Raw genomic sequence first — 227,701 nt, forward strand, 5'->3', positions numbered from 1 at the left:
CCACGCCCGCCGCCGCCGGCGAGGACCCGGCCGGCTGGCTGACCGTCTGCCCGGTCGAGGCGCTGCTGCCCGGCCGCGGCGCCGCGGCGCTGGTCGGCGACGTGCAGGTGGCGTTGTTCCGGCTCGCCGACGGCGCGCTGCACGCGGTCGGCAACATCGACCCGTTCACCGGCGCCGGCGTCATCTCCCGGGGCCTGGTCGGCGACCGGGCCGGGGAGCCGACCGTCGCGTCGCCGATCCACAAGCAGGTGTTCGCGTTGCGCGACGGCCGCTGCCTCGACGACGACGGTGTGAGCCTGCCCGCGTTCGCCGTGCGGGCCGTGGGCGGGAACGTCCAGGTCGGGCTACGGTGAAGGTGGTCCCCGCCGCCGAGCGCGGCCGTCGGCGACCGACCGCCAGGAACGGAGGACCGGTGACCCGATCCGCCGCACGCGATGTCCACGACGAGACCGGACCGGAGCCCGACGCGCAGCCGGTCCCGCCGCTGGCCGGGTTCACGGTCGGCATCACCGCCGCCCGGCGGGCCGAGGAGCTCGCCACGATGCTGGAGCGCCGCGGCGCGACCGTGCAGCACGGTCCCGCGCTGCGGATCGTCGCCCTCGCCGACGACGAGCGCCTGGAGCGGCGCACCCGCGAGCTCGTCGCCGCGCCGCCGGACGTCACCGTCGCCACGACCGGGATCGGCTACCGCGGCTGGATCGAGGCCGCGGAGGGGTGGGGGCTCGGCGAGGACCTCCTCGCCGCGCTCGGCCGGTCCGAGATGCTGGCCCGCGGCCCGAAGGCCCGCGGCGCGATCCGGGCGTCCGGCCTGGTCGACGCCTGGTCGCCGGAGTCCGAGTCCACCGCCGAGGTGCTGGAGCACCTGCTGGAACGCGGGGTGGAGGGCCGGCGCATCGCCGTGCAGCTGCACGGGGAGCCGCTGCCCGACGTCGTCGAGGCGCTGGAGCTGGCCGGCGCCGAGGTCGTCACCGTGCCGGTGTACCGGTGGGCGCCGCCGCTGGACCTCGGCCCGCTGGACCGGCTGATCGACGCCACGCTCGCCGGCGGGATCGACGTCCTGTCCTTCACCAGCGCGCCCGCCGCGGCCGGGATCCTCGCCCGGGCCGCCGAGCGCGGGCTGCGCGAGGAGCTGCTGGACGCGCTGCGGGGCCCGGTCCTGGCGCTGTGTGTCGGGCCGGTGACGGCGGCACCGCTGGACACCCTCGACGTCCCGACCGTGCAACCGCAGCGGTCACGGCTCGGTGCCATGGTGCGGACCTGCGAGTCCGCCGCACCGGCCCGGGCGCGCCGGATCCCGGTGGCCGGGCACGTGCTGGAGCTGCGCGGGCACGCCGTGCTCGTCGACGGCAGGCTGTGCCCGCTCCCGCCGACGCCGATGGCCCTGCTGCGGGTGCTGGCCCGCCGCCCCGGCCGGGTGGTCTCCCGCGCGGAGCTGCTCGCCGCGCAGGGTGGTGCCGGTGACGAGCACGCCGTCGAGAACGTGATCGCCCGGCTGCGCGCCGCGCTCGGCGTTCCCGACCTGGTGCAGACCGTCGTGCGCCGCGGGTACCGGCTCGCGCTGGAACCCGGGCAGGGCGGGCACTGCGTCGACACCGCGGGGGACGAGCGATGACCCGTCCCGATCCCGGGCCGCCGCTGCTGCTGGTGGCGCACGGGTCGCGGTCCGACGCCGCCGACGCCGTCGTCCGGTCGCTGGCCTCGGCCGTCGCCGCGCACGGCCCGCGGGTGGAGACCTGCTACGTCGACGTCCGCGGGCCGAAGGTCGTCGACGCGGTCACCGCGCTGCAGGACGAGGGGTACGACGGCGCCGTCGTCGTCCCGGCGTTCCTGGCGGCCGGCTACCACGTGCGCACGGACCTCCCGGCCCAGCTCGCCGAGGCCGGCGCCGACCCGCGCCGGTTCCGCACGACGCCCGCACTGGGACCCGACCCGCTGCTCGCCTCCGCCGCGCTGGACCGGCTGCGGGCGGCCGGGTACCGGGCCGGGGACACCGTCGTGCTGGCCGCGGCCGGGTCGTCCGACCCGTCCGCGGTCGACCAGGTCCGGCAGGCAGCCGGCCTGCTGTCCCCGCTGGTCGGCGGCCGGGTGCGGGTCGGGTTCGCCGCCACCGGGACCCCGGCCGTGCCCGCGCTGGTCGAGGGCCTGCGCTCCGCCGGGGCGGACCGGGTGGCGGTGGCGTCCTGGCTGCTCGCGCCCGGGGTGTTCCAGGACCGGCTGCGCGGGTGCGGCGCCGACGTGGTCGGCGACCCGCTCGGCGTGCACGACGACGTCGTGCGGGCCGTGCTGGACCGCTACGCCGCCGGGGCCGCCGACATCGGGCGCGCAGCCTGAGCGTGGGCGTGCGCGGCCGGGTGAGCATGGCCCCTCCGGGGCTGGTGGACCGGCTGCGGGCCGCCGGCTGCGTGTTCGCCGAGGACGAGGCCGCGCTGCTCGCCGCGGCCGCCACCGGTGCCGCGCTCGACGATCTGGTCCGGCGCCGGGTCGCGGGCGAGCCACTCGAGCACCTGCTCGGCCGGGTCGCGTTCGACGGGCGCACGGTCCGGGTGACGCCGGGGGTGTTCGTCCCGCGCCGCCGCTCCGAGGCGCTCGTGCACGCCGCCGTCGCGCTGCTGCGCCCCGGCGCGGTGGTCGTGGACCTGTGCTGCGGGTGCGGGGCGCTCGGCCTCGCCGTCGCCCGCCGCGTGCCGGTGGAGCTGCACGCCGCGGACGTCGACCCGGCCGCCACCGACTGCGCCGCGACCAACCTCGCCGGTGTCGGCACGGTGCACACCGGTGATCTGTTCGACGCACTGCCGGCGTCGCTGCGCGGCCGGGTCGACGTGCTCGTCGCGAACACGCCGTACGTGCCGGCGGCCGCGATCGCGGACATGCCCCCGGAGGCCCGCTGCCACGAACCGCGGACCGCCCTCGACGGCGGCGCCGACGGCCTCGACCCCGCCCGCCGGGTCGCCGCCGGCGCGCCGCGCTGGCTGGCACCCGGCGGGACCGTGCTGATCGAGACCGGTGCGTCCCAGGCCCCCGTGCTCGCGGCGGTGCTCGCCGGGCACGGGCTCGCCCCGACGACCGGGAGCGACGACGAGCGCGCCGCGACCTGGGTCGCGGCTCGCCCCGACGACCGGGAGCGACGACGAGCGCGCCGCGACCTGGGTCGCGGGCCGCGCACCGCGCTGAACTGCAGATTCCCGGCCACGGGCGGCGCGGGACAGGGGGCGTCCGGCGTCTGTTTGCTCTGCTCACCGTGGCGCACCACCCCCCGTATCGGCATCCGGGCGTCTCGGCCGCCGGGGCGGGGCGCAGGTCGAGTTGCACGCTTCCGCCCCGCTCGCGGCGGGATCGTGCCGATGATGTGCGGGGCGTCCGTCGATCAGCACCGTGTCGCCCGTGTCGGGGCGGAAACGTGCGTGCCGGCGCGGGCCCGGGGGTCGATCAGCACGCTTCTGCCGTCGCTGGGGCGTATGCGTGCGTACCGGCAGCCGGCTCGACATCGATCAGCACGTTCTCGTCGTCGGTGCGACCCGAGCGTGCCTGTCGGTTCGGGACCGGGAGTCGACCAACACGTTCTCGCCGTCGGCGGGGCGGGATCGTGCCTACCGATGATCGAGGGCGCCGATCGCACCCCCGGTGCGTAGAGGTGAGCAGAGCAAAGGGGCACGCCGACCCGGCCCGGCCCGGACCCGACTCTGCCCGGACCCGACTCCGACCCTGCCCGGCCCGGCTCCGCGGCCACCCGACGCCCGGTCCTCAGCGGCGGCGGTGCTCCCTCGGCAGCCGTCCGTCGACCATCAGCACGCCCTCGGCGCGCAGCCGCGCCGCCTGCTCCCCGGCCAGGTGCGGGGCGGCGCGGCCGTCCGAGCGCAGCACCCGGTGCCAGGGCAGGTCGTGGCCGTCCTCGGCGAGGATCCGGCCGACCAGCCGGGCCGAGCGCAACCCGGCCAGCTCGGCGACCTCGCCGTAGCTGAGGGTCTGGCCCGGCGGGATCGCGGCGACGACCTCGCGCACCCGTTCCACCGTCTGCTCGTCCACGTCCGGATCCTCCCGCCGGGCGGCCCCGGGTGTCACTGTCGGGGGCCCGTGGTCGAATCGGTGCATGTCCCGGACGACCGCCGAGCAGGTGTCGCCGCGACTGGTGCGCGCGGATCCGCGGCCGGTCCCGGCGCGGGAGTGGTCCGGCGCCGCGGAGCGGGTCCTCGCGCACGACCGCGGGCCGCTGCGGGTGCTCGGGGGTCCGGGGACGGGCAAGACCAGCCTGCTGCTCGACGCGATCGTCCGCCGGGTCCGCGAGGGTGCCCCGCCGGGGTCGGTGCTGCTGCTCGTCGGCGGCCGCCGGGCCGCGGAGGAGCTGCGCGGCCGGCTCACCACGCTGCTCACCGCGGGCGGGGGCGAGCTCGCCGGGGACTTCGGCGTCCGGACGACCCGGGAGATGCTGGTCCGGACGGTGCACTCGTACGCGTTCGGGGTGCTGCGGCTGCACGCGGCGCGGCACGAGGACCCGCCGCCGCGGCTGCTGGCGTCCGCGGAGCAGGACGTCGTGGTCCGCGAGCTGCTCGCCGGGGAGATCGAGAACTGGAACGGCAGCGTCCCCGGCTCGGGCTGGCCGGAGCGGCTCGACCCGGCGCTCGGCCTGCCCGGGTTCGCCACCGAGCTGCGCGAGCTGCTGCTGCGGGCCGCGGAACGCGGGCTGGGCCCGGCGGAGCTCGCCGAGCTGGGGGAGCGGCACGGCCGCGACGAGTGGGTGGCGGCGGCCCGCTTCTTCCGCACCTACGAGGAGGTCACCCTGCTCCGCGGTGCCGCGGGCAGGGGTGCCCCGCAGGCCACGGCGCCGGCGCTGGACTCCGCCGAGCTGGTCGCGGCCGCGCTGGACGTCCTCGCCGCCGATCCCGGGCTGCGCGACCAGGAGCGGCAGCGGGTCCGGCACCTGCTGGTCGACGACGCCCAGGACCTCGACCCGCAGCAGATGGAGCTGGTCGCGACGCTCGCCGCGGATGCCGAGTCCACGCTGCTCGCCGGTGACCCGGACCAGGCGGTCCTGACGTTCCGGGGTGCCGACCCGCAGGGGCTGACGGCGATCGAGGCCCCCACCGAGCTGCTGACCGTCGACCACCGGCAGACCCCGGAGGTGCGGACGGCCGGGCTGCGGGTGGCGGAGAAGCTGCCCGGCGCGGGCCGGACCCGCACCCGCCGGGGGCCGGGCGACGTCGCGGCCGGACCGGACGCCGCGGGGACGGCGGCCGGCGCGCCCGGGTCGGACACCGCACGGGCGGCGGCCGGCGCGGGCGGGTCGGACACCGCGGGGCCGGCGGCCGGCACGGGTGGGTCGGACGCGGCCGGGTCCGGCGACGCCGTCCAGGTCCGGGTGTTCGGCTCCCCGTCCGCGGAGGCCGGGTGGATCGCCGACCGGCTGCGCCGGGCCCACCTGGTCGACGGTGTCCCGTGGTCGGAGATGGCGGTGCTGTCCCGCTCGGCCCGCCGCACCCTGCCCGCGCTGCGCCGGGCGCTGGCCGCGGCCGGGGTCCCGATCGCGGCCCCGCCGGACGAGGTGCCGTTGCCCCGGCAGCCGGCCGTCGTGCCGCTGCTGCTGGTCCTGCGGGCGGCCGCGCGGCCGTCGTCGATCGACGCCGACCTGGCCACCTCGCTGCTCACCTCACCGCTGGGCGGCGGCGACCCGATGCGGATGCGCCGGCTGCGCCGCGGGTTGCTGCGGATGCACGCCGCCGCCGGGCACGACGTCCGGGTCTTCGCCGACGACGAGCCGCCCGAGCCCGGCGAGGCGGACCCGGCGGAGGCGAGCAGCGATCCGCTGCTGGTGGAGATGCTGCGCGAGGCGGTCGCGGGCCGGCCCGACCCGCTGGTGATGCTGTCCCCGGCCGAGGCGGCCCCGATGCGCGATGTCGGGCGGCTCCTCGACACGGCGGCCCGCTCGATCGCGGCCGGCGACTCGGTGGAGGAGACGCTGTGGAAGGTGTGGCGCCGCACCGGCCTGGCGCGGCGGTGGAGCGAGGCCAGCGCCCGCGGCGGCCCGGGTGGGGCGGCCGCCGACCGGGATCTCGATGCGGTCCTGGCCCTGTTCGACGCGGCGGCCCGCTACACCGACCGGTTGCCCGGCGCCGACGTCGGCGGGTTCCTCGAGTACCTCGCCGACCAGCAGCTGCCCGGGGAGACGCTCGCCCCGCAGGCGCTGCGCGGCGGCGCCGTCGAGCTGCTCACCGCGCACGCGGCGCGGGGTCGCGAGTGGACGGTCGTCGCCGTCCCGGGGGTGCAGGAGGGGCTCTGGCCGGACCTGCGGCTGCGGGGCAGCCTGCTCGGCCACGAACGGCTCGTGGACCTCGTCGGCGGTGTCGCCGAACCGGACTCGGCCGTGTCCCGCACGGCGCCGCTGCTCGCCGAGGAGCGGCGGCTGTTCTACGTCGCGTGCACCCGGGCCCGGTCGACGCTGCTGGTCAGCGCGGTGCAGGGGGAGGACGAGCAGCCCTCCCGGTTCCTCGACGAGCTCGACCCCCGCCCGGCCGACGCCGCCGAGGCCCGCCCCGTGCACCGCCCCGAGCGCTCGCTGGTGATGGCCGAGCTCGTCGGCGAGCTGCGCCGCGCGGTCACCGCACCGGACCACGGCGACCCGGCCAAGGCGGCACGACGGCGGCGGGCGGCGACCCAGCTGGCCCGGCTCGCCGCCGACGGTGTCCCCGGTGCGCACCCCGACGACTGGTACGGCCTCGCCGAGCTCTCCGACCAGGCCCCGCTGCGGGCCGACGGCGAGCTGGTGCCGATCTCCCCGTCCGACGTCGAGACGATCGCCGGTTGCCCGCTGCGCTGGGTGCTGTCCCGGCACGGCGGCGACGAGACCGGCGCGCTGTCCGCGGTCACCGGGTCGCTGGTGCACGCCCTGGTGCAGGCGCGCGCCGCCGGCGCCGACCCGGGCGAGCTGGAGGAGGCGCTGCGCTCGGCGTGGCGCCGCCTCGACACCGGCGCGCCCTGGTTCGGCCGCCGCGAGCTGGCGCGGGTCCGGGAAATGCTGGCCGCGTTCGACGACTGGGTCCGCCGCAGCCGCGCGGAGGGGCTGGCGCTGGTCGCCGTCGAGCAGCCCGTCCAGCTCGACCTGGAGGGCGATCCGCCGCCGGACGAGCCGGGCGTCGCCGGTGACCTGCCTCCGGAGACCGAGGCGCTCGTGCCGGGCACCGGCGGGTCCGGTGGCGGGGCCACGCGGGCCGCCCGCCGGATCCGGCTCCGCGGCCGGGTGGACCGCCTCGAGCGCGACGACCAGGGCCGTCCGGTGGTCGTCGACGTCAAGACCGGGAAGACGGCGACGTCGGCCCGGGCGGCGGCCGAGCACCACCAGCTCGCCGTCTACCAGCTCGCGGCGTCCCTGGGCGCGTTCGACGAGCTCGTCGGCGCCGGGGTCGAGCCGGGCGGGGCGAGGTTGCTGTTCCTGGCCGACCGGAAGGCCGGCGGCGAGGCGAAGGAACCGAAGCAGCCCCCGCTGCGGCCCGACGAGATGGGGCACTGGCGAGACGTGCTGATGCGCTGCGCCGAGGACTCGGCCGGTGCGGTGTTCGTGGCCCGGGCCGGGCCGGACTGCGACCGGTGCCCGGTGCGGACGAGCTGCCCGGCCGTCGAGACGGGCCGGACCGTCGTGGACGGGTGAGCGCCGGCGGACCCGGCCCGGCAGCCGACTCGTGGGAACCCGGCGGCCGATCCGGTCGGCGGGTCAGCCGATCCCCAGCGCCCCGGCCAGCCGCGCCAGGTCCTCCTCCGGTTCCCGCATCCCCGCCGTGATCACCTGCGCGCAGACGTGGTCGGCACCGGCGGCGAGGTGCTCGTCGAGCCGGGCCGCGACCTGCTCGGGGGCGCCGTGAGCGACGAGGGCGTCGATCAGGGCGTCGCTGCCACCGCCGGCGAGGTCGTCGTCGGACCAGCCGAGACGCTCCAGGTTGGTCGTGTAGTTCCGCAGCCCCAGGTACGGCTTCTGCACCGCCGGCCGGCCGAGCGCGCGGGCCGCCTCCGGGTCGGTGTCGAGGACCACCTTGTGCTCCGGCGCGAGCAACACCCCGGAGCCGAGCCGCTCGCGAGCGAGCCGGGTGTGCTCGGGCGTCGTCAGGTAGGGGTGCGCGCCGGCCGACCGCTCCCGGGCCAGGTCCAGCACCTTCGGACCGAGCGCCGCGAGGACACGCGCGTCGTCCGGCACCCCCGCGTCGTCGAGCCGGTCCAGGTAGTCGACGAGGGTGGCGAAGGGCCGCCGGTAGTCGCTGGTCGCCTCCGGGTGCCCGACCCCGATGCCGAGGAGGAACCGGTCCGGGTGCCGCCCGGCGATCCGGTGGTACGACGGCGCGACCTCGTCCGCGGGCGCCGACCAGACGTTGACGATGCCGGTCGCGACGACCAGAGACGACGTCGCGTCCAGCAGCGACTCGGCCAGCTCCAGGTCCCCCGGCGGGGACCCGCCGATCCACACCGCGGTGAACCCGAGCGTCTCGATCCGCTTCGCCAGGTCGGGGGTGAGGGCGGACGCGTGCCGCCAGATGCCGTAGCGACCGAGTGAGGGAGTCATGTCCACCACTACCTCCGGACGGTCCCGATCATTCCCGGTTCTAGGATGGCCACCCCCGACACGAGAGGCTGGGCGTGCAGTGATCGACCTGAAGGCGGCCCGACAGGACCCGGAGCGGTTCCGCACGGCGTTGTCCCGGCGGGGCGCGTCCGCGGACTTCGACGCGCTGCTGGAGGTCGACGTCCGCTGGCGGGAGCTCACCGACCGCGTCGGCGGCCTCCGCGCCGCGCAGAAGCAGCGGCCCAAGGGCAAGCCGACCCCGGAGCAGGTGGAGCAGTTCAAGCAGGAGAAGGACGAGCTGCGCGCCGCCGAGGAGGAGCTGGCCGCGGCCGACACCGAGCGGGCCGAGCTGCTCGCCCGGATCCCGAACCTGCCCGACCCGACCGCCGCCGACGGGATGGCCGAGGAGGACGCGGTCACCGTCCGGACGTGGGGCGAGCGGCCCTCGTTCGACTTCCCGCCCAAGGACCACCTGGACCTCGGCTCGCCGACCGGCTGGGTGGACATGGCCCGCGGTGCCCGGATGGCCGGGTCGCGGTTCGCCTACCGGATCGGCGACGTGGCGCTGCTCGAGCTCGCCCTGTTCCGCTACGTCATCGACAAGCTGGTGGGGGAGGGCTTCGTGCCCGTCCTCGGGCCGGTGCTGTCGAACGAGCGGACGATGTACGGCACCGGGTTCCTCCCGACCGAGGAGTCGAACCTCTACCAGCTGGAGAAGGACGGTCTGTACCTGACGGGCACGTCCGAGGTGGCGCTCGCCGGCATCCACATGGACGAGATCGTCGACGTCGAGACCCTGCCGGCCCGCTACGTGGCCTTCTCGACGAACTTCCGTCGCGAGGCCGGGGCGGCGGGCAAGGACACCAAGGGCATGTTCCGGGTGCACCAGTTCGACAAGGTCGAGATGTACGTCTACTGCCTGCCCGAGGACTCGAAGGACGTCCACGAGCAGCTCCTCGCGCACGAGGAGTCGATCGTGCAGGAGCTGGGGCTGCCGTACCGGGTGCAGAACATCGCCGTCGGCGACCTCGGGAACCCGGCCGCGAAGAAGTACGACATCGAGGCCTGGTTCCCCGTCCAGGAGCGCTACCGCGAGATCACCTCCTGCTCCAACACCACCGACTACCAGGCCCGGCGGCTGAACATCCGGTTCCGCCGGGAGGCGAACGCCCCGACCGAGAACGTCCACACGCTCAACGGGACCGGCGCCACGGCCCGCGCGATGCTCGCGATCATGGAGAACTTCCAGGACGCGAACGGGACCGTCACGGTGCCGGAGGTGCTGCGCCGGCACGGAGCGCCGGCGACGGTCGGCGCGCCGCCGGCCTGACCCGTCACCCGGACGGGTGGACGCTTACTCCTGGTGACCGTGGGGAACAACCCCGCCGCCGGCCGAGCCGTTGGATCTTGTGTGGACCGAACGGGGAGTGCTGTGCCCGGGTACCGGCCCGGGGAGTTGCCGGTCGTTCCGCGGGTGCCGCGGGGCGACGGGCCGCACGAGCGTCCGGTCCCACCGACCATGCCGGTCCGTGTCCCTCCGGCCCCACCGACCGCACCCGTGGTCCGCGCGACTCCGGTCAGGGTCCGACCGGATCCGCGCTCGCGCCGCCGTCCCCGCGCGGAGCGCCGCCGGGAGCGCAGGGACCACCGCCGCGCCCGGCGCGACGAGCAGCGCGCCCGCACCGAACACCGGCGCGCGCAGCGGCGGGAACGCCGCCGCGAACGGCGGCAGCGCCGCTCCGGCCTCGGGCGCCGGATCGCGCACGGCGCCGGGGCGATGACGCTCGTGCTCGTCGCCCTCGCCGGGGTGGCCTGGACCGTCTTCGCCCCGCCCGGGCTCCCGGGCGGAAGCGATCCGGACGCGTCCGCGCTCGCCAACAAGGTCCCGCCGCCGCCCCCGCTGCCGCCGCCGCCGGGATGGCGCCCGGTCGGTGGCGACGAGTTCAACGGCACCGGCGTCGACGGGGCCACCTGGAGCACCTACAACTCGGTCGGCGGGTTCGGCCACGGCCTGCGCAGGCCGTCGGCGGTCGGGGTGCGGGACGGGCTGCTCACGATCACCGCACGCCCGCGGGCCGAGGGCGGCGGCGTGTCCGGCGGGATCGCGATGCACACCGGGCGGCTGCACGGGCGCTGGGAGTTCCGCGCCCGCACCGACCGCGGCACCGGCTTCAGCCCGGCGATCCTGCTGTGGCCGGACTCCGAGCGGTTCCCGCACGACGGCGAGCTGGACATGATGGAGATCCCCTACGGCGACCGGCGGGCCGCCACGGCGTTCGTGCACTACGGCGCGGAGAACCACGTGCTGTCCACCGAGGCGCCCGGGGACTTCACCCAGTGGCACACCTTCGCGCTGGAGTGGCTGCCGGAGCGGATCACCTGGTACGTCGACGGCCAGAAGCGGTGGGAGATCACCGACCGCCGCGCGATCCCGACCAAGCCGATGCACCTGTGCATCCAGCTCGACCAGGGCCCGTCCGAGAAGTGGATCCCGGGCCCGGACGCGACGACCCCGGACCAGGTCCGGTTGCAGGTGGACTGGGCGCGGATCTCCGCACCCGTGCGCCGCTGAAGCACCCCGGCCGGCCCCGGAGCCGGCTGTCGGAGCGGCCCGGTACAACGGTGCGCATGGACCCGACCCCCGCCGAGCTCGCCACCGCGCTCGGCCTGCACCCGCCGACCGAGGAGCAGGCCGCGGTGATCGCCGCGCCGGCCGGCCCGGCGCTGGTCGTCGCGGGGGCGGGGGCGGGCAAGACGGAGACGATGGCGGCCCGCGTCGTCTGGCTGGTCGCCACCGGGCGGGTGCTGCCCGAGCAGGTCCTCGGCCTCACGTTCACCCGCAAGGCCGCCCAGCAGCTCGGCACCCGCGTCCGCTCCCGGCTGCGCCGGCTCGCCGGGTCCCGCCTGCTCGACGACCTCGACCCGGGCGGCTCCCGGAGGGCGGCACTGCTGGCCGGGGAGCCGACCGTGTCGACGTACCACGCCTACGCCGGGCGGCTGGTCGGTGAGCACGCGCTGCGGCTGCCGGCCGAACCGGCGAACCGGCTGCTGAGCCCCACCGCGGCCTGGCAGCTCGCGCACCGGGTCGTCTCCACCTGGGCCGCCGACCTGGAGGTCGACCGGGTGCCGGCGACCGTCACCGGCTACCTGCTCGCGCTGGCCGGCGAGCTGGGCGAGCACCTGGCCGAGCCGGCCGGCGTCGAGCGGCTCGCCGCCCGGATGCTCCCGGTGCTCGAGCACGCCCCGCCCGGCAAGCGGCAGCGCGCCGAACCGTCCGCCGGGTACAAGGCGCGGATCGCCGGGCAGCGGATGCGGCTGGAGCTGCTGCCGCTGGTGGCGGAGTTCGCCCGGCGCAAGCAGGCCGAGCAGGCGATGGACTTCTCCGACCAGATGGCGCTCGCCGCCCGGATCGCCGAGGCCGACCCGGAGGTCGGGCGGATCGAGCGGGGCCAGTACCGGGCGGTGCTGCTCGACGAGTACCAGGACACCGGGCACGCCCAGCGGGTGCTGCTGCGCGCCCTCTACGGCGTCCCGCCCGGCCTGGCGCCGGACCCGGAACCCGATGACGGGCACCGGTCGGTCACCGCCGTCGGCGACCCCTGCCAGTCGATCTACGGCTGGCGCGGGGCCAGCGCCGGGAACCTCGCCCGGTTCCGCACCGACTTCCCGACCGGGCGCGGCGACCCGGCGCCGGTGCACGGCCTGCTGACCAGCTTCCGCAACCCGGCCGAGGTGCTGGCGCTGGCCAACCGCGTCTCCGAACCCCTCCGGACCGCGCCCGGCTCCGTACGGGTCGGTGAGCTGCGTCCGCTCGACGGGGCCGGGCCCGGCGACGTCCGGGTCGCGCTGCTGCCCGATGTCGCCGCCGAGATCGACTGGCTGGCGGACGGGATCGCCACCCGGTGGCACGCCGACGCCGAGGACGGCGGTGACCCGCCGACCGCGGCGGTGCTGGTCCGCCGCCGCTCGGACATGGACGCGATCGCGGCCGCGCTGCGTGACCGGCACGTCCCGGTCGAGGTGGTGGGGCTCGGTGGGCTGCTGTCCACCCCCGAGGTCCGCGACCTCGTCTCCGCGCTGCGGGTGGTGTCCGACCCGCTGGCCGGGCCCGCCGCCGTCCGGCTGCTGACCGGCCCGCGCTGGCGGCTCGGGATCGCCGACCTGGCCGCGCTGTGGCAGCGGGCCCGCGAGCTGGTCCCGGCCCGCCCGGCCCGCCCCGGCCCGCTCACCGCGGCCGATCTCGCGCTCGGGGCGCTGCCGGGGGAGCACGCCGAGCAGGCCGGCCTGGTCGACGCGCTCGACGACCCGGGCGAGCCGGACCGCTACTCGCCGGCCGGGTTCGACCGGATCCGGCGGATCGGGCGCGAGCTGTCCCAGCTGCGGGCCCGCGCGGCGGCACCGCTGACCGACCTCGTCGCCGACGTCGAGCGCACCCTGCTGCTCGACGTCGAGACGACCGCCCGGCCCGGCCCGACCGGGCGGGCGCACCTGGACGCGTTCGCCGACGTCGTCGCCGAGTTCGCGGCCGGCGCGGACGTGCCGTCGCTGCCCGCGCTGCTGGACTACCTCGACACCGCCGAGCAGGCCGAGGAGGGTCTCACCCCGGGCGAGGTCGAGGTCGCGCCGGACCGGGTGCAGATCCTCACCGTGCACGCCGCGAAGGGCCTCGAGTGGGAGGTCGTCGCCGTCCCGCACCTGGTGGCACAGGTCTTCCCCGGCCGCAAGATGTCCGGCAGCTGGCTCAAGGACCCCTCCGAGCTGCCGGTCCCGCTGCGCGGCGACGCCGACGACCTCCCCGGGCTCGACCTCCCGCCGCCCGGCGCGGACCGCAAGGAGGTCGAGAAGGCCCTCGACGACCACGACGCGGCCCTCGACGAGCGCAGGCTCGCCGAGGAGCGCCGGCTGTTCTACGTGGCGTTGACCCGGGCGGAGCGGACGCTGCTCGCGTCCGGGCACCGGTGGCCGGCGACCGGGGAGCGGCCCAAGGAGCCGTCGGTGTTCCTCACCGAGCTCGCCGAGATCCTGGAGGGCCCGGGCGGCTCCGAGGTCGGCGTGCTGGAGGCGTGGGCGCCACCGCCGGAGGCCGACACCGGCAACCCGGCGCTCGGGGTCGAGCGCACCGCGCAGTGGCCGCCGGACCCGTTCGGGGACCGCGCCGGCGACGTCCGCACCGGCGCCGACCTGGTGCGGGCCGCGTTGCGGGCCCGGAGGCCGAAGCGCCCGCGGCGGGCGTCCGCCGACCAGCTCGCCCTGGAGCTCCCCGACCCGGAGCCCGCCCCGGCCGGTGGTGACGACGCCGGAGGGGACGCCGGTGACGACCCCGAGGGCTGGGCGGCCGACGTCGACGTCCTGCTCGCCGAGCGCGCCGCCGCCGCGGACCGGCCGACCGTGGCGCTGCCGGGCCGCCTGTCGGTGAGCCGGCTGGTCGAGCTCGCCGACGACCCGGACGCGCTGGCCGTCCGGCTCCGCCGCCCGGTGCCGGTGCCGCCGAACCCGCACGCCCGCCGCGGCACCGCGTTCCACGCCTGGCTGGAGCAGCGGTTCGGCGCGGAACGGCTGCTCGACCTCGACGAGCTGCCCGGCGCGGCCGACGAGTCCGCGGCCTCCGGGTCCGACGCCGCCGACCTGGCCGAGCTGCAGGCCGCGTTCGAGGCGTCCGAGTGGGCGGACCGCCGGCCGGTGGACGTCGAGGTGGCCTTCGAGACCGTGCTCGCCGGGGTCGCGGTCCGGGGCCGGATGGACGCCGTGTTCGCCGACCCGGACGGCGGCTGGACCGTGGTCGACTGGAAGACCGGGAGCCCGCCGGGCCCCGACCGGGAGCACGCCGTCGGGGTGCAGCTGGCCGCCTACCGGCTGGCGTGGGCGGCGTTGCAGGGGGTGTCGCCGGAGCGGGTCCGGGCGGCGTTCCACTACGTGCGCGACGGCGTCACGCTGCGGCCCGCCGACCTGCTGGACGTCGACCGGCTGCAGCAGCTGGTCGCGGGGGTGCCGGCGGGTTAGCAGGGCCCGGACGCCCGCGAGCCCGCGCCCGGGATGTCCGGGACGCGGGCTCGCGGGCGCGTACGGCGGAGAGGTCAGTGCGAGATGGCCTTCTCCACCCCCGTGCCGGTGAGGGACCGCACCTCCATCTCGGCGGCCTTGTCCTCGTCAGCGCGTTCCTTGGACAGCACGGTGCCGAGGTAGCCGAGCAGGAACGAGAGCGGGATCGACACCAGGCCCGGGTTCTTCAGCGGGAACAGCGCGAAGTCCGCGCTCGGGATCATCGCGCTCTCGGCGCCGGACACCGCGGGCGAGAAGATGATCAGAACGAGGCAGATGCTCAGCCCGCCGTACATGCTCCACAGCGCACCGGTGGTGTTGAACCGCTTCCAGAACAGCGAGTACAGGATCGTCGGGAGGTTCGCCGAGGCCGCGACGGCGAACGCCAGCGCGACCAGGAAGGCGATGTTCTGGCCGAGCGCGGCGATGCCGCCCACGATCGCCAGCGCACCGATCACCAGGACGGTGATCCGGGCGACCCGGACCTCACCGTCCGGGTCCAGCTGGCCGTGCTTGATGATGTTCGCGTAGACGTCGTGCGCGAACGACGCCGACGCCGTGATCGTCAGGCCGGCCACGACGGCGAGGATGGTCGCGAAGGCCACCGCGGAGATCACGCCGAGCAGGATCGGGCCGCCCAGGGTGAACGCGAGCAGCGGCGCCGCGGAGTTCTCCTCGCCCGGCGCGTTCGAGATCGTCTCCGCGCCGCCGGGCACCATCGCGGCCGCGCCGTAGCCGATCACGAGCGAGAGCAGGTAGAAGAGGCCGATCAGCCAGATGGCCCACTCGACGGACTTCCGGGCCTCCTTGGCGGTGGGCACCGTGTAGAACCGCATGAGGACGTGCGGCAGCCCCGCGGTGCCCAGGACCAGGGCGAAGGACAGCGAGACGAAGTCCAGCTTGGTGGTGGTGCTCGTCCCGTACTGCAGGCCCGGCTCGAGCAGGGCCTGCCCGTCCGGCGACTTCGAGGCCGCCTCACCGAGGAGCGCGGAGAGGTTGAAGCCGAACAGGGCCAGTGCCCACACCGTCATCACGATGGCGCCGGCGATCAGCAGCGTCGCCTTGACGATCTGCACCCAGGTGGTGCCCCGCATGCCGCCGACCAGCACGTAGATGAGCATGACGACGCCGACCACCGCGACGACGAGTCCCTGGGCGAACGCACCGGAGACGTTGAGCAGCAGGGCGACCAGGCCACCGGCCCCCGCCATCTGGGCGATCAGGTAGAACAGCGACACCGCGAGCGTGGACACGGCCGCCGCGGCCCGCACCGGTTCCCGGCGCATCCGGAAGGCCAGCACGTCGCCCATCGTGAACTTGCCGGTGTTGCGCAGCAGCTCCGCGACGAGCAGCAGCGCCACCAGCCAGGCGACCAGGAAGCCGATCGAGTAGAGGAACCCGTCGTAGCCGTTCACGGCGATCGCCCCGGCGATGCCCAGGAACGACGCGGCCGAGAGGTAGTCCCCGGCGATGGCCAGGCCGTTCTGCGGCCCGGTGAAGCCGCCACCGGCGACGTAGTAGTCCGAGGCGCTGCGGGTGGCCTGCCGGCTGACGTAGAGCACGATCGCCAGCGTCACCACGACGAACGCCGCGAAGATCGAGATGTTGAGGACCGGGCTGCTGCCGACGATCCCCTGGGCCAGCACGGTCATCGCTTCGTGCTCCTCTCGGCTTCCTCACGGATCTTCGAGCTGAGCGGGTCCAGCGAGCGGTCCGCGAACCGGACGTAGAAGATCGTGATCGCGAACGTGGACACGATCTGCAGCAGCCCGAAGATCAGGCCGATGTTGATGTTCCCCAGTACCCGGATCGACATGAAGCCGGGCGCGAAGCTGGCCAGCAGCACGTACAGCAGGTACCAGACGAGGAACGCCGCCGTGACGGGGAAGACGAACCCCCGGAGCCGCTTGCGCAGCTGCTGGAAGTCGCTGCCTGCCTGGATGGCCCGCCAGTCGGGCACCCCCGGTGGGGGCCCTCCGGTGCCTTCGGATTCGGTACCCATCTCTGCCTCCTTGCATCTCCCGCGCGCGGTCTCGGGGTGCGCCCAGGAAAGTTGCTCGTCGCCGCGGGCGGAACCCAACAGACGGTCACGATTCGGACAGTGAGGCCGGTGGCCGACGATCGGCGGGTGGATCACGTCAGGACACGACGAACGGTCTTGACAACGGCCGTACTACCTCACTCGGTTACTCACGATCCGCCAGATGGAGCCGCAGCATCGTATCCTCCGCCGCGGACGGAACGTGATCGACCAGTGACATGACGATCATGACGAGGAATGCCAGCGGGACCGACCACAGTGCCGGTCGGGTGAGCAGCATGCCGACCGTTCCGCCGAGCCCCAGCGCGGTGTTCAGTCCCATGGCTCCCACCGAACAGACCAGCCCGGCGACCATGCCGGCGCCCGCGCCGCGGGCCGTCAGCCGGCTCCACCACAGGCCCAGGACCAGCAGCGGGCAGAACGTCGACGCCGCGACGGTGAACGCCGACGTGACCGCGGCGCTGACGTCCACCCGCACCATCAGCAGCGCCGCCGGGAGCACGGCCACCGACGCGGCCAGCGCGGTGAGCCGGAGCCGGCGCAGCCCGGACGGCATGAGGTCGTGCGCGAGCGCCCCGGACAGCGCCAGGAGCAGGCCGAGCGAGGTGGCCAGGAACGCGGCGAACGCCCCCGCGGTGAGCAGGGCGGTGAGCACGGCCGCCGTCCCGCCGCCGGTGACCCGGCCGGGCAGCGTGACAACCGCGGTGTCGGTGCCCTGGGACAGGTAGAGCTCCGGGGTGAGCACCGTCCCGAGCAGGCCGTAGACGATCGTGAACAGGTAGAAGGTGCCCAGCAGCGCGACGGTGATCGCCGCCGTGCGGCGCGCGCTGCGACCGTCCGGGCTGGTGTGGAACCGGACGATGATGTGCGGCAGCCCCATCGTGCCGAGCGCGGTGGCGACGAGCACCGACCAGGTCGCCAGCAGCGGCGTCGAGTTCGCCGTGCCGAGCAGCGGCAGCGCCCAGTCCGCGCCGCCGGGCACCGGCAGCGACGCCCCGCCGCCGAGATCGGGCACCGCGGCGCCCCGGGGGAACAGCCAGACCTGGTCCGCGCGGGCCCGGTGCGGCCCGGGGGCCAGCTCGGCGGGCACACCGTCGATCGCGACGGCGGTCGGTTCGGTGAGCACCAGCTCGGTGTCGAGCCGGAAGTCGACCGGTGTCTCCCGGGCGAAGTGGGTGAACTCGGGCGGCGCGACCAGCTCGGCGCGCAGCGACGGCCCGGCGAGCAGCAGCAGCCAGATCGCCGGTCCGGCGAACAGCAGCAGCTTGAGCGCGAACTGGAACGCCTGGACGTAGGTGGCCGCCCGCATCCCGCCGAGGGCGAGCGTGACGCCGACGGCCAGCCCGGACACGACGACGCCCACCCAGTAGTCCACACCGGACACCAGGGTGAGCAGCTGGCCGGCCGCGACGATCTGCGGGACCAGGTAGAGCCCCGCGATCACCACGACGACGACCGCGCAGAACCGGCGCAGCGCCCGCGACCCCAGCCGGGCCTCGGCGAAACCGGGCACGGTCAGCGCCCCGCTGCGCCGCATCGGGGCCGCCACCAGGGCCAGCATCAGCAGGTACCCCGCGGTGAACCCGACCGGGTACCAGAGCGCCCCGGTGCCCTCCTTGATCACCAGGCCCGCGACGCCGAGGAACGAGGCCGCCGACAGGTACTCCCCGGAGACGGCGGCGGCGTTGAGCATCGGCGAGGTCCGCCGGGAGGCGACCAGGAAGTCCGACGTGGTGCGCATCGCGGCGACGCCGCGGGCCCCGATCAGCACGGTGACCAGGACCAGCGCGACGACGGCGGCGCCGGTCACGGTGCGGGTGCCGGGAGCCCACCCGGCCCGTCGCCCGGCCGCTCGTCCTGCCCGGCCGGCGCCGCCCGCCCGTTCCGCCGGACGGGCGTCCCGCGGTCCTCCCGCGCGGTCCGGGCCGCCCGGTCGTCCCGCTCCACCCGCTCGGCCCCGCGCAGGTGCCACCACGCCAGCCCGGCCAGCAGCGGGTACGGCACCCAGGCCACCAGGATCCAGCCCAGCGGCAGCCCGCCCACCCGCCACCCGGTGAGCCCCGGGACCGCGTGCAGCAGCACCGGCAGGCCGAGCAGCAGCACCGCACCGCAGGTCAGGGTGACCGCCACCCGGCGCAGCTGGGCCCGGCGGATCGTGCGGGCCTGCGCGGCACGCCCCGGTTCGAGCACCGGCTCCGGCACCGGACGCGCGCCCGGCGTGCGGGAGCGGCCGCCGGGCTCCGGCGGCGCGGTCACGGCGACCCGGCGCGGGCGGTTCACGAGCGGCCCCGCCCCCGGCCCGCGCCGCCCGGGTCGCCGAGGGCGCCGGACGTCGCCGCAGCCAGCAGCTGGTCGCGCAGGTCGCGGGCGTGCCGGCGGCTGACCGGGACGTCACCGGCGTCGGTGTGGGCGAGCAGGCCGCCCCCGGCGTCGCTGCGCAGCTCCCGCACCGCCGGCAGGTGCACCAGGAAGCTGCGGTGCACCCGGACGAACCGGTGCGCGGCCCAGTGCTCCTCCAGCCGGGACAGCGGGATGCGGACCAGGTGCGAGCCGGTCGGGGTGTGCAGCCGGACGTAGTCGCCATGGGCCTCGGCGAACCGGACGTCCTCGCGGCGGACGTAGCGGGTCCGCCCGGCGAGCTCCACCGGCAGCACCCCGAGCTCGTCGACCCGGGGGACGGGCGGCGCGGTCTCGCCCACCGGTGCGGGCGCGGCCGCGCTCGCGGTGCGGCCGGCGCGGGCCCGGTGCACTCGGGCCAGCGCGTCGGCCAGCCGGTCGGCGCCGACCGGCTTGAGCAGGTAGTCGACCGCGCCCAGGCCGTAGGCGGCGACGGCGTGCTCCTCGAACGCGGTCACGAACACGATCTCCGGCGGCTCTGCCATCGCCGCCAGGACACCGCCCAGCTCGAGACCGTCCATCCCGGGCATCGTGATGTCGAGGAACACCGCGTCGAACCCGCCGGCCGGGATGGCGCGCAGCGCCTCGACGGCGTCGCCGGCCCGGGCGACCGCGCCCACGTCCGGGGCGTCGGCGAGCAGCGCGCAGAGCTCGTCGAGGGCGGGGGCGACGTCGTCGACCGCCAGGACGCGCAGCGGGGCGGGGGTCATGCGAGCACCCCCGGCTGGAAGCGCGGGATCCGCAGCACGATCCGGGTGCCCGCGCCCGGTGCGGTCTCGATGACCAGGCCGTGTTCCGGGCCGTACACCGCACGCAACCGCCGGTCGACGTTCACCAGCGCCAGCCCGGCGCCCTCGGCCGTGCCGGCCAGCACCGCGCGGGCGTGCTCCGGGGACATGCCCGGTCCGTCGTCGTCGACCGCGATCACGCAGACGTCGCCCTCGGCTTCCCCACTGACCTGCACCAGCCCCCCGTCCGCGGTCCGCTCGACCCCGTGCTGCACGGCGTTCTCCACGAGCGGCTGCAGCGCCAGCACCGGCACCGGCACCGGCAGCACCTCGGGTGCCACCCGGACCTGCACGCGCAGCCGGTCGCCGAGCACGGCGCGGGCCAGCGTCAGGTAGGCCTCGACCGACCGGAACTCGCCGGCCAGCGACGTGTAGTCGCCCCGGGCCGCGAGCGAGTGCCGGATGAACTCGGCGAACGTCTCCAGCAGGTCCCGGGCCCGCGCGGGATCGGAGCGCACGAAGGACGCGATCGTGGTGAGCGCGTTGTAGACGAAGTGCGGCGAGATCTGGGCACGCAGCTCGCGCAGGCGGGCGGTCTCGGCCTCGGCGGCACCGTCCTCCAGCCGGGCCCGCTCGAGCGCGTCGGCGGTGAACCCGGCGATCCGGCGGGCCGCGGCGAGCGGGACACCACCGAGCACCAGCACCGGGGACTCCGGCCCGGGGTCGGCGCCCAGCGGGAGCGCCACCAGGTCCCCCTCGGCCCGCCGCCTGCCACACGCACGCAGGCCGAGCGCGATGCCCTCGTCCCGGTCCGCACCCCACCACGTCGCCGGGAAACCGGGCTGCAGCAGGCCGGCGGCGTCGGCGCCGCACAGCCCGGCGAGCCGGCGCAGGGCCTCCACGGCGGCCGGCGACCCGGCCGGTTCGCGCAGCCCCTCGGCGACCGCGACCCCGGCCTCGAGGACCTCCGCCGGGCCGGTGGGGGCGGCCACCGGTGACCGGAACCGGCCGGTCAGCCGGGGGCGCAGCGAGGTGCGGGAGCCGGACGCGCGCGCACGACGTTCGGGGTCCTCCTCGGCCGGCACCTGGTCAGGATAGGGCCCGAGGCGCCCGTCCCGCGGCCCGTGGGCGTTAGCCTGCCGCACGTGATCCGCTCCTCCCGCCTTGCCGCCCACGACCTCCAGGTCGCGGGTGCGCTGCGGATGCCCGACGCGCCGTCGAGCCCGGTCCGCTCCCTGACGGTCCGGCTGCTGATCGCGGTGTTCGCGCTCGCGACGACGACGATGATCGTCTACTTCGGGCGGGACGGCTACCTGGACAACAACGGCGCCGGCGAGATCTCGCTGCTCGACGCGCTGTACTACGCCACCGTGTCGCTGTCGACGACCGGTTACGGCGACATCGTCCCGGTCAGCACGACGGCCCGGACGATCAACATCGCCGTGATCACCCCGCTGCGGGTGCTGTTCCTGATCGTTCTCGTCGGGACGACCGTCGAGCTGCTCACCGAGCGCTCCCGGCAGGCGTTCCGGACCCAGCGCTGGAGGTCGCGCGTGCGCGAGCACACCGTCGTCGTCGGATACGGCACCAAGGGCCGGGCCGCGGTGGAGACCCTGCTGGGCGACGGCGTCGAGCCGGAGAAGATCGTCGTGGTGGACACCGACCGGTCGCGGCTCGACGTCGCGTCCGGGATGGGCCTGGTGACCGTCTCCGGCAACGCGACCCGGTCGGCCGTGCTGCGGATCGCCGGGGTGCAGCAGGCGACGACGCTGATCGTCGCCCTGGACCGGGACGACACCGCCGTGCTGGTGACGCTGACCGCGCGCGAGCAGTCCCGGACGGTCTCGATCATCGCCGCGGTCCGCGAGGCGGAGAACGTGCACCTGCTGCGGCAGTCCGGCGCGAGCTCGGTGATCGTCTCCGACGAGACGGCGGGCCGGCTGCTCGGCGTGGCGACGCGGTCCCCGGCCGTCGTCGAGGTGATGGAGGACCTGCTCACCCCGGACGCCGGGTTCGCCATCACCCAGCGCCCGGTCGAGCCGGCCGAGGTGGGCGGTTCGCCGCGGCACCTGCCCGACATCGTGCTGGGCGTGGTCCGGGGCGACAAGCTCTACCGGGTCGACTCGCCGGCGGTGGACGCCCTCGAACGCGGCGACCAGCTGCTCTACGTGCGGAAGGCCACACCGCCCGACGAACCGTGAGCATCGTCTTGACCTGAAGTCAGCTCCAGGTCGCACGGTGGTCGCATGACTCCTTCCACCACACATCCGCCGGCGACCACCGGCACCGGGTACGCCGCGCTGCCCCGGCTGATGGCCCGGATGACCGGCGACGAGAAGCACGAACCCGCGGCGACGTCCACCCTGGACGTCCTGTGGGTCCTCCACGACCGGGTCCTGCGCGTCGACCCCGCGCACGCCGACGACCCGGACCGCGACCGGCTCCTGGTCTCGAAGGGGCACGGCCCGATGGCGCTCTACGCCGTCCTGGCCGCGAAGGGCTTCCTCGACCCGGGCGCCCTCGACGGGTTCGCGGGGTTCGGATCGAGCCTCGGGCAGCACCCGGACCGCACGCTGGTCCCGGGCGTCGAGATCTCGTCCGGCTCGCTCGGGCACGGCCTCGGGCTCGCCGTCGGGACCGCACTCGGGCTGCGGCTCGCAGCCCGCCCGGCACGCACCGTCGTCCTGCTCGGCGACGCCGAGCTCGACGAGGGCTCCAACGCCGAGGCGATCCAGTACGCCGGCCGGGCCCGGCTCGACCGGCTCACCGCCGTCGTGATCGACAACGCGTCGGCGTCGCACGGCTGGCCCGGCGGGATCGCCGCCCGGTTCGCCGTCGAGGGGTGGGCGACCGTCGACACCGACGGCCGTGACCACGACGAGCTGTACCGCGCGTTCACCGCACCGCACGAGGGCCGCCCGCTGGCCGTCGTCGCCCACGTCGAGCCGAAGGGGAGCCCCCGATGACCGTGTCTGCTCTGCTCACCGCCACGCACCGCCCCGCTGACCAGCGGGAACGCTTCTACCAGCTGCTGCCGGAGCTGCTCGCGTCCGACCCGCGGGCGGTCGCGCTGCTCGCCGACATCGGCGCCGGCTACGTCGACCTGCCGGACGCCGTCGCCGACCGGGTGATCAACCTCGGTATCCGCGAGCAGCTGCTCGTCTCCGCGGCGGGCGGGCTCGCGCTCACCGGGATGCGCCCGGTCGTGCACACGTTCGCGCCGTTCCTCGTCGAGCGGCCCTACGAGCAGCTCAAGCTCGACCTCGGCCACCAGGACGTGGGCGCGCTGCTGGTGTCCGCGGGCGCGTCCTACGACATGGCAGCCGCGGGGGAGACCCACTTCGGCTCCCGCGACGTCGCCCTGCTCGACACCCTCGACGGCTGGACCGTGCACACGCCCGGGCACGCCGACGAGGCCGAGGCGCAGCTCCGGTCCGCGCTGCCCGGCGACGACCGGGTCTACGTCCGGCTCTCCGGCGCCTCCAACGCGGTCCCGCACGGCACCGGTCCCGGCATGGCGGTGCTGCGGCGCGGGAGCCGGGGCACGGTCGTCGCCGTGGGCCCGCTCGCCGACCGGACCCTCACCGCGGTCTCCGACCTCGACGTCACGGTGCTCTACGCGCCGACGGTCCGCCCGTTCGACGCCGCCACCCTGCGGGCGACCCTGACCGCACCGGACGTCGTGCTGGTCGAGCCCTACCTGGCCGGCACCTCGGTGCCGCACGCGACCGCGGCGCTGTCCGGGGTGCGGCACCGGGTGCTGGGGCTCGGGGTCGGGCACGCGGAGCTGCGCCGCTACGGCCGGCCGGCAGACCACGACGCCGCGCACGGCCTGGACGTCGCCGGGATCCGGCGGTCGGTGCGCGAGTTCCTCTCGTAGGCTCGGCGGCCGTGCGCCTCGCCACCTGGAACGTGAACTCGGCGAAGTCCCGGCTGCCCCGCCTGCTGCCGTGGCTCGACGAACGGCAGCCGGACGTCGTCTGCCTGCAGGAGACCAAGCTCTCCGACGACGACTTCGCCGCCGCGTTCCACGAGGCACTGGCCGCGCGCGGCTACGCGGTCGCGCACCATGGCCAGGGCCGGTGGAACGGCGTGGCGCTGCTGTCCCGGGCCGGGCTCGACGACGTCGTCCGCGGGCTCCCGGACGAGCCCGTCTTCACCGAGGGCGGCCTGGTCCGGCCGGACGCCCGCGCGGTCACCGCGACCTGCGGCGGCCTGCGGGTGTCCTCGGTGTACGTCCCGAACGGCCGGGAGCCCGCCGACCCGCACTACGTCTACAAGCTGCGCTGGCTCGCCGCGCTGCGCGACATGGTCGCCGCGGGCGACCCGGCGGCGTCGGTGGTGGCCGGGGACATGAACATCGCCCCGACCGACGACGACGTCTGGAACCGCCCGGCCTTCGACGGATCCACCCACGTCACCCCGGACGAGCGCGCGGCGCTGGCCGCGCTCCGGGGTGCGGGTCTGCGGGACGTCCTGCGCGAGCGCTGGCCCGACGAGCGGGTGTTCACCTACTGGGACTACCGTGCCGGCCGGTTCCACCAGGACCAGGGCATGCGGATCGACCTCGTACTGGCCGGGGACGGCCCCGCGGGCCGGCGTGCGGCGGTGTGGGTGGACCGGAAGGCACGGAAGGGGAAGGCCCCGAGCGACCACGCGCCGGTGGTGCTCGACCTCGACGAGGCCCCCGACGGTGACATCGGCCCCGTCGTTCCGCCGCCGTCGACTCCGGCGCCGCTGGTCCGAAAGAAGTAGCCGTTCGCCGCCGTACACCGTTGGAGTGTGTGGTTCGAGTTGCAACGGTCCCGTTCACCCTGATAGCCCAACGCACGTGGACCGCAACCCCCGGGGGATGACTATGAACACCAACCGCATCGGCCGCACGGTCGGCGCCTCCGTCGCGGCGTGCGCGCTCGTCGGGCTGACCGCCTGTGGCGGCGAGACGCCGCAGGTCCCGAACATCCCGACGCAGCTCCCGCAGATTCCGGGCGTCGGCGACCCGCGCCAGGCGTTCGGTGACGCGCACCAGAAGGCGCTCGGCCTGGCCGCGCTGGGCGGGGTCGGCATGGAGCAGGGCGTCGGCCAGCAGGTCAAGGACCTCGCGCCGCAGGTGCAGGCCGAGGGGCAGCAGCTGAACGAGCGGATGCGCGGGCTGGCGTCGTCGGTCGGCGTCACGCTGCCGGACCAGGTCTCTCCCGAGGTCCAGGCCCAGGTGGACGACCTCAAGGCCCGCACCGGTGAGCAGTTCGACCAGGGCTGGCTGCAGGCCGCGCAGCAGCAGGTCGGCCAGCTGAACGAGCAGGCCCAGGGCCTGCTGAACGTGCCCGGCCTGCCGCCGGAGCAGGTGGAGCAGGCCCGCGGGCAGGTGACGAAGCTCGGTGAGCTGAAGACCAAGCTGGACGAGGCCGCCGCCGCGGCCGGTGCCGGCACGCCGGGTGGCGAGGGCGGCAACGCCGCCGGCGCTCCCGGCGAGGGCGGCGCGCCCGGTGAGGGTGGCGCTCCCGGCGAGGGCGGTGCCGCCGGCGAGGGTGGCGCCGGTGAGGGCGGCGCCGCCGGTGAGGGCGGCGCGGCCGGCCAGGGCGGCGCGGGCAGCGGCTCCGGCGAGGGCGGCCAGGCGGCCGGGCCCGAGGCGGGCGCCGGCGGTGCCGGTGGGGCCGGCGGCGCCGGTTCCGAGGGCTCCGGCAGCGGCTCCGGCCAGGGCAGCGCTCCGGCCGTCGACGCCGGCACCGGCGGCCAGGCCGCCTCGTCGACCGACGCGGTGCTGCCGGCCGCGCTCGGTGGCGCCGGCGTGCTCCTGCTCGCGGCCGGCCTCGTCCGGCTGCTGCGCCGCTCGCGCGCGTGACGCACCGGCGCCGGCACCCGCAGGACGGACTCCGGGGAGCGGCTGCACTGCTGCTCGCCGGGGTCGGCCTGCTGGGTTCCGGCGCCGGGATCGCGCTCCAGGACGGTCCGCGGGTCGTCGCCGAGGAGCTCGGGACCGTGCCGGCGGCCTCGTCCGGCCCGGACCTGGTGCGAACCGCCCCGGCCTCCCGGGTGCTGCCCGTCCTCGTGCCACCGGACCCGACCGGTGGGGAGCTCGCCGCCGGGGCACCTCCGGGCGGCCCCGCAGCGGGCCCCGCCGCCCCGCAGGACGGCGCGGTCGACCCCGCCGAGGCCGCACGGTTGCTGCCGGGCCCCGGCGGCCCGGGCCCCGCGTCCCCGCCCCCGCGCCTCGCCGGGCCGGCCCCGATCGCCCCTGCGGAGCCGTGGACGGTCTCACCGGTCTACCCGCTCGCCACACCCGAGCCGGTCGCGCCGCCGTCGCCGGTCGTCCCCGCGGTGCTCGAGCTCCCGGCCCGCGGGATCACCGCACCGGTCGAGCAGGTCGGCACCGGCCCGAACGGCGGCATGGTCGTCCCCGAGCAGGTCCGGCACGTCGGCTGGTGGGCACCCGGTGTCCTGCCGGGGGGAGCGGCGGGCAGCGCGGTGGTCGCCGGGCACGTCGACTCGCGCACCCAGGGCGTCGGTGTCCTGTCGGTGCTGCCGCAGCTCACCGTCGGGGAACCGGTCGTCGTCCGGGCCGCGGACGGCCGCCCCGTGACCTACCGGGTCGCCGCGCGCCGCGCGTACGGCAAGTACGACCTGCCGCGGGACGTGTTCCGGCGCGACGGCCCCCCGCAGCTCGTCCTCATCACCTGTGGCGGGGTCTTCGACCCGGCCACACGCAGCTACGACTCGAACATCGTCGTCTACGCCGTCCCCGAGCCCGCCTGATCCGGCGGGCGCCGTCCAGCGCCCCACCCCGTCGACATGCAGCCCGGCGCGAATTGTCGATCTCCGGACGACCGGAAGCGAGGACGGGCGAGAAGCGGCGCTGGGCGGCGGCCGCACCACCGAGCGCGGCGCGGGCAGGCCGGTACCCGCGTGAGGGCCGGCCGCCCACCGCCTACGCTGGCCCGCGTGAGCAGCACCGTCACCGATTCCGACCAGCACACCGCCGAGGCCCCGGAGTTCGCGGCCGTCCGGGAGGCCGCCCAGCGCGCCCGGGCCGCCGCCCCGGCCGTCCGCGCCGCGGCCGCCGGGACGGTCGACGAGGTGCTCCGCGCCGCCGCCGCGCTGATCCGCGACCGCGCCCCCGAGCTGCTCGACGTCAACGCCGCCGACGTCGAGACCGCCCGGCGCAACGGCATGGCCGAGGGCCTGCTCGACCGGCTCCGGCTGACCGAGGAGCGCCTCGCCGGGATCGCGAGCCAGCTCGAGGTGCTCGCCGCGACCCCCGAGCCGCCGACCGAGTGGCCGGTCCGCACCCTGGAGACCGGGGAGCGGGTGTTCGAGCGGCGCATCCCGGTCGGCGTCATCGGCGCGGTGTTCGAGGCGCGGCCCAACGTGACCGTCGACGTCGCCTCCCAGGTGCTCAAGGCCCGCAGCGCCGCCGTGCTGCGCACCGGTGCGGCCGCGCTCGGCAGCGCGACCGCGCTCGTCGAGGGGGTGCTGCGACCCGCGCTGGCCGAGGCGGGGCTCCCGGAGGCGGCCGTGCAGCTCGTCCCGCTGCCCGGGCACGCCGGCGCCGAGGCCCTGGTCGGGCTGCCGGACCTGGTGCCGCTGGTCGTGGTCCGCGGCTCCGGGGAGGTCACCCGCAAGCTGTCGGTGCTGGGGGCCACCGCGGGCACCCGCGTCCTCGCGCACGCCGACGGCGGCGGCGTCCTCTACCTGGACGCGTCCGCCACCGAGGCCGACGTGACCCGGCTGGTCACCGAGTCCACCGACCGGCTGGGCGTCTGCAACCGGCTGAACCTGCTGCTCGTCGACCGGCCGGTCTACGACACGCTGCTGCCGGTCGCGAAGGCCGCGCTGGACGCCCGCGGCATCGCGCTCTCGGAGCCCCCGCACGCCCACCCGCTCGGCCACGAGTGGGCCCTCGACCCCGGGGCGGAGGCGCACGTGACCGTCGCCCCGGTCGACGGCCCGGACGACGCCGCCGACACCGCCGCCCGCGAGACGTCCGGGCTGGCCGCGACGATCTGCGCGTCCGACGAGGCCGTGGCGCAGCGGTTCATCGATCGCTACACCGGCACCGGCGTGTTCTGGAACGCCCCCTCCCGGCTGCTCGACGGCTACAAGCTCCTCGGTCTGCCCGAGACCGGCATCAACGTCGACCAGACGCCCGGCCCGCGCGGCCCGGTCACCTACCGTGACCTCGGCCTGCGCCAGTTCGTGGTGCTCCCGCCCGCGGAGATCACGCGGCCCGCCGGGGACGCGGGATAGCCTCGCGGGCGTGTCCTTGACCGATGTCGCGACCCCTGCCCTCGAACTGCACCGGGCGACGCTGTCCAACGGGCTGCGCGTCCTCGTCGTGCCGGACCCGGCCACCCCGGTGGTCGGCGTGTCGGTGCACGTCGACGTCGGCTTCCGGTCCGAACCGGAGGGCCGCACCGGGTTCGCGCACCTGTTCGAGCACCTCATGTTCCAGGGCAGCGAGAGCCTGGAGAAGCTCGAGCACTTCCGCCAGGTGCAGGCCGCCGGCGGGATCTTCAACGGGTCCACCCACCAGGACTACACCGACTACTTCGAGGTGCTGCCCGGGGCGGCCCTGGAGCGCGCGCTGTTCCTGGAGGCCGACCGGCTGCGTGCCCCGAAGCTGACTGCCGAGAACCTGCGCAACCAGGTGGACGTCGTCAAGGAGGAGATCCGGCTCAACGTCCACAACCGCCCGTACGGCGGGTTCCCGTGGATCCTGCTGCCGCCGGTCCTCTACGACACGTTCCCGAACGCGCACAACGGCTACGGCGACTTCTCCGAGCTGGAGCAGGCGAGCCTGGACGACGCGGCCGCGTTCTTCGACACCTTCTACGCGCCGGGGAACGCGCTGGTCACCGTGCACGGTGACCTCGGCGAGACCGGTGTGGACGGCACGCTGGCGCTGGTGGAGCGGCACTTCGGGGACATCCCCGCCCGCCCGGTGCCGGAGCGGCCCTCGTTCGCCGAGCCGGCCCCGGGGAGCGAGCGGCGGCAGTCGGTGACCGACGCGCACGCGCCGCTGCCCGCGCTCGCCCTGGGCTACCGGGTGCCCGACCCCGCCGCCGACCCCGACGGCTACCTCGCGCACGCGATGCTCGCCTCGGTGCTCACCGACGGCGAGGCCGCCCGCCTGCAGCGCCGCCTGGTGCACGCCGACGGGCTGGTCACCGACGTGTCGGCGTCGAACGGGCTGATGGGCGGCCCGTTCGACGCCCGCGACCCGGACACGTTCACGATCACGGCCGTGCACCCGGCGGACGTCTCCGCGGACCGGGTGACCGCCGCCGTCGACGAGGAGCTGGACCGGCTCGCGGAGCAGGGCCCCGGCGCGGCCGAGCTGGAACGCCAGTCCGCCCGCTGGGCGGCCGCACTGCACCGCGAGGACGACCGGGTGATGTACCGGATGCTCGGGCTCGGCGCCCGCGAGCTGCTGTACGGGAAGGCCGAGCTGGCGCTGGAGCTGCCGTCCCGGCTGGCCGCCCTGACCGGCGACGACGTCGCCGCGGCCGCCGCCCGGCTGCGGTCCGCCGGCCGGGCGGTGCTGACCGTCGAGCCGGGCTCCGGCGCGAGCGGGGCCGGCGCGTGACCCGGCCCGCCCCGCCGCGCGTGGCCCGCCCCGTCCACCCGCCCGCAGCGCCGCGCAGGCCCGCCGGCCCGGCCGCCTGCCCGACCACCCCGGACCAGCCCGCAGAGGGGAGCACCGCGTGACCGCCGCCCGCACGCACCGCAGCGCCGAGGAGATCGGCCGCACCGAGCGGGGCCCGCGGGCACTGCCCGCACTCGGGACCACCAAGCAGGTGCCGCTGCCCGACGTCGTCACCGAGACCCTGCCGAACGGGCTGACCGTGCTCGCAGCCCACCGGCCCGGTGTTCCCCTGGTGGAGGCCGTGCTGCGGATCCCCGCCGCCTCCCCGGAGCCGGCCGCCGACGCCGCGTGGACGGCCGGCGTCGAGGTGCTCGCCGAGACGATGCTGACCGGGACCGCCGGCCGGGACCGGGTCGGGATCGACGACGACCTCGCCGCCGTCGGCGCGGAGCTGGGCGTCGGCGTCGACCCGGAGTGGCTGCAGGCCGGCGGGTCCGCGCTGGCGTCCGGGCTGCCGGTCGTGCTCGACGTCCTCGCCGACGTCCTCACCGGGGCCACCCACCCGGACGACGAGGTGGCCCGCGAACGGGCCCGGCTCGCCGAGCGGATCGCGGTCGCCCGCGCCCAGCCGCGGACCGTGGCCCGGGAGGCGGTGATGCGCAAGCGGTTCGGCGACCACCCGATCGTCGGCGAGATGCCGACCGCCGAGGCCGTCGCCGCCGTCACCCCGGAGCGGGTCCGCGCGCTGCACGCCGACGTCGTCGTGCCCGGCGGTGCCCGGCTGGTGCTGGTCGGCGACATCGACCCGGAGACCGCGATCGCCGAGGTGGCCCGCCGGCTCGGTGGCTGGGCTGGGGACCACCCGGCGCGGCGGCTGTCCGCGCCCCCGCCGCCGCGGCCCGGGGACCTCGAGCTCGTGCACCGCCCCGGCTCGGTGCAGTCCCAGCTGCGGCTCACGGCGCCGGGCGTGGCCCGCACCGACGAGCGCTACACCGCGTTCCAGCTCGCGAACCTGGTGTTCGGCGGCTACTTCTCGTCGCGCTGGATGGAGAACATCCGCGAGGACAAGGGCTACACCTACGGCGCCCACTCCGGGCAGGAGTTCGTGCCGGGCGGTGCCGTGCTCGGCCTGGAGACCGACGTCGCGTCGGACGTCACCGCGGCCGCCCTGCTCGAGACGCGGTACGAGCTCGGGCGGATGGTCGCCGTCCCGCCCACCGACGCCGAGGTCGCCTCGGCCCGCCGCTACGCGGTCGGGTCACTGCTGATCTCGCTGGACAGCCAGTCGGCACTGGCCGGGACGCTGTCGTCGCTGGACGCGGCCGGCCTGGGCGTCGAGTGGCTGCGGGACCGGCCGCGCCGGCTCGAGGAGGTCACCACCGAGCAGGTCGCCGAGGCGGCCGCGCAGCTGTTCGCGCCGTCCCGCTTCACCGGGGTGGTCGTCGGTGACGCCGACGTGATCGGGCCGCGGCTGGCGGCGCTGGGCGGGGTGAGCGGCCCGTGAGCCGCCCGCCGTTCACCCTGGCCGGTCCGCCGGTGCTGTCCCGCACCGCACTGGTCCGCGACGAGGACCGGCGGACCGACCCCGCCTACCTGCGGGACTCGTGGCCGAAGGCCCGGGTCGTGGTCGTCGACGAGGCCGGGCGCACCCCGGTCGACTGGGAGGTCGGGCCGGGGCGCGCGTTCCGCGAGACGGACGCCGCCGCGTGGGACGCCGCCGCCGGCCGGGGCGGGCACGTCCGCACCCGGGCCGGCACCGATCTCGCCGCCGAACCGCCCGCCGGGGCGGTCCTGCTCGGCGAGGCCGACGGCGTCCCGTACTGGGCGGTGCGCGGCGAACCCACCGGGACCGCCACCGAGGAGCCGGGCGAGTGGGCCGACCTGCGGGCGGCCGGGGCGTTCCTCGACCCGCTCGGCGCGGGACTGCTCACCGGCGCCGTCGCGACCCTGAACTGGCACGACCGGGCCGGGTTCTGCGCCGTCGACGGCACCCGCACCCGCCCGCACCACGCCGGCTGGGCCCGGGTCTGCGAGAACGGCCACGAGGAGTACCCGCGCACCGACCCGGCGGTCATCTGCCTGGTGCACGACGGCGCCGACCGCGTCCTGCTCGCCCGCCAGCCGGTGTGGCCGGTCGGCCGGTACTCGGTGCTCGCCGGGTTCGTCGAGTCCGGGGAGTCGCTGGAGGCGTGCGTGCGCCGCGAGGTCGCCGAGGAGGTCGGCCTCGACGTCACGGACATCACCTACCTGGGCAGCCAGGCGTGGCCGTTCCCGCGGTCGCTGATGGTCGGCTTCCACGCGATCGGCGACCCGGACGTGCCGCTGGTGCCCCGGGACGGCGAGATCGCCGACGCCCGGTGGGTCACCCGGGACCGGCTGCGGGCCGCGCTGGCCCGCGGCGACTGGGGCACCCGCGACGCCCCCGCCGGCCGGGACCACGACGACGACCCGGACGACACCGACCCGCTCGTCATGCTCCCGGGATCGGTCTCGATCGCCCGCACCATGCTCGAGTCCTGGGCCGGCTCCGTCTGACGGCTCCCCCTCGACCGCGACCTCCCCTCGACCGCGACCCCCTCGACCGCGACCTCCCCCGGAACACACTCATGGAGCTTTGGTCCCGTGCCACAGGACCAAAGCTCCATGAGTGTGTTCCGGGCGCCGCCGATTTCGGCGATGGGCGGTTCCGGGGGGCGAGGTCAGATGCCCAGGCGCTGCCGCACCTCGGAGAAGCTCGGATTGGTCGCGACGGACTCGTCGGGGAACACCACGGTCGGCACGGTGCGGTTCCCACCGTTGGCCTGCTCGACGAACGCGACCGCGTCCGGCTCGCGCTCGATGTCGACCTCGCGGTAGCCGATGCCGGCCTCGTCGAGCTGGAGCTTCAGCCGGCGGCAGAAGCCGCACCAGCTGGTCGTGTACATGGTCAGGTCCGCCATGCCCCCTGCAACGACGGGCGGCGCCCGGATCTTCCCGGGCGGCGTCCCGGCCGGTGACCGTCGGGGGCGGGTGTCAGGATGGGGCCGTGCCGTCCCGAACCACCGCCGCCCGCCCCGCCCGCGCGTCCCGGACCGGGGCGGCGCCGGCACCGGAGGGCGGCGCAGGCCTGGATCCGGAGCAGCGCGCCGCCGTCACCGCGCCCCGCGGCCCGGTCTGCGTGCTGGCCGGTGCGGGCACCGGCAAGACCCGCACGATCACCCGCCGGATCGCGCACCTCGTCGGGCAGGGCCACGTCGCGGCCGGTCAGGTCCTCGCCGTCACGTTCACGGCCCGCGCCGCGGGGGAGCTGCGCACCCGGCTCCGCGCGCTCGACGCGCCCGGCGTGCAGGCCCGCACGTTCCACGCGGCCGCGCTGCGCCAGCTCCGCTACTTCTGGCCGCAGGTGATCGGCGGCACGCCGTGGCCGCTGGTCGACGGCAAGCTCCGGATGGTCGGGCAGGCCGCAGCCCGGGCGCGGGCCGGCACCGACTCGGACGCGTTGCGCGACCTCGCCGCGGAGATCGAGTGGGCGAAGTCGTCGCTGATCGCCCCGGCCGACTACCCGGCCGAGGCGGCCCGGCGCCGGCGCGACACGCCCGGCCCGGCCGAGCAGGTCGCGGGAGTCTACGCCGGGTACGAGGAGCTCAAGAACGCGGCGGAGCTGCTCGACTTCGACGACCTGCTGCTGCACACCGCGGTCGCGCTGGAGGAGCACGCCGGGGTCGCCGAGGAGTTCCGTTCCCGGTACCGCTGCTTCGTCGTCGACGAGTACCAGGACGTCACGCCGCTGCAGCAGCGCCTGCTCGACGCCTGGCTCGGTGACCGCGACGACCTCACCGTCGTCGGCGACGCCAACCAGACGATCTACACCTTCGCCGGTGCGTCGCCGCGCTACCTGCTGGAGTTCCCGCGCCGCTTCCCCGACGCCACGGTCGTGCGGCTGCAGCGGGACTACCGCTCCACCCCGCAGATCGTCGGGTGCGCCAACCAGCTCATCGGCTCGGCACGGCACCGCCCGGCCGGGTCCCGGCTGCAGCTGGTCGGCCAGCTCCCGCCCGGCCCGGACCCCGACTTCTCCGAGCACGACGACGAGCCCGCCGAGGCCGCCCACGTCGCCGGCCGGATCCTCACCCTGCTCAAGGACGGGACGCCGCCGTCCGAGATCGCGGTCCTGTTCCGGATCAACGCCCAGTCCGAGGCGTACGAGCAGGCACTGTCCGACGCCGGCGTCCCCTACCAGGTGCGGGGCGGCGAGCGGTTCTTCGCCCGGCCCGAGGTCCGCCGGGCGATGATCGCGCTGCGGGCCGCCGCGCCCGAGCAACGGCCGGGCACCGACCTCGTCGACGTCACCCGGGCCGTCCTCGGGGCGCGCGCCGGGCTGACCGACGAGCCCCCGAAGGGCGCCACCCTGCGTGCCCAGTGGGAGTCGCTGCTCGCGCTGGTCGGCGTGGCCGAGGAGCTCGCCGCGCTCGAGCCGTCGGCCGACCTGGCGAAGCTCTGCGCCGAGCTGGACACCCGCGCCGACTCCGCCCAGGCGCCGGTGGTGCAGGGGGTGACGCTGGCGTCGCTGCACGCCGCGAAGGGCCTGGAGTGGGACGCGGTGTTCCTGGTCGGGCTGGCCGACGGGACGCTGCCGATCGGGCACGCCGGCGACGACGAGCACGCCATCGAGGAGGAACGGCGGCTGTTCTACGTCGGCGTCACCCGTGCGCGTCGGGTGCTGTCGATGTCGTGGTCGCTGTCGCGGGCGTCCGGCCGGGGGCCGAAGCGGCGCCGGTCCCGGTTCCTGCACGGCCTGATCCCGGACTCGCACCCGGCGTCCCGGGTCGCGGGGGAGCGCCGTCCCGGCGGGTCCCGGCCCCGCTGCCGGGTGTGCGGGTCGCCGCTGTTCGGCAGCACCGCGACCAAGCTGACCCGGTGCGACGACTGCCCGTCCGATGTGGACCTGGAGCTGCTGGACCGGCTCAAGCAGTGGCGGGCAGGGGTGGCGAAGCAGCAGGACGTGCCGGCGTTCGTCGTGCTCACCGACGCGACGCTGACCGCGATCGCCGAGCAGCGCCCGTCCGACCCGTCGGCGCTGGTCGGGATCCCGGGCATCGGTGCGGCCAAGCTCGACCGGTACGGCGACGAGGTCCTGCGCCTGCTCGCCGAGCACGACGAGCGGTAGCCCCTCTTCGGTCGGCCTCCGGTGAACTTCCGGAGAGACTTTCGAAAAACCGGTTGCCGCCGTGTGCGCGGCACTTCTACTGTCGACGGCACCGGTGGGAGCAGCGCGTTCCCACCCGTCCTGCGCCGCGCGGGGGACCGCGGGCGGGAGCACGGAGGAGGTGCGGAGATGACCACGATCATGACGGTCGACCGGTCCGGCGCCGCCCTGCCGTGCGCTCCCGCGACCGTGGTGCCGCACGAGGTCGCCCACGCGGCGATCCCCGCCTCCCGGAAGTTCGGCCTCCGCCGCCGGGCGAGCGCGCTCCGCGTCGCCGTCACCCCGCTCCGTGCCTGGGGAGAGGTGTCCCCGATCCCGGCCGCGTTCGTCGATGACCACAAGTGCACAGGTGCGTCCGTTCCCGGGCGTCGAGGGGGTACCTGACCCTCAGCGCTCGCGCCGAGTCCCATCGGGGCCGCGGAACCCACGCACCGGGTTCCGCGGCCCCGATTTTTGTGTCCGCAGGTTCCGTCCCGACAAGACAGTCCGAGAAATCGATCGAGGAGGTCGATCGTGTACGTGCGATCCGCTCCGTGTGACGGCGGAGTGATCCGGAACGAGACCGGTGGCGGCTGCGCCGGTTCCGACGAGGCGCGGTCGCGGTCCGCACCCGCCCGCCGGTCCGGGCCGCCGTCGGCCCTGCCCTGCCGCAACGGCGACGCGGACCTGTGGTTCGCCGAGTCGCCCGCCGAGCTGGAGGAGGCCAAGGCGCTCTGCGCGACCTGCCCGGTGCGGGACGCCTGCCTGGCCGGCGCCCTGGACCGCGGCGAGCCGTGGGGCGTGTGGGGTGGCGAGATCTTCGAGCGTGGCCGGGTGATCCCGCGCAAGCGCCCGAGGGGACGTCCCCGCAAGGCCGACCTGGAGCGCGACCGGGCGTTCGCCCTGGCCGCCGGCAGCTGAACCCCGCCCCCGCCCCCGACCGACGAGGAGACGACAGCGATGAACGACCTGACCACGGCACCGATCGCGCGACCGGAGACCCCCGGCGCGCACGCCGGCCACCTCGTGAACCAGGAGAACGCGATGACGCTCATCCACGAAGCCCTGGCGAGATCCCATCAGCGGGAGGCGCAACGCGCGGCGGCCGAGCACCGGCTCGCCCGCCGGCTCACCGCGGGGCGCCGCTGGTCCCGGCTCGCGTCCTGGGCCTCGGCCCGGGCCGAGCGGGCCCGCGCCCGCGCGCGCTGAGGCTCCTGCCGCCGCACCGGTGCCCCGTCCGGACCTGCTCCGGGCGGGGCACCGCCGTGACCGGGGTCAGGCGGTCGGTGCGTCCGACTGGAACATCTCCGGCTGCCACTCGGCGACGATCTCGCGCAGCCGCACCCGGGCGTCGAGCTGGCACAGGATGCCGACCGTCCCCATCGTCACCCGGTGGACCAGCAGGAACCGGGGCGGCAGGTTCAGCGACCGGCCGATCGCGGCGTCGGGGCTGCGCAGGTCCCCGACCCGCTCGGCCTGCGCCTGCAGCCAGCGGCGGCTGAAGTGGAACACGTCGTTCTCGAGCGGCTCGGTGAACGGCGCCAGGTAGCCGAGGACCTGCTCCTGCCCGACCCGGGCACCCTCGCGGACGAACCCGGCCGAGCGCATCAGCGCCATCAGCTCGCCGCCGCGGCCCTCGAGGGCGTACTTGGTCATGGCGACCAGCTCGGGCGGCATGCCGTCGGGCATCCGGGCGACGGCGCCGAAGTCGAGCACGAGCAGCCGGCCGTCGTCGAGGATGCCGAAGTTGCCCGGGTGCGGATCGGCGTGCAGCAGGTGGGTGCGGTCCGGGGCCGCGTAGTGGAACCGGGCCAGCTGGTTGCCGGCGTGGTCGCGTTCCTCCCGGGTGCCGTTGCGGATGATCGAGGACAGTGGCCGGCCCTGCACCCATTCGGTGATGACGGCCTTCGGTGCCGACCCGACCACGCGCGGGACCTTCACGTCCGGGTCGTCCTCGAAGAACGCGGCGAACTCGCGCTGGTAGGTCGCCTCGTCGCGGTAGTCGAGCTCCTCCTCCATCCGGCTCCGGAGCTCCTCGATCAGCGGCCGGACCTCCATCCCGGGGACCAGCGGCTGCAGGATCCGGCTCATCCGGCCGAGCTGGCGCAGGTCCGAGCGCAGCGCCTCCTCGGCGCCGGGGTACTGCACCTTCACGGCGACCTCCCGGCCGTCGCGCTTCCAGACGGCGCGGTGCACCTGCCCGATGCTGGCCGAGGCGGCCGGCACCTCGTCGAACTCGGCGAAGCGTGACTTCCAGGACCGGCCGAACTGCTGGGTGAGCATGTAGTCCACGTCGGACATCGGCATCGGCGGGGCTGCGGACTGCAGCTTGGTGAGCGCCTCCCGGTACGGCTCGGCGAACTCGTCGGGCACGGCGGCCTCGAACACGGACAGTGCCTGCCCGAACTTCATCGCGCCGCCCTTGAGCTCGCCGAGCACGGCGAAGAGCTGCTCGGCGCTGCGGGCCGCGAGCTGTGCCGAGATCTCGTCCCGGTCGCCACCGGTGAGCCGGCGTCCGAAGCCCGCGGCCGCCCGCCCCGCGACGCCGAGCGGGATGCCGGCGAGCTTGGCGGTACGGGAGGCCGTACGGCGGGGAATGTCGCTCACACCATGATTGTCCACCCCGGGGCGGCCGGCGTGCACGGTGCCGTCGCCCCCGTCACCGCCCCGCACGGGCAGCCGGAACGGGCCCGGACGGGGTACGGCGTGATCGTCGCGGTGCCGGGGTCGATCTCCAGCTCGGCCGCCCACGACGCGGGCGCCAGACCGCCCCGGACCGGACCGTCCAGTGCGGCCAGCACCTGCCCGACGGCGAGGGCCGCGGTCGCCGCGACCACGTGCGGTTCGGCCGTCCGCGGGTCGTGGACCGCCCCGGCACCGGCGTGTCCGGGGCACCGCAGGCACGGCCCGCGGCCCGGCAGGACCAGCGGCCCGACCACCCCGCGACCGTTGCAGAGCGTGACGACGAGGTGGTCGACGGCCCCGCTCGGCGCGGGCCTGGGCCCCCCGACGAGGACGACGAGGTCCGGCGGGACCCGCCCGGCCGGCGTGCTGCCGGCCCCGGCGGCGTCGAGCAGGTCGCGCAGCGCGGCCGCGCGGTCCCGGCCGACGGCGTCCGGGGCGAGCCCGGCGGCGACGTCGGCCGGCCCGGACCGCCCGGTGACCCGCGGGTGCACGTGACCGACCCCGGCCCGGGCCAGCCCGGTGACGACGCCGACCGCGAGCGGCGAGTCGCCGCGCACCTCCACCAGCGCGGACTCCCGGGCCCGGTGCAGCCGCGCCGCGAGGTCCGGGTCGGCGAGCATGCCCGCCCGCAGCAGCACGCCGAGCAGCGCGGCGAGCCCCACCCGGTCCGGCCCGGCCGGCGCGCCGGCGAGGAGCTCCACGACCATGGCCGGACCCTCGGCGATCCGGTCGAGCGCGGCGAGCGCGGCCGGGGGCAGGTCCTCGAGCACCCGCTCCCGGGCACCGGTGCCGATCCGGCGGGTGCGCCGCCCGGTCGCGGCCAGGACGTGGTGCGGGGCGACCGCGAGCCGCCGGGGGAGTGGGGTCATCGCGCCACGGTGCCGCGGCGGCACCCACGCCGGAGCGGGACCGCCCCGGACGTTCGCACCAGCAACCGGCGGCCCCACTCGCCCCATCCGCTCACCATCGCGGAACGCTCACCGATCCCGGGAACGCTCCTCCGACCGGCGCACGCGGGATCGAGCCGCGCGCAGACGAGCCACGCTCACCGAACCGGGCCACGCGCACGGGATCGGGCGAGCGTCGCCGGGTTCGGTGAGCGTCTCCGGAACCGGTGAGCGTCCGGTGGGCGAGGGCCGCGGGAGCGAGGGCCGGGTGCCGTGTGAGCTGCGGCATCGGCGTGCCGATCACCGGTCCCCGACCGGCGGCTCACCCCTGCGGGCGCGGCAGCCTACCCTGGGGCCATGGCAAGCCCCCCGGTGGAGGTCCGTCGCAGCGCTCGCCGGAAGCGGATGGTCAGTGCCCGACGCGAGGGTGACCGGGTGGTCGTGTTCATCCCGGGCTGGATGACGGCCGAGCAGGAACGCGACTGGGTCGCCGAGATGGTCAAGCGGATCGAGGCGAGCGAGGCGCGCCGCCGGTCCCCGGGCCGCCGTGGCGACGACGCGCTGCTGACCCGGGGCCGGGAGCTGTCGGCGCGCTGGTTGGAGGGCCGCCCGGACCCGGTCTCGATCCGGTGGGTGCCGACGATGCGGACCCGGTGGGCGTCCTGCACGCCGGACGACCGCACCATCCGGATCAGCGAGCGCCTCAAGGACGCACCCGGCTGGGTCGTCGACTACGTCCTGGTGCACGAGCTCGCGCACCTGCTGTCCGCCGCGCACGACGACGTCTTCTGGTCGTGGGTGTACCGCTACCCGCGGACGGAGCGCGCGATCGGCTACCTGGAGGGGCTCAACGCCGCGGCGGCGCTGGGCATCACCGGCGTGGACGGCGACGCGGCCACCGACGGCGAGGCCCCGGAGCCCGGGATCCCGGAGGGCCCGGTGGCGGCAGCGGGGAGCTGAGGCCGCGCCACCCCGGGGCGGCCGGGGTCAGCGATCGCGGCCGTTCCCGTCCTCGTCCGGGGTCTCGCCGGAGCGGCCGCCGCCGGAACCGGAGGATCCGGAGGGGCCCGACCCGGAGTCCGTGCTCCCGGAGTCCGCCTTCCCCTGCTCCGCGTCGGCCGCCATCTGCCGTTCGAGCGCGGCCATCGGGTCGTCCGGCACCTCGCCCGCGGACGCGCCGCGGACGAACGCCTCGGGCGCGTCCAGGTCCTCCGCCGACGGGATGAGGTCCGGGTGCGCCCAGATCGCGTCCCGGCCGTCGACGCCCCGGGCGTCACCGAGCTGCTTCCACAGCTCGGCCGCGGCCCGCAGCCGCCGCGGCCGCAGCTCCAGCCCGACGATCGTCGCGAACGCCTGCTCGGCCGGACCGCCGGAGGCCCGGCGCCGCCGCATCGTCTCGCGCATCGCCTGCGCACCGGGGAGCCGCTCGGCCAGCGCCTCGGCGACGACGGTGTCCACCCAGCCCTCGATGAGCGCGAGCAGCGTCTCCAGCCGGGCCAGCGCGGCCTTCTGCTCCGGGGTGTCCTCCGGCTCGAACATGCCGGACTGCATGGCCTCCTGGATCGACTCCGGGTTGGACGGGTCGATCCCGCGGGCCAGCTCCTCGATCCGGGAGGTGTCGACGGTGATGCCGCGGGCGTAGTCCTCCACCGCCCCGAGCAGCCGCTCCCGCAGCCAGTGCACGTGGGTGAACAGCCGCTGGTGCGCGGCCTCGCGCGCGGCGAGGTAGAGGGTGACCTCGCCGGCCGGGCGGTCGAGACCCTCGGTGAACCGGCCGATCGCCTCGGGCAGCAGCGCCGTCGTCCGTTCCGGGCCGACCGGGATGCCGAGCTCGGTGGAGGTCAGCACCTCCTTGCCGAGCTGGGCCAGTCCCTGGCCGAGCTGGCTGCCGAACGCCATCCCGCCCATCTGGCCGAGCATCGCCATCATCGGGCCGGCCGCGTTGCGGACCTCCTCGGGAAGGCCGTCGACCCAGGCCGAGGACAGCCGCCGGGCCACCGGGTCGCACAGCCGCTTCCAGGTCGGCATGCCGGCGCGCACCCAGTCGCTGGGCGTCCACGCCTGCACCTCGCCGCCGGCGAACGGGAACGCCGTCGCCGGGTCCAGCCACAGCTCGGCGAGCCGGACGGCCTCGGTCACGGCGCGGCGCTGGTCGTCGGTGAGCGACGACGTCGTCTGCGCCAGCTGCTGGGTGGCGATCTGCGCGGCCAGGTCGTAGTTGACCGGGCCGTCGTCGCCGGAACCGGTGCCGGCCTGCGAGAGCATCTGGCCGAGCTGGGACAGCATCTGCCCGAGCTGGCTCATGTCGAACTGGCCGCCGCCGGGCATCCCGGGCATGCCCGGCATGCCGAACGCCGCGAACGGGTTCTGCTGCGGGCCCTGCTCCCCGCCGGACGCCGGGTCCCCGGAGGCCGGGTGGGAGCCGAACCCGAACGGGTCCTTCGGACCCTCGGGCTCGCCGCCCGTGCCACCGTTGCCGCCCTTGCCCGACGAGTCGTCCTTGTCGCGGTCGCGGTCGGCGGGGCCGAAGCCGAACGGGGTGTCACTCATGCGGTCCACCGTACGCGGGACCGGCGTGCCGACGCTGCTGGTGACGGCCTGTTCGCCACGGGCGGAGACGGGGCACTACGTGCAGGCCGGAGGTGTCCCGCCGGTGTCGAGGGTCCGCAGCGCGGCGACGGCCTCGTCGAGCGTCCCGACCCGCACCAGCCGGAGGCCGTCCGGGGTGTTCGCGGCCGCCTCGGCGCAGTTGTCGGCCGGGACCAGGAACACCTCCGCGCCGACCTCCTTCGCCTTGATCATCTTGAACGGGATTCCGCTGATCTTCCCGACCTGGCCCTCCGCGGTGATCGTCCCGGTGCCGGCGACGAAGCGGCCCCCGGTCAGCGGGCCCGGGGTCAGCTTGTCCACCAGCGCCAGGCTGAACATGAGGCCGGCCGACGGGCCGCCGACGTCGCCGAGGGAGATCGAGAGCCGCTGGCCCTCGGCGGGCGAGGTCGCGGGGGTGATCCCGAGGAACGCCCGCGCCGGGTCCTCCGGGTGCGCGGCCGGGGTGACGGTGACCTCGCGCGGGGTGCCGCCGCGGACGACGGACAGGTGCAGCGGCCGTCCGGGGCGGGCGGCGCCGAGTGCGTCGAGCAGGGCCTGGACCGAGGGGATCGGGGTGCCGGCCACGGCCCGGATCTCGTCGCCCGCCTCGAGCACCCCCGCGGACGGCGACCCCTCGGTGAGTGCGCCGACCGTCAGCCGGGTCGGCAGGTGCAGGTGGTTGAGCGCGGCGGCCTCGGCGTTCGCGATGGAGCTGTCGAACTCCTGCTGGTTGTTCGCCGTGACCTGCTCGGGGCTCTGGCCGGGCGGGTAGAGCGACGACCGCGGGGCCAGCCGGTGGGTGCCCGACGCCCAGAGCCCGAGCGCGTGCAGCGGCGTGATGCCGTCGGTGACGCCGACGGTGGTCATGTTGAGGTGCCCGCCGGTCGGGTACGTCGGCAGCCCCTCGGCGGACACCACGGGCCGGCCGTTCACCTCACCGAGGGTGTCGAACGTCGGGCCGGGCCCGAGCGCGACGACGGGTGCGGGCACCACCGAGCCGACGACGGCGAGGCCCAGCAGCACGAGCAGTGCCGAGACCCACGTCGATGATCGAACGCCCACGCGCGCACCCTACGGACGCCGGCGCCGGTCACCGCCCGCGACCCCGCGGATCCCGGTTTGTCCGGTGTAGGGTTTCCGTCCGGTGGGCGCGCCGGGACGCAACCGGGAACTCACGGCCCCTCCGTAGAGTTGGATCGGGAGAACCGCGCCGTCGCTCCCCGCCGGCCGTGTCTTCCGTGTCGTACCCGAGCTGTGGAGCGTGCCCGTGTCGTCCATGCGGCCCCCTGTGGGAGCGCCGTCGCTGACCCGCCGAACCCGGATCCTCCTGGCCGCCGCGGGCGTCCTCGTCGTGCTCCTGCTCGGCGGTTCGCGGCTGCTGAACTTCTACGTCGACTACCTGTGGTTCGGCGAGGTCGGCTTCCGGAGCGTGCAGCTCACCCGGCTGTTCACCCAGATCGTGCTGTTCGGCGTGGTCGGGCTGGTGGTCGGCGGCCTGATCGCGCTGACACTGTGGCTGGCCTACCGGTACCGCCCGGTGTTCGTCCCGGTCTCCGGCTCGGACGACCCGGTCGCCCGGTACCGGACGTCGATCATCCAGCGCCCGTGGCTGTTCGGGGTCGGCGTCCCCGTCGTCATCGGCGTGATCGCCGGCCTGGCGGCCCCCGTGCAGTGGCAGACCGTCCAGCTGTTCCTGCACGGCACGCCGTTCGGGAAGGTCGACCCGGAGTTCGGCAACGACATCGCGTTCTACGCCTTCACGCTGCCGTTCCTGCGGATGGTGCTGAACTGGCTGTTCGTCGCCGTCGCGATCTGCTTCGTGCTGGCGCTGGTGGCGCACTACATCTTCGGCGGGATCCGGCTCACCGGCCGGTCCGGCTTCGTCTCGACGGCCGCGCGGGCCCAGCTGGCCGTGCTGGCCGGCGTGTTCGTGCTGCTCAAGGCCGTCGCGTACTGGTTCGACCGGTACGACCTGCTGTGGTCGAACCGCAACGCCCCGACGTTCTACGGGGCCACCTACACCGACCTCAACGCGGTGCTGCCCGCCAAGCTGATCCTGCTGATCATCGCGGTGGTCTGCGCGCTGGCCTTCTTCGTCGCCGCGTTCCGGCAGAACCTGCAGATCCCGGCCGTCGCCGTCGTCATGCTGCTGATCTCGTCGATCCTGGTCGGCACGGCGTTCCCGCTGGTCCTGCAGCAGTTCGTGGTCGCCCCGAACGCGAACGAGCGCGAGGCGCCCTCGATCGAGCGGAACATCGCCGCGACCCGGGACGCGTTCGGCATCGGGCGCGACAAGGTCGACATCCGCCCGTACGCCGGCGAGTCGCAGGCGACGCCCGGCCAGGTCCGGGCGGAGACCGACACCATCCCGAACATCCGGCTGCTCGACCCGGGCAAGCTGAACCGCACGTTCACCCAGCTCCAGCAGCGCCGCAACTTCTACGGCTTCGCGCCGAACCTGGACATCGACCGCTACTCGATCGACGGCCGGACCCAGGACTACATCGTCGCGGCCCGCGAGATGGACGCCAACGCCCTGGTCGGCAACCAGCAGGACTGGATCAACCGGCACCTGGTGTACACGCACGGCAACGGGATCGTCGCCGCGCCGGCCAACCAGATCAACGCCGCGCTCGAGGACGCGGGCGGGCAGGGCGGCCTGCCGCGGTTCACCGTCTCGGACACCCAGACCCGGGGCCGGATCCCGGTCCAGCAGCCCCGCATCTACTACGGCGAGCTGCTGGACAACCAGTACTCGATCGTCGGCGCCGAGCCCGGCACCGCGCCCCGCGAGTACGACTCCGACGAGGCGCAGTACACCTACACCGGTGCGGGCGGCGTCCCGATCGGCGGGATCTTCGACCGGGCCGTCTTCGCGCTGGCCTACGGCGAGCGGAACATCCTGTTCAACAGCTCGATCAACGACCAGTCGAAGATCATGTACGTCCGGAACCCGCGGGACCGGGTGCAGGCCGTGGCCCCGTGGCTGAAGCTGGACAACGACCCGTACCCGGCGGTCGTCGACGGCCGGGTCCAGTGGATCGTCGACGGCTACACCACGCTGCAGGACTACCCGTACGCCGAGCGCGTCCCGCTGGGGGAGACGACCGCCGACTCCCGGATCGGGCCGGGCGGCCAGCAGCTGCCGAACGAGACCGTCAGCTACCTGCGCAACTCGGTCAAGGCCACGGTCGACGCCTACGACGGCACCGTGAAGCTCTACGCCTTCGACGAGTCCGACCCGGTCCTGCAGACCTGGCAGAAGGCCTTCCCGGGCACCGTCGAGCCGCGCTCGGCGATCACCCCGGCGCTGCAGGCGCACCTGCGGTACCCGGAGGACCAGTTCAAGGTCCAGCGCGAGCTGCTGACCCGCTACCACGTCGACAACCCGGGCGAGTTCTTCTCGACCGTCTCGTTCTGGGACGTCCCGTCCGACCCGACCGTGCAGGGCGGCAACGGCGGCACGCAGAACGCGCAGCCGCCGTACTACGTCTACGCCGGGCTCCCCGGCCAGCAGGGGCCCTCGTTCCAGCTCACCAGCGCCCTGGTGAGCCTGCGGCGGCAGTTCCTGGCGTCCTACGTCTCGGCCAGCTCCGACCCGGACACCTACGGGAAGATCACCGTGTTGGAGTTGCCGAACGAGACGCAGACGCTCGGCCCGCAGCAGGTCCAGGCCCAGTTCCTCGGCTCGCCCGAGGTGTCCCAGGAGCTGAACCTGCTCCGGCAGAACCAGACCACGATCGACTACGGCAACCTGCTCACCCTCCCGGTGGCCGGCGGGCTGCTCTACGTCGAGCCGGTCTACATCGAGCGGGCCGGGCAGGACTCGTCGTACCCGCAGCTGGCCCGCGTCCTGGTGAGCTACGGCGGCCGGGTCGGCTACGACGCCGGCCTGTCCGCAGCCCTGGACGAGGTGTTCGGCGCCGGTGCCGGTGCGGCCGCCGGCGGCGCGGCCCCGTCGCCGGGTGCCCCGGCCCAGCCGACGACGCCGCCGGCCGCCGGTGGCACCCCGGCCCCGGGCACCCCGGCGGCGCCGAACGCGGCCCAGTCGGCCGCGGCCCAGCAGATCCGCCAGGCGCTGAACGACCTCAAGGCGGCCCAGCAGGCCGGTGACTTCGCGCGGCAGGGCGAGGCGCTGGCCGCGCTGGACCGCGCGGTCGCGGCGTTCCAGAGCGCCGGCGGCTGACCTCGCAGCGCACACCGGAACCGGCACCCCCCCTGCGCGGGTGCCGGTCCCGGGCGTGTACGGTGGTGACACAACACAGAGACGGGACGCGGTTGAACCGACCAGGTCCCGTCCGGCGCGGGGTGGAGCAGCTCGGTAGCTCGCTGGGCTCATAACCCAGAGGTCGCAGGTTCGAATCCTGCCCCCGCTACTCCTCAGGCCCGGGATTCCTCGTGAATCCCGGGCCTGACTCGTGGGAGAGCCGGCCAGCGGGCCGTGGAGCCGTGGCGCGTCGCGCCCGGCCCGGGCGGCGTCGTTCGACGCGTGGCGGGGAACCCGCAGGACCGGGCCCCCGTGCACGGGTGCCGGTCCCGGCCGTGTACGGTGGTGACACAACACAGAGACGGGATGCGTCCCGTCCGGCGCGGGGTGGAGCAGCTCGGTAGCTCGCTGGGCTCATAACCCAGAGGTCGCAGGTTCGAATCCTGCCCCCGCTACCACGCAGACGACGGCCCCCGGACACGGTCCGGGGGCCGTCGTCGTGCGGGCGTCTCAGCGCTCCCGCGGCGCCACTTCCAGCACCCGGTACCCCTTCTCCGAGGTCAGCCGGGTCGTCGGGAACCCCTGCTCGGCCTCCAGCCACCGGTGCAGCGAGTCCGACCCGAGGTTCTTGGCGACCACCAGGTACGCCCGCCCGCCCGGCAGCAGCCGCTGCAGCCATCGCAGCAGCAGCCCGTGCAGCGCGGGCTTCCCGGAGCGGATCGGGGGGTTCGAGTAGATGCCCGCGAACGCCAGGCCGGCCGGCACGTCGTCCGGGTGGCAGGCCGTCACGTTCCCCAGCCCGGCCGCGGCGGCGTTGTCCCGGGTGAGCCCCAACGCGCGCTCGTTGAGGTCCACCGCCCACACCGGCAGCCGCCTGCGCCGGGCGGCGAGGGTCAGCGCGATCGGCCCGTAGCCGCACCCGACGTCCAGCAGCGGCCCCCGGATCGGCGGCATCGGCGCGGCGTCGAGCAGCACCTTCGTCCCGCGGTCGATCCGGCCGTGCGAGAACACGCCGGTGTCCGTCGCCAGTTCCAGGTCGACGCCGGACGTGTGCAGCCGGACCGTGCCCGGGCGGCTCGCGACGGACGGGGAGGCGCTGAAGTAGTGGTCACCCACGCCCGACGATGCTACGGCGCGCAGAATGGCCCCATGGCCACCCCACAGGACGTGCCGATCGCGAGCGAGCCGATCCGGATCGGACAGTTCCTCAAGCTCGCGAACCTCGCCGAGGACGGCGGGCACGCCCGCGAGCTGCTCGAGTCCGGCCTGGTGACGGTGAACGGCGAGCCCGAGCACCGCAGGGGCGCCCGGCTGCACCGCGGTGACGTCGTCACCGTCGACGGCCACAGCGCCCGTCCGGCGTAGGGGTCACCAGCCCAGCCGGTCGGCGAAGTGGTCGGCGAACAGCGGCGCCATCGTCTCGGCGTAGGTCGCGGTCAGGTGGTTGTCGTCCATGTAGACCAGCACGTTGCCGACCTCGGCCGGGCAGGTCTCCGGGCCGCAGACGGCCGGTGCGACGTCGACGAACGAGACGTTCGGCGGGACGTCCGGCAGCTCCGCGTACGGCGGCGGGGACGGGTAGACGTCGTGCCGCGGCAGCGCGCACGCGTCGGCGTGCCGGCCCTCCCGGCCGACGCACTCGGGCACCGGGAACTGCGGCCGCGGGTTGTCCCGTACCGCGACGACGGGCACCCCGGCGTCGTGCAGCTTCCACCAGGCCTCGACGAAACCGGCCGGGGTCACCTCGGTGAGCCCGGGGCGGACGTCGCGGGTGGCGAGGGTCAGCACGGCGTCCGGCCGTCGCTCGGACAGCTCGCCGGTGACGGCGGCGTTCCAGGCGGTGCAGCCCTCGTCGGCCGGGTCGGTCTCCGACACCGTGGAGAGCGGGCAGGCGCCCCGGAACAGCCCGAGGATCTCCCAGTTCCGCTGCGCGGCGACCGGCAGGAGCGCGGCGACGTACTGCTGGGCGTGCGAGTCCCCGGCGACGGCGACGGTCCGCTCGGGCGGGGCGTCGCCGGGCGGCGGGATGGTGCAGGCCTGGAGCTCGACCCCGTCGCGCTGGACCGGCTCGCAGTTCCAGGTGCCGCGGTGGTAGCTCCAGTCGTCGGGCGCGCCGGCCAGCGAGGGCGTGAGCTCCACCTCGAGCCCCGGGTCGGCGAGGGCGGCGGGTTCGACGTCCGGCTGCAGGGCACCGGCACCGGGATGGCTCGGCGAGCCCGCCGCGACCGGGACCGACGCCCGCGCGGTAGCCACCCCGAACCAGCCGGCCGCGCCGACGAGCACGACCAGGGCGAGCACGCCCCCGGTGCGCAGCGCCCGCCGGACGCCGAGGTCGGCGATCGGCCGCTCGACGCACCGGTGGGTGAGCCAGGCGAGCACGAACGAGACGCCGATGACCGCGGTGCCGGCGCCGAGCGAGAGCTGCGACTGGCCGGTGTGCACCAGCGTGAGCACCAGGACCGGCCAGTGCCACAGGTAGAGCGGGAACGAGATGTCGCCGACGGTGCGCAGCACCGGGCCGGACAGGACACGGTCCACGCCGAGCCGGTGGCCGGAGCGGCCGGCGACCAGCACCGCGGCCGCGGCGAGCGTCGGCCACAGCGCGGCCCAGCCCGGGAACGCCCGGTCCACCTGCAGCAGCAGGCCGCAGGACACCAGGGCGAGCACGCCGGCCCAGCCCAGCGCGGCCCGCACCCCGGCCGTCAGCTCCGGCCGGTCCTCGACCCGCGAGATCCACAGCGCCAGGAGCCCGCCGAGCGCGAACTCCCAGGCCCGGGTCGACGAGTGGAAGTAGGCGAGCGGCTGGTTGGCCAGCGTCAGGTACACCGAGTAGGCCAGTGACGCCCCGCCGATCGCGAGCAGCGTGCCGGTGAGGCGGGCGTGCAGGTCCGCGCGGTCCCGCCGGGCCGCGAGCGCCACGCCCGCCACGACCAGCGGTGCCACCAGGTAGAACTGGCCCTGGATGGACAGCGACCAGAAGTGCTGGACGATGCTGGCCGCGTCGTTGCGCGCGGCGTAGTCCACCGCGTTCGCCGCGAGCTCCCAGTTCTGCACGAACAGCAGCGACGCCACGACCTCGCGGATCGTGGGCGACCAGCGGCTCTCCGGGAGCAGCACCGGCCCGGCCACGAGCCCCGCGGCGAGCACCACCGTGACGGCCGGCAGCAACCGGGACAGCTGGCGCCGCCAGGTCGCGACGACGTCCACGCCGCCCCGCAGCCCGGCCCGGTACAGCCCGCCGACGATGAGGAACCCGGTGATCAGGAAGAACACGTCGACGCCGCCGGAGACCCGGCCGACCCAGACGTGGTAGACGATCACCAGGAGGACCGCGAGCGCGCGCAGCCCCTGCAGTTCGGGCCGGAAGGGTGCCCGGGCACCGCTCGGGGCGGCACCGGTGCGGGCCGACGGCGCTCCACCGGGGGGCGTCACTGCGACGGGCTCCTCTCGGGGCAGGCAGGTAAAGATCAGTTTACCTTTGCCGGGACGCAACGACGGCGGCGGCCGGCAGGTGTGCCCTGCCGGCCGCCGCCGAGGTGGTGTAGCGGTGCGGGTCAGTACCCGAGGTAGCCGCCGCTCGCGCTCGACCGGCCACCGGCCTCGAGCGTCTCGACGCCGTAGCGGTCGATCATGTAGCGGACGCCCGCGGTGATGTTCGCGACCGGGTCGGTGATGTCCCGGTCGGCGAAGTCCGGGTGCACGTAGGCCTCGAACGTCGAGGGGATGACCTGCATCAGGCCCTCGGACGGGTTGCCGGACAGGGCGTTGGTGTCCCAGTTGTTGATGGCGTCCGGGTCGCCGTTGGACTCCTTCATGATGATCTTCTTCACACCGGGCGCGTACGACTGGGACAGTCCCATGTGGTCCAGGGCCTCGGCGATCCAGGCGTCCACGCCGCCCTTGGCGACCAGCGCGTCCAGGCGTGCCCGCTCGGCCTGGCGCTTCTGCGCGGCCTCGGCCGCCTTCCGGTGCTCCGCGGCGATCTTCGCGGCGATCTCCTGCGCCTTGCCGAGCGAGGCGAGGTCGGCGTCCCGCGCGGGCGAGGCGGCCTGCAGCGCGCCGGCGGCGGCCCCGGTGTGCTGCGCGAACGAGACCGGGCTGAAGTAGCCCGACGGGCTGCCGTCGGCCGCCGGTGCCGACGACGGGATGGGCGCGGTGAAGGCGGCCCGGGTGGTCGCGGCGGTGGTCTCCTCGGCGTCGGCCCGGGACTCGCCGTCCTGCGAGGTCGGGACGACGGCGGCGAACGCGCCGGAGGCGATGACGCCGAAGGCGGCGCCGGTCGCCGCCGTGCGGGTCCCGGCCCGGCGCGCGGCGCTGACCGGCGGCGGGAGTGCGGTGGCGCGGGCGCCACGGGAGCCGGCGGTCGGGGCAGCGGTCAGTGCTGCTGGTGCGGTCGCCACGGGCCGGGGGAACACGTGGCGGCCACCGGGGGAGCGGTGTCCTGGCAAGGGGGTAGCCCTTTCGCGATCAACGGACGGCTCCGCCGCGAGCGGCCGGGTCGGGGGTCCCGGGCGAGCCGGTCGGGGGGTCCGGCTCCTGGCCCGCTCGTGATCGGGCCGTGATGACTTGCCCAGGAACCGTAGATGCCCTGCTCGGGCGGGTCCAGCCCCGGGGGTGCCCGTCGCCGCGCGGGGGACACCGCTCACCGAGAACTCGATCTTGTGACGACCGGTCGCGAGTCCGGCGGACGGCCGATCGGTGCCGGTGGACGGTGATCCCCGCAGGTGGCGGCCCCGGTGCTGCGGCATGATACTGAAGTAAGCTTCAGGGTCCGTGGGTGTGGTCCGCGGGCGGAGGGAGGTGCCGGGGCGGATGGAGACGAGCGATCTCCTCACGATCGGCGAGATCGTCGAGCGGAGCGGGTTCCCGCACTCCGCGCTGCGCTACTACGAGCGCGAGGGGCTGATCCGGGCGAGCCGGACGTCCGGCGGCCAGCGTCGCTACCGGCGCAGCGTCCTGCGGAGGCTCGCGTTCATCCGGGCGGCCCGGTCGATCGGCATCGGGCTCGACGAGGTCCGGTCCGCACTGGACTCGCTGCCCGCGGAGCGGACGCCGACCAAGGCGGACTGGTCGCGCCTGTCGAAGGCCTGGCGCGGCCGGCTGGACGAGCAGATCGAGGCGCTGACCGCGCTGCGCGACGGCCTGGACGGCTGCATCGGGTGCGGCTGCCTGTCCATGACGACCTGCAAGCTCGTCAACCCGGACGACGCCGCCGCCGTGCAGGGCGACGGGGCCCGCCGCCTGCCCGCTGCGCTGCGCAGGACCCCCGCGCACGACCGGTGAGTCCCGTCTCGGGCCGCAGCGGTCCGCCCCCGCGGCCTCCTAGGCTGGGAGCGTGACGGATCTGGTGCCGGATCGCTGGTTGACCTTCGACGGTCTCGTCAACGCCCGTGACGTGGGCGGCCTCCCGCTCGAGGGCGGCGGCCGGGTCCGGCGGGGCGTCCTGCTCCGGACCGAGGCGCTGGAAGGTCTCAGCCCCGGCGACGTCGCCCGGCTCACCGGGGAGTACGGCGTCGTGCAGGTGCTGGACCTGCGCAAGGACGAGGAGATCCTCGTCCACGGTCCCGGCGCGCTGGCCGACGCCGGGATCACCGTGCACCGGCTGAGCTTCATCCCGGAGACCGGCCGGGGCCTGCCCGAGATCGACGACGACGCCGACCCCATGGTCGGTCACTACCTCGCCTACCTGGGCGACCGCGCCGGGAACGTGGTCGCGGGCGTGCGGCGGCTCGCCGAGCAGGAGACCGGGGCGACGGTCGTGCACTGCGCCGCGGGCAAGGACCGGACCGGCGTGCTCGTCGCGCTGGTCTGCTCGGCCGTCGGCGTCCCGCGGGCCGACGTCGTGGCCGACTACGCGCTGTCCGCGACCCGGATCGAGGCGCTGTTCCGGCGCTGGACCGCGGGGCGCGGGGAGCCGATGCCCCCGTCCGCCGACCTCGACCGGCACCGGCCGCGGGCCGAGGTCATGGAGACGTTCCTGCGCCTGCTCGACGAGCGGCACGGCGGCCCGGTGGGCTGGCTGCAGGAGAACGGCCTGACCGGCGACGAGCTGGCCCGGCTGCGTTCCCGGCTGCGCGACGAGGACGCGGACTGACCGCGGCCGCTAGGGCAGCTCCTCGATCGGGACCATCGGGTCCAGCTTGCGCAGCGTCCCCGGGTCACCGGTGACGGCGGGCCAGCCCCGCCGCAGCGCCGCGGTGACCACCTGGCCGCTGACGATGTCGTCGAGCCCCTGCGAGGCGAGCAGCAGCCCGGCCTCCTGGGCACTCTCCGGGGACAGCTCGTGGATCACGGTGTTCGGCAGGCCGAGCAGCACCTGCAGGGCTGCGTGGTGCTCGGCCTCCACCATCGACCAGGCGCGGCCGAGTGCGGCGCTGGGCACCGCGAGCACGATGTTCTCCTCCACCGCGGCCCAGACGAGGGCACGCATGTAGACCGGGCGGCCGGTGGCGAAGGCCGCCAGCGCCGATGAGTCGAGGACGCGTCCGCCGATCATCGCGCGGCTCAGCCGACGGCCACGGGCGGGGCCGGGCGCAGGGAACGCCGCGCCGCGTCCAGCTCGTCGGCCGGCGGCGGTCCGCCGTAGAGGCTCGCCAGGGTGGCCAGGGAACGGTCCCGGTCCTGCCGGGACTTGACGGCCTCCGCCACGTAGGCGGACAGGCTCGCCGCTGATCCTCGGGACACCGCGTCCCGCGCTTCCGCCACCAGCTCGGCCGGCAGCGTGACCGTCACTCGCTCGCTGCGCATACCGGAATGCTACTCCCTGCATACCGGTTGCTCCACGCGCCACGCCGCCTAGGCAGTTACCGGTGAGTATGCAAGGCTGCCACGCATGGACCTGACCTTCACCGCGGCCGAGGAGGAGTTCCGCTCCGAGCTGCGCTCGTGGCTGTCCGCGCACATCCCCGGGGAGTGGACGCGTCCCGGGTTCTGGGAGTCCCTCGACGACGACGAGAGCTTCCGGCTGCGCCGCGACTGGGAGCGCGAGAAGGCCGACGCCGGGTTCGCCGGCATCGAGTGGCCGACCGAGTACGGCGGTCGCGGCGGGACGCCGGGCATGAAGGCCATCTACGACGAAGAGATGGTCCGTGCGCGGGCCCCGCGCACGGTGAACCCGCTCGGGCTCGCCTTCCTGGCGCCGACGGTGATGGCGATCGGCACCGACGCGCAGCGCAAGGAGATCATCGGCCCGCTGCTGCGCAACGAGGTCATCTGGTGCCAGGGCTTCTCCGAGCCCGGCGCCGGCTCCGACCTCGCGGCGCTGTCCACCAAGGGCGTCCGGGACGGCGACGAGTTCGTCGTCAACGGGCAGAAGGTGTGGACGACCAACGCCGTGCACGGCGACAAGATCTTCACGCTGGTGCGCACCGAGCCCGGCTCACAGAAGCACCGCGGGATCAGCATGCTGCTGATCGACATGAACCAGCCGGGGGTGACCGCCCGCCCGCTCAAGCAGATGAGCGGGGCCAGCGAGTTCGGCGAGGTGTTCTTCGACGACGCCCGGGTCCCGGTGTCGGACTGCCTCGGCGAGATCGGCGACGGCTGGCGGACGGCGATGCTGCTGCTGTCCTTCGAGCGCGGCGCGTCGGGCATCTCCCAGTACACCGAGTTCCGCCGGCAGTACGACGAGATCGCCGCCGTCGCGCGGAAGCTCGGCCGCGACACCGACCCGGTGATCCGCGACGACCTGGCCCGCGTGCTCACCGAGCTGGAGTGCCTGCGGCTGCACTCGATGCACGTCCTCACCCAGGTCGAGCAGGGGCGGGACCTCGGCTTCGAGGCGTCGATGACCAAGCTGCAGTGGTCGGAGACGTTCCAGGACCTCTGGGAGGTCTACGACCGGATCCTCGGCGAGGACGCGACCCTCGACGCGCTGCCGGACGGCACCGACCTGCGGCCGCTGCACGCCCAGGCCATGTGGTCCCGCTCGGTCACGATCTGGGGCGGCTCGTCCCAGGTCCAGCGCACCATCACCGCCGAGCGCGTGCTCGGCCTGCCCCGGTAAGGAGTCGATCGTGTTCTTCGCACTCACCGAGGAGCAGCAGGAGTTCGGCGCGGCCGTCCGCGACTACCTGGCCGAGCGGTTCGACCTCGCCGCCGTCCGGGACGTCGTCGAGGCCGGACCCGGCGACGACGGCAACCCGGCCGCACTGTGGACGGCCGCCGGGGAGCAGGGCTGGACGGCCGTCACCGTGCCCGAGGAGCACGACGGCCTGGGGCTGGGCCTGGTCGAGGCCCAGGTGATCGCCCGCGCACTCGGGGCGGGCGTCGCGCCCGGGCCGTGGCGCGGGACCGTGCTCGCCGCGGACGCGATCCGGCTCACCGGCTCCGACGAGCAGCGCGCCGCCTGGCTGCCGCGGCTGGCGGCCGGCGAGGCGGTCGGCGCGTTCACCACCCGGGGCAGTGCCGCCGACGGCCTGCCGGTGGTGGAGTACGGCGCGATCGCCGACGTGGTCGTCGCACCGTCCGGACCGGATGCCCCGGGGCTGTGCCTGGTCACCGGCGCGAGCGCCACCCCGGCCGGCTCCTACGACGGCACCACCCGGCTCGCCACGCTCGCCGGCGGCACCACCGAACCGCTGCCCGGCGCCTCGGCCGGGCTGCGGCGGCAGCTGACCGACCGGGCCACCGTGCTCGTCGCCGCGGACCTCGTCGGGATCGCCAGGGAGGCGCTGACCCGCACGGTCGCCTACGACCGCGACCGTGAGCAGTTCGGCGTCCCGGTCGGGTCGTTCCAGGCGGTCAAGCACGCCCTGGCGGACCTGCACGTCGGCGTCACGATGGCCGCGCACGCCGTGCTCTACGCCGCGCACGCGGCCGACACCGGGGCGGACGACGCCGAGTTGGCCGTCGCCGTCGCGAAGGCCAAGGCGAGCGAGGTCGCGCTGCAGGCGACCGCCGCGATGATCCAGTACCACGGCGGGATCGGCTACACCTGGGAGCACGAGGCGCACTTCTTCTACAAGCGCGCCAGGCGGCTCGCCGGGCAGTACGGCGACGTCGCGTCCCAGCGCGAGCGGATCGCGGCCCTGACCGTGTGAGGGACGACTGCACACAGTGGATCCCCCACATGCGCCGTCAACAGGGCGAATGTTCGCTGTGGACTCGCGAACCGGCGTGGACCGTGGGACCGTCGCAGCATGGCCTCCGTCACACCGGTGAACGCCACCGCCGCCGCCCTGCTCGGCCTGCTGCACGGCGGCCCGATGACCGGCGGGCAGCTGGTCACCGCGGCCGGCGAGCGGTTCGGACTGTTCTTCTCGGTCACCCGCAGCCAGGTCTACCGGGAGCTGCCCGCCCTCACCGAGGAGGGGCTGCTCCGGCTGGGCAAGCAGGGGCCGCGGGCGAGCCAGCAGTACGTCATCACCGCCGCGGGCAAGCGCGCGTTCAAGGCGTGGCTCGCCTCCGGCGGCGAAGCCGACGCGGTACGCAGCCCGCTGGTCCTGCGCCTGCTGCACGCCGGGATGCTCACGGTCAAGCAGCGCACCGAGCTGCTCCGGTCGGCGAAGGAGGCCTACACCGAGCGGCTCGCCGAGGCCCGCGCGGCCGCCCGGGCCACCGACGACCCGTACGCCCGGCCGGTGGCCGACTTCGCCGTCGCCCACACCCGCGCGATGATCAAACTGATCGACGCCGTCCCGGAGGAGTGAGGCGGGGGCCGGTGGGCCCGCGCCGCACCGCGCGTACCCTCGATCGATGTGACTCCCGACGTCCAGGCCGACCTGAAGGACCTCGACACCACGCTCTCCAGCATCGAGGCCGTCGCCGACGTGCCCGCGCTGCGCCAGGAGATCGAGGAGCTCTCCGAGCAGGCGGGCCGGCCGGACCTCTGGGACGACGTCGAGGCCGCGCAGAAGATCACCAGCCGGCTCGCGCACGCCCAGGGTGAGCTGCGCCGGCTCGACGACCTGCGCCGCCGCCTCGACGACGTCCCCGTGCTCTACGAGCTCGCCGAGGACGAGGGCGACACCTCCGCGGTCGCCGACGCCGACGCCGAGCGCGAGCGCCTGCGGTCCGAGATCGCCTCCCTGGAGGTCCGGACCCTGCTGTCCGGCGAGTACGACGCCCGCGACGCCCTGGTGACCATCCGCGCCGAGGCCGGCGGTGTCGACGCCGCCGACTTCGCCGAGATGCTGCTGCGGATGTACCTGCGCTGGGCCGAGCGGCACGGCTACGGCACCGACGTCTTCGAGACGTCCTACGCCGAGGAGGCCGGCATCAAGTCGGCCACGTTCGCCGTCCACGCGCCGTACGCGTTCGGCACGCTGTCGGTCGAGGCCGGCACGCACCGGCTGGTGCGGATCTCGCCGTTCGACAACCAGGGCCGCCGGCAGACGTCGTTCGCCGGCGTCGAGGTGGCGCCGGTCGTCGAGTCGTCGGACCACGTGGAGATCGACGAGAAGGACCTGCGCGTCGACGTGTTCCGCGCCTCCGGCCCGGGCGGCCAGGGCGTCAACACCACCGACTCGGCGGTCCGGCTGACCCACATCCCGACCGGCATCGTCGTGGCCTGCCAGAACGAGCGCTCGCAGCTGCAGAACAAGGCGTCGGCGATGACGGTGCTGCAGGCCAAGCTGCTGGAGCGGCGCCGGCAGGAGGAGCGCGAGCTCATGGACTCCTTCAAGGACGCCGGCTCGTCCTGGGGCAACCAGATGCGCAACTACGTCCTGCACCCGTACCAGCAGGTGAAGGACCTCCGGAACGGGCACGAGGTCAACAACCCGTCGGCGGTGCTCGACGGCGAGATCGACGACTTCATCGAGGCCGGCATCCGCTGGCGCCGTCAGCAGGCCGACGCGTCGTGAGGGCCGCGCTGCTCGCGGCGCTCCTCGCCGTCGTGCTGTGCGCCTGCACCGGTGCCGGACCCGTCGCGCCCGCCGGCCCGGCCGCCGCCGTGCCGCCCCCGCCGCAGGACGTCGTGGCCGGGGCCGTGCGCGCGCTCGCCGGCGCCGGGTCGGCCCGGGTGAGCGCCGCGCTCGACGGCGGCCCCACGGGCCCGGTCCGGGCCTCGGGCCCGGTCCGGCTGCAGCCGTTCGCCGCGGACCTCACGGCCACGCTCGGCACCCGCGGGGCGCAGGTGCGGGTGGACGGCGACGCAGCATGGCTGCGGCTCGGCGGCTCCGGGAACTGGCAGCGCCTGCCCGCCGGCGCGGTCCCGGTCGGGGCGCTGACCGGTGCCCTGCATGCCGCACCGGGCCTGCGCGACGTGGCCGAGCAGCCCGGCCGCGAGGACGTCGACGGGGTCCCGGCCGTCCGCTACACCGGCACCGTCGACCTCGCCGCCGCGCGGGCGGCCGCCCCCGGCCCGGACGCGGCGACCCGGCTGGACGAGCTGGCCGGGCTGGTCTCGCCGGCGCCGCGGTTCACCGCCTGGCTCGGGGCACCGGACGCCGCGGGCGCCGACCGAGGACGGCTGCTGCGCCTGCGCCTCGAGCCGGCCGGCGGGGCGGGCGCGCTCACCGTCGGCTTCGCCGAGCCCGGCCTGCCGATGCCCTGACGGGCCCGTGAGTACTTGGGAGGGCCAGGGCCCTCCGAAGCACTCACGGCGTGTCGTCACGGCCGGTGCACGCCGGGCGGCGGTACCGTCCCGCTCCGTGATCGAGCTGCGGGACGTCACCAAGCACTACCCGGCGTCCGGCCGCCCGGCGCTGGACCGGATCTCGGCGACCGTCGGCGCCGGCGAGTTCGCGTTCCTCATCGGGCCCTCCGGCTCGGGCAAGTCGACGCTGCTGCGGCTGCTGCTGCGCGAGGACGTCCCCACCTCCGGCACGATCCTCGTCGACGGCCTCGACGTCGCCCGGCTGCCCCGGCGCAAGGTCCCGAAGCTGCGGCAGCGGATCGGCTGCGTGTTCCAGGACTTCCGGCTGCTGCCCAAGCGCACCGTGGCCGGCAACGTGGCGTTCGCGCTCGAGGTGCTCGGGCGCAAGCCGGCGCAGATCCGCAGCGACGTGCCCGAGCTGCTGGAGATGGTCGGCCTGCAGGGCAAGGCGGAGCGGATGCCGCACGAGCTCTCCGGTGGCGAGCAGCAGCGGGTCGCGATCGCGCGGGCGTCGGTGAACCGGCCGCCGCTGTTGCTGGCCGACGAACCCACCGGCAACCTCGACCCCGACACCAGCCGGGGGATCATGCAGGTGCTGGAGCGGATCAACCGCGGCGGCACGACCGTCCTGATGGCCACCCACGACGACTCCATCGTGGACGCGATGCGCCGCCGGGTGATCGAGCTGGACGACGGTGTGGTGCTCCGCGACGAGGCCCGCGCCGTGTACGGGGCGGGCCGGTAGATGCGCCCCGCCCTGCTCACCCGCGAGGTCTCCGAAGGCCTGCGCCGCAACGTGACGATGACCGTGGCGATGGTGCTCACCACCGCCGTCACCCTGATGTCGGTCGGGGCCGGGCTGCTCGTGCTGCGCACGATCGACGACATCTCCGCGCTGTACGCGAGCCGGCTCGAGATCCAGGTCGCGCTCACCCCGGACGTCTCGGAGTCCGACCGGGACTGCTCCGGGCCGACGTGCGCCTCGCTGCACGCGGCGCTGTCCTCGGCGCCCGGCGTCGGCGCGGTGACCTTCGAGTCCCAGGAGCAGGCCTACACCCGGTTCCGGGAGCTGTTCGCGGGGCAGTCCGTGGCCGACGTCGCCCGCCCGCAGTCGCTGCCCGCGACGCTGCGGGTGACGCTCACCGACCAGCAGGGGGGCGCGGCCGCCGCGGCGGCGGCCGTCGAGGGCCGCCCCGGCGTGCGCGGGGTGATCGACCAGCGCGACCTCGTCGGGAAGCTGTTCGACTTCCTCGACGGCGTGCGGAACGTGGCGTTCGCGCTGGCCGTGGTGCAGGCGCTCGCGGCCGTGCTGCTGATCTCCAACACGGTCCAGGTGTCGGCGTTCACCCGGCGCACCGAGGTCGCGGTGATGCGCCTGGTCGGCGCGACCCGATGGACCACGCAGCTGCCGTTCCTCATGGAGGCGGCCATCGCGGGTGCGGTCGGCGGGGCGCTGGCCGGGGCCGGCCTCGTCGCCGCGAAGTACGCCGTCGTGGACGACCTGCTCGCCGCGATCGGCCGGGCGGGGGTGATCCCGCCGGTCCGGCTGTCCGACGTGCTGGTCGTGTCGGTGCTGCTCGTGCCGGTCGGCGGGATCGTCGCCGGTGTCACCGGCTACGCGACGCTGCGTGCTTATGTGAAGGTCTGACGACCGGGCGGCGGGTAGGCTGGTGGGGTGAAGGAACAGGGCCGGAAGGTGATCGCGCAGAACCGCCGGGCCCGGCACGACTACTCGATCCTGGACACCTACGAGGCCGGGGTCGCGCTGAAGGGGACCGAGGTGAAGAGCCTCCGTCTGGGCCGGGCCTCGATGGCGGACGCCTTCGCCACGATCGACGAGGGCGAGATCTTCCTGCGCAACCTGCACATCCCGGAGTACGTCCGGGGCAGCTGGACCAACCACGAGCCCCGCCGCACCCGCAAGCTGCTGCTGCACCGCGACGAGATCGACCGGCTGATGGGCAAGACCCGCGAGGGCGGGCTGACCCTGGTGCCGCTGTCGCTGTACTTCAGCGACGGCAAGGTCAAGTGCGAGATCGCGCTGGCCCGCGGCAAGAAGGACTACGACAAGCGCCGCGACCTCGCGAAGAAGGACGCGGAACGGGAGATGGCCCGGGCCGTCGGCCGCGCCGCCAAGGGCCGCGCCCGCAGCCTGCGCTGATCCCGGCCTAGGGTGGGTGGCGTGGATCTTCCCGCGCCACCCCGCGACGACGCCGACGTCCCGCGCTGGACCGCCGAGCTGGGCCTGCCCGGCCTGGTCGACGTGCACGTGCACTTCCTGCCCGACCGCATGCTGCGCAAGGTCTGGGCCTACTTCGACGCCGCCGAGACGCACTACGGCGTGGCCTGGCCGGTGCAGTACAAGCTGCCGCAGCACGAGCGGTACGCGCGCCTCGAGGAGCTCGGCGTGCTGCGGTTCGCCCCGCTCACCTACCCGCACAAGCCGGGGATGGGGGAGTGGCTGACCGGCTGGGCCGGCGAGTTCGCCGCGGAGCACCCGCGCGCCGTGCGCACCGCGACGCTCTACCCGGAGCCGTCGGTGACCGGCTACCTCGGCCGGGCCGTCGACGACGGTGCCCGCGTGGTCAAGGTGCACGTCCAGGTCGGCGCGTTCGACCCGCGCGACCCGCTGCTGCACGACGCCTGGGGGCTGCTGGCCGAGGCCGAGGTCCCGGCCGTCGTGCACTGCGGGGACGGGCCGATCCGCGGCGCCCACACCGGACTGGGGATCTTCGCCGAGGTCCTCGAGGCCCACCCGACGCTGCCCGTCGTGCTGGCGCACGCCGGCATGCCGGACTTCCGCGGCGCGGTCGAGCTCCTCGAACGGTTCCCGAACGTCGTGCTGGACACCACCATGGTCGGCACCGCGTTCAGCGAGCGGATCGCGCCCCTGCCCGCGGACTGGCCGGCCCGGCTCGCGGAGTTCCCCGGCCGCGTCGTGCTCGGCACCGACTTCCCGAACATCCCCTACCCGTACGCCGAGCAGCTGGCCGCGATCCACGGCTGGGCGGCGGCCGAGCCGCGCCTCGGCCGGGAGTTCCTCCGCTCGGTGCTGTACGACGCCCCGGCCCGGCTGCTCGGGGTCCGCGACCAGCTCCCCGCCTGACCCCGCCCGTCCGACCTCGAGGAGGCAGCGTCCGTGGCCCACCCCCCGAACGACCCGGCCGAGCCGGTCGACATCGCGCTCTACGGCGCGACCGGATTCGTCGGCACGCTCACCGCCCGGCACCTCGCCGAGCACGCCCCGCCCGGCGTCCGGATCGCCCTCGCCGGCCGGTCCGCGGACAAGCTCGCCGCCACCCGTGCCACCCTGCCCGAACGGGCCCGGGACTGGCCGCTGATCGTCGCCGATGCGTCCGACCGGGCCGCGACCGACCAGCTGGCCGGCGCCGCCCGCGTCGTCCTGACCACGGTCGGGCCGTACGCGCGGTACGGGCGGCACCTCGTCGAGTCCTGCGCCCGGGCGGGCACCCACTACGCCGACCTCACCGGCGAGGTGCTGTTCGTGCGGGACGCGATCGACCGCTGCCACGGCGTCGCCGAGTCGACCGGCGCCCGGATCGTGCACTCGTGCGGCTACGACTCGATCCCGTCGGACCTCGGGGTGTGGCTGGCGCACACCGCAGCCGCGGCCGACGACGCCGGCGGGCTCACCGAGGTCCGGACCGTCGCGACGTTCCGGGGTGGTGTCTCCGGCGGCACGATCGACTCGATGCGCGGGCAGATCGACGCGGTCCGGACCGACCCGGCGGCCCGCCGGCAGGCGTTCGACCCGCACGCGCTGAGCCCGGACCGCGCGGGCGAGCCGACGCCGTCCCAGCCGCCGGACGCCGGGCCGCCCGCCCGGCTCGAGGACGGGACCTGGACGGCGCCGTTCGTGATGGCGTCCTACAACACCCGGATCGTGCGCCGCTCGAACGCGCTGCTCGGCCACGCCTACGGTGCCGGCCTGCGGTACGGGGAGGTGCAGGGATGCGGGTCCGGCCCGGCCGGTGCCGCCGCCGCGGCCGCCGTCACCGGCGGGCTCGGCGCCCTGGTCGGCGCGTTCACGCTGCCGCTGGTCCGGCCGCTGCTCGACCGGGTGCTGCCCGCGCCGGGGGCCGGACCGTCGGAGCGGACCCGGGCGAACGGGTGGTTCCGGATGGACGTCCACGCGGCCACCGGGTCCGGGCGCCGTTACCGGGCCCGCGTGTCCGGCCCGGGCGACCCCGGGTACGCGGCCACCGCCGTCATGCTGGGGGAGAGCGGGCTGGCGCTCGCGCTGGGCGGGACGGCCCTGCCGGACCGGGCGGGCTCGCTGACCCCGGCGACGGCGATGGGTGAGGTCCTGGTCGACCGGCTGCGGGCGGCGGGCCACACCTACGACGTGACGGCCGTCGCACGCTCCGGGGAACCGGGATGAACCGGGCGCCCCGGTGGCGTTATGCTGGTCGTCCGCGCGGGAACGCCCGTGTGGAGCACAGGTGAAGGACGGCCTGACCAGGGGGTGAACGGTTTCGACTCCGATCGCCGATCGAGGGGAAGCGTGCCGAGGAAGGCGACGATGATCTCGGAAACCATGCGTCGCAAAAAAATAAGTGCCGACAACAGTCGCACTGCCCCGCAGAGCGCCTACGCGCTCGCTGCCTGATAACAGGTAGGGGCTGTCGGGCCGGAGGCGTCCCCGCTCCGGTTCCCGGCATCAGCTAGGGGACTCACCCTGCGGTTCGGCCGCGGAAGCGCAGGGGACATCGCACAGCGGCTGGGATCGTCACACCGGCTTGTTCGCGTGACCGGTGGATCCGAGCAGAGGCAGAGCGGACTGCGCACGGAGAAGCCCTCGTGAGTCGACGGAGGACCCGGGTTCGATTCCCGGCACCTCCACCACCTCGCACCGACGGCCCCGCCCATCCGGGCGGGGCCGTCGTCGTGTCCGGGCTGCGTGTCCGGGGCTGCTACCCGACGCTCACCCCGATGAGCATCCCGACCAGGTAGGTGGCCCCGGCCGCGAGCGCGCCGAACGCGAGCTGGCGCAGCGCGGCGCCCCACCAGGTCCGCACGGTGAACCGGGAGGTCGCCGCGCCCGCGAGGAGCAGGCCGAGCCCGCCGACGGCCAGGCCGAGCGGCAGCGACGAGAAGCCGAGCAGGAACGTCACGAGCGGCACGATCCCGCCGACGGCGAACGCCGCGAACGACGACACGGCCGCGGTCCACGGCGACGGCCGGTCGTCCAGGCTCACGCCGAGCTCCTGGCTCAGATGCACCCGCAGCGCCACGTCCGGGTGCGCGTGCAGCTCCCGGGCCACGGCCTCGGCGGTCGGGGCGGTCAGTCCCATCGCGCGGTAGCGGCGGGCCAGCTCCGCCTGCTCGGCGCGCGGGTGGATCGTCAGCTCGTGGCGCTCCAGGGCGGCCTCGGCGTCGACGGCGTCGTTCTGGGTGCCGACCGAGGCGAACTCGCCCAGCGCCATCGAGAACGCCCCCGCGACGACGCCGGCCAGGCCGGTCAGCACGATCATCTCGCGGTCCGCCCCGCCGCCGCCGACCCCCGCGATGAGCGCGATGGTCGTGACCAGGCCGTCCATCGCGCCGAACGTGGCCGCCCGCAGCCAGCCGCCGGACACGTCGTGGTGCTGGTGGTCGTCGGCGTGCGCGGCGAGCTCCGCGTCCGTCTCCGGATCGTTCACACGAGCCACGATAGGCCGGTGACCAGCACGGACCCAGCCAGCGCAGGCTGGGCTCGGCCCCGCTGAGCCGATCCTGGCCCGGCCGGCCGGGTGACCCGACCGGGTCGTCGATGCACGTCCTAGGCTTTCCCCTCGTGACGCGTACCCGCCTGACGGACCTCGCGGGTACCGCCGTGCGGATCGCGCTGGCCGCCGTCTGGCTGGTGTCGGGCGGGGTCAAGGTGGCGGACCAGATCGGGTCCGCGGTCGCCGTCGACGCCTACCAGGTGCTGCCCGCCGCCGCGGTCCCGCTGGTGGCATCGGTGCTGCCGCTGCTGGAGCTGGCGCTGGGCGCGTTGCTCCTGGTCGGGGCCGGGACCCGGCTGGCCGCCGTGGTCAGCGCGCTGCTCCTGGTGGGGTTCGTCGCCGGGCTGCTCCAGGCGTGGGCGCGCGGGCTGTCGATCGACTGCGGGTGCTTCGGTGGCGGGGGACCGGTCCCGCCGGGCGAGGAACGGTACCCGCTCGTCCTGCTGCGCGATCTCGGCTTCCTGGCGCTCGCGCTGTGGCTGTCGGTGCGGCCGCGCACGCTGCTGGCCGTCGACCGGATCGGGGACGCGCCTGCCGAACACGACGACGTCCGGCACCAGCCGGCGGAGGGGACCCGGTGATGGGACGCAGCGAACGGGAGCGGCGCCAGGCCGCCCAGGCCAGGCTCCAGGCGGCCGGGATCACCCCGCCGCGGAGGTCGGGTGCGCGGCGCGGGCTGGCGATCGCCGGGATCGTGCTGGCCGCCGCGCTCGCCGTGGGCGCCTACCTGGCCTGGCAGAACTACAGCGCCCCGGTCGAGCCGGCCTACGCCGTCGCCCGCGACGGTGTCGTCGTCACCGCCGGGAACCCGGCCGCACCGGTCACCGTCGACGTCTACGAGGACTACCTCTGCCCGGCCTGCAAGCAGTTCGAGCGGATCTACGGCGACGAGATCACGGCCGCGCTCAACGACGGCAAGGTGAAGGTCAACTACCACCACATCGCGATCCTCGACGACCGGTCGAACCCGCCCGGCTACTCGACGCGCGCCGGCAACGCGGCGCTCTGCGCGGCCGACGCGGGGATCTTCCCCGCGTTCCACGCCCGGCTCTACACCGACCAGCCGGGCGAGGGTGCCGGGCGGACCGTCGAGGAGCTGACCGCGTGGGGCACCGAGCTCGGGGCGACCGGGGACTTCGCGGGCTGCGTCGCCCGCCAGGAGAACACCCGGGGGATCGCCGACGCGACGGCCGCGGCCGCGGCGGACCCGGCCGCCGCACCCGGTGGGCGGTTCGGCACCCCGACCGTGCTCGTGAACCGCACCAAGATCGACGTCAACGACTCGGCCTGGCTGTCGAAGGCGGCCGGCTGACCGGCGCGACGGTGACCCGGGGCAGGAACCACTGGATCAGCGGCCCCACGCCGAGCGCGTAGGCCACCGTCATGACCCCGAAGGTGCCGCCGAGCAGCCAGCCGGTGAGCACCACCGTCACCTCGATCGCGGTCCGGACCGCGCGCACCGACCAGCCGGTGCGGGCCGCGAGCCCGGTCATCAGGCCGTCCCGCGGACCGGGGCCGAGGCCGACGCCGATGTAGGCCGCGGTCGCCGCCGCGTTGAGCACGATGCCGGCGGCGGCGAGCGCGACCCGGGCCGCGAGCGCGTCGACCTCCGGCAGGACCGCCAGGGCGAGATCCACCGTCAGCCCGATGACGACGACGTTCGCCACCGTCCCGATGCCGGGGCGCTCGCGCAGCGGGACCCACAGCAGCAGCACGACGGCGGCGACGAGCATCGTCAGCGCGCCGATCGACAGGCCGGTGTGCACGGCCAGCCCCTGGTGCAGCACGTCCCACGGCATCGAGCCCAGGCCGGCGCGCATGATCGCCGCCATGGAGAACGCGTAGGCCACCAGGCCGAGCAGGAGCTGGGTGAGCCGCCGGCCACGTCGCGGCATGCCGGTCAGCGACCAGCGGGAGAGCGTCATGGAATGGCATGCTTCCCGAGGAACCGGCCCGATGTCATCGGGCCAATCCTGCAGAAGTGGACTGATCATGACCGGTATCGGAGCGCCCCGGCTGGCCGCGCTGTGCGGTGACGTCCGGGGCGGGCGCGGCCCGGCCTACCGCACGCTGTCCGACGCGATCCGGGTGCTCGTGGGTGACGGCAGGCTGCCGTCGGGCACCCGGCTGCCGGCCGAGCGGGCGCTGGCGGCCGAGCTGCGGATCAGCCGGGTCACCGTCACCCACGCCTACCGCGACCTGCGCGACGGCGGCTGGGCCGAGGCCCGGCAGGGCGCCGGGACCTGGGTGCGGCTCCCGGCGGGCCAGGGCGGGGTGGACGGGGTGTGGGCGCCCGGGCCGGCGCGGGGCGGGGTGATCGACCTCGCGCACGCCGCGCCGGCGGCCCCGGACGCGATGTCCCGGCTCGTCCGCCGGGCCACCGACCGGCTCGACGCCGAGCTCGCCGGTCACGGCTACGGCCCGGGCGGCCTGCCCGCGCTGCGCGAGCGCATCGCCGACCGGTTCACCGCCCGGGGCCTCCCGACCGCACCGGACCGGATCGTCGTCACCGGCGGGGCGCTGCACGCCATCCATCTCGCGGTCGCCGAGCTGGCCGGGGCCGGGGACCGGGTGCTCGTGGAGCACCCCACCTACCCGGCCGCGCTGGACCTGCTCGCCGACGCGGGTGCCCGTCCGGTCCCGGTGGCGGTGGGCGCCGAGCCGGCGGAGACCGCGCTGCCGCGGGCGGCCCGGCAGACGGCGGCGCGGGCGGCGTACCTCATGGCCGACTTCCAGAACCCGACCGGCCGGTTCCTCGACGACGGCGCCCGCGCCCGGCTGCTGGACCGGCTGGCCCGTCACGGCACGGTCGCCGTCGTCGACGAGACGTTCGCCGAGCTGGCACTGGGCGGGGCCGGCCGGCAGGTGCTGCCGTGCGCGGCGCACGCCCCGGCCGACGACGGCGTCGTCACCGTCGGCGGGCTCAGCAAGATCGCCTGGGGTGGGCTGCGGGTGGGCTGGATCCGGGCCGCCCGGGATCCCGCGGCCCGGATGCGACGGCGGCTGGCCCGTTCCCAGATCGCGCCGCCGGTGCTGGAGCAGCTGGTGGCCGTCGAGGTGCTGGACGCGATCGAGGAGATCCGCGCCGAGCGGACCGGGCGGCTGCGTGCCCGGCGCGATCACCTGGCCGCGGAGCTGGCCGCCGTCCTGCCGGAGTGGCGGTGCACCGTCCCGGACGGCGGGCTGGCCCTGTGGTGCGACCTCGGCGCGCCGGTGTCCACCGCGCTGGCCGCCCTCGCCCCGCGGCACGGCCTGGTCCTCGCGCCGGGCCCGCGGTTCGGGGCCGGGCACGCGTTCGACGACCGGCTGCGGGTCCCGTTCACCCATCCCGAGCCGGTGCTCACCGACGCCGTGCGGCGGCTGCGCCGGGCCGCGGACGACGTGGCCGGGTCCGCGGAGGTCGCGGACCCGGCCCGGGCCGAGGTCGTGGTGTAGCGCCGGTTACAGGACCAGGTCGAGCAGCAGCACCAGCACCAGGCCGCTCACCGAGATCAGCGTCTCCATGATCGACCAGGTCTTGATGTTCTGCCCCACCGTCAGCCCGAAGTACTCCTTGACCAGCCAGAACCCGGCGTCGTTGACGTGCGAGAAGAACAGCGAGCCGGCGCCGATGGCGAGCACCAGCAGCGAGGTCTGGGCCGGGTCCAGGGTCGGCAGCAGCGGGACCAGGATGCCGGCGGCGGTCACCGTCGCCACGGTCGCCGAGCCGGTCGCGAGCCGGATCGCGACCGCGACCAGCCAGCCCAGCAGCAGCGCGGAGATGCCGGCCCCGGTGGCCCAGCCCGCGATCATCGCGCCGATCCCGGTGTCGACGAGGGTCTGCTTGAACCCGCCGCCCGCGGCGACGATCAGCACGATGCCGGCGATCGCGGGCAGCGAGGCCTCGACCGAGCCCATGACCGTCCGGCGGGTCATCCCCGAGCCGATGCCCAGGGTGAACACCGCGACCAGCACCGACAGCAGCAGCGCGATCAGCGGGGTGCCGGCGAAGTCCAGCACGGTGTGCGCCGGGTGGCCCTCGGCGAACGCGATGTCGCCGATCGCCTTGCCCATCATCAGCACGACCGGCAGCAGCACGGTGAACAGGGTCGCCGCGAACCCGGGACGGCGGGTGGCGCCCTCCGGCTCGGGGGCGTCGTCCGTGGCCGTGCCACCGCCTCCACCGCCGGAGCCTGCCCCGGCGGCGACCTTCGTCTCGAACAGCGCGGGCGGGGCCACGTTCACCCAGCGGGCCGCGACCTTCGCGAACACCGGGCCGGACAGCACGACCACCGGGATCGAGACCAGCACACCCAGCATCAGCGTGATGCCCAGGTCGGCACCGAGGATGCCGATCGCGGCGAGCGGGCCGGGGTGCGGCGGAACGAGGCCGTGCATGGCGGACAGGCCGGCGAGCGCCGGGATGCCGACGGCGACCAGCGACATCTGGGCCCGGCGCGCCACCAGGAAGATCACCGGCATCAGGATGACCAGGCCGATCTCGAAGAACATCGGCAGGCCGATCAGCGCGCCGACGGCGGCCATCGCCCACGGCAGCGAGCGCGGCCCGGAGCGCGCGACGATCGTGTCGACCAGGCGGTCGGCGCCGCCGGAGTCGGCGAGCAGCTTGCCGAACATCGCGCCGAGCGCGATGAGGGTGCCGACGCTGGCGGCCGTCGAGCCGAAGCCGTCGGAGAACGCCTCGACGGCGTCGCCCATCGACATCCCGGCGACGCCCGCGACCAGCAGCGAGCCGATGGTCAGGGCCAGGAACGGGTGCAGCGAGAACTGCGTGATGAGCAGGACCAGGGCCAGGATGCCGGCCAGCGCGGCGACGAGCAGCCGGCCGGGGCCGGCGACCGGCTCGGCCTGTTCGGCGGCGAGCACCACGGCGGGGTGGGTGAGCAGAGACGTCATCGTCGTCATCGGGAGCAGGCCTCCGTGCCCGTCACGGCCGCGGCGCCGGTGGCGACCAGCTCGGCGACCGGGCGGGCGGTGTCCAGGGTGGTCCCGGCCTCGTCGGCGGCCAGGGGTTCGAGGGTGTCGATCTGGGAGTCGAGCAGCGCGGGCGGCATGAAGTGCCCCTCGCGGCCGGTCATCCGGTCGGCGAGGACGGCGCGGTCCCCGGCCAGGTGCAGGAACACGGTGGCGGGCGCGTGGCCGCGCAGCCGGTCCCGGTAGGCGCGGCGCAGCGCGGAGCAGGCGACGACCAGGCCGGTGCGCGCGTGCCCGGCGAGCTCGGCGCCGACGGCGTCCAGCCAGGGCGCGCGGTCGGCGTCGGTCAGCGGGATCCCGGCGCGCATCTTGGCGACGTTGGCGGCGGGGTGCAGCCCGTCGGCGTCGGTGAACGGGACGCCGAGGTCGGCGGCGAGGGCCGCGCCGACGGTGGACTTGCCGGACCCGGACACCCCCATCACGACGACCAGGGGAGGGGCGGGGGGCGGCGGGCTGGGCTGGTGCGTCACTGCATCGGCTCCTCGTGGGGTGGCGGCTCCGGCACGGTTGCCGGGGTGGCCCGGCTGCGAACATCGTGCGGGATAAGTACTACTTATTCAAGACCTGGCTGACACAGATGTGTGAAATGCCCCCGGTCGGCCCAACAAGTGCGAGGATCGAGGGCGTGACCGAGACCGGTGGTGCTGGCCTGCACGCAGACGTCCTCGACCGGATCGGCGCGCTCGTCGCCGGCGGCGAGTTCGCACCGGGCACGGTGCTGCGGGCCGACGAGCTCGTCGACCGCTTCGGCGTGTCCCGGACCGTGGTCCGCGAGGCCGTGCGGGTGCTCGAGTCGATGGGGCTGGTGCAGAGCCGCCGCCGGGTCGGGACGACGGTCGCCCCGCTCGAACGCTGGAACGTGCACGATCCCCGGGTGATCCGCTGGCGGCTCGACGGGCCGGACCGCGACGACCAGCTGCGGTCTCTGTCCGAGCTGCGCCAGGGGGTCGAGCCGGTGGCCGCGATGCTGGCCGCGACCCGGGCGACGCCGGAGCAGTGCGGGGCGCTCGTCGGCGCGGTGATGGACATGGCGGTGCACGGCCGGTCCGGCGACCTGGAGGCCTACCTGGAGGCCGACGTGCGGTTCCACCGGACGTTGCTCGCCGCGTCCGGGAACGAGATGATCGCGGCGCTCGACGGCGTCGTCGCCGAGGTGCTGGCCGGCCGCACGCGGCACCACCTCATGCCGGCGCGTCCCGAGCCCGCGGCGATCCGGCTGCACGGTGACGTCGCCGACGCCGTCCGCTCCGGGGACGCCGTCGCGGCCGAGGCCGCGATGCGGGCCATCCTCAGCGAGGCGGCCGCCGCGATGCGGGAGGTGACGGGCGACCGGGCGTCCCCCTTGTGACGTCTGGCCGGATACTCCGTTGCATTCGGTAGGTCACGATCGATTCACTGCCCGGGGGCCGTGGTAGGTCACGGCCCGGAAGAGCGTGTCTACCGAGTGAGATGATCTCGCAATGTCCGTGCTGCGCGTGACCGAGGAGCTGCAACACCTCGGGATGTCCGGCTACGAGGCCAAGGCCTACGTCGCTCTCGTCGTGGCCGGCGAGCCGGTGAACGGCTACGAGGTGGCCAAGCGATCCGGGGTGCCGCGCAGCACCGTCTACGAGACCCTCGGCAAGCTCGTGGGGCGCGGTGCGGCCTACGAGGTCCGGACCGACGACGGCGGTGTCGGCTACGTCCCGCTGCCGCCGGAGTCGCTGCTGGAGCGGATGCGCCGTGACTTCGACCGCACGCTGGGCACCCTGGAGGCCGAGCTGCCCCGGCTGGGCTCCCCGCAGCAGGTGCGGCTGGTGCACTCGCTGGCCGAGCGCCGGACCCTGACCGAACGGGCGGAGGACGTCGTCGCCGCCGCGCGGTCCGCGCTGTTCCTGTCCGGCTGGCCGGAGGACCTGGACCAGCTCAAGCCGGGTGTCCGCCGAGCCGAGGAGATCGGCGTCGCCGTCTCGACGGTCGTCTTCGGGCGGGATCACGACCCGGTCGGCTGGACCACCGAGCACCGCTACTCCAGCCCGGAGGTGGTCGAGGCCAGCCTCGGGCGCCGGCTGCTCGTCGTCGTCGCCGACCGGGCACAGGCCGTGATCGGCGGGCTGTCCGGGGACCACGCCTGGGGCCTCTACACCGACGACCCGGCCGCCGTCCTGCTCGCCCTCGACTACGTGCGGCACGACATCGCGATGCACCTGGTCGCCGAGCGGTTCGCCGACCACGGGTTCGACGAGTTCTGGACCGGCGACCCGGGGCTGCGGCGGCTCCGCGAACTGCTGTGGCTCAGCGGCGACCGGGACGACCAGGAGTGGCGCACCGGGTGATCGGGCCCGGAGGGCACCCCCCTGTGAGTGCCGGTGAACGGGCCGTGTACTGTTCCTCCTGTCGCAAGGGGCTGTGGCGCAGCTGGTAGCGCACTTGACTGGCAGTCAAGGGGTCAGGGGTTCGAATCCCCTCAGCTCCACCCTTCCTCACCAGCCAGGACTCCGGTCCTGGCTTTCTTCTTGCCCGAGTCGGGCGCCGGTGAGTGACTAATTGAGTGTCTATCGTTCCGGCCCCGCGTGGCCCGCATGCGCGTCAGCCCCGGTCGTCGTCGGCGGGGAAGATCTCATCCATCGCGGTGGCGCCGTGCTCCAGCACGGGCCGGAGCTGCTGTCGGTAGACCGCCTCTGTGACGGCGGTGCCGCTGTGCCCGACGAGCCGCGAGATGTGCTCCAGCGGGACGCCGGAGTCGGAGAGCAAGGAGACGAAGCTGTGCCGTAGTTCCCCGGGGCGTCCATTCAGTGGCGTTCAGTCCTGCGGCCGCGACGACCCGGCGGAACGACCGCCGAACGTTGTGCGCGTCCAGTTCGGTCCCGTTCCGGCTCGCGAACACAAGGCCATGGGGCGACGTCGAGACGTCAGGACGGTCGGCGTGGGCCTGGAGTGCGCGAACGGCACGGGTCGGCATGGCGAGCCGACGGCGGGATCGGCGTGTCTTCGTGTCGCCGTCCATCCGGACCGAGCGCAGGACGGCGATCGACGGCGGTACCGGCGGTTCCTCGTCCGGAGCGCCGATCAAGTCGACGTCCTGCCACCGCAGCGCACGCAGCTCCTCGGTTCGGGCGCCGGTCAGCAGCGACAGGACGATGTAGGCACGCAGCGAGCTGGCCTCGGCCGCCCGGAGCAACTTCTCGGCCGGGTGAACGTCAACGACTTGGACCGGCGACCTGCTCGTCCGGTCGGTACCGAGCACAGCTCGACGACGTTGCGCATCACCTTGTCTCGCGCCATCGCGTGCCGGACCGACCGGTTCAGCAGCGAGTGCATCAGACGGAGAGTCCGGGTGCTCACTGAGCGGGCCTCCGTGCGCAGCCAGCGATCGACGTCGTCCGCGGTCAGGTCTCGTAGCTTCCGTGCGCCGAGCTGGCCATCGATGTGCTTCTCCGCGATCGTTGCGTAGTTCGACATGGTGGCGGGGGAGCGGCCGGTCAGCCCGTACGCGAGCCAGTCGTGGACGGCATCGCCCACTGTGTACTTGCCGGTCGTTACCGGGGTGCCGTTCTCCCGTTCGCGGAGGATCTCCCGCAGCTTGGCTTTGGCAGCCGTCTTGGTGGTACCGCTGGCCTTGCGGGTGATCCGCTTGCCCCGGCCGTCGAACCCGATCGTGGCGGTGGCGATCCAGCGTCCTGCGGGACGGTCGTCGAGACCGGCTCCCACCGACGCACCGGTCCCGGTGGTGGCCGCGGTCCACGGTGCCGCGATCGGGGCCGGCACCCAGCTCGCGATCGCTGCGGACTTCCGTGTCGTCGGCCCCGCGGCACGTTTCGCCGTCCCCACCGCGCGGATCGGGCTCGCGGTCGACCCCTGGACCATCCGCAGGCTCGCGCTACTGGCCGGAACGGCACCGCGCGCCGCCTGCTGCTCGCCTGCGACCAGGTGGACGCCGAGCCCGCCCTCATATGCGGGCTCGCCGACCGTCCGGGCAGCCTCGACGAGGCGCTCGAGTGGGCCCACGGGATGGCCGAGTTGGCACCCCTGACCGTCGGTTACTCCAAGCGCGTGCTCAACGAGGTGTTCGAGCCCGAGCTGGACGACTCCGTGGCCAAGGAGCTCGTCGCGGCGTTCGAGGCCTGCTGGGCCAGTGACGACTTCGCCGAGGGGCGTCTCTCCCGTGTGGAGAAGCGCTCCCCGGTGTTCCGAGGGAGGTGAGCGCATGAAATGCGCCCCGTTCGACTACGTCCGCGCCAGCAGCGTCGAGGAGACCGTGAAGATCCTCGGCGAGTCCGACGGAGACGGCAAGATCCTGGCCGGCGGGCAGAGCCTCGTCCCGGTGCTCGCGCTCCGGATGGCCAGACCGGCCGTGCTGGTCGACGTCAACCGTGTCCCCGGCCTGTCGTCGATCCGCCGGGTCGACGACACCGTCGAAGTCGGAGCCACCGTGCGGCACAGCCGGCTGGTCGAGCAGACCGAGCACCCGCTGCTGGCCGAGGCCGCCCGCTGGATCGGACACACCGCGATCCGTTCGCGAGGCACGACCGGCGGCAGCATCGCCCACGCCGACCCGTCCGCGGAGCTCCCGGTCGTCGCCGTCGCCACCGGCGCGAGCGTGACGGTCGCCGGCCCCGGTGGGGTCCGGGAGATCGACACCGACGAGCTGTTCGTCGGTGCGCTGATGACCTCGCTCGCCGACGACGAGATGATCATCGCGGTGCGGTTCCCGCGTCCGTCCCGGTGGGGCTTCGCCGAGTTCGCCCGCCGACACGGCGACTTCGCACTCGTGACCGTCATCGTGGCCGAGGTAGGCGGTCGGTGCCGCATCACACTCGGTGGTGTCGGGTCCGTTCCCCAACGCGCCACCGCAGCCGAGCGGGCACTCGAGCTGGGCCGCCCCGCAGCCGAGATCGCACAGGTCGTCGCCGACGAGATCGAGCCGACCGCGGACCTGCACGGCTCGGTCGAGTTCAGGCGCGCCGTCGCCGCCGAGATGACCCGCCGCGCGCTCATCCAGTTCGCGTCCGAGCAGGAGCAGAACCGATGAAGACCAGCTTCAGTGTCAACGGCGAGCGGGTCGACCTCGATGTCGAACCGCGCCGCACCCTCGCCGACGCGCTCCGCGACGACTGCGGGCTGACCGGGACCCATCTCGGATGCGAACACGGGGTGTGTGGTGCGTGCACGATCCTCGTCGACGGCGAGCCAGCCCGGGCCTGCCTGATGTTCGCCGTCCAGGCCGACGGGACCTCGGTCAGCACCGTCGAAGGACTCCAGGGCACGGATGAGCAGCTCCACCCCGTACAAGAGGCGTTCGTGACCTACCACGGTCTGCAATGCGGCTTCTGCACACCGGGCATGCTGATGACCGCATGTCATCTGCTCGACACGAAGCCCGATGCCGATCGCGAGACCATCCGTGCCGAGATGTCGGGCAACATTTGCCGATGCACCGGTTACCAGGGCATCGTGGACGCCATCGAATCCGCTCGGGAGCGGCTGGTCGGTCCGCAGTGTGCTCCGGAACCGGAGTGCGGCGGACGTCCCTGACGCACGGGATTGCTCGGTCGGCTGTCCTGGAACTTCACGCGCGTCCGGCCCCGGGGAGATCATGGCGGTCGAGAAGCCGGCGCGGAGGGCATCCCGGTGGCGTCGAGATCGCCACCGCCGAGCACGTCGACTGGTTCACCCACCGACCCCTACTCAGCGCAGCGGGGGATACCCCGTCCGCTGCGCTCGAGGCGGACCACCACGTTCAACGAGCACCCCAACCGCAGCCTCAGCGTTCAACCGACGGCCGGACACGCCGGGGTGGTTCAGGCCGCTCTGTCGGGTGTCACGGGACTGCGATGTCCCGCACGGATGTGGGGGATCAGACCCCCGGCAAGCAGCACGGCACGCTCTCCGGAGGTCAGATCGAGGCCGAGGGAAACTGGACGTGGACCGATCCTGGCGGGGACGGAATCGGCGGCATTGCGCAGCCCGTCGACCAGATTGGGCACCACAATCTGCTCACCGCGTACGGCGTGTGCCGTGTCCGGGAGCAGCAGAGGGACGATGCCGACGGCGGGTCGATGCGGCGGAACATGAACCGCGCGCACTCGGCGATGTTGGACCAGATCGACATGGCGATGGCCCCGTCGGGAGCCATGTCGCCGGTGGAGATGTCGTCGCCCACGGTGATGAGCACCTCGGCGACGAGATCGGCGGGCAAAGGTTCGGCCAGCGGGGGCGAGACCAGGTTGTCTCCCCGCTCGCCCTCGATGTCGTGGCGCTGCTCGAGTGGCCGAGCCGGGGTGATGTGCCGATCGTGCAGGTCGGTGTTCGGCTCGACCGGAGGTCGCCGGGCGGGGCCAGTCCGGCAGGGTACGCGGGTCGGTGATCGATCCGGTCAGCGCGCTGGCCGCGGCGGTCGAGGGTGAGCACAGGTAGACCTGGTCCTCGACGGTGCCGCTACGGCCGGGGAAGTTGCGGTTGAAGGTCCGCAGGGACGGCTTGTTCTTGACCGGGGCTTGTCAGGCCTGACAGCGATCGCGGTCGAAGCGTACGGCGATGCAGGAGTGGGTCGTGGAGGTGCGGCCTGCGCGTCTACCGGATTTCGGGCATCTGCTCGGTCCTGCGAGGGCGGCTCGTGACGGCCCTCGCAGGACCGTCGCTGCCACGATCGTGGTGGCGGCGTCCAGAAGGCAGCCGTGCGCGCCGGTCGGCGCCAGCTCCTGTGCGGGCCGGGCTCAGCCCAACGTGAACGGGTCGCGGGTGCCACCGGTCAGCTCGACCCACACGGACTTCGTCTCGAGGTAGGCGTCGAGGGACGCGGTGCCGTTCTCGCGGCCGAGTCCGGACTGCTTGTAGCCGCCGAACGGGACGCTGGGCGCGACGACGCGGTAGGCGTTGATCCACACCGAGCCGGCGCGGATCTTCCCGGCGATGCGGTGGGCCCGGTGGACGTCCTTGGTCCACACGGCTCCGGCGAGGCCGTAGGGAGTGTCGTTGGCCAGCGTGACTGCCTCGTCCTCGTCGGTGAAGGTGACGGCGGACAGCACCGGCCCGAAGACCTCCTCCCGGAAGACGGTGTCGGTGGGTTTGACCGACAGGACCGTGGGCTGGATGAAGTACCCGCCAAGGGAGTCCTCGGTGGCTCCGCCGTAGGCGATGGTGGCGCCTTCCTCGCGTGCGGTGTCGAGGTAGCCGCGGACCTTGTCGTACTGGGGGCCGTTCGCGACCGGGCCCATCTCGGTGTCGGCGTCGAACGGGTCGCCCAGCTTGATCTGGGACGCGCGTTCGGCGACGAGACGAACGAGCTCGTCATGGACGTCGCGGTGCACGATGAGCCGCGAACCGGCCATGCAGGTCTGGCCGGAGGCGGCGAACACTCCTGCGACGAGCCCGTTCGCCGCGGCCTGGAGGTCGGCGTCGGGGAAGACGACCTGCGGGGACTTCCCGCCGAGCTCGAGCGTCGCGGGGATGAGCCGGTCGGCGGCCGCCTTCGCGACGGCCCGGCCGGTGGCGGTCGATCCGGTGAAGGCGACCTTGTCGACGCCGGGGTGGGTGGACAGGTGCTCGCCGACCTCGCGGGAGAGTCCGGTGACGACGTTGACGACACCGGCCGGAATGCCGGCCTGCTCGATGAGCTGGGCGAAGCCGAGGGTCGAGGCGGGTGCGTGTTCGGAGGGCTTGACGACGATCGTGCATCCGGCGGCGAGGGCGGGGGCGAGCTTCCAGGTCATCAGCAGCAGGGGCGAGTTCCACGGGGTGATCGCCGCGACCACGCCGACCGGCTCACGCCGGGTGTAGACGAGGTAGTTCGGGTTGGGGGCCGGGATCTGGCGGCCCTCGATGGTCTGGGCGAGTCCGGCGTAGTAGTGGTACCAGGATCCGAGGCCGTTGAGTTGTCCGAGCATCTCCCGGTAGAGCTTGCCGGAGTCGTTGACCTCCTGGCGGGCGAGGGTCTCGGCGTTGGCGGTGACCAGGTCGCCGAGCCGGCGCAGGCATGCGGCGCGCTGGAAGCCGGTCATCGAGCCCCACTCGCCGTCGAGTGCGGCCCGGGCGGCCGCGACCGCTGCATCGATGTCCTCGGGACCGCCGTCGGAAATCGTGGCCCACGGCGTCCCGGTGTAGGGATTCTGGGATTCGAAGGTCTTCCCGGAGATCGCGTCGACCGGCTTGCCGCCGATCAGCAGCCGGAACTGCTCCTGCTCGGGCATGGTGGGTGCTCCTGTCTGTGGCACGGTGTGCTGGATTCTGGACCGACTACGGCGTCGCGGGACGGGAGCCGAGCGTGCCGGCTCGTGGGAGGAGGCTGGGCGGTCTGGCGCCGAGCGCCTCGCTGAGGAAGCCGGCCGTGTCGATCAGTGTGTCGAGGTCGAGGCCGGACCCGTACCGCATGCGGTCGAGCATGTAGACGAGATCCTCCGTGGCGATGTTGCCGGTGGCGGCCGGCGCGAACGGGCAGCCACCGATGCCCCCGATCGAGGAGTCGAGCCAGTCGATGCCGGCACCGACGGCGGCGAACGCGTTGGCGTAGCCGGTGTTGCGTGTGTTGTGGAAATGTGCGCGCAGCACGGGCTCGGGTGCGACGTCGCGGATTCCGTGTACGAGCGTGCGGACCTGGGTCGGCACCCCGACGCCGACGGTGTCCGCGATGGCGATCTCGTCGGCCCCTGCCCGCGCCGCCCGGTGCGCGATCTCGATGACCCGTTCGGTCGCGACCTCGCCGTCGAAGGGGCATCCGAACGCGACCGCCACGGTCACGGTCGAGTAGATGCCGTGTGCGCGGGCCTGCGTGACCAGGTCCTCGGCGAGCTCGGTCAGGGCGTCGGTGGTCGAGTTCTGGTTGGCCTTGGCGAACCCGTCGGTTGCCGGGACCACGATGTTGATCTCGTCCACCCCGGCCTCACGAGCCCGTTCGAATCCGCGGCCGTTGAGGACGAGGCCGATGTAGCGGACCCCGGCGTTCCGGTTCACCCCGGCCATGACGGCTTCGGCGTCGGCCATCGCCGGGACCAGGCGGGGGTGGACGAACGACACGGCCTCGATCCGACGCGCACCGGCATCGACGGTCCGGCGGATCAGCTCGAGCTTCTGTCCGGTGTCGAGCAGGACCTTCTCGTTCTGGAGCCCGTCGCGGGGGCTGACTTCGACGATTCCGACCACTCGAGCTCCTCAGATCGTGCCCGCGGCGCGCAGCTCGCGGATGTCGTCAGCGGAGAGGCCCAGCACGTCGCCGAACACCTCGTCATTGTGCGAGCCGGGCGCGGCCGGTCCCGCCCACCGGACGGCACCCGGCGTCGCGGAGAACCTCGGCACGACCCCCGGCCCCAGCACGTCCTCGCCGATGCGTTCGTCGTGGTGTGCGACCAGCATGCCACGTGCCTGGAAGTGTGGGTCGGCGACGATGTCGGCGGCGGTGTAGATCGGCCCGACGACGACGCCTGCGTCGTCGAGCAGCCGTTGAACGTCGTCGCAGGAGTGGGAGGCGATCCATTCGCCGACGATCGCGTCCAGCTCGTCCTGGTTCTCCCCGCGAGCGATGTGATCGTGAAAGCGGGGGTCGTCGGCCAGCTCCGGTCGGCCGATCACCGCGCACAGCCGGCGGAACACGGAGTCCTGGTTGGCGGCGACGACCATCCAGGTGTCGTCCTCGGTGCGGTAGATGTTCGAGGGGGCGATGCCGTCCAGTCGGGTGCCGCCCGGCTGCCGAACCCGGCCCAGCTTGTCGAACTCCGGGATCGTCGACTCGAGCAGGGAGAAGCAGGCTTCGGTGAGGGCGACGTCGACCACCTGTCCCTCGCCGGTGACCGAGCGTCTGTGCAGGGCAGCCAGCACGCCCTGAACGGCGACCATCCCGGCGAGTGAGTCACCCAGTGATACGGCCATACGCGGAGGTGCCTGTCCCGGATAGCCGTTGATGGCCCGTAGACCGCTCATCGCCTCGGCGACCGAGGCATAGCCCGGCTTGTCGGCGTAGGGGCCGGTCTGGCCGTACCCGCTGACGCGTCCCAGGATCAACCCGGGATTGTGCTGGCGGAGCCGGTCGTATCCGAGGTTCCAGCGCTCTAGTGTCCCGGGGCGGAAGTTCTCCACGATGATGTCCGCTGTCGCGACGAGCTCGAGGAAGAGTTCCTGGCCGGGTCCCGAGCGGAGGTCGATGGTGATGCAGCGCTTGTTCCGTGCGTGCACGGTCCACCACAGGCGATGCCCCTTGTAGGATTCCTGGCCCCAGTCACGGAGGGGGTCGGCACGCTCCGGCGCCTCGATCTTGATCACGTCGGCGCCGTAGTCGGCGAGCAGCCGGCCCGCGAACGGGCCGGCGACGATGGTGCCGAGTTCGAGGACCCGCAGGCCGGCCAGTGGCCCGGTGGTGTCGTCACGCGGTTCGGGCGTGGCCGGGTTCGTCACCGATGGATTCGTTGTCGTGGACACGACGTCCTCTTTTCGGTCTAGATCAGGGGCCGCAGGCTCGTGATGGCCGGCGCGGTTCGTATGGCGTGGGTGAAGTGCGCGAAGGCGCGACCGTGCGCAGCGGCGAGGCCGGCGGCGTCGTCGGTGAGCTGCGTGGTGCCGGAGTAGTCGGCGGTCTCGAAGTACAGCCCGGGGGAGAGGACCTGGGCGGCGAAGAACCCGGCCAGGACCGATCGGAGGTCGTCGACGGCCAGGAAATGGTGTGCGCTCGCCCCGGTGTGGACGAGGGCGGTGGCCTTTCCCCGCAGTGGTGAGCGTGACTCGCCGCGAGCGCCGCGTTGGGTGTCTTCGAGAAGGTTCTTGATGAGGCCGGTCGATCGCGCTCGATAGGTCGGAGAGGCGAAGAGGATTCCGTCGGCGGCTTCCATCTCGTTCTGGACGAACTCGGGGTCGGGCGCAGCGGCGAGTTCGAGGGTGCGAACCCGTGCACCTTCCGCCTCGGCGCCCCGGAGGACCGCCTGGGCCGCGGTCACGGTGCGACCCCCTGCCGTGGGCGAACCGACGATCGCCAGGAGTGCGGGACCGACAACGAGCGTCATGGCTGATCCTCCGGTGAAATGATCAGGAGCCGAGTGCGGCCGTTCCGGCATACGAGCCGCGGTGGTACAGCAGCGGGCGGCTGTCGGGTGTTGCGGCGAGGTCCTGGACCACGCCGACGACGATGTGGTGGTCGCCTCCGGGGTGGACACCGTCGACCGTGCAGTCGATCCAGGCGCAGGCGCCCTCGAGGATCGGCTGCCCCATGGGGGAGTACTCCCAGGTCACGTCGGCGAACTTGTCGGTCCCGGACCGGGCGAAGGTGGTGCTGATCCGGTCCTGGTGCTCGGCGAGGATGTTGACGCAGAACCGTCCTGTCTCACCGATCCTCGGCCAGCTCGTCGACGACGTGCTCGGCAGGACCAGCACGAGGGGTGGGTCCAGCGACAGCGACGAGAAGGACTGACAGGTGAATCCGGCGGGTCCGTCCGGTGTCATGCCTGTGATGATCGTGATGCCGGACGCGAAATGCCCGAGCACCTCGCGGAAGGCGTCGGCCTGTCGGATGGCCATGCTCGTCTCCTTCACGGACGGATGTCGTCGACGTGGCCCGCGCCGAGGTGGGCCGGTTCGCCGTACGGGCTGTGCGCGCCGGTCCTACTGTGCGACATCGAGGGCGTGTCCCATCCGGTCCTGTTTGGTCCGCAGGTAGCGCACGTTGTGCCGGTTCTCCACGGTCGGAAGTCCGACCCGGTCGACGACCGTGAGGCCGTGCCCGTCGAGCCCGCCGTACTTCGCCGGGTTGTTGGTGATCAGCCGCAGTCGCCGGACACCGAGGTCGCCGAGGATCTGGGCGCCGACGCCGTAGCTGCGTGAGTCGACCGGGAGCCCTTGGGCGGTGTTGGCATCGACCGTGTCCAGGCCGGTCTCCTGCAGGGCGTAGGCGCGGATCTTGTGCGCGAGGCCGATCCCGCGGCCTTCCTGGCCTCGCAGGTAGACCACGGCACCGCAGCCCTCGGCGGAGATCGCCTTCATCGCCTGTTCGAGCTGGGCGCCGCAGTCGCACCGGAGCGAGCCGAGGATGTCGCCGGTCAGGCATTCGCTGTGTACGCGGACCAGCGCTCCGCGGTCGGACCTGCCGGCCGTCGCGACGTCGCCCATGACCAGGGCGAGATGCTCGGTGTCGTCCAGCGGTGACCGGTAGGCGACGGCGCGGAACTCGCCGAATACGGTGGGCATGGTCGAGGTCGCGACGTGCTCGATGAGCTGTTCGGTCGCTCGGCGGTACCGTACGAGGTCGGCGATCGACAGGATCGGGAGGCCGTGCTCGGCGGCGAAGCGCTCCAGCTGCTCACCGCGGGCCATCGAGCCGTCCGGGGCGACGATCTCGCTGATGACCCCGACCGGTTGCCGGCCCGCGAGGACCATCAGGTCCGTTGCGGCCTCGGTGTGGCCGGCCCGCACCAGCACACCCCCGTCACGGGCGCGCAGCGGGAAGACGTGGCCAGGGCGGCGCAGTTCGTCGGGGCGCAGGTCGTCCCGGGCCAGCGCGGACAGGGTGAGCGCGCGGGCCACGGCGGACACGCCCGTGCCGCTGTCGAGGTGGTCCACGCTCACGGTGAAGGCCGTGCCGTGGTTGTCGCTGTTCTCCGAGCCGGCCACCATCTGGGGGAGCTGGAGTGCGTCCACTCGGTGCCCGGGCATCGGGGCACACACGATTCCGGTGGTGTGCCGGACCATGAACGCGATCTGTTGTGGGGTGACTGCGTCGGCGGCCATGACGAGGTCGCCTTCGTTCTCCCGGTCGGCGTCGTCGACGACGACGACCATCCTGCCAGCGGCGAGGGCCGCGACGGCCTGTTGTACCGCGACCGCTCCGTTGAGACCGCTCATCTCGGACACCTCCGACCCATCGTGGGGCCCGTTCGTGACCCACACCGCGATCGTGGCCCCGAGAATGTGGCCGGCACTATCCGCGATCCGAACGGCTCTATCCGTGATCCGCTCGCGGCCGGCCCGGACCGTGTTCCGGTCCGCCTACACTCGGAACATCACGTTCCCGGCGGGCGCCCGAACGGCGCCGAGCGGAGGTTGGGGTGACGGCCAACCGGTCGAAGGGCTTGAGCACTGGCGCGCGCGGAGCCGCCTACAACTGGATCCGGCAAGGGATCGCCGTCGGCATGCTGACCCCCGGTGAATGGATCCGGGAAGGGACACTGGCCGAGGCACTCGGGGTCAGCCGGACCCCGGTCCGCGAAGCGCTCTACGCCCTGGCGGCCGACGGCGTGGTCGAGATCGTGCACAATCGAGGTGCTCGGGTCGCGGAATGGACCCTCAAGGACGTCGACGAGGTGTACAGCCTGCGGGCCCTGCTCGAGGGCGAGGGCGCGCGCCTGGCCGCGTCGAACCCCACACCGGCCGTCCTCGAGCAGCTCCGGCAACACGATCGCGCGTTCGCCGAGGCGGGGGACCGGCTGTCCGCGTTGCGGAGATCAGGGAAGGCGGCCACGGCCGACGCCGAGGAGGCCTTGGACGCCGCGGTCGAAGCCAACGGCGCGTTCCACCGGCTCGTGATCGAGGCGTCCGGTAGCCCGAGGCTGGGGGCGCTGCTCGCCTCCATCTCCTCGACACCGCTCGTGACGCGGGCCTTCCACCACTACTCGGACGCCGACCTGCGCCGAAGCACGGCCGGTCACCACGACATCGTGCTCGCCCTCGAGCGAGCGGACCCCGTCCTCGCGGAGTCGGCGATGCGGACCCACATCCTCGGTGCGCGCCATGCCGCTGCTCACACGGCGACAGACTCGCCCGGTGGTGAGGAGCGGCCGCGGCAAGGGTGAGAAAGCGAGAGGATCGTATGCAGTTCGGCGTCCCGATAGGGGGCGTCCCGCTCAACACCGCTGCTCACCTCCAATGAGCCAGGCTTTGCGCGACCGATCGCATGCACCGTACTGTGGTGCAGCGCACCCCCGTAGCAAGGGAGCACCGAGGTGAGCACACTGCACGCTCCGGCGTTCGACGAACCGCTTGCACGACACTCGGTGATGAACACCGAGGACGTCGACGTCGCCCGACACGTCGTGACCGAGGTCTATGTTCCGCACGACCTCGACTCGTCGAACGGCCGCCCGCTCGATGCCCGGCTGAACTGCGTCGCGTCGCCGCGGATGACGCTGGGTTATCTCGTCTACGGCGCCGACGCCATGTTGACGCTTCCCCCGCTGCAGCACTGTTACCACGTGAACCTGACGCTCAGCGGGCGGACGAAGGTGACTCGGCGCGGGGGGCGCGACATCGCGCTCACCAGGGGTGGGGAGAGTGGCGCCGTCCTGTTGCCGACCGAGGACTCCACGGTGACATGGACCCCGGAGGCCACTCAGTACGCGATGAAGTTCCCCCGCGGCCCGCTCGAGGAACACCTCGGCGGTATCCTCGGCCGGCCGGTCGGCGAGCCGTTGCAGTTCGCGGCCTCGATGGACCTGCGCTCCGGTCCGGGTGCGGCATTGCTCTCGGCCGTACGGTTCCTGCAGACCGAGATCGATCGGCCGGGCGGGATCTCCGAGGCACCGTTGGCGCGTGCACAGCTCGAGACCTACGTGATGACCGCTCTGCTGCACGGTGTCGCGCACCAGTACTCCCAGAATCTGCTCGCACCGGCGGACAAGCAGCATCCGACGGTCGTCCGTGACGTCATGGACTACGTCGAGGCCAATGCAGACCGCCCCCTGTCCGTGCCGCAACTGGCACGTCATGTCGGGGTGTCCGCACGCTCCCTGCAGGTCACCTTTTCCCGGCACCTGGGGATGAGCCCGAGCGAGTACGTCCGCGACGTACGCCTCGCACGAGTTCACGCCGACCTGCTCGCCGCAGACCCCGCCGACACCTCCGTGACCGAGAAGGCGACTGCCTGGGGGTTCGTGCACTTGAGCCGGTTCTCCGAGCAGTACCGGCGCAAGTACGGCGAGCTGCCCTCGCAGACCCTGCGGTCGGGCTGACGCCTCGGCAGCGGGTTCGGCAATCGGGCAGTCGCCTGCGCGAAGCGGATGTTGCCGGGCCGCTCGTCTTCCTAGCGTGGTGGCGATCACGGAACGCGGAGGCTCGACCCCTGCGACCCCTCTCACCACCGCTGCTGGAGGTAGAACCCCATGGTCCAGACCATCACCTACGGACGCGAGCAGACCCTGCCGCTCGAGCACCCGCGCACCGGGCCGTCCATCTTCAACGACCAGAAGATGAAGCTCGGCCTGTTCGGCTCGAACTGCTCCGGCGGGCTGTGCATGACCGACGCCGACACCTCCTACGAGATCACCTGGGAGCACACGAAGTCGATCGCGCAGAAGGCCGACCGCCTGGGCATGGAGGCGATGGTCCCCGTCGCGCGCTGGAAGGGCTTCGGCGGGAACGTCAATTTCAACGGCACCAATTTCGAGACCTTCACCTGGGCGGCGGGCCTGGCCGAGGCGACCGAACAGATCACCATCTTCACCACCACTCACATCCCGACCGTGCACCCCATCGTCGCGGCCAACATGGCCGTCACCAACGACCACATCGCGGCCGGCCGGTACGGGCTCAACCTGGTCATGGGGTGGTTCACCCCCGAGATGCAGATGTTCAACCCCAAGCAGCTCGAGCACGACGAGCGCTACCGCTACGGCAGTGAGTGGCTGGAGTTCGTCGAGCGGCTCTGGACCGCCGAGGGTGAGTTCGACTTCGACGGGAAGTTCTTCCAGTCGACGCTGTGCGAGTCCGAGCCTAAGCCGTTCCAGAACCCGCGCCCGGTGCTGATCAACGCCGGGAACTCACCCTCTGGGACCGATTTCTCGGCGAAGTACTGCGACATCAACTTCGCCTCCCTGGACATCGACAAGATGCCCGACTACACCCGGTCGATCAAGAAGAAGGCCAAGGACGACTACCGGCGCGAGATCTCGACGATGACCTACGGTCTCGTCGTCTGCCGAGACACCGAGGCCGAGGCAAAGCGGGTGCACCAGGACATCATCGACAAGGGCGACTGGCCGGGCGCACGTAACCTGATGTCGATCATCGGTATGGAGAGCCAGTCGTTCAACGAGCAGATCGAGAAGTTCCAGGAGCGGTTCATCGCCGGCTGGGCCGGGATGCCGCTCGTCGGCACCCCCGAGCAGGTCGTCGAGGGATTCCAGCAGCTCTCCGACGCCGGCATGGAGGGCATGATCATGGGATTCCTGGACTACAACGAGGAGATCGACTACTTCGGCGAGGCGGTCATGCCGCTCATGCGGGAGGCAGGTCTCCGGCACTGACCTGGGAGCTCCGACCGGGGGTGGGCAACACCCACCCCCGGATCCCTGGTGCCAGCCGTTGGTCCGCGTCCGCCAGGGATCGATCTCAGCCCAGGCCGTATCGACGCAGTCTCTGGTAGAGCGTGGCGCGAGAGATTCCCAGCTCTGCGGCTGCGGCCTTCTTGTTGTTCCCGTTGGCGACCAACACGTCGGCAATGACCTGGCGCTCCGCTCGCTCCAGCGGAGTCAATCTGTTCTCGAGATCTAGTTGGGGTGCGGCAGGGGTATTACCGGAAACGGAGGCCGGCCGCCGGTGGAGGACGAGGACGGCTCCGTCGGCCAGGGTGTGGTCGGTGACGGGGTAGACGGTTCCGATGTACTCGCTGGTCACGGAGACGGAGGCGCCGGAGGGGCCGGCAGCGAGCACGGCGTCCCAGAGCGCTGGTCGGTCGAGTTCGAGAGCTGCTGCAGCGTCGTTGACGATCAGTGTGTGGCGGTCGAGAGCGATGACCGGAGCGTGGGCGGCGTGGCGAAAGCGGGTGTGGGCGTCGACGAGTCTGTGCTCACGGGTTGTCGCGGTGTCCCGGAGTGCGCTGCGGATGCCGTCGCCGAGGGAGCGGAGTACGACGAGGAGCAGATGGTTGGCGTCCTCGGCCCGGCAGGCGACGTTGACGGCCCCGCAGATGCGCCGGGTGACCGGGTGTACGACCGGTGTTGCGGCGCAGGCCCACTGGTGCCACGGCTCCTTGTAGTGTTCGGCACCGATGACGGTGACCGCACGCCGCTCAGCGACCGCAATGCCGATGCCGTTGGTTCCGGCGGCGAGCTCGTCCAGGGATGACCCGATCTCGACCTCGGTTCGGTCGAGTTGACGAGCGATCGTGGGTTCAGACTCCCAGCGCCATGTCACGACCCCGGTGGGATCGGTCAGGGCCAGGGACGTGGACGTGCCGACAAGGAGATCCGCCATGTTCAGCAGGACTGGAGCTCCGACCCGGACGAACGCCGAGTCGGTGTCGATCTGTTCGCGCGAGATCGACAGTTCGTGCGGGTCCACGCCGCTGAAGCGCGAACGCCGCCAGGACTCGAGGATCTCGGGACGGACCTTGTCCACTCCCTCCTGCGGGGAACCGTCGGCCAGATGGAACATCTCCCACGGATGCGTGGACGGCATCGGGACCTCCTCTCCTGAGCCTCGGTCCAGTATCGGACCTGTAGTGGGCTGCGCAGGGCCGGCGTGTTCAAGTTCTGGACACCGACCTTGTTCGTGTCGGCGGTCACGCCGGAGCGTAGTGGTCGTTCACGGACGAACGGCCCCTGCGAAGGAGTGACAGTGACGGCGACGATGCCCCCCACCACGGCCGAGGACAACATGAGCGAGCTCGATCGGGCCGAGCTCGCGGTGGTCGACCAGTACGCGGCGGAGGACCGCTACATCTCCGGCGACGAGCTTCCCTGGTTCCCGTGGGTTGGACCGATCGAGATCAAGGTTGTCCGTGCCGACAACCGCACCGGGCAGTACGTGCTCGGGCTGCGTTCTTCGGAAGAGGCGGTGCTGGGCAAGCACCGCCACCGTGGGGTCGTGTCCGCGGTGACGGTGAGCGGGGCGTGGGAGTACTTCGAGTACGACTGGGTCGCGCGGCCTGGCGATTACGTCCGGGAGAACCCTGGCACGATCCACACCCTGCACATCTTCGAGAACACCGAGATCGTGTTCACCGTCGACGGGACCATCGAGTTCCTCAACGACGACAACACACTGAACAACACGATGGACGTGTGGAGCTTCGTGCACCTGTACCTGGAGCACTGCAAGACCCAGGGACTCGACGTCAACGAGCGGATCTTCTTCTGAGTTCAGCCACCGACGGGCCCCGTGACTGGTTCGCGGGGCCCGTCGGCGCTTCGTGGCGGTCGCTCCCGGGATCCGGTGATTTCACCGGCCGGTGCGGTCCGTCGTGCGACCCTCTGTTCCTGCGGTCACGGCGTGACGGCGGCACTCTCGTGAATCTCGTCCGTCCGTTGCGCAGTGGTCTCATATCGGCGCAGCTTCCGGTGCACCAGCAACGCGTAGAGCACGCTCACCGCGATGATCAGGGTCGGGACGACGAACTGATCCTTGAACGCGCCCACCGCCGTCAAACCGACGTTGACGACGACGGAGCCGACGAAGATGATCGCGGCCGGCGGATCGACGTATCCGTGCCCGAAGGTGTTGAACGTGCGCGACAGGAATTCGCCACCGACTGCGCCGACGATACCGAAAGCCAGCCCCCAGAGGATGCTGACACTGGTCGGATACACGGCGTGGCTTTGCACCACTGCAATCGCCCCGACCATTCCGACGTGATGGGTGACGGGGATCTTCAGCCCCGAGATGAAGAAGAAGAACGACACGACTCCGATCGCCCAGGCGGGGATGATCGCGAGGCTCTCCGTTGCCGGGTTCTGGAGCAGGATCCATGCGATCCAACCGCCGAGCCCGCCGACCACCAGGCCGATCGTGACGAGCATCGGTGCGGTCGCCTGCCAGGGGAGCCAGACGACCGGATTGCGGCAGTCGTAGCGGCCACCGGCTGCCGCGACCTGGGGCGGTACTGTGCCGATGATCTCCCGCATTCCACGCCTGCCGAAGAGCTTTGCCGCGATGCACAGCACGACCACGGTGAGTGCAATGGTGTCGATGGAATCGCCGAACACCCGTGACAGTCCGGTCTGCATCACGTATCCGACGGACCCGAACACGCCGCCGACGAGGAGCGGCGTCACGCGTTGGGTACTGATCAGGGGAGTGAGGATGTCCTTTCCGTCCTCGGCAAGGTAGCGTTTGCGGCCCGCGTACGCCGCCGCGACGATGGCAGGGGCGAACGAGACGTGCGGGCCCAGGTACAGCCCGAACGCGTACACCCCCAGGAAGTCGACATGGCCCGCTCCAGGGGCTACGAGGAGCGCGACGAATGCTGCCAGACCGGTCAGCGTAACCGCGCCTACCGCGCCCAGAGCAGCTCCGAAGGCACCGGCGCAGAACGCCACCACGATGCCGATTACCAGGGTCTCCATTGTTTCCGCCTTTGTTGGTCGGAGGGCTGCCGCCGGCGAGGCCGGTCAGAATCCCTGCACCTTGGAGATGGCCGGGTACACCTCGCCGCTCAACGCGTGGTAGGTGCCGTCGAAGATCTGGTACATGTCGTCGTACAGCCGCACGTTCTTGTCGATCGGCTCCCACCGGCCCGTCACGTGGACCATCGACTCGACGGCCTCGTTCAGGTCGGCGAACAGACCCACGCCGACGGCGCCGATCATCGCGGCGCCGAGTGCGGTGGCTTCGGGGACCCGGACCGTCTCGACCGGTCGGCCGTAGATGTCGGCCGCCATCTGGTTCCACATGGGTGAGCGAGCCGCTCCACCCGAGACGCGGTAGAGCTCGAAGGGCGGAAGATCGACCTTCCCGAGCGCCTCGAGCATGGCGCGCATCTCGTAGCAGACACCTTCCATCGCGGCGCGTACGATGTCGTTCTTGCTGTGGCCGAGCGTCAGGCCGACGAAGGCCCCTCGGGCGTCGGCGTTGTAGTGGGGGCAGGCGGCTCCGGCGAGCCAGGGAACGAAGACCAGGCCCTGGGCCCCGGCGGGGGAGCGCTCGGCCTGCTTGGTGAGCAGGTCGTAGCAGTCGATGCCGGTGAGAGTCTGGGTGCTCATCTCGAGCTGGCCAAAGGTGCTGCGCACCCATTTGAAGCTGCTGGCCGCGGCGCTGGCGTGCCCCTCGATCTCCCACTTGTGCAGCGCCGAGCCGATGACGTGGGCTCGGCGGTTGGGGTCTCGGACGGGCTTGCTCGACTGCGCGACGACGACGCCGGCGGTGCCGAGGACGATCGAGGCCATCCCCTCGGCGATGTTGCCCAGCCCGACTGCTGCGCTCTGGTGGTCGCCGCTTCCGACGATCAGCGGTGTTCCCTCGGCGAGGCCGGTTCGATCGCTGACGGCGCGGGTCACCTTACCGATGTTCGTGCCGGACGGCACGTTCCGAGAGTACTTCTCGGCGTCCACTCCGAACACTTTCGCGAGTTCGTGGTCGTATTCGAAAGTGTCCGCGTCGACAATCTGCCACCAGCCGGCGTCGTCGGTGTCATCCACGTAGCCCTCTGCCCCGAAAGCCTCCATCACGAGCGCGTGGATGCTGTGGATGGCCGCGGTGCGGTCGTACTGATCGGGATGATGCTTCTTGACCCAGTAGATCTTCGACGAGGGCCAGACCTGCCCGAGGGGAAAGCCCGTGCGATCGTAGAGATCGTCCGCGGTCATCCCGTGCGCGGCCAGTTGCTGATCCATCCACGGCAGCATCTCGGCATTCCGCAGGTCCTGCCACATGATGATGTCGCGGACGAACCCACCTTTGGCGTCTCGCATGACGAAACTCGACCGCATCATGGTGAAGCAGACCGAGGCGATTTCGTGGGCATCGATACCGCTGCGGCCGAGAGCGTCTCGAACCGAGTCGTAGCAGTTGTCGATGATCGCCTGGGGGGAGCACTCCACCCATCCGGCCTGGGGGTAGCTCAGGGGGTTCTCTCGGTATCCTGCCGCAATTTCGTTCCCTGAGAGGTCGAAGATGACGGCACGGCACCCGGTGGTTCCGGCGTCGATTCCTACAACGAACTTCTGAGCGTCCACTGTTATTCCTCCTTGAATACAGCAGATCAGTGGCGACGTAGATCGCGCGAAAGCCCCTGATCGGGGCGACCCTGGAGTCGAAAAGTGTGGCGAGTCCTCAGTTTCCGTACATGTACCGGCCGCCGGTGACATCGACAGTGATACCGGTGATGTAGCGGCTCTCGTCCGACACCAGGAACAGCGCGACGCCTGCCGTGTCCTCCGGGGTGCCGATGCGACCCATCGGAACACCGCTGACCTGCTGGGCCCGGGTGGCAGCGGTGTGCTCGCCCTGGTCGGTCAACGGGGTCTCGGTGACACCGGGACAGATCGCGTTGACCCGGATCCCGTCTTTGACGAAGTAGCCGGCGGCATACTTGGTGAGGCCGATGAGACCGGCTTTGGACGCGACGTAATGGGGGCCCGCCCAGCTGCCGCCGCTCTTGCCGGAGGTCGAGGAGATCTGCACGATCCGGCCTCCGGTGCGGCTCATGTACGGGTGGACCGCGCGCAGGCAGCGGAACGCGCCGGTCAGGTTGATGTTCATGACGAAGTTCCACTCCTCGTCGCTGCACTCCGGCAGCTGGGAGAAGCGGGTCACGGCTGCACCATTCACCAGGACGGTGATCTTCCCTGTGCGGTCGAAGACCTCGGCAAACGCTCGATCGACCGACGCCGCGTCGCCGATGTCGATGTGTACCCCGAATGCCTTCCCGCCGGCTTCGGTGATCTCGTCGACGGTGCGGGTGCAGCCCGTGTCGTCCAGGTCGGCACAGGCGACGACCGCGCCATGCCGGGCGAGCTCGATGGCTATGGCCCGGTCGATGCCCGATGCGGCGCCCGTCACGACAGCAACGTCACCGGTGAGCCTGTCACTCTTCATCAGTCGGCCTCCTCATTCCCGCCTGGACGCTCATCGGGACGGCTGGAACTCGATCTGTGAGAAGATCTCCTCGAACAGCGGCAGCTCACGGATGATCTGGTCTCCGGCCCGGGTTCCAACGATATCGGCCCCGGCTGCCACACAACCGAGGGCGACCGCCGTGGTCCAGAACCGACCGGTGCCAGCGAGCTTGATCTTGACGTCACTGCCGTCCAGGGTGTCGCGCATCAGTTTCATGACCGACATGTCGGGCCCGCCCTCGCGGCCGGTGGACGTCTTCACGTAGTCGCCGCCGCCTTCGGCGACGGCGTTGCACGCGGCGACGATCTCGTCGCGGTTGAGATAGGACACCTCGACGATGAACCGGGTCTCGCGGCCTTCTGCGGCCTTCACCAGATCGCTGACCTCGCTGGCGACCTTGTCGTAGTCGCCGTTCTTGAGCGCACCGAACTCGACCACGGGGTCGATCAGCTGGGCGCCCCGGCGGACCGCGTCCTCCACTGCGGCGATCTTCGTGGCGCGAGCGCTCGTGCCGAACGGGTAGTCGGTGACGACGTTGGGCTTGACGTCGGTGCCCTCGAGCTCCTTGACGATGTAGTCGAGGTAGTTGGGGTTCACGCAGCAGGCATTGACGTCGTGCTCGCGGCACACGCCGACGAGCTCGTCGATGGAGGCCAGAGCGGTGTCTGGATGGACGAGCGAGATGTCCAGCATCTTCGCGAACGAGCGAGCGGTGATCTCGCGGCCTCGGATCACGATCATGGTGTGGGCTCCTTCGAGGGCGACAGTGACCGTACCAGCTTGACAGCTCCGGTATATACCGGTCCAGGTGGCTGTGGACGCTACTGGCCGAGGTGGCACACGTCAACGATCAACTTCTAGTGCGTCTCGGGCGGCAGCCACGGGGTGCGAAGCGTTGATGGTTCGACGAGTCTGCCCTGGTCAGGGCTTCGAGCGGGCGCCAGACGAGGCTGGCGCGGCACTCCTCGGGCTCTCGCAGCTTGACGGACGCTGAACTGCAGCCTACCGTACCGGTATATACCGGCTGCCCACTGGGTCTGCCGCTTTCAGGTTAGCTCGGCGTACGAACGGTGGCGAATGATGGTGCACGTCAACTACAGGTCGGCAGGCGAAGGCGCCGCCGGTGTTCACTTCACCCTGGGTGCGCTCGGGAAGTCGCCCGCGCGGGGCCACGAGAGCGACGTTCGGCGCGTCGCGGGGCTCACCATCGGCCGGGCGGACTTCGAGACGTTGTCCGCCGCTGCCTGCGCCGTCGGGGTGACCGACCGGTTCCGGGACGTGATCAGGACATTCGGTCGTGACCACGCCGGGATCCCGGCCGGGTTTCGGGTGGAGACCTCGCTCGCCGAGGACGGTCTTCTCTCGGTCGACCTCGTACGCGATATCGGGTACGACCGCGACGGAGTCAAGCGGCCGAGTGGGATGCTGTTCTCGGCCGACTCCGCGAATCCCTACGAGATCGAGCCCGTCGCCGGCGTCCTGGCCAACCTCACCTGTAACCCGGGCATCGTCTACGACCTGTTCCTCAACGATCCGGCAGCCAACGTCGGTCAGAAGTTCGGGAGCCTGGAAGAGGTGATGCAGGAGATCGGGGCCCTGCTGGGGCCGGGCTGCGACATCAGCGTCGAGATCGAGGACCCGTTCGCCGAACTCGACGTGATTCTCGACCAGATGGCACGGTATCGGGAGATCCTCTCGGAGTATCGGCTCGTCGTGAAGGTGCCCCACACCGGCCCGGTCAACGGCGGCAACGCCACCGAACTGTTGCACGGGGACCGCCGGCTGCGCGCTCACTTCGCCCGCCCGTCCGTCGAGGACGCGTTCCGGTCGCACACGCTGGCGCTCGCCCTCCGCGAGCACGGATACCGGGTCAACTACACGTTGATGTTCGAACCCCATCAGACCGCGCTGGCGCTGCAGGCCAAGCCGTACTTCATCAACAGCTTCGTCCGGCACCGGCTCGGCGAGTCGCGGTGGATCGCGCATGCGGTCGAGGCGTACCGGACGACACGCGACGTGCGTCACCTCGAGGCGCTGCGGTCCTACCTCGTCGACCACGATCATCTCTCCTCCACGGAGGCGGACACGGATCTGATCGAGGTGCTGGAGTACGCCGAGGATCTCGTCGCCTATCGACGGATCGAAGACCCGGAGGGACACGACGGCCTCGACGGTGTCCGCCACAACCTGCGGCTGTTGAAGGCGACCAACCTCCCCGACACCCGCCTCATCGTCTGCAGCATGGAGGGCCGCAACTACCGCGACCTCGACAAGCTGGCCACGGAACCCGAGTTCGCCGACGTGGTCGACCGGCTGGTCGTCACCGCCGAGCCTGCCTATCTGGCGCGCTTCACCTCTGCCAGCCAGGTCGTGAGCTACCAGCGCCGCTTCCTGAACGCGGTACCGAGTTCCGGAACGCTCCTCGACTCAGCATGACGGTTTCGTGCCTGCCCTGACCATCCGACCGGAAGACTGATGACATGCCTCTGCTGTTCGAACCGTTCCGCCTTCGCGACGTGTCCTTCCCCAACCGCATCTGGCTTTCCCCGATGTGCCAGTACTCCTGTGAGGCCCAGGACGGCATGCCGCACGACTGGCATCTGGCGCATCTCGGCGCCCGCGCCCAGGGCGGATTCGGCCTGGTCATGTCCGAGGCCGTCGCCGTGACGGCGCAAGGCCGTATCACTGCCCAGGATGCCGGGTTGTGGTCGGACGAACAGGCCGAGGCGTGGACCCGGATCGTCGACTTCGTGCACGCGCAGGGAGCGAGGTTCGGTTTCCAGATCTCACACGCCGGGCGCAAGGCATCCACCTATCGTGGATTTCCCGGGGAGCCGAAGGGCGCGGTCCCCGCGACCGCGGACGGATGGACCACGGTGGCACCGTCGGCGATCCCGCATCACGGCAATCCGCCGCCCAAGCCGCTGACCCACGATGAGATGGACGAGGTGCGTGATGCGTTCGTCGCGGCGGCGCACCGGGCCGATCGGACCGGCGCCGACGTGCTGGAGATCCACGCCGCTCACGGCTACCTCCTCCACGAGTTCCTCTCACCGATCGCGAACGACCGAGACGACGACTATGGCGGATCCTTCGAAGGGCGAATCCGGTTTCCCCTGCAGGTGGTCGACGCCGTGCGTGCAGCGTGGCCGCAGGGCAAGCCCTTGTTCGTGCGTGTGTCGGCGACCGACTGGATCCCCGGTGGCTGGGACCTCGAGCAGACCAGCCGCCTCGCCGGGTTGCTGAAGGCCCGGGGCGTCGACCTGATCGACGTCTCCAGCGGCAGCATCGGGCCGGCCGACATTCCAGTCGGACGCAACTACCAGGTGCCGTTGTCCGCACGTATCCGCGCGGACAACGGCATCCCCACCGCGGCGGTCGGCCTGATCCTCGAACCCAAACAGGCCGAGAACCTCCTGGAAGCCGGCGACGCCGACGCGGTGTTCCTGGCCCGCGTCGCATTGCGGGAGTCGGCCTGGCCGCTGCGCGCGGCCTGGGAACTTGGTCTGAGCTGGGAAGACGCCCCGTACCCCGGACAGTACGTCCGGGGCCGCTGGGATGCGGTCCCTCGAGACTGACCGACCGCCACCGTCCCCTGAGCCCCGGTGTGCGCGAACGCTGACGCGCGCACCGGGGCTTCGCACTGCCATCGGCATGGCTGATACTCTGTACCTGTACCTGTACATACCTGTTGCCGACATCGGTCGGCCGTGATCGGTCCTGGTGAGGTGGATGCTCGACCGTCATAGCCCCACGCCGCTCCATGTCCAGCTCGAAGAGGCCATCAAGGATCGCATCGCGAACGAGGAGTGGCGCCCCAACTCGCAGATCCCGTCCGAAAACGAGCTCAGCGGGACCTACGGGCTCAGCCGCATGACCACGCGCGGCGTCATCACCCGGCTCGCCCACCAGGGCCTCGTCTATCGGGTACCGGGCAAGGGAACGTTCGTGGCGGAACCGAAGGTCGCCAACCGGCCACATCTGCCGATCGGAATCCAAGGCCAGCTCGACGAGCTCGGCATCGAGAGCCGGATCATCCTCGTCGGCGCTTCGCAGCAGGAGGCATCGGCACGGCTGCGCAAGCAGCTGGACCTCGCCGAGGGGCAACGGGTGCACAGGATCGAGCGGCTCCGCACCATGAACGGTGCGCCGCTGAGCATCCACCTGTCGTTCGTCCCGGTCGAGCGGTGCCCGGACCTCGACACGAAGGACCTCGAGAGTGGTCAGCTGCGCCGCATCCTGGAGGAGAGCTACGGTCTCCGTCCGGCTCGTGTGGTGGAGTCGGTGGAAACGGCGCTGGCCAGCGAACGTGACGCGCAGCTACTGCAGGTGAAGACCGGGTTCACCCTGCTGCAACTGCAGGAGACGAACTACACCGAGGTGGGGAATCCGTTCGAGTTCTGCCATGTCTTGTTCCGCGGGGACAAGATGAAGATCACGTTCGAGTTCCACAACCCGACGCCGAAGGCGGCCGGGGGCCCGCGAGCCACGTGACGGGCGCAGGCCGGTCTCGCGTCACTACGCGAACAGGGTCTTCTCCAAGGTTGCCAGGTCGACGACGCCGTCGCTGTTGCGCACGTCGGTGCCGCTGACGAGCCGTGCCGGGGCGCCCACGTCGCCCAGATCGGAGAGCACGGCGCTGGCCGCGGGGAACGTATCGTCGACGGTGAAGTGGCTCAGGGTGACCACGTGGCGAGTGCCGGACCGGGCGGCGGCCGTCGCGCCGGCTCCGGAGTCCTCGATGATGACCGAATCCTCGGGGGACCTGCCGAGTTCTCGTAGCGCGAGCTCGTAGATGTCCGGAGCAGGCTTCTTGGCGGCGACGACGTCGCCTGCGAAGATTCCGGCCATCCGGGCTCGCAGTCTCGGTCCGACGACGGCGCCCAGTACCGCCTCGACACTGGCCGGGGCCGACGTCGACGCCACGGCCACCTGCCAGCCGGTGTCCAGCGCCTCGGCGATCAGTCGTCGAACCCCGGGCCGGGCGGGAAGCGCACCGTGTCGGACGCGTTGGACGTACAGTTCGCTCTTGAGCCTGTGCACCCGCCCGATCAGCCCCTGGCGGTCGCCGTCGGACGCAGGAGCTTCGTCCGGATGGGCATTCAAGAATGCCGCGAGCCGCTCTTTGCCGCCACCCACGGCCAGCAGTGAGTGGTACTGCTCAGGGGTCCAGTGAAGAGTGAGGCCAAGCTTCTCGAACGCCTCGTTGAACGCGGGAAGGTGTCCCTCGAGCTCGGTGTCGGCCAGTACACCGTCACAGTCCAGGAGGAGAGCACGTGGGTGCTTCATGCGGCGCTCCAGTGCTGGTCGGCTCCATGTCCGCCGAACACTCCGATGTGCCATCCGACGACCGCGGTGACGGCTTCGGCCACCTGATCGAACAGGGCCGTGGGTTCCCACCTGCGCCGACGTTCGGCCTCCTCGAGGTGCTCGCGGGCAGCGTTCATGTAGGCGTGCTTGAGCGCCGTCGAGATATTGATCTTGGAGATGCCGGCCTCGACGAACCGGCGGAAGTCCCGGTCGGACAGGCCCGTCCCGCCGTGCAGGACCACGGGCCGATCGGTCAGTGAGACGAGCTTCGCGACCCGGTCGAACCGTAGCTGCGGTGCTGCGGAGTACATGCCGTGAGCCGTCCCGACCTGTGGTGCGATCATGTCAGCGCCGCTGACCCGCGCAGCCTCCGCGAGTTCTTCCTCGGTGTACGAGTGCAGAGCCTCGTCGGACCCGATGCCGTCCTCGACCCCGATGATGTTCTCGATCTCCGATTCGACGGTCACGCCGTGAACGTGCGCCTCCCGGACCACCTCGCCGGTCTGACCGACGGCCTCGTCGAAAGGGAGCGCTGACGCGTCGAAGAGCACCGAGCTCCACCCGTGTGTGACGACCTCGCTGATCAGCGCCCGGTCGGGGCAATGGTCGAGATGCAGCGCGACCGGCACCGAGGCCCCTGTGGCAATCGTGCGCAGCATGCTCGACATGAGCGACACCCCGGCACGGCGGAGGGTTTTCACCGAGGTCTGCAGGATGATCGGCGACTCTGCCTGCTCGGCGGCGAATACCGCTGCCCGCGCCGACAGGTCGTCGACGACGTTGACAGCGGCCACGGCGAAGCCCTCCCGACGAGCGACCGTGGTCAGGTCAAGTGTGTTGACGAGTGACATCCCGTTTCCCTTCGTCCGACGGGAGCACTGTACTTGTATATATCAGTACTGCCAAGCGCTGTCTGGGTAGGGCCGGCCGACCTGCCGGCGAGATCGACGGTGACGGATGCGGGGATCGGCTTCCCGTCGCGCAGAACCGGTGGTGGGAGGGCTCAGCTGGGCCGGCAGCTCACTCCGTCGAGGCGGGAAAGCGATGGATGTTCTCCTCGACCCAGCGACGCAGTCCCAACAGCGGGAGGTTGGCGTCGCGCCCCAGTCGGGTCAGGGAGTACTCGACCCGTGGTGGCACCTCGGCGAACACCTCCCGTTCGATCAAGGCGTGCTGTTCGAGTCGGCGAAGCGTCTGCGTGAGGACCTTGGGGCTCACGCCTTCCAGGCGCGCGCGGAGGGAGCCGAATCGCTGTGGTCCGTCCTCGAGGGCGCCGAGGATCATCGCGCTCCACTTGTTCGCCAGGAGGTCGAGCATGTCGCGGCAGGGACAGGCTGCTGCGTAGACGTCGTGTGCAGGGGAATCGGAGATGGGCACTTCCCAATGATACCCATTGGGAAGTTGTCGCCGTTGCAGGTAACTGGGACTGCATCGATACCGTCGGGTCATGCCCATCCCACCGACCATGGCAGCGGTCGCCTACCGCCGGCCGTTACCGATCACCGAGCCGGCCGCACTGGAGGACGTCACGCTGCCGACGCCCACGCCGGGCCCTCATGACCTGCTCGTGGATGTTCGAGCAGTGTCCGTGAACCCGGTCGACACCAAGCAACGGCGCGGCACCGACCCGAACGGCGAGCCGAAGGTCCTCGGCTACGACGCTGCCGGTGTCGTGGTCGGGGTCGGCAGTGAGGTGTCGATGTTCGAGGTCGGCGCCGATGTCTACTATGCGGGGTCGATCGCACGGCAGGGGACCAACGCCGAGTACCACGTGGTCGACGAGCGGATCGTGGGGCCGAAGCCGGTCTCGCTGAGCTTCTCGGAGGCTGCAGCTCTGCCACTGACGACCATCACCGCGTGGGAAACCCTTTTTGACCGTCTGCGCCTCGGTACCGACGACACGGGGACGATGCTCGTGCCGAGCGCGGCGGGTGGCGTGGGCTCGATGATCCTCCAGCTGGGCCGCGTGCTGACCGGCCTCGAGTTCGTGGGGACGGCCTCGCGGGAGGAGTCCCGGGCGTGGGCGGCAGAGCTCGGTGCCCACCATGTGATCGGCCACGACGACCTGCCGTCCTCGATCGATCGGATCACCGGATCGGGCCTGGACTACATCTTCTCTCCACGCACCGCAGGAATGATCCCTACCTACGCCGAGATCCTCCGGCCAGGAGGGGCGATCGTCGCCGTCGACGAGCCCGAGGGGCTCGACATCCTGCCGCTGAAGGCGAAGAGCATCACATTCCACTGGGAGATGATGTTCACTCGTCCGCTGTTCCAGACCAACGACATGATCAATCAGCACCACCTCCTTGCCCGCGTCGCCACCCTGGTCGACGAGGGAAAGCTGAAGTCGACCATGACCACAGAGCTGTCCGGCCTGGACGCCGGAAGCGTTCGCCGGGCGCACGAGATGATCGAAGACGGTCACATGGTCGGAAAGGTCGTCATCGGCCGCGCCTGACCGGTTCGCGCGACATCCCGCGCATGCCCCAGCACAGGTGGCCCCTGGGACGGTTCCTCCACTGCAAGGCACGCCACCATGCCGAGCCACGAACTTCAGCACGCCACGAAGATTGGTGATCCTCCATGGCCAAGACCGTCCGATTCCACCAGATCGGCGGACCCGAGGTGCTCGTTCTCGACGACGTCGACATCCCCGAGCCCGGGCCCGGCGAAGTGCGCATCCGGGCCCGAGCACTCGGCGTCAACCGCGCCGAGGCGATGTTCCGCAGCGGCGCGTACGTCCACGACCCCGTACTGCCGGCCGGGATCGGCTACGAAGTCGCGGGGGAGGTCGATGCCGTCGGTGCCGGGGTCGACCTCGCGAACGGAACCCCGGTCAGCGTCGTCCCGGCGTTCGGGATGAACGACTACCCGGTACACGGCGAACTCGTGATCGCACCCGCTCACGCGGTCGTCCAGCACCCCGAGAACCTGACCTGGACCGATGCCGCCGCGGTCTGGATGCCGTTCGTCACCGCCTACGGCGGGCTCATCGCCCGTGCCGGCCTCACCCGCGGCGACACCGTCCTGATCACTGCTGCATCCAGCAGCGTCGGTCTGGCCGCGATCCAGATCGCGAACATGATCGGCGCTCGTCCCGTTGCGCTCACCCGCTCGTCGCGTAAGCAGCAGGCCCTGCTCGACGCCGGCGCCGCCGAGGTCATCGCCACCTCCGAACAGGACACCGCGGCCGAGGTGCGCCGTCTCACCGGCGGGGCAGGCGCCAGGGTCGCCTTCGACCCGGTCGGCGGGCCGGGACTGGCCGACCTGACCGCCTCTCTCGCGCCGGAAGGAATTCTGATCGTCTACGGCGCACTCAGTGAGGAGACGACCCCGCTTCCGGTCATGGACGTGCTTGGCAAGCACCTGACCCTCCGGGGCTACGAGCTCTTCGAGATCACCACCGACCCCGAACAACTCTCCGAAGCAGTCGCGTTCGTCCGCGACGGCCTGCAGCGTGCAGCTCTCAAGCCGATGCTGGCGAAGGTCTTTCCCCTCGACCAGGTCGTCGAGGCCCACCAGTACATGGAGTCCAACGAGCAGTTCGGAAAAATCGTCATCACGGTCTGATTCGAACCTGTCGTCCCAGGGCGAAGCAACGGCGCTGCGCCCCGGCGTCGAGTGCCGGACCTGCTCCCGCTGAGCCCGGGGGCGAGCCCTCGGCCAACGCGGGCTCGCGACAGGTTTCACAGGGTGCTCCTCATTCCTGGGGGCGAGCGTCGTCAAAATTGCCGAAGGAAGTATCGACTGGTTCGGGCGGTCGTGACGACAAAGCGACGATTATGGTTTCGCTGCACGTGATCCCAGTCGGGGTGCGTCGCGAAGCCCGCCACCACGGGCGCGTCCCGCCCCTGCACGACGACCGCACCCACTCATGGAGCTTTAGTCCTGTGCCACAGGACTAAAGCTCCATGAGTGGCACCCGGGGGGCGGGCCGCGCAACCTGTGCTCGGCGGGCTGGTCGCGGCCCGCGCCGGCAGAGCCCGGGTCGCGTGGTGAGGGTCAGGTGAACGCCCCGACGCCGGTGATGTCCCGCCCCACGATCAACGTCTGCATCGTCTCGGTGCCTTCGAAGGTGTGCACGGACTCGATGTCGGCCATGTGCCGCATCACGTGGAAGTCCAGCAGGATGCCGTTGCCGCCGAGCAGGTCCCTGGCCTCGGCGAGCACCGTGCGGGCCTTCGACGTGTTGTGCAGCTTGGCCAGGCCGGCCAGGGTGTCGCTCAGCTTGCCGGCCTCGGCCAGCCGCGCGATCTGCAGGCAGTACAGCTGCATGGCGGTGACGTCGGCGAGCATCCGGACCAGGCGCTGCTGGATGATCTGGGAGTGCGCCAGCGTCCGGCCGAACTGGCGGCGGCGGTGGGCGTAGGTCAGCGCCGCCTCGAAGCCGGCGACGGCGTGGCCGAGCGCCATCCAGGCGCAGGAGCTACGGGTCGAGGCGAGCACCCGCCCGGTGTCCTTGAACGAGCGGGCGCCGGGCAGCCGGTCGGCCTCGTCCACGCGGACGCCGTCCAGCGCGATCTCGGCCTGCCACACCGCGCGCAGCGAGGCCTTGCGCTCGATCACGCGTGCGTCGTAGCCGGGCGTGCCCTTCTCCACGAGGAAGCCCTTGACCTGCCCGTCCTCGGTGTCCCGGGCCCAGACCACGACCACGTCGGCGATGCTGCCGTTGCCGATCCACTTCTTGGCACCGTCGAGCACCCACCCGTCCCCGTCGCGGCGCGCCGTGGTCTCCAGCGCGACCGAGTCCGAGCCGTGGTCGGGTTCGGTGAGCGCGAACGCCCCGATCTTCTCCAGGCGCGCCATCGGCGGCAGCCACCGCCGCTTCTGCACCTCCGAGCCGCAGTAGGCGATCGCCCGCATGGCCAGGCCCGCCTGCACACCGACGAACGTGCCCAGGCTGCCGTCACCGCGGGAGAGCTCCATGGTGACCAGCCCGGCCGAGAGCGGATCCATGGCCGGGCAGCCGTACCCCTCGATGCCGTCGCCGACCAGCCCGGCCGCCCCCAGCTTCTCGACCATCGGCCAGGGGAACTGCGCGGCGTCCCAGTACTCGTTGATGGTGGGCAGGACCTCGTCGTCGACGAACTGGCGTGCCCGGGTCAGATAGCCGAGCTGGTCGGCGGTGAGCTGGTCCCGGATGAAGAAGTAGTCGGTGCCCAGGGCATCACCGATGCCCACCTGCAGGTCGGTCATGAGGTGTCCTCCTCGGAGTGGGTGTGGAACGCGGTCGGTGCGGGGCGGAGGAACTCGTCGATCACCGGAGCGAGGAGCTCCGGCCGGGCGACCAGCTCGAGGTGGCCGCCGGGGTAGACGTGCAGCCGTGCGCGGGGGATGAGCGCCGCGAGCAGGTGGCCGTTGAGCAGGGGGATGATTGGGTCGTCGTCGCCGGCGAGGACGAGCGTCCGCTGCCGCAGCAGCGGCAGGAACGGCAGGCTCGTCCAGCCGGCCGCGGCGAGCAGCTGACACGCGTACCCGCGCGCCGAGCCGGTCTGCCCCTTCGGGGCGAGCAGCCGCGCGGCCAGCTCCGGGTCGGTGCGGGCCGTACCGCCGTAGATCTCGGGGGCGACCCGCCGCAGGTACTGCGGGTCCAGGTGCCGGCGCGGGGTCGTCATCCGGGCGAGCACCCGGGGCCTCGCGGGCACCATCACCGCGCCGGTGCCGGTGGCCACGAGCACCAGCGTGCGGCAGCGGCGGCGAGCGGTCCAGGCGAACTGCTGGGCCAGCGCGCCGCCCCAGGAGATGCCCAGGACGTCGACCTGCTCGTGGCCGAGCCGGTCGAGCACGGCGACGAGGGTGCGGGCCAGACCGGGGAGCCGGTAGGGCCGACCGGCCGGCGGCGACCCGCCGATCCCCGGCGGGTCGAAGCGGATCACCGGGCGGGCCGGGTCGAGCCGGTCGAGCAGGGGGTCGAAGGACTCCAGCCGGCTCCCGATCCCGTTGACCAGCAGGAGCGGCGTCCGGTCGGGCTCGCCCGCCCGCACCGCGACCCGCAGCGTCCGGCCGCCGGCCTCGACGATCCGGGTGGTGCCGCCGGTCGTCATCGGTCCAGGACGTAGGTGCCGGGCGCCGCGTCGAGCGGGACCAGACCGGCTCCGCCGAGCCCGGCCGGGGCGTCCCGCTCCGGCCCGCTGCGCTCGCCGAGCCAGTGCAGGAAGTCGGGCCACCACGAGCCCTGCACCATCGGGGTGGTCCGCTGCCACTGCCCGGCCTCCGCGCCGAGGTCCTCGGAGACCTGGTGGGTGGCCTTCCGGTTGGACGGCGGGTTGACGATCGCCGCGATGTGCCCGCTCGTGGACAGCACGAACCGGGTCGTGCCGCCGAACAGTGCAGCACTGCGGTAGCAGCTCTCCCACGGCGAGATGTGGTCGGCGACGCCGGCGACGACGTACCCGTCGACGGTGATCGACGAGAGGTCGACCGCCCGGCCGAGCATGCTCGCCTCCCCGGGCTTGGTCAGGGCGTTGCTCTGCGCGAGGCCGAGGAAGTCGTGGTGCAGCCGCGCGGTCATCCGCGTGGTGTCGGCGTTCCAGGCCAGGATGTCGAACGGCGCGGGGTCGCGACCCTGCAGGTAGTTGTTGACCCAGTAGCTCCAGACGAGGTCGTCCGGCCGGAGCCAGGCGAACACCTCGGCCAGGGTCCGGCCGTCCAGGTAGCCGCGCGCCCGGGACGCGGCGGCGGCCGCCGTGGCCGTGTCCTCGTCCAGCAGCGCGCCGGCCACGCCCGCCCGGTGCTGGTCGAGCACGCACACCGCGAGCGCGAAGCCCGCGACCCGTTCGGCGAGCCGTCCGTCCCGTTGCAGTGCGGCGAGCACCATCGACTGCAGCGTGCCGCCCGAGCAGAAGCCCAGCACCCCGGCGGCGTCGGCACCGGTGACCGCCAGCGTCGCGTCGAGGGCTTCGATGATCGCCTGCCCGTAGTCGTCGATGCCCCGGTCCCGGTGCCGGGCGTCGGGGTTGCGCCAGGAGATCATGAAGACCTGCTGGCCGCCCTGCACCAGGTACTCGACGAGGCTGCGGCCGGGGGCGAGGTCGGCGACGTAGAACTTGTTGATCACGGGTGGGACGACCAGCAGCGGCCGGCTGCGCACCACCGGCGTCTGCGGCGTGTACTGGATCAGCTCGAACATCTCGGTGCGCAGCACGACCGCCCCCGGCGTGACGGCCAGGTCGAGGCCGACCTGGAACGCGTCGGCAGGGACCATCGTCGGCACCCGCGGCGCGCCGGCCAGGTCCGTGACCAGGTTGCGCACGCCGCGGACGACGTTGCCACCCCCCGAGTCGATCAGCGCCTTCCAGGCGACCGGGCTGATCAGCGGGTTGTTGCTCGGCGCCAGTGCCGCGACCAGGTTGTCGACCGCGAGCTCGAGGCGGTTGCGGTCCCGCCAGTCGAGTTCCGCGTCGGACAGCAGCGCCCGCGCGGTGTCCGCGGCGACCAGGTACGACTGCACGACCCGGCGCAGCACCGGGTTGTGTCGCCAGGCCTCGTCGGCGAAGCGGCGGTCGCGGGCGTCCGGGGACGCGGTGGAACGGCCCAGCAGGACCTGGCCGAGCTCGCCGGTGAGGTCACGGGCGCGGCGGGCGACCGTGCCCGGCCTGCGGGCGAGGTCGGTGGCCAGCCGCAGGCCGGGTCCGCCGGGCAGCAGGCTGTGCAGCGGTCCGAGCGCGCCGTCCGCGAGGAGCATGTCCAGCGGGGCGGCAGTACTCGTGGGATCCATCAGGCCCGGACCTCCGCCGGGATCGTCACCTCACGGCGGAGGATCTTGCCGGTGGGGCCCTTCGGCAACGAGTCGACGACCCAGACCTTCCGCGGGTACTTGTAGGCCGCGACCCGTTCCCGCACGAACTCGCGGATCTGTTCCGGTGTGGACTCGGCGCGCAGCGCGACGGCGGCGCCGACCTCCTCGCCGAGCTCGGCGTGCGGGACGCCGACGACGGCGGCCTCGGCGACGGCGGGGTGCTGGTAGAGCACCTCCTCGATCTCCCGCGGGTACACGTTGTAGCCGCCGCGGATGATCAGGGACTTCTTCCGGTCGACGATGAAGAAGTAGCCGTCGTCGTCCTGCCTGGCCAGGTCGCCGGTGCGGAACCAGCCGTCCGGGATCGCCTCGCGGGTCGCCTCCGGGCGGTTGTGGTAGCCGCGCATGACGTTCAGCCCGCGCACGGCGATCTCACCCACCTCGCCGGTGGCCACGTCGTTGCCGGTGTCGTCGACCAGGCGCATCTCGACACCCTGGACCGGGGTGCCGATGGAGCCGGCCTTGCGCTCGCGGCCGGGGTGGTTGAACGACGCGACCGGCGAGGTCTCGGAGAGGCCGTAGCCCTCGAGGATCAGGGCGCCGAACCCGGACTCGAACTCCTCGAGCACCTGCACCGGCAGGGCCGCCCCGCCGGACACGCCGAGCCGCAGCGACGAGGTGTCGGCCGGCCCGCCGTGCTGCAGGAGCGCGGAGAACATCGTGGGCACGCCCTCGAACACGGTCACCCGGTCACGTTCCATCACCGCGAGCGCGGTCCGCGGGTCGAACCGCGGGACGAGAGTGAGGCAGGCGCCGCTGGACACCGCCGCGTTCAGGCCGCAGGACTGGCCGAACGCGTGGAACAGTGGCAGGCAGCCCATCACGACGTCGTCCGGGCTCAGCGACAGCAGCGTGGTGGCGGTGATCCACGCGTTGTGGCGCAGGTTCGCGTGCGTGAGCTGCGCGCCCTTCGGCTGGCCGGTCGTGCCCGAGGTGTAGAGCAGCACGGCCAGGTCGTCGTCGGCGCGGGCGACCGACCGGGGCGCCGGCTGCTGCTGGCCGAGCAGGGCCGAGAAGTCGCCGTCGACGAGGACGGTCTCCGCGCCGGCGGCACCGGCCCCGGCGGTCGCGTGCGGCTCCGAGGCGGCGGTGGCGAACAGCAGCGCCGCCCCGGAGTCGGACAGGTAGTACTCGACCTCCCGCTCCTTGAGCAGCGGGTTCATCGGCACGACCACGCCGCCGGCACGGAGGATGCCGTAGTAGAGGACGGCGAACTCGGGAACGTTGGGCAGCATCAGCCCGACCGGCGAGCCGGGGGAGACGCCGCGCGCGGCGAGCAGCGCGGCGACGCGGCCTGCAGCCTCGTCGAGCGCCGCGTAGGTCAGGATCCGGTCGTCGTGGCGGACGGCGGGGCGGTCGGGGTACTGCGCTGCGGACTCGTCGAGGAGCACGGCGAGGCTGGTCATGGCGACTCCGTTGTCGATTTCGCGTCGGTACGAAGAGGGTCCCCGCGCTGCGCCCGCATCCCTAGGTTCAGGGAAACAAGGCTCGCCGGTCCGGCTTGTTCCCGGTGACAACGCCGTAGGCTGCCGTGATGGTCACGCCGATCCCGAGGCCGGAGCGGTCGGCCGCGGAGCTGATCGTCGACAGCGTGCGCGCGGACCTGCCGGCCCTGCTCGACACGGTCGTGCAGCGGATCGTCGACGAGGTACCGATGTACGCGCGGGACGACGTCGTCCCGGCCGACGACCTGTACCGCTCGGTCCGGACCAACGTGGAGTACATCTTCGACGGCCTCACCGGTGCCGCCCCGGTGGATGCCCGCGCCCCGGCCGCGACGGGGAGGGCGCGCGCGGCCCAGGGAGCTCCCCTGGTCGAGGTGCTCTCGGCGTACCGGGTCGGCTTCGGCGAGGTGTGGGCGCGGCTCGTCGCGACCGCACGCCGGCTACCGGGGGTGCCCGAGGACGCCGTCATCGACCTCGCCGGTTCCGGCTTCGCCCTCCACAACGCCTACTGCGACGCGGTGATCGAGGCCTATCGCGACGAGGCCCGGCTGCTGCTCCGCGCGCGCGAGCGCGAGCGCGCGGTCCTGGTCGGGGCGATCCTCACCGGTTCCGCGGAGAAGGGGACGGTCTGGGAGGTGGCCGAGGCGCTCCGGCTGCCGGTCGAGGGGGCGTTCATGGTGGTCGCGGCGACGGCCGAGCTGGGCCACGACCCGATGCCGCGGGTGGAGAGCGCCCTGGCCGCCTGCGACGTCACCTCCGTCTGGCGCCTCGAGAACGACCTGTCGCTCGGCGTGCTCTCGCTCGCCGACCGCTCCCGGAGCGAGGAGGCGATGGGTGTGCTGGACCGGCACGCCGGCGGCCCGGTCGGCGTGAGCCCGGTCTTCGGTGAGCTGCGGCAGGCCGCGTGGGCGTTGCGCCTCGCGCGCCTGGCGCTGCAGAACCTGCCACCGGACGGCGGTGTCGAGCAGTTCCGGGACCAGCCGCTCAGCGTGCTGCTCGCCGCCGCCCCGCATGCCGCGCTGGAGACCGCCCACGTGGTGCTGGGCGGCCTGCTCGAGCTTCCGCCCGACGACCGCGACCTGCTGCTGGCCACGTTCGAGGCCTGGGTCGAGGCGGGCGGATCGGCGCAGGCGGCCGGCACCATCCTGTTCTGCCACCCCAACACGGTCCGGTACCGCCTGCGTCGCATCGCCACGGTGACGGGTCGGGACCTCGGCGCCCCCGCCGACATCGCCGAGCTCGTCGCCGCAACCCGCGCGTGGTTCCAGCTGCCGCACCGGGCGACGTCGTGATCGCTCGCCCGTCCGCTCGGGACCGCGCCGGAACGGGTCGATCGTCCCGGCGTCCGCGGCCGTCGCGGGACGCTCGCGTTCACGGCCGGTGGGCCGCGTGGTGCGGCGCCGGGTACAGGTCGGGCCTGCGGTCGGCGAGGTACGGGTTCTCCGCCCGGGCGCGCTCGACGACGCCGGCGCTCACGTCGGCGACGACCAGGCCGGTGCCGTGCACGACGCGGTCCAGCACCTCCCCGGACGGTGCGACGATGCTGCTGCGCCCGACGTAGGTCAGGGAGCCCTCGGCGCCGTCGTGGTTGACGTAGGCGATGTAGACCTGGTTCTCCCAGGCCCGCACGCGGACCAGGTGGTCGGCGACGAAGTCGAACGGCGTCATCTGGGCGGTCGGCACGGCCAGGAGATGGGCACCCGCGAGGGCGGCCGCCCGGACCGGCTCCGGGAACTCGACGTCGTAGCAGACGAGCAGGGCGATGCGCAGGCCCGCGAAGTCGACGACGTGCACGAGGTCGTCGCCCGGGGTGAACAGCGCCCGGTCGAGGTCGCCGTACAGGTGGGTCTTGCGGTAGCGGCCGCGCAGCCGGCCGCGGTCGTCGAGGAAGAACGCCGAGTTGTAGTAGCGGCCGTCGTCGTGTTCCGGGGCGCCGAGCACGATCGCGATCCCGGCCGCGGCGGCGATCTCCGCGGCCGGACCGAGAAGATCGTGGCGGGCGAGGGCGTGCACGGCGTCACCGATGTCGTAGCCGGTGACGAAGAGCTCCGGGGTCACGAGCAGCCGCGCCCCGCGGCGGGCGGCGTCGTGGGCGGCACGGTCCAGCTCGGCGAGGTTGGCCGGGACGTCCGCGGGCGTGCCGGGGGACTGCAGGCCTGCGATCCGTACCGGGCCCGGCTGCGGTGGCGGCTCGGTCATCCCGACACGGTGCTCGCCGCCGGACGGGGGCGCAACGGCCTGCTCCCCGGCTCAGCCTTCTCGGTTCACGAGCCGGTCGATGGCGTCGTGGTCGCCGATCGCGAGGATGACGTCGTCGTGGGTCAGCACGGTGTCCTGGCTCGCGTAGGTGAACCCCGAGCCCGGCGACTTGACCGCGACCACGGTGATCCCGTGGCGGGCCCGCAGGCCGGTCGTCCCCAGGGGCTTCCCGACGGCCTCGTAGGGCGGGTGGAGCTTGGCGACGGCGAAGTCCGGTTCGACCTGGAGGTAGTCGAGCATCCGGCCGGAGAGCAGGTGCGCGACCCGCTCACCCATGTCGAACTCGGGGAAGACGACGTGGTGGGCGCCGACGCGTTCCAGGATGTTGCCGTGCCGTCGGCTGGTCGCCTTGGCCCAGATGTCGTCGACGCCGAGCTCGACGAGCAGCGAGGTCGTGAGGATGCTGGCCTCGATGTGGCCCATCGCCACGACCGCGCGGGTGAAGTCGCCGATGCCGAGCTGGCGCAGCGCCTCGAGGTCGGTGCTGTCCGCCGTGACGACCTGGGTCAGCTCGCTCGCCCAGGCCTGCACCTCGCGGGGATCGCGGTCGACGGCGAGGACCTCCGCGCCCTGCCGGGTGAGCTCCTGTGCCAGTGCGCTGCCGAACCGGCCCAGGCCCAGCACGGCGACGGGTTCGTGCCGGTCAGCCAATGATCGTCCTTTCCTCGGGGCGGCGGTAGTGACGCTGCCGGGTGCGGAGGGCCAGCGCGGAGGCGACGGTGAGCGGCCCGAGCCGGCCCAGGAACATCAACAGGACCAGCACGACCTGCGCCGGTGCCGGCAGGGTGGCGGTGATGCCGGTCGAGAGCCCGACGGTGCCGAGCGCCGAGACGCACTCGAACAGCACCCGGTCGAGGTCGAGGTCGGTCGTGGCCTGCAGCACGAGGGTGGCGATCGCAGTGATCCCCACACCGAGCAGCACGACGGCCAGCGCCTGGCGCTGGTTCTCCGCGGGAACCCGCCGCTGCCCGACGTCCACATCGGGCTCCCCGCGGATCTCCGACCAGAGGACGAAGGCCAGGAGCCCGAACGTCGTGACCTTGATCCCCCCGGCCGTGCCGGCGCTGCCCCCGCCGATGAACATGAGGATGTCGGTGACCAGCCATGTCTCCGGGGTGAGCGCGGCGACGTCGAGGGCGTTGAAACCGGCCGTCCGGGGCATGACGGCGCTGAAGAAGCCGAGCAGCAGCCGCCCGGCCGGCGGGTGCGCGCCGAGGGTCGCGGGATTGTCCCGCTCCAGCACCAGGAACAGCACCGTGCCCAGCACGAGCAGGACACCGGTGACGATCACCGTGATCCGGGTCGTGACCGACCAGGTCCGGGGTCGCCGCCAGGCACGGGCCAGCTCGAACACGACCGGGAACCCGAGCCCGCCGACGATCACGGCGAGGGCCACGGTGAGCAGGATCCAGGCGTCGCCGGCGTAGGGGACGAGGCTGTCCGGGCGCAGGCCGAACCCGGCGTTGTTGAACGCCGAGATCGCGTGGAACAGGCCCTCCCACAGGGCGCGGCCGGGCGGCATCGCGTGGGCGAGGCCGAACCGGACCGCGAGGACGGTGGTGACGACGAGCTCGGCGGCGATGCTGAACACCACCACGTTCCGGATGACACGCCGGATGTCGGCCGCGTCGAGGGTCCGCGACTGAGCCTGCGCGACGAGTCTCGCGCGCAGCCCCAGGCGCCGGGACACCAGGACGACCAGTAGCGAGGAGACGGTCATCAGGCCGAGTCCACCCAGCTGGATGAGCGCCAGGATCACCACCTGGCCGAACGGCGACCAGTAGCTGCCGGTGTCGACGGTGACGAGGCCGGTCACGCACACCGCGGAGGTCGCGGTGAACAGGGCGTCGAGCCACGAGGCGCTCTCCGGGCCGCTGGTCGAGGCGGGCAGCATCAGCACGCCGGTGCCGGCCGCGATCGTGGCCGCGAAGCTCGCGGCGATCGCCCGGCCCGGGCTGCGGAGCGGTGCGCGCCTGCGCCGGACGGTCCTCGGCACCGTGCCCCTCCGTGTACGTCGTGTCGGTGTGCTCCGTCGCAGTCTGGTCCCCGGCCGGGTGCGGACCGTTCGCGGGCCCCGCACGGAGACGGAGGTACCGGCCCTATGCACGACGGCGGTATGCCGGGAAGGCTGGGCGGACGCGGTGTTCGTCGAGGGGGCCGAGGTGGAGATCTACCGTTCGGACAACGGTCGCCGGATCGTGCAGCAGTGGTGCCGTGCCGAGCTGGACCGGGCACTGCCGTCGGGGGACCGCCGCCGGATCAGGACGTCGCTCGGTCCCACCCACCTGATCACGACCGGCACCGGCCCGCAGGTCCTGCTACTGCCCGGGACGAACTTCGGCGCGGCGACCTCGCTGCCGCTGATCTCGAGGTTGGCGGCCTCGTTCCGGGTGACGGCGGTCGACCTCCCCGGTCAGCCGGGCCTGAGCGCCGGCACCCGCGTCCCGGACGACGCGGTCTCCCGGAACCGCCGGTGGCTCGGCGAGGTCCTCGACGCCGTCGGCCATGCCCCGGTGCTGCTCGTCGGGGAGTCCCGCGGGGCGGCGGTGGCGCTGTGCGCGGAGCCCGGCCGTCGCATCGGAGGGCTTGCACTGGTCGTGCCCGCCGGTCTCGTCGGCGCCCGGCTGGATGCCGGGATCCTCGCGGCCTCGGTGCCGTGGCTGTGGCGGCCCACCCCTGCCCGTGCCGACCGCGTGCTGTCCACGATGGACGGCGGCGCCCGGGTCGTGGACCGGCGCAGGCTCGTGGAGTGGCTGGCGATGGTGCCCCGGCACGCGCGCTCCGGCCTGGCGCCCGCACCGCTCCCCGAGCACGTGCTGACGGCGTGGCGTGCCGCCCCGTGCCGGGTGGTAGCCGGCGAGCACGACCGGTTCTTCCCGCCGGAGCGGCTCGCGGCGCCCGCACGCGAGCGGCTGCGTGCGCCGACCGTCGTCGTCGCGGGCGCCGGCCACCTCGTGACCCACACCGCCCCCGAGGCCGTGGCCGGAGTGGTCACCGAGCTCCACCGGTTCGCGGGCGACGCGCCCTGACGGCGCGACCCCCTCGCGCCGTTGACGGCGCCCCGTCCGGGAGTACCGTCGTCCTCGGTGTGCCGGGAAGTCTGGTCGGCGGTGTTGTCGGTCCGTCCCGAATGGAGCACGCCATGGATGCGTCCGCTGCCGTCGTCGTCGAGCTCACCGACGTGGACCCCGGATCCGACGCGCTGGTCGGCGGCAAGGCCGCCGCGCTCGCCGCGCTGATCCGGGCCGGGGAGCGGGTGCCTGCGGGTTTCTGCGTCACCACCGCGGCCGACGTGCCGGCCGGCTCGGTCCCCGACGATCTCCGCCGGGAGATCCTCCTGGCCTATGCCCGGCTCGGTCGCGGCCCCGTCGCCGTCCGGTCCAGCGCGACCGCGGAGGACCTGGCGCACGCCAGCTTCGCCGGCCAGCACGAGACGTTCCTGAACGTCGACGGCGACGAAGCGCTGATCGACGCGGTCCGGCGCTGCCGGGACTCGCTCGGGAACGACCGCGCCGTCAGCTACCGCGCGGCCCACGACATCGCCGGCGACACGGTGCGGATGGCCGTCGTCGTGCAGCGGATGGTGGATCCGAGCGCGGCCGGGGTGCTGTTCACGGCCAACCCGATCACCGGGACGCGGACCGAGATGGTCGTCGACGCCGTCGCCGGACTCGGTGACGTGGTCGTCGACGGCAGTGCGGCCGCCGACCACTACGTCCTGGACGGGGGCCGGCCGCTCGGCGATGCCGGTGGCTGCCTGAACACGGTGCAGCTCGCGCAGCTGCGCGAGGCCGGGGAGCGGCTGCAGCAGCGGGCGGGTGCGCCGCAGGACGTCGAGTGGGCGTTCGACCGTGCCGGCACGCTCTGGCTGCTCCAGTCCCGGGCGATCACCACGCTGTTCCCGCCGCCGCAGTCGCCCGGCCCCGGGCCCCGGGTCTACCTCGAGGTCGGGCACATGCAGGGCATGCTGCGGCCGTTCACACCGATGGGGATGTCCGCGATGCGCGTCGCCATGGCGCAGTGGCTGCGGTCGGTCGGCGTCGCGTCCGACCCGCTCGGCGACCGCAACGGGATCGCCGACGCTGCCGGCCGCATGTTCCTCGACATCACCCCGTTCGTCCGGAACCGGATGTACCGGGCGAAGCTGCCGTCCGCGATGACGGTGTACGGGCCCCGGGTGGCCGAGGCACTGCAGCGGGTCCTGGAGGATCCGCGGTTCGCCGCGGTCCCGGGCTTGCCCTTCCGGGTGCGCACCGTGCTGACCGTGGCGGCGCGGCTCGCCCCGGGGCTGGTCGCCGGGCTGCTGGGAGCGCTGGTCGCCCCGGCGGCAGCCCGCAGGCGGGCGTTCCGGGCGGCGGCCGGCATCCGCCGCCGCTCCCGGGTGCCGGAGACCACCGGCAGCGCGGCCGACCACCTCCGCCGGGCGGTCGAGGCCCAGGGACCCGCCGCCCTGGGCTCCATGACGGCGATGCTGCCGCCGCTGTACGCGTCCATGATCGCCAAAGCGGTGGCCGCCGGGCTGCTCGCCGGCGTGGCCACGGCGAGCGAGGTCGACGAGACGCTGCGCGGGATGCCCTACAACATCACCACCGGGATGGACCTCGACCTGTGGCGGCTCGCGGCGGCCGCGGGGCGCCATCGCGAGCTGCTGCTGCACACCCCGCCGGCCGAGCTCGCCGCCCGCTACCGCGCGGGTGAGCTGCCCGAGATCGGCCTGACCGGGTTCCTCCGCCGGTACGGGCACCGGGGCGCGGCCGAGATCGACGTCGGCGTCGCCCGGTGGGTCGAGGACCCGGCGCCGGTGTTCGCCGCGATCGCCGGCTACCTGCGGGTCACCGACCCGGAGCAGGCCGCGGACCGGCGCTTCGCGCGGGCCGCCGGCGAGGCCACCGCGAAGATCGACGAGCTGGTGGCGCGGGCGCGGCCGGTCCGGGCCCGGCTGGCCGGCGTCCTCCTGCGCCGCTCGCGCGCCCTCGCCGGGCTGCGCGAGCTGCCCAAGTTCGCGTGGCTCCACGCATTCGCCGCGATGCGTGCACACCTGCTCGCGGCCGGTGCCGACCTCCGCTCCCGCGGCCTGCTGGAGCGGGCCGGCGACATCATGTTCCTCGACCTGCGGGAAGCGTTCGAGGCCGCCGGCGGCGCCGACCTGCGCGAGCGGGTCGCAGACCGCCGGGCCGAGTACGAGCGGGAGCTGGGCCGGCACAGCGTCCCGGGGCTCCTGCTCTCCGACGGCACGGTCCCGGAGGCGCTGGCGCCACGGACGCCCGCCCCGGACGGGACGCTGGCCGGGATGGCGGCCGCACCGGGCCGGGTGACCGGCCGGGCCCGGGTGATCCTCGACCCGGCGGGTGCCCGGATGGAACCGGGGGAGATCCTCGTGGCGCCGACCACCGATCCCGGGTGGACGCCGCTGTTCATGACGGCGGGCGGCCTGGTCACCGAGACCGGTTCGCCGATGGCGCACGGGCCCACCGTCGCCCGGGAGTACGGCATCCCGGCGGTGATCTGCCTGCGGGACGCGACGCAGCTCATCACGACCGGGCAGCTGATCACGGTCGACGGCGCGGCCGGCACGGTGACCCCGGAACCCGTGACCGAGGCGCGGCCCGATGCCGCACCACCGCACGCGCACGCGGGCTGACCGCGCACGCTCACACGGTGGCGAGGTGCCGGCTGTCGAGCACGCGCCCGAGGTGCTCGTCGAGCGCGGCGGCCTGCGCGAGGTCGATCTCGCGGAAGGTGACCGTGTCCATGCCCGGCCGGAACTGGCCCACCTTCCACAGGGCGGCGTGCGCCACCGTCGCGACGACGGCGAAGCCGCCCGAGGAGTTGCTGTCCGGGCCGAGGATGGTGAGCACGTCGCCGTAGGCGAGGACCCCGCCCAGCGGGTAGCTGGTGTCGAGCATGTTCGACGGGTGGCCGCCGGCGACGTCACCGCTGGCCCGGGCCCAGGCGAACCGGTGCTGGTTGAGCCGGACGGCGACCCGGTCGGAGTTGAGGTCGCAGCGCCAGGTCGCGGAGAAGAGGTACTCGACGTCCTCGGCGGTGAGGTAGTCCGGGTCCGCGTGCGGGCCACGGACCACCTCGATCTCCCAGTGCCGGCGGTAGGTCGGGCGCAGCGAGGACGGCATCCGCCGCCGTGGCCGGGCGCCGCCGTCGGTGACGTGCACGTCGAGCACGTCGGCCCGCTCCAGCGCGCGCCCGTCAAGCCCGCCGATGCCCGCGACGAGCTGGGTGGCGCGCGAGCCGTAGGCCTCGGGTACCGCGATCCCGCCGGCCACCGCCAGGTAGGTCCGGTACCCGGGGCCGCTGAGCACGCCGCTCGCGATGACGTCGCCCTCCTCGACCGGGACCGACTCCCACATCGGCAGCGGGCGGCCGTTGCGGGTGAGCGGCACCTCGGGACCGGTGACGGCGATCGTCCCCGGCCGCACGATCGCGGCCTGGAACCGCCCGAGCGGGATCTCCAGACCCGCGGCGTCGGAACCGTTGCCGACCAGCAGGTTCGCCGCCCGGAACGCCAGGTGGTCGACCGGGCCGGAGGGGAAGAAACCCAGTGCCTGCCGCCCGCGCCTCCCGGGGAAGTCCTGGACGGTCGTCTGCAGGCCGGGGTCGATGACCTCCAGGAACGGTTCGGCGACCGTCGTCCGGGTCCGCGGTGTCACGGGATCTTCACCATGTCGTGCGCGCGGCGCCTGCGCTCCCGCCGGCGTTCGGCCTCGGCCGCGACCGCCGGGTCCTCCGCGACGGCGAAGTGGTCCGCCACCGTGTACCGGCCGGGCTCGATCTCGTAGTCGTAGCGTCCCTCGAAGGCCTGCCGGCGCAGCTCGACGAGCTCCGTCTCGTCGATCATGTAGAAGGTGATCCGGTCCGCGGGATGCAGCAGGACCGGGTCGGCGCGGTAGGCCCGCGGCCGGCGCGGCGACAGGTAGCTGATCGGCAACGTCCGGCCCAGCAGCTGGTAGGAGCCCGAGGACTCGATCGGATGGATCACCAGGCTCGGCCCGCCGATCGCGACGGCGCCCTCCGGGGTCCAGTTGCGGGCCGGGTTGTACTTGGGCGCGCTCAGCTCGGACCGGGGATCCAGCGGGAGCAGCGAGGGGAGCCCCGGGTAGAACCCGCTGAACGCGTTCCACCACTCGCTGGCGAGGATGCGCTCGTACAGCGCCTCGCGCGCCGGCAGGTCGTTGCACCGCACCACGTAGTCGATGTTGTTCCCGTCGACGACGTTGGGTGCGTCCGGCCGGTCGCTGACCCGGTAGCGGTGGACGGCCTCGCGGGAGGTGGAGTCGTCGAACGCGATCGGCAGCCGGACCCGCCTGCTGGGCAGCACGATCGAGGTCGGCTCGGGGACCTCGCGGTGGATCTCGTCCATCGCCTCGATCACCGTGTCGCGGCCGATCACCGACGGTTCGAAGTAGACGAGCAGGGAGCGGAGCCCCGGTGCGGCCTCGAGCACCCCGCGCACCGGGTGGTCCTGCAGGTGGCGGGCCGTGGCGTGGACGAAGAAGTTGAGGGCGAGATCGACCGGGTGCGGCCGCCCGTACTCGACCAGGACGGCCCGGTCCCCGGCGGTGCGGTAGGTGACGCCCGGCCTGCGGTCGTCCAGCTCGGTGGTCGCGACGATCGCCCGCATCCCAGTCCGTCCTCCGCGTGGTCGGTCGTTGGCGAACCAGCATGGCATCGCCTCCGGGGGGCGCGTCCTGCGCGATCCGTACACCTGCGACCCCGGTTCTTGTCCATCCCGGAGGCAGTACCTTGACGCGCATGGCGATCTCCGTCCAGACCCTGCTCGACCGTCTGGAGCTGGGGCTGAGACTCGTCACCGGCTCGCCGTCGGCGGTGCGCCAGGAGCTGACCTGGGCGCTGGCCAGCGAGGTGCCCGACCCGTCGCCCTACGTCGAGGAGGGCGAGCTGGTGCTGACCACCGGGTCACGCCTCTCGCCCGACGCCGAGGCGTGGCGGCGGTACGTGGAGCGCCTCTGCGAGGCGGGCGCCGTGGCGCTGGGCTTCGGGGTCAGCACCTACTACCCGGAGGTCCCGGACGACCTGGTGGCCGCGGCCGCCGAACGTGACCTGCCGCTGCTGTCGGTGCCCGTCGAGACCCGGTTCGGGGCGATCAGCCGGGTCGTCGCGGACTGCCTGTCCGACGAGCGGCAGAAAGAGCTCAACTTCGCCGTCGCGGCCCAGCGGGACCTGTCCCGGGCGTCGCTGGCCCCGTACGCCGCCCGCGCGATCGTGCAGCGGCTGGCCCGGGCGATCCAGGGCTGGGCGCTGGTCCTCGACGAGGACGGCGGGCTGCGCGCCGGCGTGCCGGCCGGCCGGATGCACCTGCCCCGGCTGCGCATCGACCTGCCCCGGCTGCGCGAGCGCGGTGGCGCGTCGAGCCTGAGCATGACCGTCGCCGGCGAGAGCGTGGTGCTGTTGCCGCTCACCGTCCGCAGCAGCATCCGGGGCTTCCTCGCCGTCGGGCGTGGCACGCCCCTGACGAGGTCCGAGCAGGCGATCGTGACGACGGCCGTCTCGCTGCTGTGCGCGGACCTGCACAGCGCCCGCAGCCAGCTCGAGAGCCAGCGCCGCAACCGGCTGGCGGTGTTCAAGGTCGCGATCGAAGGTGACGTCGGGCTCGCCTCGTCGATCGCCGACTCGCTGAGCACCGACTTCCCGCAGGGCGATCTCCGGCTGGCGTTGCTCGGTGCCCCGCCGGGCCACGAGCTCGAGCTGCTCGAGCACGCCGAGAGCGACTACGGCCTGCGCAGCCTGTGCGCGCTCGTCGCCGAGTGGGAACGGGGACGGGTCGTCGTGCTCATGCCGCCGGCCGAGGGCGACGTGCGAACCCTGGAGGCCCTGCTGCGCCGGATCCCGCTGGCCCGTGGGGCGGTCAGCGACCCGACCCCCGCGGCGGAGCTGCCGGAGGCCTGGCACCAGGTCCGGACGGTGTTCACCAGCGCGCCGGGACGGTCCGGGAAGCTCGCGTTCGCCAGCGACGTGGCGACCGCGGGCATCCTGCGCCACCTCCGCTCCGACGAGGCCCGCGGCTGGGCCACCGCGCTGCTCGCCCCGCTCTCGGACAAGGGCCGCAGCTCCAAGATCGACCTCCGGAACACCCTGCGCACGTTCCTGGCCCACAACGGCCAGTCGGACGCCTCGGCGTCGGCGCTGGGCATTCACCGGCACACCCTGCGGTACCGGATGGGCAAGGTCGCCGAGGCGCTCGGGCGCGACATCGACGACCCGACCGTGCGCGCCGAGCTGTGGATCGCGCTGCAGCTCGATGAGCAGCTGTGATGCCGTCCGTTACTCCAAAACGTCGATAGCCCTCCGGCACTTGTCCAACATGCGCACTACTGCTGCCGGTGCGCGTCCAGCAGTGTCTCGGTTCACACGATCCTCGAGCCCAACGGTGAGCCAGGAGGCGCAATGGGCACGACGCTCCACCCACCGCAGTTGATCACCAACTCGCGCACGCTCTATCTGGTCTGGGTGCCCGCCGACCCGGACGCGGTCGCCAAGCTCGTCCCCGAGGGGCTGACGCCGGCGGACGACCGTTCCTGCTATATCAACCAGTACGTCGTGGACGGTCCGGACCAGACCTCCGCGGTCGGTGACGAGACCTTCGGTGCCTACTCGCTGACCTACCTCGGTGCGAACCTGTCCGGTCTCGACACCGAGGCCGGGGTTCCCGCCCGCTGGTGGACCCACTACTACAACAGCTCCGACGTGATGCGTCGCTACGCGATCGAGCACGGCGTCCCGGCCGGTGACCTCGGCCGGACCACCCTCGACCTCGACGGCGACACCCTGGTCGCCACCACGCACATCGACGGGCGACCGGTCATCCGCACCACCGCCCGGGTCACGATCGGAGCCCCGCAGCGGGCGGCCGGGCAGCTGCGCTACATCACCCGTCGCAACGGCGGGTTCCTCAGCGGCCGGTACGCCTACGTCGCCGACGTCGCCGAGCACTTCGAGGTCGTGGGGTTCGAGTTCCTCGACGAGAACCACCCGACCTACCAGCTCCGGCCCGCCGATCCGCTGCAGGTGACGTTCGGTTTCTACGCACCGTCGATGACCTTCGTCTACCCGGGTGGTGAGGGACCGCTGGGTTCCGAGCACGGCAGCTGACCACCCGTCACCGATTTCCCGATCTCCGATCCCCGAGGGAGCACCGTTCATGGCTCTGCTGGAACGCGCGCAGTGGTACGACATCGCGCGCAGCACCGACTGGACCCCGCGTTACGTGAAGCAGGACGAGCTCTTCCCGCCCGAGCTCAGCGGCGGTGAGGGGTTGCCCGACGACGTCTGGGCCACCTACGACGAGCCCTACAAGATCAGCTACCGGGAGTACGTCGACATCCAGCGCCAGAAGGACGCCGGCGCGTACTCGGTGAAGGCCGCCCTGGAGCGCGCCGACCTGTACAACAAGGCCGATCCGGGCTGGATCTCGATCCTCAAGGAGCACTACGCCGCGGTCGCGCTGGTGGAGTACGGCGCCTCGCTGCAGGAGTCGCGGTTCGTGCGCTGGTCGAAGGCGCCGGGCATGCGCAACATGGCCACCTTCGGGATGCTCGACGAGATCCGGCACGGCCAGATCCAGCTGTACTTCCCGCACGAGTACATCAACAAGGACCGCCAGTTCGAGTGGTCGCACGCATCGATGTTCAGCAACAACTGGGTCTCGCTCGGTGCCCGGCACTTCTTCGACGACGTGATGATGACCCGGGACGCGGTCTCGACCTCGGTGTTCGCGAACTTCTCGTTCGAGACCGGGTTCACCAACCTCCAGTTCATCGGCCTGTCCGGGGATGCAGCCAAGGCCGGTGACTTCACGTTCTCCAAGCTGATCCAGAGCATCCAGTCCGACGAGGCGCGGCACGCCCAGCTCGGCACCCCGCTGCTGCAGATGCTGATCGAGAACGGACAGAAGGAGGAGGCCCAGAAGAAGATCGATATCGCGTTCTGGCGCTCCTACCGCCTGTTCACGATCCTGTCCGGGATCCCGATGGACTACTACGTCCCGCTGGAGAACCGGGAGGACTCGTTCAAGGAGTTCATGGAGGAGTGGATCGTCACCCAGTTCATGCGGTCCCTCGAGGACCTGGGGCTGTCGAAGCCCTGGTACTGGGACATCTTCCTGCGCGACATCTCCGAGCACCACCACGGCCAGCACCTGGGGACCTACTCCTGGCGCCCCACGCTCTGGTGGAACCCGGCCGCCGGGGTCAGCCCGGAGGACCGGGACTGGCTCGAGGAGAAGTACCCTGGCTGGAACGCCACGTTCGGCAAGGTCTGGGACGTCATGATCGACAACTTCGTCCACGACCGGATGGACCGCACCGTCCCCGGGACGCTGCCGATCATCTGCAACGTCTCCCAGCTGCCGATCGTCGGGACGCCGTCGCAGACCCTGCGCGACATCTCGATCGTGCACGAGGGGCGCCGGTACCACTTCGCCTCCGAGGTCGACAAGTGGATCTTCGAGGACGACCCGGAGCGCTACCGCCACCAGAAGAACCTGGTCGACCGGTTCCTCGGTGGCGACATCCAGCCGGCTGACCTCGGCGGCGTCCTCGCGTACATGGGCCTCGGGTCGGTGGGTCCCGGCGGCGACGACGCCCACGGGTTCGCCTGGGTCGACACCTACCGCCGCAAGCTCGCCGCGACCGCCTGATCACCGAAGGACGTACCGACATGACCGTGATCCCGCTCGCCACGCACTTCCACGGCGACTTCGTCATCAAGCTGCTGCCCGCCGAGTCGACCCACACGATGGACGAGGTCGCGTCCGCGGCCGCGGCCAACGCCGTCGGTATCCACGTGCCCGACCAGCCCGGCCGCACCCTGCGGGTCCGCAAGCAGGGCGCCGACACGCCGTACCCCCGCACGACGACCGTGGCCGACGCCGGTCTCGAGCCGACCGAGTGCGTCGAGATCTACTTCGAATGAGGACGAACCGATGACTGTCACTGATCCCATCATCGATCCGGTCGGTCCGGTTCTCCAGACCGGTGACGTGGCCCGCGCGGTGGCCGAGGCCGCGGCCACGGACAACCCGGGCAAGCGCGTGGACGTGCGCGACAAGGGCTCCTACATGCGGGTCGAGGTCGAGGGCGGGGAGTGCATCCTGCGCCGCGCCACGATCGCCGAGGAGCTGGGCCGCCCGTTCAAGATGGCCGAACTCGAACTGATCATGCCGTCCTTCGTGGGCCGCATCCACACCAGCAGCGACGTGTTCCGCTTCTACCTCGGCGCCGAGACGATGGCCCGGCACGCCGGGTCCGAGGAGACCCACTCATGACCACACCGCTCAAGCCGCTCAAGACCTGGGCCCACCTGGCCGAGCGCCGGCGCAAGCCCAGCGAGTACGAGATCGTGTCCACCAAGCTGCTGTGGCACACCCGCGACCCGGAGCAGCCGTGGGAGGTCGGCCAGACCGGGTTCATGGCGGACTTCTACCGGAAGCACCGCAACGGCAGCCCGGTCACCCACCCGGACTGGAACGCCTTCCGCGACCCGGACGAGCTGGTCTACCGGACCTACAACATCCTCCAGGACGGGCAGGAGACCTACGTCGAGGGCCTGCTCGACCAGCACAACGAGGAGAGCCACGACAAGGGCCTGCCCGCGGAGTGGGTGGCCACCCTCGCCCAGCTGTACACGCCGAGCCGCTACCTGCTGCACACCGTGCAGATGGCCAGCGCGTACCTCGTGCACATCGCCCCGGCCAGCACGATCTCCAACTGCGCGGCGTTCCAGTGCGCCGACGCGCTGCGCTGGCTGACCAACGTGGCCTACCGGACGGCCGAGCTCGGGATCGCGCACCCCGGCGCGGGTTTCGGCGAGCGGGAGCGCGAGCTGTGGGAGGAGCTGCCCGCCTGGCAGGGCTTCCGCGAGCTGATGGAACGCCAGCTCACCACGTTCGACTGGGCCGAGGCGTTCGTCGCGCTGAACGTCGTGGCGAAGCCGGCGATCGACGAGATCGTCCTGCGCCAGCTGGGCCTGTCCGCCCGCCGGCACGGCGACATCCTGCACGCCCTGCTCGCCGAGGCCGCCCTGCGGGACAGCGAGCGGTCTCGGCGCTGGACCGAGGCGCTGGTCGGGCACATGTCGCAGGTCGAGTCCAACGTGCCGCAGCTGCGGAGCTGGGTCGCGAAGTGGCAGCCGCTGGCCGAGCACGCCATCCGCACCTACGGCGAGGAGGTCGCGGAGAACGCCGAGGCCTCCGACAATGCGGTGGCTGCGGTGACGGCGTTCCAGCGCCAGCTCGGGCTCGGAAGCTGAGCCTGCCATGGCGACCCCCACCGAACATCTCGTCTCGGTCGACGGGTCCGGCGTCCGCTTCCCCTGTGCGGAGGGCGACACGCTGCTGCGTGCCGCCCTCCGCGGGGGAGTCGGCCTGGGGTACGAGTGCAACAGTGGTTCCTGCGGCAGCTGCCGCTACGAGCTGCTCGAGGGTGAGGTGTACGACCGTCGCCCGGACGCGCCCGGCCTCAGCGCCCGCGATCGGCGCAAGGGACGCCGGCTGGCCTGCCAGAGCGAGCCGCTCACGGACTGCCGGGTCAAGGTCGGTCCCACCACCGAGGTCGCCACGCACCGGCCGATCCGGCAGGCCGCCGAGCTGCGCTCGGTGACCCCGCTGACGCACGACATGTCCGAGTTCGTGTTCGCCGCCGACACCCACGCCGGCTTCCGGCCCGGGCAGTACGCGATGATCATGCTGCCGGACGGGCAGGTCGAGCGGGCGTACTCGATGAGCAACATCGGCAACTGCTACGGCGAGTGGAAGTTCGTCATCAAGCGGACCCCCGACGGGCAGGCCACCTCGATCCTGTTCGACAAGCTCGAGGTCGGGGCGACCGTCGTGCTCGACGGGCCCTACGGCCACGCCTTCCTGCGGGACCGGGAGAACCAGAACATCGCCTGTGTCGGTGGCGGGTCCGGGCTCGGTGCGATGGTCTCGATCGTGCTCGGGGCCGCGGCGCTGCCCGACGCGGGCGCCTGGACCGTGCACCTGTTCTGCGGGGGCCGGACCGAGCGGGACATCCACGTTCCCGAGCCGGTGGCGATCGCGGGGCGCCGGCTCGGCGCGCTGCACGTCCACACCGCCGTCTCCGACGCGGGACCGGACACCGTGGCCGGGCCGCATTTCGCGGGTTTCCTCCACGACGCCGTTCTCGACCGGCTCGCCGGGTCGCTCACCGACTTCACCTACTACGCGGCCGGCCCGCCGGCGATGACCGACGCCCTCGCCCGCGCGCTGGTGCTCGACGCCGGCCTCGAGGCGGACCGGCTCCATTTCGACCGATTCTGCTGAAGGGAGCTCAGCACATGGCGTACGTGAAGGTGTGCAGCCTCGACGACGTGTGGGAGGGGGAGATGGAGTCGTTCGAGGTCGGCGACCGGGAGATCCTGGTCGCCCACCTCGACGGCGGCGAGGTCGTGGCGACCCAGGCCATCTGCCCCCACCAGCAGGTCGAGCTCGTCGAGGGCGAGCTCGAGAAGAACACGCTGACCTGCAAGAGCCACCTGTGGACGTTCGACCTCCCCAGCTGCAAGGGGATCAACCCCGGGCACGCCGAGCTGGCGAAGTACCCGGTGAAGGTCGACGGCGACGACGTCTACGTCGACCCGGACGGGGACACCCCCAAGGTCGCCCACTCCTGATCCACATTCCGAAAGAGAGAACCGGACATGGTTGCAATCAACGCCGACATGGGCGAGGCCTACAGCATCTACCGCTGTGGTGACGACGAGGGCATCATGCCCTACATCACGGTCGCGAACGTGGCCTGCGGGTTCCACGCGTCCGACCCGGTCGTGATGCGCCGGACGGTCGCGCTGGCCAAACAGCACTCGGTCAAGGTGGGGGCACACCCGTCCTTCCCGGACCGGGACGGTTTCGGCCGCCGGGAGATGAAGGTCGAGCCGGACGAGCTCACCGCGATCGTCACCTACCAGGTCGGTGCGCTGGCCGGGTTCCTGCGGGCCGAGGGCATGCCGCTGAACCACATCAAGCCGCACGGCGCGCTCTACGGGCTCGCCTCGCGTGACGAGTCCGTCGCGCGGGCGATCGCCGCCGCCGCGGACGTCTTCGACGTGCCGCTCATGGGCATGGCGAACACGGTCCACGAGCAGGTGTGGGGCCGGCGCCGGCAGGGCTTCATCGCCGAGTACTACACCGACCTGGACTACCGGCCGGACGGCTCGCTGATCATCACGCGGGAGCACGTGGCCTACGACCCGGTCGTCGCCGCCGAGCGCGCCGTGCGGGCCGTCACCGAGGGCGTCGCCACCGCCGCCGACGGCTCCGACATCCCGATGCGGGCCGACTGCATCTGCGTGCACTCCGACACCCCCGGCGCGGTCGACCTGGCGAAGTCGGTGCACGAGGCCCTCCGGCCGCACCTGACGGTGGCGTGATGGCACGCCACGAGGCGGTGTCCCCGATCCCGGGTGTCTTCTACCGCAAGCCCGACCCGGCCAGCCCCGACTTCGTCAAGCCCGGCCAGCAGGTCACCGCCACCGACCAGGTCGGCCTGGTCGAGGTCATGAAGTCGTTCCACCCGGTCGAGGCCGGGGTGGACGGCACGGTCGTCGAGTACCTCGCCGGCCACGAGGCCGAGGTCGACGCGGGCGAACCGGTCGTGGCGATCGAGGTGGACGGATGAAGCGTCTGCTGATCGCCAACCGGGGCGAGATCGCCGTCCGGATCATCCGCGCCGCCCGCGACCTCGGGATCGAGACCGTGGCCGTGGCCAGCGAGGCGGACACCGAGGCCGCGCACGCGCTGCTCGCCGACGACGTCGTCCCCATCGGCCCGGGTCCGGCCTCGAAGAGCTACCTGGTCGAGGACGCCGTCGTCGCCGCGGCCCGGGACTCCGGAGCCGACGCGGTCCATCCCGGGTACGGGTTCCTGTCCGAGCGGGCCTCGTTCGCGGCCGCGGTGGCCGACGCCGGGCTGACCTTCGTCGGCCCGGACGCGGCGACCATCGAGCGGATGGGGGACAAGGTCGCCGCCCGCGAGGTCGCCCGCGCCGCGGGCGTCCCGACCGTTCCGGGCACCCCGGGCGGGGTGGCCGGGGCCGACGAGGCGGTCGCGGCCGCCCGCGAGGTCGGCTACCCGGTGATGCTCAAGGCCGCGGCCGGCGGCGGCGGGCGCGGCATCCGGGTGGTGCACGACGAGGCGGCGCTGCGGACCGCGTTCGGGCAGGCCTCGAACGAGGCGCTGAAGGCGTTCGGTGACGGCACGATGTACCTGGAGCGGTTCATCCGCCGCGCCCGGCACGTCGAGGTGCAGGTGCTCGGCGACGGCACCGACGCGGTGCACCTGTTCGAGCGGGAGTGTTCGCTGCAGCGACGCAGGCAGAAGGTCGTCGAGGAGGCCCCGTCGCCGGGCATCGGCGAGGCCGTCCGCGCGGAGATGACCGCGGCCGCCGTCCGCCTGTGCGAGCAGGTCGGCTACCGCAGCGCCGGGACCTGCGAGTTCCTCGTCGACGACGAGACCGGCGAGTTCTTCTTCATCGAGATGAACACCCGGATCCAGGTCGAGCACCCGGTGACCGAGTGGATCACCGGGATCGACCTGGTCGCCGAGCAGCTGCGGATCGCCGCGGGCGAGCCGCTCGGGCTCCGCCAGTCCGACGTCGCCGCCCGCGGCCACGCCGTGGAGTTCCGGGTGTGCGCCGAGGACCCGGCGCGGGGTTTCATGCCCGCTCCCGGGAGGATCGATCACGTCCAGCTGCCGAGCGGGCCGTGGGTGCGGACCGACACGTGGCTGGCGCCGAACAGCCGGGTGTCGCCGTACTACGACTCGCTGGTCGCGAAGGTGATCGTCTGGGGGAACGACCGGGCCACCGCGCTCGCCCGGTCCCGCCGGGCCCTCGACGAGCTCGTCGTCGACGGTGTCCCCACGACGACGTCGCTGCTGATCGAGCTCCTCGACCAGCCGTGGTTCGCCGAGGCCGCCTTCGACACCGGCACCCTCGAACGGTGGCTCGCCGACCGGGCGGGTGAGCGGTGATGGGGGAGACCGCACGGCCGGCCCGCTACAGCTGGGGTGGTGACGAGTTCATCTTCGTCGAGCTGGCCGAGGAGATGAGCCTGCAGGCGAACTTCAAGGCCGTGGCGATCACGAACCTGTTGCGTGCCGAGCGGCCGGACGGGGTCCTGGAGATCTGTTCGGCGAACGCGTCGTACCAGGTGCGGTACGACCCGGACGTGCAGGAGCCGCACGCGTTCCTGGCGCACCTGAAGGAGCTCGAGGAGCGGGTCGGGGACGCGTTGGGGGTGACGCTGGACTGCCGGGTGGTGGAGATCCCGGTGCTGTACCGGGATCCGTGGACGACCGAGACGTTGATGCGGTTCCGGGACCGGCACCAGGATCCGGAGGCGACCGACATCGAGTACGCGGCGCGGATCAACGGGTACGCCTCGGTGGAGGAGTTCGTCGCGGCGCACTCGGGGTCGCCGTGGTTCACCTCGATGGTGGGGTTCGTGGCGGGGTTGCCGTTCAAGTACCAGATGGTGCCGCGGGAGCGGCAGATCGTGGTGCCGAAGTACCTGCGGCCGCGGACGGACACGCCGAAGCAGACGGTCGGTTACGGCGGGTGTTTCTCGTGCATCTACTCGGTGCGTGGGGCGGGTGGGTACCAGATGTTCGGGATCACGCCGGCGCCGATCTACGACCCGCGGCAGACCAAGCCGGACTTCGCCGAGCACAAGGTGTTCATGCGGCCCGGTGACATGGTGAAGTTCCGGCCGATCGAGCGGGACGAGTACGACGAGCTGGAGGCGAAGGCCGAGGCGGGGGACTACCGGATCACGACCAAGGACGTCGAGTTCGACCTGCAGCCGTTCCTGGACGACCCGGACGGCTACAACAAGCGGTTGCTGGAGGGCCTGGCATGACCGGCACGACGATCGAGGTCCGCAAGCCCGGGCTGTCCACCACCGTGCAGGACCGGGGCCGGGCGGGCTACTACGACCTGGGGATCCCGCCGTCGGGTGCGCTGGACCAGTTCGCGGCCGTGACGGCCAACCGGCTGGTCGGCAACGAGCCGGGGCTGGGCGTCCTGGAGGCCGTCTACATGGGTCCCGAGCTCCGGTTCACCGGAGACGCGGTCGTGGCCGTGACCGGGGCGGACCTGCCGCCCCGGGTCAACGGTGAGGACCGGCCGCTGTGGGAGTCGTTCCCCGTGCGCGACGGGGACGTGCTCGACTTCGGGTTCGTGGCCGGGGGTGCCCGCGCCTACGTCGCGGTGTCCGGCGGGATCGACGTGCCGGTGCAGCTCGGCAGCCGGGCCACCTACGCCCTGGGTGCCCTCGGCGGGTTCGACGGCCGGCCGATCGCGGCCGGCGACGTGCTCCCGGTCGGCCCCGGCACCGGGACGCCCGGGCGGGTGGTGCCCGCCGAGCTGCGCCCGACGCTCGGCAAGGAGGTGGAGGTCCGCGTGGTGATGGGCCTCTACGACCACATCCTGTCCCCGGCGGGGCGGGAGTCGTTCCTGTCGACCACCTGGAAGCTCACGCCGGTCGCCGACCGGGTCGGCTTCCGCTACGGCGGCGGCAGGCTCGAGACCGTGGAGCGGACGCCGCCGTTCGGGGCGGGCCAGGACCCGTCGAACATCGTCGACGCGCCGTACCCGATCGGGTCCATCCAGGTGCCCGGCGGCGTCGAACCGATCATCCTGCACCGCGACGCCGTCTCCGGCGGCGGCTACATGATGATCGCGACGGTGATCAGCGGAGACCTCGACGTCGTCGCGCAGTCCGCGCCGAAGACCTCGACCCGGTTCGTCGAGATCACCCTCGACGAGGCCCTCGCCGCACGCCGTGACCACCGCGCGCGCACCGAGCGCGTCGCCGAACTGCTCGCCTAGGAAGGAACACCCCCATGCCGCACGTCCAGATCGACTGGTTCCCCGGCCGCACCGTCGAGCAGAAGCGGGAGCTGGCCGAGGTCCTGACCCGTGAGATCTGCCGGATCGGCCAGTGCGCGCCGGACTCGGTGGGCATCGTGTTCACCGACGTCGACACCGAGAACTGGGCCCGCGCCGGGAAGCTGTTCGCCGACGGCTGACCCGCCCGCACCCCCACCGACCCCTGAGCGGCATGGCCCGGCCCGCGTGGCCGGGCCGCGCCGACCTGCCCCGAGAAACGGAGACGCGGTTGAGCGTCGACACCACCGTCACACCCCCCGAGATCGACACGCTGATCGGCCCCGTGCTGGAGAGGCACCGCCCGGACACCTCTGACGGGACCTTTCCGGTGCTCGACCCGTCGACCGGCGAGCCCCTCGCCGAGATCACCCGGGTGGCCCCCGCCGGGGTCGACCGGGCGATCGACCGGGCCGCCGCGGCCCTGCCGGACTGGTCGGCGACCCCGCCGCGGGCCCGCTCGGAGATCCTGGCCGCCGCCCACGCGCTCATGCTCGACGAGCTCGAACCGCTCGCGCACCTGATGAGCCTGGAGATGGGCAAGACCCGCGCGGACGCCCGGGCCGAGGTCCGCTACGCGGCGGAGTTCTTCCGCTGGTTCGCCGAGGAGGCCGTGCGCATCTCCGGGGAGCTCCGCACCGCCCCGGGCGGGGCCAACCGGATCCTCACCGTGCACCGCCCGGTCGGGGTGGCCCTGCTGCTCACCCCGTGGAACTTCCCGGCCGCGATGGCGACCCGCAAGCTCGCCCCCGCGCTCGCGGCCGGGTGCACGGCCCTGCTCAAGCCGGCCGAGGACACCCCGCTCACCGCGCTGTACCTGGCCGACCTGCTGGCCCGGGCCGGCCTGCCGGACGGGGTGGTGTCGGTGCTGACCACCGATCGCCCGGCGGAGCTCGTCGAGCACGCCCTGGCCGATCCCCGGATCCGGAAGCTGTCGTTCACCGGCTCGACCGGGGTCGGTCGCACGCTGCTGCGCCAGGCCGCCGAGCGCATCGTCAACACCTCGCTGGAGCTCGGCGGCAACGCCCCGTTCGTGGTCCTCGACGACGCCGACCTCGATGCCGCGGTCGAGGGGGCGATGTTCGCCAAGATGCGCAACGGCGGGCAGGCGTGCACGGCGGCGAACCGGTTCCTCGTCCACGAGGCGGTCGCCGACGACTTCGCCGCGCGGCTCGCCGCCCGGATGGCGGACCTCGTCGTGGGGCCCGGGACCGACGAGGCGACCCAGCTCGGCCCGATGGTCAACGCCCGACGGCAGGCCGACGTCGCCGGCCGGGTCGACGCCGCGGTCGCGCAGGGCGCGCGGGTGCACACCGGGGGAGCGCCGCTCGAGCGGCCCGGGTTCTTCTACCCGGCGACCGTGCTGTCCGGGGTGGACCGGGCCGGCGTGCTGAGCGTGGACGAGACGTTCGGCCCCGTCGCCCCGATCATCGAGATCGCCGACGACGCCGACGCGGTGGCGCTGGCCAACACCACCGAGTACGGGCTGGCTGCCTACGTGTACGCGGCCGACCTGGGCCGGGCGCTCGGCGTCGCCGAGCAGCTCCAGGCAGGCATGGTCGGGGTCAACCGCGGCGCCGTCTCCGACCCCGCCGCCCCGTTCGGCGGTATGAAGCAGTCCGGCCTCGGCCGCGAGGGCGGCTTCGAGGGCATCCACGAGTACCTCGAGGTCAGCTACCTGGCCGTCGACTGGTGACCGGACACCGACACCCCCGACGAAGGAGAACACATGCCGACACTCCGCTCCCATGTCGTGATCGACGCCGCTCCGGAGGCGGTCTGGAAGGTCGTCCGCGACGCCGCCGCCGTCGCGGACTGGTTCCCGGCGATGGCCCGGTCCTGGGGCGATGACACCCACCGCACCGTCGTGCTCGCGGACGGGTCAACGCTGGAGGAAGCCGTCGTCACCGCCGACCCGGTGCTGCGCCGCTTCCAGTACCGGGTCGTCGGCGGGGACCTCTCCGTCGAGCAGCACCTGGGCACGGTGGACGTCATCGAGCTGGAGCCGCAGCGGTCGCTCGTCGTGTACAGCACCGAGATCGAGCCGGCCGCCCTCGCCGGGCCGTTCGAGGCCGCGATCTCCGAGGCGGTGCGCACCCTGCCGACGCACGTGGCCTGACACCCCGGACTGGTGTATACCTGAGGTATGCAGCAGTCCGGTCGCGCCCGCGCGCTCCAGTACCTCCGCGAGGAGGTCCTCGCCGACCCGGACGTGCAGGGGAGCTTCCTCAACGAGGTCGACCTCGCCAAGCGGATCGGCGTCTCCCGGACCCCGGTCCGGGAGGCGCTGCTCCTGCTCGTCGCCGACGGGCTCGTCGAGATGCTACCCGGCCGCGGGGCCTACGTTCCCCCGATGAGCGGCCGGGAGATCCGCGAGCTGATGGAGATCCGGGCGCTGTTCGAGAAGCACGCCGCCGCCCGCACCATCGAGGCCGGCACGGCGCCGGTGGCCGAGATGCGCGCCCTGCTGGACGAGCAGCACACGATCGCGACGTCCGGGGACACCGGCAGTGCCGACGCGGCGACCGAGTTCGTCGGCCTCGACGTCCGGTTCCACCAGGCGCTGATCGACGCGGCCGACAACGTCATGATCTCCCGCAGCTACGCGGCGCTGCGGGTCCGGCAGCGCCGGGTGGGGGTCGCGGCACTGTTCCGCGCGACCGATCGGCAGCTCGCCGTGTGCAGCGAGCACGAGCGGATCGTCGACGCGCTCGCCGGTGGCGACGTCGAGCGCGCCGGGAAGGCGATCGATGCCCACCTCGACTGCACCCTGCAGGTGCTGCTCCGGCAGGCCTGACCCCACCGCAGGTGGACGCGGAGCCCGGACGGGATCGGTCCCGCCCGGGCCCCGCAGCTCGGGACGGCCGGCCTCAGAACAGCCAGGGCATCTCGGCGTGGCCGAGATCGTGGAACTCGCCGAACCGTCCGGAGTGGAAGGTCAGGCCGGTCCCGGCCCGGTCCCGCAGCGAGCCGACCTCGCCGAAGTACACGCGGTGGTCACCGACGTCGGTGGTCGTGTGGACCCGGCAGTCGGCGTGCACCAGTGCGCCGCCCACGATCGGGATCCCGCTGTCGGTCACCTCGGCCTCGACGCCCTCGAACCGGGCGCCGCCGCGGGTGGCGAACCGGCGGGCGGTCGCCTCCTGGCGGACGCCCAGGATCGAGATCGCGAAGGCGCCGGAGGCGTCCACCGCGTCCGCGGTCCGGGTGCCGACGGTCAGCGACACCAGCAGCACGCACGGGTCGACGCTCACCGAGGTCAGCGAGTTGATCGTCATGCCCTGCGGCTCGCCCGCCGCGTCGAGCGCCGTGACGACGGCGACCCCCGTGGTGAACCGGCCCATGCACCGCCGCATCGCCGAGGCGTCCGGCGGGGTGAACGGCACCGCCTTCATGATCCGTCGCCGGCCCGGGTGCGGTAGCGGACCTCGAACGTCAGCGCCCCGTCCGGGGCGGTCCACGGGCCGTGCTTCATGCCGGGCGGCCGGCAGGCGTACTGGCCTGCGGTGAACGTCTGGCCGAGGCGCAGGTCGGTGATGGCGCCCTCGAGGATGTAGACCTCCTCCCAGAAGTCGTGCACCTGGACACCGTTGGGCGTGGTGTCGGTCCCCGGGGCGAACCGCAGGATGCGGGTCGCGGTGCCGGCCTCCTCGTCGCGGGCGAGCACCCGCTCGGTCAGCTCGGGCACGACGCCGTCACACGGCGTGAACTCGACGTCGGCGACAGGGAAGAACTCGAACTCGGGCTTGGCCATGGTGGGTCTCCTGCCTCAGCTGGCGGTGGTGTAGCCGGCCAGGAACGCGTCGACGTCCTCGACCGCGTCCTGGTAGCCGAAGTTACGGAAGGCGTAGACGCCCCGGACGACGAACGGGGCGCCGGCATAGAACATCTCGTACTGCTGGTGGCGACCGGCGAACTCCGAGCCGATCACGTCCCAGGCGAGCTTGAACAGCTTGATGCGCTCCTCCGAGGCCACCCCGGGCGACTGGATGTAGTGCGCGACGTCGGCCGCGGTGTGCTCGCTGGTGAGGTCGCGGACGCTGGCGGGCAGCTGCAGGACACCCCCGCCGACGAGGTCCCGCACGATGCCGATCACCCGCGGGTAGGTCTCCGACTGCAGGCCCATCGCCGAGTAGAGCGGCTCCCTGCCGGGGACCATCACGCCGTTCCCGTCGAGCGTCGCGGTGAACTCCGCGGCGTCCACGGAGGCCTGGACGCTGCCGACGATGCTCGCGAGCTCGCCGAGCTTGTCCGCGACCGCGGGGATCTTGTCGGTGCCGTTGACCTGGGTGACCTTGCGGGCGATGCCGGCGATGAAGCGCAGCTTGGCGGCGAACCGGATCTGTGCCTGCCAGTTGCCCAGCGCGTGCGCGCAGGTGCCGAAGAACTGGTCGCGGACCACGGCGATGTCGCGGCTGGCGAACACCCGCTCCCACGGGACGAACACGTCGTCGAGCACGACGAGCGCGTCGGGCTCGTCGTAGCGGCTGGTCAGCGGGTAGTCGAACGCGCTGGTCGCCGCGGGCGCGAACGGGCGGCGGCAGTAGAGCTTGAGGCCCTCGGCGTTGACCGGGAGCACCGCGGAGAAGGCGAAGTCCTGGTCGTCGGGCCCGAGCGGCTTGATGCAGGTGATGAGGACCTCGTCGGCCACGGCCGCGCCGGTGGCGAGCATCTGCGCGCCGCGCAGCACGATGCCCTCCGCGGTCTCCTCGGCCACGCCGGCCTGCAGGAAGTCCTCGCCCCACCCGGAGGCCGTGGTGGCCCGGGAGACCTGCGGCGGGATGATCGCGTAGGAGACGAACAGGTCCTCCCGCAGCAGCCGCTGGTAGTACGCGGTCACGTTCGCGCCCAGGGAGTGATGCTCGGTGTCGAACAGCTCCGGGCGGGAGGCGAAGCCGGCGAGGAACGTGCCCACGTGATCGGGGCTACGACCCACCCAGCCATGGGTGTGGCCGGCCCACCGCTGGATCGCGGCCCGGCGGGCGGCGAGACCCTCGGCGTCGCGCGGGGTGCTGAAGACCAGGTTCGCGGTCTCACCGGTCTCGGGTGCCGTGTACTGCATGCCGTTCGCCGGATCGGCTGCCATGTCGTAGAGCTCGGCGACGACGCCGGCCACCGGGGCGAACGCGGGATGGACGGTGACGTCGTCGATCCGCTCGCCGTCGAGGTAGACGGTCCGGCCGTCGTCGAGGGAGGAGAGATAGTCCTTGCCGGTACGCATCGTTCAGGCCTTCTTCGCGTCGTAGGTGTGGGTGAGGGTGCGGCCGTCCGGCAGGGCCAGCCGCAGGTGCCAGGTCGTTCCGGCGACGAACGTGCCGGTGAGCAGGGGGACGGTTCCGGCGAAGCACACGAGGTCGCGCTCCTGGTCGAGGCCGCGCTCGCCGAGCAGCGCGACGAGGCCGGCCGGCCGGCGGAGCTTCGCCAGCGAGCCGTCCTGATAGGCGTCGCCGTCGACCCACGACGACATCGTGGTGGCGTCCCAGTCGAGCCCGTCCCAGTCCGGGACCGGGACGACGTGCGTGGCGACCGGCTTCGGGCAGGCCCGCTTCGAGTCGCCGATGTCGACGGTCTCCCGCTCACGGTCGGTGTGGTCGGAGCCGATACCCAGGTACCAGCGGCCGTCGTGGCGAACGAGCACCGGCTCGGCCTCGCCCGAGGTGTCACCGCCGGACACCTCGATGTGCGGCGCGGTCGTCACCGACTCGGCGGCGACGGTGTAGAACATCGGGACCTCGGGCGGCTCCGGCACGCCGATGGCCGCGAGCTCGTCGATGTGGTGACGGACGGCGTCCTCGTCACGGCCGGTGTAGCCGGCGACGACGGCCTGGAAGTCGGTCAGGTGCAGGGTCTCGTCGGTGCCGAGCACCGTGAGGACGAGTGCGGGCTGTGACGGGTTCATGCGGTCACCTCGGTCCGTCGGAGCGGACGGTAGTCGGTCAGCCGGTCGGCGAGTACCGGGAACTCGGTGCGGGTCCGGCCCACCCGTGCCGGGTCGATGTCGACGATCAGGACCTCCTCGTCCGCGCCGGCCTCGGCGACGACCTCGCCCCACGGGTCGACGACCCGGCTGTGGCCGCCGAGCGCGACGCCGTTCTGGGTGCCGCAGCTGTTGACGGCGATGACGAAGGTCTGGGTGTCGAGGGCCCGGGCGGTGGTGAGCAGGCGCCAGTGCTCCAGCCGGGCGGCGGGCCAGGCGGCGGGGACGGCGACCAGCTCGGCACCGGCGTCGACCAGCTCGTTCCACAGACCGGGGAACCGCAGATCGTAGCAGGTGGTCGTGCCGAGACGGCCGAACGGCGTCGGCGCCGACGACACCGTGTCGCCCGGGCTGAGCAGCTCGACCTCGCGGGAGGCGTAGCCGAAGATGTGGATCTTGCTCGACGTCGTCGCGACCCGGCCCTCGGGGTCGAGCAGGACGGCGGTGTTGCGGAGGCGGCCCCCGTCGGCCCGCTCGACGATACTGCCGGCCAGCACCCACGCCTGCCGGGCGCGGGCGGCGTCCGCGCAGAGCCGCACCGTCGGACCGGTGAGGTCCTCGGCCTCGGCCGTGTAGTCGTCGAAGTGGTGGAAGCCGACGGCCCACAGCTCCGGCAGGACGATCAGGTCGATCCCGGTGGGCAGGTCCGCCAGCGTGCGGCCGACCCGGGCCCGCCGGGCGGCGGCGTCCTCGCCCGTGGGGCTGCCGGTCTGGATGAGCGCGATGCGCATGGTTCTCCTCGGCGGGTCAGGTGCCGGCGTGGCTGGTCGACCCGGTCGCGCCCTGGGCGGTGGAGTCGAGGGAGGACAGGTCGATGTTGCGGGTCTCGCGGGACAGCACCGTGGCGACCAGGGAGACGATCCCCATGCCTGCGAGGTAGAAGGCGACCGCGTAGCCGGTGCCGAACGCCCGGTACAGGGCGAGCGCGATCATCGGAGCCAGGCCGCCCGCGACGACGGAGGCGAGGTTGTAGGCCAGCGAGACACCCGAGTACCGGACCTCGGTGGGGAACAGCTCGGAGAAGAAGGCGCCGATCACCCCGCTGTAGGCGGCGAAGATGAGCAGCCCGCCCGCGACGGCCAGCACGACCAGCGCGGTCTGCCGGGTCTGCAGCAGCGCGAAGAACGCGAACGCCCACACGACGGTGGCCACCGAGGCCGCCAGGTAGATCGGGCGCCGCCCGACCCGGTCGGCCAGCGTCGCGAACAGCGGGATGGTGAGGACGGCGATCCCCTGGCCGATCATGACGGCCATCAGCGCGGTCCCGCTGTCCATCTTCATGGCCTGGGTCACGAAGGTGATCACGAACAGCGAGAAGATGTAGAAGCCGGCGTTCTCGCCGAACCGGGTGCAGGCGGCCAGCAGGATCTTCCGCCAGTGGTGGCGGACCGCGTCGGACAGCGGCATCGAGCGCGTGGCGCCCGGCTGCTCCTGGCGGGCACGGGCCTCCTGGAACAGCGGGGTCTCCTCGACGTACAGCCGCAGGACCAGGCCCACCACCACGAGCAGGGCGGAGAGGGCGAACGCGATGCGCCAGCCCCAGGACAGGAAGTCCTCCTCGGTCAGCAGGCCGGACAGCAGCGCCAGCACGCCCGCGGAGAGCAGGTTGCCCAGCGGCGGACCGACGTTCGGCCAGGACGACCAGAACGCGCGGCGGCGCGAGTCCCCGTGCTCGGCGACCAGCAGCACGGCGCCGCCCCACTCGCCGCCCAGCGCGAAGCCCTGGATCAGCCGGAGCACCACCAGCGCCAGCGGGGCGAGCACGCCGATCGAGTCGTAGCTCGGCAGGAACGCGATGAGGAAGGTCGACCCGCCCATCAGGAGCAGGCTGGCGATCAGGGTGGCCCGCCGGCCGAGCACGTCACCGTAGTGACCGAACACGGCGGCGCCGAGCGGTCGGGCGACGAAGCCGACGGCGTAGGTCGCGAAGGCGAGCAGGGTGCCCACCAGCGGATCCTCCGACGGGAAGAACAGGTGGTTGAACACCAGCGCGGCGGCGGTCCCGTAGAGGAAGAAGTCGTACCACTCGACCGCGGTGCCGGCGAGGCTGGAGCCGGCGACCACGCCGAGGCTGCTGCGGCCTCGACGCCTCTCCGGCGTGGTGGGGGATGACATCTGTCGTCTGCTCCTGAGTCTGTCGGCGCCCTGAGGGGCGGCATGACCGGTGCGCACCGGCGTGGTGCGTGGGGCCACTCGAAGCAGGTGCCGGGTATCGAGCACCCTTGCGTCGATACACAGAATGTAGACGCATTGTATGCAGCTTGTCCACCCACGAGGTGCGGTCGGTTGCCGGTTCGTTCTGCGGGGGCTCCGCCGGCGGCGTGGGCGTCACGCGGTGCCCGCCGAGGTGCCGCTCGGATCGCTCAGCTGTGATCCGGCTCCCGGGAAGGTCCGTGTCCGGAACACTCCTGCCGAGGTGCAGCCGAGCGTCCGGCGAAGATCGACAATTCGCCCTGAGCTGCATGTCGGCTGGATTCGCGTGCTCTGCGGCGCGCTGCGGTGCGGCCGCTCGCTACGACGGTCGGCCGTGCCCGCCGAGGCGGATCCCGGCCGGGACCGGGCTCGGATCGTCGGTCAGCCGGCGCCGACCATGCGCAGGGCCAGGTCGGCGTAGAAGCCGCCGATGTCGTCCGGCGACCACTGCCCGTCGGTGCGGTACCAGCGGGCGATGTCGATGCCGAGCGAGAGCAGGGCGGTGGCGGCCATGTCGGCGTGCGGGGTCCGGAACACACCGGCGTCGATGCCCCGCTGGATGAGGGCCCGCAGCTCGGCGCTGATGGCGCGGCGCAGCTCCCGGATCTCGGCGTGGTGCTCCGGGGAGAGCGCCGCGAGCTCGTAGTTCACGATCCGGGCCGTGGTGTGGGCGCGGGCGTGGTGGACCGCGAACTCGCGGATCACGGCCGTCAGCTGCTCCGCGGGGTCGGACGTCGAGCGCACGGCGGCGCGGATGAGCTCGAGGGTCGTCTCGTGTCCCGCCCGGGAGATCAGGTGGAGCAGCTCCTCCTTGGAGCGGTGGTGCACGTAGACGGCGGCCGGGCTCATGCCCGCGGCGGTGGCGATGTCGCGCGTGGTGGTCGCGTGGAACCCCTTCTCGGCGAACGCCGTCGTCGCCGCCCGGAGCAGCTTGGCCCGGGTCTCGTCGCTCCGGGAGCGGTCGCGGGTACCGGTCATGCGGTCACTCCTCCCGGCAGCGCATGTGATCCACGTCATCGGGCCGGCGCGTTGACCGTGCGGTCGCGGTGCACCAGCGTAGGGCACAACGTAATCTAAGTGAGCGCTTAGTCAAAGGGGACTGGTATGGAGCACGCCGTCGTCGTCTCGATGGCGCGATCGCCGATCGGCCGGGCCGGCAAGGGATCGCTGAAGGACATGCGCCCGGACGACCTGACCGTGCAGATGGTCGAGGCCGCGCTGGCCAAGGTTCCGCAGCTCGACCGCACCGAGATCGACGACCTCGTCCTGGGCTGCGGCCAGCCGGCCGGCGAGTCGGGCTACAACATGGCCCGGGTGGTCGCGGTCCTCGCCGGCATGGACCACCTGCCCGGCGTGACGGTGAACCGCTACTGCTCCTCGAGCCTGCAGACCACCCGGATGGCGATGCACGCGATCCGGGCCGGCGAGGGCGAGGTGTTCGTCTCGGCCGGGGTCGAGACGGTGAGCCGCTACGTCCACGGCTCCGCCGACGGGCTCCCGGACACCCACAACCCGCTGTTCGCCGAGGCGGAGTCCCGCACGCAGCGGTCCGCCGAGGGCGGTGCGACGACCTGGACGGACCCGCGCGCCGGCGGCTCGCTGCCCGACGTGTACATCGCGATGGGGCAGACCGCGGAGAACGTCGCCCGGTACGCCGGCGTCACCAGGGCCGAGCAGGACGCGTTCGGCGTGCGCAGCCAGAACCGGGCCGAGAAGGCGATCGCCGACGGCTTCTGGGAGCGAGACATCACCCCGGTCACGCTGCTCGACGGCACCCGGGTCACGGCCGACGACGGGCCGCGGGCCGGCGTCACCCCGGAGTCCGTGGCCGGGCTGCAGCCGGTGTTCCGGCCCGACGGCACCGTCACCGCCGCCAACTGCTGTCCGCTCAACGACGGCGCCGCCGCGCTCGTGATCATGTCCGAGCGGAAGGCGGCGGAGCTGGGCGTGACCCCGCTCGCGCGGATCGTCAGCACCGGGGTCTCCGGGCTCTCGCCGGAGATCATGGGGCTGGGCCCGGTGGAGGCCTCCCGGCAGGCGCTCGCCCGCGCCGGCCTCACGATCGACGACATCGACCTGGTCGAGATCAACGAGGCGTTCGCCGCGCAGGTGATCCCGTCCGCCCGCGAGCTCGGCGTCGACGAGGACAAGCTCAACGTCAACGGCGGCGCGATCGCCGTCGGCCACCCGTTCGGCATGACCGGGGCCCGGATCACCAGCACCCTGGTCAACTCCCTGCAGTGGCACGACAAGCAGTTCGGCCTGGAGACGATGTGCGTCGGCGGCGGCCAGGGCATGGCGATGGTGCTGGAGCGGTTGTCGTGAGCGGGCGGCTGGACGGGCGGACCGCGATCGTCACCGGCGCCAGCCGGGGGATCGGGCTGGGCGTCGCCGAGCGGCTGGTGGCCGAGGGCGCCCGGGTCGTGATCACCGGGCGGAAGCAGGAGGCCCTCGACGCCGCGGTGGAGTCGCTCGGGGGGCCTGCGCACGCGGTCGGCGTCGCCGGGCGGGCCGACGACACGGCGCACCAGGCCGAGACCGTCGCCCGCGCGATCGCGACCTTCGACAGCGTCGACCTGCTGGTCAACAACGCCGGCATCAACCCGGTGTACGGGCCGCTGGTCGACCTCGACATCGCCGCGGCCCGCAAGACCGTCGAGGTCAACTGCCTGGCGGCGCTGTCCTGGGTGCAGGTGGCGCACCGGGAGTGGATGCGCGAGCACGGCGGGGCGATCGTCAACGTGTCCTCGGTGGCGGGGACCCGGCCGGCGCCGGGCATCGGCTTCTACGGCGCCAGCAAGGCGATGCTCACCCACCTCACCCAGGAGCTGGCCGTCGAGCTCGGCCCGGACGTCCGGGTCAACGCCGTGGCCCCCGCCGTGGTGAAGACGGCGTTCGCGACCGCCCTCTACGAGGGCCGCGAGGAGCAGGTCGCCGCGACCTACCCGCTCAAGCGGCTCGGCGTGCCGGCGGACGTCGCGAGCGTGGTGGCGTTCCTGCTCTCCGCCGACGCCGCCTGGATGACCGGCCAGCTGCTGCTCGTCGACGGTGGCATCACCCTGACTGGAGCTGCCTGATGACCGTGCAGGACAAGGGAATCGTGGTCACCGGGGCCGGTCACGGCATCGGCAGGGCGCTGGCGGCACGCATGGCCGCCGAGGGTGGCCGGGTCGTCGTCAACGACATCGACGCCGACGCCGCGGCCGCGGCCGCCGCGGCGATCGGCGGCCACGCGGTCCCCGGCGACCTCGGCACCGAGGAGGGTGTCGCCGCGCTCGTGGCGGCGGCGCGGGCCGAGCTGGGCGCGATCGACGTCTGGTTCGCCAACGCCGGCATCGACCGCGGCCACGGGCTCGACGCCCCCGAGGAGGACTGGGAAGCGGCGCTCGGGATCAACGTGCTCTCCCACGTGCGGGCCGCGCGCCTGCTCGTGCCCGACTGGGTGGAGCGCGGCGGCGGGCGGTTCGTGGCGACCGCGTCGGCCGCCGGGTTGCTGACCATGCTCGGCAGCCCGGTCTACTCGGTGACCAAGCACGCCGCGGTCGCGTTCGCCGAGTGGCTGTCGGCCACCTACCGGCACCGGGGCGTCGTCGTCCAGGCGATCTGCCCGCAGGGCGTCCGGACCCGGATGCTCGACGGGGCCGGGCCGCTGCAGGAGCTGCTCAGCCACGACAGCGCCATCTCCCCGGAGGACGTGGCCGAGGCCGTGTGGCAGGCGCTGCAGGACGACCGGTTCCTGATCCTGCCGCACCCCGAGGTGGCCGGGTACTACGCCACCCGCGCCACCGAGCCGGACCGCTGGCTGCACGGCATGAACAAGCTGCAGCGCCGGCTGGAGGACCGGGGGGCGTTCTCGTGACGGCATGGCAGGCGTCCGAGCCCGGCGAGGCCGCCGACGCCCCCGGTACGCACCCGCCCGGCCTCGACCCGGACCGCCTGGGCGGCTGGCTCCGCACGGCCGTCCCCGGAGTGGGGGAGCGGCTCACCGCCACGCTGCTCACCGGCGGCAAGTCCAACCTCACCTACCGGGTGGCCGACGAGCACGGCCGGTCCTGGGTGGTTCGCCGCCCGCCGCTGGGGCACGTGCTCGCCACGGCCCACGACATGGGTCGCGAGTACCGCGTCATGACCGCGCTGCGCGACACCGGCGTGCCCGTGCCGCGGACGTGCGCGCGGTGCGACGACGACACCGTCCTCGGGGCGCCGTTCTACGTCATGGAGCACGTCGCCGGGACCCCGTACCGGTACGCCTCGGAACTGGTGGCGCTCGGCCCGGAGCGCACCCGCGCGATCTCGACCCGGCTCGTCGACACCCTGGCCGTCCTGCACGAGGTCGACCCGGCCGCGGTGGGGCTGGCCGGCTTCGGCCGGCCGGCGGGCTTCCTGGCCCGCCAGGTGCGCCGCTGGCGCACCCAGCTCGACGCGTCGCACACCCGCGACCTCCCGGCCGCCGACGAGCTCCACCGCCGGCTGGCCGAGGACGTGCCCGACGAGTCGGCGCCCGGGATCGTCCACGGCGACTACCGGCTCGACAACGTGCTCGTCGACGGCACCGACCGGATCGCCGCGGTGATCGACTGGGAGATGGCGACCCTCGGCGACCCGCTCACCGACCTGGCCCTGCTGGTGCTCTACCAGCGCCTGGGCGCGCTGCCCGGGCGGACCGCGGTGGCCGATGCCGCGAGCGCGCCCGGGCACCTCACCGAGCCGGAGATCCTGGAGCGCTACGCCGCGCGCAGCCGGCGCGACCTCTCGCGTCTCGGCTTCCACCTCGGGCTCGCGGCGTTCAAGCTGGCCGCGATCCTCGAGGGCATCCATTGTCGCCACCTCCGGGGACACACCGTGGGGGCAGGATTCGAGCACGTGGGCGACACCGTCGTCCCGCTGCTCGACCTGGGGCTCACCGCACTGAAGGAGACCTAGCAGATGGACTTCGCTTTCGACGACCGGACGCTCGAGCTGCGGAAGACGCTGCTCGACTTCATGGACTCGCACGTCTACCCGGCCGAACCCGTCTTCGCCGAGCAGCTGGAGCAGCTGCCCGACCGGTGGGCCTTCGACTCGGTGCCGGTGCTCGCCGAGCTGCGGGCCGAGGCCCGCCGGCGCGGGCTGTGGAACCTGTTCCTGCCCGGCGAGCACGGTGCCGGCCTGACCAACCTGCAGTACGCCCCGCTGGCCGAGATCACCGGTCGCAGCGGGCACCTCGCGCCGGCCGCGCTCAACTGCGCGGCGCCGGACACCGGCAACATGGAGGTGCTCGCCCAGTTCGGCACCGACCAGCAGAAGCAGGAGTGGCTCGAGCCACTGCTGGCCGGCGAGATCCGGTCGTCGTTCGCGATGACCGAGCCGGACGTGGCGTCCTCGGACGCCACCAACATCGGGACCCGGATCGAGCGCGACGGCGACGACTACGTCATCAACGGCCGCAAGTGGTGGATCACCGGCGCGATGAACCCGAACGCGCGGATCTTCATCGTGATGGGCAAGACCGACCCGTCGGCCGACCGGCACCGGCAGCAGTCGATGATCCTCGTGCCGCGGGACGTGCCGGGCGTCACGATCGAGCGCGGCATGCACGTGCTGGGCTACGACGACCACGACCACGGCGGGCACGCCGAGATGACCTTCACCGACGTGCGGGTCCCGGCGACCAATCTCATCGCGGGCGAGGGCGACGGGTTCGCCATCGCCCAGGCCCGGCTGGGGCCGGGGCGGATCCACCACTGCATGCGGTCGCTCGGGGTCGCCGAGCGGGCCGTCGAGCTGATGTGCGCCCGCGCGAGCGAGCGGGTGGCGTTCGGCAAGCCGATCGCCGAGCAGGGCGTGGTCCGCGACTGGATCGCCGAGTCGCGGGTCCGCATCGAGCAGCTCCGCCTACTGGTGCTCAAGACCGCCTGGCTGATGGACACCGTCGGCAACAAGGGCGCGCACTCCGAGATCCAGGCGATCAAGATCGCCACCCCGGCCACGGTCCAGTGGATCCTGGACAAGGCGATCCAGGTGCACGGCGCCGGCGGGCTGTCCCAGGACTTCCCGCTCGCCGCCGCCTACGCCGGCATCCGGACGCTGCGTTTCGCCGACGGCCCGGACGAGGTCCACAAGAACGCGCTGGCCCGCACCGAGCTCCGTCGTCAGGCGGCCGACCGGAAGGACACCCATGGCTGACGAGACGGCGGTGCGCGAGGACCTGCGGTCCCGCGTCGCGGCCTTCCTGGCCGACCACGACCCGGCCGGGACCGACCCCCTGGAGTTCCTCCGCGCGCGGTACGACGCCGGGCTGGCCTGGGTGTCGTTCCCCGAGGGGCACGGCGGGCTCGGCCTGCCGCAGGCACTGCAGGCCGATGTGGACCGGCTCTTCCAGGAGGCCGGGGCCCCGGACAACCGGCGGCGCGCCAACACGATCGGGCTCGGCATGGCCGCGCCGACGATCCTGGCCTACGGCACCGAGGAGCAGAAGCGGCGCTTCCTCCGTCCGTTGTGGACGGGCGAGGAGATCTGGTGCCAGCTGTTCAGCGAGCCCGGCGCCGGATCCGATCTGGCGAACGTCGGCACCCGCGCGGTCCGTGACGGCGACGACTGGGTCGTCAACGGGCAGAAGGTCTGGACCTCGGGCGCGCACGGCGCCCGGTTCGCCATCCTGGTCGCCCGCACCGACCCGGGCGTCCCCAAGCACGCCGGCCTCACCTACTTCCTGTGCGACATGACCGACCCGGGCGTCGAGGTCCGGCCGCTGCGCCAGATCACCGGTGAGGCCGAGTTCAACGAGGTCTTCCTCACCGACGTGCGGATCCCGGACGCCCACCGGCTCGGCGCCGAGGGGCTGGGCTGGCGGGTCGCCAACGCCACCCTCAACAACGAGCGGGTCGCGATCGGCGGCCGGGCCGCCGCGCGGGAGAGCGGCATGGTCGGGGTCGTCGCGGACACGTGGCGGTCGCACCCCGAGCGCCGCACCCCGGAGCTGCACGACCGGCTGCTGCGGCTGTGGGGCGGGTCCGAGGTCGCCCGGCTCACCGGGCTGCGGCTGCGCCAGAAGCTGGCCCAGGGCCAGCCGGGACCCGAGGGCGCGGCCATGAAGCTGTCGTTCGCCCGGCTCAACCAGCAGCTGTCCGGGCTCGAGCTCGAGCTGCTCGGCGAGGACGGCCTGCGCTACTCGGACTGGACCATGGTGCGGCCCGAGCAGGTCGACATGACCGGCCGCGACGCCGGATACCGCTACCTGCGGGCGAAGGGCAACTCCATCGAGGGCGGCACCTCGGAGATCCTCCGCAACATCGTCGCCGAGCGGGTGCTCGGCCTGCCGCCCGAGCCCCGCGTCGACAAGGACGTGCCCTGGAAGGAGCTCGAGAAGTGAGCGACGAGCTGGACCTGCTCTACACCGAGGTCGAGGACGACCTCCGGGCGACCGTGCGCGACGCGCTCACCGACCGGTGCGAGCCGGGTGCGGTGACCGCGCTCTACGACGGGGACCGCAGCCTCGTCCCGACCCTGTGGAAGGTGATCGGCGCCGATCTGGGCCTGGCCGGGATCCTCGTGCCCGAGGACCGGGGCGGGGCCGGTGCGTCGGCCCGCGAGGCCGCGGTCGTGCTCGAGGAGCTGGGCAGGGCCGTGGCCCCGGTGCCGTACCTGACCAGCGCGGTCGTCGCGACCACGGTGCTGCTGGAGGCCGGGTCCGACCTGGTCGGCCCGCTCGCGGCGGGGGAGCGGACCGCGGCGCTCGCCGTGCCGTTCCCCACCGGGCCGGACGGACCGGTGCCCGCCGTACGGGCCGATGCCGAGGGCCGGCTCGACGGCAGGGTCACCAGCGTGGCCGGGGCCCTGGAGGCCGACCTGCTGCTGGTGCCGGCCGCGGGGGCGCACGGCACCGCGCTGTACGCGGTCCCGGCCGACCGCTGCCGGGTGGAACCGGTGGTCTCGCTCGACATGACCCGCCGGCTCGCCGACGTGTCGTTCGCCGGCGCGCCGGCCGACCTGGTCACCGCCGACGGCGAGGCGGCGGTCCGGCAGGGGCTACGGGCCGGTGCGGCGCTGCTCGCCTCGGAGCAGGTCGGGCTGGCCAGGGCCTGTCTCGACGACACCGTCGCCTACCTGAAGGTGCGCCGGCAGTTCGGCCGCCCGGTCGGTGGCTTCCAGGCCCTCAAGCACCGCCTCGCGGACCTGTCCGCCGAGGTCGACTCCGCGAACGCCGCCGCCCGCTACGCCGCGGCCGTACTCGCCGCCGGCGACGCCGACCTGCCCGTCGCCACCGCGGTGGCGCAGGCGTTCTGCAGCGACCTGGCGGTGCTCGCGGCCGAGGAGGCGATCCAGCTGCACGGCGGCATCGGGATGACCTGGGAGCACCCGGCGCACCTGTACCTCAAGCGGGCCAAGGCCGACCAGATCGGCCTGGGTTCGCCCGGGGCGCACCGCGCCCGGCTCGCCGAGCTGGTCGACCTGCCCGCGTAGCCGGTCGCGGGGTACCTCCCTCAGGAGGCGACCAGGTCGTCGATCTGGTTGATCGCCGACGTGGCACCCTCCACCACGCCCATGTCGAGCACCTTCTGCAGTCCCTCGGCGGACCCGTAGGTGCTCACGTACGTCGCGCGGGTGCCGCCGCCGTGCTCGGTGAAGGTGAACACGTTCGTCGAGACCGGCATGTCCGGCACCGGGTTGAAGTCCTGGTCGGCGAAGCCGTCCTCGAAGGTGAAGCCCGTCGGCTCGTCGACGGCGGTGACCCGCCAGTACCCGGCGTACTTCTCGCCCTCCGGGCTGGTCATGTAGTAGGTCACCCGGCCGCCGGGGGACAGGTCGTGGTCGACGACCGTCGCCGGGTAGGTGGGCGGCCCCCACACCTTCTCGAGCTGGCGGGGGTCGGCGTAGACCTGCCAGATCCGTGCCGGCGGGGCGGCGAAGTCGGCGGTGATGGTCAGGGTCAGGGCGTCGAGGTCCTGCTGGACGTCGGTCACGGGCACGGTTCGGTCCTCCCGGTCGGATCGGATGCGATGAGCTCGTCGATACGCGCGACGCGGCCGCGCCAGACCTGCTCCAGCTCGGTGAGCATGGACGCCACGGACCGCACCGCCGCCACGTCACCGCTGGCCAGCTGCTCGCGACCGTCGCGCCGCTTGGTGAGCAGGCCGGCCTTCTCCAGCACGGCGACGTGCTTCTGCACCGCGGCGAAGCTCATCTCGTAGTGCGCCGCGAGCGCGGAGACCGAGTGCTCCCCGGCCAGGACCCGGCGCATGATGTCGCGGCGGGTCCGGTCGGCGAGTGCGGAGAACAGGGCGTCGGCCCGGTCCTCGTCCTGGTCGGTCACGAGCACAACGTACAACCAACTGGTTGTACGTCGCAAGCCTCGGCGCTCCGTGCTGTTGCTTCGGCCCTCGACCGCCGGGCCTCAGGAGTCCTTCCGCGCCACCACCCCGAGCGCGCCGAAACGTTCCGGGTGGTCGTCGACGTCCACCGGCGAGTCGGGTCGCCACAGCGGCAGGTGCACCAGACCCGGCTCGACCGGCGTGAGGCCCGCGTGCTGTGCCGCGAGGGCCTCCCGGGAGCGCAGGAAGATCGGCGTGCCGGTGCGCGACGAGAGCTTCTGCGCCTCGATGACCTCCGGCGGCTGGTCGGCGTCGGTCGCGTTGACGAGCGCGACGTAGCTGCCCGGCGCGATCACGTCCCGGATCCGCGCCACGATCCCGGCCGGGTCGTCGGCGTCCGGGACGAAGTGCAGGACGCCGAGGAGCAGCACGCCGACGGGCCGGGTCAGGTCCAGCAGCCGCAGCGTCTCGGGCGCCTCGAGGATCCGGTCCCACTCGCGCACGTCGGCCTGGATCGCGACGGTGTGCTCGTCGTCGTCGAGGATCGCCCGGCTGTGCGACACCGCGATCGGGTCCACGTCCACGTAGACCACCCGGCCCTCCGGGTTCGCCTGCCGGACGACCTCGTGCACGTTGCCGACCGTCGGGATCCCCGATCCGAGGTCGAGGAACTGGTCGATGCCCTCGGCGAGCATGAACCGGACCGCCCGCCGCAGGAACGACCGGTTGGCGCGCATCGTGTCCCCGATGTTCGGGGTCATGCCCGCGATCATCTCGGCGAGGCCGCGGTCGACGGCGAAGTTGTGCGCCCCGCCGAGGAAGTAGTCGTACACCCGGGCCGCGCTCGGCCGGTCCAGATCGATGCCCTCGGGTGCCCAGCTCGGCCGTTCCACGTCACTCCTCCGGTCGACATCCTCCCCTGGCCGAGGCGGGGACGCCGCCACACGTGCCTCCGGATGGCGGATCGGCACCCTATGCTCGGCGCAGGCCGTGCCTGGCACGCTACCGCCGGGAGGAGGAGACGACGATCCCCGACATCGAGCCGCTCGTGGCGTCCTGGGCCGCGGGACTGGCGCGTTCGGCGTACCTGCCGATGAGCCGGGACGACCTCCTGGCGTTCCTCCGGGACGCGGCGGGGCGGTTGGTCGCGGGCGTCGCCGCCGGGGCGCCGGACGACGGCGCCGCGGGCGTCGGCGCGGCCCTCGTGGACGCCGATCTCATCGCCCCCGAGGCCCTCCCGGCGACCGTCGAGGCGCTCGGCGGCCGGCTCGCGCCCGTCCTCGCCGCGGCGGGCCTGCCGGAGGACGCGGCGCCGTCCCTGCTGGCGGCGGTCGCCGGCGGGTACACCGCCCGGCTGCGCGCCCGGATCCTCGACGAGCAGGAGATGATGCGCCGGGCCGAGCAGGACGCCCGGGGCCGCATCGCGCAGGCGCTCAGCGCCACCGAGGCCCGCTTCCACGCGATCTTCGCCAACGCCGCGATCGGGATCGGGATCGCCGACCTGAAGGGCCGGATCGTCGACGCGAACCAGGCCTTCGCGTCGATGCTGGGCTACACGATCGAGGAGTTCTGCCGGCTGCGCGTGGAGGACTTCGTCTACCCCGACGACGCCGCCGACACCTGGCGGATGTACGAGGAGATCATCACCGGGGAGCGGGACCACGCCCGGGTCGAGAAGCGCTACCGGCACCGGGACGGGCACTTCGTCTGGACCGAACTGACCGCGTCGCTCATCCGCGACGCGGCCGGCGAGCCGCAGTTCACCGTCGCGATGGTCGAGGACATCACCCACCGCCGGGAGCTGCAGCAGCGGCTGAGCCACCAGGCCACGCACGATCCGCTCACCGGGCTGCCCAACCGCACGCTGTTCCAGGAACGGCTGGCCGCCGCGTTCGCCCGGGCCGGCGCCCGGATCGGGGTGTGCTACCTCGACCTCGACCGGTTCAAGGCGGTGAACGACCGGCTCGGGCACGATGTCGGCGACCGGATGCTCGTCTCGGTCGCGGCCCGGCTGGACGCCTGCGTGTCCCGGCACGGTCACCTGGTCGCCCGGATGGGCGGCGACGAGTTCGTCGTGCTCGCGGTCGACCCGCGTGACGGTGAGCTGGACGAGCTGGCCGGGACCGTGCTGGAGGTGCTCGCCGAACCGATCGACGTCGACGGGCACCGGTTGCGGACCTCGGCGAGCATCGGTGTCGTCGAGTGCCCCGTCGCCGGGACGAGCCCGGCCGAGGTGCTCAAGTCCGCCGACGTCACCCTCTACTGGGCCAAGGCCGACGGCCGCAACCGCTGGGCCCGCTTCGACCCGGAACGCAACGCGCGGGACATGACCCGCTACGCGCTGTCGGCCACGCTGCTGCCCGGCCTGGAGAACGACGAGTTCGTCGTCGAGTACCAGCAGATCGTCGGGCTGCGGGACGGGCGGCCGCGCGGGATCGAGGCGCTCGTGCGGTGGGAGCACCCGACGTTCGGGCGGTTGTCGCCGGACCGGTTCATCGACCTCGCCGAGGAGAGCGGGGCGATCGTCCCGCTCGGCAGGCGGGTGCTCGCCGAGGCGTGCGAGCGGGTCGCGTCCTGGAACGCCGAGCACCCCGACGACGAGCTGTTCGTCAGCGTCAACCTCGCCGTGCGGCAGGCCCAGGAGGGCGGCCTCGTCGAGGACGTCGCCCACATCCTCGACCGCACCGGCCTGCCGCCGCGCCGGCTCCAGCTCGAGCTGACCGAGAGCGCGCTGCTGGGCCCGCCCGGCCGGCCGGTCGCCGCGATCTCGGCGCTGGCCGAGCTCGGCGTGCGGATCGCGGTCGACGACTTCGGCACCGGATACTCCCACCTGAGCTACCTGCCCCTGCTGCCCCTGCACACGATCAAGCTCGCCCGGGAGCTCGTGGAGGGCATCCGCACCCCGCACTCCGGTGCGGAGTCCATCGTGGACAGCATGGTGGGGCTGGCCCACTCGCTCGGGATGGCGGTCACCGCCGAGGGCGTGGAGACCTGCGCGCAGCGGGCCCGGCTGCGCGCGGCCGGCTGCGACACGGCGCAGGGCTGGCTGTACGGGCGCGCCGTGCCGTGGCCCACGCTCGTGGCCCAGCTGTCCGGGTGAGGTGTCCTCAGGGGTCCGGGAACATCCGGGCCAGTGCCTCCGCGTCGCCGCCGGGGACGCGGTCCACCCCGACCATCCGGTCGATGACCATGTTCTGGAACCGGTGCAGCGGCTCCTCGAACCGGAAGCACATCCGGCCACCCCGGTAGGCGGGGTTCTCGACGCCCTTCTGCACCCGCCCGACGATCTCGAGGTCCTGGCGGTTGACCAGGTCCCAGAACGCCTCCAGCTGATCGAGCCCCTGCTCGGCCCGCGGGTCGTCGAGGGACTCCGGATGGGTCAGCAGGACGGCGGTCTCGATCGTGCGGTTCGCGGAGACCGGGCGGTTGAGCAGCACGAACGCGTGGTTGGGCAGCACGACCAGCGCGGTGCTGGGGAACAGCCACACGAACCGGCCGCTGTCGGCGTCCTCCGGGCCGAGCGTGCTCAGCGGGGCCAGGCCGTCCCAGCCGCCGGCCTCGGTGTTGCGGGACACCGGCGTGGTGCACATGCCGGTGTACATCCCGGGTCCCTGCCAGCGGTAGTGGTCGGAGAACCGGGACACCTGGTTGAGCTCGGGATGCACCCACGGCAGGTGGTAGTACTCCATGAAGTTCTCGCCGACGAGCTTGTAGTTGGCGGCGACCTCGTAGGTGCGGCGGCGCTGCGGGGTCCAGTCCTCGAGCCGGTGGCCGGCGAAGCGCTGCGGCAGGTCACCGAGGTGATCGGCCAGCGGTGCCGGATCGGGGTCGAGGTTGACGAACAGGAAGAACCCCCAGGTGTCGACCGCGACGTCGAGCAGGCCGTAGTCGGCGCGGTCGAAGTCCCGGGCGACGGACGTGTCGAACACGGCTTCCTCGCCCGGCGGCACGTCGGACCCCTCGAACAGCGGGGTGCCCAGGCACCGGCCGTCGGTGTCGTAAGTCCAGCTGTGGTACGGGCACCGGATGCGGCCGTGCCGGCCGACCTCGCGCGCGTCCGCGTCGAGCAGCTGGGTGGCGCGGTGCCGGCAGACGTTGTGAAACGCGCGCAGCCGCCTGTGCCGGTTGCGGGTGACGATGACCGAGCGGCCGGCCACCTCCACGACCACGCAGGCCCCGGGGCGGTCGACGTCGGAGACGAACCCGACCGCGACCCAGCCGGTGGCGAAGACCCGCTCCTGTTCGAGGGCGAAGAACTCCGGCGAGGTGTAGGCGTCGGGCAGCAGCGTCGAGGCCCGTTCCACCGGCAGGCGGGTGGCCCGGTAGGTGCTCTCCGTGGTGAACAGCGAGGGATGGACCGGGCGGGCCGGCAGCGCCGCGTTCGGGTCGGTCATGGCGGGACTCCTCTCGGGACGACCGGTCGGCGCCATGCACCGTGCGCGATGTGGTGTCGGCAACGGTGCCGGCCCACAGTGTCGGCACCGGACTCCGTCCGCGTCCATCTCAGTATCGAACGCAGTACCGTGTACGATTCGTGGATGATCGACCGGCGGCTGCGCGTGCTGCGGGCGATCGCGCGGCACGGGACGGTCACCGCCGCGGCCGAGGTCTGCCGGATGACACCGTCGGCGGCGTCCCACCAGATGCAGGCGCTGGCCCGCGAGCTCGGGGTCACGCTGCTCGAGCCCGACGGTCGCCGGGTCCGGCTGACCCCGGCCGCGCACACGCTGCTCGCACACGGCGAGACGCTGACCGCGCAGTGGGAGCGGACCAAGGCCGACCTGCACGCGCACCGCGACGGCGACCTCGCCGGGACGCTGCAGTTCTGCGGGTTCTCCACGGCCGCCGCGACCGTCGTCCCGCCGGCCCTCGACCGCCTGCGCGGGATGCACCCCGGGCTCCGGCTGCGCCTGCGCGAGGCCGAGCCCGCGCGGTCGTTCGACCTGCTCGCGGCCGGCGAGGCCGACATCGTCGTCGTCGTGGCCACGGCGGACATCCCGCCCGTCTCGGACCCGGCCTTCGCGCAGCGCACGCTCTACGACGAGCCGCTCGACGTCCTCGTCGGGCCGCGGCACCCGCTCGTCGGGCGGGACGACGTCGCCCTCGGCGACCTCGCCGCCGACCGGTGGATCTGCAGCAACCCGGGGCGGGCCTACCACCAGCTGGTCACCGTCGCGTGCGCCGGCGCCGGCTTCGCCCCGGACATCGCCCACTACGCCGACGAGTGGGACACCGGGGCCGCCCTGGTCTCGTACGGGTTCGGGGTCGCGCTGGTGCCCCGGCTGGCCGACCTGCCGACCCGGCACGACACCCGCCGGCTGCCGATCCGGACCCCGCCGGTCCCGATCCGCCGCGTGATCGCCGCCGTCCGGTCCGGCTCGCAGGACCAGCCGGCCGTGGCCGCCGGCCTCGACGCGCTCCGGGAGGTCTGCGAGGCGCTCGCGGACCGTCTCGACGCGGTCTGACCGGCGGCCGGCGCGCGCTCAGGCCTCCCAGGTCTGGACCGGGTCACCGAGGACGTCCTCGTCGACCGTGATCCCGAGGCCGGGCGCCGTGGTCGGGAGGATCCCGCCGTCGACGACCGGCGCGTCGAACCGGGCGGTCCGCAGGGCCACCATGTCCTGGGTGTTCAGCACCCCGCGCAGCATCCGGGCGGGGACGGTCGCCCCCAGGTGGACGATGGCCGAGAAGGCGATCGCCGAGCCGGTCGTCTCCTGGACGCTCGTGGTGAGCCCGGCGGCCCGGCAGATGTCGCGCTGCCGGCGCCCCGGGGTCAGGCCGCCCGCCTTGGAGATCTTGAGCCCGATCCCGTCGGCGGCGTCCTGGTCGAGCACCATCGCCACGTCCGCGTCGAGCTGGGAGAGCTCGTCGACGACGAGGGGGTAGGGGCAGCGGCGGCGCAGCGACAGCGTCTCCCGCCACGTCGCGCACGGTGCCTCGAGCACGAAGTCCAGGCCGTCCGGCAGCAGCTGGATCATCCGCAGGACCGACTCGGGGAGCAGCCCGCAGTTCGCGTCGACCAGGAAGTACTCGCCCGGCCGCCGGTCGGCCAGCGAGGTCGCGATCCGCTCGGCGTCGAGCGCCGGGCCGCCCTCGGCGTCCAGGGCTCCGATCTTGATCGAGTGGGCCCGGTAGCCCCGTTCGCGCTGCTCGGCGACCAGGGCCCGCATCTCCTCGGGCGCCCGGGCGGGGATCGAGGAGATCATCGGCATGGGCACGTCCGTGGAACCGCCGAGCAGGTCGCACACGGGCAGGCCGACCGCCTTGCCGAACAGGTCCCAGCACGCGACGTCCAGCGGTGTCCGCGCGTGGTTGTGCCCGCTGAGCGCGGCGTCCATCGCGTCGTTGATGCGCTCCACCCGGCGGGGGTCACGGCCCAGCAGGGCCGGGGCGAGCTCGGCGATGCCGGCCCGTACCCCGCGGGCGTGCGCGGCCACGTAGGTCGAGCCGAACGGGGTGCTCTCACCCCAGCCGACCGTGCCGTCATCGGCGGTGATCCGCACGATCGTGGCGTCGAAGGACGTCAGCGACCGGCCGCCGGAGAGCTTGTAGACCCCCCAGGCGTAGGGCAGGTCCACGGTGTAGAGATCGATACGCTCGATCTTCATCGGGTCACCGCACCTCGAACTCGACGCTGCCCCAGCCGGCGAAGTGCCCGGCCCACTGCCCGGCCTTCTCCATCGGGACGGCCGCGAGGCAGCTGCCGGCGAGGACGACGTCACCGGCGTGGAACCCGATCCCGTAGCCGGAGAGCGTGTTGCAGACGAACGCCACGGCCGACAGCGGGTTGCCCAGGATCGCGCTGGTCGAGCCGCGCGCGACCTCGACTCCGTCGGACAGGACCGTCCCCTCGAGCTCGTCGACGGCCAGCTGGTCGAGCCGGCGGGGCCGGCCACCGAGGATCACCGAACCGGTGGACCCGTTGTCCGCCAGGGTGTCCGGCAGGGTGATCTCCCAGTTCTCGCACCGCGAGTCGATGATCTCGATCGCCGGAAGGCAGTGGTCCACGGCGGTGATCACGTCGGCCACGGTGACGTTCGGCCCCTGCAGGTCCCGCCCCAGCACGAACGCCGGTTCCAGCTCGACGTACGGTGCGACGTAGTCGGTCCGGTCCACCGTGGTCCGCTCGTAGCGGAACGTGCCGGCCAGCAGGTGGCCGTAGTCGGGCCGGTTCAGGCCGAACGCCGACTGCATCGCCTCGGCGATGTTGCCGAGCTTGTACCCGACGACGCGGTCGCCGGCGGCCACGGCGTGGGCGACGTTCTCCTTCTGGATCTCGATCGCGCTCTCGACGTCGAGGCCGTCCCACTCCTTGCTGGGCGCGGTGATCGACCGCACCTCGGCGCGGGCGGCGCGCAGCGATGCGGCGATCTCGGTCCGCGCGGTGGCGTTCAGCATGTCGGTCCCCTCCTCCTCGGCGGTCCGCTCAGACGGCCGCGACGGCGCGACCGGCGTAGGCGCGGCCGGGGTGGTCGTCACGCAGCCGGACGGTGCCCGCGCCGTAGACCTTCTCGCGCATCGTCGAGCCCTCGTAGTCGTTCCAGACGACGCCACGACGCTGCAGCTCGGGGACGACGAGCTCGCCGAAGTCGGCCATGTCCTGGTACTTGACGCAGTTGCCGAAGTTGAACCCGTCGATGCCGGTCTCGGTCATCCAGGTGATCAGCTCGTCGGCGACGGTCTTCGGCGAACCGACGATGGTCGGGCCGGTTCCGCCGATCCCGACGAACTCGGCGATGTCGCGGGGGGTCCACTCCTTGTCCGGGTCCATCTTGGAGAACAGGTCGACCATGGTCTGGCCGGCGTTGGTCTTCACGTGGCGGAGCGGGACGTCCGGGTCGAACTGCGACATGTCCAGACCGGTCCAGCCGCTGTACCGGGCCATGGCGCCGGAGTAGCTGACCAGCTTGCGGTAGTACGCGTGCTTCTCGTGGGCCTGCTCGTCGGTCGGCGCGACGATGACGTTGAGCATCTGCAGCACCTTGACCGCGTCCGGGCCCCGGCCGTGCTCGACCGCCAGCTCGCGCACGGCATCGACCTGCCGCGTGAGCGCGCCGATCGAGACCGCGTTGACGAACACCGCCTCGGCGCTCTGCGCGGCGAGCGCGCGGCCGCGGGAGGACCCACCGGCCTGGAAGATCACCGGGGTCCGCTGGGGCGACGGCTCGCACAGGTGGAACCCGTCGACGTCGAAGTACTTTCCGTGGTGGGAGATGTCGTGCACCCGGGACGGGTCGATGTACATGCCGCGCTCGCGGTCGATCACGACCGCGTCGTCGTCCCACGAGGACTCCCACAGCTTGTAGCAGACCTCGAGGTACTCGGCAGCCCGCTCGTAGCGCTCGTCGTGGGGGATCTGCACGCCGGTGCCGAGGTTCCGCGCGGCGCTGTCGGCGTAGGAGGTCACGAGGTTCCAGCCGACCCGGCCGTCGGTCAGGTGGTCGAGGGTGCTGAACCGGCGGGCGAGCGCGTACGGGTGCTCGTAGGTGGTCGAGCCGGTCAGCCCGAAGCAGAGGTCGCTGGTCACGCTCGCCATCGCCGAGACGGCCATGAGCGGGTCGTTCGCCGGGATCTGCGCGGCGTCGGCCAGCGCGGCGCCGGGCCCGCCCTCGTAGACGTCGTGGTAGCCGACGTTGTCCGCGAAGAAGATCCCGTCGAAGCGGGCCTCCTCGAGCATCTTCGCGTAGTCGGTCCAGTAGCTCAGGCTCTTGTAGCCGGGCCCACGGTCGGACTCGTGCTTCCACAGGCCCGCCGAGAGGTGTGCGGGTCCCGGGTAGTCGAAAGCGAACAGTCGCATGCGGCGGTCGGCCACGGCGATCCCTCCACGGTGAGTGTTCAGATTCTGAACGATGTGTTCAGATGATGACGCCACTGTAAGGCGCCTGCGAGGCTGCCGTCAACGGATCGCCGGAACCGGATCGAACCGATTTCCGGGGCCGGGTGCCGCGGCGTGGCGGCGCGAATTCCGGTGCGAGATCGCGGGTGCGGCGGACACACCGAAGAGGGCCTTCCGGCCGGTGGATCGCGACATCTGCACCGTGGCCGGAAGGCCCTCAAGAACGTCACCGGGTCACGTCATCGTGCGTGACCCGGTGGCGGACGGAGCGGGCTCAGCCCGCGCTGTCCGGCCACAACACGCCGGCCAGCTCCTGCACGGTCCGGCGCATGCGGCCCACCGCCTCGGGAACCCGGTCGCGCCCGAACCGGTACCGCGGTGCATTGATCGTGACGACCGCGGCCAGCTTTCCGGCCGAATCCCGGATGGGGCAGGAAATCGACAGCAGGCCTTCCTCGAGCTCGTTGTCGATCATTCCGTAGCCCTGCTCGCGCACGTGTGCGAGTTCGCGGAGGAGGACCTCCCGATCGACGACGGTGTGCGGGGTGAACGATTCGAGGGTGGCCGGCAGTACCTGGTTCAGCATGTCCGGCGGCATCTCCGACAGGAGCACCTTGCCGCTGGAACTGGCGTGCAGCGGGTACTGCTTCCCGACCATCCCGGTGGTGGTCGCCCCGACGACGTGCGATCCCGCGGCCTCCGCGACGAGGTCGAGGTGGTCGGGGGCGGTGGCCACGGAGAAGGTCACCGACTCGTTGAACTCGTCGGCGAGCTCCTGGAGCACCGGCTGGGTCCGGGTCGCCAGCCCGGCGTACGGGTCGGCAAGGCGGCCGAGCCGGGCCATCTCCCAGCCCAGGACGTAGTTGCCACTGACGCGGTCGAGCAGGCCCGCGCGCTCCAGGCTGTGGAGCAGCCGGAACGCGGTCGGCCGGGAGATGCGGGAGGCCTTGGCCAGGGTCGAGGCCGTGGCGCCGCCCGCCGGCTGTGCTGCCAGCTCGCGCAGCAGCCGCACGGCCTTCACCACCGACTTGTTGACCAGATCGGTCGCTTCCCCGGACTCGCTCATCCCACCCCTTCGCTCGCGCCGTGCGCACACGGCGGCTCGACGCGAGTGTAAGGGACGTTCGGAAAGTGAACGCATCGAAGGGGTGGGACCGAGCAGGAGGTGACCGGGCTCCCGCGCCGGGCTCAGCCGGTGGTCACCCCCCAGGTGGTCGACCGCCCGGCCTCCTCGATCCGGCGCGGCACGCCCAGCGGGTTGGACTCCTGCAGCGGCTCGGGCAGCAGGGCCTCCGGGGCGTTCTGGTAGGTGACCGGCCGCAGGAACCGGCGGATCGCGGTGGCACCGACCGAGGTGTGAGCGGGCGCCGTCGTCGCCGGGTACGGGCCGCCGTGGTGCTGGGCGGGCGTGACCGCGACGCCGGTCGGCCAGGCGTTGAAGACGATCCGGCCGGCCCGCTCGGACGCGACCCGCACGACCGACCGCAGGTCCTGCGCCGCACGCTCGTCGACCTCGCCGCCGGTGTGCACGGTGACGGTCAGGGAGCCGCCGACCTGCTGCAGGACCGCGTCGACCTCGTCGAGCGTGTCGTACTCGCCGAGGACCGCCACCGGACCGAACGCCTCGTCGAGCAGCTGCTCGGGGTGGGCCGCCAGCGCCCGCGCAGAGGTGCGCAGCACGGACGGGGACGCGCTCGCGACCGGGTCGCCCTCGACGGTGCTGCCCTTGACCAGCACCTCGACCTCGGGTGCTGCCGTGAGCTCCGCGAGGCGGTCGGCGTACCCGTGGGCGATCTTGTCGGTGAGCATCCGGGCGGCGGGCTTCTGCCCGGCCAGCTCCGCGATGCGCGCCGGCAGCCCGGTCCCGGCCGGCACGAGCAGCACGCCGGGCTTGGTGCAGAACTGGCCGCAGCCCAGGGTGAAGGAGTCGACGAACCCGGCGGCGATCTCCTCGGCGCGCTCGGTGACCGCCTCGCCGGTGACGAGGGCCGGGTTGAGGCTGCCCAGCTCGCCGAAGAACGGGATCGGGGTGGGGCGGGCCGCTGCGATGTCGGCCAGCGCCCGACCCCCGGCGACCGAGCCGGTGAAGGCCGCCGCGGCGATCCGCGGGTCCTTCAGCGCCCGCACACCGGCCTCGGACCCGGTGACGAGTGCAAGGCCGCCGTCGGGCGCGCCGGCCTCCGCGAGCGCCCGCTGGACGATCGCGGCGGTCGCGGCCGAGGTGCGCGGGTGGCCCGAGTGGGCCTTCACCACGACCGGGCAGCCGGCGGCCAGCGCGGCCGCGGTGTCACCACCGGCGACGGAGAAGGCGAACGGGAAGTTGCTCGCGGCGAAGACCAGCACCGGGCCGACCGGGATCTGGTAGCGCCGCAGGTCGGGACGGGGCCCGAGGGCGAAGTCGGGATCGGCCCGGTCGAGGATCACGTCGAGGTGCACGCCGGAACGGATCTCCTCGGCGAACATCCGCAGCTGCACGCTCGTGCGCTTCACCTCGCCGGTGAGCCGGGCGTGCGGGAGGCCGGTCTCGGTGCCGGCGAGCTCGGCGAGCTGTTCGGTCTCGGCGTCGAGGGCGTCCGCGACGGCCACGAGCAGCTCGGCCCGCCGGCGGTCGGGAAGGTCGGCCCACGGGCGGCCGGCCGCGCGCGCGGTGTCGAGGATCTGCTCGAGTTCGGTCTCGGTCGTCTCGGGAACGGCCGTGTGCTGTCCTGCTGTCACTTCAGCTCCGTGTCGGGTCGTGCGGGCGGTCGTGGGACGGGCGGGGTCAGGCCGCCACCGGCTCGCGGTAGCTGCCCAGCCGGCCGCGGTGGAAGACGAGGGGGTCGCCCTCGCCGGCCTCCATGTGCAGCACCTCGGCCAGGACGATGACGTGGTCGCCGCCGTCGAGCTCGTGGGTGATCGCGCAGTCGATCCACGCGTGGGCGCCGGCGATCCGGGGGGTCCGGTACTCGGACAGGTGCCACGCGACGTCGGCGAACTTGTTGGGCTGCTTGCGGGACAGGGCCTGGCAGACGGGCTCCTGCCCGGCCGCGAGGACGCTGGCGCCCAGCCGGCCCGCGGTGCGTACCTTGGGCCAGCTGCTCGACGAGCGGTCGACGCTGAAGGCGACCATGGGCGGGGTGAGCGACAGCGACTGGAAGGTCCCCACGACGAGGCCCTGCGGGTGCGGCGCGAGCGCGCTGATGCCCGCGATCGCGACCACGCCGGTCGGCAGGTGACCCATGACGGTGCGGAAGGTGGCCTGGTCGATGGTCATGGTGGCTCTCCTCAGCTCTGCTGGGCGCGTGCGTCACCGGCGGTGGGCCCGCCGGCGAGCGTGCGCCGGATCTCGCGACTGACGTGCAGGGCGCTCTCGATCGCGCCGTCGATGAAGCCGGCCCAGACGTTGGCCGTGTCACTGCTGGCCAGGTGCAGCGCGCCCTCGGACGCCTGCTGGCCCTCCAGGTAGCGGGTGAGCTGGCCGGGCCGCTGCATCAGCCAGGTCTCCCGCGAGTGGGGATCGCTCATCCAGTCGTGCCCGGTGACCTCGAGGACCTCCAGGTCGTCGCGCCACACCCGCAGCGCCGCCCGCACCTGGTCGATGTCGTTCGGGTCCAGGCGGGTGGAGTCGGCACCGAAGCCGACCAGGACCGCGTCGTCGTCACCGAGGTACTCGGTCCGGACCACGGCCAGCGGACGGTCGGCCGCCGAGTAGGCGAAGAACGGCTGCAGCGGGCCGCGGACCCGGATCCAGGCCTTGACGCCCTGCGACGCCGTGCCCTCCTTGCTCGCGGCGCGCTTCGCCTCGTTCAGCGGCGGGGAGACGTCGAGGTCGCCGAGGATGTTCTGCGGGAGCGTCAGGACGACCCGCTTCGCGGACAGGGTCTCGCCGTCGGCGAGCCGGACGGTCGCCCGCCCGTCGCCGTGCTCGACCCGGACCACCTCGGCGCCGGTGCGGATCTCACCGGTCACCTCGGCGGCGATCGCGTCGACCAGGCTCCTCGTCCCTTCTGCGAGCCGGAAGACCGCGGAGGCCTCGTGCATCAGGTGCCACGAGCCGGCCGCCGCGGCGGTCCAGCGCAGGGCGTTGGTGAAGGCGCCGGCCTCGAGCGGGGCGTTGAAGTGCCCGACCCACGCGGCCTCGTTGGCCTGGAGCTCCTCGTCGGAGAGCTCGGCCTCGGCCAGCTTCTCGGCGATGCTGAAGCCGTCGACCGAGGCCAGTTCCGGGTTCGACACCGGCTGGTGCGGGCGGGGGATCCACTGCATCGTCCCGTCCAGCACGCGCCGCATGCCCGGGTCGATCAGCTCCATGAACTCGTCCAGCGTGCCGGTCCGGACCTGGTCCGCCGCGAGCCAGTAGGCGGTCTCGGGCCGCGGCCCCCGGGTGATGTCCAGGCCGTAGCGGGCGATCTCGGCCCAGACGTGCGGCTGGGTCCAGTGCAGCCACGTGCCGCCGATCTCCAGGTCGCGGCCGAGGCGCCGGTCGGTCCAGACCCGGCCGCCCAGCCGGTCACGGGCCTCGAGCACGACCACCCGGAGGCCCTCGCGGCCCAGCTCGCGGGCCACGACGAGGCCCGCGACGCCGGCACCGACGACGATCACATCCGCATCGGCTTCGTTTCCTGCGGGCCCCATCGGCAACTCCTTCGTCAGTGTGAGGCGAGTCAGCGTTCTGTTCAGATAGTGAACAAGTAGTTCGAAAACGCTGAGAGCGATGGTGCGGTCGCCCCGGGGTTCTGTCAACCCTGCTGAGGCGGCGGATTCCGGACGTGGCCGGGCCGCTCGTGTGGCTGCCGCCACACCGCGAAGGGGTTGTTCAGTATGCGAACCTCCTGTTCGAATAAATCCGTGGTTGGCCGATCCGGCCGCATGTGCGGGGGCCACCGCGCCCGACGACGTTCCGAGGAAGGAGCACGTCCATGTCTCATGTCGACGACGCCATCGAGGCCCTCTCCCGGGCGGGTGTGGTGCTGGTGGTCGATGACGAGGACCGCGAGAACGAGGGCGACCTCATCATGGCCGCCGAGTACGCCGACACCGACTCCGTCGCGTACTTCCTCGAGCACACGTCCGGCTTCCTGTGCGTCGCGATCGACGAGGAGCGGGCCGCGGAGCTCGACCTGGGCCTGATGGTTCCCGAGAACACCGAGAAGCAGGGCACGGCCTTCCTCGTGAGCGTCGACTACCTGCCGGGGACCACGACCGGCATCAGCGCGGGTGACCGCGCGGCCACCATCCGTGCGCTGGCCGACCCGGCGCTCGACCCGGCCGACCTCGCCCGGCCCGGCCACATCATGCCGCTGCTGGCGCGCCCCGGCGGGGTGCTGGAGCGGCCGGGGCACACCGAGGCGGGCGTGGACCTGTGCCGGATGGCCGGACTCAGCGGCGCCGCATTGCTGTGCGAGATCGTCACCCCGGACCGCCGGTCGATGCTCCGCGGCGACGGCCTCGCCGACTTCGCCCGGCGGCACCGGATCCCGATCGTCACAATCGACGAGCTGCGTGCGTACCGCAGCGCCGCCCGGCCGGTGGTGACCCGTACCGGCCAGAGCATGCTCCCGACCGAGGCCGGCACGTTCGAGGCGATCGCCTACCGCTCCCCCGGGGAGGGCGTCGAGCACATGGCGCTCGTCATGGGCGACGTGACGTCGGGCAGCCCGCTCGTCCGCCTGCACAGCGAGTGCATCACCGGGGACATCGCGGGCTCGCTGCGGTGCGACTGCGGCACCCAGCTGCGGGCGGCGATGGCCGCGATCAGCGAGGCCGGAGCCGGCGTGCTCGTCTACCTGCGCGGTCACGAGGGCCGGGGGATCGGCCTGGGGGACAAGCTCCGGGCCTACCAGCTGCAGATGCACGAGGGCCTCGACACGGTCGACGCGAACGTCAGCCTGGGCCTGCCCGTGGACGGGCGGGACTACGGGGCGGCCTGCGACATCCTCGTGGACCTCGGCGTGCGCCGCGTCCGGCTGCTGACGAACAACCCGGACAAGGTCCGGGCCGTCGAGGCGGCCGGGCTGTCGGTGGAGCGGGCCGCGCACGAGTTCCACGCCAACCACCACAACGTCCGGTACCTGGAAGCGAAGCGGGACCGGCTGGGGCACGAGCTCCACCAGCTCGCCTGATCTCGCGCCGGGACACCTGCATCGGCGTAGCGAGCAGCGGGCTCTGCGCCAGAAGGGAACTCACTGGTGAGCAACAACGCAGTTGACGACACCCCATCGGACTCGTCCGCGAGAAGACGGTTCCTGACCCGGCTGACCATCGTGGTCGCCGGCGGCATGTTCATCGACGGCTACGTCCTCGGCATCATCGGGACGGTGATCGGGAACGTCGCCACCGATCTCGAGCTGTCCGTACTCGGCGAGGGACTCATCGGCGCGGCCGCCTTGATCGGCATCTTCGCCGGCGGCCCGCTCGGGGGCTACTTCGCCGACAAGTTCGGCCGCAAGCCGATGTTCACGATCGACCTCGGGATCTTCGTGGTCGGCTCGGTCCTCCAGTTCTTCGTCGAGTCGAGCTGGCAGCTCTTCCTCGTACGCCTGCTCATGGGTGTGGCGGTCGGCGCCGAGTACTCGATCGGCTGGCCGTTGATGGCCGAGTTCGCGCCCGCCCGGCTCCGCGGCCGGTGCCTGGCACTGTCCGAGGTCGCCTGGTACGTCGGCTTCGTCGCCGCGTTCGTCGTCGGCTACCTGCTGATCACCTTCTACCAGGCCGACTGGCGCGTCGTGCTCGCCACCAGCACCATCCCGGCGGTCATCCTGTTCGTCGGCCGCCTGGGGCTGCCGGAGTCGCCGCGATGGCTGATCAACAAGGGGCGGACCGAGGAGGCCCGGCACATCGCGGAGACCTGGATCGAGGAGGGTCCCGACCAGGACGACATCTTCGGCGAGGGGCAGGCGACCGGCTCGTTCCGGAGCCTGTTCTCGGCGCGGCACTGGCGCGCCACCGCGTTCATCTCCATCTTCTGGTTCTGCACGGTGACGCCCTACTTCGCCATCGCCACGTTCTCGGCGAGCGTGCTGACCCAGTACGGCCTCGGTGAGGACGGTCTCCTCGGCGCCATCGGGGTGAACGGCGTCGCCCTCGCGGGTGTCGTCGTGTCCTGCCTGCTCATCGATCGGGTCGGCCGGCGGGCGTTCACGATCCCGCAGCAGTGGGTGTGTGCCGTCGTCCTGGTCGCGATCGGCCTGTGGACGTCCGCGCCCCCGTGGGTCATCCTGGCGTGCTTCCTGGTGTTCGCGTTCGCCAACGCCATGTGCACCGCGCTCACCGGCGTCTACCCCGGCGAGGTGCTGCCGACCGAGATCCGGGGCATCGGCACCGGGTTCGCCACGGCCGTGAGCCGGGTCGGTGCCGGTATCGGGACGTTCCTGTTCCCGTGGTCCATGTCGGACCTCGGCCCGGGTACCACGATGCTGGTGGCCGCGGGGGTCTGCGTCGTGGGCGCGGCGGTCTCGCAGGTCCTGGCCCCGGAGACGGCCGGCCGCACCCTCAACGAGATCTCGGGCGGCTCGCCGGCCGAGCCGCTCGCGACGGTGTCCGAGTAGGGACGGGAAGGTCCCGGACACGAGCCGACGCCGCACCCGTCCACGGACGGTGCGGCGTCGGCCTTGCCGGGGAGTCGGCTACTGGGGGTACGCGGTGATGGTCAGGAACACGACGGGCAGCTGGTTCAGCGTCTCCGGGCCGTGCGGGCCCTCCCCGTCGAAGATCAGCGCGTCCCCGGGTTTCATCTCGTACCGGGCGTCACCGTGCACGTAGACCATCACGCCCTCGAGCATGTACAGGAACTCCGTGCCCGAGTGCTGGAACACGGGGAAGACCTCGCTGGACTCGGTCAGCGTGCACAGCAGCGGTTCGAGCCGCTTGTGCTCGCCCCGCAGCCCGCCGAGCAACCGGTAGAGGTGCCCCACGTGGCTGCCGCGCCGGATGATCAGCGCGCCCTGGCCGGCCGGGGTGTAGACCGCCTCCCGGTCGGCGTCGGCCCCGCGGAACAACGCGGTGACCGGGATCTCGAGGGCCGCGGCGAGCCGTTTGAGGATCGACAGGCTGCACGACGTCTGCGCGTGTTCGATCTTGGACAGCATGGCCTTCGAGATCCCGACGTCCCGGGCGAGCGCGCTGATGGTGAGGCCCTTGAGCATCCGGTGCTCGCGGGCCCGGGCCGCGATGATCTTCTCGAGGTCGTTGTCATCCGTGACCGGAGAGGTCGCCGGCGGCGCCTGTTCCGGCTCGACGGAACCGACTGGTCGTGGCCTCACCTCGACCAGGGTACTCGGTACGTCGGCCGCCACCTGCGCGGACGCGTGTCGTGCCGCCCCCTCAGGCGCCTGCACGGCCGGGCTCCCTAACCGGCCACGGCGGCCAGCACCTGGCCGACGACCACCATCGCCACACCGCCGGCGAGCGCGAGGAACGGCCGGATGCCGGCCCGGCGGACGAGCACGCCGGTCGGTCCCCGCTCGGAGGCCGGGAGGTCCTCGTACATGGTGTCGGGGAAGACGCCCCGGTCCTGGACGAAGTGCCGGTAGGCGAACACCGGCAGGATGATGGCCGCGCCGACGAGCCCGAAGACCAGCGCACCGGCGCCCCAGACGCTCGCGCCCCAGCCGAGCAGCAGCGCGTTGACGAACGCCAGCACCGTGCCCAGCGCGAGCAGCGCCGTCGGGGCGCGGAAGGGGCGCGGGGTGGAGGGGTTGTCGAGGCGGTGCATCCAGCCCGCGTTGAGGTTGAGGAAGTTGAAGATCATGTAGCAGACCGTGGACGCGGCCAGGACGAACACCGCGTCGCTGAGCAGCAGCAGCAGCAGGTTGAAGACCAGGTCGGTCCACATCGCCCTGGTGGGGGCACCGTGCCGGTTGGCGTGGCCCAGGAACCGGGGCAGCCACCCGTCACGCGACCCCTGGTAGAGGGTCCGGGACGAGCCGGCCATCGTGGTCATGATCGTGAGCAGAAGCGCCAGCACGAGCATCACGATCAGCAGGTTGGCGATCACGGGGCCGCCACCGACGATCTCGGTCATCGCCTGGCCGACGCCGTCGCCGTCGACGATGCCCGGCTCCGCGAGCCGCTCGGGCCCCAGCGCGCCCTGGAACGCGATCGGGACCAGGAGGTAGATCACCAGGCAGGCCAGGCCCGCGGCCATGATGGCGCGCACGGTGTCCCGGCCGGGGTCGCGGAACTCGGCGGTGTAGCAGATCGAGGTCTCGAACGCGTACGCCGACCAGGCCGCGAGGAATAGGCCGCCGGCGAGCAGGGTCCAGCCGGACAGGTCCCACGCGCCGCTGAGCGGCACGAACGGCGCGAAGTTGCTGGCGAGCACGTCACCGGTGAGCAGCGGCACCAGTCCGATGATCAGCAGCGGGACGAGCACGGCCAGGCCGATGATCGTCTGCACCCGGGCGGCGCGCAGGATCCCGCCGTGCTGGAGTGCGAAGACCAGGAGCAGGAACAGCGCGGCGACGACGAACGTCGCGTTGATCCGCAGCTCCAGGCCCTCGCTCAGGAACTCCAGCGGCAGCAGCGTCATCGACCAGGTGTTGACGACGGCGTCCGCCGGGAACAGCGCGGTCAGCACGTAACCGGCCGCGAGGCTGGACCCGATCATCAGCACCGGTGACCAGGCGAGCCAGTTGCACCAGACCGACAGCGGTGCGACGAGCTTGGAGTAGCGGACCCAGGCCATCGCCCCGTAGACCGAGGCCCCGCCGGACTTGCGGGGGAACAGCCCGGCGATCTCGGCCCAGATGAACGACTGGACCAGGCCGAAGGCGATCGACACCCCCCACACCAGCACGGACGGGGCGCCGATCGTGGCGGCGATCGTGCCGATGGAGAACAGGACGAGTGCGGGCACGCCGCTGGCGATCCAGAAGGCACCCTTCCAGTCCAGGGTGCGGTGCAGCCGATCGTCGTCGGCCACTGATGTCGTGGCGGTCGTGTGTTCCGGTTCGGGCGCGATACCGGCCATCGTCGGCCTCCTTTGCGTACGGGCGCCGGCACGCCGCTAGGTGATGGATGCCGGCGCCCGACGCATCGGATCGGTCAGTGTCCGGATGGGGGCTCCCAGCCCTCGAGACGTGGCGGCTTCCAGTTGTCGCCGACGGTCGGCGAGTTCTCGAGCCAGGAGCCCAGCTCCGGTTGCGGGAACTTGGCGTGCTTGTGCTTCAGCCAGATCCCGTAGGAGTTCCCCTCCTGCAGGTGCTTGACGAGAACCTTGCGGGCGTACTCGTCCTCACGGCCCTCCGGAACCGGAAAGTGGATCTTCAGGAAGGCGTTCGTGTACCGGTCGAAGACGGCGGGGATGCCGTCCTCCTCCATGAGGTGGATGTCCTCCAGCCAGTTGATGTCCTCGCCGGGCGTGGCGGCCTCGAGGTCGATGTCGTCGACCAGCGAGGGATCGAACTGGTAGGGGAACGTCTGACCGGTCAGTTCCTCGGTGTCGATTCCCTGCCGGGTGGTCAGGTGACGTGCGGAGAGGTCGAAATCAGACATCTCGGCTACCCCCGGTGTCGTTGGCGATGTGCTTGGCGAGCAGGTCCCGGATCTCGGTGAGCGTCTCCTCCTCGGTCACGCCGGGGATGTACTTGGTTCCCGCGAGCGGGACGCGGGCCATCGCGGCGGACTCGGTCGTGAGTGCCGCGAGGTCCTCGGGCTCCAGGCTGTGCACGTCGGTCTTGCCGCAGGCGCGGGCGAGCATCTGGACCTCGAGCGTGAGCGTGTGCAGGAAGTTGTAGACGCGCTCCGCGGCCTCGTCGACGACCAGCCGCTTGCGCAGCTCCGGGTCCTGGGTGGTGATGCCGGCCGGGTCGCGACCGGTGTGCATGTGGTAGAAGTCGCTGGCCGGGACGCCGATGGTGCCCTCGTAGTCGGTGACCCCCGGGATGTTCTTGTTGGATCCCAGCGCCATCAGCGCGGCGGTGCCGATCGCGACGGCCTTGGCGCCGAGCGCGATGCACTTGGCGATGTCACCGCCGTTGCGGATACCCCCGGCCACCACGAGGTCGATCTCGTCGGCGAGGCCGACGTCCTCCAGCGCCCGCCGGGCCTCCGGGATGGCCGACATCAGCGGGATGCCGGTCTCCTCGGTGGCGATGTGCGGCCCGGCACCGGTGCCGCCCTCGGCACCGTCGAGGAAGATGACGTCCGGCCCGCACTTGGCCGCCATGCGTACGTCGTCGTAGACGCGCGAGGCACCGAGCTTGAGCTGGATCGGGACCTGGTAGTCGGTCGCCTCGCGGATCTCCTGGATCTTCAGCGACAGGTCGTCCGGGCCGAGCCAGTCCGGGTGCCGGGCCGGTGAACGCTGGTCGATGCCGGCCGGCAGCGACCGCATCTCGGCGACCTGCTCGGTGACCTTCTGGCCCATGAGGTGGCCACCCATGCCGACCTTGCAGCCCTGACCGATGAAGAACTCGATCGCGTCGGCCAGCATCAGGTGGTGCGGGTTGAAGCCGTACCGGCTCTGGATGACCTGGTAGTACCACTTCGTGGACAGGTCGCGCTCCGGCGGGATCATCCCGCCCTCACCCGAACAGGTCGCCGTGCCGGCCATCGACGCGCCCTTGGCCAGCGCCATCTTGGCCTCGAGCGAGAGCGCGCCGAAGCTCATGCCCGTGATGTAGACGGGGATGTCGAGCTCGAGCGGCTTCTTCGCGAAGCGCGCGCCGAGCACGGTCTTCGTCTCGCACTTCTCGCGGTAGCCCTCGATCACGAAGCGGGTGAGGGTACCGGGCAGGAACACGAGGTCGTCCCAGTGCGGGATCTTCTTGAAGATCCCGCCACCACGCATCCGGTAGCGGCCGAGCTCGGCCTTCATGTGGATGTCGTTGATGACCTCGGGGGTGAAGATCTGGCTCCGGCCGAGGACCGTGTGCTCGGAGGGTGCTGTCTCGTCAGCCATGTCACTCTCCTCTAGAGGACGAGCTTGCGCTCGGAGGGCTCGAGGGTGTCGTAGTTGTAGAGCTGCTTGCCGCAGACGAACTTCCGGAACGTGTCCGGCTTGTCCATGCGGTAGATGCGGAACTTCCGGTCGAGCAGCTCGTGGTCCTCGGGGCCCATCTCCTCCTCGACGCAGTCGACGCCCAGCGAGGCGACCTTGCCGGCGACGTAGATGCTGCCGTCGTACATCGAGTCGCCGAGCCCGGGTCCGGCGTCGCCGCAGATGATCTGCCGGCCGCGCTGCATCATGAACCCGGTCATCGACCCGGTGTTGCCGCCGACGAGGATCGTCCCGCCCTTCTGGTCGATGCCGGTGCGGGCGCCCACGTGCCCCCGGATCACCAGGTCACCGCCGCGGAGGGCGGCTCCGGTCAGCGAGCCGGCGTTCTTGTCGACGACCACGACGCCGGACATCATGTTCTCCCCGAGCGACCACCCGACCCGGCCGGTCACGTGGATCTCGGGGCCGTCGCCGAGGGTGCAGGCGAAGTAGCCGAGGCTGCCGTCGATGGTGATCCGGCAGCGGGCCAGCAGGCCCACGGCCACCGAGTGCTTCGCCCCCGGGTTCGTGATGGTGACGTTGCGGATGTCCTCGCCGTAGACGAGGCGGCGCAGCTCCAGGTTGATCAGGCGGGGGCTCAGGTCGGCCGCGTCGATCACCGCGGAGTCCCCGTCGATCCGGGCGGTCTTCGGGGCTTCGGCGTCGGGCTCGGCGAGCCCGCGCACGTCGTAGCGCACCGGGCGGGACGTCTCGTTCACCGCGACCACACCAGCACCTCCTTCTCGTAGGGGTCGTACGAATCGATCTCCTGAGGAAGGACCGCGCGGATGGCGCTCTCCTCGGAGGCCAGGGCGACGAGGTTGTCGGCCTGGTGCAGGACCAGCGGCTTCGCGGCCATCTCGTCCTTGGCCATGCCGAGGCTGTCCTCGGTCACCACGAGATAGGTGAAGACGCCGTCGAGGTCCTCGAGGCTCTGCTTCATCGCCGTCTCGAGGCTGAGCCCGTCGGCCAGGCGCTCGGCCAGGTACACGGCGATGATCTCCGAGTCGCACTCGGACTGGAACCGGTGACCGGAGCGCTCGAGCCGGCGCCGCCACTGGTGGTAGTTCGTCAGCTGCCCGTTGTGCACCACGGCCACGTCGGAGAACGGGTAGGCCCAGTACGGGTGCGCCCCGGCGATGTCGACGTCGGACTCGGTGGCCATCCGTACGTGGCCGATGGCGTGCGTCCCGCGGAACGCGTCCAGCTTGTACTGGCCGGCGACGGTGTTGGCGTCACCGAGGTCCTTCACGATCTCGAGGGAGTGGCCCAGGGAGAGCACCTCGCAGCCCGGGATGTTCTCGACGTAGTCGGCCAGCGGCTTGAGCTCGCCCTCGTACCGGAACTCGGCCCGGTAGGCGTAGGCGGACTCGCCGTCCACCCGGTCCACCGACGCGCCGATCTTGGAGAGGCGCGACTCCACCTCACGCCGGCTGCGCTCGAGCCGCTCGGAGAAGTCGAAGTCCGACGTGTCGTTCGGGTCGGCGAGCTTGAACCGCATGACCAGGTGGTCCTTGGGCTCACCGTAGAGCGCGTATCCGGCCGAGTCCGGCCCCCGATGCTTCATCGACTGAAGCATCTTGGTCATCTCGCGGCCGACGTCCCCCGGCCCGTCCAGGTGGATGATTCCGGCAATCCCACACATGCGTCTGTCCTTTTCGGTCGATCAGGGAAGGATGTCCAGGTATTCCTTGACGTCCCAGTCCGTCACGCTGGCGCAGAAGCGCTCCCACTCGTCGCGCTTGTAGTGCTCGAAGACCCGGTACATGTCGCCCGGCATGGCGCTGCGGACGACCTCGTCGGCCCGGAGCGACTCCAGGGCGTCGCCCAGGGTCATCGGGATCTTCTTGACCTCCTTCCCCTCCGCCATGGCGGTGTAGATGTTGCGCTCCTCGGGCGGTCCCGGGTCGAGGTTGCGCTCGATACCGTCGGCCATCGCCGTGATCAGCCCGGCGAACGAGAGGTAGGGGTTGACCGCGGAGTCCACGGACCGATACTCGAAGCGGTCGGGCGCGCTCACCCGGAGCGCGGTCGTGCGGTTCTGGTAGCCCCAGTCCGCGTAGAGCGGGGCCCAGAACCCGGTGTCCCACAGCCGGCGGTACGAGTTCACGGTCGGAGAGGTGATGCAGGTGAGGGCGGAGAGGTGCTCGAGCACGCCTCCGATCGCCGCGAGGCCGAGCTTGCTCGGCATGCGCGGGTCGTCACCGTCCGGGAGGAAGACGTTGGTGTCGTCCTGCCACAGCGACATGTTGTGGTGACACCCGTTCGCCGACACCCCCATGAACGGCTTCGGCATGAAGCAGGGGAAGGCGTTGAACTCGCGACCGACCTGCTTGCAGATCTGCCGGTACGTGGTGAGCCGGTCGGCGGTCAGCTCGGCCCGGTCGAACTGCCAGTTCAGCTCAAGCTGGCCGGGCGCGTCCTCGTGGTCGCCCTGGATCATGTCCAGGCCCATCGCGACGCCGTACTCGTTCACGCGGTGGATCAGCGGCTGCAGCTCGGAGAACTGGTCGATGTGGTAGCAGAACGGCTTGGTCATGCCCTCGACGGACGGCGTGCCGTCGGGGTTCTTCTTCAGCCACATCATCTCGGGCTCGGTGCCGACCCGCAGGTGCAGGCCGGTCCGCTCCTCGAAGTCCCGGTGGATGCGCTTGAGGTTCCCCCGGCAGTCGGAGGTCAGGTACGCGCCCGGGTCCTCGGGCTCCTCGCGGCCGCGGAACAGCGTGCAGAAGACGCGGGCCGTCTGCGGGTCCCAGGGCAGGACCTGGAAGGTCTCCACGTCGGGGAGGCCGACGAGCTCGCACGCCTCGGCGCCGTACCCGATGTACTCGCCGTGGCGGTCGATGAAGAGGTTCGCGGTCGAGCCGTAGACGAGCTGGAAGCCCTTGTTCGCGAAGCGTTCCCAGTGCGGGGCCGGCGCGCCCTTGCCCATGATCCGGCCGGTGACCGAGACGAACTGGAAGTAGATGTAGCGGACGTCGTGCTCGTCGATCTTTCTCCGGACCTCGCGGATGGCGTCGTCGCGCCCTGGTTGGTCGAGGAAGGCTTCAAGATCGGTGGACATTTCTGGACCTCCGAAGGTTCGGGAGTCTGGGCCCGGCGTGAGCGCGGCCACACCGCGTGCAGCACCGCAGAGTAGACCGCGTTTACTCACAGGCGACAACCCTTGACAGCAGATTTTCTGTGTGCGGGCCCCGTCCGAGGGGCCTCGAAGGCCGTCGATCCGACTGTCAGGGAAAGTCGATCAGCTGGTCAAGCCCCTGGCGGGGCGTCATCCGCTCGCGGTGCTTGATCCGTCCGGGCCCGGCCGGCGGGATCGCCGGAAAAGAGATGTCCACTACGGGTGGACGCTGTTCACACAACGCCCTATGCTCCCGGTCACATCCGACCGAGACCCACCACGAGCCTGGAGGCAACGCGTGGACGGATCGACCAACGGTGCGCACGGTCGTCACGGAGCGCCGCGAGGGAACGGGTGGGGGGCCGTCGGCAAGGTCGGCTCCTCGTTCCGGGCGAGCGTTCCCGGCCGCAACGGCACCAACGGCACCAATGGCAGCAGCAAGATTCGCGGCTACTCCGCCTGGCACCTGTTCCAGCACGGCCTCTCGAACGCCGAGTGGCCGCGGAACTGGCGCGAGCACGACCTCGCGGACAGCTACGACGTCGTGATCATCGGTGGTGGTGTCCACGGGCTGGCCACGGCGTACTACCTCGCGGTCAACCACGGCATCACCAACGTCGCCGTCCTCGAGAAGGCCTACATCGGCAGCGGTGGATCGGGGCGCAACACCGCGATCCTGCGGTCGAACTACCTCACCCCCGAGGGCGTGCGGTTCTACGACCGCTCCGTGAAGCTGTACGAGCACCTCGCCGCCGACCTGAACTTCAACGTCATGTTCTCCCAGCGCGGGCACATGACGCTGGCGCACAACGACTCCTCGCTGCGCACCATGCGGTGGCGCGCCGAGGTGAACAAGGCCCAGGGCGTCGACTCGGACGTGATCGGGCCGGACAAGATCAAAGAGCTCGTCCCCTACATGGACACCTCGTCGTACGCGCGGTATCCGATCCTGGGGGCGCTCTACCACCCGCCTGGCGGCATCGTCCGGCACGACGCGGTGGTCTGGGGGTACGCGCGCGGCGCGGACCTGCACGGGGTGCACATCCACCAGAAGACGAAGGTGACCGGCATCGACGTCGTCGGCGGCCGGGTCACCGGCGTACAGACCGACCGCGGCCGGATCTCGGCCCCCGTGGTCGTCAACTGCACCGCGGGGTGGTCCACCCTGATCTCCGACATGGCCGGTGTCGAGATGCCGGTCCAGACCTTCCCGCTGCAGGCGGCGGTCACCGAGCCGGTCAAGCCCTTCCTGGACACGGTCGTCGTGTCCGGCACGCTGCACGTCTACGTCAGCCAGACCGACCGCGGCGAGCTGGTGTTCGGTGCCAGCGTGGACCCGTTCGCCTCGTACTCGAACCGGGCGTCGCTCGAGTTCACCGAGGGGCTCGGCGGCCACGTGCTCGAGCTCATGCCCTCCCTGTCGAAGATGCGGCTGCTGCGCCAGTGGGCCGGTCTCTGCGACATGACCCCCGACTACTCGCCCATCATGGGGCCGACCGATGTGGACGGTTTCTACGTCGACGTCGGATGGGGGACCTACGGATTCAAGGCCGGACCCGTGTCCGGCGAGGCGATGGCCGCCTGCGTCGCCGACGGCCGTCCCCCGGAGATCATTTCGGCGTTCGGCCTCGACCGGTTCGCCGACGGTCGGCTGGTGGGCGAGAAGGGCGCCGCAGCGGTCGGTCACTGAGGTGGCGGCCGTGATCCGATTCCCGACCGACATTCCCCCGCTGCCCGCAGCTGTGGAGAGGTGGACACGAAAATGATGGTGCTGTCGTGCCCGTGGTGCGGGCCCCGCAACGCGACCGAGTTCCGCTACGGCGGCGAGAACCACTCGCGCCCCGACCCGAACACGGCGACCGCGCAGGAGTGGCGCCGGTTCCTGTTCATGAAGTCCAACCCGCTCGGACCCGTACAGGAGACCTGGTACCACCGCGCCGGGTGCCGCAAGTACTTCAGCGTCGAGCGGGACACCGGGACCAACGAGAACCGTCCCCTGGGAGCCGACCGATGAGCGCCGCCCTGAGCACAACGACGACGACGACCTCCGCACGACTCGCGCCGCAGCCCGGCGAGCTGATCGATCGCAGCCGGCTGCTGGAGTTCCGGTGGAACGGGAAGACCTACACCGCGCACCCCGGGGACACGATCGCCTCGGCGCTCGCGGCCGCCGGGGAGCGGGTGCTGTCCCGCAGCTACAAGTACCACCGGCCGCGCGGCATCCAGACCGCCGACTACCACGACCCGGGCTGCAGCTTCCAGGTCGGTGACGAACCGAACGTCCGGGGCGGGCACCGGCTGGTGCACGAGGGCATGGACGTCCGCTCGCAGAACACCTGGCCGTCGCTGCGGTTCGACGTCAAGGCCGTCAACAGCCTGGTCGGGCGGTTCCTGTCCACCGGCTTCTACTACAAGACCTTCATCAAGCCCGAGCCGCTCTGGCCGCTGTACGAGAGCGTCCTGCGCCAGTTCGTCCACGCCGGAACGGTCTCGCCCGAGCCGTCCGGGGCCTACTTCGACAAGCGCTACGCCCACGCCGACGTCGTCGTCGCCGGCGGCGGGCCGGCCGGGATGGCGGCCGCGGTGGCCGCCGCCCGTGCGGGCGCCAAGGTCATGCTCGTCGAGGAGGAGCACCAGCTCGGCGGCCACCTGCGCTGGGGATCGGCCGAGGACCTGGCGACGCTGCGCGAGCTGCGTGCGCAGGTCGCGGCGGAGCCCGGCATCGAGGTGCTCGAGAACTCGGTGGCGCTCGCGCGGTACGACGACAACTGGATCCCGATCGTCCAGCGCGGCCTGCCGAACGTGTTCGAACGGCTGATCAAGGCTCGGGCGCGGACGCTGGTGGTCAGCCCGGGGCTCATCGAGCGGCCCTACGTCTTCGCCGGGAACGATCTTCCGGGTGTCATGGTGTCCACCGCGGTCCGGCGGCTCGTCAACCTGTACGCGGTCCGGCCCGGCACCCGCGCGGTCGTGATGACCGCCAACGAGAGCGGTGACGCCGCGATCGAGGACCTGCGGCGGGCGGGCGTGGAGATCGCCGCGGTCGCGGACGCCCGGCGGGGCGAGCACGTGGTGCGGGCCGAGGGCCGCACCGGGGTCCGCTCGGTGACCCTGTCCACCGGGGCCGAGGTCGCGTGCGACCTCCTGGTCACGGCGGCCGGGTGGACCGCGCCGACGTCGCTGCTGAACATGGCGGGCGACAACCCCGTTTACGACCCGCGGTCCGCCCGGTTCGTCCCGAACCCGGACGCGCTGCCCGACAGCGTGCTGGCCGCCGGCGGCATCGTCGGCGACGGTACGGCCCAGGAGCTCCTGCAGCACGGCTACGCGGTCGGGGAGGAGGCCGCGCACCGCGCCGCCCAGCGCGCCGACGAGGCCCGCGCGCAGATGCCGACCCGGCCCGACGCGGCCGGCGGGACCGGATCGGCGACGCGTTCGCCCCGGCCGGTGCCGCCGCTGCGCCCGGCACCGCACCCGGCGCTGTTCCGGAGCAGCACGCACGGGTTCGTCGACATGTGCGAGGACGTCTCCTCGAAGGACATCGTCTCCGCGGCCAAGGAGGGCTACGACTCCGTCGAGCTCGTGAAGCGGTACACGACGGTCACGATGGGTCCGACGCAGGGCAAGCTCGAGACGGTCAACGCCGTCGCGATCCTCGCCGAGGCCACCGGGCGCAGCATCGCCGAGACCGGGACCACCACGTGGCGCCCGATGTACGTCCCGCTCACGCTCGGTGCGCTCGCCGGGCGGCTCCCCGAGCCCGTGCGGCACTCCCCGATGAAGGCCTGGCACGAGAAGCACCACGCGGTACCGCTGGTGGCCGGGCAGTGGATCCGGCCCGAGCACTACGGCGACCCGGCCGCGGAGGTCCGGGCCGTGCGCGAGCGCGTGGGGCTGATCGACGTCACCCCGATCGGCAAGCTGGACCTGCGCGGTCCGGACGTGCCGAAGCTGCTGAACCACCTCTACGTGAACAAGTGGTCGAAGCTGCCGGTGGGCGGGGTCCGCTACGGCGTGATGTGCGCCGACGACGGCATCGTGTTCGACGACGGTGTCACCGGCCGGCTCGGCGAGGACCACTACCTGATGTCGACCACGTCGTCGGGTGCCGCCGGGGTCTGGGAGTGGGTCGAGGACTGGCTGCAGACCGCCCACCCGGAGTGGCAGGTGCACTGCACGCCGGTCACCACGGCCTACGCGAGCATGAACCTCGCCGGCCCGCGGTCCCGCGAGCTGCTCGCCCGGCTGACCGACGTCGACCTCGACCCGGAGTCCTTCGGGTACATGCAGGTGCGGACCGGCACGGTGGCCGGCATCGAGGACTGCGTCCTGTGGCGGATCGGGTTCACCGGTGAGCTCTCCTACGAGATCCACGTCCCGGCCTCCTACGGGCTGCACGTCTGGGAGAAGCTCTTCGAGGCCGGCGCCGACCTGGGGATCTCGCCGTTCGGCGTCGAGGCGCAGCGGATCCTCCGGCTGGAGAAGGGCCACTTCATCGTCGGCCAGGACACCGACGGCCTGTCCAAGGGCTACACCGCCGGGCTGGGGGGCCTGATCAAGCTGGACAAGGAGGACTTCGTCGGCAAGCCCGAGCTCGTCCGGCAGTCCGAGCGTGACGACTACCCCCGGCTGGTCGGCATCCAACCGGAGGACCGGCAGGTCGTGCCGGCGGAGGCCAGCCAGATCCTCCGCCCGGACGGCCGCATCGCCGGCCGCATCACGTCCTCGAGGATGTCCCCGACGCTGGGCCGGTCGATCTGCCTCGGCCAGGTCGACCCCGACCTCGCCGCGCCCGGGACCCGCCTGAGCGTCCGCCTGCCCGACGGGTCGGACGTCATCGCCCGGGTCATCGAGGGACATGCCCACTTCGACCCGAAGGGAGAGCGTCAGCGTGTCTAGTACTGCACCCGCCGTCGCCCGGAGCGCGATCAGCCCCGCCGACCCCGTGCTGCGGGGTGGATGGGAGGTCAGCGCCCGGCGCAGCACGGCCGACCTCACGCTGTCCGACGAGTCGTCGCTGGCCAAGATCCTCGTCCGCGGCGGCGTCAACGGCGCCGTGCGCCAGGTCGTCGGTACCCGGTTCGGCCGGGCCGCCCGCACCGAGCGGGCCGGACACCCGGTCCTCGCCGTGGGTTCCGGCCCGGGGGAGTGGCTGGTCATCGGCCCCACCGGGACGGCCCGCGCGCTGCTCGAGGACCTGGAGTCCGCCGCGTCGGGGACCGGCGAGTTCGCCTCCGTGCTGGACGTGACGCACGGCCGGGCACTGGTCCGGCTGCGCGGGCGGCGTTCCGCGGACGTCCTGAACAAGATCTGCGGCATCGACCTGGACGATGCCTCCACCCCGGACGGTGCCGCGCTGCGGACGTCGGTGGCCGCGGTGGCCACCGACCTGGTCCGGGACGACGGTCCCGGCGCAGGAGAACCGTCGTACCTGCTGCACGTCGAGCGGTCGAGCGGCCAGCACCTGTTCGACGTCCTGCTCGATGCCGGTGCCGAGTTCGGCATCGAGGTCACCGGCCCGGAACTCGACACCTGGAGTGAGTGACAGATGGTTCCCGAGAAGTCCCGCTACGTCGTCATCGGGGCCGGCATCCACGGCCTCACCACCGCAGCGCACCTCGCCCGGGGGCTGGCCGAGTCCGGCCGCGGGGACGGCAGCGACGTCGTCGTCGTCGACAAGACCGACGTCGGTGCCGGCGCCTCCGGTGTCGCCTGTGGCGTCATCCGGAACAACTACTTCCAGCCGGCGATGCGCCGCCTGATGGCGCACTCCGTCGAGGCGTGGGAACGGGACGCCGAGGCGCTGTCGTACCACGGCGTCGGCTACATCCAGCTCGCCCCGGACGCGATGGCCGACGACGTCCGCCAGATCGCCCGCGAGCAGAACGAGATCGGCTACGAGTCGGTGCTCGTCGAGGGCGTCGACGAGTGCAACGCCTACATGCGCGAGATCTTCTCCGACTGGCAGGCGCCGGGGATCTCGATCCTGCTGCACGAGAAGCGCGGCGGGTACGCCAACAACACCCTGTCCCTGGCCGGCCTGGCGGCCAAGGCCCGCGAGGCCGGTGTCCGCATCGAGACCGGGGTCACGGTCACCGGGTTCGAGCGGACCGGCGAGCGGGTCAGCGCCGTCGAGACCGACCAGGGGACGATCGCCTGCGATGCGGTGGTCGTGGCGGTCGGCCCCTGGGTACGCGACATCTGGTCGATGCTCGACCTGCCCGAGACCATCACCGTCCGGGACACCTCCGGCAAGGAGCACCCGGACCGGCCGATGTGGACCTACTGGGCGCTGCAGGAGGGCACCCTCGAGGTCGACCCGGGGGAGTTCACGGACAACAAGGGTGGCTTCCCGCCGGTCATCCACGTCGACTCGGACGCCCCGCTCCACGACGACCTGGACGGCTCGCTCATCACCGACCAGATGTGGGGCATCTACTACAAGCCCGACTTCCACTTCGGCGGTGTCCAGGGTGGTGCTTCGCCGCAGCAGATCGACCGGCCCGCCCACGAGGTCGCCGTCGACCCGTACGGGCCGGCCAGCCCCGAGTTCGTGGTCGACGACTCGTTCGTCCGCATGTGGACCTCGGCCCTGGCCGCCTGCCACAAGCGGTTCGAGCAGAAGCGCGGCCTCTACTCCAAGGAGCCGTCGGGCGGCATCGGGGCGTTCACCCCGGACAGCTTCCCGGTGTTCGACATGTTCTGCGAGAACGCCTACTTCATCGCCGACGCCAACCACGGGTACAAGATGCTCGGGGTCGGTGAGCTCGTCGCGAAGGAGCTGCTCGGCGAACCGCAGGAGCTGCTCGCGCCGTTCCGGTTCGACCGGTACCGCACCGGCGATCTCCACCCGACCAGCCACTCGCCGTTCCCGTGGAGCTGACGCACCGCGGAGAGAAGGATCTCTGATGAACGATCCGAGAATCGAGGCTCCACCGGCCGCGGTCGTCGCCCCCGACCGCCGCGGTCACTGGGCAGACGCGGCCGCTGTGCGCGATCACGGCCGCCTGCTGATGTCGTGCCAGGACGGCCCCGGAATCGTGGCGTCGGTGACGGCGTTCCTGCACGCCCGCGGTGCGAACATCGTGCACGCCGACCAGAACTCGACCGACCCCGAGGGCGGGAAGTTCTTCCAGCGCATCGTGTTCCACCTGCCCGACCTCATCGATCGGCTGCCGAAGCTGCGGCGGGAGTTCGCCGGGGACGTGGCCGGCCGGTTCGGGATGGCGTTCCAGATGACCGCGGCGGAGACGCCGAAGCGGGTGGCGCTGTTCGTGTCCAAGTTCGACCACTGCCTGCTGGACCTGCTGTGGCGGTGGCGACGCGGCGAGCTGCCGATGGACGTCGTGCAGGTCGTCTCGAACCACCCGGACCTGGAGAAGGACGTGGCCGGGTTCGACGTCCCGTTCGCCCACATCCCGGTCACCCGGGACACCAAGGCCCAGGCGGAGCAGCGCCAGCTCGAGCTGCTCGAGGGCCGGGTCGACCTCGTGGTGCTGGCGCGGTACATGCAGGTGCTCAGCGGTGACTTCCTGGAGCGGGTCGGGGTACCGGCGATCAACATCCACCACTCGTTCCTGCCCGCGTTCGCCGGAGCCGGTCCGTACGACCAGGCCAAGAAGCGCGGCGTCAAGCTCGTCGGCGCCACGGCGCACTACGTGACCGAGGACCTCGACGAGGGCCCGATCATCGAGCAGGACGTCGCCCGGATCTCGCACCGGCACACGGTCCGCGAGATCTCCCGCCGCGGTGCCGACATCGAGCGGGTCGTGCTCGCACGGGCGGTGGAGGCGCACTGCGACGACCGGGTGCTGCTCAACGACACCACGACGATCGTCTTCTGAGGACCCCGACGTGACTGCAGAACTGATCGACGGCAAGGCAGCGGCGGCGGAGCTCCGGGCGGAGGTGGCCGCGGAGGTCGCCGGGCTCCCGGCCGCGCCCGGGCTCGCCACGGTGCTGGTCGGGGACGACCCCGCCTCGCACATCTACGTGTCGAGCAAGCGCAAGCAGTGCACGCAGGCCGGGATGCGGGACCTCCACCGGCACGTCCCGGGGGACGTGACGCAGGAGGAGCTGCTCGGGATCATCGACGGGCTCGCCGAGGACCCGGAGGTCACCGGGATCCTGCTGCAGCTGCCGCTGCCCGGGCACCTCGACGCGAACGCGCTGCTGGCCCGCATCCCGCCGGAGAAGGACGTCGACGGGCTCACCGAACGCAGTGCGGGCCGGCTGGCGCTGGGCAAGCCGGGGCTCGTGCCGTGCACCCCGTCCGGGGTGATGCACCTGCTCGACCGGGCCGGGGTGAAGCTCGAGGGGGCGGAGGCCGTCGTCGTCGGTCGGTCGTCGCTGGTCGGCAAGCCGCAGGCGCAGCTGCTCCTGGGGCGCAACGCCACCGTGACGACCTGCCACTCCCGGACCCGGGACCTCGCCGAGGTGACGCGGCGGGCCGACGTCCTGGTCGCCGCGGCCGGCGTGCCCCGCATGATCGGTCCGGATGCGGTGAAGCCGGGCGCGGTCGTGATCGACGTCGGCATGCACCGGCTGGAGTCCGGGCTGTGCGGGGACGTCGACACCGAGGCGGTCGCCGAGGTCGCGTCGGCCATCACGCCGGTCCCCGGCGGGGTGGGGCCGATGACCATCGCGATGCTGCTGCGGAACACGGTGCTCGCGGCCCGCCTGCTCGCCGGGGATGCGGTGGGGACCGGTCCGTGACCCCGTCGGTCGCGTCCGTCCTGGGTACGACGGTTCCGATCGTGCTCGCGCCCATGGGCGGCGTGGCCGGCGGGGCGCTGGCCGCCGCCGTGTCCGAGGCGGGTGGTCTCGGCATGATCGGTGTCGGCTACGCGGACGCCGACCGGTTCGCCGCCGAGCTCCGGGTGGCCCGGGGCACGCGGGTCGGCTGCGGGTTCATCACCTGGTGCCTCGAGCGCGAGCCACGCCAGCTGGACCTCGCCCTGGACCACGACGTGGCGGCCGTCATGCTGTCGTTCGGCGACGTCGAGCGGTTCGCCGGACGGATCCGGGCGGCCGGGGTCCCGTTGATCTGCCAGGTGCCCGGCCGGGACGAGGCCGGCCGGGCCCTGGATCAGGGTGCCCAGGTGCTCGTCGCCCAGGGAGGGGAGGGCGGCGGCCACGGCACCCGCCTGCGCTCGACGCTGACGCTGGTCCCCGAGATCTGCGACCTGGTGCGCGAGCGAGGCGACCCGGTCCCGGTGCTCGCCGCCGGCGGTGTGGCGGACGGCCGCGGGCTCGCGGCCGTGCTGGCACTCGGCGCCGCCGGGGCGGTCGTCGGGACCCGGTTCGCGGCGACCGCCGAGGCGACCGTCTCCGCGGCCGCGCTCGAGCGGATGATCCGGGCCCGGGGCGACGACACGCTGGCCACCCGGGTCTACGACGACGTCCGAGGGGTGAACTGGCCGGACGGGTACACGAGCCGGGTGCTCCGTTCCCCGTTCACCGACACCTGGGACAAGGCCGGCACCGGGCGCGTGCCGGTCGAGTGCCTGGTCGAGGCGACCGCGCGGTACCGGGACGGCGTCCGGTGCGACGACCCGGACACCATCGTCGTCACCGCAGGCGAGGCCGTGGGGCTGATCCACCGGCCCGAGTCGGCGGCCACGGTCGTGCAGGTCATGGCCGCCGAGGCCCGTGCCGTGATCGACACCCTGCACGGTGCGCCGGTCTGAACCTGCTCACGCGCTCCGCGCCGGGCACACGCAGAGCTCGTTGCCCTCCGGGTCGAGCAGCACCGTCCAGGTGCGACCGGCCTCGGTGACCTCGCCCTGCACGCGTGCCCCGCGGGCGACCAGCCGGGCCACGGTGTCCTCCGGGTGGTCCACCCGCAGATCCAGGTGCACGTTCCCCGGGACGGCGGCCGCGGCGTCGACGGTCTGGATCACCACCCGCGGGCCGGCGCCGCCGCGCGGCTCCAGGACGTGGTAGCGGTCGCGCCGGTAGGCGACGCGGTAGCCCAGCGCGTCGCACCAGAACTCCACGGCGCGCTCCCCGTCGACGGCGCTGATCGTGATCTCCAGCGAGTCCATCCGCTCCCTCCACCGGCACCGGTCGCCGTCCATGGTGGCCGACGTCGCGCCGGGGTGCTCTCCCCGAGCTGGGGGAACCCGCGGGGGAGATCTTGCCGCCGCACTGGTCAACGCGGGCGTGACCCCGCCATGGTGGACGCCGATTGACGATCCGGACCTGTGCGCCGTTGGAGGTATGTCGGTGACCGAGCTCCCCCCTGATTACTTCGATCTCCCGGTCTCCCGGACCGACCCGGAGATCGCCGAGGTACTGAACGACGAGCTGCTCCGCCAGCAGTCCACCCTCGAGATGATCGCCTCCGAGAACGTCGTCCCGCAGGCCGTGCTGGACTGCCAGGGATCGGTTCTCACGAACAAGTACGCGGAGGGTTACCCCGGCCGGCGCTACTACGGCGGCTGCGAGCACGTCGACGTGGCCGAGGAGCTGGCGATCCGCCGGGCGAAGGAGCTCTTCGGCGCCGAGCACGCCAACCTGCAGCCGCACAGCGGGTCGTCGGCGAACGCCGTCGCGTTCAGCGCGCTGATGGAACCGGGGGACACCTTCCTGGGGCTCAGCCTCGACCACGGCGGGCACCTCACCCACGGCATGCGCATCAACTTCTCCGGCCTGCACTACGACGCCGTCGCGTACGGGACCGAGAAGGAGACCGGCCTGATCGACATGGACGAGGTCGCGCGGCTGGCCGAGGAGCACCGGCCCGCGATGATCCTCGCCGGCTGGTCGGCCTACCCGCGCCGGATCGACTTCGCCCGGTTCCGGGAGATCGCCGACTCGGTCGGCGCCCGGCTCCTCGTCGACATGGCCCACTTCGCGGGCCTGGTGGCCGCCGGCGAGCACCCCAGCCCGGTGCCCTACGCCGACGTCGTCACGACGACGATCCACAAGACGCTCGGCGGCCCCCGCGGCGGCATGATCCTGTGCCGCGACGAGCTGCGTAAGAAGATCGATTCGCGGACGTTCCCCGGGTGGCAGGGCGGCCCGCTCATGCACACCATCGCCGCGAAGGCGGTCGCGCTGCGCATCGCGGCGAGCCCGGCGTTCGCCGAACGCCAGCGGCGCACCCGCCAGGGGGCGGCCGCGGTGGCCGAGGAGATGCTCGGCGGCGGGATCGACCTGCTCACCGGCGGCACCGACGTCCACCTCGTCATGGCCGACCTGCGGGAGGCCGGCCTCGACGGCAAGGAGGCCGAGGACCGGCTGAAGCGGATCGGGATCACGGTGAACCGCAACGCGGTCCCGTTCGATCCGCGGCCGCCCGCCGTCGCGTCCGGCCTGCGGATCGGCACCCCGGCGCTCGCCACCCGGGGACTCCAGGTCGACGACTTCCGCGAGGTGGGCCGCATCATCGCGGCCGCGCTGACGTCCACGGGCGACGAGGACGAGCTCGCCGCCCGCACCCGGGCGATCGCGCAGCGCCACCCGCTCTACCCGCATCTCGGCCGGACCGCGTGAGGCCCGGCCCCGGACCGACACCGTGAGGTGGTGACCGCCGATGACCACCGTCGAACTCGCCGCTGCGGACGCTGGCCCGAGCCCGCACGGGGTGATCTCCCGGACCGAGCACGAGGAGCTGCGGGCCGCCATCCGGCGGCTGTCGAACCGGCTCGGGGAGACCCTCGCCCGGCACAGCGGACCGGAGCTGCTCGCGCTCGTCGAGGAGGTCCGGACCGCGGGCAACGATGGTCCGGAGCCGGTCGACGCCCGGCTCGCCGGCCTCGACCCGGGAACCGCCGTCCAGCTGGCCAGGGCGTTCTCCTGCTACTTCCGGCTGGCGAACGTGGCCGAGCAGGTCCACCGGTGCCGGGAGCTGCGCGCCCGCCGGCCGGACGGGCACGGGCCGCTGCGGCGGCTGGTCGACCAGCTGGTGACCACCGTGCCGGGCGATGAGCTCACGAGCGTGCTCGGCCGGCTGGACCTGCGGCCGGTCTTCACGGCGCACCCCACCGAGGCGTCCCGCCTGTCGGTCCGGGGCACGCTGCGCCGGATCGCCGAGGTGCTCGACGGCGACCGCCCGGAGAGCAGGCTCCCCGGGCTGATCGACCTGCTCTGGCAGACCGACGAGCTGCGCACGGCGGCACCGACGGTGCTCGACGAGGCCCGCGTGGTCAGCCACTACCTGACCCAGCTGGGGGCCTCGACCGTTCCCGAGCTCGTCGCCGAGTTCGAGGACCTCCTGGTCGCGCGGGGCGTCGAGCTGCCGCCGGGATTCCGGCCGATCGCGCTCGGCTGCTGGGTCGGGGGCGACCGCGACGGCAACCCGAACGTCACCGCCGCCACCACCGTCGAGGCCGTCCGGGTCTACGCCGAACGGGCCCTCGAGATCCACTCGGCGCTGATGACGGAACTGCAGCACGAGCTGAGCGTGTCGAGCCGGGTCGTCGGGGTCTCCGAGGAGCTGCGGGCCGGTCTGGCCCACGACCGCAGGGTCCTGCCCGAGGTGTACACCTCGGTCGACGAGGCCGAGCCGTACCGCGTCAAGTGCGCGGTCATCGCGGCGCGGTTGCAGAACACCGCCGAACGGCTCCGGGACCGGACACCGCACGTGCCCGGCCGGGACTACGCCGACGGGGCCGCCTACGTCGCCGACCTCGCCGTGATCGACCGGTCGTTGCGCGGGCACCTCGGTGGCCACATCGCCGACGGCACGCTGGCGCACGTCCTGCGGGTGGCGTCGGTGCTCGGGCTGCATCTCGCCCGGCTCGACGTGCGGGAGCACAGCGCGGTGCACCACGACGCGCTCGCCGAGCTGTACGACCGGGTCGGCACCGGGCGGCGGCCCTACCGCGAGCTCGACGAGCACGAGCGGCAGGAGCTGCTCAGCGCGGAACTCCGTTGCCGCCGCACCCTCGCGCCGCGCACGGGAGGGGTGAACGACCGGGTCGACCGGGTGCTGGCGACGTTCGACGCGATGGCCGAGGTCCAGCGGACCGTCGGCGAGGAGGCCGCGAACACCTACGTCATCTCGATGTGCCGGGCACCGTCCGACGTGCTCGCGGCCGCGGTGCTGGCCCGGGAGGCGGGCCTGCTGACGGTCGACGACGCCGGCAGGGTCCGGTGCACCGTGGACTTCGTGCCGCTGCTGGAGACGATCGACGAGATCGCCGACGCCGGGCCGCTCGTCGGCCGCCTGCTCGACGACGCGTCCTACCGGGAGCTGCTCCGGTCCCGCGGTGACGAGCAGGAGGTCATGCTCGGGTACTCGGACTCGAACAAGGGCGCCGGGATCGTGACCTCCCAGTGGGAGATCCACCGGGCGCAGCGCCAGCTCCGCGACGTGACGGCCGGGCGCGGGATCCGCCTGCGGCTGTTCCACGGCCGCGGCGGGTCCGCGGGCCGCGGCGGCGATCCGGGCGGCCGGGCCCTGCTGGCCAGCCCGTTCGGCGTGGTGGACGGGGCCACGAAGGTCACCGAGCAGGGCGAGGTGATCTCGGACAAGTACACGCTGCCCGATCTCGCCCACGACAACCTCGAGATCATGCTGTCGTCGCTGCTCGAGGCGACGCTGCTGCACCGCACCGCGCGCCAGCCGGCCGAGACCGTCGCCCGCTACGACGAGGTCATGGCACTGGTGGCCGCCGAGGCGCGGCGCGCCTACGAGCAGCTGCTCGCGCTGCCCGGCCTCGCCGAGTTCTTCGTCCAGGCCACCCCGGTCGACGAGCTGTCCGCGCTGAACCTCGGGTCCCGCCCGAGCACCCGGCCCGGCGGCCGGCGGCGCGGGATCGCCGACCTGCGGGCGATCCCGTGGGTGTTCGGCTGGACGCAGAGCCGCATGATCGTCCCGGGGTGGTACGGGCTCGGCACCGGACTGGCGGCCGCGCGCGACGCCGGTCACGGCGAGGTCCTCGGCGAGATGACCGGGTGGGCCTTCCTGTCGAACCTCCTGGACAACGTGGAGATGGCACTGGCCAAGACCGACCTGCGGATCGCCCGGCACTACGTCGACGCCCTGGCCGACCCGGAACACCTGCCCGTCTTCGACCGGATCGTCGACGAGCACGCCCGCACCGTCGAGGAGGTCATGCGGCTCACCGGTTCCGACCGCCTGCTCGCCCGGCACCCGGTGCTGGCCCAGACCCTGCAGGTGCGGAACAACTACCTCGAACCGCTCCACCACCTGCAGATCTCGCTGCTCCGGCAGCGTCGCTGCGCCGAGGACCCGGGCCCGGACCTGCGGCGCGCGCTGGCCATCACCGTCAACGGGATCTCGGCGGGCCTGCGGAACACCGGCTGACCGGCCGGCGCCGCCGGTGGTCAGGGCAGGAAGCTGCGGTCCCGGCGTCCGACCTGGTCTGCCGTCGCCGACCCGGGCCAGCCGCCGTCGGTCCCGCCCAGCGGCACGACCGCCTCGACCACCGTCCCGCCGCCGGGGCGGGACGACACGCGCAGCGTGCCGCCGACGAGCTCGACCCGCTCGTTCATGCTCGTGAGCCCGTACCCGCCGGCGTGCTCGTCGGCCGGTGGGGGGTCGAACCCGCAGCCGTCGTCCCGGATGCGCAGCTCGGCCCGGTCGTCCGGCCGCACCACGAGCGAGACCGATGCGGTCCGGGCGGCCGCGTGCTGGGCCACGTTGTGCAGCGCCTCCTGGGCGACGCGGAACAGGGCGATCTCCACGTGGTCGGGGAGGCGGCAGCTCGACGTGCGCACCGTGACCTCCACCCCGGGGAACGACGACGCCAGGCTCGCGAGACCGCCCGCCAGCCCCAGGTCGTCGAGGACGGGTGGCCGGAGGCCCCCGATCGCCGCGCGGGCCTCGTCGAGGCTGAGCTCCGCGAGCTCGTGGGCGTGCCGCAGCTGCCGCACGGCGTCCTCGTGCGGCGCGTGCTCCGCCGCGTCCAGGTAGTAGATCAGCGACACCAGCCGCTGGGTGACGCCGTCGTGCAGGTCCCCGGCCAGCCGGCGACGCTCGGACTCCTGCGCGGCCACCACCCGCTCGGCGAAGCGCTCGTGCGCGCGCTCCCGTGCGGCGAGCCTGCGGTGCAGCCGCGCCTGGTGCAGGGCGGCGGCGACGAGGTTGCCGATCGTCAGCAGCAGCTGCACGTCCCGGGAGGTGAACTCCCGGCGCTCCCGGGTGTGGACGTTCAGCACGCCCACCAGACCCGCCAGCTCGCTGGTCATGGGCACCGAGGCCATCGAGACGAAGTCCTCGCCGCGCAGCGCCGGGAACGCGATGTACCGGGCGTCCTGCGGCTTGTCCTCGACGATGACCGCCGGCTCCCGGTGCGCGGCTACCCAGCCGGACACCCCGCTGCCCAGGGGCAGCCGCACGGTCCCCACGTGCTCGTCGAACGGGGGAGTCGCGCCGGCGAGGGTCAGCGAGGTCCCGGAGTCGTCCAGGACGTGGACGAAGCAGGCGTCGGTCGCGGTCGCCTCGCTGATCAGCCGGGCGACCGCTCCGGCCAGCGGCTCGACCTCCGGGCCGGCGGCGGTCGCCTCGATCACCCCGAGCAGCAGGGAGATGGCCTGCTCCGGGGCGGCGAGCTGCAGCGTCTCGGGAACCTCGGTCATCAGGCGAACATCTTGTCGCGCAGGGCCAGCCCGACCGCGGACGCCCGGTCGGACACCTTCAGCTTCCGGTAGATCGCCCGCACGTGGCTCTTGATCGTCTCCTGGCCGAGGACCAGCTCGGCCGCGATCGACTGGTTCGACGCGCCGCGCACCATCAACGACAACACCTCGCTCTCCCGCTGGGTCAGGCCGTGCTGGGCGCCGGGCCAGCTCCGGCCGACGGCGGCCCGGGCCGCGACACCTGCCGCCCGGCCGCCCAGGGTGGGGTCGACGACGGTCTCCCCCTCGGCCACCAGTTCCAGGCTGCGCACCAGCTCCTCACCCCCGATCCGCTTGAGCAGGTAGCCGGAGGCGCCCGCGTTCAGGGCCTGGTACAGGTACTGCTCGTCGTCGTAGACGCTGAGCAGCACGACCCGGGGCGGCGCCGCGCGGGCCACCAGCTCCCGGCACAGGTCGAGGCCGCTGAACCCGCGCATCCGCACGTCCGACAGGACGATCTCCGGCCGGTGCTCCTCGACGAGCTGCAGGGCGTGCTCCCGCCGGGCCGCGTCGCCGACCACCTCGATCCGGTCCGCGTAGCGCTGCAGCATGGCCTGCAGGCCGAAGCGGACCATCTCATGATCGTCGACGATCACGATCCGCAGCGGCCGGTGGTCCATGGCACGAGCCTAGTGACCGCCGGCGCCGGGAGAGAAGGCCGCCGCCGGGGGAGGGGGGATCGGATCTCCCCATGCATCTCCCCGACCGCGGGGACGAAACCGGGTGCGCCGCGACCCTAGTGTCGGATCCCACATCGTTGCGGAGGGAGTGGGGACGTGCGGACTGGCGCGACACACTTGTTCATCCCGGGGCCGACGAACGTTCCGGAGGTCGTGCGGCGGGCGGTGAACGTCCCGATGGAGGACCACCGTGCTCCTGACTTCCCGGACCTGGTTTTCGAGGTTCTCGACGGGCTCGCCCGCGTGCTCGGGAACCAGGAGGGCCGGGTGTTCCTCTACCCCGGCTCCGGCACGGGTGCGTGGGAAGCCGCGATCAGCAACACGCTGAACCGGGGCGACCGGGTGCTCATGGCGCGGTTCGGCCAGTTCTCCCACCTGTGGGTGGACATGGCACGCCGGCTCGGCCTGGACGTCGTGTGCGTCGACGTCGAGTGGGGCGAGGGGGTGCCGGTCGACGAGTTCGAGCGCCAGCTCGCGGCCGACCCGACGATCAAGGGCGTCTTCGTGGTCCACAACGAGACCGCGACCGGGGTGACCTCGGACGTCGCCGCCGTCCGCCGCGCGATGGACGCCACCGGTTCGACGGCGCTGCTCTACGTCGACGGCGTATCCTCGATCGCCTCGATCGACTTCCGGCAGGACGAGTGGGGCGTCGACCTCGCCGTCACCGGCAGCCAGAAGGGCCTGATGCTGCCCGCCGGCCTCGGCGTGCTCGGCGTGAGCCAGAAGGCGCTCGCCGCCGCCGAGACGGCCACCATGGAGCGCTGCTACTTCAGCTTCGCCGACATGATCGCGACCAACGACCTGGGCTACTTCCCGTACACGCCCCCGGTGGCCCTGCTGCACGGCATGAGCGCCTCGCTGGGCCGGCTGTTCGAGGAGGGCCTCGACGAGGTGTTCCGGCGGCACCACCGCCTGGCCGAGGGCGTGCGGCGCGGGGTCGCGGCGTGGGGCCTCGACCTCTGCGCGAAGGCCCCCGAGTGGTACTCGGACACGGTCACCGCGATCCGGGTTCCCGAGCACGTCGACGGGGCCGCGGTCTGCCGGATCGGTTACGAGCGGTACCGCACCTCCTTCGGTGGCGGGTTGTCGAAGGTGGCGGGGAAGGTCTTCCGGATCGGTCACCTCGGTGATCTCAACGAGGTATCGTGCCTGGCCGCGCTCGCCGCGGCCGAGATGTCGCTGGCGGACGCCGGTGCGGACGTCCCGCTGGGGGCCGGGGTCGCCGCCGCCCAGGAGTACTACCGCGACGCCACGCGCGACCTGGCCCCGGTGGCGGTGGCCGCGGCGCCGCAGTCACCCGACACCCGCCGGACCGCCTGACCGAAGCCCGCTCGACAGAAGCCCGTTCGACGGAAGCGAGAGACCATGAGCCACACGCTCTTCGAACCGAGCCGGACCCGGCTGCAGCGCAGCGAGCTGGCGGTGCCCGGCTCGTCGCCGGAGTTCATCGAGAAGGCCGCCAAGGGCGAGGCCGACTACGTGTTCCTCGACCTCGAGGACGCGGTCGCGCCCCCGCAGAAGGACCAGGCACGCAAGAACGTCATCGAGGCGCTCAACGACATCGACTGGGCCGCACTCGGCAAGACGGTGTCGGTGCGGATCAACGGCCTCGACACCGCCTACATGTACCGCGACGTCGTCGACGTGCTCGAGTGCGCGGGCGACCGTGTGCACACCCTGCTCGTCCCGAAGGTCGGCGTCCCGGCCGACCTCTACATGGTCGACGCCATGATCAACCAGGTGCAGGCGGCGCACGGGCGCACGAACGAGATCGGGACCGAGGCGCTGATCGAGACCGCGCTCGGGATGGCGAACGTGGAGGCGATCGCCGCGAGCCGCGGCCGGCTGGAGGCGTTGCACTTCGGCGTCGCCGACTACGCGGCCAGCAACCGGGCCCGCACCGTCAGCATCGGCGGCCTCAACCCGGACTACCCGGGCGACCAGTGGCACTTCGCGCTGTCCCGGATGGTCGTGGCCTGCCGCGCCTACGGTCTGCGGGCCGTCGACGGTCCGTTCGGCGACTTCTCCGACGAGCAGGGCTACCTGGACTCCGCCCGGCGCGCGGCCGCGCTGGGGTGCGAGGGCAAGTGGGCCATCCACCCGAGCCAGGTGCCGCTCGCGAACCAGGTGTTCAGCCCACCCGAGAAGGAGGTCGACCGGGCGCGGCGCATCGTCACCGAGCTGCGCGCCGCCGAGGCCGAGGGCCGCGGTGCGGCCGCGGTGGACGGGAAGATGATCGACGCCGCGTCCGAGCGGATGGCGCACACGGTGCTCCAGATCGACGAGGCGATCCGGACCGCGACGGCCGGGCGGGGGTGACGGGGTGGACATCCACGAGTACCAGGCCAAGGAGATCCTCTCGTCGTTCGGGATCGCTGTCCCGCGGGGTGGGCTGGCCTACAGCCCCGAGCAGGCGTCCTACCGGTCCACCGAGCTGGGCGGCGCATCGTGGGCGGTGAAGGCGCAGGTCCACTCCGGCGGACGGGGGAAGGCCGGCGGGGTCCGGCTGTGCCGTACCGACCGTGAGGTGGCCGACGCGGCCGCCTCGTGGCTCGGCCGGCGGCTCGTCACCGAGCAGGTGCCCAAGGGCAAGCCGGTGTACCGGGTCTACGTCGAGGAGACCGTGGACATCGACCGTGAGCTCTACTTCGGCATCGTGCTGGACCGGACCTCGGAACGTGCCACGATCATCGCCTCCGCGGAGGGCGGCGTGGAGATCGAGGAGCTGGCCGCGCGGGCGCCCGAGGCGGTCGTCCGCCGGGTGATCGACCCCGCCACCGGGTTCCTCGCCTTCCAGGCGCGCGAGATCGCGTTCGCGATCGGGCTGGGCCCGGCCCTCGTCGCCCCGGCCGCGACCCTGTTCCGCGCCGCGTACCGCGCGTTCCGCGACCTGGACGCGACCATGCTGGAGATCAACCCGCTGGTCCAGACCCGGGACGAGCGGCTGGTCGCGCTCGACGCGAAGATGTCCTTCGACGACAACGCGACCTTCCGGCATCCGGAGATCGCCGAGCTGCGCGACCGCAGCCAGGAGGACGCCCGCGAGTCGTACGCCGCGGACAACGGCCTGTCCTACGTCGGCCTCGACGGGAACATCGGCTGCATCATCAACGGTGCCGGCCTCGCGATGGCCACGATGGACATGATCAAGGTTGCGGGCGGGGAGCCCGCGAACTTCCTCGACATCGGCGGTGGCGCGTCACCGGAGCGGGTGCTCAAGGCGTTCCAGTCGGTGCTGCAGGACGAGAACGTCCGGGTCGTCCTCATCAACATCTTCGCCGGCATCAACCGGTGCGACTGGATCGCGCAGGGGATCGTGTCGGCGTTCACCGAGCTGGAGCTGTCCGTCCCGGTGGTGGTGCGCCTCAGCGGGACGAACGTCGAGGAGGGCACCCGGATCCTGTCCGAGTCCTCGCTCCCCATCACCACCGCCCGGACCCTCGCGGAGGCCGCCGAGTTCGCCACCGCCGCGGCGGCGGAGGCGACCCACGCGCACGAGGAGGCGCTGGCATGAGCATCCACATCGACGACGAGACCCGCGTCATCGTCCAGGGCATCACCGGGCGGATCGGCGCGTTCCACACCGAGGAGATGATCCGCTACGGCACCAACGTCGTGGCCGGTGTCACGCCCGGGAAGGCCGGCGAGAAGGTGCTGGGCAAGCGGGTGTACCACACCGTGAAGGACGCCGTCGCCGCGACGAAGGCGGACGTGTCGATCATCTTCGTGCCGCCGCCGTTCGCCGCCGACTCGATCATGGAGGCGGCCGACGCCGGGATCCGGTACTGCGTGTGCATCACCGACGGCATCCCGGTCCAGGACATGATGAAGGTGAAGCGCTTCATGCGCCGTTACCGGGCGGCCAGCCGGATGCGGCTCACCGGGCCGAACTGCGCGGGCACGATCAGCCCGGGCAAGTGCCTGCTCGGGATCATGCCGGGGCACATCTACCGGGAGGGCCGGGTCGGGATCATCAGCCGTTCCGGGACGCTCAGCTACGAGGCGGCCGCCCAGCTGACCGAGCTCGGGCTCGGGGTGTCGACCTCGGTCGGCATCGGGGGAGACCCGGTCAACGGGTCGTCGTTCCGCGACCACCTCGGCCACTTCGAGCACGACTCCGGGACCGACGTCGTCCTCATGATCGGCGAGATCGGCGGGCCGCAGGAGGCCGAGGGTGCGCAGTTCGTCCGCGAGCGGATGCGCAAGCCCGTCATCGGCTACGTCGCCGGGATGACCGCGCCGCCGGGCCGCACCATGGGTCACGCGGGCGCGATCGTCTCCAGCAGTGCCGAGTCGGCCGCCGAGAAGTCGAGGCTGCTCTCCGAGTCCGGGATCGTGATGGCCCCCGACCCGTCGAGCCTCGGCAGCACGGTCGCGCGGGTCCTGTCCGAGTACGACCCGGCCCCGCCGCCCCTGCCGTGGTCCGCGGCCGGCTACGTGGCCGAGGTGGCGGGATGACCTGGCCACGTGGTGACCGCGAGCCCGTCGTCGTCGTGACGCGGCGCTGGCCGACCGCGGTCGAGAACGAGCTCCGCAGGCGGTACCCGGCCGTGCGGCTGAGCATCGACGACCGCCCGCTCGGGCCCGAGGGGCTCCGGCACGCCGTCGAGCACGCCGACGCCGTGCTGGCGACCGTGTCCGACCGGCTGCCGGCGGAGCTGTTCGCCGGTGACATCCGCACGCGGTTCGTCGGGAACTTCGGTGTCGGGACCGATCACATCGACCTCGACGCGGCCCGGGCCGCCGGGGTCACGGTCACCAACACGCCGGGCGTCCTGACCGAGTCCACCGCCGACCTGGCGATGTGCCTGCTGCTCAACGCGGCGCGCCGGACCTCGGCCGGGGAGCGGGAGCTGCGGGCCGGTGACTGGACCGGCTGGCGGCCGACGCACCTGCTCGGCGCCGACGTCTCCGGGAAGCACCTCGGGATCATCGGCATGGGGCGGATCGGCGCGGCGGTCGCGAGACGGGCCCGGTTCGGCTTCGACATGCGCGTCTCGTACTGCACGCACGGGTCCGAGGACCCGGGCACCACGGCCGCCCGGGTCGGTGTCCCCGACCTCCACCGTGCGGACTCGATCGAGGACCTCCTGGCGCAGGTCGACTTCGTGAGCGTGCACGCCCCCGGCGGGGGCGAGAACCGCCACCTCATCTCGGCCGACCGGCTCAAGCTCATGAAGCCGACCGCCTACCTGGTCAACACGGCGCGCGGCGACGTCGTCGATACCGAAGCCCTGGTCGAGGCGCTGTCCACCGGTGTCATCGCCGGAGCGGGACTCGACGTCCACGAGGGGGAGCCGGACGTGTCACCGGACCTGGTCGCGCTCGACAACGTGACCCTCCTGCCGCACCTCGGGAGCGCGACCGAGGGGACCCGGCGGGCGATGGGGATGCAGGTGCTCGACAGCCTGCACGCGTTCCTCGAGGGGGCCGACGAGGTGCCCTGCCGGGTGGTGTGACGGCCTTCTCGCCGCGGGCCGTGCGGGCGCCACCTCTGGCAGGCTCGTCGAGGTCATGGGCGGGGAGTCGGTGTCATGAGGCGGTTCGAGGACAAGGTCGCGCTCGTCACGGGTGGCCGGTCGGGCATCGGGCAGGCGATCGCCCGACGGCTCCGGGACGAGGGCGCGACCGTGTACACGGCGCAACGCGGGCCCGACCCGGAGTTCGACGGCATCCCGGCGGACCTCTCCGACCCCGCCAGTGCGGATCGGGTCGTCGCCGAGGTGATCGATCGCGCCGGGTCGCTGGACGTGCTGGTCAACAACGCGGGCGTGATGCAGGAGTCCACGGTCGAGGCCATGTCCCTGGAGGACTGGCAGCGCAGCCTCACCGTGAACCTGACCCTGCCCTTCCTGCTGATCCGCGCGGCGATCCCCCACCTGCGCAGGACCAGGGGGAGCATCGTCAACACCGGCTCGATCGAGGGCCTCGGCGCCAACCCCGGGCATGCGGCCTACTGCGCGTCGAAGGCGGGCCTGCACGGGCTGACCCGCGCCGTGGCGGTGGATCACGGGCATGACGGCATCCGCTGCAACGCGGTGGCGCCCGGCTGGATCGACACGGACCTGAACCTGGAGTTCGTCGACGGCATGCCCGACCCGGAGGCGTTCCGGCGCGGCATCGACCGCATCCACCCGGTGGCCCGCCCCGGGAAGCCGGAGGAGGTCGCCGCGCTCGTGGCCTTCCTCGCCGCCGACGAGGCGGGATTCGTCACCGGGCAGGTCTACACCGTCGACGGAGGCCGGACGGCGAAGTTGAGCTTGCCCTGAGCGGCGGCGTCAGCGCCGGACGATGTCGCCGTACAGGTCCGGGCGACGCTGGTCCAGCAGGGGGTACCGACGCCGCATCTCCGGGATGAGGTCGAGGTCGAGACGAGTGGTGGTGACTCCCTCGACGTCGGGTGCGGTGGCCAGGACGGTGCCCCACGGGTCAACGGCCATCGACCTGCCGACGAAGCCGGTGCCGGTCACCGGCTCCGTCCCGACCTGGCCGGACGCGACGACGAACACCTGGTTCTCCGCGGCTCGGGCGCGCAGGAAGAACTCCCAATGGTCCAACCTGGGGCTGAGGAAGGCCGAGGCGCAGACGATGATCTTCGCCCCTCGCAGGGTCATCACCCGATAGACCTCGGGGAACCGGAGGTCCGAGCACACCGAGATGCCCAACGAGCCGAACCGGGTGTCGAACACGGCGAGCTCGTCACCGGCGACGACCTTGTCGGACTCCTTCATCCCAGGCGGGATGTCGACCCGATCCGGGGCATCGAACAGATGCGTCTTGGTGTAGCTGCCGAGCAGGGCGCCGTCGGGGCCGATCAGCGGTGCGAGATTGGCGTGGCTGCCGTCGGGCAGTCCGGCGTACAGCGATCCCACGACGTACATCCCGTGCCGCGCGGCCCGTTCGGCGAGGCGGTCGGTGACGGGCCCCGGCACCGGCTCGGCGATCTCCTGGTAACGAGTCGGCGTGGAGTAGCCGAACCCGGTCCACATCTCCGGCAGGACGACGAGGTCGGCGCCCTGTTCCGCGGCCTCGTCGAGATACTCCAGGCACCGTGTGACGTTGAGTTCCTTGTCGGTCTCGCTGGCCGTGAACTGCACGAGTGAGACCACGACGGTCTGCTTCATGACCTAACCGTTCCCTCCGAGTGGGTTGGCGTCTGCGTCGGCGCGGCCGGCGACGTCCTCTGCATGGACGATGGACGAGGTGTGGGTCTCCGGGAGCCGGGTCGCCACGGCGAACACCGCGGCCGCCAGGAGCGCGGTGTACACCGCGGGAGCGAGCAGGCTCCCTGTCTGCGCCACCAGCCATGTCCCGAACAGCGGCGCGGTGCCCCCGAAGGCGACGTAGGCAGCGTTGTAACCGACCGAGGCGCCGCTGTACCGGATCCGGGTGGGGAACAGCTCGAGGAAGACGATGCCGACGGGCCCGAAGAACGTTCCCAGAGCAACGGCGAGCAGGGTCTGTCCGGCGATGGCGGGCAGCAGTCCACCGGCACCGGCGATCGCGTAGGCGGGCACCGCGACGATCGCGCTGGCCGCCGCGCCCACCAACAGCACCTTCCGGCGGCCGACCCGGTCCGACCAGGATCCGGCCAGTGGCATGGCGACGAAGGCGGCGAACAACGCAACACTGTTCGAGAGCAGCGAGTCGTTGCTGCTGAGGCCGACCGACTCGGTCAGGTACGAGGAGAAGTAGCCGGCCAGGGAATAGAAGCCCAGTCCGGACAGGGCGGCCATCGCGAACGCCAGCAGGAGCTCTCTGCGGTGGGTCCGGAACAAGGTCAGCAGCGGCGCCTTGGTCACCTGGTGGGCCTGCCGGGTGGTCGTGAAGGCCGGAGACTCCTGGACGCGAGCCCGGATGTAGAGACCGACGAGGGAGAGGACACCGCCGAGCAGGAACGGGATCCGCCAGCCCCACTCCGACCAGGCCTGCGCGGTCATGGCGTTGGTGAGGCCGAGCACGAGGAGCGCGGCGAACACACCGGGCAGGTTGGCGAAGGAGTAGGTGAACCCGACCCATCTGCCGCGCCGGCCGTCCGGGGCGTGCTCGGCGACCAACGCGTTGGATCCCATTGCCTCGCCACCGGCCGACATGCCCTGCAGGAGCCGGCAGACCACGAGCAGGATCGGAGCGAGGATCCCGATCGAGGCGTAGGTGGGCAGCAGACCGATCGCGGCGGTGGATCCGCCCATGAGCAGGATCACGAATGCGAGTACGCCGCGTCGTCCCAGGACGTCGCCGAGGTGACCGAACACCACTCCGCCGACCGGCCGCATCACGAAGCCGACCGCGTAGACGCCGAAGGTGGCCAGCAGCGATGCGACCCGGTCCTCGGCGGGGAAGAACAAGGTGGCCACCACCGATGAGGTGTAGGCGTAGATGACGAAGTCGTACCACTCGACGAACTGCCCGATCGCGGCCGACGCCACGACCCGGCGCCGCCCGTAGCTGTCTCCTGCATGGGGCATCGGAAGGTTCTCCTCACTGACCGGATGCGGTAGCGCTCGCCGCGTGCTGAACGGGGTAGCGGCGGTTGGCGAGGCAGGGCACGATGCGTCGTACCTCGTGCAGACGTTGCGGGGACAGGTCGGCGCTGACGATGCCCTCGTCCTCGGTGCAGGTGGCCATGACGAGCCCCATCGGGTCGACGGCCATGCTGAGCCCGGTCGAGGTCGGCGGCGGCTGGGACGCGGCCAGGACGTAGCAGGTGTTCTCCACCGCCCGAGCCCGGAGCAGCAGCTCCCAGTGCAACTCCTTGCGTGGACCGTTGACCCAGGCCGAGCTCACGACGAGCAGGTCGGCACCGCGCTCGACCAGCGCCCTGGCTTGCTCGGGGAAGCGCAGGTCGTAGCAGTTGAGCAACCCCATCGTGACACCGCCGACGTCGACGGTCACGAGCTCGGACCCGTCGGCGTGCACGGGCCCGGGCCGCACGCGGTCGGACTCCCGGTAGTCGAACGCGTCGTAGAGGTGGACCTTGTCGTAGCTCGCGCGCGGCCCGTCGGGTCCGACGACCAGGAGCCGGTTGTAGGGCCGCGGATCGTCGTCATCCGCGGCGAACGCGCCGGCGACGAGCATCACCGCGTGCCGCCGGGCGATCTCCTCGATTCCGGCGGTGAAGTCGGCCGCGGATGCACGAGCCGCGGCGGCGAGCTCGTCGGCCGGTGCGTCCCAGGCGTACATGGACGCCTCGGGAAGGGCCACCAGCCGAGCTGCCGATGCCGCCGCCCGGCCGACCAGGGCGTCGATCCGGTCGAGGTTCTCGGTCACATCCCGGCCGGCGGCGAACTGGGCTGCCGCGACGGTCGTCGTACCGGGTGGGGAAGCCAACCGGGGCTCCAATCAAAACGTTTTGATGAGCGGTGTGTTGCGTAACCTACGTGCGTCAGCGGACAGCGGTCAAGACCACCGGCGCCCTGCGAGCCGGAGAACCGGGAGGCGGGATGAGCGACGGGGCCGCGCGGCCGAGAGTCACGATCCGCGACGTCGCGACCTCGGCCGGCGTGTCGATCAGCACGGTCTCGCACGCGTTCTCCGGGCGGAGGAGCATCTCGGAGAGCACCCGCGTCCGGGTCATGACCGCTGCGGCGGAACTCGGCTACACCGCCGACCCGTCCGCCCGCAGCCTCCGTACCGGCAGGTCGGGTCTGCTCGGCATGATCCTCCGGCCCCGGGATGCTGCGCACGGTTCGCACGAGGGCAGCGAGACCTTCACGCGCTTCAGCGGCACCGTCGCCACGGAGGTGCTGGATCACAAGCTCGGCCTGGTCCATGTCCCCGATCTCTTCGACCCCACGGCGTCGCAAGTCCCCATGGACGGCTGCCTGGTCGCCTTTCCCTACGGCAGTGACCCCGTACTCGCCGAGCTGCGGCGTCGAGACCTGCCGGTGGTCGTCGTCGACGACGACCCCGACCTGCCGGACTTCCCGTGGACCGTGCGCCTGGACCACGGCGCCGCCGTCAGGCGGCTGCTCGACGGCTTCTCCGATCGTGGGGCGGAGCGGATCTGGCTGTTGTCCGGTACCGAGGACAATGCGTGGAACCGGCATGCCAGGCGGGCGTACGCGGAATGGGCCGAGTCCGCGGGGATACCGGCCCGGATCCTGTCCCTCTACGAGGGTGAGGGGCGGGACGGAGCGCGTGCGTTGTTCGAGTCCATTCTGGCCACGGACGGCGCCCCGCACGGGGTCATCGCATCGGCGAGTCGCTCCGCAGCCGGTGTCGCGGACGCGGCCACCGCCCTCGGCCTCCGCATTCCGGACGACCTCATGGTCGCCGCGCTGACCGACAGCGCACATGTCCGTGAGTACGAACCGGCGATCACCGCGGTCGACCTGCGCCTGGAGGAGCTGAGTCGTGCCGCCGTCCAGCTTCTTCTCTCGCGCCTCGACGGAGCCCCGGAACCCGCCGCTCCGGTGACCCTCGAACCGGTACTGCACTGGCGCGCCTCGACCGCGATCTCCGGTCGACCGTAGAACCCGCGCCGGCCGCGGCACATCGAGTCCTCACGACGACGAGTCAGACAAGGTAGGCTTCCCTAACTTGTTCGGCCTCATCGTGGAGGGTGCCCCGTGCTCACGACGACCATGTCGCCACACCGGCCGCTGCACTCGCGGCGCCGCTTCCTGAGAGGAGTCCTCGGCGCGACGGCGCTGCTCGCCACACCGGCGTGCGCCGGCAGCAGTGGCGCCGGTGCGACGGGAGGGCAGGCCGGGGCGCACCGCGTCGTCGCGATCGGCCAGGGAGCCGACGCCGATGCGCTGATCGCCCTGGGCGTGCCGCCGGTCGGCATGTCCTCCGGCTACCAGATCGACGTCTACCCGTGGACCGCCGGCGCGCTCGGCGGGCGTCCCGTCGAGCTGCTCCCGACGACCGAGGGCGTCCCGATCGAGCGGGTCGCCGCCCTGCGGCCGACGCTCATCGCGGCGACGACGTACTACCAGCTGGACCCGGTGCGGGCCGAGCTGGAGAAGATCGCGCCGGTGATCGGCCCGAGCTCGCAGGTCGACAAGGAGACGTGGCAGCAGAGCACGGTCCGGGTCGGTGAGGCCGTCGGTCGCGCGGACGAGGCCCGCCGCGTCGTCGCGGACGTCGAGCGGGTCGTGGCCGACGCGCGCGCGGCGCATCCGCAGTGGCAGGGCCGGACGTTCACGTTCGGCCCGGTGATCCCCGGACAGGATCTGTACACGGTCAACTCGACGTCGGACGCGTCGGCGGCGCTGCTGTCGGCACTCGGCCTCCAGCTGGCCCCCGCGGTCACGCGGCTACCGAACGCGGGCCTGCCCGGGCGGGCGAAGGTCAGCCAGGAGCAGATGGGGCTCTTCGACGCCGACGCCCTCCTGCTCGCCCACTTCGGGGGTGATGCCGCCCGTGCCGAGTTCGAGAAGCAGGGCGTGTTCCGGAGCGTCCCGGCTGTGCAACGCGGCTCCTACATCCCGCTCGATCCCGCCCTCGCGATCGCGCTGGCGTTCCCGTCGGTGCTCAACATCCCGTATGCGGTGCGGGAGATCGCGCCGTTGCTGGACCGCGCGCTGGCCTGATGCGGCGGCGCTGCGGTCGTCGCGGTGGTGGGATACCCGGCGCCCGTCCGCCTCGGCGGGACCTGGCGCCAGGTGTGCAGTGTGCGGTGAGCGGTCGGTCAACGCGCCGAACGGCCGGGAGAGTGTCGTAGCCACACGCTAGAATTCGAACATGCGAGCGAAGCAGTCGAGCGGCGGCGGGGACCCGGTCACCGCCGCGCTGTCGGCGATGCTCGACCAGCTGTCCACGCTCGCCAACACCACCACCGACCCCGCCGGCGGGGTGACCGCGGCGACCCGGATCGACCGGATCGCGCTGCTGGAGAAACTCCGTGGCGCGGTCGCGGCGGCCCAGCACACCGAGGCGATCGGGTTCGCCCGCGCCCAGGTCGAGGACACGCTCGCCCGCGGCGACGTGCACCCGGCCAGGGTGCAGCGCGGGATCGCCGACCAGATCGCGCTGGCTTCTCGCATCTCACCCACCGCCGGGTCGCGCCGGCTGGGCACCGCCCGGACCCTGCGCGCCGACCTGCCCGGCGTGCGCGGGCTGCTGGTGGCCGGCCGGGTCTCCGAAGACTTGGCTGCCCAGGTGGTCTCGGAGACCCGGCACCTGTCGCCGGAGCTGCGCCGGCAGGTGGACACCCAGATCGTCGCCGCCGGTGTCGACGGGCTGAACCCGCGCCAGGCCGCGATGAAGGTCCGCGACCTCGCCTACCGGGCCGACAAGGCCGGCTACCTGCAGCGGGGCCGCACCGCGCGCAAGGACCGCCGGGTCACCCTGCGCCCGGCCCCGGACACCATGGCCGTGCTCTCCGCCCTGGTCCCGGTCGAACAAGGCGTGGCCGCGCTGGCCGCGTTGCGCCGGCACGCCGACACCACGGTCGGGGTCGGCGACGAACCCCGTACCCGGGACCAGGTCATGGCCGACACCCTGGTCGAACGCCTCACCGGCCAAACCGAAGCCGCCGACGTGAACGTCGAGGTCGGCATCGTGATCCCGGTCGACGCCCTGATCGACCCCCGCTCCCCGGCCACCGCCCAGGTGGTCGGGCACGGCCCGATCCCGGCCTGCCTCGCCCGCGAGGTCCTGGCCGGCACCACAGGCCGCCGCTGGTGGCGACGCCTGTTCACCCGACCGGCCGGCGGACCGCTGATCGGCGCCGACCCCCGGCGCCGCTACTTCGACGGCGTACTCGCCGCGTTGATCCGGATCCGGGATGACGACCGCTGCCGGGATCCCTACTGCGGGGCACCGTGCCGCAACATCGACCACATCCACCCCGACGCACAAGGCGGACCCACCAGCTACACCAACGGCCGCGGCACCTGCGTACGCGGCAACCAGATCAAAGAACTACCCGGCTGGAGCGCCGAGGTCATCCACGACGGGCTCGGCGACCAGCCGCACACCGTGCGGACCACCACCCCGACCGGCCACACCTACACCAGCCGCGCCGGACCCTGACCGGACCACCACGGCCACACCCGCCGCAGCTCAGACCGACCACCGCGGCGTCCCGACGACCTTCGCCTCGAGCTCGGTGATCTCGTCGGTCCCCGCGAGCGCCGCACGCGACTCGACGACGGCCCAGGCGTAGACCCCCTTGGCCATCGTCGAGGTCGCCGCCTGCTCCAGCCGGGAGAACACCGTCGCGCGCGCCTCGTGGACGCTCGCCGCACCGGAGCTGTCGGCGGCGAACTGGGCAAGATGTCCCGCCAGCCGGTGCTCACCGCGCTCGACCAGCTCGAGGGCGCGTTGGGCGAGGGCGTCGGCGCCTCCGCACAACGCGGCCAGCTCCGCGGCGAGGTCGGCCTGCGGCGCGGGTTTCAGGTGCGCCGGGTTGCCGTCGTACCAGCCGCCGTAGAGCCGCCAGATGTTGCGGACGACGAACTCCGGCTCGTCGTACGACGGCCGCAGGTACGGCTTCTCGAGCAGGTGGGTGGGCGTCCGGACGGCCCGCAGGATCTCGTCCAGCGTCGCACCGGAGTTCATCAGGTCCAGGGTGCGGCCGTGGATCGCCTCGAGCAGCTCGGCGGCCTCGAGCAGCGTCGTGCGGATGCGCTCGACCCCGACGACCGGGAGGCCGTGCCCCGGCAGCAGGATCTCCGCGCCGAGCGACGCCATCCACGTCAGGGCCCGCGCCCAGTCCCGGGCGTAGCGCTGCACCTTCTGCGGGTTGCCGGCGTTCGGGCTCGACCAGATGAAGAAGTCACCGCTGAACAGGGCCTTGCGCTCGGGGAGCCACGCGATGGTCGCGTCGTCGGTCTCGCCGCGCGCGTGGTGCAGCTCGATCCGCTCGTCGCCGATCGACAGCGTCGTCCGGTCCGCGTACGTGATGTCGGGCTGCCGGAAGGTCGCCGGCCACCGGAAGCCCGGCGCCTGGAACTGGCGCCGGTTGACGGCCTGGTTGTGACCGGCGGTCAGGCGGTAGCGGTCGAAGCGGGGGACGACGGCCTCGTGCGCGAGCACCGTGGGCCGCGTCCGGCCGCTGCCGTCCGCCTCGGCGTCGAACGGCGCCATCCCGAAGACGTGGTCGACGTGCCCGTGCGAGTACACCGCGGTGTGGATCGGCGCCGGTGTCAGGGCGCGCACGGCCGCGTACAGCTCGTCGGCCGTCCGGCGGTCGCCGGTGTCGTAGACGAACAGCCCGTCGGAGGTGGGCAGGACGTACACGTTGCCGAATGCCGGCCACATGAAGATGCCGTCGGCGACGGCGTGCAGACCGTGCTCGCGGAGGGCGCCGCGGTGGTAGTCGCGCAGGGTGCGCTGTCCGGACCATGCCTGGTCGGCGTACTCGAGGATGTCGGTCATGGCGCTCCTTCGGCTGGCGGCGTGCTCTCACGCTAGGAGCGCCGCGAGGCGGCCCTCAATCGTCGGGGAGCACAGGGCCGGACACCGGGGGCTGTGACCAGATCACAGACTCGCCGTCCCCGCCGGTGGAGAGCGCCGCGATCACGAGCGTGAGGAGGTCCCGGGTCACGTGCACGTCCAGGCCGGTCAGCGCCTTGATCCGCGCGAGCCGGTTGTCGACCGTGTTGGGGTGCACGAACAGGTCACGCGCGGTGGCGCGGCGGTCGAGGTCGTGGGCCACGAAGCTGCGGAGCGTCGTGAGCAGCTCCGTGCGTGCGACCACCTCACGGCACCGGTCCAGCAGGAGCGGGCGGCTCGCGCTGTCCCGGGTGAGATGGTGCTCCAGCGCCACATCGGACATCCACACCGAACGCCCGCGCATGCCGTGCCGTACCGCGGTGCGCAGGGCCTCGTCGGCGGTCCGGGCCGCGCGGGGCACGTCCTCGAGGCCGTCGGCCCGGTCGATGGCCATCGTGATCCGGGCGCCTGCGATCCGGGTCAGGTCGGCGACCAGCCGGTCCGGGTCCTCGATCATCGTCGTCACGAGCAGCCGCCCCGTCGTGCCCGCGACGTCGACGAGCCACGGGTCCGGTAGCTCGCGGACCAGGTGGGCACGCAGGAGCCGGACCTTGCGCCGCCGCGCCATCGAGCTCGTCAACGGATCGCGCGAGTCCTCACCGGGAGCCGGCTCGATGTGCAGCAGGACGACGAGCACGCGCTCCGGCACGGCGCCGGGATCGTCGAACGTCCAGCCGGCTCCGGCGAAGAGCGCGGTGATGATCTCGCTGTCCCGCCCGGACGTGGCGGCGGCGAGGTCCCGGGCGGCGAGGTCGTAGCCGTCGGCCGCGTCGCGCAGCATCGCGTCGAAGGCCCGGCGGGCCTGCCCGAGTACCGGCCACGCGAGCGCGTCGTCGCCGATCTCGGCGTGGGCCGCGGTGGCGAAGACGTCGAAGGCGATGTGCCAGCAGCGCAGGTACTCGCGCAGCGGCAACCCCTCGGCGACGCGGTCGGCGCCACGCTCGACGACCTCACGGACCGCGGTCTCGGTGGGCGGCTCCGGATCGGTCATCGCCGCGATGCACACCCGCAGCACCGTGCGCACCGTCTGGGCGCTCTCGCGATCCAGGTGCGCGGGCGTCCCCGCCTCGGCGAAGCGCGGAACCCCCTCGGCATAGCGACGGATGGTCTCGCGGGCCAGCCGCGGCACGGCGTCGCCGAGGCGCTGCACCGCGCGGGCGATGCGGTCGTCGGCGCCGACGGTCAACCGGACTCCTCTGTGACGCGTCACAGGCGGGGCTCGCCTCGGTGTGATGTCGCCCGATGGTATCGGCACGGCCGCTCGTCCAGGCTGACCCGGAGTCATCGACCGGCGCGACGCTGCGCAGCGGGAGGAGCGACGATCATGAGCAGGGACGCACGAGCCGGGACGCCGATGCCGCTGGACGGCATCACGGTCGTCGACTTCGGACAGTACATCGCGGCACCGGGGGCCACCCAGACCCTGGCGGACCTCGGGGCGGAGGTCGTCAAGGTCGAGAGCCCGGCCGGGGACCAGGCCCGCGGGGTCGGCACGTACGGCCACGCGATCATGCGGGCCTACAACCGCCGCAAGAAGTCCGTGGTGCTCGATCTGCGCGACCCGGCCGGCGTGGCCGAGGCACGCCGGCTCGTCGCCCGGGCCGATGTCGTGGTGCAGAACCTGCGGCCGGGTGCCATGGCCCGGCTGGGATTGTCGAACGAGGTGCTGCGCGAGCTGAACCCGAGCGTGATCATCGCGGAGGTCACGGGCTTCGGCACGGACGGGCCGTCGCGCGACCGCCCCGGCCTCGACATCGCCGCCCAGGCCGAGTCCGGGCTGATGTCGGTGACCGGCGAGCCGGACCGCGCGCCGCAGCGGGTCGGCGTACCGGTCGTCGACCACGTAGCCGCGTCGGTGCTGGCCCAGGCGATCCTGGCGGCGCTGTTCCACCGTGCCCGGACCGGCGAGGGCGACGACGTCTCCGTCTCGCTGCTCGACGTCGCGATCGACATGCAGCGGGTCAACTGGGGCGAGTACGGCCTCACCGGCCGGATGCCGACCCGCCGGGGCAACGGCCAGCCGGGCGCCGCTCCGGCCGCCGACATCTTCACCACGTCCGACGGCGAGGTCGTGGTCTCGGCCTACACCGACGACAAGTTCGCCGCCCTGTGCGGGCTCGCCGCACGACCGGAACTGCCGGAGGACCCGCGGTTCACGGACAACCCCGCCCGTGTGGCGCATCGCGCCGAGCTTCTCGGGGCGTTGGCGCCGTACTTCGCGACCCGCACGACGGCCGTCGTGGTGCGGGAGCTCGGTGCGGCGGGCATCGTCGTCGGCGAGGTGCGGACCTACGACCGGGTGCTGACCGCCGGTGACGTGCTGGCCGGCGGGGTGTTCGCCACGTGCACCGACACCGACGGCTCGACCTACCGCATGCCGGCACTGCCCTTCACCTCCCGGCACGTGCCGCGCGACGGCGACGGCGGCACGGTGCCCGGGGTGGGGGAGCACACCGCCGACGTGCTCGTCGCGGAGCGGACCCCGGGGCCCGCGCGAGCCCCGGAGCGGTCCCCGATCTGACTGCTACTTTCGCCGCATGGCACGACGTTCCCCCAGCTCCGCCGCCCCGGACGGCAGCGAGACGGCGCGCAAGCTGGAGCGGGCGGCCCTGACCCTGCTGAAGAAGAACGGGGTGCTCGCCGGCCTCAACCTGCGCGAGGTCGCCGATCTGGCCGGGATCAACCGGGGGCTGGTGTACCACCATTTCGGTTCGCGGGGGGAGCTGCTGCGCTCGGCCCTGCGCCGCGACAGCGACCGCCGCCACGCCGCCTACTGGCCCTCCGAGGAGAGCGTGGGGTTCGTCGGGCGGATCGCCCGGATGCTCCGCCAGTCGATCAAGCAGGCGGAGCAGGGACGGCTCGCCGCGATCCTCCTGCTCGACGGGCAGACGAAGATCCGGATGATGCCGCGCCGGGAGCAGACGCAACGGGACCTGCAATTCGACCAGGCCGAAGGGCGGATTCCGCCCGATATCGATCTCGTGGCGCTGCACGCGTTCGTCCAGGCGCTCTCGATGGGCTATGTCGTGAGCCGCAACCAGCTGGCCGCCGAGTTCAAGATCGGCGTGCGAGATCTCGACGACCGGATGATCGCGCTGGTCCAGCGGCTGATCACCGGCTCCGGCGACGGCCCCGCCGCGGACGACTCCGATTGATGAAACGCTAGCGTCTGTTGACGTTCTGTTAATCCGGGGCTAGCTTGATGCGCGTCACCCCGATGTGGGCGAGCGAGGCGCACGACACTCGGCGCCGCCCGCATCTCCGTCGAATCGGGACGCCTGCAGAATGCTCAGTCTGCTCGGAAAACGCGTACTCCATCTCATTCCGGTGACCGTCGGGGTGAGCTTCCTGACCTTCATGCTGCTGAACCTGCTGCCGGGGAACCCGGCACTGACGGTTCTGGGTGAGGGGGCGACGCCGGAAGCCGTCGCCGCCGTCACCGCGGAGCTGGGTCTCGACGACCCGCTCCTGCTGCGGTACTGGCACTGGTTCGTCGCCGCGCTCGGCGGGAACCTGGGGACCTCGCTCGACTCCGGCGAACCCGTCACGGCCCTCCTGCTCCAGCGGCTGCCGGCCTCGATCGAGATCATGCTCCTCGCCCAGCTGATCGCCCTCGTCGTCGCGGTGCCGACGGCGATCGTGTCGGCACGCCGCCCCGGCTCGGCGGTCGACCGCGCCACCGGGCTGACCGCCTTCGCGGGCGTGGCGATGCCGCCGTTCCTGGTCGGCATGGTGCTGGTCCTCGTGGTGGCGATCCCGTTCGGCCTGCCCGCCACCGGCTGGATCCCGTTCACCGAGAACCCGGTGATGAACCTGCGCTCGGCGTTCCTGCCGGCGCTGACCCTGGCGGTGGCGCTCTACGCCGCCTACATGCGGGTGCTGCGCGCCGACCTGGTGACCCAGCTGACGCAGGAGGACTACGTGACGACCGCCCGGGCCAAGGGCCTGGCCCGAGGCACGATCATCAGCCGGCACGTGCTGCGCAACGCCGTGTTCCCGCTGATCACGGTGCTCGGCATCAACATGGGTGCCCTGCTCGGGGGTGCCGTGATCGTCGAGACGCTGTTCGCGGTACCGGGGCTCGGCAAGCTCGTGATCGACGCGATCTACCAGCGCGACGTGGTCGTCGTGCAGGGAGCGGTCCTCGTGATCGCCGTGGCCTTCGTTCTCATCAACTTCGCGGTGGACGTGCTCTACGCCGCGCTCGACCCGAGGATCCGCCATGACCGCGCTGCTTCGTGACACCGTCGCCGACCCGGCGGCCGGCACGCCGGCACCCGGGCGGCGGCCCTCCTGGGAGATCCTGATCCCCGGGAGCCTGCTGGCCGTCATCGTCGTGGCCTGCCTGTGCGCCCCGCTCCTGCCCGGGCTCGCCGACCCGAACCTCGGCATGCTCAACGGCGGGGACAGCGGTTCCCGCATAGGCATCGGGTCCGAGGGACACCTCCTCGGCACCGATGCGCTCGGTCGCGACCTGCTCGCGCGATCGATTCACGGTGGGCGGATCTCGATCGTGGTGGGCCTCGGTTCGGTGCTGGTCGGCATCCTCGTCGGCGGGAGCATCGGGATCGTCGCGGGCTACGTCGGCGGTGCCGTCGACTCCGTGCTCATGCGCGTGCTCGATGTGCTCCTCGCCCTCCCGTCGCTGGTACTCGCACTCGTCGTCGCGACCTACCTGGGCCCCAGCATCCCCAATCTGATCATCGCGATCTCGTTCTTCGCGATCCCGTCCTACGCGCGCATCGCGCGGGCCGGGGCGCTGAGCGTGCGGGAGCGTGACTACGTCCTGAGCGCCCGGCTCGCCGGCGCCCGGGCAGGGCACATCCTCGTGCGGCACGTGACGCCGCGGGTCGTCGGCTCGCTCCTGACCTACGGGCTGCTCATCTGCGGGATCGCCATCATCACCGAGGCGTCACTGAGCTTCCTGGGCCTCGGCATCCCGCCACCGGCGCCGAGCTGGGGCAGCATGATGGCCGACGGCAAGTCGGACCTCGGCTCCGCGCCCCAGATCGTGCTGGTGCCGGGACTCATGCTGTTCCTCACCGTGGTCTCGCTGAACCTCCTGTCCGACGGCATTCGGAACCGCCTGGACCGCGACGGGGGTGCCCGGTGAACCCGCCGGCGTCCCGGCTGCTCGAGGTCGACGATCTCCACGTCGTCTTCGACGGGCCGCGCGGCACGGTCCCCGCCGTCAACGGTGTCTCGGTGGCGGTCGACCGCGGCGAGACGATCGCCGTCGTCGGCGAGTCGGGATCCGGCAAGTCGGTCACCGCCCGCACAATCATGGGCCTGTCCACACCGCCCGGGCGGATCACCTCCGGGTCGATCCGGCTCGCCGGACGCGAGCTCGTCGGGTTGTCCGACCGCGAGTGGCGCAGCATCCGCGGCTCACGGATCTCGATGGTGTTCCAGGATCCGATGCGGTCGCTGAACCCGACCATGAAGATCGGTCGCCAGATCACCGAGTCGATCCGCCTGCACACCGGTCTGGACCGGGCACGGGCGCGGGCCCGCGCGGTCGAGCTCCTCGACGCCGTCCGCATCGCCGCCCCGCAGCGGCGCGTCGACGAGTACCCGCACCAGCTCTCCGGCGGCATGCGCCAGCGCGTGATGATCGCGCTCGCGCTGAGCTGCCGCCCGGACCTGCTGATCGCGGACGAGCCCACCACGGCACTCGACGTCACGACCCAGCAGCAGATCCTCGACCTCGTCGCCGAGCTCCAGGCCGAGCTCGGCATGGCGGTCATGCTCATCACGCACGACATCGGCGTCGCGGCGAGCTCCGCGGAGAAGGTCTTCGTGATGTACGCCGGCCAGGTGGTCGAGTCGGGGCCCAGCCGGCAGGTCTTCGCCGAGCCGCGGATGCCCTACACGGAGGCGCTGCTCGACTCGATCCCGTCGCTCGACGCACGCTCGCACGAGCCGCTGCCCGCGATCGAGGGCGCCCCGCCCGATCTCGCCGAGCTCGGCCCGGGCTGCAGCTTCCGGCCGAGGTGCACGCGCGCGACCCCGACCTGCGCCTCCCGGCGACCGGAGCCGGCCGAGCACGTTCCGGGGCGCTCGTGGGCGTGCTGGAACCCCACCACCGCGAAGGAGGCGCCATGACCACGGTCGAGGCCCGCGACCCGGCGGTCCTGCTGGAGGTCCGCGACCTGACCCAACGGTTCGCCGTGAAGGGCAGGGGAGGCGGAGCGGTGCGGGCCGTCGACGGCGTGTCGTTCCACGTCCGCGCGGGCGAGACGCTCGGCCTGGTGGGGGAGAGCGGATGCGGCAAGTCGACGACGGCACGCGCGATCCTGCAGACCCCGCGGCCCAGCTCCGGCGAGGTGATCTTCGACGGGGTACGGCTCGGTGACCGGTCCGGACCCGAGCTGCGCCGGATCCGCGCGCAGATGCAGATGGTGTTCCAGGACCCGTTCGCCGCGTTGAATCCCGGGTGGACGGTGCGCGACATCGTCGCCGAGCCGCTCGTCGTCCAGCGCGTCGGCACGGCGGGCGAGCGCGCCGCCCGGGTCGACGAGCTCCTCGATCTCGTGGGGCTCGACCCGGCGCGGTACGCCGACCGCGGGCCGCGGCAGCTCTCCGGTGGTCAGGCGCAGCGCGTCGGCATCGCCCGCGCACTCGCCCTGGACCCCAAGCTGGTGATCTGCGACGAGTCGGTCTCCAGCCTCGACGTGTCGATCCAGGCGCAGATCCTCAACCTGTTCGACCGGCTCGGGCGCGAGCTCGGGCTGACCTACCTGTTCATCGCGCACGACCTGGCCGTGGTCAAGCACGTCAGCGACCGCGTCGGCGTCATGTACCTGGGGCGCATCGTCGAGCTCGGACCGTGCGACCGGATCTACGACGCCCCGGCGCACCCGTACACCGCCGCGCTGCTGGACGCGGTACCGCGGGTGAACGGCGGCGGCCGGCGCGCCGCCGCGGCGCTGCGCGGCGAGATCCCCTCGCCGCTGAACCCGCCGTCGGGGTGCCGGTTCCGCACCCGGTGCCCGATCGCCACCGACCGCTGCGCCGCCGAGCCACCGGAGCTGGCCGAGCTCGGTGACGGCCGGCTCGTGGCGTGCCACTTCCCGCTGGTCGACGAGGATCCGCAGACCGGGAAGGGGAGCACCCGATGACCATGACCGACCGCTACTGCGGGACCACCGTGGAGACCGCGACCGCGGCCAACGGCGCCGTCGCCGCGGCCGAGCTCGTGTCCCGGGGCGCCGGCGGGCGAGCCGATCCGCACGTCGTCACGGTGGCCGAGGGCGTGCACACCTACGTCGGTGGCTCCATCGTCAACCGGACCTTCATCGAGGGCACCGACGGCGTCGTCGTCTACGACACCGGTGACGACCTCGCGGACGGCGAGCAGGCGTACGCGGCCCTGCGCACCGTCACCGACAAGCCGGTCGCGGCCGTCGTCTACAGCCACAACCACTACGCCCAGGGCGCGCTGGCCTTCTCGACCGGCGAGGACGGCATCCCGGTCATCGGTCACCCCCGCGTGAACGCCAACCTGGCCCGCGGCGCGGACGCCGTCGACTTTCCCGAGGCGGCGCCGGCGCTCGCGCAGCGGTTCCGCCGCCAGTTCGCCGCCTACCTGCCCGAGGAGGGCCCCGACGCGCCGATGGGTGCCACGTACGCGGCGTTCACGCCCCGGGGGGCGCTGCCGGTGAACCGGGCCGTCACCGACGGCGAGGAGCTGACGATCGCCGGCGTGCGGATGCAGTTCTTCACCGCACACCGGTCCGACTCGGACGACACGCTCACCGTGTGGCTGCCGGACGCCGAGGTCGCGCTCAACAACTTCCTGTGGCCGAACCTGCCCAACTTCTACGCGCTGCGCGGCACCGGCTTCAGGGACCCACGCTCGTGGCGCGACGGGATCCTGCTGATCCGCGACCTGCAGCCCGAGCACCTGCTGGGAACGCACACCCGGCCCATCCAGGGCGCCCGACGGATCCGGCAGACCCTCGAGGGCTACGCCGACGCGATCGCCTACGTCTACGACCAGTCCCTGCGCGGCATCCTGCGCGGGCTGGGCCCCGACGAGCTGCGCGGCTTCGTGCAGCTCCCCGAGTACCTGGCGGCCCAGCCGCACAACCGCGCCGGCTACGGCGAGCTGCAGTACCAGCCGCCCTACCTCTACGAGCGCGTGTTCGGGTGGTTCGACGGCCGCCCCGAGAACATCAACCCGCCGCCGCGCCGGCTGGTGGCCGAGCGGATCGTCGAGGGGTTCGGCGGACCGGACCGCGTGCGTGCGGCGGTGGACGAGGCCCTGGATCGCGAGGAGCTCTCCTGGGCGGCGACCCTGGCCGGGCACCTGCTCGACACCGATCCGCACGACCCCGGCGCGCGTGCGTTGAAGGCCCGCGCGCTGCGGGCACTGGGGCAGCGGGCCGGCGGGTCGATCGCGCGGCACTTCTACCTCAGCTACGCCCTGGAGCTGGAGGAACGCGTCGAGATCCCCCCGTCGGTGCCGGCGACCGTCGAGGCGGTGCTGCGCGCCCCGGCCGGCATGCACCTCGACCACCTGAGGGTGCGGCTCGATCCCGCGCGCAGCGGGGACACCGAGCGGTTCGTCGTGGTCGAGCTGACCGACGACGGCCTGCGAGCCGGGCTGCACCTGCGCCGCGCGGTGTGCGAGTACGTCGCCGACGTCGCCCGGCACCCCGACGAGCCGGACGCCACGGTGTCCATGACCCGGCGGACCTGGGCGGAGCTGGTCACCGGAACGCGGACCTGGCCGGCGGCCCTCGACGAGGGACGGGTGACGGTCAAGGGAAACGCCGACGACGTCGTCGAGTTCTTCGGCTTCTTCGACCCGCAGCCGGAGGTGCGGCATGTGGCGAGCCGGTAGCGTGCGCGCGGCGCTGGTGATGTCCGTCGCGTTGCTCGTGGGCGCCTGCGGAGCCTCGGTCGTCCCCGACACCGAGAACGCCGCCCCCCGGCACGGCGGCAGCGTGACGGTGGGCCTGGAGGGAAGCTGGGTGTCGCTCGACCCGTTGCGCGCCACCACCTACAACAGCTTCAGCGTGCTGCAGACGATCTACGAGCCGCTGTTCGACCTCGACCGGAACGGCGCGGCCGTCCCGAACCTGGCCACCGGTTACGAGGTCAGCCCGGACGGCCGGATCTACACGGTCACGCTCCGCGACGGCGTCACGTTCCACGACGGTGCGAGGTTCGACGCCCGGGCCGTGGTGGCCAACTTCGACCGGGTGCGGAACCCGGCCAACGGCTGCTCGTGCCTGGGTGAGCTGCGCGTGCTGGAGGGTGTCCGGGCGACCGGCGACACGACCGTGGAGTTCCGGCTCAAGCGGCCCCACGCCGGGTTCCCGGTGATGGTGCTCGGCGGCGCGGCCGGCCTGATGGCCTCACCGCGGGCGCTCGCGGAGACCGGCGGCGACCTGGCGCGGAGGCCGGTCGGTACCGGACCGTTCGTGCTCGACCACGAGGTCCCCGGCAGTTCGGTGCGGGTCCGGGCGTGGGACGGCTACCGCGACCCCGGGCGTCCCTACCTGGACTCGGTGGAGTTCCGGGTGATCTCCGACAGCGACTCGCGGTACTCGAGCCTGACCTCGACAGCCATCGACGTGGCCGACAACGTCTCGGTGACGTGGTTGAGCGACGCCGAGCTGAACCCCTCGGTGCGGATCCACCCCCAGGGGGCCTCGGGCTCGAACTTCGTGATGTTCCAGACGGGGGAGGGCAGCCCGTTCCGCGATGCGCGTGCCCGGCAGGCGGCGTGCATGGCGCTGGATCCGCCGCGCATCGACGAGGCGCTCTACCGCGGTGTCCGGCTGACCGGGCAGGAGTCGCCCTTCCCGACCGGCGGCGGCCGGTGGGACCTCGGCCGGGTCGAGGGCTACCCCCGCTACGACCGCGAACGGGCCCGCCGGCTCGTCGCCGAGGTCGGTGGCATCTCGTTCGACCTGAACTTCACCAACTCGCCGGACAACGTCCGGGTCGCCCAGGCGCTCGCCGCCCAGTGGGCGGTCGTCGGGATCGAGGCGAGGGTGCGGCCGATGGACCAGCCCACGCTGGTGGAGAAGGCCTTCGGCCACCGCTTCGACGCGATGATCTACCGCTGGCGGGGCGCGATGGACCCCGACGGCAACGTCTCCCGCTGGTTCCACAGCTCCCAGGCCACCCCGGCGAAGCCGAGCTCGAACTACAACCTGGTGGACGACCCGGAGCTCGACCGCCTGATGATGCAGGCCGCGGCGGTGACGGAGCCCGGCGAGCGTGCGGAGCGCTACCGCGCGGTGTCCGAACGGCTGGCCGGGATCACGCCGTACTGCTACCTGTGGGGCGCGGACTGGTACCGCGTCACCCTGGCCAACGTGCACGGCATCCCGTCCCGCCCGGACAACATCATGATGCTGCGCGACGCCTACGTCGTGGAGTGACCGCGCCGCAGGGCACCGTCCGGACCTCGTGGCGAGTCGGGCGAGCGGAGGGTCCGGATCCAGCGGCGGGTGTCGGCCGGGTCGATCACGTCGTCGAACTCGAAGGTCGTGGCCGCCCGCAACGCGCGGCCGCGCTCGTAGGCCTGCGCGACGAGCTCGTCGTAGAGGGCCTGCCGGGCGGCCTCGTCGGGGGCCGCGGCGAGCTCGCGGCTGTAGCCCAGCCGGACCGAGCCCTCCAGCCCCATGCCGCCGATCTCCCCGGTGGGCCACGCGACGGTGAACTGCGGTGCCTTGAACGAGCCGGCGGTCATCGCCATCGCGCCCAGGCCGTAGCCCTTGCGGAGCACGACGGCGCCGAACGGCACCGTCAGGCGGGCCCCGAGCACGAACAGCCGGCCGAACCGCTTGACGGTGGCCTCCTTCTCCGCGTCCGGGCCGACCATGAACCCCGGGGTGTCGCACAGCGAGACGATCGGCAGCCGGTACGCCTCGCACAGCCGGAGGAACTCCGCCAGCTTGTCGGCGGCCTCGGCGTCGATGGCGCCGCCCAGGTGGTGGCTGCTGTTCGCGATCAGGCCGTACGCGACGCCCTCCACCCGGACCAGCGCGGTGACGACGCCGACGCCGTGGTCCGGCCGCAGCTCCAGCACCGACCCGACGTCGACGACGGCCTCGATCGCGGCGCGGACGTCGTAGGCGCGCAGCCGGTTCTCCGGCACCACGTGCCGGGCCAGGCGCGGGTCCGGTGCCTGCCACCCCACGCCGTCGCCGGGGGACAGCGGGCTCTGGAAGTACGACAGGTACCGGCGTGCCAGGTCGACGGCGTGCGCCTCGTCGCGGGCGACCAGGTCGACGACGCCGTTGCGGCGCTGCACGTCGATCGGGCCGATGTCCTCGGGACGGTAGTCGCCCAGCCCGCCCCCGGAGATCATCGCCGGCCCACCCATGCCGATGTTGGCGTCCGGGGTGGCGATGATGACGTCGCAGGCGCCGGCCAGCGCGGCGTTGCCGGCGAAGCACCGCCCGGACACGATCGCGACCGTCGGGGCGCAGCCGGGCAGCGAGCCCATCAGCCGGAACGTCGGGACGTCCAGCCCGGCGACGATGTCCATGTCGGTGTCCCCGGGCCGGCCGCCCCCGCCCTCCGCGAACAGCACGACGGGCAGGTTGCGCCGGCGGGCCACCTGGAGGACCCGGTCGGTCTTGGCGTGGTTGCGCCACCCCTGGGTGCCGGCGAGGACCGTGTAGTCGTACGACAGGACCGCCGCCTCGGCCGCCGACCGGCCGAACCGGTCCGCGCCGATCGTCGCGACGCCGGCGACGAGGCCGTCGCCGGGGGTGCGGGCGATCAGGTCCTCCTCCGAGCGCCGGCTGCGCTGGGCCGCGAGCACCAGCGAGCCGTACTCGACGAAGCTGCCGTCGTCGACCAGGTCGTCGATGTTCTCCCGTGCGGTGCGGCGGCCGAGCCGGTGCCGCTTCGCCACCGCCTCGGGGCGGTTCTCGTCGAGGGTGACGGCCTGCCGCGCACGCACCTCGTCGAGGTCGGGGCGTGGCGTGTCGAGGTCGAGCTCGGCACCGGCCCCGGGCCCGGCCGCGCCGGTGGGCTCGTACACCACGAGCGGGTCACCCGGGGCCACCGTGCAGCCGGGCCGGACGAGCACGCGCACCGCCCGCACGGCCTTCTCGGCGGCCAGGACGTGCTCCATCTTCATGGCTTCCAGCACGGCCAGGGGTGCGCCCGCCGGCACCTCGTCGCCCTCCGCCGCCGTGCCGACCACGGTGCCCGCCATCCCGGCACGCACCACCTCCTCGTGGGCCCGCAGCTCCACCGCGGTGGCCGGGGACGCGGCGGCCGTCGGGTGCGCGCCGACCGCGCCGACCAGGCGTTCCATGCGTCCTGCGAGGAAGCCGGTGTCGACCGGCCCGGCCCGCAGGTCGCCGTCCGCGAGCAGTGACCTGAGGAACCCGATGTTGGTGGGGGCGCCCTCGACGGTGAACTCGTCCAGCGCCGCGTCCACCTTGGCGAGCGCGGCCGCGCGGGTCCGGGCCCGCGCGACGACCTTCGCCAGCAGGGAGTCGTAGCGCGGGCTGACCTGCAGCCCGGGACGGCCGAAGGTGTCCACCCGGATGCCGGGCCCGGTGGGCGGGGTGAACGCCGTGAGCGTGCCCGCGGCCGGTGTCGCGCCCCCGTCGGCGGTCATCGTCTCGAGGTTGACCCGGGCCTGGACCGCGACGCCGGCAGCGGCCGCCGGCTCGCCCCGGACGCCGGCGGCGCCGGCCAGCACACCGTCACCGAGATCGAGGTCGGCCACGGCGGCGCCGTCGGCGACGGCGAGCTGCGCCGCCACCAGGTCGACCCCGGTCACCTCCTCGGTGATCGTGTGCTCCACCTGGATCCGGGGGTTGACCTCGAGGAACACGAAGGTGTTGCCGCGCACCAGGAACTCGGCGGTGGCGAGACCGCGGTAGCCGAGCCCCGCGCAGAGCCGCGCGGCGGACTCGTGCAGGCCGCGGCGCACCTCCGGTGCCAGGTCCTCGGCGGGGGCGATCTCGAGCAGCTTCTGGTGCCGCCGCTGCACGCTGCAGTCGCGGTCGCCGAGCGCCAGCGCGGCCGAGCCGTCCGCGACCACCTGGACCTCGACGTGGCGGGCCCCGTCGAGCAGGGCCTCGGCGAACACCGCACGGCTCCCGAAACCGAGCTCGGCCTCGGCGGCGCAGGCGCGGTAGGCCTCGGCCACGTCGCCCGCGGCCCGGACGACGCGCATCCCGCGCCCGCCGCCCCCGGCCAGCGCCTTGATCATGATGCCGCTCGGGTGCTCGGCGAGGAACGCCCGCACCTCGTCCAGGCCGGCGCCGGCGGACGTGGCGGCCAGCACCGGGACGCCCGCGGCGACCGCGGCCGCCCGGGCGGCGGCCTTGTCGCCCAGGGTCTCCAGCACCTCGGGCGAGGGGCCGACGAACTCGACGCCCGCGGCCGCGCACGCGCGCGCGAACTCCGCGTTCTCGGCCAGGAACCCGTAGCCGGGATGGACCGCGTCGGCCCGGGAGCGTGCGGCCGCGGCCAGCACGGCCGCCTGGTCGAGGTAGGCGGCCGGGCCGGACCCGGCCAGCGGCAGCGCCTCGTCGGCGGCGTGCACGTGCGGGGTGTCACCGTCGTCCTCGGCGTAGAGGGCGACGGTGTCCACACCGGTCTCGCGGGCGGTGCGCACGATGCGCAGCGCGATCTCGCCGCGGTTGGCGATGAGCAGCTTCTTCAGTGTCACGGACGGGTCCTCGCCGGCTGGTCGCGGGCCGCGGCCAGCTCCGCGGCCCGGTCGAACAGGTCCCCCTTGCGGATCTTGCCGGTGGCGGTCATCGGCAGCTGGTCGACGATCTCGAACTCGGGCACCTTGAATGCGGCCATGTTCTCGGTGGCCCAGCTGCGCAGCTCGTCGCCGTCGGTGGCCGCGTCGGACACCTCCACGAACGCGACCGGCACCTGGCCCCGGGCCCGGTCGGCCCGCGGGACCACCGCCACCGTGCGGATCGCCGGGTGCAGGCGCAGCAGGGACTCGATCTCGGACGGGAAGACGCTCATCCCGTTCGTCTTGATCATCTCCTTGGACCGGGCCTGGTAGTGCAGCGCGCCCCACTCGTCGAGCCGGCCGACGTCGCCGGTGTGCAGCCAGCCGTCGCGGAGGGTCTCCGCGGTGGCGTCGGGCCGGCCGTAGTAGCCGGTGAGGATCGACGGGCTGCGCACGATGATCTCCCCGGACTCGCCGACCGGCACCGGGTCGCCCGCCTCGTCGACGATCACGATGTCGGTGCCGGGGACGGGCAGGCCGCAGAACACCGGGTCGGCGAGCAGGTCCCGGTCGCCGTCCTGGAACCCGAGCGTGAACGTGTCCGCGGTGTGGGTCTCGGTCATCCCGTACGAGGCCTCGCGGAGCACGGTGCCGGCCGCGGCCCGCCACCGGGCCCGGATCTCCGGGGTCAGCTTGAGGACGAACGACACCGCGAACGCGGTCCGCAGCGAGGCCATCCGCGCGCCGTCGAAGTCCGGCAGATCCATGATCTCGACGTAGTTGTCGACGGTCGCGATCATCTCGGTCACGCCGTGCCGCGCGACGAGCTCCACTGCCACCGCGGGGGCCCAGCGGGTCATCAGCACGACCTGCTGGCCGTTGACCAGCGGCTTGAGGACACCGAAGTCCTCGCCGGCGATCCAGAACACGGGCAGGAAGTTCAGGACCACCGGGCCGGGCTCGCCGACCGGGTTGCCGGCGCCCGTGGTGGCGGTCGCGGCCGTGTACACCATGTGCCGCTGGGTGTGCTCGCAGCCCTTCGGCATGCCGGTGGTGCCGCCGGTGTAGTTGAGCGCGGCCAGCGCGTCGGGGTCGCTGGGCCGGGCGGGCGCGCGCGGGGCGCTGCGGATCTCGGCCCAGTCCGACCGTTCCGCGGCGCGGGCGAACGGCACCGGCAGGCCGGGCTCGGCGGTGAGGAGGTCGGCGAGGCCGGTGTAGGCGACCCGCCGCACCGGGGTGTCCGCGCGCACCGCCTCGACGACGTCGGCGAGCGTGTCCTGGGCGAGCAGCACGGTCACCCCGGCGTCGACCAGCTCGTAGTGCAGCTCGTGGCCGCGGAACATCGGGTTGATCGGGACGTGCACCGCGCCGGCCTTGAGGATCCCGACCATGGCGATCAGGAACTGCGGGCAGTTGCCCAGGTAGACGCCCACCCGGTCGCCCGGCACCACGCCGAGACCGGCCAGCCAGCCGGCGAACCGGTCGCTGAGCTCGTCGTACTCGGCGTAGCCGATGTCGCGCCCGTAGAACGAGATCGCCACGGTGTCCGGGCGGGCCGCGGCCCAGTGCCGGAGGTACTCGGGCAGCGCGGGGACCTCGACGGGGTACGTGACGTCCCGCGCGACCTGCTGCGGCCAGTGGGCCGCCTGCAGGGCGCGGATCTCGGCCAGCGCGGCCTCACGTGACTGCGGCATCGGGGTGTGCTCCGTCAGCTCGGGGAGGCGCGTCGGCGGCGATGCCGACGCAGCGCTCCATCATGCGGATCTGGTCGTCGATGAACTGCTCACGGACCTCGGCCGACGCGTGACCGAGGCGGGCGGCCCCGCGGATGATGCTGTCGCCCAGCATCACCACCAGCCGGTCCGGCGGGGTGCAGGGATCGATCGTCCCCGGGGCCAGCCCGGTCAGGTAGTGGGCGTAGCGCCGGTTCAGCCGGTGCCGCAACGTGCTCCACACCTCGCCGACCACCGGATCGAGCCCGGCCCGGCTGTCGATCAGCGAGACGAGCGACCCGGAGGCGAAGACGGCCTCGGCGAACGCGCGGGTGGTCGCCCGCAGCACCGTGAGCGGGGGGACGGACTCGATGTCGTCGAGCTGCTGGGTGGCCTCGAGCCGGGCGCAGATCTGCTCGGTGACCGCGAGGAACGCCTCGTCCTTGGACCGCAGGTAGGCGTAGAACGTGGGCCGCGAGGTCCGGGCCCGGGCCGCGATCAGCTCCACGGTGGTCCCGGAGTACCCGAGCTCGTCGAAGCACGCGGCCGCGGCCGCCAGCAGCTCGCCGCGCCGGGAGCCGGGCGACTCCCGGCGGCTGGCTCGGGCGCGCTCCTGGGCCTCACTCGTCGTCACCTGCCCATTGTGTGCCGGTGGCCGTGGCGCGCCCGTCGCCGTCACGACGTGCGGAGGCCGGGGACGGCTGCCGGGTCGTTCCGGACGGAGGCCGGGTTGGTCTCGGTGAGGAAGAACGCGCTCGCCAGCGTGATCGCGGCCATCGCCATCAGGTAGAGCGCGACCCCGGTGGTCGAGCCGGTGTTCGCGATGATCGCCGTCATGATCATCGGAGTGAAGCCGCTGATCGCCACCGCGGCCAGCTGGTAGGCGAGAGAGGCCCCCGAGTACCGGACCCGGGGCTCGAACAGCTCGCCCATGAACGCGGCCAGCGGACCGTAGGTGAGCGCCTGGCCGGCACTGCTGACGATCATCGCCACGAACAGCAGCGGGCCGCTCGTCGTCTCGGCCAGCCAGAAGAACGGGAACGCCCAGGCCATCAGCAGCGCCGCGCCGACGAGGATCAACGGCCGGCGTCCCAGGCGGTCGGACATCTTGCCCGCCCACAGGATGACCAGCGGCATGAGCAGGGAGGTCACCATGATGGCGGCGAGGATGACGTCCCGGTCCATCCCGAGACCGCCCGCCTGCGGGGACAGGCTGCCGTAGCTGACGAACCCGGCGATCCCGACGTAGAACGCCGAGTTCGTGGCCGCCAGCAGGCCCGCGCCCAGCAGGATCTTCCCCCAGTGCTTGCGGACCGCCTCACCCAGCGGTGCCTGCGCGACGGTCTGGGTGGCGGGCCGCTTCTCCTCGACCGTCGCCTTCAGGGTCCGGAACTCCGGGGTGTCCTCGACCTTGGTGTGGATGTAGAGCACGACCGGGAACAGGACGATCGAGAACCAGAACGGCACCCGCCAGCCCCAGCTGAGGAAGGCGTCGTCGGGCAGCAGCGCGCTCGCCCCGACCATCATCAGGTTGCCGAGCAGCAGGCCCAGCGGCACGCCCATCTGTCCGAAGGTGCCGGCGAAGCCGCGCCGCTTCGGTCCGACCGACTCGGTGAGCAGCAGGACGATGCCGCCCCACTGGGCACCGCAGGCGAGGCCCTGCAGGAAGCGCAGGGTGACCAGCAGGATCGGCGCGGCGGCGATGCCGATCGTCTCCGCGGACGGCAGGCAGCCGATCACGAAGGTGGCGACACCCATGAGGAGCAGCGAGATGACGACCATCGGCTTGCGCCCGATCTTGTCGCCGTAGTGGCCGGCGAGGATGCCGCCCAGCGGCCGGGCGATGAAGCCGACCGCGAACGTGCTGAACGCGAGCAGCGTCGCGGTGAGCGGCGTCAGCTCGGGGAAGAACACGGCGGGGAAGACGAGGGCGGCCGCCGTGCCGTAGACGAAGAAGTCGTACCACTCGATCGAACTGCCGATCAGGCCCGATGCCAGGAGCTTCCGCCGTGCTCGGCGGAGTTCGGGAGTCTCGGTCGCTTCCGGGGCGGGTGCGTTCATGCGATGTCCTTCCGGTGACATGCGCCACGGCCTCGTTGCCGCAGCGAATGGTGATTGACGGCAACGTCAATGTCAACGGGCGGACCGGTCGGCGATGAGTTCCGCGCTCCGGAGGGGTCGGTAGGGCAGCAGACCCCGATGGAGGAGCCGAGTCGATGAGCGTCACCGCGGACCCGCACCTGATCACCACCACCCCGGTCACCACCGCCGTCGTGCGGGCGGTGGTGCCGGCGGCCGAGCTGCCCGCCTTCTACGACCGGGCGTTCGGCCTGCTCCCGCGGGCCGTCGCCGCGCAGGGGGCGGCCATCACCGGCCCGGCGTTCGGCCTGTACCACGGGGTCCCCGCGGACACGGCCGATCTCGAGACGGGATTCCCGACGGACCGCGCCGTCGAGGCCGACGGCGAGATCACGGCGAGCGGCCTTCCGGGCGGCCGGGTGGCCCGGATGGTCCACGCCGGATCGTTCGACGGGCTCGGGGCGGCCTGGCAGCGGCTCGGTGCGTGGATCTCCGAGCAGGGCCTGACGCCCGGCACCGACTTCTGGGAGGTCTACCTCACCGAGCCGTCCCCGGACATGAACCCCGACGACCTGCGCACGGAGCTCAACTGGCCGGTGGAGTAGGTGACAGGGGGTCCCGCCGGCATCATTTGTTGAGCTAAGATAACGACTGAGTCGTCCCACGCTCACGACCGGCGCCGGTCGTCGTCACCCCCGAGGAGAACCCACCCCCCGTGAGCACCGCGTCCGTCGCCGTCGCCCACCCGGACGTCCGGACCGACCTCGACCGGCCCGCCGTGGCGATCGGCGTCGTCTCGTGCTGCGGGCTGCTGGTCGCCCTCCTGCAGACGATGGTCGTGCCGCTGGTCCCGGTCGTCCCGGCGCTGCTGGCGGTGAGCCCGTCCTCGGCGTCGTGGATCATCACCGCGACCCTGGTGGCCGGCGCGGTGTCCGCTCCGGTGCTGGGCCGGCTCGGCGACATGTACGGCAAGCGCCGGATGCTGCTGGTGTCGGTGTGGCTCGTTCTGGCGAGCTCGGTGCTCGCCGCGCTCGCGCCGAACTTCGCCGTCCTGCTCGTCGCCCGGGCGCTGCAGGGCGTCTCGTTCGGGGTCATCGCCCTCGGGATGAGCCTGATGCGGGACGTGCTCCCGGCCGGACGGGTCGGGTCCGGGGTGGGCCTGATGAGCTCGTCGCTCGGGGTGGGCGGCGCGGCGGGCCCACCGCTCGCCGGCCTCGTCGCCGAGCACGCCAGCTGGCGGCTGCTGTTCGCGGCGGTCGCGGCCGGTGCGCTCGCCCTCGTCGTGCTCGTGCCCCGGCTCGTGCCGGAGTCCCGGGTGCGGACCGGCGGCCGGTTCGACACGGTCGGCGCGCTGGCGCTGGGTGTCGCGCTCGTCCTGCTGCTCCTGGGGATCTCGAAGGGCGGTGAGTGGGGCTGGGCCAGCACCGCGACCCTCGGATCGCTCGGTGCCGCGGCCGTCGTGCTCGTGCTCTGGGGCCGCTACGAGCTGCGGTCCGGCTCGCCGCTGGTCGACCTGCGGGTGTCGGCCCGGCCCGCCGTGCTGTGGACGAACGTCGCCACCGTGCTGCTCGGCTTCGCGATCTTCGCGACCCTCGTGATGGCGACCCAGATCCTGCAGGCTCCGGTCGGTACCGGTTACGGGTTCGGCCTCTCGATGACGGACGCCGGCCTGGTGATGTTGCCGCTGGGCGGGTCGATGGTGGTGTTCTCCTCGGTCTCGGCCCGGATCTCCCGCAGCCGGGGCCCGCGGACCACCGTCGTGCTCGGCGCGGCGCTGCTGGTGCTGGGGAACGCCGGGTTCGCCACCCTGCCGGGGTCGGTGTGGCTGGTGATGGTCACGGCGACCGTGAGCGCCACCGGCGCGGCGCTGGCCTACTCCGCGCTGCCGCTGCTGATCATGCGGGCGGTGCCCGAGACGGAGACCGCCGCCGCGAACAGCATGAACACCCTGATGCGCCAGCTCGGCACGTCGATGGTCGCCGCGGTGGCCGCCGCCGTCGCCGCGAGCCTGACGATGGAGGTCGACGGCCATCTCGTCCCCACCGGCGCGGCGTTCACGGTGTCCTACCTCGCCGCGGCGGGAGCCGCACTGGCCGGGCTGGTGATCGCCGCGCTGACCCCGGCCCCGGGAGCGGACCGGGCGTAGACCACGCCGGGCGGCCGAGGCCCGCCGTCGAGGAGCGGCTCGCTGCGGGTGATCAGCGACCGTGAGCAGGCCGTCCAGCCCGCCGAAGCCGTCGGGGTTGGTGTCGAGGAGGCCCTGACCAGGGCTGCTACCGCTCCTACGGGTCGACGAGGTCGTGGTCGGCAGTGGCGGTCTGATCGGCACGGAAGGCGTCGACATCGACGGTCGCGGCGTGACGCGACATCGCGGCGAACCCGTCCCGGTCGACGAAGCGCCTGCGGCGGCGCAGCGGGATCAGCTCTCCGACCTCGTGACCGTCCCGAGTGACGGTGAACGACTGGCCGCCCTCGACGGCGTCCATGATCTCCTTGGACCTCTGCCGGAGGTCGCGTTGGGTGATCTCGGGCCGGCTCACGATCCGAGGGTACCGGTCGCGCCGTCCGATCTGCGCGAGAAAAGATATATTAGTCCTCGACCAGAGCCCTTCCATGAGCGAGGATGGGTCGAGCGCCGACGTACGGCGACACGTGTCCGGTGACAACGGAGGGGCTTATGACCGGTAAACCGCGCAAGTTCGGCCTGGGAGTCGCGCGTCCCGCCGTGGAGGAGGAGGGGACGGTGCGCCGGGCCGCCGCGGCGGCGTCGATCGGCAACGTGGCCGAGTGGTACGACTTCGGCGTCTACTCCTACCTCGCCGCGATCGTGCTGAACCGCGTGTTCTTCCCCGAGGCCGGCGAGTGGTCCCTGGTCCTGACCCTGGCCGCGTTCGCCGCCGCGTTCGCGGCGCGCCCGGTGGGCGGATGGGTGTTCGGTCACCTGGGCGACCGGTTCGGCCGGACCCGGGTCCTGGCCTACACGGTCCTGATGATGACCGTGGCCACCGTCGCGCTCGGGCTCGTCCCGAGCCACGGCACGATCGGGATCGCGGCCCCGCTGCTCGTGGTCCTGCTGCGCATGCTGCAGGGCTTCTCGGCCGGCGGCGAGTACACCGGAGCGCTGACCCTGGTCGCGGAGTACTCCCCGGACCGCCGGCGCGGGTTCTTCGGCAGCTGGCTGGAGTTCGGCACGATCACCGGCTACACGCTCGGTGCCGGGGTGACGGCCGCGCTGGTCGCGCTGCTGCCGGACGAGGACCTGCTGACCTGGGGCTGGCGGATCCCGTTCCTGATCGCGCTGCCGCTCGGCCTGGTCGGCATCTACCTGCGGCTGCGGCTCGAGGACACCCCCGCGTTCCGGCAGCTCATGGACCGCTCTCCGGCGCTGGCCACGATGAGCTACGGCCGCGCGTTCCAGATCCTGCGGAAGCACTACCGGTCGGCGGTGTTCCTGACGGCCGGGCTGGTCATCACCTGGAACGTCACCAACTACGTGCTCACCAGCTACGTCCCCACCTACCTGACCAGCACGCTGCCCCGCTACGGCGAGAGCGGCACCGACAAGGCCCTGGCGACCGCGCTGCAGGTCGGGGTCATGCTGCTGATGCTCTGCTCGATCATGTTCGTGGGCAGGCTCAGCGACCGCGTCGGACGCAAGCCGATCCTCTGGACCGGCAGCATCGCGCTGGTCGTGCTGGGCCTGCCGTCGGTGTGGCTGCTGCGCGAGGGCCTGGCCGGCCAGATCACGGGGCTGCTCATCATGGGGGCGACCCTGCTGTGCTTCGCCGCCGTCACGCCGTCGACACTGCCGGCGCTGTTCCCGACCATGGTGCGGTACGCCGGGCTGGGCCTGGTGTTCAACCTCGCGGTCTCGATCTTCGCGGGCACCTCGCCGACGATCATCGAGGCGGCCGTGACGACGACCGACAACCTGGACTGGCCGGGCTACTTCCTCGTCGCGGCCGGCGTCATCGGGCTGGTCACGGTCTACTACCTGCCGGAGCCGGCGGGCAAGGCGCTGCCGGGGGCCCAGCCGCTGTACTTCACCGACGAGGCACCCGACGAGTCCCTGTACGAGCCGGTCGGCGCGTCGTCGCAGCCGTCCGGCACCCGGGCGGTCGAGCAGGGAGCCGAGAAGGAGAAGGCGGCCGAGAAGGAGCCGGACGCACCGTCCGGAGCGGCCGACGCGGAGGAGCGCACGCAGCGGCCGTCCTCTGGGTGAGGCCTGTGTGACGAAGGGGGCGGGGGCGACCGTGCAGGTCGCCCCCACCCCCGTCGTCGTGCACCGGGGCGGGCGTGCGCTCAGGTGGCGGGCTCCAGCCGCACGACCGCCCACTTCGAGGTCGGGGTGCCGGACTCGAGGGCCTGGGAGTCCAGCGGGATCAGGGGGTTGGTCTCCGGGTAGTAGCCGGCCACGCAGCCCTTCGGGGTGTCGTAGGCGACCAGCCGGAACCGGCGGGCGCGGCGCTCGATGCCGTCGTCCCACTCGGACACGACGTCGACGTGGTCACCGTCGGACCGGCCGAGCTCGGCGAGGTCCTCCGGGCTGATGAACAGCACCCGCCGGCCCGAGTAGACACCGCGGTAGCGGTCGTCGAGACCGTAGACGGTGGTGTTGAACTGGTCGTGGCTGCGGATCGTCTGCAGCACCAGCCGGCCCTCGGGGACGGTGAGCACCTCCAGCGGGCTGACGGTGAACACCGCGCGGCCCTGCGGGGTGGGGAAGGTGCGGGAGTCGCGCGGGCCGTGCGGCATGGTGAACCCGCCCCGCCGGCTGATCTTCTCCTCGTAGCCCGCGCAGCCCGGGACGACGCGGCCGATCCGGGTCCGGATCCGCGAGTAGTCGCCGGCGAACTCCCGCCACGGGATGCCGTACCGGTCGCCGAGCGTGGCGTCGGCGATGCCGCACAGGATGTCCACCTCGGACCGCAGCAGCGGGCCGGCCGGGGTGGCCCGCCCGCGGGACGCGTGGACGGCCGACATGGAGTCCTCGACCGTCACCCGCTGCAGCAGGCCACCGGTCATGTCCTTCTCGGTGCGCCCCAGGGTGGGCAGGATCAGCGCGTCCCGCCCGGCGGCGAGGTGGCTGCGGTTGAGCTTGGTGGAGATCTGCACGGTCAGGTCCGCCGACCGCAGCGCCGCCTCGGTGACGCCCGTGTCGGACATGGCGGACGCGAAGTTGCCGCCCAGCCCGACGAACACCCGGACGCGCCCGTCGCGCAGCGCGCGGACGGTGTCGGCGGCGTCGTGGCCGTGCGCGCGCGGCGGGTCGAACCCGAACTCGGCGCCCAGCGCGTCGAGGAACGCGTCCGGGGCCTTCTCCCAGATCCCCATCGTGCGGTCGCCCTGCACGTTGGAGTGCCCGCGGACCGGGCACAGCCCGGCGCCCGGCTTGCCGATCATCCCCTGGAGCAGGGCGACGTTGACGATCTCGGCGACCGTGGCGACGCCGTGGCGGTGCTGGGTGATGCCCATCGCCCAGCAGTTCACGATCCGCTTCGACGACGCGAGCAGCCGGGCGGCGTCCTCGATCTCGGACCGGGTCAGGCCGGTGGCGGCCAGCACGCGGTCCCAGTCGAGGGCGCGGACGTGCTCGGCCCAGGCGTCGAACCCGACGGTGTGCCCGGCGACGAACTCGTGGTCGACGACCGAGCCCGGGTCCTGCGCGTCGGCCGCCAGCAGCAGGTTCCCCATCGCCTGCCAGAACGCGAGGTCCCCGCCGGACCGGATCTGCAGGTAGGTGTCGGCCAGCGCCGTGCCCCGCCCGGCCAGGCCGGTCGGCCGCTGCGGGTTGTCGAAACGCAGCAGGCCCGCCTCGCGCAGCGGGTTGATCGCCATGATCCGGGCGCCGTTCTGCTTGGCGATCTCCAGCGCGGACAGCATCCGGGGGTGGTTGGTCCCCGGGTTCTGCCCCGAGATCACGATGAGGTCGGCCTCGTGCAGGTCCTGCAGGGAGACCGTCCCCTTGCCGACGCCGATGGTCCGCTCGAGCCCGACCGAGGTCGACTCGTGGCACATGTTCGAGCAGTCGGGCAGGTTGTTCGTGCCGTAGGCGCGGGCGAACAGCTGGTAGACGAACGCGGCCTCGTTGGAGGCCCGCCCGGAGGTGTAGAACGCGGCCGCGTCCGGCGTCGGCAGCGCCCGCAGGTGCTCGGCGACCAGCGCGAACGCGTCGTCCCACGAGATCGGCTCGTAGTGGTCGGCGCCGTCGCGGCGCACCATCGGGTGGGTCAGCCGGCCATGGCTCTCCAGCCAGTACTCGGTGCGCTGCTCGAGCTCCGAGATGGGATGCGCGGCGAAGAACTCCGGCCCGACGGTGTCGCGCTGGCCCTCCCAGGCGACCGCCTTGGCGCCGTTCTCGCAGAACTCCGCGGTGTGGCGGTGGTCCTGCGGGTCGGGCCAGGCGCACGACATGCAGTCGAAGCCGTCGACCTGGTTCAGCGTGAGCAGGTTCCTGGCCGTCTTGACCGGACCCATCTGCCGCAGCGCCCGGGTCATCGAGACCTTCACGGCCGTCAACCCGGCCGCGTGGTCGGCGGGACGCCCGACCCGCAGGCCGGCCTCCTCGTCGTCGAGACGCAGGTCGTCGGTGCGGTTCGGGGTCTGTGCAGTCACGGCATTCACTTTCGTCACAAGGGTCGGGGCCGGTGGCCGCAGCCACCGGCCCCGGGGGAGGGAGGACCGCTCCGCGGATCAGTGGCCGCGTTCGATCCATTCCTGCAGGTGTGGGGCTTCGTCGCCGATCTTGGTGGAGCCGCCGTGTCCGGTGCGGACGAGGGTGTCGGTGGGCAGGGTGAGCAGGGTGCGGATGGAGTCGATGATGGTGTCGAAGTCGGAGTAGGAGCGTCCGGTGGCGCCGGGGCCGCCCTGGAACAGGGTGTCGCCGGTGAACACGGTGCGGAGTTCGGGGGCGTACAGGCAGGACGATCCCGGGGAGTGGCCGGGGGTCTGCAGCACCCGCAGGTCGATGCCGCCGACGGTGAGTTGTTGGCCGTCGGTGAGTTCGCGGTCGGGGGTGCGGTCGGGCCAGGTCATGTCCCAGAGGACCTGTTCGGCGGGGTTGAGCAGGATGGGTGCGCCGAAGCGGTCGGCCAGGGTGGGGGCCTGGTTGATGTGGTCGTCGTGGGCGTGGGTGCACACGATGGCCTGGACGGTGCGGTCGCCGACGGCGGCGGTGATGGCGTCGGCGTCGTGGGCGGCGTCGATGACGATGACTTCGTGGTCGTTGCCGACGATCCAGACGTTGTTGTCGACGTCGAAGCTGCCGCCGTCGAGGTTGAAGGTGCCGGAGGTGACGACGTGCTCGATGGGGCCGGTCTGTGCTGCCATCAGAGGGTCACCACCGAGCGGAGCACGTCGCCGTGGTGCATCTTGTCGAAGGCGGCTTCGACCTGGTCGAGGGCGATGGTTTCGGTGACGAACTTGTCCAGGGGGAAGCGGCCCTGCCGGAACAGGTCGACATACATGGGGAAGTCCCGCGACGGTAGGCAGTCGCCGTACCAGGAGGACTTGAGCGCGCCGCCGCGGCCGAAGTAGTCGATCAGTGGGATCTCGGGGGCGGTGAGGTCGGGGGTGGGGACGCCGACCAGGACGACGGTGCCGGCGAGGTCGCGGGCGTAGAAGGCCTGCTTGTAGGTTTCGGGGCGGCCGACGGCGTCGATGACGACGTCGGCGCCGAAGCCGTCGGTGGCGGCGCGGATGGCTTCGACCGGGTCCTGTTCGCGGGCGTTGATGGTGTGGGTGGCGCCGAAGCCGCGGGCCCAGTCGAGTTTTCTGGGGTCGGTGTCGACGGCGATGATGGTGGTGGCGCCGGCGAGGTGGGCGCCGGCGATGGCGGCGTCGCCGACGCCGCCGCAGCCGATCACGGCGATGGAGTCGCCGCGGCCGATCTGGCCGGTGTTGACCGCGGCGCCGAGTCCGGCCATGACCCCGCAGCCGAGCAGGCCGGCGACCTGGGCGGGGGCCTGGGGGTCGACCTTGGTGCATTGTCCGGAGTGGACGAGGGTTTTCTCGGCGAAGGCGCCGATGCCCAGGGCGGGGGACAGTTCGGTGCCGTCGGTGAGGGTCATCTTCTGGGCGGCGTTGTGGGTGTCGAAACACAGGTGGGGCTTGCCCTTGCGGCAGGCCCGGCAGACCCCGCACACGGCGCGCCAGTTCAGGACCACGTAGTCGCCGGGGGCCAGGTCGGTGACGCCCTCGCCGACGGTGTCGACGATCCCGGCGGCCTCGTGGCCGAGCAGGAACGGGAACTCGTCGTTGATCCCGCCCTCGCGGTAGTGCAGGTCGGTGTGGCAGACCCCGCAGGCCTGGACCTGCACCACGGCCTCACCCGGACCCGGGTCCGGGACCACGATCGTCTCGACGGTGACGGGCTTGCCCTTCTCGAGGGCAACGACACCCTGGACGTGCTGCGGCATGGCGGCGTTCCTTCCGTAGGGGAGCGAATTCGCTGATTGATATATCAATACACGATAAGACGTGGTGGTGCTCCGGGCAAGGACCTCTCAGAGCACGGCGCGGATGGCCTTCTCGAACCCCTCGACGTGCTGCCGGCACACCGACTCGGCCCGCCGTGCATCACCGTCGGCGATCACGTACAGCAGCTCGCAGTGCTCGTCGACGTGCCCGGCGACGTGGTCGAGGCGCTCGAGGAACATGCAGTGGATGCGGGTCGCCAGGTTGTAGTACCGGGTGAGGGTGTCCTCCAGGTACGGGTTGCCGGCGGCCCGGTAGATCGAGCGGTGCACGCTGACGTCCCAGCGCATCAGCTCGGTGCGGCCCGTCCGGGCCGAGTCCAGCACCCGGATCCGGTCCGCGAGGGCGCGGAGCTCGTCCCGGCGGCCGGCCGAGGCGGCCAGCGCGGCGCGCCGCGCGGCGAGGGGCTCCAGCGCGAGCCGGATCTCGCACACGTCGGTGAGGTCGGAGATGTCGACCGCGGTCGCGAACGTGCCCCGGCGGGGGTAGGAGATCACCAGGCGCTCGGTCTCCAGCCGCTTCAGGGCCTCGCGCACCGGGGTGCGGCCGAGGCCGAGCCGCGCCGAGAGGCCCTCGTCGTCGATCGGCGCCAGCGGCGGGATCTCGAGCATGATCAGCTGGTCGCGCAGCGCGATGTAGGCCTGGTCGGCCAGGGAGCTCGGGGAGTCGAAGTCCAACGGGATGTCGCTCACGGCAGTCATGGCGTGCCCTTGCGGTACGGGGGTCGTCAGGGATGTGCGGTGGTGCTGCTGAGGTCAGCCGGGTGCCGGGTCGTCGACGACCGCGAGCAGCCGGAACGATCCGGTCACGACCACCGCCGAGGTGGGGTCGCCGGTGCGCAGCGCGTGTTCCCGGGCCCGTCGCGGATCGGGTTCCGCGACGGCCTCGACGCCGGCCCGGCGGGCCGCAGCGGCGATCTCGGCGGCCGACCAGACCGCGGGGCGGTGACCGCCGGCCGGTCCGGCCGGCAGCTCGGTGGCGACGATCCGCCCGGCGCCGGGCGCGACCGCCTGCACGGACGCGTCGAGGTCCTTGTCGCGGGCCAGCGCGAGCACCCAGGTCACCGCCCGGTCCGGGTACCGGTCGCCGACCGTCTCGGCCAGCGCCGACAGCTTGACCGGGTCGTGCGCACCGTCCAGCACCACGGCGCGCCCCCGTACCGACCGTTGCTCGAACCGCCCGGGGATGTGGGTGCGCGCCAGCCCGTTCCGGACGGCGAGCGGGTCCAGCGACCAGCCGTCCCGCTGGGCGAGCGTCGCGACCGCGTGCAGGGCGAGGACGGCGTTCCCGGCCTGGTGGCGCCCGTGCAGGCCGAGTGGGACGTCAGCCCAGCCGGCCAGGTCGACCCGGGTGCCGGACGGGCCGGTGCGGGCGACCGCGGCCGCGGCGTCGGTGTCGACGAACTCCAGTCGCGTGCCCCGCTCGCGGGCCCGCTCGACCAGGGCGGCGTCGGCCTCCGGCCCGTTCACCGCGGCGACCGCGTCGCCCCCGACGGGCAGGATGCCCGACTTCTCGGCGGCGATCCGGCCCGGCGAGTCGCCCAGGATGTCGACGTGGTCGAGGCCGATCCGGGTGACGACGGCCAGCTTGTCCGGCCGGGCGACGACGTTCGTCGGGTCGAGCCGGCCCCCGATCCCGGTCTCGACGACCGCGTAGTGGGCACGCTCGGCGGCGATCGAGAAGCCGAGCGCGGTCACGACCTCGAAGAACGCGCACCGCTCGGCGCGACGGCGCTCGACCGTGCCGACGGCGGCCCGCACGCGGGCCAGGTGCTCGCGGACGACGGCCTCGTCGACCGGCTGCCCGCCGACCATGAACCGTTCGCGGACGCTGTAGACGTGCGGCGAGGTCTGCGTGCCGACCCGGAAGCCGTGCTCGGCCAGCAGCGCCGCGACGAACGCGCACACCGATCCCTTGCCGGCGGTGCCGGCGACGTGCACGGTGCGCACGCGTTCCTGCGGGTCACCGAGCTCGGCGAGGATCTCGCGGGCCCGCTCCTGCGGGGCGGTGGCCGGGGCACCGGCACCCCGGCCGCTCGCGGGCAGGCCCAGCAGGAACCCGTCGACGTCCTCTCCGGGGCCCGCGACCCCGGTGGCCGGCGCCGTCACCTCAGCACTCCACGATGTTCAGGGCCAGCCCGCCGCGGGCGGTCTCCTTGTACTTGTCCTTCATGTCCGCGCCGGTCTCGCGCATGGTCTTGATGGCCTTGTCCAGGGAGACGTGGTGCACGCCGTCGCCGTGCAGGGCCATCCGGGCCGCGGTGATCGCCTTGACCGAGGCGACCGCGTTGCGCTCGATGCAGGGAATCTGCACGAGGCCGCCGACCGGGTCGCAGGTCAGCCCGAGGTTGTGCTCGATGCCGATCTCCGCGGCGTTCTCGACCTGTTCGGGGGTGCAGCCGATGATCTCGGCCAGGCCGGCCGCCGCCATCGCGCACGCCGACCCGACCTCGCCCTGGCAGCCGACCTCGGCGCCGGAGATCGAGGCGTTCTTCTTGAACAGCACGCCCACCGCACCCGCGGTGAGCAGGAACCGGACCACGGCGTCGTCGTCGAAGCCGGGCAGGAAGCGGGCCGCGTAGTGCAGCACCGCGGGCACGATCCCGGCGGCGCCGTTCGTCGGGGCGGTCACGACCCGGCCCCCCGCGGCGTTCTCCTCGTTGACCGCCAGCGCGTAGAGCGTCACCCACTCCATGGCGTGCAGGGCGTCCGGATCGCCGGTGGCCGACTCCAGCCGCGTGCGGAGGGTCGCGGCGCGGCGGCGCACCTTGAGCCCGCCGGGCAGCACCCCGCCGGTGGTCGTGCCGCGCTCCACGCACTCCTGCATCACCGACCAGATGTGCAGCAGCTCGGCGCGGACCTCCTCCTCGGTGCGCCAGGACAGCTCGTTGGCCAGCATGATCTGCGAGATCGGCAGGCCGTGCTCGCGGGCCAGCCCGACCAGCTCGTCGCCGGTGCTGAACGGGTGGGCGACCGGCGTCGGGTCCTCCACGAGGACCGGTGCCCCGGCGTCGTCCTCGTCGAGTACGAAGCCGCCGCCCACCGAGTAGTACTCGCGGCGCTCGACGACCGCGCCCGCGGCGTCGTGGGCGTGCAGCACCATGCCGTTGGAGTGGAAGTCCAGGCGCTTGTTCCGGTGGAGCACCACGTCGTCGTCGATCGAGAACGGGATCTCGTGGGTGCCGCCGAGGCTGATCCGGCCGCTGTTCCGGACGTCGTCGACCATCGGGTCGGCGGCCACCGGGTCGACCAGGTGGGGTTGGTGCCCGGCCAGGCCCAGCACGACCGCCTTCACGCTGCCGTGCCCGTGCCCGGTCGCGCCCAGCGAGCCGAACAGCTCCACGCGGACCGTGGCGGTCCGTTCGAGCAGGCCGGACCCGGCCAGGCGCGACACGAAGAGGAACGCGGCCCGCATGGGGCCCACCGTGTGCGAGCTGGACGGGCCGATCCCCACCTTGAACATGTCGAACACGGAGATGGTCATGCGAGCTCCTCTCGCCGTGCGGGTCCAACGGAGCAAAACTGATATATCAATCAGGCTCAGCTGGGGGTGCCGACGGTTGGTCAGCGACGCTCGCGGACGAGCCTCGGGGTTTGACCGGGTTAATATATCAGTCCCAGGGCAGGATTGTCCCGTCCTGGAGGGTCCCCGTTCAGGAGGGGTGACGGTGCGGCAGCTCCATCGGGACGCCGGTCGCCGACAGGGGCGGCGACGGCAGGTCCGCGCTGGAGGTCAGCGGGGCGGCACCGGCCAGGGGCCGGCCCGCCGACTCCTGGAGGAACCAGACGCTCACCACGCCGACCACGCCCGCACCGACCAGGTAGTAGCCCGGCCAGTCGAGGTTGCCGGTTGCGGTCACCGCGGCCTCGATCACGGTCGGGGCGGTGCCGGCGAAGAGCGAGACGAACACGTTGAAGGTCACGCCCAGGCCGCCGTAGCGGATCAGGGTCGGGAACTGGGCCGGCAGGGTCGACGGTGCGACGGCGGCGAAGCACAGGAGCGTCGCGCCCATGATCAGTAGTCCGACGACCTGGCCGGCGAGCCCGTGCTGCACCAGCCACACCGACGGCAGGCCGAGCACGATCAGCGCGATGCTGCCGGTCAGCAGGATCGGCTTGCGCCCGATCCGGTCGCTCAGCCGCCCGACGGCCCCGAGCGCGCAGAGCATGAGCAGCATCGTGCCGACCTGCAGGCCGGTCGACACCGCACCGCTCGCGCCGGCCTCCCCGTGCCGGGGCAGCGTGCCGGTCAGGTAGGTGGGCATGTAGCTGGTGAGCACGTAGTTGCTGACGTTCCAGGCGACGACCAGCCCGCCGGTCACGAGGGCGGCGGCCTTGTACCGCTTGTGCAGGATCTGCAGCGCACGCCGGTAGGTCATGGTCGCCAGCGCGGGGGAGCGCTCCATGAGCTGCCGGAACGCGGGGGTGTCCTCGAGCCGCAGCCGCAGGTAGATGCCGACCAGGCCGAGCGGGAGCGCCAGCATGAACGGGATCCGCCAGCCCCAGGCCAGCAGGTCCTCGTCCGGCAGCAGGGCGACGACCGTGGCGGTCACGCCCGCACCCAGGGTGTAGCCGGTGATCGTGCCGAACTCCAGCCAGCTGCCGAAGAACCCGCGCCGGCGGTCCGGGGAGTACTCCGCGACCAGGGTCAGCGCGCCGCAGTACTCGCCGCCGGCCGAGAAGCCCTGCAGCATCCGGATGAACAGGACCAGTAGCGGCGCGGCGATGCCGATGGTGCCGTAGCCGGGCACCAGGCCGAGGGCGATCGTCGCCCCTGCCATGAGCAGCATGGTGAACGCCAGCACCCGGGTGCGCCCCAGCCGGTCGCCGAGCACGCCGAACACGAAGCCGCCCAGCGGGCGCACGAGGAACGCACCCGCGAACGCGGCGAGCGTCAGCACCAGCGACCACCGGCCGGCCTCCGGGAAGAAGACCCGGTTCAGCACGACGGCCGCGAGGTAGGAGTAGAGCCCGAAGTCGTACCACTCGGCCACGTTGCCCACCGACGCCGCCGTCGCCGCCCGCCGGACCGTGCGCTCCTCCTCGATGGCCGAGGTGATCCGCCGCCGTCGGCGTCGCGCGGAGT

Annotated in this window: 208 protein-coding genes, 3 tRNA genes, 1 other RNA gene and 2 pseudogenes (2 of these 214 cut by a window edge); 120 read left to right on the top strand and 94 right to left on the bottom strand. The window is 72.8% G+C overall.

Going from position 1 to position 227,701, the window contains the following annotated elements:
* From nirD to H7X46_RS04120, 4 genes and pseudogenes are all read left to right on the top strand, one after another.
* Window positions 1-353, top strand: partial view of a nitrite reductase small subunit NirD gene (nirD, locus tag H7X46_RS04105; RefSeq protein ID WP_222131188.1) — the 3' portion only. Its footprint begins 43 nt before the window's first position; 353 of the gene's 396 nt are visible here — the last part of the coding sequence; its start codon lies beyond the left edge, outside the window; the stop codon is at window positions 351-353.
* A gap of 59 nt (window positions 354-412) precedes the next feature.
* A complete protein-coding gene (locus tag H7X46_RS04110; RefSeq protein WP_186358130.1) occupies window positions 413-1,612 on the top strand; it encodes a uroporphyrinogen-III synthase in 1,200 nt (399 codons plus the stop codon).
* Window positions 1,609-2,331 (top strand): sirohydrochlorin chelatase, encoded by a 723-nt coding sequence (locus H7X46_RS04115; RefSeq protein WP_186358131.1) that lies wholly within the window; start codon window positions 1,609-1,611, stop codon window positions 2,329-2,331. The genes H7X46_RS04110 and H7X46_RS04115 overlap by 4 nt, the downstream gene beginning before the upstream one ends.
* 26 nt (window positions 2,332-2,357) lie before the next feature.
* Window positions 2,358-3,098 (top strand): annotated as a pseudogene (locus tag H7X46_RS04120) (putative protein N(5)-glutamine methyltransferase); the annotation flags it as partial.
* 643 nt (window positions 3,099-3,741) lie between these two features.
* Here the strand turns inward: H7X46_RS04120 and H7X46_RS04125 are convergent.
* Window positions 3,742-4,023: an MGMT family protein gene (locus H7X46_RS04125; protein WP_186358132.1), complete on the bottom strand. Its 282-nt coding sequence runs from the start codon at window positions 4,021-4,023 to the stop codon at window positions 3,742-3,744.
* A 64-nt stretch (window positions 4,024-4,087) separates the two neighbouring features.
* Between H7X46_RS04125 and H7X46_RS04130 the strand changes: the two genes are divergently transcribed.
* Complete coding sequence (locus tag H7X46_RS04130) at window positions 4,088-7,636, top strand: ATP-dependent DNA helicase (RefSeq protein WP_186358133.1); 3,549 nt, start codon at window positions 4,088-4,090, stop codon at window positions 7,634-7,636.
* 63 nt (window positions 7,637-7,699) lie between these two features.
* Here H7X46_RS04130 and H7X46_RS04135 read toward each other — a convergent pair whose 3' ends face one another.
* Window positions 7,700-8,539 (bottom strand): LLM class F420-dependent oxidoreductase, encoded by an 840-nt coding sequence (locus H7X46_RS04135; protein WP_186358134.1) that lies wholly within the window; start codon window positions 8,537-8,539, stop codon window positions 7,700-7,702.
* Window positions 8,540-8,618: 79 nt separating this feature from the next.
* On the opposite strand from H7X46_RS04135, the gene serS reads away from it, so the two are divergent.
* The 3 genes from serS to H7X46_RS04150 all read left to right on the top strand — a co-directional run bounded on the left by serS (window position 8,619) and on the right by H7X46_RS04150 (window position 14,539).
* Window positions 8,619-9,869, top strand: coding sequence for a serine--tRNA ligase (serS, locus tag H7X46_RS04140; protein ID WP_186358135.1), 1,251 nt, complete (start codon window positions 8,619-8,621; stop codon window positions 9,867-9,869).
* A gap of 228 nt (window positions 9,870-10,097) precedes the next feature.
* Window positions 10,098-11,111, top strand: a complete 1,014-nt coding sequence (locus H7X46_RS04145) for a glycoside hydrolase family 16 protein (protein WP_186358136.1) — start codon at window positions 10,098-10,100, stop codon at window positions 11,109-11,111.
* A gap of 56 nt (window positions 11,112-11,167) precedes the next feature.
* Window positions 11,168-14,539 (top strand): ATP-dependent DNA helicase, encoded by a 3,372-nt coding sequence (locus H7X46_RS04150; protein WP_222131190.1) that lies wholly within the window; start codon window positions 11,168-11,170, stop codon window positions 14,537-14,539.
* 74 nt (window positions 14,540-14,613) lie between these two features.
* Here H7X46_RS04150 and H7X46_RS04155 read toward each other — a convergent pair whose 3' ends face one another.
* The 6 genes from H7X46_RS04155 to H7X46_RS04180 all read right to left on the bottom strand — a co-directional run bounded on the left by H7X46_RS04155 (window position 14,614) and on the right by H7X46_RS04180 (window position 20,829).
* Window positions 14,614-16,230: a cation acetate symporter gene (locus tag H7X46_RS04155; RefSeq protein WP_186358138.1), complete on the bottom strand. Its 1,617-nt coding sequence runs from the start codon at window positions 16,228-16,230 to the stop codon at window positions 14,614-14,616.
* Window positions 16,227-16,580, bottom strand: a complete 354-nt coding sequence (locus H7X46_RS04160) for a DUF485 domain-containing protein (protein WP_186358139.1) — start codon at window positions 16,578-16,580, stop codon at window positions 16,227-16,229. Before H7X46_RS04160 ends, H7X46_RS04155 begins: the two co-directional genes overlap by 4 nt.
* Window positions 16,581-16,764: 184 nt before the next feature.
* Window positions 16,765-18,429: a cation acetate symporter gene (locus H7X46_RS04165; protein ID WP_186358140.1), complete on the bottom strand. Its 1,665-nt coding sequence runs from the start codon at window positions 18,427-18,429 to the stop codon at window positions 16,765-16,767.
* Window positions 18,426-18,899 carry a hypothetical protein gene (locus H7X46_RS04170; protein ID WP_186358141.1) on the bottom strand — a complete coding sequence of 158 codons (474 nt, stop codon included), beginning with the start codon at window positions 18,897-18,899 and terminating at the stop codon, window positions 18,426-18,428. The genes H7X46_RS04165 and H7X46_RS04170 overlap by 4 nt, the downstream gene beginning before the upstream one ends.
* Window positions 18,896-19,726: a LytTR family DNA-binding domain-containing protein gene (locus H7X46_RS04175; protein ID WP_186358142.1), complete on the bottom strand. Its 831-nt coding sequence runs from the start codon at window positions 19,724-19,726 to the stop codon at window positions 18,896-18,898. Before H7X46_RS04175 ends, H7X46_RS04170 begins: the two co-directional genes overlap by 4 nt.
* Window positions 19,723-20,829 carry a sensor histidine kinase gene (locus H7X46_RS04180; RefSeq protein WP_370588601.1) on the bottom strand — a complete coding sequence of 369 codons (1,107 nt, stop codon included), beginning with the start codon at window positions 20,827-20,829 and terminating at the stop codon, window positions 19,723-19,725. The genes H7X46_RS04175 and H7X46_RS04180 overlap by 4 nt, the downstream gene beginning before the upstream one ends.
* A gap of 117 nt (window positions 20,830-20,946) precedes the next feature.
* Between H7X46_RS04180 and H7X46_RS04185 the strand changes: the two genes are divergently transcribed.
* The 10 genes from H7X46_RS04185 to nudC all read left to right on the top strand — a co-directional run bounded on the left by H7X46_RS04185 (window position 20,947) and on the right by nudC (window position 31,862).
* Window positions 20,947-21,945 carry a TrkA family potassium uptake protein gene (locus H7X46_RS04185; protein WP_222131614.1) on the top strand — a complete coding sequence of 333 codons (999 nt, stop codon included), beginning with the start codon at window positions 20,947-20,949 and terminating at the stop codon, window positions 21,943-21,945.
* A gap of 45 nt (window positions 21,946-21,990) precedes the next feature.
* Window positions 21,991-22,710: a transketolase gene (locus H7X46_RS04190; protein WP_186358144.1), complete on the top strand. Its 720-nt coding sequence runs from the start codon at window positions 21,991-21,993 to the stop codon at window positions 22,708-22,710.
* Window positions 22,707-23,624: a transketolase family protein gene (locus H7X46_RS04195; RefSeq protein WP_186358145.1), complete on the top strand. Its 918-nt coding sequence runs from the start codon at window positions 22,707-22,709 to the stop codon at window positions 23,622-23,624. The genes H7X46_RS04190 and H7X46_RS04195 overlap by 4 nt, the downstream gene beginning before the upstream one ends.
* 11 nt (window positions 23,625-23,635) lie before the next feature.
* Complete coding sequence (locus tag H7X46_RS04200; RefSeq protein ID WP_186358146.1) at window positions 23,636-24,499, top strand: exodeoxyribonuclease III; 864 nt, start codon at window positions 23,636-23,638, stop codon at window positions 24,497-24,499.
* Between the two features lie 103 nt (window positions 24,500-24,602).
* Window positions 24,603-25,586, top strand: coding sequence for a DUF4142 domain-containing protein (locus H7X46_RS04205; protein ID WP_186358147.1), 984 nt, complete (start codon window positions 24,603-24,605; stop codon window positions 25,584-25,586).
* On the top strand, window positions 25,583-26,497 hold the full coding sequence (locus tag H7X46_RS30500) for a class F sortase (RefSeq protein WP_186358148.1): 915 nt from the start codon (window positions 25,583-25,585) through the stop codon (window positions 26,495-26,497). The genes H7X46_RS04205 and H7X46_RS30500 overlap by 4 nt, the downstream gene beginning before the upstream one ends.
* A 186-nt stretch (window positions 26,498-26,683) precedes the next feature.
* A complete protein-coding gene (locus H7X46_RS04215; protein WP_186358149.1) occupies window positions 26,684-27,988 on the top strand; it encodes an aldehyde dehydrogenase family protein in 1,305 nt (434 codons plus the stop codon).
* 10 nt (window positions 27,989-27,998) lie between these two features.
* Window positions 27,999-29,327 (top strand): M16 family metallopeptidase, encoded by a 1,329-nt coding sequence (locus H7X46_RS04220; protein ID WP_370588602.1) that lies wholly within the window; start codon window positions 27,999-28,001, stop codon window positions 29,325-29,327.
* A 118-nt stretch (window positions 29,328-29,445) separates the two neighbouring features.
* On the top strand, window positions 29,446-30,831 hold the full coding sequence (locus H7X46_RS04225; protein ID WP_186358150.1) for a pitrilysin family protein: 1,386 nt from the start codon (window positions 29,446-29,448) through the stop codon (window positions 30,829-30,831).
* Entirely contained in the window at window positions 30,828-31,862 is a 1,035-nt protein-coding gene (nudC, locus tag H7X46_RS04230) for an NAD(+) diphosphatase (RefSeq protein ID WP_186358151.1), read from the top strand. The genes H7X46_RS04225 and nudC overlap by 4 nt, the downstream gene beginning before the upstream one ends.
* A gap of 164 nt (window positions 31,863-32,026) precedes the next feature.
* On the opposite strand, the gene H7X46_RS04235 is transcribed toward nudC, so the two are convergent.
* Window positions 32,027-32,266, bottom strand: a complete 240-nt coding sequence (locus H7X46_RS04235) for a glutaredoxin domain-containing protein (RefSeq protein WP_186358152.1) — start codon at window positions 32,264-32,266, stop codon at window positions 32,027-32,029.
* Between the two features lie 167 nt (window positions 32,267-32,433).
* Here H7X46_RS04235 and H7X46_RS04240 point away from each other — a divergent pair, with 167 nt between their 5' ends.
* The 4 genes from H7X46_RS04240 to H7X46_RS04255 all read left to right on the top strand — a co-directional run bounded on the left by H7X46_RS04240 (window position 32,434) and on the right by H7X46_RS04255 (window position 35,700).
* Window positions 32,434-34,473, top strand: coding sequence for an ATP-dependent DNA helicase UvrD2 (locus tag H7X46_RS04240; protein ID WP_222131619.1), 2,040 nt, complete (start codon window positions 32,434-32,436; stop codon window positions 34,471-34,473).
* 168 nt (window positions 34,474-34,641) lie between these two features.
* Entirely contained in the window at window positions 34,642-34,896 is a 255-nt protein-coding gene (locus H7X46_RS04245) for a hypothetical protein (protein WP_186358154.1), read from the top strand.
* 255 nt (window positions 34,897-35,151) lie between these two features.
* Entirely contained in the window at window positions 35,152-35,412 is a 261-nt protein-coding gene (locus H7X46_RS04250) for a WhiB family transcriptional regulator (protein ID WP_222131620.1), read from the top strand.
* Window positions 35,413-35,451: 39 nt separating this feature from the next.
* On the top strand, window positions 35,452-35,700 hold the full coding sequence (locus tag H7X46_RS04255) for a hypothetical protein (protein ID WP_186358156.1): 249 nt from the start codon (window positions 35,452-35,454) through the stop codon (window positions 35,698-35,700).
* Window positions 35,701-35,766: 66 nt separating this feature from the next.
* Here H7X46_RS04255 and H7X46_RS04260 read toward each other — a convergent pair whose 3' ends face one another.
* Together H7X46_RS04260 and H7X46_RS04265 are read right to left on the bottom strand one after the other, a co-directional pair.
* Window positions 35,767-37,098 (bottom strand): AarF/UbiB family protein, encoded by a 1,332-nt coding sequence (locus H7X46_RS04260; protein ID WP_186358157.1) that lies wholly within the window; start codon window positions 37,096-37,098, stop codon window positions 35,767-35,769.
* The gene (locus H7X46_RS04265; RefSeq protein WP_186358158.1) at window positions 37,095-38,045 is read right to left on the bottom strand and encodes a hypothetical protein; all 951 of its coding nucleotides are present in this window, start codon (window positions 38,043-38,045) and stop codon (window positions 37,095-37,097) included. Before H7X46_RS04265 ends, H7X46_RS04260 begins: the two co-directional genes overlap by 4 nt.
* A 375-nt stretch (window positions 38,046-38,420) precedes the next feature.
* On the opposite strand from H7X46_RS04265, the gene H7X46_RS04270 reads away from it, so the two are divergent.
* Window positions 38,421-39,023 (top strand): M48 family metallopeptidase, encoded by a 603-nt coding sequence (locus tag H7X46_RS04270; protein ID WP_186358159.1) that lies wholly within the window; start codon window positions 38,421-38,423, stop codon window positions 39,021-39,023.
* Between the two features lie 27 nt (window positions 39,024-39,050).
* On the opposite strand, the gene H7X46_RS04275 is transcribed toward H7X46_RS04270, so the two are convergent.
* Both H7X46_RS04275 and H7X46_RS04280 read right to left on the bottom strand, forming a co-directional pair.
* Window positions 39,051-40,613, bottom strand: coding sequence for a zinc-dependent metalloprotease (locus H7X46_RS04275; protein WP_186358160.1), 1,563 nt, complete (start codon window positions 40,611-40,613; stop codon window positions 39,051-39,053).
* A gap of 75 nt (window positions 40,614-40,688) precedes the next feature.
* The gene (locus H7X46_RS04280) at window positions 40,689-41,714 is read right to left on the bottom strand and encodes a PDZ domain-containing protein (RefSeq protein ID WP_186358161.1); all 1,026 of its coding nucleotides are present in this window, start codon (window positions 41,712-41,714) and stop codon (window positions 40,689-40,691) included.
* A gap of 214 nt (window positions 41,715-41,928) precedes the next feature.
* On the opposite strand from H7X46_RS04280, the gene H7X46_RS04285 reads away from it, so the two are divergent.
* The 3 genes from H7X46_RS04285 (at window position 41,929) to H7X46_RS04295 (ending at window position 45,317) form a co-directional block, all read left to right on the top strand.
* Window positions 41,929-44,838 carry a UPF0182 family protein gene (locus H7X46_RS04285; RefSeq protein WP_186358162.1) on the top strand — a complete coding sequence of 970 codons (2,910 nt, stop codon included), beginning with the start codon at window positions 41,929-41,931 and terminating at the stop codon, window positions 44,836-44,838.
* A 116-nt stretch (window positions 44,839-44,954) separates the two neighbouring features.
* Window positions 44,955-45,028 (top strand) — tRNA-Met (locus H7X46_RS04290).
* Between the two features lie 212 nt (window positions 45,029-45,240).
* Window positions 45,241-45,317, top strand: a tRNA-Met gene (locus H7X46_RS04295).
* A 52-nt stretch (window positions 45,318-45,369) separates the two neighbouring features.
* On the opposite strand, the gene H7X46_RS04300 is transcribed toward H7X46_RS04295, so the two are convergent.
* Window positions 45,370-45,975 carry a methyltransferase gene (locus H7X46_RS04300; protein WP_186358163.1) on the bottom strand — a complete coding sequence of 202 codons (606 nt, stop codon included), beginning with the start codon at window positions 45,973-45,975 and terminating at the stop codon, window positions 45,370-45,372.
* Between the two features lie 33 nt (window positions 45,976-46,008).
* Here H7X46_RS04300 and H7X46_RS04305 point away from each other — a divergent pair, with 33 nt between their 5' ends.
* Window positions 46,009-46,224 carry an RNA-binding S4 domain-containing protein gene (locus H7X46_RS04305; RefSeq protein WP_186358164.1) on the top strand — a complete coding sequence of 72 codons (216 nt, stop codon included), beginning with the start codon at window positions 46,009-46,011 and terminating at the stop codon, window positions 46,222-46,224.
* Between the two features lie 3 nt (window positions 46,225-46,227).
* On the opposite strand, the gene H7X46_RS04310 is transcribed toward H7X46_RS04305, so the two are convergent.
* Together H7X46_RS04310 and H7X46_RS30505 are read right to left on the bottom strand one after the other, a co-directional pair.
* On the bottom strand, window positions 46,228-48,291 hold the full coding sequence (locus H7X46_RS04310) for an SGNH hydrolase domain-containing protein (protein WP_186358165.1): 2,064 nt from the start codon (window positions 48,289-48,291) through the stop codon (window positions 46,228-46,230).
* 122 nt (window positions 48,292-48,413) lie between these two features.
* On the bottom strand, window positions 48,414-49,259 hold the full coding sequence (locus H7X46_RS30505; RefSeq protein ID WP_222131191.1) for a transglycosylase SLT domain-containing protein: 846 nt from the start codon (window positions 49,257-49,259) through the stop codon (window positions 48,414-48,416).
* Between the two features lie 412 nt (window positions 49,260-49,671).
* Here H7X46_RS30505 and soxR point away from each other — a divergent pair, with 412 nt between their 5' ends.
* Together soxR and H7X46_RS04325 are read left to right on the top strand one after the other, a co-directional pair.
* Window positions 49,672-50,142, top strand: coding sequence for a redox-sensitive transcriptional activator SoxR (soxR, locus tag H7X46_RS04320; RefSeq protein ID WP_186358167.1), 471 nt, complete (start codon window positions 49,672-49,674; stop codon window positions 50,140-50,142).
* A 52-nt stretch (window positions 50,143-50,194) separates the two neighbouring features.
* The gene (locus H7X46_RS04325) at window positions 50,195-50,953 is read left to right on the top strand and encodes a tyrosine-protein phosphatase (RefSeq protein ID WP_186358168.1); all 759 of its coding nucleotides are present in this window, start codon (window positions 50,195-50,197) and stop codon (window positions 50,951-50,953) included.
* A 9-nt stretch (window positions 50,954-50,962) separates the two neighbouring features.
* Here H7X46_RS04325 and H7X46_RS04330 read toward each other — a convergent pair whose 3' ends face one another.
* Both H7X46_RS04330 and H7X46_RS04335 read right to left on the bottom strand, forming a co-directional pair.
* Entirely contained in the window at window positions 50,963-51,355 is a 393-nt protein-coding gene (locus tag H7X46_RS04330) for a hypothetical protein (protein ID WP_186358169.1), read from the bottom strand.
* An 8-nt stretch (window positions 51,356-51,363) separates the two neighbouring features.
* Window positions 51,364-51,606, bottom strand: coding sequence for a hypothetical protein (locus H7X46_RS04335; RefSeq protein WP_186358170.1), 243 nt, complete (start codon window positions 51,604-51,606; stop codon window positions 51,364-51,366).
* A gap of 85 nt (window positions 51,607-51,691) precedes the next feature.
* On the opposite strand from H7X46_RS04335, the gene H7X46_RS04340 reads away from it, so the two are divergent.
* From H7X46_RS04340 to ssrA, 11 genes are all read left to right on the top strand, one after another.
* Entirely contained in the window at window positions 51,692-52,864 is a 1,173-nt protein-coding gene (locus tag H7X46_RS04340; RefSeq protein WP_186358171.1) for an acyl-CoA dehydrogenase family protein, read from the top strand.
* 10 nt (window positions 52,865-52,874) lie between these two features.
* The gene (locus H7X46_RS30510; RefSeq protein WP_186358172.1) at window positions 52,875-53,900 is read left to right on the top strand and encodes an acyl-CoA dehydrogenase family protein; all 1,026 of its coding nucleotides are present in this window, start codon (window positions 52,875-52,877) and stop codon (window positions 53,898-53,900) included.
* Window positions 53,901-53,999: 99 nt separating this feature from the next.
* Complete coding sequence (locus H7X46_RS04350) at window positions 54,000-54,509, top strand: PadR family transcriptional regulator (RefSeq protein ID WP_186358173.1); 510 nt, start codon at window positions 54,000-54,002, stop codon at window positions 54,507-54,509.
* Window positions 54,510-54,557: 48 nt separating this feature from the next.
* Window positions 54,558-55,664: a peptide chain release factor 2 gene (prfB, locus tag H7X46_RS04355; protein WP_186358174.1), complete on the top strand. Its 1,107-nt coding sequence runs from the start codon at window positions 54,558-54,560 to the stop codon at window positions 55,662-55,664.
* A complete protein-coding gene (locus H7X46_RS04360; protein ID WP_186358175.1) occupies window positions 55,661-56,356 on the top strand; it encodes a hypothetical protein in 696 nt (231 codons plus the stop codon). Before prfB ends, H7X46_RS04360 begins: the two co-directional genes overlap by 4 nt.
* Before the next feature lie 97 nt (window positions 56,357-56,453).
* Window positions 56,454-57,143 carry a cell division ATP-binding protein FtsE gene (ftsE, locus tag H7X46_RS04365; RefSeq protein ID WP_186358176.1) on the top strand — a complete coding sequence of 230 codons (690 nt, stop codon included), beginning with the start codon at window positions 56,454-56,456 and terminating at the stop codon, window positions 57,141-57,143.
* A complete protein-coding gene (gene ftsX, locus H7X46_RS04370) occupies window positions 57,144-58,046 on the top strand; it encodes a permease-like cell division protein FtsX (protein WP_186358177.1) in 903 nt (300 codons plus the stop codon). It begins immediately after the preceding gene.
* Window positions 58,047-58,073: 27 nt separating this feature from the next.
* The gene (gene smpB, locus H7X46_RS04375) at window positions 58,074-58,559 is read left to right on the top strand and encodes an SsrA-binding protein SmpB (RefSeq protein WP_186358178.1); all 486 of its coding nucleotides are present in this window, start codon (window positions 58,074-58,076) and stop codon (window positions 58,557-58,559) included.
* A 12-nt stretch (window positions 58,560-58,571) separates the two neighbouring features.
* Window positions 58,572-59,504 (top strand): amidohydrolase family protein, encoded by a 933-nt coding sequence (locus H7X46_RS04380; protein ID WP_186358179.1) that lies wholly within the window; start codon window positions 58,572-58,574, stop codon window positions 59,502-59,504.
* Between the two features lie 33 nt (window positions 59,505-59,537).
* Window positions 59,538-60,800, top strand: coding sequence for a saccharopine dehydrogenase NADP-binding domain-containing protein (locus H7X46_RS04385; protein WP_186358180.1), 1,263 nt, complete (start codon window positions 59,538-59,540; stop codon window positions 60,798-60,800).
* Between the two features lie 80 nt (window positions 60,801-60,880).
* Window positions 60,881-61,264, top strand: a transfer-messenger RNA (tmRNA) gene (ssrA, locus tag H7X46_RS04390).
* A 68-nt stretch (window positions 61,265-61,332) separates the two neighbouring features.
* Here the strand turns inward: ssrA and H7X46_RS04395 are convergent.
* Window positions 61,333-62,061, bottom strand: a complete 729-nt coding sequence (locus tag H7X46_RS04395; protein WP_186358181.1) for a VIT1/CCC1 transporter family protein — start codon at window positions 62,059-62,061, stop codon at window positions 61,333-61,335.
* 134 nt (window positions 62,062-62,195) lie between these two features.
* On the opposite strand from H7X46_RS04395, the gene H7X46_RS04400 reads away from it, so the two are divergent.
* Both H7X46_RS04400 and H7X46_RS04405 read left to right on the top strand, forming a co-directional pair.
* The gene (locus H7X46_RS04400; protein WP_370588603.1) at window positions 62,196-62,708 is read left to right on the top strand and encodes a MauE/DoxX family redox-associated membrane protein; all 513 of its coding nucleotides are present in this window, start codon (window positions 62,196-62,198) and stop codon (window positions 62,706-62,708) included.
* Complete coding sequence (locus tag H7X46_RS04405; protein ID WP_186358183.1) at window positions 62,708-63,439, top strand: thioredoxin domain-containing protein; 732 nt, start codon at window positions 62,708-62,710, stop codon at window positions 63,437-63,439. Before H7X46_RS04400 ends, H7X46_RS04405 begins: the two co-directional genes overlap by 1 nt.
* On the opposite strand, the gene H7X46_RS04410 is transcribed toward H7X46_RS04405, so the two are convergent.
* Window positions 63,402-64,052: a YitT family protein gene (locus H7X46_RS04410; protein WP_186358184.1), complete on the bottom strand. Its 651-nt coding sequence runs from the start codon at window positions 64,050-64,052 to the stop codon at window positions 63,402-63,404. The genes H7X46_RS04405 and H7X46_RS04410 overlap by 38 nt on opposite strands.
* Window positions 64,053-64,119: 67 nt before the next feature.
* On the opposite strand from H7X46_RS04410, the gene H7X46_RS04415 reads away from it, so the two are divergent.
* A complete protein-coding gene (locus H7X46_RS04415; RefSeq protein WP_186358185.1) occupies window positions 64,120-65,562 on the top strand; it encodes a PLP-dependent aminotransferase family protein in 1,443 nt (480 codons plus the stop codon).
* Window positions 65,563-65,568: 6 nt separating this feature from the next.
* Here the strand turns inward: H7X46_RS04415 and H7X46_RS04420 are convergent, their stop codons facing one another.
* Window positions 65,569-67,023: a gluconate:H+ symporter gene (locus H7X46_RS04420; RefSeq protein ID WP_186362435.1), complete on the bottom strand. Its 1,455-nt coding sequence runs from the start codon at window positions 67,021-67,023 to the stop codon at window positions 65,569-65,571.
* A gap of 5 nt (window positions 67,024-67,028) precedes the next feature.
* Window positions 67,029-67,571 carry a gluconokinase gene (locus tag H7X46_RS04425; RefSeq protein WP_370588604.1) on the bottom strand — a complete coding sequence of 181 codons (543 nt, stop codon included), beginning with the start codon at window positions 67,569-67,571 and terminating at the stop codon, window positions 67,029-67,031.
* 116 nt (window positions 67,572-67,687) lie between these two features.
* On the opposite strand from H7X46_RS04425, the gene H7X46_RS04430 reads away from it, so the two are divergent.
* From H7X46_RS04430 to H7X46_RS04440, 3 genes are all read left to right on the top strand, one after another.
* Window positions 67,688-68,449 (top strand): FadR/GntR family transcriptional regulator, encoded by a 762-nt coding sequence (locus H7X46_RS04430; protein WP_186358186.1) that lies wholly within the window; start codon window positions 67,688-67,690, stop codon window positions 68,447-68,449.
* 112 nt (window positions 68,450-68,561) lie between these two features.
* On the top strand, window positions 68,562-69,416 hold the full coding sequence (locus H7X46_RS04435; RefSeq protein WP_186358187.1) for a TrmB family transcriptional regulator: 855 nt from the start codon (window positions 68,562-68,564) through the stop codon (window positions 69,414-69,416).
* Between the two features lie 67 nt (window positions 69,417-69,483).
* Window positions 69,484-69,556: transfer RNA gene (locus H7X46_RS04440), tRNA-Ala, on the top strand.
* Between the two features lie 113 nt (window positions 69,557-69,669).
* On the opposite strand, the gene H7X46_RS29390 is transcribed toward H7X46_RS04440, so the two are convergent.
* The 3 genes and pseudogenes from H7X46_RS29390 to H7X46_RS29015 all read right to left on the bottom strand — a co-directional run bounded on the left by H7X46_RS29390 (window position 69,670) and on the right by H7X46_RS29015 (window position 70,791).
* A complete protein-coding gene (locus tag H7X46_RS29390) occupies window positions 69,670-69,834 on the bottom strand; it encodes a hypothetical protein (protein WP_255426987.1) in 165 nt (54 codons plus the stop codon).
* An 88-nt stretch (window positions 69,835-69,922) separates the two neighbouring features.
* A pseudogene (locus H7X46_RS29395) lies at window positions 69,923-70,261 on the bottom strand (site-specific integrase); the annotation flags it as partial.
* A complete protein-coding gene (locus H7X46_RS29015; protein WP_222131192.1) occupies window positions 70,204-70,791 on the bottom strand; it encodes a hypothetical protein in 588 nt (195 codons plus the stop codon). The gene H7X46_RS29015 and the pseudogene H7X46_RS29395, both read right to left, overlap by 58 nt.
* Window positions 70,792-70,810: 19 nt before the next feature.
* On the opposite strand from H7X46_RS29015, the gene H7X46_RS30515 reads away from it, so the two are divergent.
* From H7X46_RS30515 to H7X46_RS04460, 4 genes are read left to right on the top strand one after another with little or no spacing between them, the layout of a single operon-like run.
* Window positions 70,811-71,113, top strand: coding sequence for an enoyl-CoA hydratase-related protein (locus H7X46_RS30515; RefSeq protein WP_222131193.1), 303 nt, complete (start codon window positions 70,811-70,813; stop codon window positions 71,111-71,113).
* Window positions 71,011-71,283 carry a hypothetical protein gene (locus tag H7X46_RS04450; protein ID WP_186362998.1) on the top strand — a complete coding sequence of 91 codons (273 nt, stop codon included), beginning with the start codon at window positions 71,011-71,013 and terminating at the stop codon, window positions 71,281-71,283. The genes H7X46_RS30515 and H7X46_RS04450 overlap by 103 nt, the downstream gene beginning before the upstream one ends.
* Before the next feature lie 4 nt (window positions 71,284-71,287).
* Window positions 71,288-72,112, top strand: coding sequence for a xanthine dehydrogenase family protein subunit M (locus tag H7X46_RS04455; RefSeq protein ID WP_186358188.1), 825 nt, complete (start codon window positions 71,288-71,290; stop codon window positions 72,110-72,112).
* The gene (locus H7X46_RS04460; protein WP_186358189.1) at window positions 72,109-72,615 is read left to right on the top strand and encodes a (2Fe-2S)-binding protein; all 507 of its coding nucleotides are present in this window, start codon (window positions 72,109-72,111) and stop codon (window positions 72,613-72,615) included. Before H7X46_RS04455 ends, H7X46_RS04460 begins: the two co-directional genes overlap by 4 nt.
* Before the next feature lie 361 nt (window positions 72,616-72,976).
* On the opposite strand, the gene H7X46_RS04465 is transcribed toward H7X46_RS04460, so the two are convergent.
* The 7 genes from H7X46_RS04465 to H7X46_RS04495 form a co-directional block, all read right to left on the bottom strand.
* Window positions 72,977-73,255 (bottom strand): hypothetical protein, encoded by a 279-nt coding sequence (locus H7X46_RS04465; protein WP_186358190.1) that lies wholly within the window; start codon window positions 73,253-73,255, stop codon window positions 72,977-72,979.
* Window positions 73,256-73,796: 541 nt separating this feature from the next.
* A complete protein-coding gene (locus H7X46_RS04470; protein ID WP_186358191.1) occupies window positions 73,797-75,269 on the bottom strand; it encodes an aldehyde dehydrogenase in 1,473 nt (490 codons plus the stop codon).
* A 46-nt stretch (window positions 75,270-75,315) separates the two neighbouring features.
* The gene (locus H7X46_RS04475) at window positions 75,316-76,218 is read right to left on the bottom strand and encodes a hydroxymethylglutaryl-CoA lyase (RefSeq protein ID WP_186358192.1); all 903 of its coding nucleotides are present in this window, start codon (window positions 76,216-76,218) and stop codon (window positions 75,316-75,318) included.
* 9 nt (window positions 76,219-76,227) lie between these two features.
* Window positions 76,228-77,487 (bottom strand): CaiB/BaiF CoA transferase family protein, encoded by a 1,260-nt coding sequence (locus H7X46_RS04480; protein WP_370588605.1) that lies wholly within the window; start codon window positions 77,485-77,487, stop codon window positions 76,228-76,230.
* 17 nt (window positions 77,488-77,504) lie between these two features.
* Window positions 77,505-78,065, bottom strand: coding sequence for an NAD(P)H-dependent oxidoreductase (locus tag H7X46_RS04485; protein ID WP_186358193.1), 561 nt, complete (start codon window positions 78,063-78,065; stop codon window positions 77,505-77,507).
* A 22-nt stretch (window positions 78,066-78,087) separates the two neighbouring features.
* The gene (locus tag H7X46_RS04490) at window positions 78,088-78,576 is read right to left on the bottom strand and encodes a flavin reductase family protein (protein WP_186358194.1); all 489 of its coding nucleotides are present in this window, start codon (window positions 78,574-78,576) and stop codon (window positions 78,088-78,090) included.
* Window positions 78,577-78,660: 84 nt separating this feature from the next.
* Window positions 78,661-79,896 carry a bifunctional 3,4-dihydroxy-2-butanone-4-phosphate synthase/GTP cyclohydrolase II gene (locus tag H7X46_RS04495; protein ID WP_186358195.1) on the bottom strand — a complete coding sequence of 412 codons (1,236 nt, stop codon included), beginning with the start codon at window positions 79,894-79,896 and terminating at the stop codon, window positions 78,661-78,663.
* Between the two features lie 203 nt (window positions 79,897-80,099).
* Between H7X46_RS04495 and H7X46_RS04500 the strand changes: the two genes are divergently transcribed.
* From H7X46_RS04500 to H7X46_RS04510, 3 genes are all read left to right on the top strand, one after another.
* Complete coding sequence (locus H7X46_RS04500; protein ID WP_186358196.1) at window positions 80,100-80,843, top strand: GntR family transcriptional regulator; 744 nt, start codon at window positions 80,100-80,102, stop codon at window positions 80,841-80,843.
* A 150-nt stretch (window positions 80,844-80,993) separates the two neighbouring features.
* Window positions 80,994-81,998 (top strand): AraC family transcriptional regulator, encoded by a 1,005-nt coding sequence (locus tag H7X46_RS04505; RefSeq protein WP_186358197.1) that lies wholly within the window; start codon window positions 80,994-80,996, stop codon window positions 81,996-81,998.
* Window positions 81,999-82,148: 150 nt separating this feature from the next.
* Window positions 82,149-83,291, top strand: coding sequence for an LLM class flavin-dependent oxidoreductase (locus H7X46_RS04510; RefSeq protein ID WP_186358198.1), 1,143 nt, complete (start codon window positions 82,149-82,151; stop codon window positions 83,289-83,291).
* 85 nt (window positions 83,292-83,376) lie between these two features.
* On the opposite strand, the gene H7X46_RS04515 is transcribed toward H7X46_RS04510, so the two are convergent.
* Window positions 83,377-84,444, bottom strand: coding sequence for a helix-turn-helix domain-containing protein (locus H7X46_RS04515; RefSeq protein ID WP_186358199.1), 1,068 nt, complete (start codon window positions 84,442-84,444; stop codon window positions 83,377-83,379).
* Window positions 84,445-84,603: 159 nt separating this feature from the next.
* On the opposite strand from H7X46_RS04515, the gene H7X46_RS04520 reads away from it, so the two are divergent.
* Window positions 84,604-85,125, top strand: a complete 522-nt coding sequence (locus tag H7X46_RS04520) for a 2,4'-dihydroxyacetophenone dioxygenase family protein (RefSeq protein ID WP_186358200.1) — start codon at window positions 84,604-84,606, stop codon at window positions 85,123-85,125.
* Window positions 85,126-85,250: 125 nt separating this feature from the next.
* Here H7X46_RS04520 and H7X46_RS04525 read toward each other — a convergent pair whose 3' ends face one another.
* The 4 genes from H7X46_RS04525 to deoC all read right to left on the bottom strand — a co-directional run bounded on the left by H7X46_RS04525 (window position 85,251) and on the right by deoC (window position 89,562).
* Entirely contained in the window at window positions 85,251-86,330 is a 1,080-nt protein-coding gene (locus H7X46_RS04525; protein WP_186358201.1) for a hypothetical protein, read from the bottom strand.
* Between the two features lie 45 nt (window positions 86,331-86,375).
* The gene (locus H7X46_RS04530; protein ID WP_186358202.1) at window positions 86,376-87,938 is read right to left on the bottom strand and encodes an FGGY family carbohydrate kinase; all 1,563 of its coding nucleotides are present in this window, start codon (window positions 87,936-87,938) and stop codon (window positions 86,376-86,378) included.
* A gap of 97 nt (window positions 87,939-88,035) precedes the next feature.
* The gene (locus H7X46_RS04535; RefSeq protein WP_186358203.1) at window positions 88,036-88,800 is read right to left on the bottom strand and encodes an SDR family NAD(P)-dependent oxidoreductase; all 765 of its coding nucleotides are present in this window, start codon (window positions 88,798-88,800) and stop codon (window positions 88,036-88,038) included.
* Window positions 88,801-88,830: 30 nt separating this feature from the next.
* Window positions 88,831-89,562 (bottom strand): deoxyribose-phosphate aldolase, encoded by a 732-nt coding sequence (deoC, locus tag H7X46_RS04540; protein ID WP_186358204.1) that lies wholly within the window; start codon window positions 89,560-89,562, stop codon window positions 88,831-88,833.
* A gap of 336 nt (window positions 89,563-89,898) precedes the next feature.
* Here deoC and H7X46_RS04545 point away from each other — a divergent pair, with 336 nt between their 5' ends.
* The 3 genes from H7X46_RS04545 (at window position 89,899) to H7X46_RS04555 (ending at window position 93,315) form a co-directional block, all read left to right on the top strand.
* Entirely contained in the window at window positions 89,899-91,257 is a 1,359-nt protein-coding gene (locus H7X46_RS04545) for a transaldolase family protein (RefSeq protein WP_222131194.1), read from the top strand.
* Between the two features lie 44 nt (window positions 91,258-91,301).
* Window positions 91,302-92,399: an NADH:flavin oxidoreductase/NADH oxidase gene (locus H7X46_RS04550; RefSeq protein ID WP_186358205.1), complete on the top strand. Its 1,098-nt coding sequence runs from the start codon at window positions 91,302-91,304 to the stop codon at window positions 92,397-92,399.
* Window positions 92,400-92,553: 154 nt separating this feature from the next.
* Window positions 92,554-93,315, top strand: a complete 762-nt coding sequence (locus tag H7X46_RS04555; RefSeq protein WP_186358206.1) for a GntR family transcriptional regulator — start codon at window positions 92,554-92,556, stop codon at window positions 93,313-93,315.
* Window positions 93,316-93,339: 24 nt separating this feature from the next.
* Here the strand turns inward: H7X46_RS04555 and H7X46_RS04560 are convergent, their stop codons facing one another.
* The 3 genes from H7X46_RS04560 to H7X46_RS04570 all read right to left on the bottom strand — a co-directional run bounded on the left by H7X46_RS04560 (window position 93,340) and on the right by H7X46_RS04570 (window position 95,508).
* Window positions 93,340-94,110: an HAD-IA family hydrolase gene (locus H7X46_RS04560; RefSeq protein ID WP_186358207.1), complete on the bottom strand. Its 771-nt coding sequence runs from the start codon at window positions 94,108-94,110 to the stop codon at window positions 93,340-93,342.
* Entirely contained in the window at window positions 94,107-94,982 is an 876-nt protein-coding gene (locus tag H7X46_RS04565) for a class II fructose-bisphosphate aldolase (RefSeq protein WP_186358208.1), read from the bottom strand. Before H7X46_RS04565 ends, H7X46_RS04560 begins: the two co-directional genes overlap by 4 nt.
* Before the next feature lie 169 nt (window positions 94,983-95,151).
* Entirely contained in the window at window positions 95,152-95,508 is a 357-nt protein-coding gene (locus H7X46_RS04570) for a winged helix-turn-helix transcriptional regulator (protein WP_370588606.1), read from the bottom strand.
* Window positions 95,509-95,578: 70 nt separating this feature from the next.
* Here H7X46_RS04570 and H7X46_RS04575 point away from each other — a divergent pair, with 70 nt between their 5' ends.
* On the top strand, window positions 95,579-96,592 hold the full coding sequence (locus H7X46_RS04575) for a zinc-binding alcohol dehydrogenase family protein (protein WP_222131195.1): 1,014 nt from the start codon (window positions 95,579-95,581) through the stop codon (window positions 96,590-96,592).
* 125 nt (window positions 96,593-96,717) lie between these two features.
* A complete protein-coding gene (locus tag H7X46_RS04580; protein ID WP_186358209.1) occupies window positions 96,718-97,704 on the top strand; it encodes a zinc-dependent alcohol dehydrogenase family protein in 987 nt (328 codons plus the stop codon).
* Window positions 97,705-98,136: 432 nt separating this feature from the next.
* Here H7X46_RS04580 and H7X46_RS04585 read toward each other — a convergent pair whose 3' ends face one another.
* From H7X46_RS04585 to H7X46_RS04600, 4 genes are read right to left on the bottom strand one after another with little or no spacing between them, the layout of a single operon-like run.
* Window positions 98,137-99,330: an acyl-CoA dehydrogenase family protein gene (locus H7X46_RS04585; RefSeq protein ID WP_186358210.1), complete on the bottom strand. Its 1,194-nt coding sequence runs from the start codon at window positions 99,328-99,330 to the stop codon at window positions 98,137-98,139.
* Window positions 99,327-100,178, bottom strand: coding sequence for a poly(3-hydroxyalkanoate) depolymerase (gene phaZ, locus H7X46_RS04590; RefSeq protein ID WP_186358211.1), 852 nt, complete (start codon window positions 100,176-100,178; stop codon window positions 99,327-99,329). Before phaZ ends, H7X46_RS04585 begins: the two co-directional genes overlap by 4 nt.
* Window positions 100,175-101,851, bottom strand: a complete 1,677-nt coding sequence (locus H7X46_RS04595) for an alpha/beta hydrolase (protein ID WP_186358212.1) — start codon at window positions 101,849-101,851, stop codon at window positions 100,175-100,177. The genes phaZ and H7X46_RS04595 overlap by 4 nt, the downstream gene beginning before the upstream one ends.
* Complete coding sequence (locus H7X46_RS04600; RefSeq protein WP_186358213.1) at window positions 101,851-103,338, bottom strand: long-chain fatty acid--CoA ligase; 1,488 nt, start codon at window positions 103,336-103,338, stop codon at window positions 101,851-101,853. The genes H7X46_RS04595 and H7X46_RS04600 overlap by 1 nt, the downstream gene beginning before the upstream one ends.
* Window positions 103,339-103,466: 128 nt before the next feature.
* Here H7X46_RS04600 and H7X46_RS04605 point away from each other — a divergent pair, with 128 nt between their 5' ends.
* Window positions 103,467-104,669, top strand: a complete 1,203-nt coding sequence (locus H7X46_RS04605; RefSeq protein ID WP_186358214.1) for a CdaR family transcriptional regulator — start codon at window positions 103,467-103,469, stop codon at window positions 104,667-104,669.
* Between the two features lie 79 nt (window positions 104,670-104,748).
* Here the strand turns inward: H7X46_RS04605 and H7X46_RS04610 are convergent, their stop codons facing one another.
* From H7X46_RS04610 to H7X46_RS04620, 3 genes are read right to left on the bottom strand one after another with little or no spacing between them, the layout of a single operon-like run.
* Entirely contained in the window at window positions 104,749-105,576 is an 828-nt protein-coding gene (locus H7X46_RS04610) for a carbon-nitrogen hydrolase family protein (RefSeq protein WP_186358215.1), read from the bottom strand.
* Window positions 105,577-105,627: 51 nt separating this feature from the next.
* Entirely contained in the window at window positions 105,628-106,287 is a 660-nt protein-coding gene (locus H7X46_RS04615) for a TrkA family potassium uptake protein (protein WP_186358216.1), read from the bottom strand.
* Window positions 106,280-107,632 carry a TrkH family potassium uptake protein gene (locus tag H7X46_RS04620; protein WP_370588607.1) on the bottom strand — a complete coding sequence of 451 codons (1,353 nt, stop codon included), beginning with the start codon at window positions 107,630-107,632 and terminating at the stop codon, window positions 106,280-106,282. Before H7X46_RS04620 ends, H7X46_RS04615 begins: the two co-directional genes overlap by 8 nt.
* A gap of 166 nt (window positions 107,633-107,798) precedes the next feature.
* Here H7X46_RS04620 and H7X46_RS04625 point away from each other — a divergent pair, with 166 nt between their 5' ends.
* Both H7X46_RS04625 and H7X46_RS04630 read left to right on the top strand, forming a co-directional pair.
* A complete protein-coding gene (locus H7X46_RS04625) occupies window positions 107,799-108,665 on the top strand; it encodes an alpha/beta fold hydrolase (RefSeq protein WP_186358217.1) in 867 nt (288 codons plus the stop codon).
* A 113-nt stretch (window positions 108,666-108,778) separates the two neighbouring features.
* Window positions 108,779-111,277, top strand: a complete 2,499-nt coding sequence (locus H7X46_RS04630; protein WP_186358218.1) for a PEP/pyruvate-binding domain-containing protein — start codon at window positions 108,779-108,781, stop codon at window positions 111,275-111,277.
* A gap of 10 nt (window positions 111,278-111,287) precedes the next feature.
* Here H7X46_RS04630 and H7X46_RS04635 read toward each other — a convergent pair whose 3' ends face one another.
* Together H7X46_RS04635 and H7X46_RS04640 are read right to left on the bottom strand one after the other, a co-directional pair.
* Window positions 111,288-112,301: a biotin-dependent carboxyltransferase family protein gene (locus tag H7X46_RS04635; RefSeq protein WP_186358219.1), complete on the bottom strand. Its 1,014-nt coding sequence runs from the start codon at window positions 112,299-112,301 to the stop codon at window positions 111,288-111,290.
* On the bottom strand, window positions 112,298-113,272 hold the full coding sequence (locus H7X46_RS04640; RefSeq protein WP_186358220.1) for an allophanate hydrolase subunit 1: 975 nt from the start codon (window positions 113,270-113,272) through the stop codon (window positions 112,298-112,300). Before H7X46_RS04640 ends, H7X46_RS04635 begins: the two co-directional genes overlap by 4 nt.
* Before the next feature lie 131 nt (window positions 113,273-113,403).
* On the opposite strand from H7X46_RS04640, the gene H7X46_RS04645 reads away from it, so the two are divergent.
* The 17 genes from H7X46_RS04645 (at window position 113,404) to H7X46_RS04725 (ending at window position 127,368) form a co-directional block, all read left to right on the top strand.
* Window positions 113,404-114,924, top strand: a complete 1,521-nt coding sequence (locus H7X46_RS04645; RefSeq protein WP_186358221.1) for a PucR family transcriptional regulator — start codon at window positions 113,404-113,406, stop codon at window positions 114,922-114,924.
* A 132-nt stretch (window positions 114,925-115,056) separates the two neighbouring features.
* The gene (locus H7X46_RS04650) at window positions 115,057-115,761 is read left to right on the top strand and encodes a hypothetical protein (RefSeq protein ID WP_186358222.1); all 705 of its coding nucleotides are present in this window, start codon (window positions 115,057-115,059) and stop codon (window positions 115,759-115,761) included.
* A gap of 49 nt (window positions 115,762-115,810) precedes the next feature.
* A complete protein-coding gene (locus H7X46_RS04655) occupies window positions 115,811-117,307 on the top strand; it encodes a YHS domain-containing protein (protein ID WP_186358223.1) in 1,497 nt (498 codons plus the stop codon).
* 20 nt (window positions 117,308-117,327) lie between these two features.
* Window positions 117,328-117,582 (top strand): toluene-4-monooxygenase system B family protein, encoded by a 255-nt coding sequence (locus H7X46_RS04660; RefSeq protein WP_186358224.1) that lies wholly within the window; start codon window positions 117,328-117,330, stop codon window positions 117,580-117,582.
* 10 nt (window positions 117,583-117,592) lie between these two features.
* Window positions 117,593-117,934 carry an MmoB/DmpM family protein gene (locus tag H7X46_RS04665; RefSeq protein WP_186358225.1) on the top strand — a complete coding sequence of 114 codons (342 nt, stop codon included), beginning with the start codon at window positions 117,593-117,595 and terminating at the stop codon, window positions 117,932-117,934.
* Complete coding sequence (locus H7X46_RS04670; protein ID WP_186358226.1) at window positions 117,931-118,917, top strand: toluene monooxygenase; 987 nt, start codon at window positions 117,931-117,933, stop codon at window positions 118,915-118,917. The genes H7X46_RS04665 and H7X46_RS04670 overlap by 4 nt, the downstream gene beginning before the upstream one ends.
* 7 nt (window positions 118,918-118,924) lie before the next feature.
* Window positions 118,925-119,950, top strand: coding sequence for a 2Fe-2S iron-sulfur cluster binding domain-containing protein (locus tag H7X46_RS04675; RefSeq protein ID WP_186358227.1), 1,026 nt, complete (start codon window positions 118,925-118,927; stop codon window positions 119,948-119,950).
* A 14-nt stretch (window positions 119,951-119,964) separates the two neighbouring features.
* Entirely contained in the window at window positions 119,965-120,300 is a 336-nt protein-coding gene (locus tag H7X46_RS04680; RefSeq protein WP_186358228.1) for a Rieske 2Fe-2S domain-containing protein, read from the top strand.
* Between the two features lie 27 nt (window positions 120,301-120,327).
* Window positions 120,328-121,056: a 5-oxoprolinase subunit PxpA gene (pxpA, locus tag H7X46_RS04685; RefSeq protein WP_186358229.1), complete on the top strand. Its 729-nt coding sequence runs from the start codon at window positions 120,328-120,330 to the stop codon at window positions 121,054-121,056.
* Complete coding sequence (locus H7X46_RS04690; protein ID WP_186358230.1) at window positions 121,056-121,304, top strand: acetyl-CoA carboxylase; 249 nt, start codon at window positions 121,056-121,058, stop codon at window positions 121,302-121,304. The genes pxpA and H7X46_RS04690 overlap by 1 nt, the downstream gene beginning before the upstream one ends.
* Window positions 121,301-122,656 (top strand): acetyl-CoA carboxylase biotin carboxylase subunit, encoded by a 1,356-nt coding sequence (locus H7X46_RS04695; RefSeq protein WP_186358231.1) that lies wholly within the window; start codon window positions 121,301-121,303, stop codon window positions 122,654-122,656. The genes H7X46_RS04690 and H7X46_RS04695 overlap by 4 nt, the downstream gene beginning before the upstream one ends.
* Window positions 122,656-123,543 (top strand): allophanate hydrolase subunit 1, encoded by an 888-nt coding sequence (locus H7X46_RS04700; protein WP_186358232.1) that lies wholly within the window; start codon window positions 122,656-122,658, stop codon window positions 123,541-123,543. Before H7X46_RS04695 ends, H7X46_RS04700 begins: the two co-directional genes overlap by 1 nt.
* The gene (locus H7X46_RS04705) at window positions 123,540-124,514 is read left to right on the top strand and encodes a biotin-dependent carboxyltransferase family protein (RefSeq protein WP_186358233.1); all 975 of its coding nucleotides are present in this window, start codon (window positions 123,540-123,542) and stop codon (window positions 124,512-124,514) included. Before H7X46_RS04700 ends, H7X46_RS04705 begins: the two co-directional genes overlap by 4 nt.
* 14 nt (window positions 124,515-124,528) lie before the next feature.
* Window positions 124,529-124,714, top strand: coding sequence for a tautomerase family protein (locus H7X46_RS04710; protein ID WP_186358234.1), 186 nt, complete (start codon window positions 124,529-124,531; stop codon window positions 124,712-124,714).
* Between the two features lie 89 nt (window positions 124,715-124,803).
* The gene (locus H7X46_RS04715) at window positions 124,804-126,267 is read left to right on the top strand and encodes an NAD-dependent succinate-semialdehyde dehydrogenase (RefSeq protein ID WP_222131196.1); all 1,464 of its coding nucleotides are present in this window, start codon (window positions 124,804-124,806) and stop codon (window positions 126,265-126,267) included.
* A 33-nt stretch (window positions 126,268-126,300) separates the two neighbouring features.
* The gene (locus tag H7X46_RS04720; RefSeq protein WP_186358236.1) at window positions 126,301-126,690 is read left to right on the top strand and encodes an SRPBCC family protein; all 390 of its coding nucleotides are present in this window, start codon (window positions 126,301-126,303) and stop codon (window positions 126,688-126,690) included.
* 27 nt (window positions 126,691-126,717) lie between these two features.
* A complete protein-coding gene (locus H7X46_RS04725; protein ID WP_186358237.1) occupies window positions 126,718-127,368 on the top strand; it encodes a GntR family transcriptional regulator in 651 nt (216 codons plus the stop codon).
* A gap of 73 nt (window positions 127,369-127,441) precedes the next feature.
* Here H7X46_RS04725 and H7X46_RS04730 read toward each other — a convergent pair whose 3' ends face one another.
* From H7X46_RS04730 to H7X46_RS04760, 7 genes are all read right to left on the bottom strand, one after another.
* Window positions 127,442-127,957, bottom strand: a complete 516-nt coding sequence (locus H7X46_RS04730) for a flavin reductase family protein (RefSeq protein WP_370588608.1) — start codon at window positions 127,955-127,957, stop codon at window positions 127,442-127,444.
* Between the two features lie 5 nt (window positions 127,958-127,962).
* The gene (locus H7X46_RS04735; protein WP_186358239.1) at window positions 127,963-128,325 is read right to left on the bottom strand and encodes a cupin domain-containing protein; all 363 of its coding nucleotides are present in this window, start codon (window positions 128,323-128,325) and stop codon (window positions 127,963-127,965) included.
* Between the two features lie 15 nt (window positions 128,326-128,340).
* Window positions 128,341-129,792, bottom strand: coding sequence for a 4-hydroxyphenylacetate 3-hydroxylase family protein (locus tag H7X46_RS04740; RefSeq protein WP_186358240.1), 1,452 nt, complete (start codon window positions 129,790-129,792; stop codon window positions 128,341-128,343).
* A 3-nt stretch (window positions 129,793-129,795) separates the two neighbouring features.
* On the bottom strand, window positions 129,796-130,470 hold the full coding sequence (locus H7X46_RS04745; protein WP_186358241.1) for a DUF2848 family protein: 675 nt from the start codon (window positions 130,468-130,470) through the stop codon (window positions 129,796-129,798).
* On the bottom strand, window positions 130,467-131,279 hold the full coding sequence (locus H7X46_RS04750) for a nitrilase-related carbon-nitrogen hydrolase (RefSeq protein WP_186358242.1): 813 nt from the start codon (window positions 131,277-131,279) through the stop codon (window positions 130,467-130,469). Before H7X46_RS04750 ends, H7X46_RS04745 begins: the two co-directional genes overlap by 4 nt.
* 16 nt (window positions 131,280-131,295) lie before the next feature.
* The gene (locus H7X46_RS04755; RefSeq protein WP_186358243.1) at window positions 131,296-132,663 is read right to left on the bottom strand and encodes an MFS transporter; all 1,368 of its coding nucleotides are present in this window, start codon (window positions 132,661-132,663) and stop codon (window positions 131,296-131,298) included.
* A 459-nt stretch (window positions 132,664-133,122) separates the two neighbouring features.
* Entirely contained in the window at window positions 133,123-133,719 is a 597-nt protein-coding gene (locus tag H7X46_RS04760; RefSeq protein ID WP_186358244.1) for a TetR/AcrR family transcriptional regulator, read from the bottom strand.
* Between the two features lie 126 nt (window positions 133,720-133,845).
* Here H7X46_RS04760 and H7X46_RS04765 point away from each other — a divergent pair, with 126 nt between their 5' ends.
* The 7 genes from H7X46_RS04765 to H7X46_RS04795 are packed head-to-tail and all read left to right on the top strand — an operon-like array spanning window position 133,846 to window position 141,183.
* Window positions 133,846-135,066, top strand: a complete 1,221-nt coding sequence (locus tag H7X46_RS04765) for an acetyl-CoA C-acetyltransferase (RefSeq protein ID WP_186358245.1) — start codon at window positions 133,846-133,848, stop codon at window positions 135,064-135,066.
* Complete coding sequence (locus H7X46_RS04770) at window positions 135,063-135,818, top strand: SDR family oxidoreductase (protein ID WP_186358246.1); 756 nt, start codon at window positions 135,063-135,065, stop codon at window positions 135,816-135,818. Before H7X46_RS04765 ends, H7X46_RS04770 begins: the two co-directional genes overlap by 4 nt.
* Window positions 135,818-136,600: an SDR family oxidoreductase gene (locus tag H7X46_RS04775; RefSeq protein WP_186358247.1), complete on the top strand. Its 783-nt coding sequence runs from the start codon at window positions 135,818-135,820 to the stop codon at window positions 136,598-136,600. Before H7X46_RS04770 ends, H7X46_RS04775 begins: the two co-directional genes overlap by 1 nt.
* On the top strand, window positions 136,597-137,664 hold the full coding sequence (locus H7X46_RS04780; protein ID WP_186358248.1) for a phosphotransferase family protein: 1,068 nt from the start codon (window positions 136,597-136,599) through the stop codon (window positions 137,662-137,664). Before H7X46_RS04775 ends, H7X46_RS04780 begins: the two co-directional genes overlap by 4 nt.
* A gap of 3 nt (window positions 137,665-137,667) precedes the next feature.
* Complete coding sequence (locus H7X46_RS04785) at window positions 137,668-138,906, top strand: acyl-CoA dehydrogenase family protein (RefSeq protein ID WP_186358249.1); 1,239 nt, start codon at window positions 137,668-137,670, stop codon at window positions 138,904-138,906.
* On the top strand, window positions 138,899-140,092 hold the full coding sequence (locus H7X46_RS04790; RefSeq protein ID WP_186358250.1) for an acyl-CoA dehydrogenase family protein: 1,194 nt from the start codon (window positions 138,899-138,901) through the stop codon (window positions 140,090-140,092). The genes H7X46_RS04785 and H7X46_RS04790 overlap by 8 nt, the downstream gene beginning before the upstream one ends.
* Window positions 140,089-141,183 (top strand): acyl-CoA dehydrogenase family protein, encoded by a 1,095-nt coding sequence (locus H7X46_RS04795; RefSeq protein ID WP_186358251.1) that lies wholly within the window; start codon window positions 140,089-140,091, stop codon window positions 141,181-141,183. Before H7X46_RS04790 ends, H7X46_RS04795 begins: the two co-directional genes overlap by 4 nt.
* A gap of 20 nt (window positions 141,184-141,203) precedes the next feature.
* Here the strand turns inward: H7X46_RS04795 and H7X46_RS04800 are convergent, their stop codons facing one another.
* From H7X46_RS04800 to H7X46_RS04810, 3 genes are all read right to left on the bottom strand, one after another.
* Window positions 141,204-141,689: an SRPBCC domain-containing protein gene (locus tag H7X46_RS04800; RefSeq protein ID WP_186358252.1), complete on the bottom strand. Its 486-nt coding sequence runs from the start codon at window positions 141,687-141,689 to the stop codon at window positions 141,204-141,206.
* Window positions 141,680-142,033, bottom strand: coding sequence for a metalloregulator ArsR/SmtB family transcription factor (locus H7X46_RS04805; RefSeq protein WP_186358253.1), 354 nt, complete (start codon window positions 142,031-142,033; stop codon window positions 141,680-141,682). Before H7X46_RS04805 ends, H7X46_RS04800 begins: the two co-directional genes overlap by 10 nt.
* A gap of 81 nt (window positions 142,034-142,114) precedes the next feature.
* On the bottom strand, window positions 142,115-142,924 hold the full coding sequence (locus tag H7X46_RS04810) for an SAM-dependent methyltransferase (RefSeq protein WP_186358254.1): 810 nt from the start codon (window positions 142,922-142,924) through the stop codon (window positions 142,115-142,117).
* A gap of 155 nt (window positions 142,925-143,079) precedes the next feature.
* Between H7X46_RS04810 and H7X46_RS04815 the strand changes: the two genes are divergently transcribed.
* Entirely contained in the window at window positions 143,080-145,131 is a 2,052-nt protein-coding gene (locus H7X46_RS04815) for a putative bifunctional diguanylate cyclase/phosphodiesterase (RefSeq protein ID WP_370588609.1), read from the top strand.
* A gap of 7 nt (window positions 145,132-145,138) precedes the next feature.
* Here the strand turns inward: H7X46_RS04815 and H7X46_RS04820 are convergent, their stop codons facing one another.
* On the bottom strand, window positions 145,139-146,425 hold the full coding sequence (locus H7X46_RS04820) for an aromatic ring-hydroxylating dioxygenase subunit alpha (protein WP_186358255.1): 1,287 nt from the start codon (window positions 146,423-146,425) through the stop codon (window positions 145,139-145,141).
* Window positions 146,426-146,569: 144 nt separating this feature from the next.
* On the opposite strand from H7X46_RS04820, the gene H7X46_RS04825 reads away from it, so the two are divergent.
* Window positions 146,570-147,496: a LysR family transcriptional regulator gene (locus H7X46_RS04825; protein ID WP_186358256.1), complete on the top strand. Its 927-nt coding sequence runs from the start codon at window positions 146,570-146,572 to the stop codon at window positions 147,494-147,496.
* An 18-nt stretch (window positions 147,497-147,514) separates the two neighbouring features.
* On the opposite strand, the gene H7X46_RS04830 is transcribed toward H7X46_RS04825, so the two are convergent.
* From H7X46_RS04830 to H7X46_RS04860, 7 genes are all read right to left on the bottom strand, one after another.
* On the bottom strand, window positions 147,515-148,639 hold the full coding sequence (locus H7X46_RS04830; RefSeq protein ID WP_186358257.1) for a mandelate racemase/muconate lactonizing enzyme family protein: 1,125 nt from the start codon (window positions 148,637-148,639) through the stop codon (window positions 147,515-147,517).
* 4 nt (window positions 148,640-148,643) lie between these two features.
* On the bottom strand, window positions 148,644-149,510 hold the full coding sequence (locus tag H7X46_RS04835; protein ID WP_222131198.1) for a 2-keto-4-pentenoate hydratase: 867 nt from the start codon (window positions 149,508-149,510) through the stop codon (window positions 148,644-148,646).
* On the bottom strand, window positions 149,458-150,828 hold the full coding sequence (locus H7X46_RS04840) for an LLM class flavin-dependent oxidoreductase (RefSeq protein WP_186358258.1): 1,371 nt from the start codon (window positions 150,826-150,828) through the stop codon (window positions 149,458-149,460). Before H7X46_RS04840 ends, H7X46_RS04835 begins: the two co-directional genes overlap by 53 nt.
* A gap of 313 nt (window positions 150,829-151,141) precedes the next feature.
* Window positions 151,142-151,933 carry an IclR family transcriptional regulator gene (locus H7X46_RS04845; RefSeq protein WP_186358259.1) on the bottom strand — a complete coding sequence of 264 codons (792 nt, stop codon included), beginning with the start codon at window positions 151,931-151,933 and terminating at the stop codon, window positions 151,142-151,144.
* Window positions 151,934-152,055: 122 nt separating this feature from the next.
* On the bottom strand, window positions 152,056-153,582 hold the full coding sequence (locus H7X46_RS04850) for an aldehyde dehydrogenase (NADP(+)) (RefSeq protein ID WP_186358260.1): 1,527 nt from the start codon (window positions 153,580-153,582) through the stop codon (window positions 152,056-152,058).
* A 46-nt stretch (window positions 153,583-153,628) separates the two neighbouring features.
* Window positions 153,629-154,120: a flavin reductase family protein gene (locus tag H7X46_RS04855; RefSeq protein ID WP_186358261.1), complete on the bottom strand. Its 492-nt coding sequence runs from the start codon at window positions 154,118-154,120 to the stop codon at window positions 153,629-153,631.
* Window positions 154,121-154,131: 11 nt separating this feature from the next.
* The gene (locus H7X46_RS04860; protein WP_186358262.1) at window positions 154,132-155,478 is read right to left on the bottom strand and encodes an NAD(P)/FAD-dependent oxidoreductase; all 1,347 of its coding nucleotides are present in this window, start codon (window positions 155,476-155,478) and stop codon (window positions 154,132-154,134) included.
* Window positions 155,479-155,762: 284 nt separating this feature from the next.
* Between H7X46_RS04860 and ribA the strand changes: the two genes are divergently transcribed.
* Both ribA and H7X46_RS04870 read left to right on the top strand, forming a co-directional pair.
* On the top strand, window positions 155,763-156,965 hold the full coding sequence (gene ribA / locus H7X46_RS04865; protein WP_186358263.1) for a GTP cyclohydrolase II: 1,203 nt from the start codon (window positions 155,763-155,765) through the stop codon (window positions 156,963-156,965).
* A gap of 66 nt (window positions 156,966-157,031) precedes the next feature.
* Window positions 157,032-158,390: an MFS transporter gene (locus H7X46_RS04870; protein ID WP_186358264.1), complete on the top strand. Its 1,359-nt coding sequence runs from the start codon at window positions 157,032-157,034 to the stop codon at window positions 158,388-158,390.
* A gap of 78 nt (window positions 158,391-158,468) precedes the next feature.
* Here the strand turns inward: H7X46_RS04870 and H7X46_RS04875 are convergent, their stop codons facing one another.
* From H7X46_RS04875 to H7X46_RS04905, 7 genes are all read right to left on the bottom strand, one after another.
* Window positions 158,469-159,104: a helix-turn-helix domain-containing protein gene (locus tag H7X46_RS04875; RefSeq protein ID WP_370588610.1), complete on the bottom strand. Its 636-nt coding sequence runs from the start codon at window positions 159,102-159,104 to the stop codon at window positions 158,469-158,471.
* An 86-nt stretch (window positions 159,105-159,190) separates the two neighbouring features.
* Window positions 159,191-160,813: an APC family permease gene (locus tag H7X46_RS04880; RefSeq protein WP_186358265.1), complete on the bottom strand. Its 1,623-nt coding sequence runs from the start codon at window positions 160,811-160,813 to the stop codon at window positions 159,191-159,193.
* Window positions 160,814-160,887: 74 nt separating this feature from the next.
* Window positions 160,888-161,337 (bottom strand): hypothetical protein, encoded by a 450-nt coding sequence (locus H7X46_RS04885; protein WP_186358266.1) that lies wholly within the window; start codon window positions 161,335-161,337, stop codon window positions 160,888-160,890.
* Window positions 161,330-162,745 (bottom strand): FMN-binding glutamate synthase family protein, encoded by a 1,416-nt coding sequence (locus H7X46_RS04890; protein WP_186358267.1) that lies wholly within the window; start codon window positions 162,743-162,745, stop codon window positions 161,330-161,332. The genes H7X46_RS04885 and H7X46_RS04890 overlap by 8 nt, the downstream gene beginning before the upstream one ends.
* A gap of 11 nt (window positions 162,746-162,756) precedes the next feature.
* Window positions 162,757-163,551 (bottom strand): GXGXG motif-containing protein, encoded by a 795-nt coding sequence (locus H7X46_RS04895; protein ID WP_186358268.1) that lies wholly within the window; start codon window positions 163,549-163,551, stop codon window positions 162,757-162,759.
* Complete coding sequence (locus tag H7X46_RS04900; protein WP_186358269.1) at window positions 163,539-164,468, bottom strand: class II glutamine amidotransferase; 930 nt, start codon at window positions 164,466-164,468, stop codon at window positions 163,539-163,541. Before H7X46_RS04900 ends, H7X46_RS04895 begins: the two co-directional genes overlap by 13 nt.
* A gap of 21 nt (window positions 164,469-164,489) precedes the next feature.
* Window positions 164,490-165,887: a glutamine synthetase family protein gene (locus H7X46_RS04905; protein WP_186358270.1), complete on the bottom strand. Its 1,398-nt coding sequence runs from the start codon at window positions 165,885-165,887 to the stop codon at window positions 164,490-164,492.
* Window positions 165,888-166,242: 355 nt separating this feature from the next.
* On the opposite strand from H7X46_RS04905, the gene H7X46_RS04910 reads away from it, so the two are divergent.
* The 8 genes from H7X46_RS04910 (at window position 166,243) to H7X46_RS04945 (ending at window position 175,633) form a co-directional block, all read left to right on the top strand.
* A complete protein-coding gene (locus tag H7X46_RS04910) occupies window positions 166,243-167,634 on the top strand; it encodes an FAD-dependent oxidoreductase (protein ID WP_370588611.1) in 1,392 nt (463 codons plus the stop codon).
* A 72-nt stretch (window positions 167,635-167,706) separates the two neighbouring features.
* Entirely contained in the window at window positions 167,707-167,958 is a 252-nt protein-coding gene (locus H7X46_RS04915; protein ID WP_186358271.1) for a sarcosine oxidase subunit delta, read from the top strand.
* Window positions 167,955-170,843 (top strand): 2Fe-2S iron-sulfur cluster-binding protein, encoded by a 2,889-nt coding sequence (locus tag H7X46_RS04920; RefSeq protein WP_186358272.1) that lies wholly within the window; start codon window positions 167,955-167,957, stop codon window positions 170,841-170,843. Before H7X46_RS04915 ends, H7X46_RS04920 begins: the two co-directional genes overlap by 4 nt.
* Window positions 170,836-171,489 (top strand): sarcosine oxidase subunit gamma family protein, encoded by a 654-nt coding sequence (locus H7X46_RS04925; protein ID WP_186358273.1) that lies wholly within the window; start codon window positions 170,836-170,838, stop codon window positions 171,487-171,489. The genes H7X46_RS04920 and H7X46_RS04925 overlap by 8 nt, the downstream gene beginning before the upstream one ends.
* Before the next feature lie 3 nt (window positions 171,490-171,492).
* Window positions 171,493-172,827 carry an FAD-binding oxidoreductase gene (locus tag H7X46_RS04930; RefSeq protein ID WP_186358274.1) on the top strand — a complete coding sequence of 445 codons (1,335 nt, stop codon included), beginning with the start codon at window positions 171,493-171,495 and terminating at the stop codon, window positions 172,825-172,827.
* Window positions 172,828-172,852: 25 nt separating this feature from the next.
* On the top strand, window positions 172,853-173,788 hold the full coding sequence (purU, locus tag H7X46_RS04935) for a formyltetrahydrofolate deformylase (protein WP_186358275.1): 936 nt from the start codon (window positions 172,853-172,855) through the stop codon (window positions 173,786-173,788).
* A 10-nt stretch (window positions 173,789-173,798) separates the two neighbouring features.
* Entirely contained in the window at window positions 173,799-174,659 is an 861-nt protein-coding gene (gene folD / locus H7X46_RS04940) for a bifunctional methylenetetrahydrofolate dehydrogenase/methenyltetrahydrofolate cyclohydrolase FolD (protein WP_186358276.1), read from the top strand.
* Window positions 174,656-175,633 (top strand): NAD(P)H-dependent flavin oxidoreductase, encoded by a 978-nt coding sequence (locus tag H7X46_RS04945; protein ID WP_370588612.1) that lies wholly within the window; start codon window positions 174,656-174,658, stop codon window positions 175,631-175,633. The genes folD and H7X46_RS04945 overlap by 4 nt, the downstream gene beginning before the upstream one ends.
* A gap of 6 nt (window positions 175,634-175,639) precedes the next feature.
* Here the strand turns inward: H7X46_RS04945 and H7X46_RS04950 are convergent, their stop codons facing one another.
* Window positions 175,640-175,990: a VOC family protein gene (locus tag H7X46_RS04950; protein ID WP_186358277.1), complete on the bottom strand. Its 351-nt coding sequence runs from the start codon at window positions 175,988-175,990 to the stop codon at window positions 175,640-175,642.
* Window positions 175,991-176,171: 181 nt separating this feature from the next.
* Here H7X46_RS04950 and glyA point away from each other — a divergent pair, with 181 nt between their 5' ends.
* Window positions 176,172-177,443: a serine hydroxymethyltransferase gene (glyA, locus tag H7X46_RS04955; protein WP_370588613.1), complete on the top strand. Its 1,272-nt coding sequence runs from the start codon at window positions 176,172-176,174 to the stop codon at window positions 177,441-177,443.
* 40 nt (window positions 177,444-177,483) lie between these two features.
* Complete coding sequence (gene ppc, locus H7X46_RS04960) at window positions 177,484-180,222, top strand: phosphoenolpyruvate carboxylase (protein ID WP_186358279.1); 2,739 nt, start codon at window positions 177,484-177,486, stop codon at window positions 180,220-180,222.
* 20 nt (window positions 180,223-180,242) lie between these two features.
* Here ppc and H7X46_RS04965 read toward each other — a convergent pair whose 3' ends face one another.
* Together H7X46_RS04965 and H7X46_RS04970 are read right to left on the bottom strand one after the other, a co-directional pair.
* Entirely contained in the window at window positions 180,243-181,496 is a 1,254-nt protein-coding gene (locus H7X46_RS04965) for a GAF domain-containing sensor histidine kinase (protein ID WP_186358280.1), read from the bottom strand.
* A complete protein-coding gene (locus tag H7X46_RS04970; RefSeq protein ID WP_186358281.1) occupies window positions 181,496-182,155 on the bottom strand; it encodes a response regulator transcription factor in 660 nt (219 codons plus the stop codon). The genes H7X46_RS04965 and H7X46_RS04970 overlap by 1 nt, the downstream gene beginning before the upstream one ends.
* Before the next feature lie 237 nt (window positions 182,156-182,392).
* Here H7X46_RS04970 and H7X46_RS04975 point away from each other — a divergent pair, with 237 nt between their 5' ends.
* The 6 genes from H7X46_RS04975 to H7X46_RS05000 all read left to right on the top strand — a co-directional run bounded on the left by H7X46_RS04975 (window position 182,393) and on the right by H7X46_RS05000 (window position 188,487).
* The gene (locus tag H7X46_RS04975; RefSeq protein ID WP_186358282.1) at window positions 182,393-183,538 is read left to right on the top strand and encodes an aminotransferase class V-fold PLP-dependent enzyme; all 1,146 of its coding nucleotides are present in this window, start codon (window positions 182,393-182,395) and stop codon (window positions 183,536-183,538) included.
* Window positions 183,539-183,583: 45 nt separating this feature from the next.
* A complete protein-coding gene (locus H7X46_RS04980; RefSeq protein WP_186358283.1) occupies window positions 183,584-184,537 on the top strand; it encodes a CoA ester lyase in 954 nt (317 codons plus the stop codon).
* 4 nt (window positions 184,538-184,541) lie between these two features.
* On the top strand, window positions 184,542-185,732 hold the full coding sequence (locus H7X46_RS04985; RefSeq protein WP_186358284.1) for a malate--CoA ligase subunit beta: 1,191 nt from the start codon (window positions 184,542-184,544) through the stop codon (window positions 185,730-185,732).
* Window positions 185,729-186,676, top strand: a complete 948-nt coding sequence (gene sucD, locus H7X46_RS04990) for a succinate--CoA ligase subunit alpha (protein WP_186358285.1) — start codon at window positions 185,729-185,731, stop codon at window positions 186,674-186,676. The genes H7X46_RS04985 and sucD overlap by 4 nt, the downstream gene beginning before the upstream one ends.
* A complete protein-coding gene (locus H7X46_RS04995) occupies window positions 186,673-187,677 on the top strand; it encodes a D-glycerate dehydrogenase (RefSeq protein ID WP_186358286.1) in 1,005 nt (334 codons plus the stop codon). The genes sucD and H7X46_RS04995 overlap by 4 nt, the downstream gene beginning before the upstream one ends.
* A gap of 75 nt (window positions 187,678-187,752) precedes the next feature.
* Window positions 187,753-188,487: an SDR family NAD(P)-dependent oxidoreductase gene (locus tag H7X46_RS05000; RefSeq protein WP_186358287.1), complete on the top strand. Its 735-nt coding sequence runs from the start codon at window positions 187,753-187,755 to the stop codon at window positions 188,485-188,487.
* 9 nt (window positions 188,488-188,496) lie between these two features.
* On the opposite strand, the gene H7X46_RS05005 is transcribed toward H7X46_RS05000, so the two are convergent.
* The 3 genes from H7X46_RS05005 to H7X46_RS05015 are packed head-to-tail and all read right to left on the bottom strand — an operon-like array spanning window position 188,497 to window position 191,548.
* Entirely contained in the window at window positions 188,497-189,342 is an 846-nt protein-coding gene (locus H7X46_RS05005; RefSeq protein WP_186358288.1) for a carbon-nitrogen hydrolase family protein, read from the bottom strand.
* Window positions 189,343-189,345: 3 nt separating this feature from the next.
* Window positions 189,346-190,686 (bottom strand): MFS transporter, encoded by a 1,341-nt coding sequence (locus tag H7X46_RS05010; RefSeq protein ID WP_186358289.1) that lies wholly within the window; start codon window positions 190,684-190,686, stop codon window positions 189,346-189,348.
* Between the two features lie 13 nt (window positions 190,687-190,699).
* Window positions 190,700-191,548 carry a nitrilase-related carbon-nitrogen hydrolase gene (locus H7X46_RS05015; protein ID WP_186358290.1) on the bottom strand — a complete coding sequence of 283 codons (849 nt, stop codon included), beginning with the start codon at window positions 191,546-191,548 and terminating at the stop codon, window positions 190,700-190,702.
* 113 nt (window positions 191,549-191,661) lie between these two features.
* On the opposite strand from H7X46_RS05015, the gene H7X46_RS05020 reads away from it, so the two are divergent.
* From H7X46_RS05020 to H7X46_RS05030, 3 genes are all read left to right on the top strand, one after another.
* Window positions 191,662-192,693 (top strand): LacI family DNA-binding transcriptional regulator, encoded by a 1,032-nt coding sequence (locus H7X46_RS05020; protein WP_186358291.1) that lies wholly within the window; start codon window positions 191,662-191,664, stop codon window positions 192,691-192,693.
* A 96-nt stretch (window positions 192,694-192,789) separates the two neighbouring features.
* Complete coding sequence (locus H7X46_RS05025) at window positions 192,790-193,758, top strand: ABC transporter substrate-binding protein (protein ID WP_186358292.1); 969 nt, start codon at window positions 192,790-192,792, stop codon at window positions 193,756-193,758.
* 151 nt (window positions 193,759-193,909) lie between these two features.
* Window positions 193,910-195,202 (top strand): DUF222 domain-containing protein, encoded by a 1,293-nt coding sequence (locus H7X46_RS05030; protein WP_186358293.1) that lies wholly within the window; start codon window positions 193,910-193,912, stop codon window positions 195,200-195,202.
* A gap of 30 nt (window positions 195,203-195,232) precedes the next feature.
* Here H7X46_RS05030 and H7X46_RS05035 read toward each other — a convergent pair whose 3' ends face one another.
* Window positions 195,233-196,549 carry an alkyl sulfatase dimerization domain-containing protein gene (locus H7X46_RS05035; protein WP_186358294.1) on the bottom strand — a complete coding sequence of 439 codons (1,317 nt, stop codon included), beginning with the start codon at window positions 196,547-196,549 and terminating at the stop codon, window positions 195,233-195,235.
* A 55-nt stretch (window positions 196,550-196,604) separates the two neighbouring features.
* Window positions 196,605-197,852, bottom strand: coding sequence for a CdaR family transcriptional regulator (locus H7X46_RS05040; RefSeq protein ID WP_186358295.1), 1,248 nt, complete (start codon window positions 197,850-197,852; stop codon window positions 196,605-196,607).
* A gap of 138 nt (window positions 197,853-197,990) precedes the next feature.
* Here H7X46_RS05040 and H7X46_RS05045 point away from each other — a divergent pair, with 138 nt between their 5' ends.
* From H7X46_RS05045 to H7X46_RS05080, 8 genes are all read left to right on the top strand, one after another.
* Window positions 197,991-199,187, top strand: a complete 1,197-nt coding sequence (locus H7X46_RS05045) for a CaiB/BaiF CoA-transferase family protein (protein WP_186358296.1) — start codon at window positions 197,991-197,993, stop codon at window positions 199,185-199,187.
* A 16-nt stretch (window positions 199,188-199,203) separates the two neighbouring features.
* Window positions 199,204-199,821 (top strand): TetR/AcrR family transcriptional regulator, encoded by a 618-nt coding sequence (locus tag H7X46_RS05050; protein WP_186358297.1) that lies wholly within the window; start codon window positions 199,204-199,206, stop codon window positions 199,819-199,821.
* Between the two features lie 130 nt (window positions 199,822-199,951).
* The gene (locus H7X46_RS05055; RefSeq protein WP_186358298.1) at window positions 199,952-200,908 is read left to right on the top strand and encodes an ABC transporter permease; all 957 of its coding nucleotides are present in this window, start codon (window positions 199,952-199,954) and stop codon (window positions 200,906-200,908) included.
* On the top strand, window positions 200,889-201,779 hold the full coding sequence (locus H7X46_RS05060; RefSeq protein WP_186358299.1) for an ABC transporter permease: 891 nt from the start codon (window positions 200,889-200,891) through the stop codon (window positions 201,777-201,779). The genes H7X46_RS05055 and H7X46_RS05060 overlap by 20 nt, the downstream gene beginning before the upstream one ends.
* Complete coding sequence (locus tag H7X46_RS05065) at window positions 201,776-202,771, top strand: ABC transporter ATP-binding protein (RefSeq protein WP_186358300.1); 996 nt, start codon at window positions 201,776-201,778, stop codon at window positions 202,769-202,771. The genes H7X46_RS05060 and H7X46_RS05065 overlap by 4 nt, the downstream gene beginning before the upstream one ends.
* Window positions 202,768-203,787, top strand: a complete 1,020-nt coding sequence (locus H7X46_RS05070; protein ID WP_186358301.1) for an ABC transporter ATP-binding protein — start codon at window positions 202,768-202,770, stop codon at window positions 203,785-203,787. Before H7X46_RS05065 ends, H7X46_RS05070 begins: the two co-directional genes overlap by 4 nt.
* Window positions 203,784-205,514: an alkyl sulfatase dimerization domain-containing protein gene (locus H7X46_RS05075; RefSeq protein ID WP_186358302.1), complete on the top strand. Its 1,731-nt coding sequence runs from the start codon at window positions 203,784-203,786 to the stop codon at window positions 205,512-205,514. The genes H7X46_RS05070 and H7X46_RS05075 overlap by 4 nt, the downstream gene beginning before the upstream one ends.
* A complete protein-coding gene (locus H7X46_RS05080) occupies window positions 205,498-207,066 on the top strand; it encodes an ABC transporter substrate-binding protein (RefSeq protein ID WP_186358303.1) in 1,569 nt (522 codons plus the stop codon). The genes H7X46_RS05075 and H7X46_RS05080 overlap by 17 nt, the downstream gene beginning before the upstream one ends.
* Here the strand turns inward: H7X46_RS05080 and H7X46_RS05085 are convergent.
* The 4 genes from H7X46_RS05085 to H7X46_RS05100 are packed head-to-tail and all read right to left on the bottom strand — an operon-like array spanning window position 207,051 to window position 214,123.
* Window positions 207,051-210,329 (bottom strand): carboxyl transferase domain-containing protein, encoded by a 3,279-nt coding sequence (locus H7X46_RS05085; RefSeq protein WP_370588614.1) that lies wholly within the window; start codon window positions 210,327-210,329, stop codon window positions 207,051-207,053. The genes H7X46_RS05080 and H7X46_RS05085 overlap by 16 nt on opposite strands.
* The gene (locus tag H7X46_RS05090) at window positions 210,326-212,044 is read right to left on the bottom strand and encodes an AMP-binding protein (protein ID WP_186358304.1); all 1,719 of its coding nucleotides are present in this window, start codon (window positions 212,042-212,044) and stop codon (window positions 210,326-210,328) included. Before H7X46_RS05090 ends, H7X46_RS05085 begins: the two co-directional genes overlap by 4 nt.
* Window positions 212,028-212,696: a TetR/AcrR family transcriptional regulator gene (locus tag H7X46_RS05095; protein WP_186358305.1), complete on the bottom strand. Its 669-nt coding sequence runs from the start codon at window positions 212,694-212,696 to the stop codon at window positions 212,028-212,030. Before H7X46_RS05095 ends, H7X46_RS05090 begins: the two co-directional genes overlap by 17 nt.
* A gap of 41 nt (window positions 212,697-212,737) precedes the next feature.
* Entirely contained in the window at window positions 212,738-214,123 is a 1,386-nt protein-coding gene (locus tag H7X46_RS05100; RefSeq protein ID WP_186358306.1) for an MFS transporter, read from the bottom strand.
* Between the two features lie 155 nt (window positions 214,124-214,278).
* On the opposite strand from H7X46_RS05100, the gene H7X46_RS05105 reads away from it, so the two are divergent.
* Window positions 214,279-214,746 (top strand): GyrI-like domain-containing protein, encoded by a 468-nt coding sequence (locus H7X46_RS05105; protein ID WP_186358307.1) that lies wholly within the window; start codon window positions 214,279-214,281, stop codon window positions 214,744-214,746.
* Window positions 214,747-214,856: 110 nt separating this feature from the next.
* Window positions 214,857-216,287, top strand: a complete 1,431-nt coding sequence (locus H7X46_RS05110) for an MFS transporter (protein WP_370588615.1) — start codon at window positions 214,857-214,859, stop codon at window positions 216,285-216,287.
* Window positions 216,288-216,423: 136 nt separating this feature from the next.
* On the opposite strand, the gene H7X46_RS05115 is transcribed toward H7X46_RS05110, so the two are convergent.
* Window positions 216,424-216,681 (bottom strand): type II toxin-antitoxin system Phd/YefM family antitoxin, encoded by a 258-nt coding sequence (locus H7X46_RS05115; RefSeq protein WP_370588616.1) that lies wholly within the window; start codon window positions 216,679-216,681, stop codon window positions 216,424-216,426.
* A 137-nt stretch (window positions 216,682-216,818) separates the two neighbouring features.
* Between H7X46_RS05115 and H7X46_RS05120 the strand changes: the two genes are divergently transcribed.
* Window positions 216,819-218,363, top strand: coding sequence for an MFS transporter (locus H7X46_RS05120; RefSeq protein WP_186358308.1), 1,545 nt, complete (start codon window positions 216,819-216,821; stop codon window positions 218,361-218,363).
* Between the two features lie 80 nt (window positions 218,364-218,443).
* Here the strand turns inward: H7X46_RS05120 and H7X46_RS05125 are convergent, their stop codons facing one another.
* From H7X46_RS05125 to H7X46_RS05155, 7 genes are all read right to left on the bottom strand, one after another.
* Window positions 218,444-220,756, bottom strand: coding sequence for an FdhF/YdeP family oxidoreductase (locus tag H7X46_RS05125; RefSeq protein WP_370588617.1), 2,313 nt, complete (start codon window positions 220,754-220,756; stop codon window positions 218,444-218,446).
* Between the two features lie 78 nt (window positions 220,757-220,834).
* Window positions 220,835-221,470, bottom strand: coding sequence for an MBL fold metallo-hydrolase (locus H7X46_RS05130; RefSeq protein WP_186358309.1), 636 nt, complete (start codon window positions 221,468-221,470; stop codon window positions 220,835-220,837).
* On the bottom strand, window positions 221,470-222,558 hold the full coding sequence (locus H7X46_RS05135) for an S-(hydroxymethyl)mycothiol dehydrogenase (protein ID WP_186358310.1): 1,089 nt from the start codon (window positions 222,556-222,558) through the stop codon (window positions 221,470-221,472). Before H7X46_RS05135 ends, H7X46_RS05130 begins: the two co-directional genes overlap by 1 nt.
* Window positions 222,559-222,645: 87 nt before the next feature.
* Complete coding sequence (locus H7X46_RS05140) at window positions 222,646-223,317, bottom strand: GntR family transcriptional regulator (RefSeq protein WP_186358311.1); 672 nt, start codon at window positions 223,315-223,317, stop codon at window positions 222,646-222,648.
* Between the two features lie 54 nt (window positions 223,318-223,371).
* Window positions 223,372-224,724: a Mur ligase family protein gene (locus tag H7X46_RS05145; protein ID WP_186358312.1), complete on the bottom strand. Its 1,353-nt coding sequence runs from the start codon at window positions 224,722-224,724 to the stop codon at window positions 223,372-223,374.
* Between the two features lies 1 nt (window position 224,725).
* On the bottom strand, window positions 224,726-226,099 hold the full coding sequence (locus H7X46_RS05150) for an L-serine ammonia-lyase (protein WP_186358313.1): 1,374 nt from the start codon (window positions 226,097-226,099) through the stop codon (window positions 224,726-224,728).
* A gap of 169 nt (window positions 226,100-226,268) precedes the next feature.
* Window positions 226,269-227,701: the 3' portion of an MFS transporter gene (locus H7X46_RS05155; RefSeq protein WP_186358314.1), read on the bottom strand. 7 nt of this gene lie beyond the right edge of the window; only the last 1,433 of its 1,440 coding nucleotides appear in the window; its start codon lies beyond the right edge, outside the window; it ends in the stop codon at window positions 226,269-226,271.

The organism is Pseudonocardia sp. C8 (genome assembly GCF_014267175.1).
GTDB lineage: Bacteria > Actinomycetota > Actinomycetes > Mycobacteriales > Pseudonocardiaceae > Pseudonocardia.

What these genes read in the sequence shown, in the direction of transcription:
- H7X46_RS04115 (WP_186358131.1), top strand. Translation starts at nt 1,609, where the DNA reads ATGACCCGTCCCGATCCCGGGCCGCCGCTGCTGCTGGTGGCGCACGGG.
- H7X46_RS04130 (WP_186358133.1), top strand. Translation starts at nt 4,088, where the DNA reads ATGTCCCGGACGACCGCCGAGCAGGTGTCGCCGCGACTGGTGCGCGCG.
- H7X46_RS04135 (WP_186358134.1), bottom strand. Translation starts at nt 8,539, where the DNA reads ATGACTCCCTCACTCGGTCGCTACGGCATCTGGCGGCACGCGTCCGCC.
- H7X46_RS04150 (WP_222131190.1), top strand. Translation starts at nt 11,168, where the DNA reads ATGGACCCGACCCCCGCCGAGCTCGCCACCGCGCTCGGCCTGCACCCG.
- H7X46_RS04155 (WP_186358138.1), bottom strand. Translation starts at nt 16,230, where the DNA reads ATGACCGTGCTGGCCCAGGGGATCGTCGGCAGCAGCCCGGTCCTCAAC.
- H7X46_RS04160 (WP_186358139.1), bottom strand. Translation starts at nt 16,580, where the DNA reads ATGGGTACCGAATCCGAAGGCACCGGAGGGCCCCCACCGGGGGTGCCC.
- H7X46_RS04175 (WP_186358142.1), bottom strand. Translation starts at nt 19,726, where the DNA reads ATGACCCCCGCCCCGCTGCGCGTCCTGGCGGTCGACGACGTCGCCCCC.
- H7X46_RS04185 (WP_222131614.1), top strand. Translation starts at nt 20,947, where the DNA reads ATGCCCGACGCGCCGTCGAGCCCGGTCCGCTCCCTGACGGTCCGGCTG.
- H7X46_RS04190 (WP_186358144.1), top strand. Translation starts at nt 21,991, where the DNA reads ATGACTCCTTCCACCACACATCCGCCGGCGACCACCGGCACCGGGTAC.
- H7X46_RS04195 (WP_186358145.1), top strand. Translation starts at nt 22,707, where the DNA reads ATGACCGTGTCTGCTCTGCTCACCGCCACGCACCGCCCCGCTGACCAG.
- H7X46_RS04205 (WP_186358147.1), top strand. Translation starts at nt 24,603, where the DNA reads ATGAACACCAACCGCATCGGCCGCACGGTCGGCGCCTCCGTCGCGGCG.
- H7X46_RS04235 (WP_186358152.1), bottom strand. Translation starts at nt 32,266, where the DNA reads ATGGCGGACCTGACCATGTACACGACCAGCTGGTGCGGCTTCTGCCGC.
- H7X46_RS04245 (WP_186358154.1), top strand. Translation starts at nt 34,642, where the DNA reads ATGACCACGATCATGACGGTCGACCGGTCCGGCGCCGCCCTGCCGTGC.
- H7X46_RS04255 (WP_186358156.1), top strand. Translation starts at nt 35,452, where the DNA reads ATGAACGACCTGACCACGGCACCGATCGCGCGACCGGAGACCCCCGGC.
- H7X46_RS04265 (WP_186358158.1), bottom strand. Translation starts at nt 38,045, where the DNA reads ATGACCCCACTCCCCCGGCGGCTCGCGGTCGCCCCGCACCACGTCCTG.
- H7X46_RS04270 (WP_186358159.1), top strand. Translation starts at nt 38,421, where the DNA reads ATGGCAAGCCCCCCGGTGGAGGTCCGTCGCAGCGCTCGCCGGAAGCGG.
- H7X46_RS04275 (WP_186358160.1), bottom strand. Translation starts at nt 40,613, where the DNA reads ATGAGTGACACCCCGTTCGGCTTCGGCCCCGCCGACCGCGACCGCGAC.
- H7X46_RS04285 (WP_186358162.1), top strand. Translation starts at nt 41,929, where the DNA reads ATGCGGCCCCCTGTGGGAGCGCCGTCGCTGACCCGCCGAACCCGGATC.
- H7X46_RS04305 (WP_186358164.1), top strand. Translation starts at nt 46,009, where the DNA reads ATGGCCACCCCACAGGACGTGCCGATCGCGAGCGAGCCGATCCGGATC.
- soxR (WP_186358167.1), top strand. Translation starts at nt 49,672, where the DNA reads ATGGAGACGAGCGATCTCCTCACGATCGGCGAGATCGTCGAGCGGAGC.
- H7X46_RS04330 (WP_186358169.1), bottom strand. Translation starts at nt 51,355, where the DNA reads ATGATCGGCGGACGCGTCCTCGACTCATCGGCGCTGGCGGCCTTCGCC.
- H7X46_RS04335 (WP_186358170.1), bottom strand. Translation starts at nt 51,606, where the DNA reads ATGCGCAGCGAGCGAGTGACGGTCACGCTGCCGGCCGAGCTGGTGGCG.
- H7X46_RS04340 (WP_186358171.1), top strand. Translation starts at nt 51,692, where the DNA reads ATGGACCTGACCTTCACCGCGGCCGAGGAGGAGTTCCGCTCCGAGCTG.
- H7X46_RS04350 (WP_186358173.1), top strand. Translation starts at nt 54,000, where the DNA reads ATGGCCTCCGTCACACCGGTGAACGCCACCGCCGCCGCCCTGCTCGGC.
- ftsX (WP_186358177.1), top strand. Translation starts at nt 57,144, where the DNA reads ATGCGCCCCGCCCTGCTCACCCGCGAGGTCTCCGAAGGCCTGCGCCGC.
- H7X46_RS04405 (WP_186358183.1), top strand. Translation starts at nt 62,708, where the DNA reads ATGGGACGCAGCGAACGGGAGCGGCGCCAGGCCGCCCAGGCCAGGCTC.
- H7X46_RS04410 (WP_186358184.1), bottom strand. Translation starts at nt 64,052, where the DNA reads ATGACGCTCTCCCGCTGGTCGCTGACCGGCATGCCGCGACGTGGCCGG.
- H7X46_RS04415 (WP_186358185.1), top strand. Translation starts at nt 64,120, where the DNA reads ATGACCGGTATCGGAGCGCCCCGGCTGGCCGCGCTGTGCGGTGACGTC.
- H7X46_RS04420 (WP_186362435.1), bottom strand. Translation starts at nt 67,023, where the DNA reads ATGACGTCTCTGCTCACCCACCCCGCCGTGGTGCTCGCCGCCGAACAG.
- H7X46_RS04430 (WP_186358186.1), top strand. Translation starts at nt 67,688, where the DNA reads ATGCCCCCGGTCGGCCCAACAAGTGCGAGGATCGAGGGCGTGACCGAG.
- H7X46_RS04435 (WP_186358187.1), top strand. Translation starts at nt 68,562, where the DNA reads ATGTCCGTGCTGCGCGTGACCGAGGAGCTGCAACACCTCGGGATGTCC.
- H7X46_RS04455 (WP_186358188.1), top strand. Translation starts at nt 71,288, where the DNA reads ATGAAATGCGCCCCGTTCGACTACGTCCGCGCCAGCAGCGTCGAGGAG.
- H7X46_RS04460 (WP_186358189.1), top strand. Translation starts at nt 72,109, where the DNA reads ATGAAGACCAGCTTCAGTGTCAACGGCGAGCGGGTCGACCTCGATGTC.
- H7X46_RS04470 (WP_186358191.1), bottom strand. Translation starts at nt 75,269, where the DNA reads ATGCCCGAGCAGGAGCAGTTCCGGCTGCTGATCGGCGGCAAGCCGGTC.
- H7X46_RS04485 (WP_186358193.1), bottom strand. Translation starts at nt 78,065, where the DNA reads ATGACGCTCGTTGTCGGTCCCGCACTCCTGGCGATCGTCGGTTCGCCC.
- H7X46_RS04490 (WP_186358194.1), bottom strand. Translation starts at nt 78,576, where the DNA reads ATGGCCATCCGACAGGCCGACGCCTTCCGCGAGGTGCTCGGGCATTTC.
- H7X46_RS04495 (WP_186358195.1), bottom strand. Translation starts at nt 79,896, where the DNA reads ATGAGCGGTCTCAACGGAGCGGTCGCGGTACAACAGGCCGTCGCGGCC.
- H7X46_RS04510 (WP_186358198.1), top strand. Translation starts at nt 82,149, where the DNA reads ATGGTCCAGACCATCACCTACGGACGCGAGCAGACCCTGCCGCTCGAG.
- H7X46_RS04515 (WP_186358199.1), bottom strand. Translation starts at nt 84,444, where the DNA reads ATGCCGTCCACGCATCCGTGGGAGATGTTCCATCTGGCCGACGGTTCC.
- H7X46_RS04525 (WP_186358201.1), bottom strand. Translation starts at nt 86,330, where the DNA reads ATGGAGACCCTGGTAATCGGCATCGTGGTGGCGTTCTGCGCCGGTGCC.
- H7X46_RS04535 (WP_186358203.1), bottom strand. Translation starts at nt 88,800, where the DNA reads ATGAAGAGTGACAGGCTCACCGGTGACGTTGCTGTCGTGACGGGCGCC.
- deoC (WP_186358204.1), bottom strand. Translation starts at nt 89,562, where the DNA reads ATGATCGTGATCCGAGGCCGCGAGATCACCGCTCGCTCGTTCGCGAAG.
- H7X46_RS04545 (WP_222131194.1), top strand. Translation starts at nt 89,899, where the DNA reads ATGATGGTGCACGTCAACTACAGGTCGGCAGGCGAAGGCGCCGCCGGT.
- H7X46_RS04550 (WP_186358205.1), top strand. Translation starts at nt 91,302, where the DNA reads ATGCCTCTGCTGTTCGAACCGTTCCGCCTTCGCGACGTGTCCTTCCCC.
- H7X46_RS04555 (WP_186358206.1), top strand. Translation starts at nt 92,554, where the DNA reads ATGCTCGACCGTCATAGCCCCACGCCGCTCCATGTCCAGCTCGAAGAG.
- H7X46_RS04560 (WP_186358207.1), bottom strand. Translation starts at nt 94,110, where the DNA reads ATGAAGCACCCACGTGCTCTCCTCCTGGACTGTGACGGTGTACTGGCC.
- H7X46_RS04565 (WP_186358208.1), bottom strand. Translation starts at nt 94,982, where the DNA reads ATGTCACTCGTCAACACACTTGACCTGACCACGGTCGCTCGTCGGGAG.
- H7X46_RS04575 (WP_222131195.1), top strand. Translation starts at nt 95,579, where the DNA reads ATGCCCATCCCACCGACCATGGCAGCGGTCGCCTACCGCCGGCCGTTA.
- H7X46_RS04580 (WP_186358209.1), top strand. Translation starts at nt 96,718, where the DNA reads ATGGCCAAGACCGTCCGATTCCACCAGATCGGCGGACCCGAGGTGCTC.
- H7X46_RS04585 (WP_186358210.1), bottom strand. Translation starts at nt 99,330, where the DNA reads ATGACCGACCTGCAGGTGGGCATCGGTGATGCCCTGGGCACCGACTAC.
- phaZ (WP_186358211.1), bottom strand. Translation starts at nt 100,178, where the DNA reads ATGACGACCGGCGGCACCACCCGGATCGTCGAGGCCGGCGGCCGGACG.
- H7X46_RS04595 (WP_186358212.1), bottom strand. Translation starts at nt 101,851, where the DNA reads ATGGATCCCACGAGTACTGCCGCCCCGCTGGACATGCTCCTCGCGGAC.
- H7X46_RS04600 (WP_186358213.1), bottom strand. Translation starts at nt 103,338, where the DNA reads ATGACCAGCCTCGCCGTGCTCCTCGACGAGTCCGCAGCGCAGTACCCC.
- H7X46_RS04605 (WP_186358214.1), top strand. Translation starts at nt 103,467, where the DNA reads ATGGTCACGCCGATCCCGAGGCCGGAGCGGTCGGCCGCGGAGCTGATC.
- H7X46_RS04610 (WP_186358215.1), bottom strand. Translation starts at nt 105,576, where the DNA reads ATGACCGAGCCGCCACCGCAGCCGGGCCCGGTACGGATCGCAGGCCTG.
- H7X46_RS04630 (WP_186358218.1), top strand. Translation starts at nt 108,779, where the DNA reads ATGGATGCGTCCGCTGCCGTCGTCGTCGAGCTCACCGACGTGGACCCC.
- H7X46_RS04640 (WP_186358220.1), bottom strand. Translation starts at nt 113,272, where the DNA reads ATGCGGGCGATCGTCGCGACCACCGAGCTGGACGACCGCAGGCCGGGC.
- H7X46_RS04645 (WP_186358221.1), top strand. Translation starts at nt 113,404, where the DNA reads ATGGCGATCTCCGTCCAGACCCTGCTCGACCGTCTGGAGCTGGGGCTG.
- H7X46_RS04650 (WP_186358222.1), top strand. Translation starts at nt 115,057, where the DNA reads ATGGGCACGACGCTCCACCCACCGCAGTTGATCACCAACTCGCGCACG.
- H7X46_RS04655 (WP_186358223.1), top strand. Translation starts at nt 115,811, where the DNA reads ATGGCTCTGCTGGAACGCGCGCAGTGGTACGACATCGCGCGCAGCACC.
- H7X46_RS04660 (WP_186358224.1), top strand. Translation starts at nt 117,328, where the DNA reads ATGACCGTGATCCCGCTCGCCACGCACTTCCACGGCGACTTCGTCATC.
- H7X46_RS04665 (WP_186358225.1), top strand. Translation starts at nt 117,593, where the DNA reads ATGACTGTCACTGATCCCATCATCGATCCGGTCGGTCCGGTTCTCCAG.
- H7X46_RS04670 (WP_186358226.1), top strand. Translation starts at nt 117,931, where the DNA reads ATGACCACACCGCTCAAGCCGCTCAAGACCTGGGCCCACCTGGCCGAG.
- H7X46_RS04675 (WP_186358227.1), top strand. Translation starts at nt 118,925, where the DNA reads ATGGCGACCCCCACCGAACATCTCGTCTCGGTCGACGGGTCCGGCGTC.
- H7X46_RS04680 (WP_186358228.1), top strand. Translation starts at nt 119,965, where the DNA reads ATGGCGTACGTGAAGGTGTGCAGCCTCGACGACGTGTGGGAGGGGGAG.
- pxpA (WP_186358229.1), top strand. Translation starts at nt 120,328, where the DNA reads ATGGTTGCAATCAACGCCGACATGGGCGAGGCCTACAGCATCTACCGC.
- H7X46_RS04690 (WP_186358230.1), top strand. Translation starts at nt 121,056, where the DNA reads ATGGCACGCCACGAGGCGGTGTCCCCGATCCCGGGTGTCTTCTACCGC.
- H7X46_RS04695 (WP_186358231.1), top strand. Translation starts at nt 121,301, where the DNA reads ATGAAGCGTCTGCTGATCGCCAACCGGGGCGAGATCGCCGTCCGGATC.
- H7X46_RS04700 (WP_186358232.1), top strand. Translation starts at nt 122,656, where the DNA reads ATGGGGGAGACCGCACGGCCGGCCCGCTACAGCTGGGGTGGTGACGAG.
- H7X46_RS04705 (WP_186358233.1), top strand. Translation starts at nt 123,540, where the DNA reads ATGACCGGCACGACGATCGAGGTCCGCAAGCCCGGGCTGTCCACCACC.
- H7X46_RS04710 (WP_186358234.1), top strand. Translation starts at nt 124,529, where the DNA reads ATGCCGCACGTCCAGATCGACTGGTTCCCCGGCCGCACCGTCGAGCAG.
- H7X46_RS04720 (WP_186358236.1), top strand. Translation starts at nt 126,301, where the DNA reads ATGCCGACACTCCGCTCCCATGTCGTGATCGACGCCGCTCCGGAGGCG.
- H7X46_RS04725 (WP_186358237.1), top strand. Translation starts at nt 126,718, where the DNA reads ATGCAGCAGTCCGGTCGCGCCCGCGCGCTCCAGTACCTCCGCGAGGAG.
- H7X46_RS04735 (WP_186358239.1), bottom strand. Translation starts at nt 128,325, where the DNA reads ATGGCCAAGCCCGAGTTCGAGTTCTTCCCTGTCGCCGACGTCGAGTTC.
- H7X46_RS04740 (WP_186358240.1), bottom strand. Translation starts at nt 129,792, where the DNA reads ATGCGTACCGGCAAGGACTATCTCTCCTCCCTCGACGACGGCCGGACC.
- H7X46_RS04745 (WP_186358241.1), bottom strand. Translation starts at nt 130,470, where the DNA reads ATGAACCCGTCACAGCCCGCACTCGTCCTCACGGTGCTCGGCACCGAC.
- H7X46_RS04750 (WP_186358242.1), bottom strand. Translation starts at nt 131,279, where the DNA reads ATGCGCATCGCGCTCATCCAGACCGGCAGCCCCACGGGCGAGGACGCC.
- H7X46_RS04755 (WP_186358243.1), bottom strand. Translation starts at nt 132,663, where the DNA reads ATGTCATCCCCCACCACGCCGGAGAGGCGTCGAGGCCGCAGCAGCCTC.
- H7X46_RS04760 (WP_186358244.1), bottom strand. Translation starts at nt 133,719, where the DNA reads ATGACCGGTACCCGCGACCGCTCCCGGAGCGACGAGACCCGGGCCAAG.
- H7X46_RS04765 (WP_186358245.1), top strand. Translation starts at nt 133,846, where the DNA reads ATGGAGCACGCCGTCGTCGTCTCGATGGCGCGATCGCCGATCGGCCGG.
- H7X46_RS04775 (WP_186358247.1), top strand. Translation starts at nt 135,818, where the DNA reads ATGACCGTGCAGGACAAGGGAATCGTGGTCACCGGGGCCGGTCACGGC.
- H7X46_RS04785 (WP_186358249.1), top strand. Translation starts at nt 137,668, where the DNA reads ATGGACTTCGCTTTCGACGACCGGACGCTCGAGCTGCGGAAGACGCTG.
- H7X46_RS04790 (WP_186358250.1), top strand. Translation starts at nt 138,899, where the DNA reads ATGGCTGACGAGACGGCGGTGCGCGAGGACCTGCGGTCCCGCGTCGCG.
- H7X46_RS04820 (WP_186358255.1), bottom strand. Translation starts at nt 146,425, where the DNA reads ATGACCGACCCGAACGCGGCGCTGCCGGCCCGCCCGGTCCATCCCTCG.
- H7X46_RS04825 (WP_186358256.1), top strand. Translation starts at nt 146,570, where the DNA reads ATGATCGACCGGCGGCTGCGCGTGCTGCGGGCGATCGCGCGGCACGGG.
- H7X46_RS04830 (WP_186358257.1), bottom strand. Translation starts at nt 148,639, where the DNA reads ATGAAGATCGAGCGTATCGATCTCTACACCGTGGACCTGCCCTACGCC.
- H7X46_RS04840 (WP_186358258.1), bottom strand. Translation starts at nt 150,828, where the DNA reads ATGCGACTGTTCGCTTTCGACTACCCGGGACCCGCACACCTCTCGGCG.
- H7X46_RS04845 (WP_186358259.1), bottom strand. Translation starts at nt 151,933, where the DNA reads ATGAGCGAGTCCGGGGAAGCGACCGATCTGGTCAACAAGTCGGTGGTG.
- H7X46_RS04855 (WP_186358261.1), bottom strand. Translation starts at nt 154,120, where the DNA reads ATGACCATCGACCAGGCCACCTTCCGCACCGTCATGGGTCACCTGCCG.
- H7X46_RS04860 (WP_186358262.1), bottom strand. Translation starts at nt 155,478, where the DNA reads ATGGGGCCCGCAGGAAACGAAGCCGATGCGGATGTGATCGTCGTCGGT.
- ribA (WP_186358263.1), top strand. Translation starts at nt 155,763, where the DNA reads ATGTCTCATGTCGACGACGCCATCGAGGCCCTCTCCCGGGCGGGTGTG.
- H7X46_RS04880 (WP_186358265.1), bottom strand. Translation starts at nt 160,813, where the DNA reads ATGGCCGGTATCGCGCCCGAACCGGAACACACGACCGCCACGACATCA.
- H7X46_RS04885 (WP_186358266.1), bottom strand. Translation starts at nt 161,337, where the DNA reads ATGTCTGATTTCGACCTCTCCGCACGTCACCTGACCACCCGGCAGGGA.
- H7X46_RS04890 (WP_186358267.1), bottom strand. Translation starts at nt 162,745, where the DNA reads ATGGCTGACGAGACAGCACCCTCCGAGCACACGGTCCTCGGCCGGAGC.
- H7X46_RS04900 (WP_186358269.1), bottom strand. Translation starts at nt 164,468, where the DNA reads ATGTGTGGGATTGCCGGAATCATCCACCTGGACGGGCCGGGGGACGTC.
- H7X46_RS04905 (WP_186358270.1), bottom strand. Translation starts at nt 165,887, where the DNA reads ATGTCCACCGATCTTGAAGCCTTCCTCGACCAACCAGGGCGCGACGAC.
- H7X46_RS04915 (WP_186358271.1), top strand. Translation starts at nt 167,707, where the DNA reads ATGATGGTGCTGTCGTGCCCGTGGTGCGGGCCCCGCAACGCGACCGAG.
- H7X46_RS04920 (WP_186358272.1), top strand. Translation starts at nt 167,955, where the DNA reads ATGAGCGCCGCCCTGAGCACAACGACGACGACGACCTCCGCACGACTC.
- H7X46_RS04930 (WP_186358274.1), top strand. Translation starts at nt 171,493, where the DNA reads ATGGTTCCCGAGAAGTCCCGCTACGTCGTCATCGGGGCCGGCATCCAC.
- purU (WP_186358275.1), top strand. Translation starts at nt 172,853, where the DNA reads ATGAACGATCCGAGAATCGAGGCTCCACCGGCCGCGGTCGTCGCCCCC.
- H7X46_RS04950 (WP_186358277.1), bottom strand. Translation starts at nt 175,990, where the DNA reads ATGGACTCGCTGGAGATCACGATCAGCGCCGTCGACGGGGAGCGCGCC.
- ppc (WP_186358279.1), top strand. Translation starts at nt 177,484, where the DNA reads ATGACCACCGTCGAACTCGCCGCTGCGGACGCTGGCCCGAGCCCGCAC.
- H7X46_RS04965 (WP_186358280.1), bottom strand. Translation starts at nt 181,496, where the DNA reads ATGACCGAGGTTCCCGAGACGCTGCAGCTCGCCGCCCCGGAGCAGGCC.
- H7X46_RS04970 (WP_186358281.1), bottom strand. Translation starts at nt 182,155, where the DNA reads ATGGACCACCGGCCGCTGCGGATCGTGATCGTCGACGATCATGAGATG.
- H7X46_RS04975 (WP_186358282.1), top strand. Translation starts at nt 182,393, where the DNA reads ATGGAGGACCACCGTGCTCCTGACTTCCCGGACCTGGTTTTCGAGGTT.
- H7X46_RS04980 (WP_186358283.1), top strand. Translation starts at nt 183,584, where the DNA reads ATGAGCCACACGCTCTTCGAACCGAGCCGGACCCGGCTGCAGCGCAGC.
- sucD (WP_186358285.1), top strand. Translation starts at nt 185,729, where the DNA reads ATGAGCATCCACATCGACGACGAGACCCGCGTCATCGTCCAGGGCATC.
- H7X46_RS04995 (WP_186358286.1), top strand. Translation starts at nt 186,673, where the DNA reads ATGACCTGGCCACGTGGTGACCGCGAGCCCGTCGTCGTCGTGACGCGG.
- H7X46_RS05000 (WP_186358287.1), top strand. Translation starts at nt 187,753, where the DNA reads ATGAGGCGGTTCGAGGACAAGGTCGCGCTCGTCACGGGTGGCCGGTCG.
- H7X46_RS05005 (WP_186358288.1), bottom strand. Translation starts at nt 189,342, where the DNA reads ATGAAGCAGACCGTCGTGGTCTCACTCGTGCAGTTCACGGCCAGCGAG.
- H7X46_RS05010 (WP_186358289.1), bottom strand. Translation starts at nt 190,686, where the DNA reads ATGCCCCATGCAGGAGACAGCTACGGGCGGCGCCGGGTCGTGGCGTCG.
- H7X46_RS05020 (WP_186358291.1), top strand. Translation starts at nt 191,662, where the DNA reads ATGAGCGACGGGGCCGCGCGGCCGAGAGTCACGATCCGCGACGTCGCG.
- H7X46_RS05030 (WP_186358293.1), top strand. Translation starts at nt 193,910, where the DNA reads ATGCGAGCGAAGCAGTCGAGCGGCGGCGGGGACCCGGTCACCGCCGCG.
- H7X46_RS05035 (WP_186358294.1), bottom strand. Translation starts at nt 196,549, where the DNA reads ATGACCGACATCCTCGAGTACGCCGACCAGGCATGGTCCGGACAGCGC.
- H7X46_RS05045 (WP_186358296.1), top strand. Translation starts at nt 197,991, where the DNA reads ATGAGCAGGGACGCACGAGCCGGGACGCCGATGCCGCTGGACGGCATC.
- H7X46_RS05050 (WP_186358297.1), top strand. Translation starts at nt 199,204, where the DNA reads ATGGCACGACGTTCCCCCAGCTCCGCCGCCCCGGACGGCAGCGAGACG.
- H7X46_RS05055 (WP_186358298.1), top strand. Translation starts at nt 199,952, where the DNA reads ATGCTCAGTCTGCTCGGAAAACGCGTACTCCATCTCATTCCGGTGACC.
- H7X46_RS05060 (WP_186358299.1), top strand. Translation starts at nt 200,889, where the DNA reads ATGACCGCGCTGCTTCGTGACACCGTCGCCGACCCGGCGGCCGGCACG.
- H7X46_RS05070 (WP_186358301.1), top strand. Translation starts at nt 202,768, where the DNA reads ATGACCACGGTCGAGGCCCGCGACCCGGCGGTCCTGCTGGAGGTCCGC.
- H7X46_RS05075 (WP_186358302.1), top strand. Translation starts at nt 203,784, where the DNA reads ATGACCATGACCGACCGCTACTGCGGGACCACCGTGGAGACCGCGACC.
- H7X46_RS05080 (WP_186358303.1), top strand. Translation starts at nt 205,498, where the DNA reads ATGTGGCGAGCCGGTAGCGTGCGCGCGGCGCTGGTGATGTCCGTCGCG.
- H7X46_RS05090 (WP_186358304.1), bottom strand. Translation starts at nt 212,044, where the DNA reads ATGCCGCAGTCACGTGAGGCCGCGCTGGCCGAGATCCGCGCCCTGCAG.
- H7X46_RS05100 (WP_186358306.1), bottom strand. Translation starts at nt 214,123, where the DNA reads ATGAACGCACCCGCCCCGGAAGCGACCGAGACTCCCGAACTCCGCCGA.
- H7X46_RS05105 (WP_186358307.1), top strand. Translation starts at nt 214,279, where the DNA reads ATGAGCGTCACCGCGGACCCGCACCTGATCACCACCACCCCGGTCACC.
- H7X46_RS05120 (WP_186358308.1), top strand. Translation starts at nt 216,819, where the DNA reads ATGACCGGTAAACCGCGCAAGTTCGGCCTGGGAGTCGCGCGTCCCGCC.
- H7X46_RS05130 (WP_186358309.1), bottom strand. Translation starts at nt 221,470, where the DNA reads ATGGCAGCACAGACCGGCCCCATCGAGCACGTCGTCACCTCCGGCACC.
- H7X46_RS05135 (WP_186358310.1), bottom strand. Translation starts at nt 222,558, where the DNA reads ATGCCGCAGCACGTCCAGGGTGTCGTTGCCCTCGAGAAGGGCAAGCCC.
- H7X46_RS05140 (WP_186358311.1), bottom strand. Translation starts at nt 223,317, where the DNA reads ATGACTGCCGTGAGCGACATCCCGTTGGACTTCGACTCCCCGAGCTCC.
- H7X46_RS05150 (WP_186358313.1), bottom strand. Translation starts at nt 226,099, where the DNA reads ATGACCATCTCCGTGTTCGACATGTTCAAGGTGGGGATCGGCCCGTCC.